Annotated in this window: 189 protein-coding genes, 2 tRNA genes, 1 other RNA gene, 1 pseudogene and 1 riboswitch (1 of these 194 running past the window's edge); of the genes and pseudogenes, 101 read left to right on the top strand and 92 right to left on the bottom strand. The window is 58.0% G+C overall.

From position 1 onward, the window contains the following. The 3 genes from KHQ26_RS11745 to KHQ26_RS11735 all read left to right on the top strand — a co-directional run. Positions 1-102, top strand: a non-coding RNA gene (locus tag KHQ26_RS11745) — RtT sRNA; the annotation flags it as partial. A 46-nt stretch (positions 103-148) separates the two neighbouring features. Then, positions 149-224: transfer RNA gene (locus KHQ26_RS11740), tRNA-Lys, on the top strand. A 133-nt stretch (positions 225-357) separates the two neighbouring features. Then, positions 358-433, top strand: a tRNA-Lys gene (locus KHQ26_RS11735). 96 nt (positions 434-529) lie between these two features. Here KHQ26_RS11735 and KHQ26_RS11730 read toward each other — a convergent pair. Beyond that, positions 530-679: a hypothetical protein gene (locus KHQ26_RS11730; protein WP_032409073.1), complete on the bottom strand. Its 150-nt coding sequence runs from the start codon at positions 677-679 to the stop codon at positions 530-532. Between the two features lie 69 nt (positions 680-748). Between KHQ26_RS11730 and nadA the strand changes: the two genes are divergently transcribed. Together nadA and pnuC are read left to right on the top strand one after the other, a co-directional pair. Next, the gene (gene nadA, locus KHQ26_RS11725; protein WP_004176847.1) at positions 749-1,792 is read left to right on the top strand and encodes a quinolinate synthase NadA; all 1,044 of its coding nucleotides are present in this window, start codon (positions 749-751) and stop codon (positions 1,790-1,792) included. 35 nt (positions 1,793-1,827) lie between these two features. Further along, on the top strand, positions 1,828-2,547 hold the full coding sequence (gene pnuC, locus KHQ26_RS11720; RefSeq protein ID WP_004151689.1) for a nicotinamide riboside transporter PnuC: 720 nt from the start codon (positions 1,828-1,830) through the stop codon (positions 2,545-2,547). Here the strand turns inward: pnuC and zitB are convergent. Together zitB and KHQ26_RS11710 are read right to left on the bottom strand one after the other, a co-directional pair. Then, a complete protein-coding gene (gene zitB, locus KHQ26_RS11715; RefSeq protein WP_004147641.1) occupies positions 2,544-3,488 on the bottom strand; it encodes a CDF family zinc transporter ZitB in 945 nt (314 codons plus the stop codon). The two genes, pnuC and zitB, sit on opposite strands and share 4 nt — an antisense overlap. 117 nt (positions 3,489-3,605) lie before the next feature. Then, on the bottom strand, positions 3,606-3,971 hold the full coding sequence (locus KHQ26_RS11710; protein WP_020804020.1) for a YbgS-like family protein: 366 nt from the start codon (positions 3,969-3,971) through the stop codon (positions 3,606-3,608). A 314-nt stretch (positions 3,972-4,285) separates the two neighbouring features. Here KHQ26_RS11710 and aroG point away from each other — a divergent pair, with 314 nt between their 5' ends. Continuing rightward, complete coding sequence (gene aroG, locus KHQ26_RS11705) at positions 4,286-5,338, top strand: 3-deoxy-7-phosphoheptulonate synthase AroG (protein WP_002895086.1); 1,053 nt, start codon at positions 4,286-4,288, stop codon at positions 5,336-5,338. A gap of 73 nt (positions 5,339-5,411) precedes the next feature. Here the strand turns inward: aroG and gpmA are convergent, their stop codons facing one another. From gpmA to modE, 7 genes are all read right to left on the bottom strand, one after another. After that, the gene (gpmA, locus tag KHQ26_RS11700; RefSeq protein ID WP_002895089.1) at positions 5,412-6,164 is read right to left on the bottom strand and encodes a 2,3-diphosphoglycerate-dependent phosphoglycerate mutase; all 753 of its coding nucleotides are present in this window, start codon (positions 6,162-6,164) and stop codon (positions 5,412-5,414) included. A 291-nt stretch (positions 6,165-6,455) separates the two neighbouring features. After that, positions 6,456-7,499: a galactose-1-epimerase gene (gene galM / locus KHQ26_RS11695; RefSeq protein ID WP_004147646.1), complete on the bottom strand. Its 1,044-nt coding sequence runs from the start codon at positions 7,497-7,499 to the stop codon at positions 6,456-6,458. Then, positions 7,493-8,641: a galactokinase gene (gene galK, locus KHQ26_RS11690; protein ID WP_002895144.1), complete on the bottom strand. Its 1,149-nt coding sequence runs from the start codon at positions 8,639-8,641 to the stop codon at positions 7,493-7,495. Before galK ends, galM begins: the two co-directional genes overlap by 7 nt. A 2-nt stretch (positions 8,642-8,643) precedes the next feature. Further along, positions 8,644-9,690, bottom strand: a complete 1,047-nt coding sequence (galT, locus tag KHQ26_RS11685) for a galactose-1-phosphate uridylyltransferase (RefSeq protein WP_002895147.1) — start codon at positions 9,688-9,690, stop codon at positions 8,644-8,646. 9 nt (positions 9,691-9,699) lie between these two features. After that, positions 9,700-10,716, bottom strand: a complete 1,017-nt coding sequence (gene galE, locus KHQ26_RS11680; protein WP_002895150.1) for a UDP-glucose 4-epimerase GalE — start codon at positions 10,714-10,716, stop codon at positions 9,700-9,702. Positions 10,717-10,925: 209 nt separating this feature from the next. Next, complete coding sequence (modF, locus tag KHQ26_RS11675) at positions 10,926-12,398, bottom strand: molybdate ABC transporter ATP-binding protein ModF (RefSeq protein ID WP_020316490.1); 1,473 nt, start codon at positions 12,396-12,398, stop codon at positions 10,926-10,928. A gap of 67 nt (positions 12,399-12,465) precedes the next feature. After that, positions 12,466-13,254 (bottom strand): molybdenum-dependent transcriptional regulator, encoded by a 789-nt coding sequence (gene modE, locus KHQ26_RS11670; protein WP_002895154.1) that lies wholly within the window; start codon positions 13,252-13,254, stop codon positions 12,466-12,468. Positions 13,255-13,406: 152 nt separating this feature from the next. On the opposite strand from modE, the gene KHQ26_RS11665 reads away from it, so the two are divergent. The 4 genes from KHQ26_RS11665 (at position 13,407) to modC (ending at position 16,222) form a co-directional block, all read left to right on the top strand. After that, on the top strand, positions 13,407-13,556 hold the full coding sequence (locus KHQ26_RS11665; RefSeq protein WP_002895156.1) for an AcrZ family multidrug efflux pump-associated protein: 150 nt from the start codon (positions 13,407-13,409) through the stop codon (positions 13,554-13,556). 142 nt (positions 13,557-13,698) lie between these two features. Then, positions 13,699-14,472 (top strand): molybdate ABC transporter substrate-binding protein, encoded by a 774-nt coding sequence (modA, locus tag KHQ26_RS11660; protein WP_004176834.1) that lies wholly within the window; start codon positions 13,699-13,701, stop codon positions 14,470-14,472. Then, positions 14,472-15,161: a molybdate ABC transporter permease subunit gene (modB, locus tag KHQ26_RS11655; RefSeq protein WP_002895159.1), complete on the top strand. Its 690-nt coding sequence runs from the start codon at positions 14,472-14,474 to the stop codon at positions 15,159-15,161. Before modA ends, modB begins: the two co-directional genes overlap by 1 nt. A gap of 2 nt (positions 15,162-15,163) precedes the next feature. After that, positions 15,164-16,222 carry a molybdenum ABC transporter ATP-binding protein ModC gene (gene modC, locus KHQ26_RS11650; RefSeq protein ID WP_004179075.1) on the top strand — a complete coding sequence of 353 codons (1,059 nt, stop codon included), beginning with the start codon at positions 15,164-15,166 and terminating at the stop codon, positions 16,220-16,222. Here modC and KHQ26_RS11645 read toward each other — a convergent pair whose 3' ends face one another. Next, positions 16,223-17,041, bottom strand: a complete 819-nt coding sequence (locus tag KHQ26_RS11645) for a pyridoxal phosphatase (RefSeq protein WP_002895164.1) — start codon at positions 17,039-17,041, stop codon at positions 16,223-16,225. It lies immediately after the preceding gene. Between the two features lie 228 nt (positions 17,042-17,269). Between KHQ26_RS11645 and pgl the strand changes: the two genes are divergently transcribed. After that, the gene (gene pgl, locus KHQ26_RS11640; RefSeq protein ID WP_002895166.1) at positions 17,270-18,265 is read left to right on the top strand and encodes a 6-phosphogluconolactonase; all 996 of its coding nucleotides are present in this window, start codon (positions 17,270-17,272) and stop codon (positions 18,263-18,265) included. Between the two features lie 110 nt (positions 18,266-18,375). Here the strand turns inward: pgl and KHQ26_RS11635 are convergent, their stop codons facing one another. The 3 genes from KHQ26_RS11635 to ycgZ form a co-directional block, all read right to left on the bottom strand. Continuing rightward, complete coding sequence (locus KHQ26_RS11635; protein ID WP_002895168.1) at positions 18,376-18,642, bottom strand: biofilm development regulator YmgB/AriR family protein; 267 nt, start codon at positions 18,640-18,642, stop codon at positions 18,376-18,378. A 51-nt stretch (positions 18,643-18,693) separates the two neighbouring features. Continuing rightward, a complete protein-coding gene (locus KHQ26_RS11630; protein WP_004147654.1) occupies positions 18,694-18,999 on the bottom strand; it encodes a hypothetical protein in 306 nt (101 codons plus the stop codon). 126 nt (positions 19,000-19,125) lie between these two features. Next, the gene (ycgZ, locus tag KHQ26_RS11625; protein ID WP_004151693.1) at positions 19,126-19,371 is read right to left on the bottom strand and encodes a regulatory protein YcgZ; all 246 of its coding nucleotides are present in this window, start codon (positions 19,369-19,371) and stop codon (positions 19,126-19,128) included. 329 nt (positions 19,372-19,700) lie between these two features. Here ycgZ and KHQ26_RS11620 point away from each other — a divergent pair, with 329 nt between their 5' ends. Continuing rightward, positions 19,701-20,912: a diguanylate phosphodiesterase gene (locus KHQ26_RS11620; protein WP_004176831.1), complete on the top strand. Its 1,212-nt coding sequence runs from the start codon at positions 19,701-19,703 to the stop codon at positions 20,910-20,912. Between the two features lie 155 nt (positions 20,913-21,067). Further along, a complete protein-coding gene (locus KHQ26_RS11615; protein ID WP_004176830.1) occupies positions 21,068-21,802 on the top strand; it encodes a MerR family transcriptional regulator in 735 nt (244 codons plus the stop codon). Positions 21,803-21,843: 41 nt separating this feature from the next. Here KHQ26_RS11615 and KHQ26_RS11610 read toward each other — a convergent pair whose 3' ends face one another. Continuing rightward, entirely contained in the window at positions 21,844-22,398 is a 555-nt protein-coding gene (locus KHQ26_RS11610; RefSeq protein ID WP_004151695.1) for a helix-turn-helix transcriptional regulator, read from the bottom strand. Positions 22,399-22,479: 81 nt separating this feature from the next. Continuing rightward, the gene (locus KHQ26_RS11605) at positions 22,480-22,692 is read right to left on the bottom strand and encodes a biofilm development regulator YmgB/AriR family protein (protein ID WP_002895280.1); all 213 of its coding nucleotides are present in this window, start codon (positions 22,690-22,692) and stop codon (positions 22,480-22,482) included. A gap of 384 nt (positions 22,693-23,076) precedes the next feature. Between KHQ26_RS11605 and KHQ26_RS11600 the strand changes: the two genes are divergently transcribed. Beyond that, complete coding sequence (locus KHQ26_RS11600; protein WP_004229842.1) at positions 23,077-23,223, top strand: hypothetical protein; 147 nt, start codon at positions 23,077-23,079, stop codon at positions 23,221-23,223. Positions 23,224-23,427: 204 nt separating this feature from the next. Further along, a complete protein-coding gene (locus KHQ26_RS11595; protein ID WP_002895283.1) occupies positions 23,428-23,934 on the top strand; it encodes a hypothetical protein in 507 nt (168 codons plus the stop codon). 16 nt (positions 23,935-23,950) lie between these two features. Here the strand turns inward: KHQ26_RS11595 and KHQ26_RS11590 are convergent, their stop codons facing one another. From KHQ26_RS11590 to KHQ26_RS11580, 3 genes are read right to left on the bottom strand one after another with little or no spacing between them, the layout of a single operon-like run. Next, positions 23,951-24,874, bottom strand: coding sequence for an acyltransferase (locus KHQ26_RS11590; protein ID WP_002895284.1), 924 nt, complete (start codon positions 24,872-24,874; stop codon positions 23,951-23,953). A gap of 38 nt (positions 24,875-24,912) precedes the next feature. Continuing rightward, a complete protein-coding gene (locus KHQ26_RS11585; protein WP_211777888.1) occupies positions 24,913-27,978 on the bottom strand; it encodes an efflux RND transporter permease subunit in 3,066 nt (1,021 codons plus the stop codon). Next, on the bottom strand, positions 27,979-29,064 hold the full coding sequence (locus KHQ26_RS11580; protein ID WP_020804493.1) for an efflux RND transporter periplasmic adaptor subunit: 1,086 nt from the start codon (positions 29,062-29,064) through the stop codon (positions 27,979-27,981). A gap of 533 nt (positions 29,065-29,597) precedes the next feature. Between KHQ26_RS11580 and KHQ26_RS11575 the strand changes: the two genes are divergently transcribed. After that, the gene (locus KHQ26_RS11575) at positions 29,598-30,029 is read left to right on the top strand and encodes a universal stress protein (RefSeq protein WP_004183465.1); all 432 of its coding nucleotides are present in this window, start codon (positions 29,598-29,600) and stop codon (positions 30,027-30,029) included. Between the two features lie 51 nt (positions 30,030-30,080). After that, positions 30,081-32,768 carry a cation-transporting P-type ATPase gene (locus KHQ26_RS11570; protein WP_064162709.1) on the top strand — a complete coding sequence of 896 codons (2,688 nt, stop codon included), beginning with the start codon at positions 30,081-30,083 and terminating at the stop codon, positions 32,766-32,768. A 272-nt stretch (positions 32,769-33,040) separates the two neighbouring features. On the opposite strand, the gene KHQ26_RS11565 is transcribed toward KHQ26_RS11570, so the two are convergent. Then, entirely contained in the window at positions 33,041-34,324 is a 1,284-nt protein-coding gene (locus KHQ26_RS11565) for a putative acyl-CoA thioester hydrolase (RefSeq protein ID WP_004142122.1), read from the bottom strand. A gap of 154 nt (positions 34,325-34,478) precedes the next feature. Between KHQ26_RS11565 and hutI the strand changes: the two genes are divergently transcribed. From hutI to KHQ26_RS11530, 6 genes are all read left to right on the top strand, one after another. Next, the gene (hutI, locus tag KHQ26_RS11560; RefSeq protein ID WP_074183008.1) at positions 34,479-35,798 is read left to right on the top strand and encodes an imidazolonepropionase; all 1,320 of its coding nucleotides are present in this window, start codon (positions 34,479-34,481) and stop codon (positions 35,796-35,798) included. Beyond that, on the top strand, positions 35,795-36,751 hold the full coding sequence (gene hutG / locus KHQ26_RS11555; RefSeq protein WP_020804490.1) for a formimidoylglutamase: 957 nt from the start codon (positions 35,795-35,797) through the stop codon (positions 36,749-36,751). Before hutI ends, hutG begins: the two co-directional genes overlap by 4 nt. Before the next feature lie 61 nt (positions 36,752-36,812). Beyond that, positions 36,813-37,538 (top strand): histidine utilization repressor, encoded by a 726-nt coding sequence (locus KHQ26_RS11550; RefSeq protein WP_002895358.1) that lies wholly within the window; start codon positions 36,813-36,815, stop codon positions 37,536-37,538. A 142-nt stretch (positions 37,539-37,680) separates the two neighbouring features. Further along, positions 37,681-39,369, top strand: coding sequence for a urocanate hydratase (gene hutU / locus KHQ26_RS26040; RefSeq protein WP_012068474.1), 1,689 nt, complete (start codon positions 37,681-37,683; stop codon positions 39,367-39,369). After that, positions 39,366-40,892 (top strand): histidine ammonia-lyase, encoded by a 1,527-nt coding sequence (gene hutH, locus KHQ26_RS11535; protein WP_020804491.1) that lies wholly within the window; start codon positions 39,366-39,368, stop codon positions 40,890-40,892. Before hutU ends, hutH begins: the two co-directional genes overlap by 4 nt. A gap of 98 nt (positions 40,893-40,990) precedes the next feature. Further along, the gene (locus KHQ26_RS11530) at positions 40,991-42,373 is read left to right on the top strand and encodes an amino acid permease (protein ID WP_004147672.1); all 1,383 of its coding nucleotides are present in this window, start codon (positions 40,991-40,993) and stop codon (positions 42,371-42,373) included. A 780-nt stretch (positions 42,374-43,153) separates the two neighbouring features. Here the strand turns inward: KHQ26_RS11530 and KHQ26_RS11525 are convergent. Further along, the gene (locus tag KHQ26_RS11525) at positions 43,154-43,630 is read right to left on the bottom strand and encodes a kinase inhibitor (RefSeq protein WP_002895575.1); all 477 of its coding nucleotides are present in this window, start codon (positions 43,628-43,630) and stop codon (positions 43,154-43,156) included. A 70-nt stretch (positions 43,631-43,700) separates the two neighbouring features. Then, positions 43,701-44,990, bottom strand: a complete 1,290-nt coding sequence (gene bioA / locus KHQ26_RS11520; RefSeq protein ID WP_004215317.1) for an adenosylmethionine--8-amino-7-oxononanoate transaminase — start codon at positions 44,988-44,990, stop codon at positions 43,701-43,703. 213 nt (positions 44,991-45,203) lie between these two features. Here bioA and bioB point away from each other — a divergent pair, with 213 nt between their 5' ends. Genes bioB through bioD form a run of 4 tightly spaced genes read left to right on the top strand, consistent with a single transcriptional unit; the run spans position 45,204 to position 48,852 of the window. Continuing rightward, positions 45,204-46,244, top strand: a complete 1,041-nt coding sequence (gene bioB / locus KHQ26_RS11515; protein ID WP_002895580.1) for a biotin synthase BioB — start codon at positions 45,204-45,206, stop codon at positions 46,242-46,244. Beyond that, positions 46,241-47,398 (top strand): 8-amino-7-oxononanoate synthase, encoded by a 1,158-nt coding sequence (gene bioF, locus KHQ26_RS11510; protein WP_004183475.1) that lies wholly within the window; start codon positions 46,241-46,243, stop codon positions 47,396-47,398. Before bioB ends, bioF begins: the two co-directional genes overlap by 4 nt. Then, entirely contained in the window at positions 47,382-48,137 is a 756-nt protein-coding gene (bioC, locus tag KHQ26_RS11505) for a malonyl-ACP O-methyltransferase BioC (RefSeq protein ID WP_020805111.1), read from the top strand. Before bioF ends, bioC begins: the two co-directional genes overlap by 17 nt. Then, positions 48,130-48,852 (top strand): dethiobiotin synthase, encoded by a 723-nt coding sequence (bioD, locus tag KHQ26_RS11500; RefSeq protein ID WP_002895648.1) that lies wholly within the window; start codon positions 48,130-48,132, stop codon positions 48,850-48,852. The genes bioC and bioD overlap by 8 nt, the downstream gene beginning before the upstream one ends. On the opposite strand, the gene KHQ26_RS11495 is transcribed toward bioD, so the two are convergent. Together KHQ26_RS11495 and KHQ26_RS11490 are read right to left on the bottom strand one after the other, a co-directional pair. Further along, positions 48,794-49,516: an ABC transporter ATP-binding protein gene (locus KHQ26_RS11495; RefSeq protein ID WP_004152853.1), complete on the bottom strand. Its 723-nt coding sequence runs from the start codon at positions 49,514-49,516 to the stop codon at positions 48,794-48,796. The two genes, bioD and KHQ26_RS11495, sit on opposite strands and share 59 nt — an antisense overlap. 86 nt (positions 49,517-49,602) lie before the next feature. After that, a complete protein-coding gene (locus KHQ26_RS11490) occupies positions 49,603-49,815 on the bottom strand; it encodes a hypothetical protein (RefSeq protein ID WP_016831283.1) in 213 nt (70 codons plus the stop codon). 411 nt (positions 49,816-50,226) lie between these two features. On the opposite strand from KHQ26_RS11490, the gene uvrB reads away from it, so the two are divergent. After that, complete coding sequence (gene uvrB / locus KHQ26_RS11485; protein ID WP_002895655.1) at positions 50,227-52,248, top strand: excinuclease ABC subunit UvrB; 2,022 nt, start codon at positions 50,227-50,229, stop codon at positions 52,246-52,248. A 248-nt stretch (positions 52,249-52,496) separates the two neighbouring features. On the opposite strand, the gene pmrB is transcribed toward uvrB, so the two are convergent. The 4 genes from pmrB to yvcK all read right to left on the bottom strand — a co-directional run bounded on the left by pmrB (position 52,497) and on the right by yvcK (position 56,919). Continuing rightward, positions 52,497-53,594, bottom strand: a complete 1,098-nt coding sequence (pmrB, locus tag KHQ26_RS11480; RefSeq protein ID WP_004147680.1) for a two-component system sensor histidine kinase PmrB — start codon at positions 53,592-53,594, stop codon at positions 52,497-52,499. A gap of 3 nt (positions 53,595-53,597) precedes the next feature. Then, the gene (gene pmrA, locus KHQ26_RS11475; protein ID WP_002895659.1) at positions 53,598-54,269 is read right to left on the bottom strand and encodes a two-component system response regulator PmrA; all 672 of its coding nucleotides are present in this window, start codon (positions 54,267-54,269) and stop codon (positions 53,598-53,600) included. Continuing rightward, a complete protein-coding gene (gene eptA / locus KHQ26_RS11470) occupies positions 54,269-55,909 on the bottom strand; it encodes a phosphoethanolamine transferase EptA (RefSeq protein ID WP_004176801.1) in 1,641 nt (546 codons plus the stop codon). The genes pmrA and eptA overlap by 1 nt, the downstream gene beginning before the upstream one ends. A gap of 104 nt (positions 55,910-56,013) precedes the next feature. Next, on the bottom strand, positions 56,014-56,919 hold the full coding sequence (gene yvcK / locus KHQ26_RS11465) for a uridine diphosphate-N-acetylglucosamine-binding protein YvcK (protein WP_004142092.1): 906 nt from the start codon (positions 56,917-56,919) through the stop codon (positions 56,014-56,016). 208 nt (positions 56,920-57,127) lie between these two features. After that, positions 57,128-57,266: riboswitch (molybdenum cofactor riboswitch) on the top strand. Here yvcK and moaA point away from each other — a divergent pair. From moaA to KHQ26_RS11435, 6 genes are all read left to right on the top strand, one after another. Continuing rightward, the gene (gene moaA / locus KHQ26_RS11460; protein WP_002895665.1) at positions 57,254-58,243 is read left to right on the top strand and encodes a GTP 3',8-cyclase MoaA; all 990 of its coding nucleotides are present in this window, start codon (positions 57,254-57,256) and stop codon (positions 58,241-58,243) included. (Overlaps the previous riboswitch by 13 nt.) Positions 58,244-58,266: 23 nt before the next feature. Next, the gene (moaB, locus tag KHQ26_RS11455; protein WP_002895668.1) at positions 58,267-58,779 is read left to right on the top strand and encodes a molybdenum cofactor biosynthesis protein B; all 513 of its coding nucleotides are present in this window, start codon (positions 58,267-58,269) and stop codon (positions 58,777-58,779) included. A gap of 3 nt (positions 58,780-58,782) precedes the next feature. Continuing rightward, a complete protein-coding gene (gene moaC / locus KHQ26_RS11450; RefSeq protein ID WP_002895670.1) occupies positions 58,783-59,271 on the top strand; it encodes a cyclic pyranopterin monophosphate synthase MoaC in 489 nt (162 codons plus the stop codon). Next, a complete protein-coding gene (moaD, locus tag KHQ26_RS11445) occupies positions 59,264-59,512 on the top strand; it encodes a molybdopterin synthase sulfur carrier subunit (RefSeq protein WP_002895672.1) in 249 nt (82 codons plus the stop codon). Before moaC ends, moaD begins: the two co-directional genes overlap by 8 nt. A 1-nt stretch (position 59,513) precedes the next feature. Then, a complete protein-coding gene (gene moaE, locus KHQ26_RS11440) occupies positions 59,514-59,966 on the top strand; it encodes a molybdopterin synthase catalytic subunit MoaE (RefSeq protein WP_002895674.1) in 453 nt (150 codons plus the stop codon). A gap of 45 nt (positions 59,967-60,011) precedes the next feature. After that, positions 60,012-60,716, top strand: coding sequence for a Bax inhibitor-1 family protein (locus tag KHQ26_RS11435; RefSeq protein ID WP_020805113.1), 705 nt, complete (start codon positions 60,012-60,014; stop codon positions 60,714-60,716). Positions 60,717-61,594: 878 nt separating this feature from the next. Here KHQ26_RS11435 and KHQ26_RS11430 read toward each other — a convergent pair. Genes KHQ26_RS11430 through KHQ26_RS11420 form a run of 3 tightly spaced genes read right to left on the bottom strand, consistent with a single transcriptional unit; the run spans position 61,595 to position 64,559 of the window. After that, a complete protein-coding gene (locus tag KHQ26_RS11430; RefSeq protein ID WP_049124023.1) occupies positions 61,595-62,560 on the bottom strand; it encodes a lysylphosphatidylglycerol synthase domain-containing protein in 966 nt (321 codons plus the stop codon). Further along, positions 62,557-63,801: a cardiolipin synthase ClsB gene (clsB, locus tag KHQ26_RS11425; RefSeq protein ID WP_002895730.1), complete on the bottom strand. Its 1,245-nt coding sequence runs from the start codon at positions 63,799-63,801 to the stop codon at positions 62,557-62,559. The genes KHQ26_RS11430 and clsB overlap by 4 nt, the downstream gene beginning before the upstream one ends. Continuing rightward, entirely contained in the window at positions 63,798-64,559 is a 762-nt protein-coding gene (locus KHQ26_RS11420; RefSeq protein ID WP_004179098.1) for an endonuclease/exonuclease/phosphatase family protein, read from the bottom strand. The genes clsB and KHQ26_RS11420 overlap by 4 nt, the downstream gene beginning before the upstream one ends. A 131-nt stretch (positions 64,560-64,690) precedes the next feature. Between KHQ26_RS11420 and KHQ26_RS11415 the strand changes: the two genes are divergently transcribed. Beyond that, complete coding sequence (locus tag KHQ26_RS11415) at positions 64,691-65,128, top strand: YbhQ family protein (protein ID WP_004176793.1); 438 nt, start codon at positions 64,691-64,693, stop codon at positions 65,126-65,128. A 60-nt stretch (positions 65,129-65,188) separates the two neighbouring features. Here KHQ26_RS11415 and KHQ26_RS11410 read toward each other — a convergent pair whose 3' ends face one another. The 6 genes from KHQ26_RS11410 to KHQ26_RS11385 all read right to left on the bottom strand — a co-directional run bounded on the left by KHQ26_RS11410 (position 65,189) and on the right by KHQ26_RS11385 (position 71,931). Then, positions 65,189-66,295, bottom strand: a complete 1,107-nt coding sequence (locus tag KHQ26_RS11410) for an ABC transporter permease (RefSeq protein WP_004142068.1) — start codon at positions 66,293-66,295, stop codon at positions 65,189-65,191. Positions 66,296-66,424: 129 nt separating this feature from the next. Beyond that, a complete protein-coding gene (locus tag KHQ26_RS11405) occupies positions 66,425-67,558 on the bottom strand; it encodes an ABC transporter permease (RefSeq protein WP_002895739.1) in 1,134 nt (377 codons plus the stop codon). After that, positions 67,548-69,287: an ATP-binding cassette domain-containing protein gene (locus KHQ26_RS11400; RefSeq protein WP_004179101.1), complete on the bottom strand. Its 1,740-nt coding sequence runs from the start codon at positions 69,285-69,287 to the stop codon at positions 67,548-67,550. The genes KHQ26_RS11405 and KHQ26_RS11400 overlap by 11 nt, the downstream gene beginning before the upstream one ends. Next, a complete protein-coding gene (gene hlyD, locus KHQ26_RS11395) occupies positions 69,280-70,275 on the bottom strand; it encodes a secretion protein HlyD (RefSeq protein WP_002895745.1) in 996 nt (331 codons plus the stop codon). The genes KHQ26_RS11400 and hlyD overlap by 8 nt, the downstream gene beginning before the upstream one ends. Continuing rightward, complete coding sequence (cecR, locus tag KHQ26_RS11390; protein WP_002895746.1) at positions 70,275-70,934, bottom strand: transcriptional regulator CecR; 660 nt, start codon at positions 70,932-70,934, stop codon at positions 70,275-70,277. Before cecR ends, hlyD begins: the two co-directional genes overlap by 1 nt. 73 nt (positions 70,935-71,007) lie before the next feature. Continuing rightward, positions 71,008-71,931: a LysR substrate-binding domain-containing protein gene (locus KHQ26_RS11385; RefSeq protein ID WP_004179102.1), complete on the bottom strand. Its 924-nt coding sequence runs from the start codon at positions 71,929-71,931 to the stop codon at positions 71,008-71,010. On the opposite strand from KHQ26_RS11385, the gene KHQ26_RS11380 reads away from it, so the two are divergent. From KHQ26_RS11380 to ybiB, 8 genes are all read left to right on the top strand, one after another. After that, complete coding sequence (locus tag KHQ26_RS11380) at positions 71,923-72,060, top strand: hypothetical protein (RefSeq protein ID WP_004142057.1); 138 nt, start codon at positions 71,923-71,925, stop codon at positions 72,058-72,060. The two genes, KHQ26_RS11385 and KHQ26_RS11380, sit on opposite strands and share 9 nt — an antisense overlap. Positions 72,061-72,347: 287 nt before the next feature. Beyond that, on the top strand, positions 72,348-73,679 hold the full coding sequence (locus KHQ26_RS11375; RefSeq protein WP_019705008.1) for an MFS transporter: 1,332 nt from the start codon (positions 72,348-72,350) through the stop codon (positions 73,677-73,679). 50 nt (positions 73,680-73,729) lie between these two features. Further along, complete coding sequence (locus tag KHQ26_RS11370; protein ID WP_002895750.1) at positions 73,730-74,479, top strand: SDR family NAD(P)-dependent oxidoreductase; 750 nt, start codon at positions 73,730-73,732, stop codon at positions 74,477-74,479. Positions 74,480-74,492: 13 nt separating this feature from the next. Further along, complete coding sequence (locus KHQ26_RS11365; RefSeq protein ID WP_002895753.1) at positions 74,493-75,338, top strand: transketolase; 846 nt, start codon at positions 74,493-74,495, stop codon at positions 75,336-75,338. Further along, a complete protein-coding gene (locus tag KHQ26_RS11360) occupies positions 75,338-76,330 on the top strand; it encodes a transketolase family protein (protein WP_002895757.1) in 993 nt (330 codons plus the stop codon). The genes KHQ26_RS11365 and KHQ26_RS11360 overlap by 1 nt, the downstream gene beginning before the upstream one ends. A 214-nt stretch (positions 76,331-76,544) precedes the next feature. Further along, positions 76,545-77,900, top strand: a complete 1,356-nt coding sequence (gene rhlE / locus KHQ26_RS11355) for an ATP-dependent RNA helicase RhlE (protein WP_004151702.1) — start codon at positions 76,545-76,547, stop codon at positions 77,898-77,900. 187 nt (positions 77,901-78,087) lie between these two features. Further along, complete coding sequence (dinG, locus tag KHQ26_RS11350) at positions 78,088-80,244, top strand: ATP-dependent DNA helicase DinG (RefSeq protein ID WP_004147693.1); 2,157 nt, start codon at positions 78,088-78,090, stop codon at positions 80,242-80,244. 29 nt (positions 80,245-80,273) lie between these two features. Then, positions 80,274-81,242 (top strand): DNA-binding protein YbiB, encoded by a 969-nt coding sequence (gene ybiB, locus KHQ26_RS11345; protein WP_004142045.1) that lies wholly within the window; start codon positions 80,274-80,276, stop codon positions 81,240-81,242. Positions 81,243-81,351: 109 nt separating this feature from the next. Here the strand turns inward: ybiB and ybiJ are convergent, their stop codons facing one another. The 4 genes from ybiJ to KHQ26_RS11325 form a co-directional block, all read right to left on the bottom strand. Beyond that, positions 81,352-81,612: a DUF1471 family protein YbiJ gene (ybiJ, locus tag KHQ26_RS11340; RefSeq protein ID WP_004176772.1), complete on the bottom strand. Its 261-nt coding sequence runs from the start codon at positions 81,610-81,612 to the stop codon at positions 81,352-81,354. Positions 81,613-81,897: 285 nt separating this feature from the next. Beyond that, on the bottom strand, positions 81,898-82,164 hold the full coding sequence (locus tag KHQ26_RS11335; protein ID WP_002895824.1) for a DksA/TraR family C4-type zinc finger protein: 267 nt from the start codon (positions 82,162-82,164) through the stop codon (positions 81,898-81,900). A 20-nt stretch (positions 82,165-82,184) separates the two neighbouring features. Further along, entirely contained in the window at positions 82,185-82,445 is a 261-nt protein-coding gene (locus KHQ26_RS11330) for a DUF1471 domain-containing protein (RefSeq protein WP_004176771.1), read from the bottom strand. Between the two features lie 139 nt (positions 82,446-82,584). Next, positions 82,585-83,199 (bottom strand): flavin reductase family protein, encoded by a 615-nt coding sequence (locus KHQ26_RS11325; RefSeq protein WP_211777887.1) that lies wholly within the window; start codon positions 83,197-83,199, stop codon positions 82,585-82,587. A 96-nt stretch (positions 83,200-83,295) separates the two neighbouring features. Between KHQ26_RS11325 and rlmF the strand changes: the two genes are divergently transcribed. Then, positions 83,296-84,210, top strand: a complete 915-nt coding sequence (gene rlmF, locus KHQ26_RS11320) for a 23S rRNA (adenine(1618)-N(6))-methyltransferase RlmF (protein WP_020804714.1) — start codon at positions 83,296-83,298, stop codon at positions 84,208-84,210. Between the two features lie 2 nt (positions 84,211-84,212). Here the strand turns inward: rlmF and ybiO are convergent, their stop codons facing one another. From ybiO to rhtA, 6 genes are all read right to left on the bottom strand, one after another. Beyond that, complete coding sequence (gene ybiO, locus KHQ26_RS11315) at positions 84,213-86,408, bottom strand: mechanosensitive channel protein (RefSeq protein ID WP_020804732.1); 2,196 nt, start codon at positions 86,406-86,408, stop codon at positions 84,213-84,215. A 111-nt stretch (positions 86,409-86,519) separates the two neighbouring features. Further along, positions 86,520-87,242, bottom strand: coding sequence for a glutamine ABC transporter ATP-binding protein GlnQ (gene glnQ / locus KHQ26_RS11310; RefSeq protein ID WP_004142040.1), 723 nt, complete (start codon positions 87,240-87,242; stop codon positions 86,520-86,522). Continuing rightward, entirely contained in the window at positions 87,239-87,898 is a 660-nt protein-coding gene (gene glnP / locus KHQ26_RS11305) for a glutamine ABC transporter permease GlnP (protein WP_002895837.1), read from the bottom strand. Before glnP ends, glnQ begins: the two co-directional genes overlap by 4 nt. 125 nt (positions 87,899-88,023) lie before the next feature. After that, positions 88,024-88,770 carry a glutamine ABC transporter substrate-binding protein GlnH gene (gene glnH, locus KHQ26_RS11300; protein WP_002895839.1) on the bottom strand — a complete coding sequence of 249 codons (747 nt, stop codon included), beginning with the start codon at positions 88,768-88,770 and terminating at the stop codon, positions 88,024-88,026. A 408-nt stretch (positions 88,771-89,178) separates the two neighbouring features. After that, positions 89,179-89,682 carry a DNA starvation/stationary phase protection protein Dps gene (gene dps, locus KHQ26_RS11295; protein WP_002895841.1) on the bottom strand — a complete coding sequence of 168 codons (504 nt, stop codon included), beginning with the start codon at positions 89,680-89,682 and terminating at the stop codon, positions 89,179-89,181. A gap of 237 nt (positions 89,683-89,919) precedes the next feature. Further along, on the bottom strand, positions 89,920-90,807 hold the full coding sequence (rhtA, locus tag KHQ26_RS11290; protein ID WP_002895842.1) for a threonine/homoserine exporter RhtA: 888 nt from the start codon (positions 90,805-90,807) through the stop codon (positions 89,920-89,922). A gap of 351 nt (positions 90,808-91,158) precedes the next feature. Between rhtA and ompX the strand changes: the two genes are divergently transcribed. Continuing rightward, positions 91,159-91,671: an outer membrane protein OmpX gene (ompX, locus tag KHQ26_RS11285; RefSeq protein WP_002895845.1), complete on the top strand. Its 513-nt coding sequence runs from the start codon at positions 91,159-91,161 to the stop codon at positions 91,669-91,671. A 90-nt stretch (positions 91,672-91,761) separates the two neighbouring features. Here the strand turns inward: ompX and KHQ26_RS11280 are convergent, their stop codons facing one another. Next, positions 91,762-93,342, bottom strand: coding sequence for a phosphoethanolamine transferase (locus KHQ26_RS11280; RefSeq protein WP_002895847.1), 1,581 nt, complete (start codon positions 93,340-93,342; stop codon positions 91,762-91,764). A gap of 268 nt (positions 93,343-93,610) precedes the next feature. Continuing rightward, positions 93,611-93,736 (bottom strand): manganase accumulation protein MntS, encoded by a 126-nt coding sequence (mntS, locus tag KHQ26_RS11275; protein WP_002895851.1) that lies wholly within the window; start codon positions 93,734-93,736, stop codon positions 93,611-93,613. Positions 93,737-93,921: 185 nt separating this feature from the next. Here mntS and mntR point away from each other — a divergent pair, with 185 nt between their 5' ends. The 4 genes from mntR (at position 93,922) to KHQ26_RS11255 (ending at position 97,835) form a co-directional block, all read left to right on the top strand. Beyond that, complete coding sequence (gene mntR / locus KHQ26_RS11270; protein ID WP_004183487.1) at positions 93,922-94,395, top strand: manganese-binding transcriptional regulator MntR; 474 nt, start codon at positions 93,922-93,924, stop codon at positions 94,393-94,395. Beyond that, complete coding sequence (locus KHQ26_RS11265) at positions 94,392-95,504, top strand: anion transporter (protein ID WP_002895863.1); 1,113 nt, start codon at positions 94,392-94,394, stop codon at positions 95,502-95,504. The genes mntR and KHQ26_RS11265 overlap by 4 nt, the downstream gene beginning before the upstream one ends. Before the next feature lie 169 nt (positions 95,505-95,673). After that, positions 95,674-97,050 carry a glycoside hydrolase family 1 protein gene (locus tag KHQ26_RS11260; RefSeq protein WP_020804758.1) on the top strand — a complete coding sequence of 459 codons (1,377 nt, stop codon included), beginning with the start codon at positions 95,674-95,676 and terminating at the stop codon, positions 97,048-97,050. Between the two features lie 68 nt (positions 97,051-97,118). Further along, positions 97,119-97,835 carry a GntR family transcriptional regulator gene (locus KHQ26_RS11255; RefSeq protein ID WP_004151705.1) on the top strand — a complete coding sequence of 239 codons (717 nt, stop codon included), beginning with the start codon at positions 97,119-97,121 and terminating at the stop codon, positions 97,833-97,835. 144 nt (positions 97,836-97,979) lie between these two features. Here the strand turns inward: KHQ26_RS11255 and ldtB are convergent, their stop codons facing one another. Both ldtB and KHQ26_RS11245 read right to left on the bottom strand, forming a co-directional pair. After that, a complete protein-coding gene (gene ldtB / locus KHQ26_RS11250; RefSeq protein WP_002895871.1) occupies positions 97,980-98,894 on the bottom strand; it encodes a L,D-transpeptidase in 915 nt (304 codons plus the stop codon). 200 nt (positions 98,895-99,094) lie between these two features. After that, positions 99,095-100,010 (bottom strand): annotated as a pseudogene (locus KHQ26_RS11245) (tyrosine-protein phosphatase). 48 nt (positions 100,011-100,058) lie between these two features. Between KHQ26_RS11245 and KHQ26_RS11240 the strand changes: the two are divergent. Continuing rightward, complete coding sequence (locus tag KHQ26_RS11240) at positions 100,059-101,651, top strand: ABC-F family ATPase (RefSeq protein ID WP_002895876.1); 1,593 nt, start codon at positions 100,059-100,061, stop codon at positions 101,649-101,651. 155 nt (positions 101,652-101,806) lie between these two features. On the opposite strand, the gene KHQ26_RS11235 is transcribed toward KHQ26_RS11240, so the two are convergent. Together KHQ26_RS11235 and KHQ26_RS11230 are read right to left on the bottom strand one after the other, a co-directional pair. After that, positions 101,807-104,170 carry a glycoside hydrolase family 31 protein gene (locus KHQ26_RS11235; protein ID WP_020804736.1) on the bottom strand — a complete coding sequence of 788 codons (2,364 nt, stop codon included), beginning with the start codon at positions 104,168-104,170 and terminating at the stop codon, positions 101,807-101,809. 15 nt (positions 104,171-104,185) lie between these two features. Further along, entirely contained in the window at positions 104,186-105,487 is a 1,302-nt protein-coding gene (locus KHQ26_RS11230) for an MFS transporter (protein WP_020804719.1), read from the bottom strand. Positions 105,488-105,728: 241 nt separating this feature from the next. Between KHQ26_RS11230 and KHQ26_RS11225 the strand changes: the two genes are divergently transcribed. After that, positions 105,729-106,859 carry a LacI family DNA-binding transcriptional regulator gene (locus KHQ26_RS11225; protein WP_074183012.1) on the top strand — a complete coding sequence of 377 codons (1,131 nt, stop codon included), beginning with the start codon at positions 105,729-105,731 and terminating at the stop codon, positions 106,857-106,859. Here the strand turns inward: KHQ26_RS11225 and KHQ26_RS11220 are convergent. The 6 genes from KHQ26_RS11220 to moeA all read right to left on the bottom strand — a co-directional run bounded on the left by KHQ26_RS11220 (position 106,856) and on the right by moeA (position 114,734). Further along, positions 106,856-108,121 (bottom strand): DUF1479 domain-containing protein, encoded by a 1,266-nt coding sequence (locus tag KHQ26_RS11220; RefSeq protein WP_004176744.1) that lies wholly within the window; start codon positions 108,119-108,121, stop codon positions 106,856-106,858. The two genes, KHQ26_RS11225 and KHQ26_RS11220, sit on opposite strands and share 4 nt — an antisense overlap. Positions 108,122-108,260: 139 nt before the next feature. Then, entirely contained in the window at positions 108,261-109,076 is an 816-nt protein-coding gene (locus KHQ26_RS11215; RefSeq protein ID WP_004176742.1) for a Cof-type HAD-IIB family hydrolase, read from the bottom strand. A gap of 176 nt (positions 109,077-109,252) precedes the next feature. Next, on the bottom strand, positions 109,253-111,685 hold the full coding sequence (locus tag KHQ26_RS11210) for a formate C-acetyltransferase/glycerol dehydratase family glycyl radical enzyme (protein WP_004176741.1): 2,433 nt from the start codon (positions 111,683-111,685) through the stop codon (positions 109,253-109,255). A gap of 4 nt (positions 111,686-111,689) precedes the next feature. Then, the gene (locus tag KHQ26_RS11205) at positions 111,690-112,589 is read right to left on the bottom strand and encodes a glycyl-radical enzyme activating protein (RefSeq protein WP_004176738.1); all 900 of its coding nucleotides are present in this window, start codon (positions 112,587-112,589) and stop codon (positions 111,690-111,692) included. Positions 112,590-112,743: 154 nt separating this feature from the next. Beyond that, positions 112,744-113,499 carry a molybdopterin-synthase adenylyltransferase MoeB gene (moeB, locus tag KHQ26_RS11200; RefSeq protein ID WP_004176736.1) on the bottom strand — a complete coding sequence of 252 codons (756 nt, stop codon included), beginning with the start codon at positions 113,497-113,499 and terminating at the stop codon, positions 112,744-112,746. Then, positions 113,499-114,734 (bottom strand): molybdopterin molybdotransferase MoeA, encoded by a 1,236-nt coding sequence (gene moeA, locus KHQ26_RS11195; RefSeq protein WP_004176735.1) that lies wholly within the window; start codon positions 114,732-114,734, stop codon positions 113,499-113,501. Before moeA ends, moeB begins: the two co-directional genes overlap by 1 nt. A gap of 235 nt (positions 114,735-114,969) precedes the next feature. Between moeA and iaaA the strand changes: the two genes are divergently transcribed. From iaaA to gsiD, 5 genes are read left to right on the top strand one after another with little or no spacing between them, the layout of a single operon-like run. Beyond that, positions 114,970-115,911: a beta-aspartyl-peptidase gene (gene iaaA / locus KHQ26_RS11190; RefSeq protein ID WP_020804847.1), complete on the top strand. Its 942-nt coding sequence runs from the start codon at positions 114,970-114,972 to the stop codon at positions 115,909-115,911. Between the two features lie 17 nt (positions 115,912-115,928). Continuing rightward, positions 115,929-117,788, top strand: a complete 1,860-nt coding sequence (gene gsiA / locus KHQ26_RS11185) for a glutathione ABC transporter ATP-binding protein GsiA (protein WP_004151710.1) — start codon at positions 115,929-115,931, stop codon at positions 117,786-117,788. Positions 117,789-117,820: 32 nt separating this feature from the next. Beyond that, a complete protein-coding gene (gene gsiB / locus KHQ26_RS11180) occupies positions 117,821-119,362 on the top strand; it encodes a glutathione ABC transporter substrate-binding protein GsiB (RefSeq protein WP_004176731.1) in 1,542 nt (513 codons plus the stop codon). Positions 119,363-119,408: 46 nt separating this feature from the next. Then, positions 119,409-120,329 carry a glutathione ABC transporter permease GsiC gene (gsiC, locus tag KHQ26_RS11175; protein WP_002892997.1) on the top strand — a complete coding sequence of 307 codons (921 nt, stop codon included), beginning with the start codon at positions 119,409-119,411 and terminating at the stop codon, positions 120,327-120,329. 1 nt (position 120,330) lies between these two features. Continuing rightward, a complete protein-coding gene (gene gsiD, locus KHQ26_RS11170; protein WP_004147729.1) occupies positions 120,331-121,242 on the top strand; it encodes a glutathione ABC transporter permease GsiD in 912 nt (303 codons plus the stop codon). Between the two features lie 685 nt (positions 121,243-121,927). Here the strand turns inward: gsiD and rimO are convergent. Both rimO and KHQ26_RS11160 read right to left on the bottom strand, forming a co-directional pair. Next, positions 121,928-123,253: a 30S ribosomal protein S12 methylthiotransferase RimO gene (gene rimO, locus KHQ26_RS11165; RefSeq protein ID WP_004141985.1), complete on the bottom strand. Its 1,326-nt coding sequence runs from the start codon at positions 123,251-123,253 to the stop codon at positions 121,928-121,930. 232 nt (positions 123,254-123,485) lie between these two features. Next, entirely contained in the window at positions 123,486-124,727 is a 1,242-nt protein-coding gene (locus KHQ26_RS11160) for an oligosaccharide MFS transporter (RefSeq protein ID WP_009485547.1), read from the bottom strand. A 378-nt stretch (positions 124,728-125,105) separates the two neighbouring features. Here KHQ26_RS11160 and bssR point away from each other — a divergent pair, with 378 nt between their 5' ends. Together bssR and KHQ26_RS11150 are read left to right on the top strand one after the other, a co-directional pair. Next, on the top strand, positions 125,106-125,489 hold the full coding sequence (bssR, locus tag KHQ26_RS11155) for a biofilm formation regulator BssR (RefSeq protein ID WP_004151712.1): 384 nt from the start codon (positions 125,106-125,108) through the stop codon (positions 125,487-125,489). Between the two features lie 115 nt (positions 125,490-125,604). Further along, positions 125,605-126,714 (top strand): PQQ-dependent sugar dehydrogenase, encoded by a 1,110-nt coding sequence (locus tag KHQ26_RS11150; RefSeq protein WP_004141981.1) that lies wholly within the window; start codon positions 125,605-125,607, stop codon positions 126,712-126,714. Between the two features lie 2 nt (positions 126,715-126,716). Here the strand turns inward: KHQ26_RS11150 and KHQ26_RS11145 are convergent, their stop codons facing one another. Further along, positions 126,717-127,343: a glutathione S-transferase family protein gene (locus KHQ26_RS11145; protein WP_004176727.1), complete on the bottom strand. Its 627-nt coding sequence runs from the start codon at positions 127,341-127,343 to the stop codon at positions 126,717-126,719. A 1,533-nt stretch (positions 127,344-128,876) separates the two neighbouring features. Between KHQ26_RS11145 and KHQ26_RS11140 the strand changes: the two genes are divergently transcribed. Beyond that, positions 128,877-129,005 (top strand): hypothetical protein, encoded by a 129-nt coding sequence (locus tag KHQ26_RS11140; RefSeq protein ID WP_020806119.1) that lies wholly within the window; start codon positions 128,877-128,879, stop codon positions 129,003-129,005. 652 nt (positions 129,006-129,657) lie between these two features. After that, complete coding sequence (gene dacC / locus KHQ26_RS11135) at positions 129,658-130,860, top strand: serine-type D-Ala-D-Ala carboxypeptidase (protein ID WP_004191175.1); 1,203 nt, start codon at positions 129,658-129,660, stop codon at positions 130,858-130,860. A gap of 38 nt (positions 130,861-130,898) precedes the next feature. On the opposite strand, the gene deoR is transcribed toward dacC, so the two are convergent. After that, positions 130,899-131,657 carry a DNA-binding transcriptional repressor DeoR gene (deoR, locus tag KHQ26_RS11130; RefSeq protein ID WP_004151717.1) on the bottom strand — a complete coding sequence of 253 codons (759 nt, stop codon included), beginning with the start codon at positions 131,655-131,657 and terminating at the stop codon, positions 130,899-130,901. A gap of 101 nt (positions 131,658-131,758) precedes the next feature. Continuing rightward, complete coding sequence (ybjG, locus tag KHQ26_RS11125) at positions 131,759-132,352, bottom strand: undecaprenyl-diphosphate phosphatase (RefSeq protein WP_004141974.1); 594 nt, start codon at positions 132,350-132,352, stop codon at positions 131,759-131,761. Positions 132,353-132,679: 327 nt separating this feature from the next. Between ybjG and kdeA the strand changes: the two genes are divergently transcribed. Continuing rightward, entirely contained in the window at positions 132,680-133,912 is a 1,233-nt protein-coding gene (gene kdeA, locus KHQ26_RS11120) for a multidrug efflux MFS transporter KdeA (RefSeq protein WP_004151718.1), read from the top strand. A gap of 37 nt (positions 133,913-133,949) precedes the next feature. Here the strand turns inward: kdeA and KHQ26_RS11115 are convergent, their stop codons facing one another. Then, positions 133,950-134,762 carry a Cof-type HAD-IIB family hydrolase gene (locus tag KHQ26_RS11115; RefSeq protein WP_004141971.1) on the bottom strand — a complete coding sequence of 271 codons (813 nt, stop codon included), beginning with the start codon at positions 134,760-134,762 and terminating at the stop codon, positions 133,950-133,952. Beyond that, a complete protein-coding gene (locus KHQ26_RS11110) occupies positions 134,762-135,964 on the bottom strand; it encodes an MFS transporter (protein WP_004151719.1) in 1,203 nt (400 codons plus the stop codon). Before KHQ26_RS11110 ends, KHQ26_RS11115 begins: the two co-directional genes overlap by 1 nt. An 82-nt stretch (positions 135,965-136,046) precedes the next feature. Here KHQ26_RS11110 and KHQ26_RS11105 point away from each other — a divergent pair, with 82 nt between their 5' ends. Beyond that, the gene (locus KHQ26_RS11105; protein WP_004141969.1) at positions 136,047-136,610 is read left to right on the top strand and encodes a TetR/AcrR family transcriptional regulator; all 564 of its coding nucleotides are present in this window, start codon (positions 136,047-136,049) and stop codon (positions 136,608-136,610) included. Between the two features lie 178 nt (positions 136,611-136,788). Here the strand turns inward: KHQ26_RS11105 and KHQ26_RS11100 are convergent, their stop codons facing one another. Next, positions 136,789-138,474: an aspartate:alanine antiporter gene (locus KHQ26_RS11100; protein ID WP_004179131.1), complete on the bottom strand. Its 1,686-nt coding sequence runs from the start codon at positions 138,472-138,474 to the stop codon at positions 136,789-136,791. A gap of 266 nt (positions 138,475-138,740) precedes the next feature. Between KHQ26_RS11100 and ybjM the strand changes: the two genes are divergently transcribed. Further along, complete coding sequence (ybjM, locus tag KHQ26_RS11095; RefSeq protein WP_002896351.1) at positions 138,741-139,124, top strand: inner membrane protein YbjM; 384 nt, start codon at positions 138,741-138,743, stop codon at positions 139,122-139,124. A gap of 6 nt (positions 139,125-139,130) precedes the next feature. On the opposite strand, the gene KHQ26_RS11090 is transcribed toward ybjM, so the two are convergent. After that, positions 139,131-139,394: a GrxA family glutaredoxin gene (locus KHQ26_RS11090; protein WP_002896352.1), complete on the bottom strand. Its 264-nt coding sequence runs from the start codon at positions 139,392-139,394 to the stop codon at positions 139,131-139,133. Between the two features lie 202 nt (positions 139,395-139,596). Between KHQ26_RS11090 and KHQ26_RS11085 the strand changes: the two genes are divergently transcribed. The 12 genes from KHQ26_RS11085 to KHQ26_RS11030 all read left to right on the top strand — a co-directional run bounded on the left by KHQ26_RS11085 (position 139,597) and on the right by KHQ26_RS11030 (position 150,718). Further along, entirely contained in the window at positions 139,597-139,884 is a 288-nt protein-coding gene (locus tag KHQ26_RS11085; protein WP_004176724.1) for a YbjC family protein, read from the top strand. Then, positions 139,868-140,590 (top strand): nitroreductase NfsA, encoded by a 723-nt coding sequence (nfsA, locus tag KHQ26_RS11080; RefSeq protein ID WP_004176720.1) that lies wholly within the window; start codon positions 139,868-139,870, stop codon positions 140,588-140,590. Before KHQ26_RS11085 ends, nfsA begins: the two co-directional genes overlap by 17 nt. A 114-nt stretch (positions 140,591-140,704) precedes the next feature. After that, complete coding sequence (gene rimK, locus KHQ26_RS11075; protein WP_002896363.1) at positions 140,705-141,607, top strand: 30S ribosomal protein S6--L-glutamate ligase; 903 nt, start codon at positions 140,705-140,707, stop codon at positions 141,605-141,607. Positions 141,608-141,695: 88 nt separating this feature from the next. Beyond that, entirely contained in the window at positions 141,696-142,175 is a 480-nt protein-coding gene (locus tag KHQ26_RS11070) for a YbjN domain-containing protein (RefSeq protein ID WP_002896365.1), read from the top strand. Between the two features lie 348 nt (positions 142,176-142,523). Continuing rightward, positions 142,524-143,636, top strand: coding sequence for a spermidine/putrescine ABC transporter substrate-binding protein PotF (gene potF, locus KHQ26_RS11065; RefSeq protein ID WP_002896368.1), 1,113 nt, complete (start codon positions 142,524-142,526; stop codon positions 143,634-143,636). A 163-nt stretch (positions 143,637-143,799) separates the two neighbouring features. Next, positions 143,800-144,933, top strand: a complete 1,134-nt coding sequence (potG, locus tag KHQ26_RS11060) for a putrescine ABC transporter ATP-binding subunit PotG (RefSeq protein WP_002896370.1) — start codon at positions 143,800-143,802, stop codon at positions 144,931-144,933. A gap of 10 nt (positions 144,934-144,943) precedes the next feature. Continuing rightward, entirely contained in the window at positions 144,944-145,897 is a 954-nt protein-coding gene (gene potH / locus KHQ26_RS11055; protein WP_002896371.1) for a putrescine ABC transporter permease PotH, read from the top strand. Next, positions 145,894-146,739, top strand: a complete 846-nt coding sequence (potI, locus tag KHQ26_RS11050; protein WP_002896372.1) for a putrescine ABC transporter permease PotI — start codon at positions 145,894-145,896, stop codon at positions 146,737-146,739. Before potH ends, potI begins: the two co-directional genes overlap by 4 nt. 57 nt (positions 146,740-146,796) lie before the next feature. Continuing rightward, positions 146,797-147,285: a YbjO family protein gene (locus KHQ26_RS11045; protein WP_002896376.1), complete on the top strand. Its 489-nt coding sequence runs from the start codon at positions 146,797-146,799 to the stop codon at positions 147,283-147,285. Positions 147,286-147,326: 41 nt separating this feature from the next. Next, a complete protein-coding gene (gene rlmC, locus KHQ26_RS11040) occupies positions 147,327-148,454 on the top strand; it encodes a 23S rRNA (uracil(747)-C(5))-methyltransferase RlmC (RefSeq protein ID WP_049125611.1) in 1,128 nt (375 codons plus the stop codon). A 78-nt stretch (positions 148,455-148,532) separates the two neighbouring features. Beyond that, on the top strand, positions 148,533-149,249 hold the full coding sequence (locus KHQ26_RS11035) for a response regulator transcription factor (RefSeq protein WP_004176715.1): 717 nt from the start codon (positions 148,533-148,535) through the stop codon (positions 149,247-149,249). Further along, a complete protein-coding gene (locus KHQ26_RS11030; RefSeq protein WP_002896382.1) occupies positions 149,246-150,718 on the top strand; it encodes a sensor histidine kinase in 1,473 nt (490 codons plus the stop codon). Before KHQ26_RS11035 ends, KHQ26_RS11030 begins: the two co-directional genes overlap by 4 nt. Positions 150,719-150,804: 86 nt before the next feature. On the opposite strand, the gene artJ is transcribed toward KHQ26_RS11030, so the two are convergent. The 6 genes from artJ to KHQ26_RS11000 form a co-directional block, all read right to left on the bottom strand. After that, positions 150,805-151,536 (bottom strand): arginine ABC transporter substrate-binding protein ArtJ, encoded by a 732-nt coding sequence (gene artJ / locus KHQ26_RS11025; RefSeq protein WP_002896384.1) that lies wholly within the window; start codon positions 151,534-151,536, stop codon positions 150,805-150,807. A gap of 183 nt (positions 151,537-151,719) precedes the next feature. Then, entirely contained in the window at positions 151,720-152,388 is a 669-nt protein-coding gene (artM, locus tag KHQ26_RS11020) for an arginine ABC transporter permease ArtM (RefSeq protein WP_004176714.1), read from the bottom strand. Continuing rightward, positions 152,388-153,104 (bottom strand): arginine ABC transporter permease ArtQ, encoded by a 717-nt coding sequence (gene artQ, locus KHQ26_RS11015; RefSeq protein ID WP_002896386.1) that lies wholly within the window; start codon positions 153,102-153,104, stop codon positions 152,388-152,390. The genes artM and artQ overlap by 1 nt, the downstream gene beginning before the upstream one ends. 6 nt (positions 153,105-153,110) lie before the next feature. Then, a complete protein-coding gene (artI, locus tag KHQ26_RS11010) occupies positions 153,111-153,842 on the bottom strand; it encodes an arginine ABC transporter substrate-binding protein ArtI (RefSeq protein WP_002896390.1) in 732 nt (243 codons plus the stop codon). 20 nt (positions 153,843-153,862) lie between these two features. After that, positions 153,863-154,591 carry an arginine ABC transporter ATP-binding protein ArtP gene (gene artP, locus KHQ26_RS11005; protein ID WP_002896392.1) on the bottom strand — a complete coding sequence of 243 codons (729 nt, stop codon included), beginning with the start codon at positions 154,589-154,591 and terminating at the stop codon, positions 153,863-153,865. 226 nt (positions 154,592-154,817) lie between these two features. Continuing rightward, the gene (locus tag KHQ26_RS11000; protein ID WP_002896394.1) at positions 154,818-155,333 is read right to left on the bottom strand and encodes a lipoprotein; all 516 of its coding nucleotides are present in this window, start codon (positions 155,331-155,333) and stop codon (positions 154,818-154,820) included. 878 nt (positions 155,334-156,211) lie between these two features. On the opposite strand from KHQ26_RS11000, the gene KHQ26_RS10995 reads away from it, so the two are divergent. Both KHQ26_RS10995 and KHQ26_RS10990 read left to right on the top strand, forming a co-directional pair. Next, positions 156,212-157,351, top strand: coding sequence for a GGDEF domain-containing protein (locus tag KHQ26_RS10995; protein ID WP_004176708.1), 1,140 nt, complete (start codon positions 156,212-156,214; stop codon positions 157,349-157,351). 31 nt (positions 157,352-157,382) lie between these two features. After that, positions 157,383-158,213, top strand: a complete 831-nt coding sequence (locus KHQ26_RS10990) for an N-acetylmuramoyl-L-alanine amidase (RefSeq protein ID WP_004176706.1) — start codon at positions 157,383-157,385, stop codon at positions 158,211-158,213. On the opposite strand, the gene KHQ26_RS10985 is transcribed toward KHQ26_RS10990, so the two are convergent. From KHQ26_RS10985 to poxB, 4 genes are all read right to left on the bottom strand, one after another. Next, positions 158,210-159,223 carry an NAD-dependent epimerase/dehydratase family protein gene (locus KHQ26_RS10985; protein ID WP_002896399.1) on the bottom strand — a complete coding sequence of 338 codons (1,014 nt, stop codon included), beginning with the start codon at positions 159,221-159,223 and terminating at the stop codon, positions 158,210-158,212. The two genes, KHQ26_RS10990 and KHQ26_RS10985, sit on opposite strands and share 4 nt — an antisense overlap. Before the next feature lie 87 nt (positions 159,224-159,310). After that, positions 159,311-160,753 (bottom strand): SDR family oxidoreductase, encoded by a 1,443-nt coding sequence (locus tag KHQ26_RS10980; RefSeq protein ID WP_032410196.1) that lies wholly within the window; start codon positions 160,751-160,753, stop codon positions 159,311-159,313. 10 nt (positions 160,754-160,763) lie between these two features. Continuing rightward, a complete protein-coding gene (ltaE, locus tag KHQ26_RS10975) occupies positions 160,764-161,765 on the bottom strand; it encodes a low-specificity L-threonine aldolase (protein ID WP_004176702.1) in 1,002 nt (333 codons plus the stop codon). A 38-nt stretch (positions 161,766-161,803) separates the two neighbouring features. After that, positions 161,804-163,522 (bottom strand): ubiquinone-dependent pyruvate dehydrogenase, encoded by a 1,719-nt coding sequence (gene poxB, locus KHQ26_RS10970; protein WP_004176700.1) that lies wholly within the window; start codon positions 163,520-163,522, stop codon positions 161,804-161,806. Between the two features lie 151 nt (positions 163,523-163,673). Here poxB and KHQ26_RS10965 point away from each other — a divergent pair, with 151 nt between their 5' ends. After that, a complete protein-coding gene (locus KHQ26_RS10965) occupies positions 163,674-164,108 on the top strand; it encodes a DoxX family protein (protein WP_012068500.1) in 435 nt (144 codons plus the stop codon). Positions 164,109-164,319: 211 nt separating this feature from the next. Here the strand turns inward: KHQ26_RS10965 and hcr are convergent, their stop codons facing one another. The 4 genes from hcr to aqpZ form a co-directional block, all read right to left on the bottom strand. Further along, on the bottom strand, positions 164,320-165,288 hold the full coding sequence (hcr, locus tag KHQ26_RS10960) for an NADH oxidoreductase (protein WP_004147771.1): 969 nt from the start codon (positions 165,286-165,288) through the stop codon (positions 164,320-164,322). Positions 165,289-165,298: 10 nt separating this feature from the next. Then, positions 165,299-166,951, bottom strand: coding sequence for a hydroxylamine reductase (hcp, locus tag KHQ26_RS10955; protein WP_004176696.1), 1,653 nt, complete (start codon positions 166,949-166,951; stop codon positions 165,299-165,301). Positions 166,952-167,094: 143 nt separating this feature from the next. After that, positions 167,095-167,994, bottom strand: coding sequence for a lysine exporter LysO family protein (locus tag KHQ26_RS10950; protein ID WP_004147773.1), 900 nt, complete (start codon positions 167,992-167,994; stop codon positions 167,095-167,097). A 115-nt stretch (positions 167,995-168,109) separates the two neighbouring features. Beyond that, complete coding sequence (gene aqpZ / locus KHQ26_RS10945; protein WP_002896434.1) at positions 168,110-168,805, bottom strand: aquaporin Z; 696 nt, start codon at positions 168,803-168,805, stop codon at positions 168,110-168,112. A 419-nt stretch (positions 168,806-169,224) separates the two neighbouring features. On the opposite strand from aqpZ, the gene KHQ26_RS10940 reads away from it, so the two are divergent. The 3 genes from KHQ26_RS10940 (at position 169,225) to macB (ending at position 174,082) form a co-directional block, all read left to right on the top strand. Continuing rightward, the gene (locus tag KHQ26_RS10940) at positions 169,225-170,883 is read left to right on the top strand and encodes an ATP-dependent endonuclease (protein ID WP_004176693.1); all 1,659 of its coding nucleotides are present in this window, start codon (positions 169,225-169,227) and stop codon (positions 170,881-170,883) included. A 146-nt stretch (positions 170,884-171,029) separates the two neighbouring features. Then, positions 171,030-172,145 (top strand): macrolide transporter subunit MacA, encoded by a 1,116-nt coding sequence (macA, locus tag KHQ26_RS10935; RefSeq protein WP_002896440.1) that lies wholly within the window; start codon positions 171,030-171,032, stop codon positions 172,143-172,145. Then, the gene (gene macB / locus KHQ26_RS10930) at positions 172,142-174,082 is read left to right on the top strand and encodes a macrolide ABC transporter ATP-binding protein/permease MacB (RefSeq protein WP_004150848.1); all 1,941 of its coding nucleotides are present in this window, start codon (positions 172,142-172,144) and stop codon (positions 174,080-174,082) included. The genes macA and macB overlap by 4 nt, the downstream gene beginning before the upstream one ends. A gap of 76 nt (positions 174,083-174,158) precedes the next feature. Here macB and cspD read toward each other — a convergent pair whose 3' ends face one another. Next, entirely contained in the window at positions 174,159-174,380 is a 222-nt protein-coding gene (gene cspD / locus KHQ26_RS10925; RefSeq protein ID WP_002896516.1) for a cold shock-like protein CspD, read from the bottom strand. A 325-nt stretch (positions 174,381-174,705) separates the two neighbouring features. Between cspD and clpS the strand changes: the two genes are divergently transcribed. Beyond that, on the top strand, positions 174,706-175,023 hold the full coding sequence (gene clpS / locus KHQ26_RS10920; RefSeq protein WP_002896520.1) for an ATP-dependent Clp protease adapter ClpS: 318 nt from the start codon (positions 174,706-174,708) through the stop codon (positions 175,021-175,023). A gap of 30 nt (positions 175,024-175,053) precedes the next feature. Continuing rightward, complete coding sequence (clpA, locus tag KHQ26_RS10915) at positions 175,054-177,333, top strand: ATP-dependent Clp protease ATP-binding subunit ClpA (RefSeq protein ID WP_002896522.1); 2,280 nt, start codon at positions 175,054-175,056, stop codon at positions 177,331-177,333. Positions 177,334-177,453: 120 nt separating this feature from the next. Here clpA and infA read toward each other — a convergent pair whose 3' ends face one another. From infA to trxB, 5 genes are all read right to left on the bottom strand, one after another. Next, positions 177,454-177,672, bottom strand: coding sequence for a translation initiation factor IF-1 (infA, locus tag KHQ26_RS10910; protein ID WP_001040187.1), 219 nt, complete (start codon positions 177,670-177,672; stop codon positions 177,454-177,456). A 353-nt stretch (positions 177,673-178,025) separates the two neighbouring features. After that, positions 178,026-178,727: a leucyl/phenylalanyl-tRNA--protein transferase gene (aat, locus tag KHQ26_RS10905; protein WP_002898014.1), complete on the bottom strand. Its 702-nt coding sequence runs from the start codon at positions 178,725-178,727 to the stop codon at positions 178,026-178,028. Between the two features lie 44 nt (positions 178,728-178,771). After that, positions 178,772-180,493, bottom strand: a complete 1,722-nt coding sequence (cydC, locus tag KHQ26_RS10900) for a heme ABC transporter ATP-binding protein/permease CydC (protein ID WP_004209699.1) — start codon at positions 180,491-180,493, stop codon at positions 178,772-178,774. Continuing rightward, positions 180,494-182,260 (bottom strand): heme ABC transporter permease/ATP-binding protein CydD, encoded by a 1,767-nt coding sequence (gene cydD / locus KHQ26_RS10895; protein ID WP_020804031.1) that lies wholly within the window; start codon positions 182,258-182,260, stop codon positions 180,494-180,496. 114 nt (positions 182,261-182,374) lie between these two features. After that, entirely contained in the window at positions 182,375-183,343 is a 969-nt protein-coding gene (trxB, locus tag KHQ26_RS10890; protein WP_002898019.1) for a thioredoxin-disulfide reductase, read from the bottom strand. 532 nt (positions 183,344-183,875) lie between these two features. Between trxB and lrp the strand changes: the two genes are divergently transcribed. The 9 genes from lrp to KHQ26_RS10845 all read left to right on the top strand — a co-directional run bounded on the left by lrp (position 183,876) and on the right by KHQ26_RS10845 (position 197,808). Further along, complete coding sequence (gene lrp / locus KHQ26_RS10885) at positions 183,876-184,370, top strand: leucine-responsive transcriptional regulator Lrp (protein ID WP_000228469.1); 495 nt, start codon at positions 183,876-183,878, stop codon at positions 184,368-184,370. A 135-nt stretch (positions 184,371-184,505) separates the two neighbouring features. Next, positions 184,506-188,759, top strand: a complete 4,254-nt coding sequence (gene ftsK / locus KHQ26_RS10880; RefSeq protein WP_040228010.1) for a DNA translocase FtsK — start codon at positions 184,506-184,508, stop codon at positions 188,757-188,759. A 122-nt stretch (positions 188,760-188,881) separates the two neighbouring features. Beyond that, a complete protein-coding gene (gene lolA / locus KHQ26_RS10875) occupies positions 188,882-189,493 on the top strand; it encodes an outer membrane lipoprotein chaperone LolA (protein ID WP_002898132.1) in 612 nt (203 codons plus the stop codon). Between the two features lie 8 nt (positions 189,494-189,501). Then, positions 189,502-190,845 carry a replication-associated recombination protein RarA gene (rarA, locus tag KHQ26_RS10870; protein ID WP_019704639.1) on the top strand — a complete coding sequence of 448 codons (1,344 nt, stop codon included), beginning with the start codon at positions 189,502-189,504 and terminating at the stop codon, positions 190,843-190,845. 90 nt (positions 190,846-190,935) lie between these two features. Continuing rightward, positions 190,936-192,228 (top strand): serine--tRNA ligase, encoded by a 1,293-nt coding sequence (gene serS / locus KHQ26_RS10865; protein WP_002898139.1) that lies wholly within the window; start codon positions 190,936-190,938, stop codon positions 192,226-192,228. A 200-nt stretch (positions 192,229-192,428) separates the two neighbouring features. Continuing rightward, positions 192,429-194,867, top strand: a complete 2,439-nt coding sequence (dmsA, locus tag KHQ26_RS10860; RefSeq protein ID WP_020805015.1) for a dimethylsulfoxide reductase subunit A — start codon at positions 192,429-192,431, stop codon at positions 194,865-194,867. Between the two features lie 10 nt (positions 194,868-194,877). Further along, positions 194,878-195,495: a DMSO/selenate family reductase complex B subunit gene (locus tag KHQ26_RS10855; RefSeq protein WP_004150845.1), complete on the top strand. Its 618-nt coding sequence runs from the start codon at positions 194,878-194,880 to the stop codon at positions 195,493-195,495. Between the two features lies 1 nt (position 195,496). Beyond that, positions 195,497-196,360, top strand: coding sequence for a dimethyl sulfoxide reductase anchor subunit family protein (locus tag KHQ26_RS10850; RefSeq protein WP_023159035.1), 864 nt, complete (start codon positions 195,497-195,499; stop codon positions 196,358-196,360). 299 nt (positions 196,361-196,659) lie between these two features. Then, entirely contained in the window at positions 196,660-197,808 is a 1,149-nt protein-coding gene (locus KHQ26_RS10845; RefSeq protein ID WP_004150843.1) for an MFS transporter, read from the top strand. 162 nt (positions 197,809-197,970) lie between these two features. On the opposite strand, the gene pflA is transcribed toward KHQ26_RS10845, so the two are convergent. The 4 genes from pflA to ycaO all read right to left on the bottom strand — a co-directional run bounded on the left by pflA (position 197,971) and on the right by ycaO (position 204,240). Further along, positions 197,971-198,711: a pyruvate formate lyase 1-activating protein gene (pflA, locus tag KHQ26_RS10840; RefSeq protein ID WP_002898145.1), complete on the bottom strand. Its 741-nt coding sequence runs from the start codon at positions 198,709-198,711 to the stop codon at positions 197,971-197,973. Positions 198,712-198,902: 191 nt separating this feature from the next. Beyond that, a complete protein-coding gene (pflB, locus tag KHQ26_RS10835; protein ID WP_002898148.1) occupies positions 198,903-201,185 on the bottom strand; it encodes a formate C-acetyltransferase in 2,283 nt (760 codons plus the stop codon). Between the two features lie 51 nt (positions 201,186-201,236). Further along, positions 201,237-202,094 carry a formate transporter FocA gene (gene focA / locus KHQ26_RS10830; RefSeq protein ID WP_211777886.1) on the bottom strand — a complete coding sequence of 286 codons (858 nt, stop codon included), beginning with the start codon at positions 202,092-202,094 and terminating at the stop codon, positions 201,237-201,239. A 385-nt stretch (positions 202,095-202,479) separates the two neighbouring features. Next, positions 202,480-204,240 (bottom strand): 30S ribosomal protein S12 methylthiotransferase accessory factor YcaO, encoded by a 1,761-nt coding sequence (gene ycaO, locus KHQ26_RS10825; RefSeq protein ID WP_029497153.1) that lies wholly within the window; start codon positions 204,238-204,240, stop codon positions 202,480-202,482. Positions 204,241-204,355: 115 nt separating this feature from the next. On the opposite strand from ycaO, the gene KHQ26_RS10820 reads away from it, so the two are divergent. From KHQ26_RS10820 to lpxK, 9 genes are all read left to right on the top strand, one after another. Continuing rightward, on the top strand, positions 204,356-205,048 hold the full coding sequence (locus tag KHQ26_RS10820; RefSeq protein WP_002898152.1) for a DUF421 domain-containing protein: 693 nt from the start codon (positions 204,356-204,358) through the stop codon (positions 205,046-205,048). Between the two features lie 188 nt (positions 205,049-205,236). After that, positions 205,237-206,325, top strand: coding sequence for a 3-phosphoserine/phosphohydroxythreonine transaminase (gene serC, locus KHQ26_RS10815; protein WP_002898155.1), 1,089 nt, complete (start codon positions 205,237-205,239; stop codon positions 206,323-206,325). Between the two features lie 73 nt (positions 206,326-206,398). Beyond that, positions 206,399-207,682, top strand: coding sequence for a 3-phosphoshikimate 1-carboxyvinyltransferase (aroA, locus tag KHQ26_RS10810; protein WP_002898157.1), 1,284 nt, complete (start codon positions 206,399-206,401; stop codon positions 207,680-207,682). Between the two features lie 174 nt (positions 207,683-207,856). Next, positions 207,857-208,540, top strand: a complete 684-nt coding sequence (gene cmk / locus KHQ26_RS10805; RefSeq protein ID WP_002898160.1) for a (d)CMP kinase — start codon at positions 207,857-207,859, stop codon at positions 208,538-208,540. A 133-nt stretch (positions 208,541-208,673) separates the two neighbouring features. Continuing rightward, positions 208,674-210,347: a 30S ribosomal protein S1 gene (gene rpsA / locus KHQ26_RS10800; RefSeq protein WP_002898162.1), complete on the top strand. Its 1,674-nt coding sequence runs from the start codon at positions 208,674-208,676 to the stop codon at positions 210,345-210,347. Positions 210,348-210,498: 151 nt separating this feature from the next. Then, positions 210,499-210,786 carry an integration host factor subunit beta gene (ihfB, locus tag KHQ26_RS10795; RefSeq protein ID WP_002898165.1) on the top strand — a complete coding sequence of 96 codons (288 nt, stop codon included), beginning with the start codon at positions 210,499-210,501 and terminating at the stop codon, positions 210,784-210,786. Positions 210,787-210,991: 205 nt separating this feature from the next. Continuing rightward, on the top strand, positions 210,992-213,256 hold the full coding sequence (locus KHQ26_RS10790) for a ComEC family protein (RefSeq protein WP_211777885.1): 2,265 nt from the start codon (positions 210,992-210,994) through the stop codon (positions 213,254-213,256). Between the two features lie 36 nt (positions 213,257-213,292). Beyond that, positions 213,293-215,041, top strand: coding sequence for a lipid A ABC transporter ATP-binding protein/permease MsbA (gene msbA / locus KHQ26_RS10785; RefSeq protein ID WP_004201387.1), 1,749 nt, complete (start codon positions 213,293-213,295; stop codon positions 215,039-215,041). Beyond that, positions 215,038-215,683 carry the 5' portion of a tetraacyldisaccharide 4'-kinase gene (gene lpxK / locus KHQ26_RS10780; RefSeq protein ID WP_019704634.1) on the top strand. It continues 335 nt past the right edge of the window, so 646 of the gene's 981 nt are visible here — the first part of the coding sequence; its start codon is at positions 215,038-215,040; the stop codon falls past the right edge of the window. The genes msbA and lpxK overlap by 4 nt, the downstream gene beginning before the upstream one ends.

Raw genomic sequence — 215,683 nt, 5'->3', positions numbered from 1 at the left:
CAATTTCAGCATTTAACTCAGATGCTGAACGTGAAGGATAACGTTGCGTCAGCAACGGCCCGAAGGGCGAGGCAAAGCCGAGTCATCCTGCACGACCTACCAATTTCTGAATTGGTGTCGAGTGAAATTATTCAGGTAGTACCAGAGCGGGTCGTTAGCTCAGTTGGTAGAGCAGTTGACTTTTAATCAATTGGTCGCAGGTTCGAATCCTGCACGACCCACCAATTTCAGCATTTAACTCAGATGCTGAACGTGAAGGATAACGTTGCGTCAGCAACGGCCCGAAGGGCGAGGCGAAGCCGAGTCATCCTGCACGACCCACCATCCTGAATGATGGCAGCAGTAAAATCCCGCAAGGGGTCGTTAGCTCAGTTGGTAGAGCAGTTGACTTTTAATCAATTGGTCGCAGGTTCGAATCCTGCACGACCCACCAATGTAAAAAGGCGCCCTAAAGGCGCCTTTTTGCTATCTGCATTTTCCCTGCCACTCATCAATGTTAATAATTTCTTAATTCATCATTTTCCCACGGTCACGCTGCGCTTACCGTGCCTGCACAGGGTACGAACCGGTCGTTCGGGCAGATGCGCAGCACCGTCCCCGGGAAAAGGGTCTGATGTACAAAATTCATCACGACTTTTAGCTCGTAATCGGCTATCTTGTTTAGCATATAAAACACCATGACCGTGTTAAGCCGCCGAAAGGCCATACTGACGGTTGTAGAGTTAAGCCAGTAAAACGAGATTGCATGATGAGCGTAATGTTTGATCCTGAAACGGCGATTTATCCTTTCCCTGCTAAACCGCAGCCGCTGACCGTCGACGAAAAGCAGTTTTACCGCGAAAAAATCAAGCGCCTGCTGCGCGAGCGCGATGCCGTGATGGTGGCGCATTACTACACCGATCCTGAAATTCAACAGCTGGCGGAAGAGACCGGCGGCTGTATCGCCGACTCGCTGGAGATGGCGCGCTTTGGCGCCCGCCATTCGGCCTCCACGCTGCTGGTCGCCGGGGTGCGTTTTATGGGGGAAACCGCCAAAATTCTCAGCCCGGAAAAGACCATTTTGATGCCGACCCTGAACGCCGAGTGTTCATTGGATCTGGGCTGTCCGATTGAGGAATTCAACGCCTTTTGCGACGCCCATCCTGACCGCACCGTCGTGGTCTATGCCAATACGTCCGCCGCGGTGAAGGCCCGCGCCGACTGGGTGGTGACCTCCAGCATCGCCGTGGAACTCATTGACCATCTGGATAGTCTTGGTCAAAAGATCCTCTGGGCGCCGGACCGCCACCTTGGGCGTTACGTTCAGCGTCAGACCGGCGCAGACGTGCTGTGCTGGCAGGGGGCGTGCATCGTGCACGACGAGTTTAAAACCCAGGCGTTGATGCGGATGAAGGCTCTGCATCCCGAAGCCGCCGTGCTGGTCCATCCCGAGTCGCCGCAGGCGATCGTTGAGATGGCCGATGCCGTAGGCTCCACCAGCCAGCTGATTGCGGCGGCGAAAAGCCTGCCCCAGCGCCAGCTGATCGTGGCCACCGATCGCGGTATTTTCTATAAAATGCAGCAGGCGGTGCCGGAGAAAACGCTGCTGGAAGCGCCCACCGCCGGCGAAGGAGCGACCTGTCGCAGCTGCGCGCATTGTCCGTGGATGGCGATGAATGGCCTGAAAGCCATTGCCGAGGGTCTCGAGCAGGGCGGCGCTGCACATGAAATCCATGTCGACGAAGCGCTGCGAACCGGCGCATTAATTCCCCTTAACCGGATGCTGGATTTTGCGGCTACACTACGGGGATAACCTATTGTCGCGTCGCCAGACGCTGAGGGGAGGAAATGGATTTTTTTAGCACGCAGAATATTTTAGTACATATACCCATCGGCGCTGGGGGGTACGATCTCTCCTGGATAGAGGCCGTGGGGACGATTGCCGGGCTGTTGTGTATCTGGCTGGCGAGCCTGGAGAAGATCAGTAACTATGCTTTCGGGCTGGTCAACGTCACGCTGTTCGCCATCATCTTCTTTCAGATCCAGCTGTACGCCAGCCTGCTGCTGCAGCTGTTCTTTTTTGCCGCTAACGTTTACGGCTGGTATGCATGGTCGCGACAAAGCAGCAACCATGAGGCTGAGCTGCAGATCCGCTGGCTGCCGCGCAGCAAAGCGCTGGGCTGGCTGGCGGCCTGCGTGGTAGCGATCGGCTTGCTGACCCTGTTTATCAACCCGTTCTTTGCTTTCCTGACGCGGATCGCGGTCAGCCTGATGCAAGCGCTCGGTTTGCAGGTCACTATGCCGGAACTGCAGCCGGATGCTTTCCCGTTCTGGGACTCCTGTATGACGGTGCTGTCGGTGGTGGCGATGATCTTAATGACCCGCAAGTATGTTGAAAACTGGCTGCTGTGGGTGATCGTCAACGTGATAAGCGTGGTGATTTTTGCCCGTCAGGGCGTCTATGCCATGTCGCTGGAATACCTCTTGCTGACGTTCATTGCGTTGAACGGCAGCCGGATGTGGATAAACAGCGCGCGTGAGCGAGGTTCTCACGCGTTTTCTGGCTAATGGTGGTGGTGATGATCGTGCCCGGCGTGCATCGTGTTGAGATGGCACTCCGGGCCGCTGCAGGGCTGGTACTCCATCTGCACCGTGGCATGCGCAATTTCATATTTATGTTCCAGGAAATGCAGGATGCGGTTGAGTAACGCGTCATGATCGTGCGGTGGAACGACCTGTACATGGAGCGTCATCACCGGTTTTTCCCCCACCAGCCAGACGTGGACGTGGTGAACATCGCGTACCTCCGGGATAGAGCGACGGATATCCCGCTGCAGGGCCGCCACATCCAGCGAACGCGGCGCGCCTTCCAGCAATTCATTCAGACTCTCTTTCAGTAATCGCCAGGCACTACGTAATACCAGGCAGGAAACCAGCACGGAAAGAATCGGGTCGACAGGCGTCCAGCCGGTGGTGAGGATCACCACGGCCGCCACGATCGCGCCGACCGAGCCCAGCAGGTCGCCAAGCACGTGTAGCGCTGCGGCGCGTACGTTAAGATTCCGCTCCTCGCTACCCCGATGTAGGATCCAAAACGCCAGCACGTTGGCCAGCAGACCGGCGACTGCAATGACCATCATCGTCACGCCGGCTACCGGCTGCGGATGCTGGAAGCGCTGAATCGCCTCCCAGACAATCAGCATGGTGATCACCACCAGAGCAATAGCATTGAGAAACGCCGCCAGGGTGGTTAAACGCAACCAGCCAAAGGTATGGCGGGCATTTGGTGGGCGGCTGGCGAAGCGAACCGCCAGCAGCGCAAACAGCAGAGCGGCGGAGTCGGTGAGCATATGGCCGGCATCCGCCAGCAGGGCCAGCGAGCCGGAGATCGCGCCGCCGACGGCTTCAATCAGCATAAAGCCGGCGGTGACGATAAACGCCCATAGCAGCCGGCGGGCGTTGCTGTTATCCGGAGCCTGGACAGAGGAGTGCGAATGCGAGTGCGCCATAGTGTCGTCCCTTAATAGTTATCATTATTACGCTATGACATCATAAACAGAGAGCGATAAAAAACGAAGAAAAGGCGAGACCGGCTCGCCTTTTCTTCGATCTGCCCACCTCATGTGTTACTGGGTGGTGCCATCGGTTTTGCTGTTGTCTTGGGTCGTATTGCCGCCGTTGTCCAGTTTTTTACCGGTGTCCGGACAGCGGCCGTCTTTACACATCGAGTTTTTATGTACCTCATCGCTCGACATATTATCCTGGGTCATCGTCGAGCCCGTGCTGCCCCCAGAGCCAGAGTTGATCTGACTATTGTCCACGTTGTTCGGCGCCACGTTCTCACGGGCATCCGGCGCCACCTGACCGGCATCCGCGGAAGAGTTGGCCTGGCCATTATTGGACTGGGCGCCGGTGTCTGCCGCCAGGGCCGCGCCGCTGGCAAGACCTAAGGTGGCGGTGAGCAAAAGGGTCGTCAGTTTTTTCATATTCATCGGATACTCCTGTTAAGCCGGGAAGGGGAAATGCGCTTCCCGCGGTGAGTGTGCCAGGGATCTGACTCGCTATGGTTTAAGACTCCGCAGACGATCGCAGTGTCACTATATAATCCTGAAACGTAAGACTTAATTAGCTTTAACAGTTAAATATTGTAGTTCATGAGCCTGGCTTCGCTACTTTATGGCGTATTTTTGCCTATTTCCAGGATTATTCCATCACTACTGTAAAATCACGTTTACACTATTTCAGCGAAGAGATAGATTGGAGGGATTGCATTTCATTGAATAAGTATGGCAACGCTGGAAAGAAGATGAATTATCAGAACGACGATTTACGCATTAAAGAGATCAACGAATTATTACCTCCCGTTGCGCTCCTGGAAAAATTCCCTGCTACCGAAAATGCTGCAAACACCGTTGCACATGCTCGCAAAGCGATCCATCAGATCCTCAAAGGCGACGATGACCGTCTGCTGGTGGTGATTGGGCCTTGTTCTATTCACGATCCGGCAGCGGCGAAAGAGTATGCCGCCCGCCTGCTGACCCTGCGCGAGGCGCTGAAGGGCGAGCTCGAGATCGTCATGCGGGTCTATTTTGAAAAACCGCGCACCACCGTCGGCTGGAAAGGGCTCATCAACGATCCCCATATGGATAACAGCTTCCGCATCAACGACGGGTTGCGCATCGCGCGCAAACTGCTGCTGGACATTAACGACAGCGGCCTGCCGGCGGCGGGGGAATTCCTCGATATGATCACCCCGCAGTATGTCGCCGATCTGATGAGCTGGGGCGCCATTGGCGCGCGAACCACCGAATCCCAGGTGCACCGTGAGCTCGCCTCCGGACTCTCCTGCCCGGTGGGCTTTAAAAACGGTACCGATGGCACCATCAAGGTGGCTATCGATGCGATTAACGCCGCCGGCGCGCCGCACTGTTTCCTGTCGGTCACCAAGTGGGGCCACTCCGCCATCGTGAATACCAGCGGTAACGGCGACTGCCATATTATTTTGCGCGGCGGCAAAGAGCCTAACTACAGCGCGAAGCACGTGGCGGAGGTGAAAATCGGTCTGGCGAAAGCGGGTCTTCCGGCCCAGGTGATGATCGACTTCAGCCATGCCAACTCCAGCAAGCAGTTCAAGAAGCAGATGGAAGTGGGCGCCGACGTATGCCAGCAGATCGCCGGCGGCGAGCGCGCCATTATGGGCGTGATGATTGAAAGCCATCTGGTGGAAGGCAACCAGAGCCTCGAGAGCGGTGAACCGCTGACCTACGGCAAGAGCGTCACCGACGCCTGCATCGGCTGGGAGGATACCGAAACGATCCTGCGTCAGCTGGCGGAAGCGGTGAAAACCCGCCGCGGCTAAGCTACTCCGCGCTAGCGCAGGTCATAAAAAAAGCGTGGAGATTTCCACGCTTTTTTGTTCTCACCAGGAGAAATTACTTCGCTTTACCCTGGTTGGCGACGGCAGCAGCTTTCGCCGCGATCTCTTCCGCATTGCCCAGATAGTAATGTTTGATCGGCTTGAAGTTTTCATCGAACTCATATACCAGCGGTACGCCGGTCGGGATGTTCAGTTCGAGGATCTCGTCTTCGCCCATGTTGTCGAGGTATTTCACCAGCGCGCGCAGGGAGTTACCGTGAGCGGCGATGATCACGCGCTCACCGCTTTTCAGGCGCGGCAGAATGGTTTCGTTCCAGTAAGGCACGACGCGGTCGATAGTCAGCGCCAGGCTTTCAGTGGTCGGCAGTTCGGCGTCGGTCAGTTTTGCATAGCGCGGATCGTGGCCCGGGTAGCGCTCGTCGTCTTTGGTCAGCTCCGGCGGAGTGACAGCGAAGCCGCGACGCCACTGTTTAACCTGCTCGTCACCATATTTCTCAGCGGTTTCCGCTTTGTTCAGGCCCTGCAGCGCGCCGTAATGACGCTCGTTCAGCTTCCAGGATTTCTCAACCGGCAGCCAGGCCTGATCCAGTTCGTCCAGCACGTTCCACAGGGTGTGGATGGCACGTTTCAGCACGGAGGTATAAGCAAAATCAAAGCTGAAGCCTTCAGCCTTCAGCAGTTTACCCGCTGCTTTCGCTTCGCTAACGCCTTTCTCGGACAGATCCACGTCGTACCAACCGGTGAAGCGGTTTTCGTTGTTCCACTGGCTTTCGCCATGACGAACCAGTACCAGCTTAGTTACAGCCATTCTCTCACTCCTCTCTACACGCCATCCCTCGCGCCGCGAACGGTGCGCTGAATGTGATGGTGTATGTGTTATTGATTGATAACTATTCTCATTATATTGCCGTGATTTGGCGCACGGCAATGCTTATCCCTAACCATAGCGAAAATAGTGGCGCAGTGTAAGGTGCTTGTAATACACAGGTTATTTTTTTGTCCTTTGGTGACGGAAAATAGAGCAGGTTGCTGAAAAAAGAGGCGGCAGAGAGGAGGGCGGGGACGAAAAGCAGCGCCCCCTGATGGAGGGCGCTGGCGATTATCGGGCGATAAACTGATATTCCGTCAGGCTGACATACTCCTGGCCCGGACGTAATACACAGTCCGGCTGCGGCCATTGCGGATGGTTCGGCGAATCCGGCAGGAATTCGCTCTCCAGCGCCAGTCCCTGCCAGTCGGCGTAGGGCTCCGTCGTCTGCGACGGGGTGCCGCCGAGATAGTTGCCGGAGTAAAACTGCAGCGCCGGAGCGGAGGTATAGACCGTCATCTGCAGCTTGCCATCCTGCGACCAGACCTGTGCCGCAGGCTGGCTGGCGTCGCCTTTGGCATCCAGCAGGAAGGCATGATCGTATCCCTTCACCTTTTGCTGATCGGCATCCGCGAGGAAGTCGGCGGCGATGGTTTTCGGCTGGCGGAAATCAAAGCTGGTGTTAGCAACATCTTTCAGTTCGCCATCCGGGATACCGTCGCTTTCCACCGGCAGATACCTCTGGGCGAGGATCTGGAGCTGATGCTGGCGCACATCGCTCTGCTCACCGTCGAGGTTGAAATAGACGTGATTGGTCATATTCACCGGGCAGGGTTGGTCCACGGTGGCGCGATAGGTAATCGCGATGCGGTTATCGTCGGTCAGACGATAGTGCGCGGTGGCCTGCAGGGTGCCCGGAAAGCCTTGATCGCCATCGGGCGAGGTCAGGGCGAACAGCACTTCCTGCTCGTCGGCGCGGACAATGCGCCAGCGGCGCTTATCAAATCCTTCCGGGCCGCCGTGGAGCTGGTGGCCCGCGTCGTTTGACGGCGTGACGTTGACGACCTGGCCGTCAAGCGGGAAGCGGCTGTGGCCGATACGGTTGGCGTAGCGGCCTACCGAGGCGCCAAGAAATGCGGCCTGGCGAGCATAGTCTTCCAGCTTTGCGCAGCCCAGCAGCGGTCGGCGCAGGCTGCCATCGGCCAACGGCACCTCGGCGCTGAGCAGCGTCGCGCCCCAGTCCGCCACGGTGACGGTCATCCCCGACTTATTGCGCAGGGTCACCTGCTGCCATGGCTGACCGTCCGGGGCCAGCGCGGTGGTTTGCGTTAGCATTGCCCGGCCCCCTGTGACGGTTTGCAGACATAGAATGTCTCTTTAATACCGGTTTTCGCTTCATACTCGTTGGCAACGGCCTGCTGAACGGTATCGACCAGATCTTCCGGGATTAACGCTACCACGCAGCCGCCAAAGCCGCCGCCGGTCATGCGCACGCCGCCCTTATCGCCGATCGCGGCCTTAACGATCTCCACCAGGGTGTCGATCTGCGGGACGGTGATCTCGAAATCATCACGCATCGAGGCGTGGGACTCTGCCATCAGCTCACCCATCCGCTTCAGGTCGCCTTTTTCGAGGGCGCTGGCGGCTTCCACAGTGCGGGCATTCTCCGTCAGCACGTGGCGTACGCGCTTCGCGACGACCGGATCCAGCTCATGGGCGACGGCGTTAAATTGCTCAAGGGTGACATCGCGCAGGGCGGGCTGCTGGAAGAAGCGCGCGCCGGTTTCGCACTGTTCACGACGGGTGTTGTACTCGCTGCCGACGAGGGTACGCTTAAAGTTGCTGTTGATGATCACCACCGCCACGCCTTTCGGCATCGAGACGGCTTTGGTGCCCAGCGAACGGCAGTCGATCAGCAGCGCGTGGTCTTTTTTGCCCAGCGCTGAAATCAGCTGATCCATGATGCCGCAGTTGCAGCCGACGAACTGGTTTTCCGCCTCCTGGCCGTTGAGGGCGATTTGCGCGCCATCCAGCGGCAGATGATACAGCTGTTGGAACACGGTGCCGACGGCGACTTCCAGCGAGGCTGAGGAGCTTAACCCCGCACCCTGCGGTACATTGCCGCTGATCACCAGATCCGCGCCGCCAAAGTGGCTGTTCCGCTGCTGCAGATGCTTTACCACGCCGCGGACATAGTTCGACCACTGCTGGGTGTCGTGGCTGATAATCGGCGCGTCGAGAGAGAACTCATCGGTCTGATTGTCGTAATCGGCGGCAATCACCCGCACGGTACGATCGTCGCGCGGCGCACAGCTGATCACCGTCTGGTAGTCGATAGCGCAGGGCAGCACAAAACCGTCGTTGTAATCGGTATGCTCGCCGATCAGGTTGACGCGGCCTGGCGCTTGAATGACATTGCTGGCCGGGTAGCCGAAGGCGTCAGCGAACAGGGTTTGGGTTTTCTCTTTCAGACTCATCATTACACTCCGGATTCACGAAAATGGACGTCGCTGACGGCGCGCAGTCGTTCGGCAGCTTGCTCGGCGGTCAGATCGCGCTGAGTTTCGGCCAGCATCTCATAACCAACCATAAACTTGCGGACCGTCGCGGAGCGCAGCAGCGGCGGATAAAAGTGGGCATGAAGCTGCCAGTGGTTATGGTCTTCGTCGTTAAACGGCGCGCCGTGCCAGCCCATGGAGTAGGGGAATGAGCACTGGAACAGGTTGTCGTAACGGCTGGTCAGCTTTTTCAACGCCAGTGCCAGATCGCTGCGCTGGGCGTCGGTGAGATCGGTAATGCGCTGCACGTGCGCTTTCGGCAACAGCAGCGTTTCGAACGGCCAGGCGGCCCAGTAGGGCACCACCGCCAGCCAGTGCTCGGTGTCCACCACCGTGCGGCTGCCGTCGGCCAGTTCGCGCTGCACATAGTCCAGCAGCATCGGCTGGCCCTGTGCGGCGTAATACTCTTTCTGCAGACGGTCTTCCCGTTCCGCTTCATTGGGCAGGAAACTGTTGGCCCACACCTGACCATGCGGGTGAGGGTTGGAGCAGCCCATCGCTGCCCCTTTGTTTTCAAAAACCTGCACCCACGGGTAGCTTTTCCCGAGGTCCGCGGTCTGTTCCTGCCACGTTTTAACCACGTCTTCCAGCGCTTCAAGGCTCAGTTCCGGCAGCGTTTTGCTGTGGTCTGGCGAGAAGCAGATCACCCGACTGGTGCCGCGGGCGCTCTGGCAGCGCATCAGCGGATCGTCACTCTCCGGTGCGTCCGGGGTGTCGGTCATCAGGGCCGCAAAGTCGTTGGTAAATACGTAGGTACCGGTGTAATTCGGGTTGGTGTCGCCGGTCACCCGGGTGTTGCCCGGGCACAGGAAACAGTCCGGATCGTGGGCCGGCAAGGTCTGTTTTGCCGGCGTTTCCTGCGCCCCCTGCCAGGGGCGCTTGGCGCGATGCGGAGAAACCAGAATCCACTGTCCGGTTAACGGGTTATAACGACGATGTGGATGGTCAACGGGGTTAAATACGCTCATGAAGGTTCCTTAGTCTGGATAACCCTGCGGATGACGGGACTGCCAGTGCCAGGTGTCCTGCGCCATTTCGTCCAGGTTGCGCGTTACGCGCCAGTTCAGCTCGCGGTCGGCCTTGGCAGCATCCGCCCAGTAGGCCGGGAGGTCGCCATCGCGGCGCGGCGCGAAATGGTAGTTAATGGGTTTGCCGCAGGCCTTGCTGAAAGCATTGACTACGTCGAGCACGCTGCTGCCGACGCCGGCGCCAAGGTTGTAGATATGCACCCCGGCTTTGTCAGCCAGTTTTTCCATGGCCGCGACGTGGCCATCGGCGAGGTCCATCACATGGATGTAATCGCGCACGCCGGTACCATCTTCGGTCGGATAGTCGTTACCAAAAATGGCCAGCGATTCGCGACGGCCAACGGCGACCTGGGCGATGTAGGGCATCAGGTTGTTCGGGATCCCCTGCGGGTCTTCCCCCATGTCGCCCGACGGGTGGGCGCCGACCGGGTTGAAGTAGCGCAGCAGGGCAATGCTCCACTCCGGCTGGGCTTTCTGCAGGTCGGTCAGGATCTGCTCTACCATCAGCTTGCTTTTGCCGTAAGGGCTTTGCGGGGTGCCGGTCGGGAAGCTTTCGACATACGGGATTTTCGGCTGATCGCCGTAGACGGTAGCGGAGGAGCTAAAGATAAAGTTCTTCACGCCAGCGGCGCGCATGGCAGAGACTAATTTCAGTGTGCCGGTGACGTTATTGTCGTAATATTCCAGCGGCTTGGCGACGGACTCCCCGACGGCTTTCAGCCCGGCGAAGTGGATCACTGCCTCAATGGCGTGATCGTGGAGGATCTCCGTCATCAGCGCTTCGTTACGAATATCGCCTTCAATAAAGGTGGCTTCTTTGCCGCCGAGACGTTCAATCACCGGCAGTACGCTGCGCTTGCTGTTGCAGAGATTGTCGAGGATCACCACCTCGTGTCCCTGCTGCAGCAGTTGAACGCAGGTATGACTTCCAATGTAACCGCTACCACCTGTAACCAGAACTTTCATGATTCGCTCCATTCGGCTTATCGTTTGTGAGGAAGATAGCATATCAAAGAAGTGAAAAGTGTGACATAGGGCAAGTTAGTGGGATCGTTTACACTTGGGGTGTAAATAACGTAAATTTTATATTTTTAATTTTAATTCAATGTATTAGGTTTGTTTGGCGCTATTTTTCTGAAAAATACCAGGGATCTTTCGATCCCCGGCAGGGGGCGTCAGGCCACAGGGCCGAGCTGATAAGTGTAACCGTCTCCACTGGGAACGAACGCCAGGCGATGGGTAATACAGTCCGGGGCATCTTCTGCATGGTGCGAGACAAACAGCAGCTGTGTGGCCCCTTCGCCAATCAACACGTCGACAAAGCGGCGCACCAGCTGGCGGTTGAGGGGGTCCAGCCCCTGCAGCGGTTCATCGAGGATCAGCAGGGTTGGATGCTTCACCAGCGCGCGGACGATAAGCGCCAGCCGCTGCTGGCCCCACGACAGACTGTGAAACGGCGCGTCGGCGGTGCGCTTATCGATGCCGAGAATATCCAGCCATTGCTGCACCAGCTTATGCTGCTTGTCGGAGACCGCCTGATAAATGCCGATCGAGTCAAAATAGCCCGACAGGATGACGTTGCGGACGTTGGTGCTGACCCGGTAGTCCAGATGCAGGCTGCTGCTGACGTAGCCGATATGCTTTTTAATATCCCAGATGGTCTCACCGCTGCCGCGCCGGCGGCCAAAGAGCGTGAGATCGTTGCTGTAGCCCTGCGGATGATCCCCGGTGACCAGGCTCAGCAGCGTAGATTTACCGGCGCCGTTGGGACCGACGATCTGCCAGTGTTCGCCTGGATTCACGGTCCATGAGAGGTGATTGATGACCGGGCGATCGTTATAGGAGACCACGCCGTCGTTGAGCACGATACGCGGCGCCGAGTCTGCCAGCGCATGACGGGCCGGTGGGACATCCGGCTCCGGCAGGGTGATGCCGTCCAGTTTTTCACTGTGCGCCAGCTGGGCGACCAGCGCCTGCTGCAGCAGGGAAGACTTCTCGCCGGTCTCGCTGAGGGTGCAGTCAGCCAGCACGCCGGCGAATTGCACAAACTCCGGGATCTCATCGAAACGGTTGAGCACCAGCACCAGGGTGATGCCGGCGCTGTGCAGGTCGGCCAGCAGGGCAGCAAGCTGCTGGCGGGAGTTGACGTCGAGACCGTCGAAAGGTTCATCGAGGATCAGCAGTTGCGGATCGGTCATCAGGGCCTGACACAGCAGGGTCTTACGCGTTTCCCCGGTCGACAGGTATTTAAACCGGCGGTCCAGCAGGGCGCTGATGCCAAACTGTTCGGCCAGGCGCGCGCAGCGGGCAGGATCTTTCACCTCATCCTGGATAATCTCCGCGGTGGTGCGGCCGGTGTCTTCTTCGCCTGGGCTGAGCAGGTCGGTGTTATTGCGCTGCCACTCGTTGCTGACCAGCTTCTGCAACTGTTCGAAGGAGAGGCGGGTCACGCGGGAGAAGTGGCTTTCGCGCTGGCCGCTGAGCAGGGTCAGGTCGCCTGCCAGGGCCCGCGCGAGGGCGGATTTGCCGCTGCCGTTGCTGCCGACGAACGCCCAGCTTTCACCCGCCGCCACGCTCAGGTGGTCTATTTTTAAGGTCTTTGTATCGCTCAGGCGAAACGTGCCTTGCGAAATTTGCAATGATGACATGATGTATCCCATTTTTTGCAGCGATGTGCATCAGGGATACGACTTCAGGCGCGTAATGTCAATGGGGTCAGCATAACGTCGCGAGAATGATGCGATCGGCATTGAAGTAAGCGATCGCCTCCGTTCCTTCCGCCAGGCCAGCGGCCTGCGCCTGTGGCAGGGTGGCGCACAGGGTTTGACCGTCCGCCAGGGTCATCAGTACTTCGCACTGTCCGGACCCGCATTCGATATGACTGATACGTCCCGACAGCTGGTTATCGGCCTGGCGGGCTGCTGCGGGATCGAGGGTGATGCCGACCCATGGCGCTTTGAGCAGGACCAGCACCTCCTGGCCCTCATCGAGTCCCAGCTTCTCAGCGCTTTGCGCGGTGATGGCGACGTTCAGGCGGGTTTTTCCGTCAGCCAACAGTACTTCCACGTGCTGCTGCACCTGCTGGCGATCGCGGCCGGTAATGGTGCCGAACCACTGGTTGCGGGCGCTGGTCTGCAGGGAAAAGCGCGAGATGGCCGCCAGCAGGCTATCCAGCGGCAGGGCATCGTCATCGCTGAGTACATCAAACGCTTTCTGCTGGATCTGCGCCAGCAGATCGTACAGCTGGATCAGACGCTGCCCGTAGCGGGTCAGCACCGCGCCGCCGCCGCCCTTTCCGCCGGTGGCGCGATCCACCAGCGGTTGTTCGCTGAGCTGGTTCATCTCATTGATGGCATCCCAAGCGCTCTTATAGCTGATACCCGCATGCTTCGCCCCCTGGCTTATCGAACCGGTCTGGTCAATCTGTTTGAGCAGGGCGATCCGCCGCGGATCGGCAAACAGGCGCTGCTGTAGCTTAAGGGTGAGAAGAATTTCGGCCTGCATAATCGTTTCCTGACAAAAAAGGGTATTGTGACCGATAGTCGCCCACTTGCAAAACCTCTCTGCGCGGTTGGTCATTACCCACCGCACAAATGGGACGTGTTTTTTCGGCTGAAATCGTTACAATCAGGAAATCATACTATCTGGAGTGAACCATGTTAGAGCTTTTGAAAAGTCTGGTTTTTGCGGTCATCATGGTACCGGTGGTGATGGCGGTCATCCTGGGACTGATTTACGGTCTTGGCGAAGTGTTCAACCTCTTCTCCGGCGTAGGCCACAAAGATCGCAGCCAGCAAAATCACTGATTTCCCGGCGCCCGGTTTAACCGGGCGCTGTGCTATTTCCCTCCTGTATCATTTCCCTTCGTTTTATTGTCCTGTATCACTATAAAAACGCTTCGCATATCGTTATATTATCGACTACATAACGCATTGACAGGAGAGTAAGATGGCAGGTTCTTGGTTACGCGGGGTTGTCGGGGTATCACTCACGCTGTGCGTCGCGGGTCAGGCGCTGGCGGCAGAGGGTAAAGTGACCGTTTTCGCCGCCGCATCGTTAACCAACGCGATGCAGGATATTGCCCAGGCGTACAAGAAAGAAAAAAACGTCGAGGTCGTGTCGTCGTTTGCCTCGTCTTCAACGCTGGCGCGGCAGATAGAAGCGGGTGCGCCAGCGGACCTGTTTATCTCCGCCGATCAGAAATGGATGGATTACGCGGCAGATAAAAAGGCCATCGATCCGGCAACCCGCGCCACTCTGCTTGGCAACAGCCTGGTGGTGGTCGCGCCGAAAGCCAGTGCGCAGGGGGCGATAACCATTGATGAGAAAACCGACTGGACCAGCCTGCTGAAAGGAGGCCGTCTGGCGGTGGGCGATCCACAGCATGTCCCGGCCGGTATCTATGCCAAAGAGGCACTGCAGAAACTCGGTGCCTGGGAGACGTTGTCGCCGAAGCTCGCCCCGGCTGAAGACGTGCGCGGTGCGCTGGCGCTGGTGGAGCGCAACGAAGCGCCGCTGGGGATTGTCTATGGCTCCGATGCCGTGGCCAGCAAGGGGGTGAAAGTGGTCGGCACCTTCCCGGAAGCCTCGCATCAGAAAGTCGAGTACCCGCTGGCGATTGTCGATGGGCACCGCAATGCGGCTGTGAGCGCCTTCTATGACTACCTGAAAGGGCCGGAAGCGTCCGCTATCTTTAAACGTTACGGATTTACCACCCGCTGATGTTTCTGAGCGAACCCGAATGGCAGGCGGTGCTGCTGAGCCTGAAAGTCTCCTCCCTGGCGGTGGCCTTGAGCCTGCCCTTTGGCATCTTTTTTTCCTGGCTGCTGGTCCGGCGCACCTTTCCCGGCAAGGCACTGCTCGACAGTATTCTCCATCTGCCGCTGGTGCTGCCTCCGGTGGTGGTGGGGTATCTGCTGCTGGTGGCCATGGGGCGGCGCGGGTTTATTGGCAGCTGGCTGTATGACTGGTTCGGCATCAGCTTTGCTTTTAGCTGGCGCGGGGCGGTGCTGGCGGCGGCGGTGATGTCTTTCCCGCTGATGGTGCGCGCCATTCGCCTGGCGCTGGAAGGGGTGGACGTCAAACTGGAGCAAGCGGCGAGAACCCTCGGGGCCAGCCGCTGGCGGGTATTTTTGACCATTACGTTGCCGTTGACTCTGCCGGGGATTATTGTCGGCACGGTGCTGGCCTTCGCCCGCTCGTTAGGGGAGTTTGGCGCGACCATCACGTTCGTTTCCAATATTCCCGGTGAAACGCGCACCCTCCCTTCGGCGATGTACACCTTGATTCAAACCCCGGGCGGGGAGGGGGCGGCGGCCCGCCTCTGCCTCATCGCCATCGGTCTGGCGCTGGTTTCGCTGCTGATCTCGGAATGGCTGGCCCGCGTGAGCCGCCAGCGCATGGGAGGATAATGATGCTGGAGCTGGACTTTACCCAGACCCTCGGTAGCCACTGCCTGCAGATCCGTGAAACTCTGCCCGCCAGCGGGATCACCGCCGTCTTTGGCGTCTCCGGCGCGGGCAAAACCTCGTTGATTAACGCCATCAGCGGCCTGACCCGACCCCAGGCGGGGCGGATCGTGCTCAATGGCCGGGTGCTGAACGACACCGCGCAGCGTATCTGCCTGGCGCCGGAGCAGCGCCGTATCGGCTATGTCTTTCAGGATGCGCGCCTGTTTCCCCATTATAAAGTGCGCGGCAATCTGCAGTATGGGATGGCGAAATCCATGGTCAGCCAGTTCGATAAGCTGGTGGATCTGCTGGGGATTGCGCCCTTGCTGGATCGTCTGCCGGGCCGGTTATCCGGCGGCGAAAAGCAGCGAGTGGCCATCGGCCGCGCCCTGCTGACCGCGCCGGAGCTATTGCTGCTGGATGAGCCGCTGGCCTCGCTGGACATTCCGCGCAAACGCGAACTGTTGCCCTACCTGCAGCGGCTGGCGCAGGAGATCCATATTCCGATGCTCTACGTCAGCCACTCGCTGGATGAGATCCAGCATCTGGCCGATCGCGTGCTGGTGCTGGAGGCCGGTAAGGTGAAAGCTTTCGGTCCGCTGGAGGAGGTCTGGAGCAGCAGCGTGATGCACCCCTGGCTGCCCGCGGAACAGCAGAGTACGATCCTCAGCGCCACCGTCGCCGCGCAGCATCCGCAGTATGCGATGACGGCCCTGGCGCTGGGGGACCAGTTGCTGTGGGTCAACCGGCTCGAACGTCCCGCAGGCGACACCGCACGGATCCGCATTCAGGCGTCGGACGTTTCGCTGACACTGGCCCAGCCGTCCGGGACCAGCATCCGCAATATCTTGCGCGCCGAGGTGGCTCAGTGTCTGGAGGTCAACGGACAGATTGAAGTGCAGCTCAGAGTGAGTGACCGTCTGCTATGGGCCAGGATTAGCCCATGGGCGCGGGACGACCTGGCGATAGCGCCAGGTCAGCAGGTGTTTGCCCAGATCAAAAGCGTGTCGATCGCCGCCTGATTACAGCAGTTGGCGGTAGATAAACTCGGCGATGCTCGTGGACTCATTGTCGCCGATGACTATGTTGGCGCGGGCTTTCACCTCGTCCACCGCGTTGCCCATCGCCACCCCGGTGCCCGCCGCTTCCAGCATGCTAAGATCGTTGTAGTTATCGCCGAAGGCCACCACATCCTGCATCGACAGCCCCTGGTCGGCCACCCATTGCGCCAGGCGTTTGCCTTTGCTGTTGCCGGCGCGCGCGATATCCACCTGATCGTGCCACGACCATTCGCACTCGAGGCCCAGCGTCTCGCCAACCTGCTGCGCAAACCGCTGCAGGCGGGGAATGTCGTCATCGGTGAGAGCGAATTTCCATACCGCGTTAACTTCGCGAACCGCCTGCGCCAGCGAATCGACCTGAGCGAAAACCGGACGCTGATCTTCCGGTAACGCCTGCGCCCAGTTGCGGGTGCGGATCACATGCCCGGTGGGGTGTTCATAAAGCATCGCGTCGTCCACATATGCCAGGCCGTGGATCTGCTGTTTGGCGAGCATGGCAGTGAGGCTTACCGCTTGCTCTACCGGCATAGGATCGGCGGCCAAAACCTTTTTTGCGTGATAATCATACAAATAGGTGCCATTACAACAAATTGCAGGTGTATCGAGAGCCAGTGCCTGATAAAAAGGATGGATAGCGACGTGATGACGTCCGGTGACGACGATGACCTGATAGCCTGCCTCTCTGGCGCGGGCCAGTGCCTCCAGCGAAGCGGGCAGAATGGTTTTTTTGCTGGTAAGCAGGGTGCCGTCTAAATCCAGGGCAATCACGCGTGTTGTCATGTGTTATTTCCGGTTGATGTTGAAAAGTGACCTGGCCATGATGGTACACCGCCGTGGCGTCAGGACCAATTTTTCCACATCTGCCGTGAATGTCTGTATGCCCTTTGTGCCGCCGTCCGGCGGAAATTCGGCGGACGATGCGAGTATCATGGGCGGATGTCTTATAATTTTCAGGGTGCTGTTATCCTGAAAATGAAAATTCCACGTGCAGTGAGGGAAGGAGTAGTCATGAAACAAACCGTTTATACCGCCAGCCCGGAAAGCCAACAAATCCATGTCTGGAGTCTTGAAGCGGACGGCAAACTGACGCTGGTGCAGGTGGTTGATGCCCCAGGGCAGGTCCAGCCGATGGTGGTCAGCCCCAACAAGGAATTTCTGTACGTTGGCGTTCGTCCGGAGTTTCGCGTGCTGGCCTATCGCATCACGCCGGATAACGGGGCGTTAACCTTTGCGGGCGAAGCTGCGCTGCCGGGCAGCCCGACCCATATCTCTACCGATCGTCATGGCCGCTTTGTCTTCAGCGCCTCCTACAATCAGGGCTGTGTCAGCGTGACCCCGCTGCACGACGGCCTGCCGGGCGAAACCATCACCGTGGTGGAAGGGCTGGAAGGCTGCCACTCGGCCAATATCTCCCCGGATAATCGCACCCTGTGGGTGCCGGCGCTGAAGCAGGATCGCATTTGCCTGTTTACCCTCAGCGACGATGGTTTCCTCTCGGCACAGGAGCCCGCGGAAGTGACGACCGTCGAGGGCGCCGGTCCGCGTCACATGGTATTCCATCCCAACCAGCAGTATGGTTACTGCGTCAATGAGCTAAACAGCTCGATTGACGTCTGGGAGCTGAAAGATCCTAAGGGCAACATCGAATGTGTACAGACCCTGGATATGATGCCGCCTGATTTTAGCGGCGTGCGCTGGGCGGCGGATATTCATATCACCCCGGATGGCCGTCATCTTTACGCCTGCGATCGTACCGCCAGCATCATCACGGTGTTCAGCGTTTCGGAAGATGGTAGCGTGCTGGCGGTAGAAGGCTATCAGCCTACCGAGACCCAGCCGCGCGGCTTTAACCTCGATCACAGCGGTAAATATCTCATTGCCGCCGGGCAGAAGTCGCACCATATCGCGGTGTACGACATCGTCGGTGAGCAGGGACTGCTGCAGGAGAAAGGCCGCTATGCGGTTGGGCAGGGGCCGATGTGGGTGGTGGTCAACGCCCACTGAACCGCCATCAGGTAAAAGAAAAAACCTCGCCTTAGCGAGGTTTTTTTTGCTCAGAGCGGACAGGCTCTGCGGAGAAGGCGTTGTCCTGGCGGGCCAGAAGCGTGGCGACGTTAGATATCGTCCATGGTGTAGCCAACGACAATCTCCAGTGTTTTTCGGATCACGTCCGCGGTCACCACGTCATCGGTGGTTTCCAGCGCCTGAATCAGCCATAAAATAATGGCCTTATTGTTCAGGTGACCCTCGGACTGGAGAATACTGTTGATGGCGAGCGACATGACGGCGGACTCATCAACCAGTTTATCACCGGCGTTACGGAAATAGTCGGAGAGCGCGGTGTCCTGCAGTCTTGCGTAAATATCTGGTTGCTGATGCATAGTCTGTCTCATCACATTCTCACTCTGTTTAATTCACCATGGTTGGGATAATCAGTGGATCTTTTTAGCTTCCGACGGCATGCTGTCTGGCGCCAGCGAACCTCTGGTTTCCCAACGGCCATTGATTTTCTTTACCTGTAAAGGCGCGTACTTCCGCTGACGGATAAGCTTCGCGCAAATTTCTTCGATCACGGCAGCGATGATCTTTCTACGCTGGCGATCTGGTTCTGTCGCCTGCATTAACCGAAGTCGAACCAGCAGGGTCGGGGTGGTAATCGGGCGATTCGTTTTCAGAAGCGCTAGAACCGCCTCGCCGATGATTTCATCGGTTATTTCCTCAGTTTCACTGTTATTCATAACCGTCTCTATGCATGCCACCCTTTTCCTGAATAGGCGAACGGCATTCAGGTCAGCAGCAGGTTTGTGGAAGCGATCGCCCCTCATCTGCTACTGCGGCGCTGCAACAGGCGACGATCGATGACGTTATTCCTGGCCAGCAAACAGCAGACCAATTAAGGTCTGATAGTGGCTCTCTTCCTCCGGCGCGCGAGCGCGGTCCAGGCGGCTCAACAGTTTGGTGCATAGCGCTTTGCGGTTGAGATGACGCCCTTCGTTAAGAATATCCATCACGATCTGACCCAGGGTTTCCTGCTGGGAAGGCAAAGATGCTTTGTTGAAATACTGGGCAATTGCGTTCGCTGTATCTGGAATGTAACCATTCTGCTGCATATGTGCTCCTTTCATTTCATTCATCTGTTAACTGCCATTAAACTTATACAATAATTATTAACCTGTACACACAAAGTTGCACAATAATGATTCATATGAGGTTAACTGTATGATTTTTAATTGTTTAATTTTTTTTGCCTGGCGCGGTTCTGGCTTGTGAAGGTGGGGTTTAGCGTTGCATGTTGTACAAGGAAAGAAAAAAAGGAAAAACCTTGCACAAAAAAGGGATTTTTAGTGTATCTTTTTTGTTAAGACAAAACGTAGTTTTACGAGACCCTTAGCCTGATAACTGCTACTGTGAATGCTTATCCCTCCCATCTGGAATCACTATGCTAACCACCATCATTTATCGCAGCCATATCTGCGACAATGTCTCATTCAAATCGATCGAGGCCATGGTCGCCAGGGCAAACGAAAGAAATGGGCAGGCGGACGTCACCGGTATTTTACTTTTTAACGGGACGCATTTTTTTCAACTCATTGAGGGGCCTGAAGAAAAGGTTCAGGATATTTATCAGCATATCTGCCAGGATCCTCGCCACTATAATCTGGTGGAGTTGCTTTGCGATTATGCACCGTCCCGTCGTTTTGGTAAGGTCGGGATGGAACTGTTTGATTTACGCGAACACGATCGCGAGGAAGTTCTGCAGGCGGTGATGGACCGGGGGACGTCAAAATATCAGCTCACCTATGATGACCGGGCGCTGCAATTTTTCCGTACTTTTGTCGAAGCCACAGAAAAAGCGAACTATTTTGAGATTCCTTCCGCAGATAGTTGGGTTTTTATTCCTGATAAGGAGACGTTCTATCCTGATACCCCGATTATCGATAATACGGAAGGTTGTTCCTTTGCCTTCCAGCCGATTGTCGACCCTTTCGCCTGCGAAATTATTTCGTGGGAAGCGCTGTTGCGTACACCGGACGGGCAATCCCCCGGCGCCTATTTTGCCGGGCTGACCGGGGACGATATTTATCTCGCTGACCTGCACAGTAAACGGGTGGCGTTGTCGCTGGCGGGAAAATTAGGTTTACGTAATAAGGCGTTAAGCATTAATTTACTGCCGATGACCATGGTCAAAGCGCCGAATGCGGTGGCTTTCCTGCTCGACGAAATTAGTCGCAATGACCTTATTCCGGAGCAGATTATTGTCGAGTTCACTGAGCGGGAAGTGATTTCGCGGATGGACGATTTTACCGATGCGGTGCGCAAACTGAAGGGCGCGGGAATTAATCTTGCCATCGATCACTTCGGCGCCGGGTTTGCCGGGCTATCGCTGCTGGCGCAATACCAACCCGACAGAATTAAAATCGACCATGAGCTGATCCGCAATATCCACCAGGACGGACCGCGCCAGTCGATTGTACAGGCGATTATCAAATGCTGTACTTCTCTGGAGATTGCGGTCTCAGCCGTCGGCGTTGAGCGTGCTGAAGAGTGGATGTGGCTGGAATCAGCCGGTATTTCACAGTTTCAGGGCAATTTGTTCGCCAGCGCGCGCCTGGGGGGCCTACCCGCCGTCGCATGGCCGGAGAAAAAATGAACCACCGCGAAATCAGCTAAACATTTTTTCATCTTTTTTCCCGGGCGCTGTGAGCCGCAACCTGATATCTTTATCTGTACAAGAAAATAGAGTTGTACAGGATGCCTGAATTCGTTAGTTTAGGTATTAAGGTATCAGGTTGATGTGAGGCTGCTATGGCGTTTTACAGTATCGGTGAAGTCGCCGAACGTTGCGGAATCAATCCGGTCACACTGCGCGCCTGGCAGCGTCGTTACGGTCTACTGAAACCGCAGCGTAGCGAAGGCGGGCATCGACAATTTGATGAAGAAGATATCCTGCGTATCGAAGAGATCAAGCGCTGGATAGAGCGCGGTGTATCAGTAGGGAAAGTCAAAGCGCTGCTGGAGGATAACCTGCCGGCGGCGCGCGACGAATCCGCGCATCTTCAGGAAGAGATGATGTCCATTCTGCGTTATATGCAACCCGCCAGAATCCGCGCCAAATTAATGGCGCTCAGTCATCAACACCCCGTCGACACCCTCATCGATAGCCTGTTAGTGCCGGTACGACAGCGTCTCAAGTTGGATCAGAATACCTCGCTGGTGATTAGCAGCATGCTGGACGGCCTGTTAATTGACTGCGTAGCGTTGTTTCTCGCCGAAGCGCGTAAAAAAAATGGCAAAGAGACGCTGCTGGTGGGCTGGAGCAATGAGGACAGGACGCGTCTGTGGCTGGAGGCATGGCGTCTTTCCCAACGCGGCTGGCATGTCAACGTTCTCGCCGAACCGCTGGAGTCGCCGCGGCCTGAGCTATTTCCCGGGCAGCATATTTTCGTCTGGACCGGACGTGCCGCCACGCCTCTGCAGGAGGAGTTGCTCAGCCACTGGCAGGAGCAGGGCTTCAGCATCCATTTTCACGGCCAAAATTAAGCGCCCCGATCCGTGGTGCGGATCAGGGCTTGAGTGCTGGGTTACAGGTGAATCTGGCTCCAGGATTTGAACGTTTCGCTGCGGCTGATATTAAAAAAATCGGTTCTACCGCTGCAGCCGAGCTTTTTAATCAGATTCAGCCGGATCTGATAAATGGTTTTTATATGCAGGTTTAGCGACCGGCCAATGCTGGCGACCGCTTCGCCATTGCTGATAAGTTGAATAACTTTCTTTTCCCGCTCGGTAAACTGCACCGAGGCGCCTGGCGCCGGATGGGTTTTGTAATAGCGGGTGGGTTGATGCAGAAATATCTTTAACTCTTCCGGCGTCGAGTTGGCCGGTAAGCGCAGCATAGGCAGTTCACTAAGAAAATTAAGATCGTTGCCTTCGGTTAACAGAATAAATAATGTATCCCGCCGATTATAGTTGTGCTGCAGTACCGCGAAATAATTGTCGCTGGTGAAGAAAACATGTTTTTTGCGGAAGTAAGATGCCGGCAGGCTATTCAGGATCAGCGACATCCCATAGAGAAGAAAACCATTATCAAACCACAGATCGTAATGCTCAGAACGATAGCAAGTATTATGGTGTGACATTTTTTTGCCTCAGTTAGCCGATAGAGACCCAGGCGCGCCGGTACAGCAGGTCGAAGCCTGCTGCCAGCACAGTGGGTTTATTTAATGATGAGGTTTGCTGTACAGCATATCCAGCGCCTGCAGATAGAGATCGGAAAGTATTTCGTTACTTTCCGTTTGCAGACGATGCTGGATTTCCGTAATCATCCGCTCATTATTTACCGTTCTGTGCTGCTTAATGAGCGTATTCTCAATATTCTTCATCAGGGCCGAATTGAAGACAAACTCTGCTGGAATGGTATTTTTAATATGCATAGCTCGAACTCTCCCACGTATAAAGCAAACAGACAATAAAAGTCGCAGCGTACCGTTGGTACGCGCCAAGTCACGAACAGGAAATGTATAACCAGGAACCACCGTCCGACTCGCTGCGCAATCGTCAAGCTTCCCCGCTTTGTTGCGCAACAAGCAGTTAACACTCCAAAACTATAGACGCTGATTTCACTATGTACAACTTTTTTCATTACTATATGTACAACGTAACGGCTTATTTTTTGTGTGTGTTTTAATTGGTTGATTTATAATGATTTTATTAAGTGATAACTTGTACAGAAAAGTCGGGTTGTGCAGGATTTCGCTGTAAAACCAGCGGGAAGAAGCTGATGATGGTAGAAGAAAGCCAATTGTGAAAATTCTGTCATGGCTGGCGAAATGCATGAAATTGCGCCGACGCGCGAAGGGGTAAACAGCAACGCTGTCGTCGACAGGTGGCTTTCTTCCGCGTCGGACTCTGAGCATAGCGGAAAATATGATGAGGCTTTGTCTGCTTTTTGCACAGTAAGGTAAAGGGGTAACGTCTGCCATGTCGTAAACGGCCCATTCGATTTGTTGGCGAATAAGGGCTGTGCTACGCTTTTTGGTAACGACGCGGCGGTTTGGCATCGTTATCTTTCCCCCATTTCCCTGTCGAGTCTTATACCCCTGTCACGACCGGTAAATACGGCAAAAGCTTTCTGTCCCTGGACAGGCCTTGAGGACTGAGGAGGGAAAATGCGCGGCAAAAGCGTGATGCTCCTGGCCGGGTTAGCCTCTCTCGCGCAGGCGAACGAACTTAACCTCTATTCTGTGAATACCGGTTCCTATGTTTACCATCTGACCAATAATCACGGACAATATACAGAGAATTTCGAAAACCATTTTTTCTCAGTGGAGCGGAAATTCTCTGCAGACTCCAAATACAGCCTTCTGCTTGGCACTATGAATAACAGCTTCAACGATCGCTGCCTGGCGCTGGGGGTGAGAAGAGACTGGTACCACAGCGGCAGCGGGTGGACCTTCAAAGGCGTTTACGGCTATACCGGCGAATTCTTCTTCGACGCCTTCGAGCATTGCGGTGATCATGGCTCCTATAAAGACTTTAAGGACGCCACGGGGATCGGCTTTTCACCCTATATCTACCACGCTATCCAGTATAACTTCACCGATTATTTCGCCGTTGAAAGCGGCATTATTATTCCCAGCGTGTTTGTGATTAGTATCCAGTGGAGCTTCCGCTAAATCGTCCCGTTGTCGGTTACAAGGTAATCACCTTCCTGAGCAGCGTACTGGAGAGCGCGGCAAGGGAAATGAGCACCGACAGGACAAAGGTCAGCGCTATTACCCCCAGCTTGGTGGCTAGCGAATGCACAGGGATGAGCATCACCAGCAGGTGAAACACGGAATAGTGGAGGATATAAACTCCGGTCATCGCTTTACTGACCGTCGCCAGCACGGCCTCTTTCCACTCGCGGTTCTTTTTAAACTGCACGGCGTTAGCGGCGATCACCAGCAGGACGATCAGGATATAAATTTGCGATCCCGTGAGAATGAACGCATTACGATCTGCTTTAAACAGGGCGAAGAAGAAATGGCGTTCATAAAACCAGGTAAATAAATAGACAAAGGGCAGGGCGATAATCGACCCTTTAATCACCTGTGGGTTGCGTATCCACTCCGCGACCTTTGGATCGTTAAACAACTGCCCGGTTAAATAAAACAGTAGCCATGTCCACAGGCGATACTGCGGCGGCAAACTGAAAAGATGTCTGTCCGGGTAGATCACCGAGAGCAGGTCGTAACCGTAGGAGCAGCACAGCAGCGTCAGGAGCACGGCGAAAAAGAGCCCGCGCCGCTGGCTGAGCCAGGCGATCAAAGGATGAAAGGTATAGATGACAATCAGGGCGAAAATAAACCAGGGCTGGATCAGGTAGCCGCGCTGGTAAGGCTCCCAGACATAATAGACCGTCACCCAAAACAGAAAGACGATGACCACGCTTTTAATTTTACCAATTTGCCAGTTGGCATCGTGGCGCGTCTGCGCATCAAGATAGCCGGCCACGACAAAAAACAGCGGCGTCGCGATGGTCGAGATAAAGGTCAGCAGCCCGAGGATCCAGTGATAGTCATAATCAAAGCGATCCCAGGTGTTATAGATGGTGAAAAAGGTCACCGCTGTCATACAGCCTAATGTCTTGATAATGCTCAGACCGGTACTGTTCATCGTTGAGGCGTCATATCCTTATGGTGAAAGCAGGCGTAAATAACCGGCAGAACCAGCAGCGTCAGCACGGTGGCAAAGGCGAGGCCGAACATGATCACCACCGCCATACTCTGGAAAAAGACATCGCGCAGCAGCGGGGCCAGGCCAAGTACGGTGGTGAAGGCGGTCAGCAGGATCGGCCGCAGACGAGAGGTTGCCGCATCAATAATAGCTTGTCGTTGATCTTTCTCCTGTTTTTGTTGCTCTATCTCTTCTACCAGCACAATGCCGTTACGGATCAGCATACCGCTCAGGCTGAGCAAGCCGATTAAGGCCATAAAGCCGAAGGGGATGCCGGTAAGCAGAAAGCCGGGTGTGACCCCGATCAGCGCCAGCGGAACGGTCAGCCAGATGGCGACGGCGTTTTTCAGCGAACTGAACATCAGCACCGTTATGATAAACATCACCAGATAGCCAAGCGGCAGGGTTGTAAACAGCCCCTGCTGCGCCTCACTGGAGTTCTCGGCATCGCCGCCCCATTCGATACGGTAGCCGTGGGGCAGCGGCAGTGCGTCAATGCGCGGTTTCACCCGCGCGAGAATATCACCCGAGGTTTGGCCGCTTAGCGGGCTGGGGTCGGTCTGGACCGTCAGCACCCGGGTACGATCCCGGCGGAGGATCAACGGATCTTCCCACTCCAGGGCGAAACCATTGATGACGTTACTCAGCGGGATATATTGCTGGCGACTCTGGCTCCAGACCAGCACATTATTCAGATGGTTGGCATCCTGACGTTCTGCTTCCGGCGGCCGGACGATCACTGGCAGCAGATCGGCCCCTTCACGATATAACCCGGCGCGACTCCCGGAGAAATTCATCTCCAGCGCGTTATCAATATCCTGTTTATCCACCCCCAGCTCGCGTCCCAGCGCCGGGGAATACTGCGGGCGGATCACTTTGCTGCGGTTCTGCCAGTCATTACGCACGCTGTCGGTCGCCGGGTCCGCGGCGAGGATATCGCCTACCTGACTCGCCAGCGCGCGCAGCGTATCCGGGTCTGGGCCCTTAATGCGCACCTCAATCGCGCTATCTCCGGAGGGGCCGAACATAATGCGTTTGGTGCTGGCGTTAACCTGCGGGTAGTTTCTGGCAATCCAGTCCTCCACGTGGCGGGTGACAGGGGCGATGCCGCGTTGATCATCCATCCGCACCATAATCTGCGCGTAGTTGCTGTACTGGCGCTGCCCGCTGTAGGTGAGAATGAAACGCATACTGCCCTGGCCGATGGTGGAGACGGTGGTGACCACCCCCGGCTGACCGGCTATCGACCGCTCGATATCCCGGGTCATCTTCTCCGTGGCGTTTATATCGGTACCGTAGGGTAGCCACAGGTCGACAAAGAATATAGGCGTATTCGATGACGGAAAAAAATTCTGCCGAACAAAGGTAAAGCCCCAGATCGCTCCGGCTAACAGCGCGCCCATCAGCACCAGGGTCAGGGTCTTTTGCTGCAGCAGTATTCGCAGCGCCTGCTGATAGCCACGGTAAAAGCTGCCGCGGTAAGGATCGGCCTTTTCCTCCGCGGCGGCGGCCGACGGGGCGTTTTTAAACAGCCACCACTTAATAAGCACCGGGGTGATGGTCAGAGCGGAAAACCAGCTCAGCATCAGGGAGATCAGCAGCACCTGGAACAGCGATTTGCAATACTCCCCGGTAGAGTCCTGGGAGAGGCCAATCGGCGCGAAGGCGAGGATGGCGATGATCGTCGCGCCAAGCAGCGGCAGGGCAGAGCGACGGATCACATAGTTAATCGCGCCCAGCAGCGGAGAGCCTTGCTGACGGGCGATGAGCACCCCTTCGACAATCACAATGGCATTGTCCACCAACATACTCAGGGCGATGATAAGCGCTCCGAGGGAGATCCGTTGTAGTTCGATCCCCCAGATATACATGATAAGCAGGGTGCCGAGAACGTTGAGCGCCAGCGACAGAGCAATAATAATCCCGCTGCGCACCCCCATAAATACCAGCAGCACGCCGACGACAATCGCCAGGGCCATCAGAAAATTGGTAATAAAGCCATTGACCGAGTGGGCGACCTCAGCTGCCTGATCGTAAAAAATAGCGATGTCGATGCCCGCCGGTTTGTCGGCGGCCATCTGCTGGAGGCGGGCCTCGAGAGCGTGGCCGACGTCAATAACGTTGACGTCTGGGATAAAAGAAACTCCCATGGTCACCGCCTGGCGCCCGTTGGCATGATAGATACTGGCCGGCGAGTCGGTTAGCCCGCGCGACAGCGTAGCAATATCCCGCAGTCGGGTGGTGGCGCTGGCGCCGTGAGGGCTGACCAGTAGATCTCCCAGCTCATCGATGCTCTGAAACTCACCGGTGGGGTGGAGGCGGATCGATTCGCTGCCAACGCGGATTTCCCCGGCGCTGGACACCACGTTGAGTCGGGCCAGGATTGCGGCGAGCTGGTTGAGGGTGATCCCGCGCGCCGCCATCTTCGCCAGCGAGATATCCACATTGATCTGCTGCGGAATGACGCCGCCGATAGCGACTTTACCGACCCCCGGCACCAGCACCAGTTCCCGGCGCAACTGTTCGGCATAGCGCACCAGCTCCGGGTTGGTAAAACTGTCGCCCGAGATAGCGAAGAAAAAGCCAAACACATCGCCAAAGTCGTCGTTGACGAAAGGGGGGACTACGCCAGGGGGGAAAAGGCGGCTGGCGTCACCGACCCGGCGACGTAGCTCATCCCAGATTTGCGGCAGCTCGCTGGAATGGTACTGCGAAGCAATATTCACCGTAATTTGCGATAAGCCATTCGAGGAGATGGAGCTGACGTTATCCAGCGAGGGAAGCTGCTGAATCGCGTTTTCCAGCGGCAGGGTAACCTCCTCTTCCACCTGCTGAGCGGACGCGCCAGGGTAGTGGGTGACGATCACCGCCGTTTTGATGGTGAAGGCGGGATCTTCCAGGCGGCCGATATTGAGCAGGGCGAACAGGCCACCCACCCCTAACAGCAAAATGGCTAACCAGACGCGGGTCGAGTTGTTAATAAACTGACGGGAAATATCCATTTATAATCCTCGTTCACGCGTCCAGACCCGCACCGGCTGCCCGGCATGCAGCTCGCTCACGCCCGCCGCAACCACCTGTTCACCCGCGCGGAGACCGTCGGTGATCGCCACTCCCTGCGAAGTCACCTCGCCGACGGTGACCTTACGCTCCTCAAGATATCGATGCGCGTTATCGCCTTTCACCACCCAGACTACCGGCTCGTTCTTTGGCCGGTTATCGGGGTTAAACACCGCCTCCGCTGGCACAATGAGGGTTTCCCGTCCGGCGCTGGCCGGTAAATTGCCGAGATTGACCGTCACGGTGCCGCTGACCCCGCCGACGACGGGAAAATCATCTGGCCGCGGCATGGTTAACACGATCTGCCAGGTGAGGGTGCTATTGTCGCTGCTGCCGGTATGCTCTTTGTATTCCGCGGTAAACTCGCGGCCCGGCAGGGTATTGATCCTGACGACGGGACGGTAGGCGGTATTGCGGATATCCAGGGAGGTGAACAGATTTTCGGGAATGCTGAAGACCACATCCAGCAGGTCGGTCCGCGTCAGGGTGATCACCGGTTGGCCGGCGGCGACCACCTGATGGTTGCGGATATGCACGCCGGCGGCAATCCCGCTAAAGGGCGCGATGAGGCTCATTTGCGCCAGCTCTTCGCGAGCGATTTTTAAGGCCGCATTGGTGGCATCGCGATTGGCGCGCTGCACGTCCATCTCCGCCTGGGAAATAGCCTGGCGCCCGGCCAGAGTCTGGAAGCGGTCGAACTGACGCTGGGCGAGAGTGGCCGCCGTTTGCCGCTCATTGACCCGTTGCTGGGCCTCGCGGGCATTCAGGCGCGCCAGCGTTTGCCCCTGGGCGACGCTTGCCCCCTGACGAATATCTAGCGACTCCACCTGGCCACCCCGCTTAAACGACAGTTCGGTGGAATCGCCAGACTCAATGCGTGCCGGAAACGTTCGCTGCTGGGTATTGCCCACGGCGGTCACCTGCGCCACTTTAACCATGCGCGGGGCGGACTCGACGGTGGGGGCTTTCTGATCGCAAGCGGTTGTAAATATAATAACAACCGGGATGAGAGAAAAATAACGGTTCACAATATTCCCCTCAGATTCAGGATTTATTTTACATTTTTATTACATGGCGCCTGCTTATTCTGCGAGAGCGGCGACGACCAGATAAGTGAAGAGCCCCACCGCTGTGCAGGCGACAATGGCCAGCGCGACAAACAAACCCAGGCGTAACAGGCTATAACCCAACATAATTTCCTCCCTTTACTCCCACCCGAACCGTGAATGTCATTTAATTCGGCCCCCACTGTGACCACCGGACATTCGGAGCGGCATGCCTGCTTGTAATCAGCATAGTCGGAGAAAATATGAAGTGTTAAAAAAGAGAATGCCGCGAGCGTTGGCGGCATTGAGGGGAAAGCGCAGGAGATCCGCAGGGAATATGCGGTTTTTATAATATTTTTCAGTCTATTAATCCGCTATTTTCTAATGTTAATTTTCCTGTGCTACGTTTAATAACATCTATTCCGCTCGCCGCTTCTGTTGTTGAGATTTCGTTCCTCCCCAAGTAAGGGGCTATTCATCACTACGCATTGTATTGGTAATAAAAGGATTATCTCATGTATAAAAATATCGTTGTTCCCGTTGACGTGTTTGATGCGGGCCTGGCCGACAAAGCGCTCTCTCATGCGAAATTCCTCGCCCAACATTCTGCCGGGCAAATTCATCTTATCCATGTTATTCCGGCCTTTTCTCCTGTATTAACCCGCGGATTTATCTCTGATGCCCGAAAGATGGAAGACCATTTGCTTAATACCGCTAAGGAAAAGCTGAGCGAGCTGGTGAAGAAAAATGGGCTTGCGGAAGACGCCAGCCATCTTTATGTGCGCAGTGGCAATGTTCGCGATCAAGTGATTGCCCTGGCCGATGAGCTGAAAGCGGATGTGGTGATTGTCGGTTCGCGCAATCCGGGGATCCAGACTCATCTGCTGGGCTCGGAAGCGGCCAATATCGTGCGCTATGCCCATGTACCAGTGTTCGTTGTGCGCTGATGATGGCGGGATGTCGCCCTGACTTCCGCTTCAGAAATCGAGGGAAAGAGTATGAATACAGATAAACCGGGGGCGCCCTATTATCAGCGCTCCGTCGAGGAGACTCTCGCCAGCGTGCAGAGTTCGCCGGAAGGGATTAGCGGAACAGAGGCGGCTACGCGCCTGCAGCAGTATGGCGAAAACGCCCTGCCGCAGAAGCCGGGTAAACCCGCCTGGCTGCGTTTTATTGCGCATTTTAACGATGTGCTGATCTACGTCCTGCTGGCGGCAGCGTTGCTCAAGGCGGTGATGGGCCATTGGATCGACATGGCGGTGATCCTCGCCGTGGCGGTGGTCAATGCGCTGATCGGCTTCATTCAGGAGAGTAATGCGGAAAAATCGCTGCAGAGTATCCGCAATATGCTGTCCAGCGAGGCGGTGGCGATCCGTCAGGGCAACCATGAAACCATCCCCACCACCTCGCTGGTACCTGGGGATATCGTGGTGATCCGCGCCGGCGACCGTATCCCCGCCGATCTACGGGTGATTGAGGCGCACAACCTGCGGGTGGAAGAGGCGATCCTCACCGGCGAGTCGACGGTGGTGGAAAAAACCACCGAGCCGCTAAGCGGCGATTTACCGCTCGGCGATCGCAGCAACCTGTTGTTTTCCGGGACCACCGTTAGCTCAGGGGCGGGAAAAGGGATCGTGGTGGCCACCGGCGGCGATACCGAGCTGGGCCATATCAACCAAATGATGGCGGGCATTGAGAAACACCGCACGCCGCTGCTGGTGCAAATAGACAAGCTGGGCAAAGCCATCTTTATCCTTATTCTGGTGATGATGGCGGCGCTGTTCGTCTTTAGCCTGCTGTTCCGCGATATGCCGGTCTCCGAACTGATGCTGTCGTTGATTAGCCTCGCGGTGGCATCGGTCCCCGAAGGGTTGCCGGCGATTATCTCGATTATTCTGTCGCTCGGCGTACAGGCGATGGCCCGTCAGAAAGCGATTATCCGCAAGCTGCCGACGGTGGAAACCCTCGGCGCGATGACGGTTATCTGCTCGGATAAAACCGGGACCCTGACCATGAACGAAATGACGGTGAAGGCGGTGATCACTGCCGACAGCGTCTATCGGGTGGAAGGGGATAGTTATGAGCCGGTCGGTAAGATCCACGCCATTGACGATCCGACGCCGGTCACGATCGCGCCCGGCTCGCTGTTCGAGCGCTATCTGCGCACCATCGATCTGTGTAACGACAGCCAGCTTATCAAAGAGGAGAGCGGGCTGTGGAAAATCACCGGCGGCCCGACCGAGGGGGCGCTGAAGGTGCTGGCGGCGAAGGTCACTCTGCCGCCGCTGACCAGCGAACTGCGCAGTAAAATTCCTTTTGATTCGCAATATAAATACATGTCGACCCTCTACCGGCTGGGTGAAGAGGAGGTAGTGCTGGTCACTGGCGCGCCGGATGTCCTGTTCCGCCTGTGCCAGTATCAGCAGAGCGACAGCGGATTGCAGCCGCTGGATCTCCCGTACTGGGAAGGCAAAATTGAAGAGTACGCCCGGGAAGGGCTACGGATGGTGGCCGCAGCCTGGAAGCCGGCTGCCGCAGGCCAGACCGAACTGACCCATCAGGATCTGCAGCAAGGGGTGATTTTGCTAGGGGTCGCCGGGATGATGGATCCGCCGCGTCCGGAGGCCATCACGGCGATTGCCGACTGCCTGCAGGCCGGGATCCGCGTGAAGATGATCACCGGCGACCACCCGCAAACGGCGATGAGCATCGGCAAGATGCTGGGGATTGGCAATGCGGGAAATGCCATTACCGGACGTGAGCTGGAGGTGATGGACGACGCGCAGCTGAGCGTAGCCGCGCAGCAGTTTGATATCTTCGCCCGCACCAGCCCGGAAGATAAGTTCCGCCTGGTGCAGGCTCTGCAGAGTAAGAAAGAAATTGTCGGAATGACCGGCGATGGGGTGAACGATGCCCCGGCGTTGAAGCAGGCTGACGTCGGCGTGGCGATGGGGATCAAGGGGACCGAGGTGACCAAGGAGGCCGCCGATATGGTGCTGACCGATGATAACTTCGCCACCATCGCCAGCGCAGTCCGCGAGGGGCGCCGGGTGTATGACAACCTGAAGAAAACCATTCTCTTCGTCATGCCGACCAACCTTGCCCAGGGGTTACTGATCGTGATCGCGCTGCTGGCGGGCAACGTACTGCCGCTCACGCCGGTGTTGATCCTGTGGATGAACATGGCTACCTCCGCCACGCTGTCGTTTGGCCTGGCGTTTGAAGCCGGTGAGAAAAATATTATGCGGCGGCCGCCGCGCGATCCGAAAATTCACGTGATGGACGGCTTTGCCATCTGGCGCGTAGCGTTTGTGGGGTCAATGATTGCGGTCAGCGCCTTTATTCTCGAAGCCTGGCTGCAGCCGCGCGGCTATTCGCCGGAGTTTATCCGTACCGTGCTGTTGCAGACTCTGGTCACCGCCCAGTGGTTCTATATGCTGAACTGCCGCGTATCGGATGGATTCTCGTTAACCAAAGGTCTGCTGGCCAACAAAGGGATCTGGATCGTCAGCGGCGTACTGCTGCTGCTGCAGCTGCTGATTATCTACGCGCCTTTTATGCAGATGCTGTTCGGCACCACCGGGCTGCCGTTCCGCTACTGGGTGATCACCTTTATCATCGGCTTCGCCATGTTCCTGATCGTGGAACTGGAAAAACCGCTGACCCGCAAATGGCGTTCCGCCTGACGGCGTGAAGCGCTGAACGAAAAAGAAAAGAGGGGGCATGCCCCCTCTCTGGCTGACGACAAACCTGTTTCGTCATTGTGCTCGCATTTCTGCCGGGTGGCGGCTTTCGCCTTACCCGGCCTACGAAAGACTTCAATATCAAACCGTTATGCAGTTATCTGTAGGCCCGCGCAAGCGCAGCGCCGCCGGGCAATTCCTGAAGATTGCACGTTGTCAGCAGTTTGAGAGAGGGCATCGCCCTCTCTTTTATTATGGTTCACGCTTGTTGCGCTTTACTGTTTCGGCTCGGCGACCACGGTGCTTCCCACGCCGCGGTTATTGTACTCCCACATGCGGTTGAAGCCGTTGTCGTTGAGGTTGCGCTGCAGATTGCCTTTGTCATCGGCGCTGCCGGTGTTGCCGCTGAACGGGCGGCCGGAGCCTACCGCCGCCGCCCACGGCTGGGCAATATTAAAGCCTTCATTGATAGCGCTGTCGCGGATCACCACCTGGCCGTTGCTGTTGCCATCGACGTCCAGCGCGCGGCCGAGCTGCGCGACGTTATCCCCGGAGGCGGTGAAGCGGCTGTTGGTCGCCAGGAAGCCGTAGGTCACGCTCTTCAGAGTAGCCGGCGCGAAGACGTAGGCCTCTTTCTGGGTACGGGAGTTCACCACGCGGAAATCGGTGTTATCAAACACCACCGCGCCGCGGCCGGAAACGATATCCACATCGCCTTCAATGTAGCTGTTGGTCACCAGGGTGCGGGTCTGACGGTTGTCCTGCAGACGGTTTTGCACGCCGCTGTTGGTCACGAAGAAGGTGTTTTGACGGCCAAGAATATTGACCTTATTGATCTGCACCTGGTCGCCATCGCTGCGCAATGCCACCGCCTGGTGGGTACCGGCGTCAACGCTGTCGCCGAGGTTGTTGGCGATGGTCAGGTTCTGCAGCTGCAGACCATTATTCTGTGACCAGAAGACTGCGGAACACATTACGCCGACGGTCGCCGCGGATTTGCTTTGGCAACTGTCGAACATATACCACGCCGGTTTACCCGGCATATATTTACCGCCTGGATTGACCAGACGACGCCAGGTGTTGCGATCCATCTCGGAATCAATGGCTTCGCTGATTTTCACGTCGATTGGCTTATCGCCAGTACCATACAGGGTCAGGGCGCCCGGCGCCGCCGGAACGTAGACGGTTCCCGGGTACTCGCCCGGCATAATCGCGATATACAGACGACGGTTAGAGTGACGGGCAATTGCCGCATCCACCGCCGCCTGAATGGTGGTATGGGTTACGCCCTGGGTTCCCGCAGGGCCGACGATAAAGTCAGGCTGCGCCGGCAGGCTGATAGCAGACGGCGTCCAGGCGGCGGCGTTGGGAGCCAGCGACTGGAAATAGGCCGCCGGCGTGAAGTTTTTCGCTTCTTCGGCGTTGAGTATGGGACGCGCGGTAGTGCCCGGTGCAGTCTGCGTTGAGGGCTGTTGATCGGCAGGCGTCGAGCTACAGGCGGACAGCGTCACGCCGAAGGCCAGCGCCAGCGCCAGACGGGAAACGGAATATGTGTTCATGTTGCTCCGGGCAAAATTAAGCGTAGTGAAATACCCCGGCTGAGACGCCAGGGTATAAGTCCTTTAAAACCTGCTGTTTTATACTAACTTGAACGAAACGGGAAGACGTGGACGGAAAAACTTACCGTCTTTACGCAACGCGCAGCCCTGCCGGATGGTCTTTAGTCACAAAAAAATAACATTTCCCTGCGCTATTGTTGACTTTACCGGCGTTATGAAAATAAATGTCTATACAACCCATGACAAGTTAAGCGCTATGACTGAAGCCACTTCCGAACTCGTTATCTGGCGAAACGGGCGTCTCGCCACCCTGAACCCCGATCACGCTCAACCTTACGGCCTGCTGGAGCGCCATGCGCTGCTGGTGCGCGACGGCTGCATCGCGGCGATTGTCGCCGAAGATGACGTCCCCAGCGGGCGCAGTATCGATCTTGAAGGCCGGTTGGTAACGCCGGGATTAATCGACTGCCACACCCATCTCGTCTTCGGCGGCAGCCGGGCCCAGGAGTGGGAGCAGCGGCTGAACGGCGTGTCGTATCAAACCATCAGCGCCAGCGGCGGCGGCATTAACTCCACCGTGCGCGCCACGTGCGACAGCAGCGAAGCTGAACTACTGGCGCTGGCCCAGCCGCGTCTGGAACGCCTGCTGCGTGAAGGGGTGACCACCCTGGAGATCAAATCCGGCTACGGCCTCGACCTGCCAAACGAACGCAAAATGCTGCGGGTCGCCCGACAACTGGCCGATCATAATGGCGTGGAACTGTCGGCGACGCTGCTCTCCGCCCACGCCACGCCGCCGGAATATCAAGGCGATGCTGACGGCTATATTACGCTGGTCTGCGAGACCATTTTGCCGACGCTGTGGCAGGAGGGACTGTTTGAAAGCGTTGACGTCTTCTGCGAAAACGTCGGCTTCAGCCCGCAGCAAACTGAGCGCGTCTTTCAGGCGGCGCAGGCGCTGTGCATTCCGGTAAAAGGCCACGTTGAGCAGCTCTCGTCGCTGGGCGGCGCGCAGCTGGTGAGCCGCTATCATGGGCTTTCCGCCGACCATATCGAGTATCTGACGGAAGAGGGCGTGGCGGCGATGCGCGAAAGCGGCACCGTGGCAGCCCTGCTCCCCGGCGCGTTCTACTTCCTTAATGAAACCCGTAAACCGCCGGTCGAGCTGCTGCGCAAGTACCAGGTGCCGATGGCGGTGGCGACCGATTTCAACCCCGGCACCAGCCCCTTCGCCAGCCTGCATCTGGCGATGAACATGGCCTGCGTCAAGTTTGGCCTGACGCCGGAGGAGGCGTGGGCCGGGGTGACGCGCCATGCCGCGCGGGCGCTGGGGCGCCAGGCCAGCCACGGCCAGCTGGCGCCGGGCTTTGTCGCTAACTTCGCCATCTGGGATGCTGAGCATCCCGTCGAGATGGTGTATGAGCCGGGGCGCAGTCCGCTCTGGCATCGCGTTGTTCAAGGAGAATTGCAATGATGCTGTGGCAAGCTACGCCAGCCAGTCTCTGGCAGGGACGCGACGACAGCGCGGAAGCGCCCAATGCGCTGCGCCTGTTCCAGACCATCGCCCGCGCGGAACGCTTCGCGCCGCAGGAGATGCCCGGCGATATCGCGCTGCTCGGCTTCGCCTGTGACGAAGGGGTCCGGCGTAACAAGGGGCGTACCGGGGCAGCGGACGGCCCGGCGACCCTGCGCCGGGCGTTGGCCAATATGGCCAGCCATCAGGGTCATGACCGCTGCGTGGATATGGGCACCATCAGCGTCGACGGCGAGCAGTTAGAAGCCGCGCATCAGGCGCTGCGCGAGGCGGTGGCCGACTGTCAGCGGGCGGGTAAACGCACGCTGGTCCTGGGCGGCGGCCACGAGACGGCCTTCGGCCACGGCGCTGGGGTACTGGATGCCTTCCCAGGCGAAAAAGTGGGCATTATTAATCTCGATGCGCATCTGGATCTGCGCTTTGCCGACTGCGCCAGCTCCGGGACGCCGTTCCGCCAGTTGGCGCTGGAGTGTGACGCGCAGCAGCGCGGTTTTCACTATACCTGCATCGGGGTTAGCCGGGCGGCGAACACCCAGGCGCTATGGGATGAAGCGGCGCGCCGCCAGGTGGCTATCGTTGAAGATCTGGAGGTGCTGACAGCCTTCGAAACTCGCGTGTTGCCGGAGCTTGAGCGCAATATCGCGCAATTCGACCGCCTGTATCTGACTATCGATCTCGACGTGCTGCCGGCGCGAGAAATGCCGGCGGTGTCGGCCCCGGCGGCGCTGGGCGTGCCGCTGGGCACGCTGCTGCGCATCGTTGAGCCGCTGTGCCGCAGCGGTAAGCTGCAGGCGGTGGATCTGGTGGAGTTTAACCCGCTGTTTGACATTGACGGTCAGGGCGCTCGCGCGGCGGCCCGTGTGGCATGGCAAATCGCCCATTGGTGGCGCTAGCGATCCGCGCTATTATTTTCGTTTCGCCGCTCCGCTTATTACGCATAAGGAAAGCCAGGCCATGTTTGCACAACAACCTCGTTCCGCGCCCGCGCCTTTCTATGAAAAGGTGAAGCAGGCGATCAGCGAAAAGATCCACAGCGGCGTCTGGCGACCGCATGACCGTATCCCGTCGGAAGCTGAGCTGGTGGCCCAGTTCGGCTTCAGCCGGATGACCATCAATCGCGCGCTGCGCGAGCTGACGGACGAAGGCCTGCTGGTCAGGTTGCAAGGGGTGGGAACCTTTGTCGCCGAGCCGAAAGGGCAGTCGGCGCTGTTCGAGGTGCGCAGTATTGCCGCAGAAATTGTCGCCCGTCACCATCAGCACCGCTGTGAGGTACTCCTGCTTGAGGAGACCCGGGCGGATCATATTCAGGCGACGGCGCTCAGCGTCCCGGAAGGCACCCGCATCTTTCACTCGCTGATGGTGCATTACGAAAACGAGGTGCCGGTGCAAATCGAAGATCGCTGCGTCAATGCCGCAGTGGTACCGGACTATCTGCATCAGGACTACACCGCCACCACGCCCCATGATTACCTGTCGCTGATCGCGCCGTTAACCGAAGGTGAACATATTGTTGAAGCGGTGCAGGCCACGGCGGAAGAGTGCGCGCTGCTGCATATTCACGCCCACGATCCGTGCCTGCTGATCCGTCGTCGCACCTGGTCGACAACCCACATCGTCTCCCACGCGCGCCTGCTGTTCCCCGGTAGCCGATATCGTCTGCAGGGGCGCTTTGGCTCCTGATCCACGCTGGCGTCAGCAAAACGTGATTGCTGACGCAATATAACAAAATTGTATCATTTCTGTTAAATCCTGGCTTGCGCATGCTTGTATAGACAAGTATATGTATCTACGTAAACAACGTTTATTGTCAGGAGAAACCCCGATGTCGCAAAGCAAATATCGCCAGCTGGACGTCCGTGCGCCAAGAGGCACGACGCTGACCGCGAAGAGCTGGCTGACCGAAGCCCCGCTGCGTATGTTAATGAATAATCTTGATCCCGATGTCGCCGAAAACCCGCACGAGCTGGTGGTCTATGGCGGTATTGGTCGCGCAGCGCGCAACTGGGAATGCTATGACGCTATCGTGAAGGCGCTGAAGAACCTGGAAAGCGATGAAACCCTGCTGGTGCAGTCCGGGAAGCCGGTGGGCGTATTCAAAACCCATGAAAACTCACCGCGCGTGCTGATCGCCAACTCCAACCTGGTCCCGCACTGGGCCACCTGGGAACACTTTAACGAGCTGGATGCCAAAGGGCTGGCGATGTACGGCCAGATGACCGCCGGCAGCTGGATCTACATCGGCAGCCAGGGCATCGTGCAGGGTACCTACGAAACCTTCGTCGAAGCCGGTCGCCAGCACTACCAGGGCAGCCTGAAAGGCCGCTGGGTATTAACCGCCGGTCTGGGCGGCATGGGCGGCGCGCAGCCGCTGGCCGCGACGCTGGCCGGCGCCTGCTCGCTGAATATCGAATGTCAGCAGAGCCGCATCGATTTCCGTCTGCGTACCCGCTACGTGGATGAGCAAGCCACCTCGCTGGATGACGCCCTGGCGCGCATCAAAAAATACACCGCCGAAGGGCGGGCCATCTCTATCGCGCTGTGCGGCAACGCCGCGGAGATCGTACCGGAGCTGGTGAAGCGCGGCGTGCGCCCGGATATGGTCACCGACCAGACCAGCGCCCACGACCCGCTGCATGGCTATCTGCCGAAAGGCTGGAGCTGGGAAGAGTATCAGCAGAAAGCCGAATCCGACCCGCAGGGCACTATTCTGGCGGCGAAACGCTCGATGGCCGATCACGTGCAGGCGATGCTGGCCTTCCATGAGATGGGGGTCCCAACCTTCGACTACGGCAACAACATCCGCCAGATGGCGCAGGAAGTGGGCGTCAGCAACGCCTTCGATTTCCCGGGCTTTGTGCCGGCCTATATCCGCCCGCTGTTCTGCCGCGGTATCGGCCCGTTCCGCTGGGTAGCGCTGTCCGGCGATCCGCAGGATATCTACAAAACCGACGCGAAAGTGAAAGAGATCATTAAAGATGATCAGCATCTGCACCACTGGCTGGATATGGCGCGCGAGCGCATCAGCTTCCAGGGACTGCCGGCGCGTATCTGCTGGGTCGGTCTGGAGTGGCGGCAAAAGCTCGGTCTGGCGTTTAACGAAATGGTGCGCAGCGGCGAAGTCTCCGCGCCGATCGTCATTGGCCGGGATCACCTTGACTCCGGCTCCGTCGCCAGCCCGAACCGCGAAACCGAAGCGATGCGCGATGGTTCTGATGCGGTCTCCGACTGGCCGCTGCTCAACGCCCTGCTCAATACCGCCAGCGGCGCGACCTGGGTGTCGCTGCACCACGGCGGCGGGGTAGGCATGGGCTTCTCGCAACACTCCGGGATGGTTATAGTCTGCGATGGTACCGATGAAGCGGCGGCGCGTATCGCCCGCGTCCTGCGCAACGACCCGGCCACCGGCGTGATGCGTCATGCCGACGCGGGGTATGAGATTGCCATTGAATGCGCGGCGGAACAGGGTCTGAATCTTCCGATGGTGGCGGCAACGCAGGGGAACGCTAAATGAAATCTTTAACTTTGATCCCGGGTCAACTCAGCCTGTCGCAGCTCCGCGACGTTTACAGCCACCCGGTAAATATTACCCTCGACAGCGGCGCGTTTGCCGCCATTGACGAGAGCGTGGCCTGCGTCAACGCCATCCTTGCCGAAGGGCGGACCGCCTACGGCATCAACACCGGTTTTGGCCTGCTGGCGCAGACCCGTATCTCGACGGAAGATCTGGAGAACCTGCAGCGTTCGCTGGTGCTGTCCCATGCGGCGGGCGTTGGCGAGCCGCTGGACGATGATCTGGCGCGGCTGATTATGGTGCTGAAGATTAACAGCCTGTCCCGCGGTTTCTCCGGGATCCGCCTGAGCGTGATCCAGGCGCTGATTGGCCTGGTGAATGCCGGCGTGACGCCGTGGATCCCGGCCAAAGGCTCCGTCGGCGCTTCCGGCGACCTCGCGCCGCTGGCGCATATGTCGTTGACCCTGCTCGGAGAAGGTAAAGCGCGGGTACGCGGCGGCGACTGGCTGCCGGCCACCGAAGCGCTGCGTCAGGTGGGGCTGGAGCCGATTACCCTGGCGGCGAAAGAGGGGCTGGCGCTACTCAACGGCACCCAGGCCTCGACCGCTTTTGCCCTGCGCGGTCTGTTCGAAGCCGAGGATCTGTTCGCCTCCGCGGTCGTCTGCGGGGCGTTAACCACCGAAGCGGCGCTGGGCTCACGTCGTCCGTTTGATGCGCGCATCCATGAAGTGCGCGGCCAGCGCGGGCAGATTGATGCGGCGGCGTTGTATCGCCACCTGCTGACCGAAGATAGCGCGATCTCGCAGTCGCACCATAACTGCAGCAAGGTGCAGGACCCGTACTCCCTGCGCTGCCAGCCGCAGGTGATGGGCGCCTGCCTGACGCAGATCCGCCAGGCGGCTGAGGTGCTGCTGGCTGAAGCCAACGCGGTCTCCGATAACCCGCTGGTCTTTGCCGCCGAAAATGACGTCATCTCCGGCGGTAACTTCCATGCCGAACCGGTGGCGATGGCCGCGGATAATATCGCGCTGGCGATCGCCGAAATCGGCTCGCTCTCCGAGCGCCGCATCGCGCTGATGATGGACAGCCATATGTCGCAGCTGCCGCCGTTCCTCGTCAAAAATGGCGGCGTCAACTCCGGGTTTATGATTGCCCAGGTCACGGCGGCGGCCTTAGCCAGTGAAAACAAAGCGCTGTCGCACCCGCATAGCGTTGACAGCCTGCCCACCTCTGCCAACCAGGAAGACCACGTCTCGATGGCGCCGGCGGCCGGTCGCCGCCTGTGGGCGATGGCCGAGAACACCCGCGGGGTGTTGGCCGTTGAGTGGCTGGCGGCGGCGCAGGGGCTGGATATGCGCGAAGGACTGACCACCAGTCCGCTGCTGGAAGAGGCGCGTCACTTGCTGCGCGAACGCGTGCCGCACTATACGCAGGATCGCTACTTCGCCCCGGATATCGATAACGCCATTGCGCTTCTGGCGGCCCGTCACCTGACGCGTCTGCTGCCTGCCGTACTGCATTAATCACCGTTGTTCTCTGTACCCGCGTCGGGGGAAGTCATTCCCCCGACCGCCCTACACCGCATATTTGTCGTCATATAAAAAAATCAGGACACCTGTATATGCAACAACAACACAAGCCACATCTGCTGCGCGGGCTCAATGCCCGACACATTCGGTTTATTGCGCTCGGCTCCGCTATCGGCACCGGGCTGTTCTATGGCTCGGCCTCAGCCATCAAAGCGGCGGGCCCGGCGGTGCTGCTGGCCTATCTGATTGGCGGCGCGGCGGTGTTTATCGTCATGCGCGCGCTGGGCGAGATGGCGGTGCGCAACCCGGTTTCCGGCTCCTTCGGCAGCTATGCCCGCCAGTATCTCGGGCCGCTGGCCGGGTTTATTACCGGCTGGACCTACACCTTTGAAATGGTGATCGTCGCCCTGGCCGACGTCACCGCCTTCGGCATCTATATGGGATTGTGGTACCCCGATGTGCCGCGCTGGATCTGGATCCTCAGCATCATTTTCTTTATCGGCGCGATGAACCTGTGCAACGTGCGGGTATTTGGCGAGATGGAGTTCTGGCTGTCTCTGGTGAAGGTGGTGGCGATTATCGCCATGATGCTGGCGGGGGCGGGGATCATCTTCTTTGGCTTTGGCCACAGCTTCCCAGCCACCGGGCTGGAAAACCTCTGGAGCCACGGCGGCTTTGCCCCTAACGGCTGGCAGGGCGTTATCGCCTCGCTTGGCATCGTGATGTTCGCCTTCGGCGGGGTGGAGATTATCGGCGTCACCGCCGCAGAAGCGAAGGATCCGAAGAAGGTGATCCCGCAGGCCATCAATACCATTCCGCTGCGCATTATCCTGTTCTACGTCTGCACCCTGGCGGTGCTGATGGCGATCTTCCCGTGGAACAGCTTTGGCGAACAGGGGAGTCCGTTTGTGCTTATTTTCGACGGTCTGGGGATCCCGGCGGCGGCGACCATCCTTAACATCATTGTGATCAGCGCCAGCATCTCGGCGATTAACAGCGATATTTTTGGCGCCGGACGCATGATGTACGGCATGTCGAAAGAGGGGCTGGCGCCGAAAAGCTTCCAGCGCATCGCCAGCAACGGTGTGCCCTGGATGACGGTGGTGGTCATGGGCGGCGCGCTGCTGGCGGCGGTGGTATTGAACTATCTGATCCCCGAGCAGGTATTTGTGCTAATTGCTTCGCTGGCGGCATTCGCCACGGTATGGGTGTGGCTGATGATTCTGCTATCCCATTTTGCCATGCGCCGCGGTTTGTCTGCCGAAGAGCGCAGCCAGATCGCCTTTCCCATTCCGTTCTGGCCGGTTGCGCCGCTGTTGACGCTGCTGTTTATGGGGCTGGTCATCGCCGTATTAGGGATGTTTGCCGAAACGCGGATGGCGCTGATCGCCGGCCTGGTCTGGCTCGGGCTGCTGACGGTGGTGTGGTATGCGCGGGTGCGTAAAACGGCGCTGCAGGTAGCCACTGAACAGTAAGATCAATTTCCCCGGTGGCGCTGCGCTTACCGGGGCTACAAATGGCACGGACCGTAGGCCGGGTAAGGCGTCAGCCGCCGCCCGGCATAAAAGCGGCTCCGTGCCCGCGGCAATCGCCCGGCGGCGCTGCGCTTGCGCGGGCCTGGGGGTATTGTAGATACTGCTATCGGCTTGTAACGGTTTTAATCCGGTAAAAACAGTTGTTTTGTATTAATTCCGAGCACATTGCGCTCCCGAAATGTCTTCTACGTTATGTTACTCATGGCGCAGGGAGCGCACAGGGGGCGGCCAGTCGCCGCCGCCCCCTGTACCCCCGGGCTTCGGCCAGCAACATCGCCACTGCGTGGTGCCTTCGACTTATCCCTGCAGGCTTCGGGTCGGGCCGAGGCAGCGTCCTTGCAAAACACGGCCCTCAGCCCGCATCCATGCGGGCTGCCCCGGCCTTCCGGGAACGTCTCAGCGATGTTGAGGCCGCCAGCCCCGGCAGTTTCAGCGGCCCCGTGTTCGGCGGCGATTCACATACTGGGTCTGGACCCCGTAGGCCGGGTAAGGCGTCAGCCGCCACCCGGCAAAATAACCGCGCAATAGCACCGTAGGCCGGGCAAGGCGTCAGCCGCCGCCCGGCATAAAAGCGGCTCCGTGCCCGCGGCAATCGCCCGGCGGCGCTGCGCTAGCATGGGCGTGGGGGTAGTGTAGGTCGGGTAAGCGCAGCGCCACCCGAAAAACAAATGGCGCCGCGGGTACCCCGGATAAGGCGCAAGCCGCTATCCGGGGGGAAGATTAACTGAACAGGGCGGTGATGGAGGCGCTGGCGAGGGAATGGAAATGGACGTTAAAGCCGACCATCGCGCCGCTGGCCTCAGCATCCACCTCAATTTTCTCGACGTCCAGGGCGTGGACGGTGAAGATATAGCGGTGGGTTTCGCCCTTCGGCGGCGCCGCGCCGCCGTAGCCTGCCTTACCAAAATCGGTGCGGGTCTGAACGGCCTCTTCCGGCAGCTCCGCCTGACCGGAACCGGCCCCTTGCGGCAGGACGCGGGTATCGGCCGGCAGGTTAGCGACCACCCAGTGCCACCAGCCGGAGCCGGTCGGCGCATCCGGATCGTAGCAGGTCACCACAAAGCTTTTGGTTCCCGCGGGCACATCATCCCACATCAGATGCGGCGAAATATTGTCGCCATCGTAGCCCATGCCGTTGAAGACGTGACGATTAGGCAGCTTACCGCCGTCCTGGAGATCGTGACTGATCAGTTTCATGCTTCATCCTCATTGATAATGCGCTGATTAACAAAGAAGTGTAGCCTTCCCGACGACGCAATTCCGCTATTTATTCGCTAAAAAATGTTTCGTCCTGCACTGCCTGGTTGACCGCACGGGTCAGGCGGGTCAGCTGCTCGGGCGTGATGATGTACGGCGGCATCAGATAAATCAGCCGGCCAAACGGACGGATCCAGACTCCCTGCTCGACGAAAAAGCGCTGCAGGGCGGCCATGTTGACCGGGCGACGGGTTTCAACCACGCCAATAGCGCCCAGCACGCGGACGTCCGCGACCAGCGCAGATCCCCGCGCCGGGGCCAGCTCGGCCTGCAGCTGGGCTTCAATCGCCGCCACCTGCGGCTGCCATTCGCCGCTCTCCAGCAGGCGCAGGCTTTCGCCGGCCACCGCGCAGGCCAGCGGATTGCCCATAAAGGTGGGGCCGTGCATAAAGCAACCGGCTTCGCCATTGCTAATGGTTTCAGCAACCGTTCGGGTAGTGATGGCGGCGGAAAGGGTCATGGTGCCGCCGGTCAGCGCTTTGCCCAGACACAGAATGTCGGCGGTAATCCCGGCGTGTTCACAAGCGAACAGCTTGCCGGTGCGGCCAAAGCCGGTGGCAATCTCATCGGCGATCAGCAGTATCCCTTCCCGGTCGCACATTTTACGCACCCGCTTCAGCCACTCCGGATGGTACATCCGCATGCCGCCCGCCCCCTGGACGATAGGTTCGAGGATCACCGCGGCGATTTCATGACGATGCGCGGCCATCAGGCGGGCAAACGGCACCATATCCATCTCGTCCCACTCGCCGTCGAAGCGGCTTTGCGGCGCGGGGGCGAAAAGATTATCCGGCAGGTAGCCCTGCCACAGGCTGTGCATCGAGTTCTGCGGATCGCAGACCGACATCGCTCCGAAGGTATCCCCGTGATAGCCGTTGCGGAAGGTCAGAAAACGACGACGTGGTTCGCCTTTAGCCTGCCAGTACTGCAGCGCCATTTTCATCGCCACCTCTACCGCCACTGAACCGGAGTCGGCGAGGAAAACGCACTCCAGCGAGGCCGGGGTCATCGCCACCAGCTGACGGCATAGCGCTACTGCCGGCGGATGGGTGATCCCGCCGAACATGACGTGCGACATTTGGTCAATTTGCCCCTTCAGCGCCGCATTGAGGCGTGGGTGATTGTAGCCGTGGATCGCCGCCCACCAGGAAGACATACCGTCAACCAACTGTTCGCCGCCGGCGAGGGACAGCTCGCAACCGTGGGCGGACACCACCGGGTAGACCGGCAGGGGGGAAGTCATAGAGGTGTAGGGGTGCCAGATGTGGCGCCGATCGAAAGCGAGATCGTCCAGTGTCATAAGCGACTTGTAAACCATTTTGAAAACATTTAGGTTTACAAGTCTACACTGAACTTACTTACAATGAAACGTACACAAAATATTTCGCGCAGCATCGAGGCGGCAAGCGAGAACATCCCCAGGAGCATAGTTCACTATGTAACTGGGAGGCGCGAGTGCCGCCAACAAAGAGGCTGTGTGAAATAGGAAGTATACGACCTTTTGGAGAGGAAAATGGCTCACCAACCTCGCTGGACAATGTCGCAAGTAACGGAATTATTTAATAAACCGCTGATCGATCTGCTATTCGAAGCACAGCAAATCCATCGTCAACACTTTGATCCGCGCCAGGTGCAGGTCAGCACCCTGCTGTCGATCAAAACCGGCGCCTGCCCGGAAGATTGTAAATATTGCCCGCAGAGCGCACGCTACAAAACCGGCCTCGAAGCCGAGCGCCTGATGGAGGTTGAGCAGGTGCTGGAATCAGCGCGCCAGGCGAAAAACGCCGGCTCCACCCGCTTCTGCATGGGCGCGGCGTGGAAAAACCCCAATGACCGCGATATGCCTTACCTGGAGCAGATGGTGAAAGGGGTGAAGGCGCTGGGGCTGGAGTCCTGTATGACGCTCGGCACCCTGACCGACAGTCAGGCGCAGCGCCTGGCCGAAGCGGGCCTCGATTACTACAACCACAACCTTGATACCTCGCCGGAATTTTACGGCAACATCATCACCACCCGTACCTACCAGGAGCGCCTGGATACGCTGGATAAAGTGCGTGATGCTGGGATCAAAGTCTGCTCCGGCGGCATCGTCGGGCTGGGAGAGAGCGTAAAAGATCGCGCCGGACTGCTGCTGCAACTGGCTAATCTGCCGACGCCGCCGGAGAGCGTACCGATCAACATGTTGGTGAAGGTCAAGGGCACGCCGCTGGCGGATAACGACGACGTCGACGCTTTCGATTTCATCCGCACTATCGCCATCGCGCGCATCATGATGCCCACCTCCTACGTGCGTCTCTCCGCCGGCCGCGAGCAGATGAACGAGCAGACCCAGGCGATGTGCTTTATGGCCGGGGCGAACTCGATTTTCTATGGCTGCAAGCTGCTGACCACGCCGAACCCGGAAGAGGACAAAGACCTGCAGCTGTTCCGCAAGCTGGGGATCAACCCGCAGCAGACGGCGGTGCTGGAAGGCGACAATGAGCAGCAGCAGCGTCTGGAGCAGGCCTTACTCACCCCGGACACTGAGGAATATTACAACGCGGCGGCGCTATGAGCTGGCAGCAGCGAATCGATCGGGCGCTGGACGAGCGGCGGGCGGCGGAAGCTTTTCGCCGCCGCCTGCCGGTGACGCACGGCGCCGGGCGCTGGCTGGAGCGGGAAGGGGAGCGCTGGCTTAACTTCTCCAGCAATGACTATCTGGGCCTGAGTCAGCATCCGGCGATTATCGCCGCCTGGCAACAGGGGGCCACGCGCTATGGCGTCGGCGCCGGCGGCTCGGGCCACGTGAGCGGCTATAGCGAAGCCCACCGCGCGCTGGAAGAGGCGCTCGCCGACTGGCTGGGCTATCCGCGCGCATTGCTGTTTATCTCCGGCTTTGCCGCGAATCAGGCGCTGATCGCTGCCCTGGTGGAGAAAGACGATCGGATTGTCGCCGACCGTCTGAGCCACGCCTCTCTGCTGGAGGCGGCGAGCCTCAGCCCGGCGCAGCTGCGGCGCTTTACCCACAACGATCCGCAGCAGCTCGCGCAACTGCTGGCTAAGCCGCTGGCGGGCGAACAGTTGGCGGTCACTGAAGGCATTTTCAGCATGGACGGCGACAGCGCGCCGCTGGCGGCCATTCACGCCGCGACGCAGGCCGCAGGGGCAGTGTTGCTGGTGGATGACGCCCACGGTGTTGGCGTGGTCGGCGACGAAGGACGCGGGAGCTGCGCCGCGCAGGCGGTGCGCCCTGAGCTGCTGGTGGTTACCTTCGGCAAGGCCTTCGGCGTCAGCGGCGCGGCGGTGCTGTGCGACGAAGCAATGGCCGATTATCTGCTGCAGTTTGCCCGTCATCTGATCTACAGCACCGCGATGCCGCCCGCCCAGGCGGTGGCGTTGAGCGCTGCCCTGGGGATCATTCGCAGCGATGAAGGGCAGCAGCGTCGCGACATCCTGGCCGCCCGCATCCGTCAGTTCCGTGAGGGGATGGGCGAGGTGTCGCTGGGGTTGACCGACTCCGTCAGCGCGATCCAGCCGCTGATCGTCGGCGACAACGCCCGGGCGCTGAACCTGGCCTGCCGTCTACGCGACGCGGGCTGCTGGGCAACGGCGATCCGTCCACCGACGGTGCCGGTCGGCAGCGCGCGTTTGCGCCTGACCCTGACAGCCGCCCATCATACTGAAGACATTAACCGTTTACTGGAGGTGCTGCATGGCCACAGTGAATAAGCAGGCGGTGGCCGCGGCGTTTGGCCGGGCGGCCAGCGGCTATACGCAACATGATGAACTGCAGCGGCGCTGCGCCGATCTACTGCTGTGCCAGCTGGCGCGCCGCGATTTTGCGCAGGTGCTGGATGCCGGCTGCGGCCCCGGCAGTATGAGTCGCTATTGGCGTGAGGCGGGCAGCGTGGTGACCGCGCTGGATCTCTCCGCCGGGATGCTCGCCCAGGCGCAGCGTAACGACGCCGCGCAGCATTATCTGCTGGGGGATATTGAGGCGCTGCCGCTGCCGGACGCCTGCGTCGATCTGGCGTGGAGCAATCTGGCGGTGCAGTGGTGCGACGATCTACGGGCGGCAATTGGCGAGCTGTACCGGGTGGCGCGTCCCGGCGGCAGAGTGGCGTTTAGCACGCTGCTCGCCGACTCGCTGCCGGAGCTCAATCAGGCGTGGCAGGCCATCGACGACCGGCCGCATGCCAACCGTTTCCTTAGCGAAGCGGCGGTGCGCGCGGCGCTTAGCGGCCTGCGCGCGACCGGCGAGGTTCATCAGATTAGCCTGCCGTTCGCCGATGCGCTGAGCGCTATGCGCTCGCTGAAGGGCATCGGCGCCACCCATTTGCACCAGGGGCGGACCGCCGCCCCGCTTGGCCGCGGCAAACTGCGCGAGCTGCAGCTGGCCTGGCCGCAGCGGCAGGGCATCTGCCCGCTGACGTATTCTCTTTTTACAGGAGTCATTGAGCGTGACTAAACGTTTTTTTGTCACCGGGACCGATACTGAAGTCGGTAAAACCATCGCCAGCAGCGCCCTGCTGCAGGCGGCGAATCTGCTGGGTTTTCACACTGCCGGCTATAAGCCGGTGGCCTCCGGTAGCGAGCTTACCGGCGATGGGCTGCGTAATGAAGATGCGCTGGCGCTGCAGCGTCATAGTCGGGTCGCATTGCGTTACGACCAGGTGAACCCCTATACCTTCGCCGAGCCGACCTCCCCGCACATCATCAGCGCCGACGAAGGGCGGCCGATCGCCGCGGCCAGGCTCTCCAGCGGGCTGCGTGAGCTGGAAGGTCTCGCCGACTGGGTGTTGGTGGAAGGCGCCGGCGGCTGGTTTACGCCGCTCTCGGATTCCCTGACCTTCGCCGACTGGGCGCAGGCGGAACAGCTGCCGGTCATTCTGGTGGTGGGCGTTAAGCTCGGCTGTATCAACCACGCAATGCTTACCGCTCAGGCGGTACGCCAGGCGGGACTACCGCTGGCGGGGTGGATCGCCAATGACGTACAGCCGCCGGGCAAGCGTCACGCCGAATATCTGGCGACGCTGAAAAACCGACTGGCCGCGCCGTTCCTCGGCGAAATACCGTGGCTTGCCGATATCGCGCAGCGCGACGATCTCGGCCAGTATCTGGACCTCAGGGCGCTGGATCCGGCGTTATCCACTGCGCCAGCAGCGGCTCATCCAGCGCCATAATATCGCCTTCGGCGACGTTACGGCCCCGGTGCAAGACACAGAAGCGATCCGCCACCCGGCGGATAAAGGGCAGGTGCTGCTCGGCGAGCAGCACCGTCAGGCCGATATCGCGATTTAACCGCAACAGCAGATCCGCCAGCTTTTGCAGGCAGCGCGGCCCTCTGCCGCGCGAGGGTTCATCAAGGATCAGCAGCCGCGGCTGGACGATCAGCGCCCTGGCCAGCGCCAGCTGGTACTGATCGTCGTCGCTCAGCGAGGCGCCTTTGCGCTGCCGTAGGGCATAGAGCTCGGGAAAATGCTCATAAATCTCGCCGCCGCTGGCGTTAGCCCCGGGTTTCCCGGCCGCCAGGGCGATGTGCAGGTTCTCTTCCACGCTGAGTTGGGAAAAAATGCGTTTATCTTGTGGCACGTAGCCGATACCAATGGCGCTGCGCGATTGAGCGGACAGGGGGGTGAGATCCTGCGGCGGGGCGCCAATGTCATGCCAGGTCATCCGGCCGCTGGCCACCGGCAGGTGGCCAGCAATGCAGTTAACCAGGGTGGTTTTTCCCATGCCCTCGCGTCCCAGTACGCCAATGCACTCTCCCGGGCGTAGTACAAGATCGACATTCCACAGCGAATGCTGGTTGCCGTAAAAGTGATTTACTGCCTGTAAATTCAACATGGACGTTTTCTCCTTATCCTGGCGTCAGGGCGACAGAAAGATGCTGCAAAACTCTTGCCAGGAAAAAGAACGCTCGGAAAAAAGCGCTAAACGCCGATACCATCGGGCCTCGTCAGCGCCGGGGCTGCACTTTTCCGGTGCCAGACGCTAAAGGGTGGTGCAAAAAGCAGCAAAAATCGAGCGGCTTTAAGCGGATAGTTATCAAAAATAGTTCGATAAAAATTTTTCGCCACGCGGTTGACCGCAAAAGGCGACAGGCGCCGGGCGGCGGTGGTCTTGGGCTGCGGACAGTTATCCACTATTCCTGTGGATAACCTTGTGTATTAGAGTTAGAAAACCTGCGGTAAGCTAGAGCGTACGCGGCTTGCGGCTGAATTGGCGCGAAAGGCGTCTTTTCTTTAAAGATCTTAAATATCAGCTTGTTAGATAAAATCAATGGGTGTAAGAAAAGCGTCATCTGCTGCCATAAAAGTTTCACCCGTCCGCTTGACAAATGTTAAAAGGTAAAATTTTCTGGGGATAACCCTGGCGGCCGGAGGATTATTCCGTCTGACGCGCGTTTTGCACCCAGCTTGCTAGCCAATAAGACCCTTTTGTGGCGTTATCATAAGTACGCACTGTTTAAATATCCAGTATAATTTATTGGCAAAAAACGGTCCGGGGGGTAGAATTAAACACCGGCCGCTAATTCTTTTTTCAGGTTCTGATTGATGAGTAAATCGTTTGTACTGCATTCCGCCTTTCGCCCCTCCGGAGACCAACCGGAAGCCATCCGCCGCCTGGAAGAGGGGCTGGAGGATGGGCTTGCGCATCAGACGCTACTGGGGGTTACCGGCTCCGGTAAAACCTTTACCATCGCCAACGTGATTGCCGACCTACAGCGGCCGACGATGGTGCTGGCGCCAAACAAAACCCTGGCGGCTCAGCTCTACGGCGAGATGAAAGAGTTTTTCCCGGAGAATGCCGTCGAGTATTTCGTCTCCTACTACGATTACTATCAGCCGGAAGCCTACGTTCCCAGCTCAGATACCTTCATTGAGAAGGACGCCTCGGTTAACGAACATATTGAGCAGATGCGTCTGTCGGCCACCAAAGCGCTGCTCGAGCGGCGCGACGTAGTGGTGGTGGCGTCAGTCTCGGCGATCTACGGCCTCGGCGACCCGGACCTGTATCTGAAAATGATGTTGCATCTGACGGTCGGTATGCTGATTGACCAGCGAGCGATCCTGCGTCGTCTGGCCGAACTGCAGTATACCCGCAACGATCAGGCCTTCCAGCGCGGCACTTTTCGCGTGCGCGGCGAGGTGATCGACGTCTTCCCGGCGGAATCCGACGATATCGCCCTGCGCATTGAGCTTTTTGACGAAGAGGTCGAGCGTCTGTCGCTGTTCGACCCGCTCACCGGCCACGTCGAAGGGACGGTGCCGCGCTATACCATTTATCCCAAGACCCACTATGTGACGCCGCGGGAGCGCATCGTCCAGGCGATGGAAGAGATCAAGCTGGAGCTGGCGGAGCGGCGCAAGGTGCTGCTGGCCAACAACAAGCTGCTGGAAGAGCAGCGCTTAACCCAGCGTACCCAGTTTGACCTCGAAATGATGAACGAGCTGGGTTACTGCTCGGGCATTGAAAACTACTCGCGCTTTCTCTCCGGGCGCGGGCCCGGCGAGCCGCCGCCGACCCTGTTCGACTATCTGCCGGCGGATGGCCTGTTGGTGATTGACGAATCCCACGTCACGGTGCCGCAGATCGGCGGTATGTACCGGGGCGACCGGGCGCGCAAAGAGACGCTGGTGGAATACGGTTTCCGCCTGCCGTCGGCGCTGGATAACCGGCCGATGAAGTTTGAAGAATTTGAAGCGCTGGCGCCGCAAACCATCTATGTGTCGGCGACCCCGGGCGCCTATGAGCTGGATAAATCCGGCGGCGAGGTTGTGGATCAGGTGGTGCGGCCGACCGGTCTGCTTGACCCAATCATCGAAGTGCGCCCGGTGGCGACTCAGGTCGACGATCTGCTGTCAGAGATCCGCCTGCGCACGGCCATCAACGAGCGCGTGCTGGTCACCACTCTCACCAAGCGGATGGCGGAGGACTTAACCGAGTACCTTGAGGAGCACGGCGAGCGCGTGCGCTATCTGCACTCGGATATCGACACCGTCGAGCGCATGGAAATCATCCGCGACCTGCGTCTTGGCGAGTTTGACGTGCTGGTGGGGATCAACCTGCTGCGTGAGGGGCTGGATATGCCTGAGGTGTCGTTGGTGGCGATCCTGGATGCGGATAAAGAGGGCTTCCTGCGTTCTGAACGCTCGCTGATCCAGACCATCGGCCGCGCGGCGCGCAACGTCAACGGCAAGGCCATCCTCTACGGCGATAAGATCACCCCCTCCATGGCCAAAGCCATTGGCGAGACCGAGCGTCGACGGGAGAAACAGCAGCGCTACAACGAAGAGCACGGCATCGTGCCGCAGGGGCTCAATAAGAAAGTGGTGGATATCCTGCAGCTGGGCCAGGGCCTGGCGAAAACCAAAGCCAAAGGGCGCGGTAAAGCGAAGGCCGTTGAGCCTGCCGGGCTTAGCGCTGTGGATATGACGCCAAAAGCGCTGCAGCAGAAAATCCACGAGCTGGAAGGGCAGATGATGCAGCACGCGCAGAACCTCGAGTTTGAGGAGGCGGCGCAAATACGCGACCAGCTGCATCAGCTGCGCGAGCTGTTTATCGCCGCCTCCTGATTCTGGGCGCAGACCGGCGGAGTGGACGTGCGGGGTATAGTGAAGGCGCGCTTCTCTTATCGTCCTGCTTGCCAGATAACAAACATTTGAGAAGAAAAAAGGCCGCGTTGCGGCCTTCTTAATGTTTGCTTAATCTCGCCAGGCGACACTATCTTCAACCTGATGAGGATAGCGCCCATGCAAAAAATTAACTTCCGTGAATATCTGGCGGTCGCCACCGCCCTGGTCATTATTGTTGCCTTCTTCCATCAATGGGTGCTGACGTTCTGACCCCCGCGCTGCGGGAATAGCACCCACGCGCGGACCCCTGGCCCTGGCTGTCGGTTATGCAAAAAAAACTGTGCGTCATGCAGCTGAGCGATGCGCGTGACGATGCTCAGTCCGAGGCCAATGCCGCCGTAGCGACTGTCCATGCGCACGAAGGCTTTACTGAGTTCGCCGCTTTTCGCCTCATCGATCCCCGGCCCTTCATCTTCCACCGCCATCACCGGCATCAGGCCTGCTTTCACCGACACGCGGATCGTCGACCCTTCAGGGCTGTAGCGGTGAGCATTCTCCACCAGATTGCGCAGGATCACGCGGATTAACGTCGCATCGCCAGAGACGACGGCCTCGTTTTCGATATCCGTCAGCAGCAGCCGCTGCTGACGCTGCGCCAGCATAGCCTCCAGTTCGTCCTGCAGGGGTTTTACCACGTCATCCAGCAACAGCACCTGCTGGTAGCTGCCGGCGGAGAAGGACTGGCCGACGCGCGCCAGCTGCAGCAGCTGGGAAATGCTGGTGGTCATCTGATCGAGACGCTGGATCAGCGGGTCGACGCCCATGCCATGCACTTTCGCCAGCAGCTCAAGGTGCAGCCGCAGCCCGGCCAGCGGGGTGCGTAGCTCATGCGCCACGTCGGCGGTAAACAGCCGCTCGCGGTCGAGGGTCAGATTGAGGCGGGAAACCAACTGATTCAGGGCGGTGGTCACCGCCGTGACTTCGGGCACCGATTCGCTGAGTACGATAGGAGTGAGGTTGTCCGGCGTGCGGTTCTCCAGTTCGCTTTGCAGTCGTGAAAGCGGGCGGGTGATCTTGCGCACCGCCAGCATGCTGATATACAGCGCCAGGCCAACGATCAGCAGGCTCGGCACCAGCAGGCTGGCAACCGCTTCCCGTACCTCATGCTCCACATGTTTCTGGTTGTTGTGCCCTTCGATAGCGCTGGCCACCAGCAGCTGGATCTGCTCTTTGCTCTCATGCCATAGCCAGAAGACGCTTATCAGCTGGCAGACCACCAGGATGGCGCCGATGGTCAGCAGCAGCCGGTGGCGCATGGTCCAGGTTTCAGTTGCAAACAGAGCCATGGTCTATTCCGTGTCGATGTTGTTAGCCAGCATATAGCCAAAGCCCCGGACGGTGCGGATCCGCGATTTGCCAATCTTTTCGCGTAGGTTGTGAATATGCACTTCCAGGGTATTGGTCGCCGGCTCGTTGTCCCAGCTGTAAATGTCGTTGTAGAGGATCTCGCGATGCACCGGGCTACCGGCTTTCATCATCAGCCGCGACAGCAGGGCATACTCTTTCGGCGTAAGATCCAGCGCCGTTTCACCCAGCCACACCAGGCGGCGAGTGACGTTAAGGCGCAGATTGCCGACGCTGATTTCATTATCGCCCTGGTTGTTATGCCGGCGGAGCAGGGCGCGAATGCGCGCATTGAGTTCCTCCAGGGCAAAGGGTTTTACCAGATAGTCATCCGCTCCGGTATCGAGACCGCTAATGCGATCCTCAAGCGTATCGCGGGCGGTGAGGATCAGCACCGGCTGGGTCATTTTCTCCCGCCGCATGCGGGAGAGAAAATGCAGCCCGTCTTCATCCGGCAGGCCGAGATCCAGCACGATCAGGCTGTAATGATTGCTGGCCAGCGATAGCGCGGCTTCGTGCGCGGTGGAGACGCCGTCGCACACGTATCCTTCACTTTGCATCGCCAGAATTAACCCCTGCAACAGCAGCGCATCGTCTTCAATGACTAAGATTTTCATCAACCAGCCTCTCTACATGGCGTTAAGATATCATCTGCCGCCTGGTACTCGCGGGTGCTGACGCCGAGCAGGCCGAGCAGGGTGGAGAACAGATTATCCTGCGAGTAATTCTCTTTTTGCGCCCGCTGCTGCAGACAGTGCGCGGAAATACCGTAGCGCTGCTGGTAGTCGGCGGAGAGCCACAGCGCCATCGGCACATGTTTCTGCGTATCCGGCGCGATGGAATACGGCAGACCATGCAAATAGACGCCATCTTCTCCCAGCGATTCGCCGTGGTCGGACAAATAAACCAGGCTAGTGGTAAATTTATCCTGTTTAGATTGCAGTAGTTTTATCGCTTTATCAACGACATAGTCGACATAAAGGATGGTGTTGTCATAGGTATTGGTCAACTGCTCCCGGGTACAGCCCTGGATCTCATTGGTGTCGCAGGTCGGCGTGAATTTGCGAAACGCCGCTGGATAGCGATTGTAGTACGTCGGACCGTGGCTGCCGATGGTATGCAGCACAATAATGCCATCCTGTTGCAGGTTATCGATATAGCTGTCGAGATTATGGAACAGGACGTCATCGTAGCACTCGCCATCGATGCACTGCCCGGTGAGCTTCAGGTCGGTGACGTTCTGGTGTGGTACCCGGTCGCAGGCGCCTTTGCAGCCGCCGTCATTATCGTTCCACAGCACCTGGATCCCTGCGCGTTGTAGAATATCCAGGACGCCTTCCTGATGGTGCGCCAGCTCTTCGTCATAATGCGCGCGCGGCATATTGGAGAACATGCACGGCACGGAAACTGCGGTTGCCGTGCCGCAGGAAGTGGTATGCGGAAAATAGATCACGCCGTCCTGCCGCATCAGCGGGTTGGTGTCGCGCGAATAGCCGCCCAGTGAGAAGTTATCCGCTCGCGAAGTCTCGCCGAGCACGACGATCGTCAGGTTCTTACGGGGAGCGTTATGCATCACCGCTTTCTGCGTGGCATCTTCGCCAATCTTCACCAGCGGCAGGTTGTCCATCCGATGATGAGCATACCAGGAGTTCACGGCCACAATGCTGTTGGAAGGGCTCAGGGATTTCACCAGCTCTTTGTTGTTACGGAACACCGAGGCGTAATCTTTGTAGAACAGCGCGGCCACCAGAATAATCAGCAGCGCCGAAACGGCGATATTGAGCAGGCGCATCGCCGCGCCGCGCCATCGCGTGGCGGGCTTACGGATTTTCACCCACCAGGCGACGAATACCGCCAAAACCCCGGAAAGGCCGAGGACGGCAATCATTTCGCCGGAGAGTAGAGCAAAGCTTTCCGCCGGAGTGGTGTCGAGGATATTGGTGATCATGCTGCGGTCGATCACCACGCCAAAGTTCCAGATGAAGTATTGCGCCGAGGCGCTGAGCAGAATGAACAGGCTAATCACCAGCCGGTCCAGCTTCAGGAACGAGGCGAGAGTGGTGAGGATATTCATCACGCTAATGGCCACGATCGGCATACTGAGGAATACCAGCCAGTTATGCAGGCTATTTACCGGCAGTAACGGGAAAACCTGGCGATAAAAAGCCAGGTTGAGACAGATACCGATATAGCAAGCAAAGAGAATCAGATAAGTCGTGCGGCTGACCACCGGCCGACGCAGAGGCAATAACGACATAATGCACACCCACAGAAAAAGATGAGGGTATAGTGCCAGCCCTATTTTAAGACAACCTTAAGATTTTAAGGTGCGCCGAAGAGGGCCGCCTCCGGCGCGCAGGATCAGCCCGGCAGCTGGATCGCTTTCTCCAGCGCCCCGCGGAGCAGCGCCCGGTCATGACGATAGGGAACGTCGCTGGCCTCCAGCGGCGTCTGGATCACCAACCGGTCGTCGATGCCGCTGATATCGGCTTTTGGACCGGCGATCACCGCATCCACCACCCGTTTGCCTACATAGCGCTCCATAATCGCGATGCGCTCCGCCAGCGACAGCCTCGCGGCCGGGCTATGCTCTTTGCCGAGGTTATCGATAAAAACCATCGGCGCCGGGGTGCGGCGCAACGCCTGGGCCATCTCGTCGAGCAACAGGATCGGCAGCAGGCTGGTGTAAAAACTGCCCGGCCCAATGAGGATCAAATCGGCTTCGGCAATAGCCTCCACCGCCTCGCGGGTGGCCGGTACCGGCGGGGTGAGCATCAGCTCCTGCGGCACATTATCAAGCTGATCAATATTCACTTCGCCATAAACTTCATGGCCTTCATGATCGAGCGCCATCAAATCCACCGGTTGTTCTGACATCGGGATCAGGAAAGCGTCCACTTTCAGCAGGTTTCTGATCAAATTGATCGCCTCTAACGGCCGCACGCTCAGGTGATCCAGCGCCTTTAACATCAAATTTCCGAGGTTATGCCCGGAAAGCTCGCCGTTACCGCCAAAACGATACTCAAACATCGCCGACGCTACGCTCGGCTCGGCAATTAACTGATTGATGCAATTGCGCATATCGCCCCAGGCAATGCCACCTTCCGAACGACGGATCCGCCCGGTGGAACCCCCGTTATCGGTGGTGGTGACAATGCCGGTCAGCCGTGAACCGAGCGAGGAGAGGGAGGACATCACCCGGCCCAAACCATGCCCGCCGCCGAGCGCTACCACCCGATCGAGGTCAGCGAATGTACGATTGCGCATAGAAATTCCTTATTTCACATAAACGGCCACACACTACCCGATCTACCCCTAAAAGACGATGGGAGGAGCCCGACAAACTGACCGACATCAAGGCAAAAAAATGATTTATGGCTATTCTGTAGCGAAAATGCACGAAGATAGCGATATGTATAAGATTATATAGCGAAATCGCCAATGGCGAAACTGCCTGTAACGCGCTACTATCGACATAACCTGTTAACACTCTAGCCTCTTCGCCTGTGTCAAAAGATATGGCGATTTGGCCGCGACGCCGCCGGTTGTCGCCAGGGCGTGGAAAGAAATGACCGCGTCTCCCGTATTTGGAAAGGTGTATATGGCCTCACAGCTTACCGATGCATTCGCGCGTAAGTTTTATTACCTGCGTCTGTCGATTACCGATGTGTGCAACTTCCGTTGCACCTACTGCCTGCCGAACGGTTACAAGCCCGGCGCCGTCAATAACAATGGCTTTCTCAGCGTAGACGAAGTACGCCGGGTTACGCGCGCTTTCTCCGCGCTGGGCACCGAAAAAGTTCGCCTCACCGGTGGGGAACCCTCCCTGCGCCGCGACTTTACCGAGATCATTGCCGCTGTGCGTGAAAACCCGGCGATCCGTCAGATTGCGGTCACTACCAACGGTTACCGCCTGGCGCGCGATGTCGAACGCTGGCGCGATGCTGGCCTGACGGCGATTAACGTCAGCGTTGATAGCCTCGACGCCCGCCAGTTCCATGCCATCACCGGCCAGGATAAGTTCCACCAGGTGATGGACGGCATTGACGCCGCCTTCGCCGCCGGCTTTGACAAGGTAAAGGTGAATACCGTGCTGATGCGTGATGTTAACCATCACCAGCTCGATACCTTCCTCGCGTGGATCCAACCCCGTCGTATCCAGCTGCGCTTTATTGAGCTGATGGAAACCGGTGAAGGCAGCGACCTGTTCCGCCGTCACCATCTCTCCGGCATGGTGCTGCGCGATGAACTGCTGCGCCGCGGCTGGATCCATCAGATCCGCCAGCGCAGCGATGGCCCGGCGCAGGTCTTTTGTCACCCGGACTACGCCGGCGAGATCGGTCTCATCATGCCGTATGAAAAAGACTTCTGCGCCACCTGCAATCGGCTGCGCGTCTCGTCCGTTGGCAAACTGCACCTGTGCCTGTTTGGCGAAGGCGGCGTCGACCTGCGCGACCTGATGGCCGAAGACCAGCAGCAGGCCGCGCTGGAGGCGCGGATCGCCGAAGCCTTAACCCATAAAAAGCAGACCCATTTCCTGCATCAGGGCAACACCGGTATTACGCAGAACCTGTCCTATATTGGCGGTTAATCGTTTTCGAAAGGAGCATTCAGATGAGCCAGGCTAGCGCTGAGTTTATCCCGACCCGTATTGCTATTCTTACCGTTTCTAGTCGTCGCGGCGAAGAGGACGACACTTCCGGTCACTGGCTGCGCGAGGCGGCGCAGGAGGCGGGGCACCAAGTCGTCGAGAAGGCGATCGTCAAAGAGAATCGCTACGCCATCCGCGCTCAGGTATCGGCGTGGATAGCCAGCGATAACGTGCAGGTGGTGCTGATCACCGGCGGCACCGGTTTTACCGACGGCGATCAGGCGCCGGAAGCGCTGCTGCCGTTGTTTGACCGTGAGGTCGAAGGCTTTGGCGAAGTGTTCCGCATGCTGTCCTTCGAAGAGATCGGCACCTCGACGCTGCAGTCCCGGGCCGTGGCCGGCGTCGCCAACCGCACGCTGATTTTCGCCATGCCGGGCTCAACCAAAGCCTGCCGTACGGCGTGGGACAACATCATCGCCCCGCAGCTTGATGCCCGCACCCGTCCCTGTAACTTCATTCCACACCTGAAGAAATAATCTATGTCACAACTGACCCATATTAACGCCGCGGGCGAAGCCCATATGGTCGATGTCTCCGGCAAAGCGGAAACGGTGCGCGAAGCGCGCGCCGAGGCTTATGTCGAAATGCAGGCGACGACCCTGGCGATGATTATCGACGGCAGCCACCATAAAGGCGACGTGTTCGCCACCGCGCGTATCGCCGGGATCCAGGCGGCCAAACGCACCTGGGAGCTGATCCCGCTGTGTCATCCGCTGATGCTCAGCAAAGTGGAAGTCAATCTGCAGGCGCAGCCGGAACATAACCGGGTGCGCATTGAATCGCTCTGCCGACTCACCGGGAAAACCGGCGTTGAGATGGAAGCATTGACCGCCGCCTCGGTTGCCGCGCTGACCATTTACGATATGTGCAAAGCGGTGCAGAAGGATATGGTGATTGGCCCAGTGCGCCTGCTGGCGAAAAGCGGCGGCAAGTCCGGCGATTTTAAGGTGGGTGAATGCCATGATTAAGGTTCTGTTTTTTGCCCAGGTGCGCGAGCTGGTCGGTACCGATTCGCTGACCCTTGATGCCAGCGAACTGGCGACTGTCGAAGCGGTTCGTCAGCAGCTTGCCGCCCGCGGCGATCGCTGGGCGCTGGCACTGGAGGAGGGCAAGCTTCTGGCGGCGGTTAACCAGACGCTAACCTCTTTCGAACATCCAGTGGCCAGCGGCGACGAAGTGGCGTTCTTCCCACCGGTAACGGGGGGCTGACATGACGCAAACCCGTATCGTGGTCAGCCCGGCGCGCTTTAGCGTCAGTGAGGAATATCCCTGGCTGGCGGAACGCGATGAAGACGGCGCGGTGGTCACCTTCACCGGTAAAGTGCGTAACCACAACCTCGGCGACAGCGTGAAGGCGCTGACCCTCGAGCACTATCCGGGGATGACTGAAAAATCGCTGGCGGAAATTGTCGAGCTGGCGCGCGAGCGCTGGCCGCTGGGCCGGGTGACGGTTATCCATCGCATCGGCGAAATGTGGCCGGGGGAAGAGATTGTGTTTGTCGGCGTCACCAGCGCTCACCGCGGCAGCGCCTTCGCCGCCGGCGAGTTTATTATGGATTACCTGAAAACCCGCGCGCCGTTCTGGAAGCGTGAAGCGACGCCGGATGGCGAACGCTGGGTCGACGCCCGCGACAGCGATCGCCAGGCGGCAGAGCGCTGGTAGTGTGATACGCTTACAGGGTGAAACTTTGTTAATCAGGAGAGAGTCATGGACAGATATCCGCGTTCCGATTCAATAGTGCAGGGCCGTACCGGCCTGCAGACTTACATGGCGCAGGTGTACGGCTGGATGACGGTCGGCCTGCTGCTGACGGCGTTTATCGCGTGGTTTGCAGCGAATACTCCGGCGGTGATGATGTTCGTCTTTTCGAGCAAAATCACTTTCTTCGGGCTGATTATTGCCCAGCTGGCGCTGGTGTTTGTGCTGTCGGGAATGGTGCAGCGGCTGAGCGCCGGGATGGCCACCACGCTGTTTATGCTCTATTCGGCGCTGACCGGACTGACGCTATCGAGCATTTTTATCGCCTATACCTATTCATCGATCGCCAGCACCTTTGTGGTCACCGGCGGGATGTTTGGGGCGATGAGCCTGTATGGTTACACCACGAAGCGCGATCTGAGCGGCTTCGGCAGCATGCTGTTTATGGGGCTGATTGGCATCGTGCTGGCGTCGCTGGTCAACCTGTGGCTGAAGAGCGAGGCGCTGATGTGGGCCGTGACCTATATTGGGGTGGTGCTGTTTGTCGGTCTGACGGCGTATGACACCCAGAAGCTGAAAAACATCGGCGAGCAGATTGATACCCGCGACAGCTCCACGCTGCGTAAATACTCGATCCTCGGCGCCTTAACGCTGTATCTGGACTTCATCAACCTGTTCCTGATGCTGCTGCGTATTATGGGCAACCGCCGCTAACCTCTTTATATCACGGGGTTGCATCTCCGAACGCCCGGCAAGCGCAGCGCCGCCGGGCGAGATTTCAGGCACGGTACCCTTGATTTTGCCGGGTGGCGGCTGCGCCTTACCCGGCCTACAGGATCCTCTCACAGGCTCACACTCCGTAGGCCCGCGCAAGCGTAGCGCCGCCGGGCGATGGCATCAGACACGGTACCCGTGGTGCTGCCGGGTGGCGGCTGCGCCTTACCCGGCCTACAGGCTCACACTCCGTAGGCCCGCGCAAGCGCAGCGCCGCCGGGCGAGATATCAGGTACGGTACCCGTGGTATTGCCGGGCGGCGGCTACGCCTTACCCGGTCTACAGGCTCCTCTCACAGACTCACACCCCGTAGGCCCGCGCAAGCGCAGCGCCGCCGGGCGAGATATCAGGCACGGTACCCTTGATTTTGCCGGGTGGCGGCAGGCGCCTTACCCGGCCTACAGGATCCTCTCACAGGCTTACACTCCGCAGGCCCGCGCAAGCGCAGCGCCGCCGGGCGAGATATCAAATACGGTACCCGTGGTATTGCCGGGCGGCGGCTACGCCTTACCCGGCCTACAGGATCCTCTCACAGGCTCACACTCCGTAGGCCCGCGCAAGCGCAGCGCCGCCGGGCGAGATATCAGGCACGGTACCCTTGATTTTGCCGGGTGGCGGCTGCGCCTTACCCGGCCTACAGGATCCTCTCACAGGCTCACACTCCGTAGGCCCGCGCAAGCGCAGCGCCGCCGGGCGATGGCATCAGGCACGGTACCCGTGGTGCTGCCGGGTGGCGGCTGCGCCTTACCCGGCCTACAGGCTCTTCTCACAGGCTTACACCCCGTAGGCCCGTGCAAGCGCAGCGCGACCAGGCCGTTTCATTCGCGGGCCAGCTTGCGCTGGTTCTTTTGCCGCAGCCTTTTCGCCCGGCTCTCCAGCAGCAGATAGGCCACCGTCGCCAGCAGCAATGGCAGGAAATAATAGAGCGCGCGCCAGGCGAGCAGGGCGGCAATGATCGCGCCCTTCGAAATATCTTCCCCGGAGAGCATGGCGATAAACACCGCCTCCAGCACGCCGATCCCAGCCGGAATATGGATAATCACCCCGGCGATACTGCTCACCAGCAGCACCCCTAATACCAGAAAATAGTTAATCTCGCTGCCCAACAGCAGCCAGATTATCGCCCCCATCGCCATCCAGTTCGCCGCCGAGAGCCCCATCTGCAGCAGCGCGAAGCGCCAGGAGGGCAGCACCAGCCGCTGGCCTTTAATCGTCAGGTGACGGCGTTTGGCGAACGCGCAGCCGAACAGATAGCAAAGCGTAAGGATCAGCATCACCCCGCCGATAATACGCAGAGTGGTCTGGCTGATGTACCAGTGCGGCGGCAGCTTCACCAGATCTGCCGTGAATATCACCCCGCCCAGCAGAATATAGCCCAACCAGTTGGTGGTAATGCTTAAGGAAAAAATACGGGTGATGGTGCTGCCGTTCAGCCCCAGCCGCGAGTACAGCCGGTAGCGCATACCGATCCCGCCGACCCAGGTGCTGAGTGTCAGGTTGAAGGCGTAGCAGATAAACGACACCAGCATGACCTGGCGTTTCGCCAGCTTGTGCCCGCAATAGGCCCGACCGAGCAGATCGTAGCAGCCGTAAATGAGGTAGCTGACGATAACCAGCGCAATGGCGCTAAACAAGGCCAGCCGATCGTAGCCGCGGATCACCTTCCACACGTCCTGCCAGTCGACTTTTTGTGCGTAGATCACCAACAGGACGATGACGGCGATAAAAAAGAGCACGGTCAGCACTCTTTTCGCCATCCGCCAGCGGGGATGTGATTTGCTCATAGTGGATTATCCCTGGCTGGAGACTCGACGCGGTCCTGAGTTTCAATTTCCGGCTGGACCGGCGGGCTGACTCTGGCCAGCCGCGGGGTATGAGCCGGTAACCAGCCGACCCATGCCGGGAAGTGGCGCAGAAAGTGGAAAGCCATCACGCTGACGCCCAGCCGCCACCAGTTGCGTTTCGGCAGCATCGTTTTATCGATCCGCTGGCAATCCCGGGCGATAAGCCCGTTGAGATTATCGCGCAGCGTCTGGTTAAACACCCGATCGTGGATGATCAGATTGGCTTCCAGATTCAGCGACAGGCTAAGCGGATCCAGGTTGCTTGACCCAACGGTGGCCCAGTGGTCGTCTGCCAGAGCGACCTTGCCATGCAGCGGGCGACGGCGATATTCGTAAATCTGCACCCCGCCCTTAACGAGATAGTGATAGAGCAGGTGGGCGCCAAACTTCACAATGGGAATATCCGGTTCGCCCTGCACGATCAGCTTAACCCGTACTCCGCGCCGCGCGGCATTGCGCATCGCATGCAGCAGGCGGTAGCCGGGGAAAAAATAGGCGTTAGCGATAATCACTTCCCGGCGGGCGCTGGTCAGCATCTTCAGGTAGTGGCGTTCAATATCGTCGCGGTGATCCTGGTTGTCGCGCCAGACGAACAGCGCCTGCGCCTCGCCGGGGGTCTGGTTAATCTCCGGCTGGTGGCGACGACGTCGCCACCAGCGGCGGGCGGTTTCGCTGTTGGGCAGGTTTTCCAGCTCGAACTGCAGGATGTCGAGCACCACCGGTCCTTCGACCTGCACCGCATAATCCTGCTTCGCCTCCGGACCGTAGTCGCTCATATGTTCGGCGGAGTAGTTAATACCGCCGACAAAGGCGGTGGTGTCGTCGATTACCACGATTTTACGGTGCATGCGACGGAACAGATTGGTGCGCATCCCCATCAGCTTAGGACGCGGATCGTAGTAGCGGAAAATCACGCCAGCGGCGGTGAGCTCACCGACAAATTCATCGCTGAGATCCGGGGAACCATAGCCATCGAGGAGCACCTCCACCTGGATGCCACGGCGGGCAGCCTCGAGCAGGACCGCGTGCAGCCGCCGGCCTACCTCATCTTCAAACCAGATAAAGGATTCGAGGATCACCCGCCGGCTGGCGCGACCGATGGCCGCAAACAGCGCCGGATAGTACTGGTCGCCATTCTCCAGTAGCGTAATGCGGTTGCCTTCCTGCCAACGACATTTCACAAATGTATCTCCACGCTAAGGGGTGCATGATCGGACAGATGCCGCCATTGTTTAAGGGCCAGCGCCTTCGGGCGACTGGCGTGGGCGTTCTTGACGTAAATGCGGTCGAGGCGCAGCAGCGGAAAACTGACCGGAAAGGTGCGCGCCGGCCGTCCGCGGGCGCGGGTAAAGATCTCTTCCAGCCCGGCCTGGGCTTTTAACGGCTGGTTAGCCTGCTGACGCCAGTCGTTAAAATCGCCAGCCACCACCACCGGCTCGCCCGCGGGCAGGGTATTGACCCACTCCGCCAGCATGGTCAACTGCGCCTGCCGTTGGTCGGCGCGTAGACCGAGATGGACGCAAATCACGTGAATAGTTATCCCGCTCCGCGGCGGCACGATGCGGCAGTACAGCAGGCCGCGCTTCTCCCCGTTGCCGACCGAGATATCGCGATTTTCGTAGTATTCAATGGGAAAGCGCGACAGCACGGCGTTGCCGTGGTGGCCTTCCGGATAAACCGCATTGCGCCCGTAGGCGTAGTCGCTCCACATGGTGTCGGCGAGAAATTCATAATGGGTCGTATCCGGCCAGTTTTCGATGTGCAGCGGATGTACCTCATGAGCGCCCATCACCTCCTGCAGGCAAACAATATCCGCGCTAACGCTGCGCACGGCGTCGCGCAGTTCGGGCAAAATAAAACGCCGATTAAACGCCGTAAAGCCTTTATGGGTGTTAATTGTCAGCACGTTCAACGAAAATCCCGCCGTTGGCTCAGCCATAATTCTCCAGTAAATGTCACTTTCCTGAATAAAATAGTGTAGTAGACGTCACAAAAAGATGCGGTGTTACGGAATTTTCCGTAAAGTGCGGTACTCTGAGTAGCAGAGAAAAATCCTTCAGGAGAGAAGCCATGAAGTGGCAACAACGTGTACGCGTCGCAACGGGTCTTAGTTGCTGGCAGATTATGTTGCATCTACTGGTCGTGGCAGTACTGGTGATGGGTTGGATGAGCGGCGCGCTGGTGCGCGTCGGATTGGGACTGTGCGTCCTCTACAGCGTCACGCTGCTGGCGATGCTGTTTTTACAGCGTCACCATGAGGCGCGCTGGCGCGATGTGGGAGACTTCCTTGAGGAGCTCACCACGACCTGGTACTTCGGCGCGGCCATGATAGCGCTGTGGCTGCTGTCGCGCGTGCTGCACAACAACCTGCTGCTGGCCCTCGCCGGGCTGGTGATACTGGCAGGCCCGGCGGTGGTCTCGCTGCTGGCGAAAGATAAGAGCCGTTACCCTAAAGCGTTCGGGCTACAACAAGGCGGCAACGCAGCGAATCCCCAGAAGCATAGATAACTATGCGACTGGGGTGAGTAAGGAAAGCCAACGCCGTTGTAGTTTGAACGATGACGGGTATTACGCAATCTTCCTTCGGAACATCGCATACGCCGCTGAGCCGGTGGTGGCCGCTATGACCAGTAGCGGCCACAAACTTCCCCACACAATCTCCAGACTCGCATCCTTCAGATAAATTTGCTTGGTGATATCGGTAAAGTGGCGGATGGGATTTATCCAGGTCAGATCCTGCAGCCACTGCGGCATGTTTTCCACTGGTGAGACGTACCCCGACAGGAGAATAGCCGGCATCATAAAGACGAACACGCCGATAAACGCCTGCTGCTGGGTAGCGCACAGCGACGAAATCAATAAGCCAAAGCCCACCAGCGATAGACCGTAAATCACCATGGTGAAATAGAACAGCAGCAGCGAGCCGGCAAACGGGATCTGATAGGCCCAGATACCAATCGCCAGCACGATAGTTGCCTGCAGGGTGGCGACGATCAGCGCCGGCACCGCCTTGCCAACGAAAATTTGCCAGGTGGCGAGGGGGGAGACCAGCAGCTGGTCAAGGGTGCCCTGCTCGCGCTCGCGAGCCACCGACAGCGAGGTGACGATCATCACCCCGATGGTAGTGATCATGGCGATAAGCGACGGCACCACGAACCATTTATAGTCGAGATTCGGGTTGTACCAGTTGCGCACCACCAGCTCGCTGTTGTTCGGCTTCGCTTTACCCTCCAGCAGCTCCTGCTGATAGTTTTTCACAATCTGTTGCAGATAGTTGGCGGCGATTTGCGCGCTGTTGGAGTTGCGTCCGTCGAGCAGAAGCTGCAGCGGGGCGGTTTGATAGTTATCCAGATTGCGCGAGAAATCGGCCGGGAAGCGCACCACCAGCAGAGCTTTTTGTTCATCGATGGTCGGCTGGATCGCCTGCGGGCTTTGCAGCAGCAGGACGTGGGTAAAGGCTTTGGCGCGGGCAAAGCGCTGAGTGAGTTCCACCGCGTGGCGACCGCTGTCCTCGTTGTAGATAGCGATGGTGGCGTTGGTCACCTCCAGCGTCGCGGCAAAGGGAAACAGCAGCACCTGAATCAGCACCGGCATGATTAAAATCGCCCGCGTCTGCGGCTCGCGCAGCAGCGACTGCAGCTCTTTGCGGATTAATGTCCATAAACGGTGAAACATAATAGCTCCTTTGGCCCATTCAACCACGCCGGGCGGCACTGCGTTTGCCCGGCCTACGGGATCGGCGAACCGTATAATCGATGTTGGTTAAACCGTAGGCCCGGTCGGCGCAGCGCCACCGGACAAAACCTAATCCAGACGCCGTTTGGTTTTCAGCCACGTCAGACCGATAAACATCACCGCCGACGCAATCAAAAACAGCACGTTGACCAGCAGCACCACCGGAATATTGCCCGCCAGAAACAGGCTTTGCAGAGTACTAACGAAATAGCGCGCCGGGATCACATAGGTCACCGCGCGGATCACCGCCGGCATACTGTCTATCTGGAAAATAAACCCGGACAGCATAATCGACGGTAAAAAGGCGGCGTTCAGCGCCACCTGCGCGGCGTTAAACTGGTTGCGGGTAATGGTTGAGATCAGCAGCCCCATCCCCAGGGTGCTGAGCAAAAAAAGACTAGTGATGACAAACAGGATCGGCAGCGAGCCGCGATAGGGCACGCCGAGAATAAATACCGACACCAGCATACACAACAGCATCGCCAGCATGCCGAGGAAATAGTAGGGAATGAGCTTGCACAGCAGCAGTTCGGCGCGGGTGATCTCCGTCGACAGCAGCGCCTCCATGGTGCCGCGCTCCCATTCGCGGGCCACCACCAGCGAGGTCAGTATGGCGCCGACCACGGTCATGATGATGGTGATCGCCCCGGGGATAATAAAGTGCTGGCTAATAGCCGCCGGGTTAAACCAGTAGCGCATCTGCACGTCGATCAGCGGTTCAAAGGTTTCGCCGCGGTCTTCCGCCCGCTGCTGCTGCCAGATTTGCCAAATACCTTCCACATAGCCCTGAGCGAAGTTGGCGGTATTGGGCTCGCTGCCGTCGGTGATGAGCTGCAGCGGTGCGTCGGCGCCGGGGCGGGCCATCTGGCGGTCGAAATCCACCGGAATGACCACCATGGCGCGGATGCGCCCGGCCTGCATCATCTCAATCAGCTGCCTGCGGCTGTCGCTGACGGTGGCATCGATATAGGGCGAGCCGGTCATGGTATGGACGAAATCCAGCGCCTCTTCGCTCTGCTGCTCAAGCAATACGCCTACCCGCAGCCTGCTGGAGTCGAGGTTAATGCCGTAGCCGAAGATAAACAGCAGCAGCAGGGGGATCACCACCGCGATCAGCCAACTGCTGGGATCGCGCACAATCTGCCGGGTCTCTTTGACGCACAGGGCGCGGACCCGCCGCCAGGAGAGAATGCTATTGCCCATGGCTATTCTCCTTGTCCCAGCGGTTAATCAGGGTAATAAACGCCTGCTCCATGGTCGGGTCCGTCTGGCTGTCGTCCGCCGCCTGGGCTTTCAGTGCGTCCGGGGTCCCGCTGGCGATAAGCTTGCCGTGATAGACCAGCCCGATGCGGTCGCAGTATTCCGCCTCATCCATAAAGTGGGTGGTGACCATTACCGTCACGCCTTTATCAACCATGCTATTGATATGTAGCCAGAACTCGCGGCGGGTAAGGGGATCGACGCCGGAGGTGGGTTCATCGAGAAACAGAATATCGGGTTCATGCATCAGGGAGCAGGCCAGCGCCAGCCGCTGCTTGTAGCCGAGCGGCAGCTCGTCGGCGGCGTGGCGGGCGATACTTTCCAGGCCAAAGGCATCGCTCATCCGGGCGATTTTTTCATTTTGCGCCCGGCCGCGCAGGCCATAGACGCCGGAGAAAAAGCGCAGGTTTTGCTCGACGCTGAGGTTGCCGTACAGCGAAAATTTTTGCGCCATATAGCCCAGATGCTGGCGCGCCTTGCCAGAGCTGACCTTGAGATCCATTCCCAGCACCAGCGCTTTGCCGGAGGTGGGCACCAGCAGGCCGCACATCATTTTGAAGGTGGTGGATTTCCCGGCGCCGTTGGGGCCGAGCAGGCCGAAAATTTCACCGCGCTTAACCTGGAAATCGACATGGTCGGTAGCGGCGAAATCACCAAACTTTTTCGTTAACGACTGGGCTTCAATGACCGTTTCCTCTTTGCTGCCGTCAACGCGATGGATAATCGCCCCCAACGGCGATTCAGCGGTCCCGGCGCCGCCGAGCAGGTCGATAAACGCATCTTCAAAGCGCGGCGCGGTGTCGGCCACCTGCAGCGGCGGCATGTCGCCATGCTGCTGGACTTCCTCAATGCGCGCGTCCTTTTTCAGGATCAGACGCACCGATTTGCCCTGGATCACCCCGTCGCTAACCTGCGGCAGCTTCAGCGCCCGCTGCAGCAGGCGGCGGTTGTTCTCCTGCGGGCTGGAGACCAGAAAGCTGCGCCCGGCCATGGTTTGCGTCAGCGCCGTCGGCTCCCCTTGATAGAGCAGTTTGCCTTCGTTCATCAGCAGCACGTCGCGGCATTGTTCCGCTTCATCGAGATAGGAGGTGCTCCACAGGATCAGCATGCCGTCGCCGGCCAGCTCGTGCACCATCTGCCATAGCTCGCGGCGCGAGATAGGGTCGACGCCGACGCCGGGCTCATCGAGCAGCAGTACTTTCGGATCGCCCACCAGGGTACAGGCGAGGCCCAGCTTTTGCTTCATCCCGCCGGAAAGCTTGCCTGCCAGCCGTTCGGTGAATGGACCAAGGGAGGTGAACTCCAGCAGGCGATCGAAAATTTTCTTCCGCGCCTCGCCGGTGACGCTGCGCAGGTCGGCGTACAGGGTCAGGTTTTCCATCACCGTCAGATCTTCATACAGGCCGAACTTCTGCGGCATATAGCCGAGCACCGCGTGCAGGGCGCTGTCGTCTTTTAGCGGGTCGAAGCCTATCACGCTGGCGCGGCCCTCATCAGGCTTGAGCAATCCGGCGAGCATTCGCATCAGGGTGGTTTTCCCCGCGCCGTCGGGCCCCACCAGCCCGGTGACGTAGCCGGCGCGGATCGTGCAGGTGAGCGGCGCTACCGCTGGCCTGTCCATACCGGGAAAACGGCGGCTCAGGCCGTTTAAGGCGATGACGGTCTCACTCATGTCCGTTCCCGTGGCTAAAGGAGATGGTCACCGGCATTCCCTGGCGCAGCGCGCCGTCGGCATCAGTCACCACAATGCGCAGACGGTAGACCAGATCGGTGCGCAGATCCGGGGTCTCGACGGTCTTCGGCGTGAATTCAGCGCTCGGCGAGACAAAACCGATTTTGCCGTGATAGGGCTTATCCGGCCGGCTGTCGGTATAGAGCAGCACTTCTTGTCCCGGCTGCGCCTGGCCGAGGTTTTTCTCGTCAACATAGGCGCGGACCCACACCGGATGCGTTAACGACAGCGTCAGTACGGTACCGCCGGCGTTGAGCATAGTGCCGGGCTCGACGGCGCGGGTCATCAGCGTACCGTCAGAAGGGGCGGTGAGCACGGTATCGTGCAGGTCCAGTTTGGCCTGGGCCAGCGCCGCCTGCGCCTGTTCCAGACTGGCTTTGGCCTGGGCAATCTCCTGCGGGCGGTTACCGGCGCGATACTGACGCAGCTTATCCTGCGCCGATTTGAGCGTTGCCTGCGCCTGATCGCGCGAGGAGCGGGCATTCTCCAGATCGTTGGCGGAAATGGCGCTGCTGGCGCGCAGCCCGAGCTGGCGCTGATAAAAGTTTTGCGCATAGTCGTAAGCGGCCTGCGCCTGTTTCACCGCCGCCGCGGCCTGGGCAATCTCTTCCGCGCGGTAGCCGGCCATCATCAGGTCATACTGCGCCTGGGCGGTGGAGACGTTGGCCTGCGCCTGCAGCAGGGCGTTTTCATACGGCGCGCGGTCAAGCTCGCCGAGAGTTTGCCCGGCGCGGATGCTGTCGCCTTCGTCGACGGTCAGCGAGGCCAGCCTACCGCCAACGCGGAAGCTCATGTTGACGGTGCGGATATCGACATTGCCATACAGGGTCAGCGGCTGCTGCCGGCTGCTCTGGTACCACCACCAGCCGCCGCCCAGCGCGGCGAGAAGAATCACGATCAGCAGAATGACGACGACGGGTTTTTTCATCAGCCCAAACTCCTTTGCGATAACCCATGCAGGATGAAATCGATATGACAGGTAATGACTTCGAAAATCTGTTCCGTTTTTTGCGCGTCAAACTGCGTCCAGCCGGTGCGCAGCAGGATAGTTTCACGCCCGAGACGGAAAGCGAGCACCTCGCCCAGCAGGGCGTGGGTATGGAGGATCATTTGCGTATCACTGGCTTCGCAGCCGGTCCAGGCGGCAATCAGCCGGGTGAGATAATGGTGCAGGGGGGCAATCACCTGCTGGTGGATCAGATGGTAGGCGGCGGTCGGCGCCAGCTGCTCACGGGAAATGAATTTGCTTAAGTTAACCGTATCGTCCTGGGTGAGCAGCAGGATCATGTTGTGGCAGGCGCTAAGGATGAGGTCGCGGATCGCCTGGCGATCCGGCGCTTCCCCGGCAAGCAGGTGCTCCGCCGCTTCGGCCTGCGGGCGAAAATTGTCGCCGATAAAATCGGCGATCCACTGGGCGCAGGCAAGATACAGATCGTCTTTCGAGCCAAAATAATAGGTGATAGCGGCGATATTCTGTCCGGCCTGGGCGGCGATATCGCGGGTGGTGGCGTGCTGGCCGTACTCGCCAAACTGGGCGATAGCGGCCGCGATAAGCTGATTTTTTGCCTGTTCGCCTTTACTGGTCATCGCGCTCGGTAAAAATTAATCAATCGATTGATTAACTTTAGGCGTCGACTGGCGGTTTGTCCACCAGCCGGGATCAAATATGGAACCCTTCCTCTTTCAGCTCTCCGGCGACCCAGGCGAAGAAGCGCTGGACCTTCTCCTTCTGTTCATTAGCGTGGGGGAGGACGAAGTGGTGCGCGCCGACCGGCATGCTCCGCTCGTCGGCAAATACCGGCGTCAGCTGTCCCTGGCGCACGTGTCCGCCGGCCAGCAGATTGCTCTCGAGGATCACGCCCATCCCCATTCTGGCCGCCTCGATGCTCATATATGACCGGTCGAAATTAAAAATGAAGTTTTTATGCCAGCCGCGGACCTTGTGCCACGACAGCCAGTTGCTCCAGTTAATCAAGGTGCTGTCGGAGTGGATCAGATCGCAGGCCAGCAGATCTTCCACAGCCTGCACAGGATGGCTGGCTAAATAAGACGCTGCGCTGTAGGGCAGGACGCGCTCATTTTTAATGGTTCTGACCAGCAGCGTCGGCCACTGTGACAGCCCGTGACGAATATCGATATCAATATTATCCCGGGAGAACTGGATGCTTTCGTATGAACAGGTCAGGCTGATTTTTAACGCCGGCCACGCCTGGCGGAATTTATCCAGACGGGGCATCAGCCATAGCAGGCCGAAGCTCGGCGCCGAATGAATGCGTAAATAATCCTGATGGATATCGTTGATCACCTGGCTGGTGGCCTGGCCAATCATATTCAGCGCCCCGGAGACCTCTTTGAGATATTTTTCTCCCACCGCCGTTAACGTGACGCCTTTGCTGCTGCGGGAGAACAGTTTTTTCCCCAGAAAGTGCTCCAGGCTGGCTATCTGATGGCTGACCGCCGAGGCGGTGATATTGAGATTCTCTGCGGCCAGATTAAGGCTGCCGGTAGCGGCGACCTCAATAAAAGCCTGGATATTGCGTAAAGAGGGCATCGGCAGATTTTTATTGGGTAGCGGTTGGCTCATGGCGGCATCCTGCGCGGGGCGCGAATAAAAGAAAATAGCGAACAGCGTGGCGCAGCCGGGATGTACAGCATAGGGAAAAGCGAAAAAACAACGTTAATTTGTGATGGGCTTAACAATTTATCTTGTTAAAAGCGCGCAGGTCAGTAAACGCTAAAAATTTGCGGGAAGTCACTAACTCAATTTTTCTCAATCATAATTGAGGTTTTTTGAATACCGTTTCATTTTGGGGTTGTTATATTCCTCTCACAGGCCTGATAACAAACTGCGATGTGCTTGCATCGCAATTATAAAACACCTAACCACCTGTTTCGCTGGCGAAAAGCATTTATCTCTTGCTCCTGTATGGATAGTAAAACGCGGTGATCCGAAGCGGCAGCTTACAGCGAAGTGGATGAGGTATAAAACGAGGAAACCCTATGTCACGTATAGATACGCTGGTCTGTACTGACGCCAGGAAAACGAAATATCGTTTCGTGGTTTTGACGATGATTTTTCTGGTGTATGCCATCAATTACGCCGACCGAACGAATATTGGCGCGGTACTGCCTTTCATCATTGATGAGTTTCATATCAATAATTTTGAAGCCGGGGCCATCGCCAGTATGTTTTTCCTCGGCTATGCGGTAAGCCAGATCCCGGCCGGCTTTTTCATCGCCAAACGCGGTACCCGGGGGCTGGTATCGCTCTCCATTTTCGGCTTCTCCGCCTTTACCTGGCTGATGGGCACGGTGAGCTCCGTGTTTGGCCTGAAGCTGGTGCGGCTGGGACTGGGGCTGAGCGAAGGGCCTTGCCCGGTGGGGCTGGCTTCCACCATAAATAACTGGTTTCCACCAAAGGAGAAAGCCACGGCAACCGGCGTTTACATCGCGGCGACCATGTTTGCGCCGATTATTGTGCCGCCGCTGGCGGTGTGGATTGCGGTGACCTGGGGCTGGCGGTGGGTCTTTTTCTCTTTTGCTATACCCGGAATTGTGGCGGCCATCGCGTGGTATCTGCTGGTCAAATCCAAGCCTGCTGAGAGCGGATTTGTTTCCCAAAGCGAACTGGCAGAGATTAATGCCGGGCGTGAAAGTCATAATAATAGCGTACGCGAAAATATCTTAATTGCCGAAAGATTCACCTGGCTGGATAAAATCATTCGGGTAAAGAAAATGGCGCCAATTGATACGGCGAAAGGCTTATTCACCTCAAAAAATATTCTCGGTGACTGCCTGGCGTATTTTATGATGGTTAGCGTGCTGTACGGATTATTAACCTGGATCCCCCTGTATTTAGTCAAAGAGCGCGGTTTCGATGTAATGAGTATGGGCTTCGTGGCCAGTATGCCGTGCATCGGCGGCTTTATTGGCGCGATCGGCGGCGGATGGATTTCGGATAAGCTATTAGGCCGCCGGCGTAAACCCACCATGATGTTCACTGCCGTGTCAACGGTGGTCATGATGTTAATTATGCTGAATATCCCGGCAAGCACCCTGGCGGTTTGTATTGGATTATTCTTTGTCGGCTTTTGTTTAAATATCGGCTGGCCAGCCTTTACCGCGTACGGTATGGCCGTTTCGGATAGCAAAACCTATCCAATCGCCTCTTCCATAATTAATAGCGGCGGCAACCTCGGTGGATTTGTCGCGCCGATGGCGGCTGGTTTCTTGCTTGATAAAACCGGGAGTTTTAATTCTGTATTTACCTATTTTGGTATCTGCGCCGCCATTGGTTTGGTGGTGATTCTTTTCCTCGATGAACCACAATAACGGAAATATATCCTGTTAATTAATATGACGTAATGTCATGGAGTGAAACTATGTTATTAAAAGATAAAGTCGCCATTATTACTGGCGCGGCCTCCGCACGCGGTTTGGGCTTCGCGACTGCGAAATTATTCGCCGAAAACGGCGCGAAAGTGGTCATTATCGACCTCAATGGCGAAGCCAGTAAAACCGCCGCGGCGGCATTAGGCGAAGGCCATCTCGGCCTGGCGGCCAACGTCGCTGATGAAGTGCAGGTGCAGGCGGCCATCGAACAGATCCTGGCGAAATACGGTCGGGTTGATGTACTGGTCAATAACGCCGGGATTACCCAGCCGCTGAAGCTGATGGATATCAAGCGCGCCAACTATGACGCGGTGCTTGATGTTAGCCTGCGCGGCACGCTGCTGATGTCGCAGGCGGTTATCCCCACCATGCGGGCGCAAAAATCCGGCAGCATCGTCTGCATCTCGTCCGTCTCCGCCCAGCGCGGCGGCGGTATCTTTGGCGGACCGCACTACAGCGCGGCAAAAGCCGGGGTGCTGGGTCTGGCGCGGGCGATGGCGCGCGAGCTTGGCCCGGATAACGTCCGCGTTAACTGCATCACCCCGGGGCTGATTCAGACCGACATTACCGCCGGCAAGCTGACTGATGACATGACGGCCAACATTCTTGCCGGCATTCCGATGAACCGCCTTGGCGACGCGATAGACATCGCGCGCGCCGCGCTGTTCCTCGGCAGCGATCTTTCCTCCTACTCCACCGGCATCACCCTGGACGTTAACGGCGGCATGTTAATTCACTAAGCGAGGCAAACAGATGAAGATGACCGAATCACAAAAAGTCGCCGCGGCGGCGTGGCGTATTCGCCGTTACGCCCTGCAAATGGGGGAAGTGCAGGGGCAGGGCTATATCGGCCAGGCGCTGGGCTATGCCGATGTGCTCGCCACCGCCTTCAGCCATGCCATGACCTATCGCCCGGAAGATCCCGAGTGGGAGGGGCGCGATCGCTTCCTGCTCTCTCATGGCCATTACGCTATCGCTTATTATGCCGCGCTGCTGGAGGCGGGCATTATCCCGGAAGCCGAACTGGAAACCTACGGCTCCGACGACAGCCGCCTGCCGATGTCCGGCATGGCGACCTACACCCCGGGGATGGAGATGTCCGGCGGCTCGCTGGGGCAGGGACTGTCTATCGCCGTCGGCATGGCGCTCGGGCTGCGGCAGAAACAGAGCAAGGCCTGGGTCTACAACTCCATGTCCGATGGGGAGCTGGACGAAGGGTCGACCTGGGAGGCGGCGATGTCGGCGGCTCACTATGGCCTGAGCAACCTGATTAACCTTGTCGATGTCAACAAACAGCAGGCTGACGGCGATTCACGCAAAATCCTCGGCTTTGAGCCGCTGCAGGATAAATGGGCCGCCTTCGGCTGGTACGTACAGCGCGTGGACGGTAACGATCTGCCGGCGGTGATGGCCGCCTTTGACAACGCGAAAAGTTATTCCGGCAATCAGCCGCGGGTCATTTTATGCGACACGCTGATGGGCAAAGGGGTGCCGTTCCTCGAAACCCGCGATAAAAACCATTTTATTCGCGTCGATGCCGACGAATGGCAAAAAGCGATCGCGGTGCTGGACGCTAACAAACCGGAAGGAGTGCTGTAATGAGCCAGAGTCAACCCCGTTTAAAAACGTCGGCGATGATCGCCTCGATTGCTGATGAAGGCCAGGCGACCGTCCCTGCGCCCTTCGGCGTCGCGCTGTCAAAACTGGCGGCGCAGCGCCCGGAAATCGTCGGCATGACCGCGGACCTGTCAAAATATACCGACCTGCATATTTTCGCCCAGGCCTTCCCGGATCGCTTTTTCCAGATGGGCATGGCCGAACAGCTGCTGATGGCGGCGGCAGGGGGGATGGCGAAGGAGGGATTTATTCCTTTCGCCACCACCTATGCCGCCTTTGCAACCCGTCGCGCCTATGATTTTATTCACCAGGTCATCGCCGAAGAGCATCTGAACGTGAAGATCTGCGCGGCGCTGCCGGGCCTGACGACCGGCTATGGCCCCAGCCATCAGGCCACCGAAGATCTGGCGATCATGCGCGGTATCCCCGGGATGGTTATCGTCGATCCTTGCGATGCGCTGGAGATAGAGCAGGCGGTACCGGCCATTGCCGATCACCAGGGGCCGGTGTATATGCGTCTGCTGCGCGGTAAGGTGCCGCTGGTGCTGGATAAATATGACTATCAGTTCGAACTGGGTAAGGCGAAGCTGCTGGAGGACGGCAACGATGTGCTGATTATCTCCTCCGGGCTGATGACTATGCGCGCGCTGGAGGCGGCTGAAAAGCTGCGGGCCGATAATATCGGCGTGGCGGTCCTGCACGTGCCGACCATCAAACCGCTGGATGAGAAAGCGATTATTGAACAGGCGTCGAAGCCGGGCCGCCTGGTGGTAACAGCGGAGAACCACACCGCGGTCGGCGGCCTGGGGGAAGCGGTGGCCGCGCTGCTGATGCGTAAGGGCGTACGCTGTGAGCTGGATAGCGTGGGGCTGCCCGACGCGTTCCTGTTAGCCGGCGCCCTGCCGACCCTCCACGATCGCTACGGCATCTCCACCGCGAAGATTGTCGAAAAAATTAAGTATCGTCTGCGTTAACCGCGCTGCTATGGCCCACTGGCCGCTGAGCGCGCTCAGCGGCCTTCTCATGCCCGCCAGCCAGGCGCGGCATTCTTTTGCAGATTTTATGCGGCCTGTCACAAAATCTGCTAGACTGCGCCCCTTCATGGCATTGTGGTTTTTGCCATCTCTTATCGCAATAATCTCCCTGAAAACTACGCCCTTCACCGGGCCGGGGCGGTTCGGAGTTGTTATGTCTTTTGATTCCCTAGGCCTGAATCCCGATATCCTGCGCGCTGTCGCTGAGCAGGGCTACGTTGAGCCGACCCCTATCCAGCAGCAGGCGATCCCGGCGGTACTGCAGGGCCGTGACCTGATGGCCAGCGCCCAGACCGGCACCGGTAAAACGGCGGGCTTTACCCTGCCGCTGCTGCAGCGCCTGATCCAGAATGAGCCGCACGCAAAGGGCCGTCGTCCGGTGCGCGCGCTGATCCTGACCCCGACCCGTGAGCTGGCGGCGCAGGTGGGCGAGAACGTCCGCGATTACAGTAAATACCTGAATATTCGCTCGCTGGTGGTCTTTGGCGGCGTGAGCATCAACCCGCAGATGATGAAGCTGCGCGGCGGCGTCGACATCCTCGTCGCCACCCCGGGCCGTCTGCTGGATCTTGAACATCAGAACGCCGTCAGTCTTGATAAAGTAGAAATCCTCGTGCTGGACGAAGCGGACCGCATGCTGGATATGGGCTTTATCCATGACATCCGTCGCGTACTGGCCAAACTGCCGGCGCGTCGACAGAATCTGCTGTTCTCGGCGACCTTCTCCGACGAGATCAAGGGCCTGGCCGAGAAACTGCTGCACAACCCGCTGGAAGTGGAAGTGGCGCGTCGTAACACCGCGTCCGAGCAGATCACCCAGCACGTCCATTTCGTTGACAAGAACCGCAAGCGTGAACTGCTGTCGCAGCTTATCGGCGAAGGCAACTGGCAGCAGGTGCTGGTGTTTACCCGTACCAAGCATGGCGCCAACCACCTCGCGGAACAGCTCAACAAAGACGGCATCCGCAGCGCGGCGATCCATGGCAACAAGAGCCAGGGAGCGCGTACCCGCGCGCTGGCCGACTTTAAATCCGGCGGCATTCGCGTGCTGGTGGCGACCGATATCGCCGCCCGCGGTCTGGATATCGAAGAGCTGCCGCACGTGGTGAACTACGAGCTGCCGAACGTACCGGAAGATTACGTCCACCGTATCGGCCGTACCGGTCGCGCGGCGGCCACCGGCGAAGCCTTATCGCTGGTGTGCGTGGATGAGCATAAGCTGCTGCGCGATATCGAGCGCCTGCTGAAAAAAGAGATCCCGCGCATCGCGATTGCCGGCTATGAGCCGGATCCGTCCATTAAAGCCGAACCTATCCAGAACGGTCGCCAGCAGCGCGGCGGCGGTCGTGGGCAAGGTCAGGGACGCGGCGGCCAGGGTCAGGGACGCAGCGGACAGCCGCGCAGCCAGAATAATGCCCCGCGCCGTCAGGACGGCGAGGCGCCGAAAGCGCGCACTCAGGACGGCAAACCGCCGCGCCGCCGTCGCCCGCGTAAACCGGCTGGCGAATAACACGCTGATGTCCGGGCCGCGATAACGCACCCCGGCTCAGGCCCGTCTGTCCGCTACGCGGCGGCGGGCCTTTTTCTTTCCATTACACTATTTGTCGAGCAGGCTTCCACACTCCGCAGAAAGCAATACCTCCGGGCGGGCAAAAATGGCACAATAGTGGCTGTTTATACAGTATTCAGGTTTTCTCATGGCTTTGACCGCTGCGCTGAAAGCGCAAATCGCCGCCTGGTATAAGGCGCTTCAGGAACAGATCCCGGACTTTATTCCGCGTCCCCCGCAGCGGCAGATGATCGCCGATGTGGCGAAAACCCTTGCCGGGGAAGAGGGCAGGCATCTGGCTATCGAAGCGCCGACCGGTGTCGGCAAAACGCTGTCATATCTGATCCCGGGCATCGCCATCGCCCGCGAGGAACAAAAAACGCTGGTGGTCAGCACCGCCAACGTCGCCCTGCAGGATCAAATCTACAGTAAGGACCTGCCGCTGCTGCGTAAAATCATTCCCGACCTGCGCTTCACCGCCGCCTTTGGCCGCGGACGCTACGTCTGTCCGCGCAACCTGACGGCGCTGGCCAGCACCGAGCCGTCGCAGCAGGATCTGCTGGCCTTTCTCGATGACGATCTCACCCCGAATAATCAGGCGGAGCAGAAGCTGTGCGCGACCCTGAAGCAGGATCTCGACAGCTACCGCTGGGACGGCCTGCGCGACCATACCGACAAAGCCATCGACGATGGGCTATGGAGCCGGCTGAGCACCGATAAGGCCAGCTGCCTGAACCGCAACTGCCACTACTATCGCGAGTGCCCGTTCTTTGTGGCGCGGCGGGAAATTCAGGAGGCGGAAGTGGTGGTGGCCAACCATGCGCTGGTGATGGCGGCGATGGAGAGCGAAGCGGTGCTGCCGGAGCCGAAAAACCTGCTGCTGGTCCTCGATGAAGGCCATCATCTGCCGGACGTCGCCCGCGACGCGCTGGAGATGAGCGCCGAGATCACCGCCCCCTGGTTTCGCCTGCAGCTGGATCTATTCTGCAAGCTGGTGGCTACCTGCATGGAGCAGTTTCGTCCGAAAACCACGCCGCCGCTGGCCAATCCGGAGCGGCTCACCGCTCATTGCGAAGAGCTTTTCGAGCTGATTGCTTCGTTGAATAATATTCTCAATCTCTATATGCCCGCCGGTCAGGAAGCGGAGCATCGCTTCCCGATGGGCGAACTGCCGCAGGAGGTGATGGAGATCTGCCAGCGGCTGGCGAAGCTCACCGAGTTGCTGCGCGGCCTGGCGGAGCTGTTCCTGAACGATCTCAGCGAAAAGACCGGCAGCCATGACGTGGTGCGCCTGCATCGGGTGCTGCTGCAGATGAACCGCGCCCTTGGCATGTTTGAAAGCCAAAGCAAGCTGTGGCGCCTGGCGTCGCTGGCGCAGTCCTCAGGCGCGCCGGTAACCAAATGGGCGACGCGGGTGGTGCGCGATGGCCAGATCCACGTCTGGTTCCACTGCGTCGGGATCCGCGTCAGCGATCAGCTTGAACGGCTGCTGTGGCGCAGCGTGCCGCATATCGTGGTGACGTCAGCGACGCTGCGCTCGCTAAACAGCTTCTCGCGCCTGCAGGAGATGAGCGGTCTGAAGGAGAAAGCGGGGGACCGCTTCGTGGCGCTGGATTCGCCGTTCAACCACGTGGAGCAGGGGAAAATTATTATTCCTCAAATGCGTTATGAACCGCTGATGGATAACGAAGAGCAGCACATTGCCGAGATGGCGGCCTATTTTCGCCAGCAGGTGGAGAGCAAAAAACATCTCGGGATGCTGGTGCTGTTTGCCAGCGGGCGGGCGATGAACCGCTTCCTCGAGCATGTGACCGATCTGCGCCTGATGCTGTTGGTGCAGGGCGACCAGCCGCGCTACCGGCTGGTGGAGCTGCATCGCAAACGGGTGGAAAGCGGCGAGCGCAGCGTGCTGGTGGGTCTGCAGTCCTTTGCCGAAGGTCTCGATTTAAAAGGCGATCTGCTGAGCCAGGTGCATATCCATAAAATCGCTTTTCCGCCCATCGACAGCCCGGTAGTGATCACCGAAGGCGAATGGCTGAAAAGCCTCAATCGTTATCCCTTCGAGGTACAGAGTTTGCCCAGCGCCTCCTTTAATCTTATTCAGCAGGTGGGGCGTTTGATCCGTAGCCATAACTGCTGGGGAGAGGTGGTGATTTACGATAAGCGTCTGTTGACCAAAAACTACGGCGCGCGTCTACTGAACGCGTTACCTGTTTTTCCCATAGAGCAGCCGGGCGTTCCGGAGGTTATAGTAAAACGGAAAGCAAAACAGACAGCAAAACAGACGGGCCGCAAACGTCGCTGACGCCGGCGCGTGATGCACCAGGGGGAGCCATGGAGTACAGCAAAATTATAAAAGAGGTGGGTCGCGGTAAGAATCATGCCCGCGATCTCGATGAAGAGACCGCTCGTGCGCTCTACGCGCGGATGCTGAACGGCGAGGTGCCGGAGCTGGAGCTGGGGGGAATATTAATCGCCCTGCGCATTAAAGGCGAAGGCGAAGCGGAGATGAAAGGTTTTTACGCCGCGATGCAGCAGCATACGCTGCGCCTGACCCCGCCGGCCGGCAAGCCGATGCCGATCGTTATCCCCAGCTACAACGGCGCGCGCAAGCAGGCGAACCTCACGCCGCTGCTGGCGATGCTCCTGCACAAGCTGGGATTTCCGGTGGTGGTTCACGGCGTCAGTCACGATCCCACCCGGGTGCTGACCGAAACCATTTTTACCCTGCTGGACATTCCGGCCACCCTGCACGCCGGACAGGCTCAGGCGCAGCTGGAGGGCCATGAACCGGTGTATATCCCGGTGGGGGCCTTCTGTCCGCCGCTGGAGAAACAGCTGGCGATGCGCTGGCGGATGGGCGTACGCAACAGCGCCCATACCCTGGCCAAGCTGGCCACGCCGTTTGGCGAAGGGGAGGCATTGCGTCTCTCCAGCGTGTCGCATCCGGAATATGTTCCCCGGGTGGCGAACTTCTTTCGCGAGACCGGTGGCCGCGCGCTGCTGATGCATGGTACCGAGGGCGAAGTGTACGCCAACCCGCAGCGCTGTCCGCAGATCAGCCTGATTGATGAGCAGGGCGTGCGGGTGCTGTACGAACGCCAGACTGAGATGGCAGCGGAGGCGGTGGTCCTGCCGACCTCGAAAGACCCTGAGGTCACCGCGCGCTGGATTGAACGCTGCGTCGCTGGCGTCGAACCGGTGCCCACCTCGTTGAAGATCCAGCTTGCCTGCTGTCTGGTGGCCTGCGGGGAAGTCACCTCGCTGGAGCAGGGCCTCAGCCGCGTCAACGACTGTTGGTGATCGGATCTGCAGGATAAAAAAAAGCCCGTCCGGTGGCTCGGACGGGCAAGGCAAGGGTATTAAAGGTCTTTTCAGGGTTAATTCAGTGGCTTACAGATGGGTGCAGCGATTATTTATAGATAACCGCAGTACCGCTCAGTTTGTTGTTGGTGTTAGCGGAAGTAATGCTGTAGCCGGTCGCGCCAGCGGCTTCGGCTTTAGCAGCCAGTTTTGCTTCCAGACCATCTAAAGTGGTTGCGCCTTGCGCAGACACCACGCCGATCTTATTCATGCTTTCAGCCTGAGCGGGGGTAACCGGTTCGGCGGCAAAGGCGCCGAAGGAAAGAGCGGTCAGAGCGATGGCAGCGGCAGCATATTTGATGTTTTTCATAGTTAATCTCTCGCAGGTTGTTCTGTTCAGGGGACGATGTTCCGTCGATGTGATAAGTATCACGCTTTTCTGCGGGAGATAAAATCGAAGTAAATTCACAGTCTTTATCGAATTTTTTGAATGATTAATAATTTACTGATTATTAATAAATTATTTCTGCTTCTTTTCGTCTGACGGCGAAGCGAGGAACACCGGCGCGCTTAAGGGCACATATTGCGACTTTTTCCGCCAAAAAGTGTGCGCGAAAAGATAATGCGAAAGGCTGTCATAAACGGTAAAGGAAAGTCAACGTAGCTGGCTATCCTTGGAGCCGCGACGATTATATCCTGAAAATGTATTGTTATGTAAATCTTTCTCCTGCTGGCACTTCACGCAGTATCTGACCCCTGGGATGGCCTGTCGCCGGGCCTCCGGAATCGGCTCTCCGCATTCATCACAAAATTTGTTGCTTTCGCCGCGCGGAAGCTCGCGGCGGGCGCGAGCCACCGCATCGTCAATAGTGCTGTCGATCTGATCCTGTACGGCGCCGTCGCCTGCCCAACCTGATGCCATCGTCTGCCTCCTGTAAAAGGTTATTGATAAATTATAGCTGAACCGTACAGCCGGTTACCGCTGCTGGCGGCATTGATCCGCCAGGCTATCGCCCCCTGGCGGTGGGCCTTATCCGCGAGGGCGGCCGCCAGGTCGTCCAGGGTGCTGGCGCCGAAGGCGGAGACGGTGCCGACAGGGCGGAGCGGCCCGTTATAGGGCAGTACGGGTGGCGGTGGCAGGGGAGAGGCCGCGGTGGCATGAGCGGTGAGCGCCGCGGCGAACAGCAGCGAGACGAATTTCATCAGCATATCCTCATAAACCGCATGGGACATAGCTTAAGTGTAGGTCTTTCCAGACCGCGCGACAGGGAATGTTTAATGCAAAACAGTGCGTTTTGCATGCTACCGGCGCAGGGGAGCGCTACTCTGGCCGGTAGATTATTTAGCGGGCGTCAGGGCGGATCATGTCAAAGCGCAGGCTGTCATCAATACCGTAATAGGCGCTCGGGCCACCGGCGCGCAGGATCGGTTGGGCGCGGGCGGTTTGATAGATGCCGTTGTCCAGCAGTGATTCATCGATATGCACGGCAACCACTTCACCGAGCACCAGCCACGTATCGACAGGGTTGCCGTCGGCGGTGGTGAGTTGAATACACTGCGACAGACGGCACTCAAAGTTCACCGGACTCTCCGCGACCCGGGGAGCGCTGACCAGGCGGCTGGCGGCGGCGGTGAGGCCGGCGTGTACGAATTCGTCCTCATGGTGCGGAATCGAGGCTGACGTTTCATTCATCGCCATGGCCAGCGGTCGCGTCGCCAGGTTCCAGACAAACTCCTTTGTTTCGACGATATTTCGCACGCTGTCTTTCCAGCCGCTGCTGGCGAAACTAATGATTGGCGGCCGATAGTTAAAGCAGTTAAAAAAGCTGTATGGCGCCAGATTACGCTGGCCCTCGGCGTCCTGCGAGGCGATCCAGCCTATCGGGCGAGGCCCGATTATCGCGTTCAGCGGGTCATGCGGCAGGCCGTGGCCCTGCGAAGGTTGATAAAAGTACATGCTGCACCTGTCACGGATAATGGAGATATCCAGACTCCCTTATTTACCGCGCCGCCGTCAACGGGTATCTTACGCGGCTGTTCAAAGGAGATTGTCATGAAAGCCCAGAAACCGGGGTTACACCCGCGTAACCGCCACCATCAACGCTACGACCTGCCCGCGCTCTGCCAGGCCCATCCTGACCTGCAGGGCTACATTACGCTCAATCCGCTGGGTGAGCAGACCATTGATTTTGCCAATCCGCAGGCGGTGAAGGCGTTGAATAAAGCGCTGCTGGCGCATTTCTACGCGGTCAAACACTGGGACATTCCTGACGGCTTTCTCTGTCCGCCGGTGCCTGGGCGGGCCGACTATATTCATCATCTGGCGGATCTGCTGGCCGGGGATAGCGGCGAGGTGCCGAAGGATGCCACGATCCTTGATATTGGCACCGGCGCTAACCTCATCTATCCCCTGATCGGCGCTCACGAGTATGGCTGGCGCTTTACCGGCAGTGAAATCAACCCGCAGGCGTTCGCCAGCGCGCAGGCGATTATCAGAGGCAACCCGGGCTTGACCCGGCAGATCCGCCTGCGCCGGCAAAAAGAGAGCCAGTCTATCTTTCACGGCGTGATCCATAAAAACGAGACCTACGACGCCACGCTGTGTAATCCGCCATTCCATGACTCCGCAGAGAGCGCCCGGGCGGGGGGCGAGCGCAAGCGCCGCAACCTCGGACTCGGCGCCGAAAGTGGCCTCAATTTTGGCGGTCAACAGCAGGAGCTGTGGTGCGAAGGGGGCGAAGTAGCCTTTATCTCGCAGATGATCCGCGAAAGCCAGGCCTTCGCCCGCCAGGTGAAATGGTTTACCTCGCTGGTGTCGCGCGGCGATAATCTGCCGCCGCTCTACCGCCTGCTGACCGAGGTCGGCGCAGTGAAAGTGGTGAAAAAGGAGATGGCCCAGGGGCAAAAGCAAAGTCGCTTTCTCGCCTGGAGCTTTATGGACGACGCCAAACGCCGTCGTCCATTCTAACGCTACTCGGCGGCCGGGCTGTCGGCGCCCGGCATCGGCAGCTGCTGCCAGGTCTGTACCGGCGCGCGAACCCCGGCGCGATCGAAGTGCTTTTTCACCTGGGTGTCGAGGGCAAAACGCACCGTCCACTGCTTCAGCGGCAGGGTAGTGAAGCTGACGCGTAGCGTAAAGGCGGTATTGCTCAGCCCCACCAGCCCGGCGAACGACGGTTCGCCAATGATCAGACCGCGGATCTCCTCCTGGGCCAGCAGATCGTCCACCGCCGCCTTCAGCGCCTGGCTGGCTTTATCCAGATCCTCATGGCGGTCAACGTCATAGTTAGCCACAACCGAGCCAATGCCGCGCACGAAGTTGGCAAAGGTGGTGATCGAGGACCAGGGAATAATGTGATAGGCGCCGGTATCCTGACGTACCCCCACGGAGCGAATCGACATTCGTTCCACGGTGCCGGTCAAAGGACCTATGGTGACCAGGTCGCCGGTGTTCATCCCGTTCTCAAACTGGATAAATATGCCAGTGATAATGTCTTTGACCAGGGTTTGCGCACCAAACGAAATGGCCAGCCCTAACGCCCCGGCGCCCGCCAGCAGCGGCGCAATGTTTACCCCAATTTCCGAGAGCAGGATCATCACCGTGATGGTGCTGATCACCACCGCCAGCGCGTTGCGAAACAGCGTCAGCAGCGTCCGGGCCCGCGCGCTGGGCAGCGGACGGCCATGAATATCCGATGCCAGCCGGTTTTCAATCAGGCTGGCCAGAACCGTCCAGCCAATGGCGGAGAAGAAGAGGATCAGGGCGATGCGGATCAGCACATCCACCGTTTTTTGCCCGGCATCGTTGTGCAGCCATTCCCGGAAGTCAAACAGGCCCCAGGCGCTCAACAGCAGCATGATGGCGACACAGACGGTGAGAATGCGCGCCGCCTTCAGCGAGGCGGAGATCCAGCCATTTAGACGCTTTTGCAGTTCAGGGTAGTTGCGCTGAGTGGCGGGCGACAGGGTGATGGTTTTGGCTATCCAGCGCGACAGGATGCCAGACACCAGCGCCGCGCCGCCGATAATCGCCAGGCTTTGCAGGGTGGCGCCCATCATGAATTTCAGGCTGTTGCCCGGGTCGAACAGCGAAAAGAAAAAAAGCACCACAAAGTAGGCGCAGGCCAGCCAGTGCCAGACCAGCGCGAAGGCGCGGATAAACAGGCTAAAGAAAGCGAGTGAGTGGTCGGCCAGGTGGATCAACCCTTGAGTAATCACCGCTTTGTTATGAAAAATCAGGTACAGCGCCCACAGCGTAATGCACAACATGATGACGACGTTAGCCAGCGCGCCAACCTGAACATTCACCTGATTGGAAATAATCGGCACCGCGACGATCAGACCGTAACCAATCAGGCTGCTGAGCGCGCTCAGGCGCAGGCTCCAGTATGACGCGGCCTCGTCGCTGAGGTTAAAGGGCCGCAGGGCAGGAATGCGCGGGCAGAAAATGAGCCGCAGAATAGCTTTAAAAAACTCGATCAGCGCGAAGGCGTTGAGGAAAAGGCTCTGCTGGAAGGCGATGGTAGGGTTATTCCCATTCAGGCGATCGCTTAGCAGCTGACCGACAAACAGGGTTAGCGCCAGCAGCAGCAGGTCGATGATAAACGCCCCGGCGATGGTCAGGGGCAGCTGGAGCCAGTTACCGCGATCGCGGTTTTTATGCCGTCCCCATTCGCCCATTTTGCGATATAGCGGCAGCGCCGCGAGGCGTACCAGCCACCAGAAGGCAAACACCAGCCCGGCCAGCAGTAAAAAATGCCAGGCCGCGCTGGTAAAGGTTTGCGGATTAAAGGGCTTATGCGGTGAGCCGGTGATATTGCGCCACAGCTGGGCAAAGCGTGATGAGAGCTGTTCGCCATATTCCCGGCTTATCTGGGTGACGTTCTCCAGTACCGTGGTCTCTTCTTTCACCGCCGGTGGCGTCAGCGTCGGGGTGCTGTCGGGCGGCGGCGTGGCGGCTGCTTTACGCAGCTGGTCAATGAGCTCCTGACGGGCGGAGTCGTTGGCCAGCACATCGGCCAGTGCGGCATAAGCCGCTCTTTTCTGTTCCACATCGGGTTCGCTGGCGCTGTTTTTATCAGTGTTAGGCGTCGGCACGCCGGGGAGGGTGGCGGCGGAAAGCGGGGCAGTAAACAGTGCAGCGAGCAAAAGCAGGATCCACGGCATGGGCACCTCCGTTGCAACGTAAACGGGTAAGTATAGAAGCCGCTGGCGGAAGGGGAGGGAAGAGGATTCTGGAAAAGCGGCTCTCATCGTGGGGGAGAGAGCCGTTGTGGGTCAGGCGACGTGTTGCAGGAATTCACGCAGGCGCGGGCTGGGCGGGTTCTTCACCAGCTCCTGGGGATTGCCGTCTTCAGCAATTCGTCCTTTGTCGATAAAGATTAGTCGCGAGGCCACTTTTTCGGCAAAGCCGATTTCGTGGGTCACAATCACCATCGTCATGCCCTCTTCCGCCAGGTCCTGCATCACCTTGAGCACTTCATGGCGCAGCTCCGGGTCGAGCGCGGAGGTCGGTTCATCAAACAGCATCATCTTCGGCTTCACCGCCAGCGCGCGGGCGATGGCCACACGCTGTTGCTGGCCGCCGGAGAGTTCGGACGGATAGTGATGCGCGCGCTCAGCCAGACCGACTTTCGCCAGCAGCTCTTTCGCCTGCTTCTCTGCCGCTTGCTTGCTGGCGCCGCGTACCCGCAGCGGGCCAAACATCACGTTTTCCAGCGCCGTGAGATGCGGGAACAGATAAAACTGCTGGAAAACCATCCCGGCTTCCTGACGAATCAGACGTTCGTCCACCTTCGGGTCGTTGACCTTCAGACCATCGACAATCAGATCGCCGCTGGTGATCTCTTCCAGCTTATTGATGCAGCGCAGCATCGTTGATTTACCGGAACCGGAAGGGCCGATAATGACCACCACTTCACCCTGATTAATTTTCAGAGAGATATCGTGTAGCACCTGGGTCGGACCAAAGTGCTTGGAGACGTTTTTAAATTCAATCACAGGATTTTCATCCTTCTTTCAAGACGACGCAGAATAAAGCTCAGGACCAGGGTGATAATCAGGTAGATCACGGCTACAGCGCTCCAGATTTCCAGCGCGCGGAAGTTGCCCGCGATGATCTCCTGTCCCTGACGGGTCAGTTCGGCGACGCCGATGACGATGAACAGCGAGGTATCCTTGATGCTGATGATCCACTGGTTGCCCAGCGGCGGCAGCATGCGGCGCAGCGCCAGCGGCAGGATCACGTGGCGAATGGTTTCGCGACGCGACAGGCCAAGCGCCAGGCCCGCTTCGCGGAAGCCTTTATGTATGGAGAGCACCGCGCCGCGGGTGATTTCCGCGATATAGGCGCCCGAGTTTATCATGATGGTCACTACCGCCGCGGAGAAGGGGTCGATGCGCAGATCGCTAAAGGCCATCGGCAGCGCAAAGTAGATGAACATAACCTGCACCACAATCGGGGTGCCGCGAATGATTTCAATAAAGACCAGCGCGATGTGGTTGGCGATCCAGCCGCCGAAGCAGCGGGCGAAACCGGCCACCAGACCAATTATCAGACCGCCGGCCAGGCCGAGGACGGAAATCCACAGCGTCATTTTGGCGCCTTCCAGCAAAATCGGAATGGCAGGCCAGATGGCACTCCAGTCAAACTGCATAATACGTTCCTGTTACCGTGTCGAGAGCAGAGGAAAGCCTCCGCCAAAATACCGTCTCCCGCTGAGCCTGTGCCGGAAGACCGTTGTGGTGTCGCCGGACCTCGGTCCGGCGAAGTACGTTTTTATTATTTGGGTTCAGTGCCGAACCATTTTTTATAAATTTCGTTATAGGTACCATTGTCGCGCAGCGTTTTCAGCGCACCGTTCACTTTCTCACGCAGCTCGTCGCTGCCTTTCGGGAAGGCGATACCGTAGTTTTGCGCTTCCAGTGATTCGCCTACCGCTTTGAACTTACCGTTGCCCGCGGTTTTGATGAAGTACAGAATATTCGGCGTATCGTGCAGCACGGCATCCGCGCGACCGGTTCCCAGCTCCATATAGGCGTTATCGATGTTCGGGAACTGACGCAGATCTTTGGTTTTGATATTGGCTTTCGCGTAGTCAACGGAGCCGGTGCCGCTCTTCACCGCGACCACTTTACCGTTCAGATCTTTGACATCTTTGATGTCGTTATTATTGGCGTTGACCATCACCAGCAGGCCGCTTTTGTAGTAGCCGTCGGAGAAGTCGATCGCTTTTTTACGCTCGTCGGTAATGGTGATCCCCGCCAGCGCCAGATCGATATTTTTGGTTTGCAGCGCCGGGATAATGCCGCTGAAGTCCATTGGCTTCAGGGTGTAGTCGAGCTTCAGCTCTTTGGCGATAGCCGCCCACAGGTCAACGTCAAAACCCACATACTTATCGCCTTGCTTAAATTCGAACGGGACGAACGCCGTATCGGTGGCGACAACCAGGGTCTTATTGGCGGCATGGGAAGAAACCGCAAAAGCCAGGGTCAGTGCAGCCAGTGAAACTTTAAATACAGACTTCATAGCATTTCCTTTTATATCCACGGGACGATCCCCTGCGAGAACGACTAGCCTAATGAAAAAATCGTGCCACTTTTACAAGCTGTTGTTTTTCAACAAACGAAGCGTAAGTCGTTGCACAAGATCGATCATTTCAGGCAGTGACTGCACCATGATGGGGCGTCATTTTGGTGCGTCATAAGGGTGCTGAATTACCAGCCCATTTTTAGCGCAAACCCTGATGGGAAAACAATCTCGACGTAACGATTGTGTGAGGTGATTATTACAATCTTTTTACTTTTGCGCGCATTTTCATCAATCTGGTGCCCTGAAACGGTGCAAGGCCAGTGGGGGATGAAAAGCAAAGGATGGAATATAGGGCAGGGAGAAACGCTGAGGCGCCGCCGACCGCGCTGGGCCGGCGGCAAAGCCTTACTCGATGTTGGCTTCAATGAACCACAGGAATTTATCCAGATCGCGGGAAGCCGCGGTGAAGATATCTGCAGTGTCTTCGTCTTTTGCTTCGTCGATCGCCTTACGCACATCGTTCGCCACTACCGCGTAGCGGTCAGCCAGGGCTTTCAGGTGATCCTGAACGTGATGGATGTCCAGCGGGTAGCTCTGCAGCGGGGTTTTGCTGTTAATGACCTGAGTGGTACCCAGGGCGACGCCGCCCAGCTGCACCGCGCGCTCGGCCATGGTGTCCAGATGTTCGGTCAGCGCGGTACGGAAGCCATCCAGCATTTCGTGCACGGCGATAAAGTTCGCACCGCGCATATTCCAGTGTGCCTGCTTGGTGATAAGTGACAGGTCAATGAACTGGATCACCTGGCGATTCAACAGCTCAATGGTCGCTTTCTTTTCGCTGTCAGCGACATCGTTGCGGGTATAGACCAGATTAGACGCTTTTGATTTAACCAGTTTTGCGGTACTCATCGTTTCATATCCTCTTGATATTGATGCTCATCACACTTCAGATCTGAATGATGTGGAGCGTTGTCCCAAATGACTTCGGAAATAAGTATAGCAAGGGTTTTCAAGAGTGAGGCATCGGCAGGCTATATCACTCCGATAGCGCAAAGTGGTTGGTTATTTTAAAAATATTTAAATATCAGGTGTTTATATTCGGCTGAACGGCCCGGATTTCTCTCGAGCCGGCGCCGTAACAGAATGTTAATTGATATCGACCTGCTCGACTTTACTCTGCCGTTGCATAGTCAGCGTGGCGCCCATCGAGGCGATAATGATCGCGCCGAGCGCCAGGGTCTGGGAGAGCTTCAGCGTTTCACCGAGGAAGATCATACCGGAGAGGGCTGCTAACGCTGGCTCAAGGCTCATCAGCGTGCCGAAGGTGCGCGTCGGCAAGCGCGTCAGGGCCATCATCTCGAGGGAGTAGGGCAGCGCGGTGGAGAGAATCGCGATCCCCAAACCCAGCGGCAGCAGCGACCACTGCCACAGCGTATCGGTGGCCTGCGCCATACCTAACGGCACAAACACCAGCGAGGCGATGAGCGACCCCATCGCTACCGTGGCTGGACCATGCTCTTCACCGGCACGCTGTCCGGTCAGAATATAGACCGCCCAGCACGCCCCGGCGCCGAGGGCGAACAGCGCGCCGGTTAAATCGACCTGCGCCACGTTCTGCCCCAGCGGCAGAAGATACCATAGTCCGAGGATCGCCAGCGCCACCCAGACAAAATCCAGCGGGCGGCGCGAACCAAACAGCGCCACCGCCAGCGGGCCGGTAAACTCCAGGGCCACCGCCACGCCGAGCGGAATGCGCTGCAGGGATAAATAAAAGAGATAGTTCATCGCCCCGAGCGCCAGGCCGTACAGTAGCAGCGGCACGCGCTGCGCCGGGGAGAAACGTAGCCGCCATGGCTTGAACACCACCACCAGAATCAGCGTTCCCAGCGCCAGACGCAGGGCGGTGACGCCCGGGGCGCCGACCACCGGGAACAGCGATTTAGCAAGCGATGCGCCGCTTTGAATCGAGGTCATGGCGACTAAAATCACCAGTATCGGCAACCATGCCGCCGCTTTTCTGGATGGACCGGGCATCCTTTCTCCTGTCAGGTTTTGTCAAAAGGGGTAAAAGTTCCAGTGTACTGGAATTACCTGCCGGCGGTTGAGCTAATGTTGAAAAAAACAGGGGCAAAAACAGTACAATGGCGAAAACTGCTGAGAAATTCACCAGGCGGTTAGGATTAATCTGGATGCTTGCGAATTTCTTAATGAGCGTTAAGATGTAAGTTAACGCCAAAAATTGTTGTTTTCCATATTGTTACAGAAATATGGAAACTTTTGGTTACATGAAAAAGTATGTTAGACAATGTAAACTCCAAAGAGTTTCCCAAAAGTTTTTGATATATTTAAGGCTTAGGACTTATTAGAAACACATTTGAGGTGGTTATGAATAAAATTGCACGTCTTTCAGCACTGGCCGTTGTTCTGGCTGCATCCGTAGGTACCACTGCATTTGCTGCAACTTCTACCGTAACCGGCGGTTACGCGCAGAGCGACATGCAGGGTAAAGCGAACAAAGCTGGCGGTTTCAACCTGAAATACCGTTACGAGCAAGATAACAACCCGCTGGGCGTTATCGGTTCCTTCACCTACACCGAGAAGGATAACAACAGCAACGGTACTTACAACAAAGGTCAGTACTACGGCATCACCGCTGGTCCGGCTTACCGTCTGAACGACTGGGCAAGCATCTACGGCGTAGTGGGTGTTGGTTACGGTAAATTCCAGAACAACAACTACCCTCATAAATCCGATATGAGCGACTACGGTTTCTCCTACGGTGCTGGTCTGCAGTTCAACCCGATCGAAAACGTTGCTCTGGACTTCTCCTACGAGCAGTCTCGTATTCGTAACGTTGACGTCGGCACCTGGATTGCTGGCGTGGGTTACCGCTTCTAATCACTCCGGTGATATGAAAAATCCGCCTCTCGGGGCGGATTTTTTTTGCCTGCTGACGGCCGGCCCGGGCGACTGGCCGGGCCGGCGCAATTAATTGACTGTGAACTCATCGGTACCGAGGTGAGCGTAGTCCACCTTCTGCAGCTGGAAGTTGGTGATGTACACCGGACCGGCCTTTTGCTCAGAGATAAACCGATAGCGTGGGGTGATTTCCGCCGCCTGGATCCCGGTCCACTGGGAGAAGAAACTGAGGAAATCATTCGCCGAACGCTGCGCCTTAATCACTTTATGCGCTTTGTCATCGCTGGATAGCACCATAAACGGCACCTGGAAGTTCTGCTGGAACTTATCGTCATGCGCCAGATACTGCACCTCTTTGCCCCGCTCCTTGAACGCCAGACCATGATCGGAAAAATAGGTCAGGGAAAAAGTGTCACCGGAATTTTGCAACTGATGATAAAGCTTAGCCAGCAGCGAATCGGTCTGCGTCATGCTGTAGAGGTAGCATGAGGTCTCTTTCGACTGAACGAAAACCGTGTATTTGCCCTTGGTCCGATCGCAGGCCTGTGGGTGAGAGCCCATCAGGTGCAGGACAATCAGCTGCGGCTGGGTACGCTGGGTTGAGAGCACCTGCTCGGTCAGCTTCAGCAACTGCTCGTCCTGGGTGTTTTTATTGGCTTCGAAATCGCCGTTTTTCAGGAACTGTACTTCATCCGCCCGTTTGGCGATGCTGGCGATAGCGGTGTCGTACTCGCCAATTTGCCCCTGGTTGGAGAACCACCAGGTCTGGAAACCGGCGCGGTTGGCGAGGGTGACAAAGTTATCCTGATACTGTGGTTTGCCATCGACCACCCGGTTAAGCGTCAGGCCGAGCGATTTCTGCGTTGAGCCGCTGGCGGCGATGTAGTTGTTAAACAGATAACCGTTTACCGAGCTGGCAAACGGCGTGTTGTCCCAATGGCCACCGAAAGCGCCGAGGGCATCGCGGCGCGCGCTTTCACCGATCACCACCACATAGAGATGGTATTTTGGCTTTACCGCCAGCACGTGCCAGCTGTCTTTCATGCCAGCCAGCTGCGCCATCCGGGCCTGTTCGTCCAGCACCTCGTTGTTATTCACCACCACGTCTTTGACAAAACGAAAGGCCGGATAACCGGTGTCAATCACCTTGAATACACCGCCCCAGGCAAGGTTTTGCACCGGCTGGAGAAAGAAGATCCCGATGCTGAACAACAGGCCCAGCGTATCCATTTTTCCCCAGCGTGATGGCTCAACGATCCTACGACGAACCGCAATGACCCCGAGAGCGAAGATGAAGACCGCCAGCAGATAGTTGTACCACGGGAAGATGGTCAGGATTTCCGTAGACTCTTCCACGTTGGTGGCGTGCAGCGCCAGCAGAGTGTTGAAGTTGGGGGCACCGTAGGCCTGGCCAAAGGGATAGTACAGAGCCGCCAGCAGGGAATAGGCGCCGACCACCGCTTTCTGGACGCGCGGAAAGGCGCGCCACAGCAGATGTAACACGCAGGTAAATGCCACGGTATAAAGCAGGCTAAATTCATAGCCCAGCGCCAGGTTAATTAACAGCGACTGTAAAAAGTAGAATCCCGTCCATGGGTTCAGTGCCAGTCGGCGGGCGACCAGCGTATCTTTCAGGGTGGTGACATTCATAGTAAACAATCAAAAAGAGGCCATGCGCATCCCCTGGCGTCAAGGGGTAAAACCTGCTGGACAGTGCGTGAAAAGGGTCTCTGCGAGCCGCGAATGTGGCAGGGCTGTGCAAAGATAGGGCTTGTAAATGGTAAGGTCAACCAGACATAACAGATTGTTTTGCGAGGGCGCTTACAAAACTTGAAAAAAGGTCAGGGAAACGGGGGGAACCGGTCATTTTACCGGCAGAAAATGACAGAAAAATGAAGCGGCGTACCGCGACGCCGCCTTAGGAATTGGGTTTGCCCTGCTGCGGTTTACCGTTGATCATCTCGCACAGCATACCGATCAGCATCAATCGTACTTTAAAGGGGGAATGGCTAAACACGTTTATGCACCTCTTGAATTCATTCATCTGCTCTCCTCCTGCCAGTTCGCTCCGTCATTCCCTGATGGATGTTTGCATTATATACAGATATAGCACAGGCTATATTTTATAGCTATGGCTAAAACGTTAATTTTTTGTGCTCTTGGCGCAATCCATTACAATGTGGATCTTTTTATACGATGCTTGACGCGTCACACGAATGAGGAAGCACAATGAACCGTCGCGCAGGTAAGCCAATAACAAAAAAAGTGACGCAGTTAGTGAATGTTGAAGAGCACGTGGAAGGGTTTCGCCAGGTGCGGGAAGCGCATCGCCGCGAGCTGATCGATGACTATGTGGAGCTGATCTCCGATCTGATCAACGAAGTGGGCGAGGCGCGCCAGGTGGATATGGCCGCGCGTCTTGGCGTTTCGCAACCGACGGTCGCTAAAATGCTCAAACGCCTGGCCAGCGTCGGTCTTATTGAACAGATCCCCTGGCGCGGGATCTTCTTAACCCCGGAAGGTGAGAAGCTAGCCCAGGAGAGCCGCGAGCGCCATCAAATCGTGGAGAACTTCCTGCTGGCGATCGGCGTCAGCGCGGAGATTGCCCGACGTGATGCGGAAGGGATGGAGCATCACGTGAGCGAAGAGACGCTGGCGATGTTCCTGAAATTTACCCAAACACAGGGATCTCAGGAAGCATGACTCTTCCCTTCGTCCAGTCGCTGCTGCGCGATCGTTTTCTCCATTTGCTGCTGATTATCGCCTGCGTGCTCAGCGCCATCGTGCCGTTTGTCCCGGCAAGCTGGCCGGCGGCCATTGACTGGCATACCATCGTCACGCTTAGCGGCCTGATGTTGTTGACTAAGGGGATCGAACTGAGCGGCTATTTTGACGTGCTGGGCCGAAAAATGGCCCGCCGCTTTGTGACTGAGCGCCAGCTGGCCATCTTTATGGTGCTGGCGGCGGCGCTGTTGTCTACCTTTCTTACCAACGACGTTGCGCTGTTTATTGTGGTGCCGTTGACGCTGACGCTAAAAAAATGGTGCGCCATCCCGGTGAACCGGCTGATTATTTTCGAAGCGTTGGCGGTGAACGCCGGTTCGCTGCTGACGCCGATCGGCAACCCGCAGAATATTTTGCTGTGGGGACGATCCGGCCTCTCTTTCTTCGGGTTTATCGGTCAGATGCTGCCTCTGGCAGCGGCGATGATGCTGACCCTGCTGGCGCTGTGCTGGTTCTGTTTTCCGGCGAAGCGGCTAAGTTACCAGAGCAGCGACAGGGCGCCGTCATGGCAACCTAAGCTCGTCTGGAGCTGTCTGGGACTGTATGTGGTGTTTCTGACGGCGCTGGAGATGAATCAGGCCCTGTGGGGGCTGGCGCTGGTGCTGCTGGGCTTCCTGGTGCTGGCCCGGGCGGTGATCGTCCATGTCGACTGGTCGCTGTTGCTGGTGTTTATGGTGATGTTTATTGACGTCCATCTGCTGACCCAGCTTCCGGCGCTGCACCAGGTGCTGAGCGGGGTGGGGACCCTCTCCGGCGGTGGACTGTGGCTGACCGCTATTGGCCTGTCGCAGGTGATCAGTAATGTGCCCTCGACTATTCTGTTGCTCAACTATGTCCCGCCGTCAATACTGCTCGCCTGGGCGGTTAACGTGGGCGGCTTTGGCCTGCTGCCGGGCTCGCTGGCCAATATTATCGCCCTGCGTATGGCCAGCGATCGGCGCATCTGGTGGCGCTTCCATCTCTACTCCATTCCAATGCTGCTATGGGCGGCACTCAGCGGCTACTGGCTCTTCAAACTCAGCGCCTGATCTCAACAGAATCGCGCCATCATTCACTTCGATCGCCAGGATCGCCTTTCGGGGCGATCTTTTTTTGTCCGGCTCACAGAAACCGATCCCGGCCTTTGCTTACCTTTTCACTTTCCGGTATATGACTAGTCATTACGTTTAAATGACTAGTCATATACCGAGGCGCAGCATGAAGAACAGACTACCGGCAGATTTTTTATGGGGAAATTCCGTCTCCAGCATGCAGACGGAGGGGGCGTGGAACGAGGGTGGCAAGGGGATGTCGGTGTATGATATCCGTCAACCGGCGGAGTTCGCCTCCGACTGGAAGGTGGCGACCGACTCTTATCATCGTTATCGGGAAGATTTCGATTTGATGCAGGATCTGGGCATGAACTGCTACCGTTTTCAGATCGCCTGGAGCCGGGTGTGCCCTGACGGAGATGGCGAATTCAATGAACAGGGGATCGCCTTCTACCATCAATTTATAAATGAACTGATCGCCCGCGGCATTGAGCCGATGATCTGCCTGTACCACTTCGATATGCCGCTGTCGTTGGCGGAGCGCTACAACGGTTTTACCGACCGCCGGGTGATGGACGCTTTTATCCGCTACGGCCAGAAGATGATCGCCTGCTATGGCGACAAGGTGAAATACTGGCTCACCTTTAATGAGCAGAATCTGTACCATTCGCCGGAAGCGTTTCTGATTTCCGGCTATCTGCAGGGGGAGAAGACCCTGCGCGAACTGTATCTGATCCAGCATCATGTGATGATGGCGCACGTCCATCTGACTCACTATCTGCACCAGACGAAGCCGCAGTGTCTGATGGGCGGAATGCTGGCTCACGCTCTGGTCTATCCGGCTACCTGCAAACCACGCGATATCCTCTGCGTCCAGCAGCTGGATGAGTTCTTAAACCAGAACCTGCTGCGCGCCTACGCGGGTGAGGGTTATAGCCCGGAGGTGATGCATTTTGTCGCCGCGGAAGGGTTCGATGATATCTATCGTCCGGAGGATCTCGCCCTGATGGCGACGGTGAAGGTCGATTATCTGGCGTTCAGCTATTACGCCAGCCGCACATTGAACAGCGACGCGATCCCGCCGGGAACGGCGGTCAACAACTATATGCTGTTTGGCAACCAGGATAACCCGTTCCTGAAAGCGACGGAATGGAACTGGCAGATTGATCCGCTGGGCTTCCGGACGATCATCACTCGTTACTATAACGACTGGCGCCTGCCGGTGTTCCCGATTGAAAACGGCATCGGGGTGATTGAGTCCTGGGACGGCGAACATCCCATTGCCGATGATTACCGTATCGCTTACCATCGCGACCATATCAACGCCATGAAAGCGGCCATCTTTGAGGATGGGGCGCAGGTGATCGGCTATCTCGGCTGGGGATTAATCGATATCCTGAGCTCACAGGGCGATATGCGTAAGCGCTACGGCGTGGTGTACGTCAATCGCGAAAACCATGACCTCAAGGACCTGCGGCGGGTGCCGAAGAAGAGCTATGCATGGTTGAAGCAGGTGTTCCGCAGCAACGGCGAAGCGATGTAACGCTGCCCTGGCGGTCAGATGGTGTATCCAGCCTGCCAGCCACACACTGAATGGATAAGGACCGGGAAATGACGGCGAAGTATCTGCAAATCGCGCGGGAAATAAAAAAACGCATCATCAGCCAGCAGTATCCTGCCAGCGCGCCGCTACCCGACCAGTTTGCGCTGGCGGCGGAGTTCAGCACCAGCCGGATGACCATCCAGCAGGCGATGCGCCAGTTAATCGTCGAAGGGCTGATCTATACCCGTAAAGGGCAGGGCACCTTTGTGCGGAAAAATTTCCTTCAGCTGTCGCAGTGGGAGCTGCCCGGCAGCGACTATTTCGGCGCCACCAAAACCTGGGAGCATCTTGGCGAAGTGCAAAGCGAAGTGGTGCGCTTTGCGGTGCGCTTTCCCAGCGATAAGGAGCAAAGTTCGCTGCTTATCGACGCCGATGCCCCGGTGTATGACTTTGTTCGCCTGCGGCTGCTCAACGGCGAGCCGGTATCGCTGGATCTGACGGTCATGCCGGTGGGGCTGGTGCCGGGGTTAACCAAAAGCCATCTGGAAGGTTCCGTGTTTCGCTATGTGCAGGAGACGCTGGGGCTGAAGCTGATGGGATCTTACCGCGTGGTGCGGGCGATGAAGCCCGGGGAACTGGATAAACAGCATCTTCACTGCGAACCGACCGATCCGGTGCTGGAGGTGGAGCAGGTTATCTATCTGGAGGATGGCACGCCGCTGGAGTACGCCCACTGCCATTATCGCTACGATCACGGCGGGATTATTCTGGTGAATAACGGCTAGGCCGGGGCTCCTGCTGGCGGCTGCGCATAGCGGGGTTACGGCGTGGTAGGGTTTGGTAGCCCGGGCGAGCGTTAGCCGCCTCGAGGGAAAATGCCGATAAAAAACGGCGGGCATCAGGCCCGCCGTTTTACTTGTCAGCACAATTTAGTTCAGACGCACCGGCATACCGGAGCGGTTCTGGATAGCCTGCTCAACCACGTTCTGATCGACATCAGACTGGCTGGTAACTGCCTGTACCGGCTGAGTCAGGGTGATCGGCACGATCTCGCCGCCCTGGAACTGCGCTTCGGTGGTCGACAGCGGGTTGTGCACCTCGATGTAACGGCTGCCGTCCGGCTCGGTGGTCGCTTTTACCGGCTCATCGATAAACTGTACGCGGGTGCCGACCGGCACGTTCTCAAACAGGAATTTGATGTCATCGTTACGCAGACGCACGCAGCCGTGGCTCACGCGCAGGCCGATACCGAAGTTAGCGTTGGTGCCGTGGATGGCGTACAGACGGCCGATATACAGCGCGTACAGCCCCATCGGGTTATCCGGACCGGCCGGTACGACGGCTGGCAGCGGGTTGCCGGCGGCGGCGTATTCAGCATGCATTTTGGCGGTCGGTGTCCAGGTCGGGCCGGCCTTCTTGCGTTCGACTTTGGTGGTCCAGTTGATCGGCGTATCTTTACCTAACTGGCCGATACCGATCGGCAGAACGATCACGGTATTGGTGCCTTTCGGGTAGTAGTACAGACGCATTTCCGCGCTGTTGATAATGATCCCTTCATGCACGGTATCCGGCAGAATCAGCTGCTGAGGGATGTTCAGGACGCTACCGCCCTTCGGCAGGTAAGTATCCACCCCCGGGTTGGCTTCCAGCATGTTGGAAAGCCCCATCTGATATTTCGCCGCGAAGTATTCCAGCGGCTGTTTGTTATCATCCGGAATGGTAATGACCTGATTCTGACCAACCAAACGGCTGCCATCGGTTGGCAAAGGATAGGTGACAGCAGACGCTGTATTGCAAAAGCCTACGATGGCGAAGGCTGCCGCTAAGAGTGTAGATAATTTCATAGTCTTTAATGTCGTGTGCGAAATCAACGCCACACAGGCCTTTGTTAATGATTGAGACAGTAGATGGGAGCGCATTATATGTGCATTCCGCTGAACAGGTAAATCAGATGTGTACGAAATCACATTTTTTTCCCTGTCGCCTCGGCTGCCGCGGTCCGGCAGGCGGCCGAAGCATCGCTCGCCGCGCGGGTAAAGGGCGGTTACTCTTCCAGCAGCCGGGCCTGCAGCGCGGCGCGAACCGGCGCGGTAAGCTGGTACTCTGCCGCCAGCCAGGCGTCGACGGTGCCATAGCGCTGGTGAATAGCCGACAGCGCGGCGGCGAGATAGGACTCTTTTACCGTCAGAATATCCGCCAGGCTTTGGCGCCCCTGGGCAGTGAGGTCGTTGCCGAGCAGCTCCAACATCCAGGCCTCCACCTGCGTCAGCATGCCGTGGGTAAGGAGATACTCCTCCATCACCGTTTCGCTGTCGCAGCCGACGGCGAACAGCGTTAACGCGCAGCCGACGCCGGTGCGATCTTTGCCGACCGCGCAGTGTTGCAGTAAAGCGCCTTCAAAAGGCGTGGTCAGCCAGGCGGCGAGCTGGCGATAGGCCGGGTTGTTAAACGGCAGCTGGCGGTAGAGTTGCAGCATAAACTGCTCGCCGTTCAGCGCGTTAAGGGTGGCGGCATTCAGCTCGGTGACCTTCGCATTTACCTCGCTCACCGGCGGATTGGCCGGCGCGTTAAGATAATGGGTAAGCGGGCTAAGCTTGTCCGGAGTACGGGCTACCTCTCCGGGGTCGCGATAGTCGAGCACCCGGCTGAGCGGCAAAGTATCGAGGTGGTTGAGATCCTCCGCCGTTAACCGGTTTAGCGCGCCGGATCGCAATAGCTTGCCGCTGCGGACGCGGCGTCCGTCGGCGGCAAGCTGGCCGCCCAGGTCGCGAAAATTGATGCCGCCCTGCAGGGATAAAAAAGCCGGGTGTCGCGATAGGCTGCTGGTCATGGGACTCCTTATAAATACGTACAGAATAACCGTTTGAGCGCGGGTTTCCGGCTCATCTGACAAAGACCTTAGCACAAGCGCCGCGGTGGAATTTACCGCAGGCCGTGAAAAGTGTGTCATTTGCTGGCATAATGTCTGCTGTATCACACCCCTCATACTCTTTTTTCAGGATATCCCCGTGCTAGTATCCAGCAACGTTACCATGCAGTTTGGCAGCAAGCCGCTGTTCGAAAATATCTCCGTTAAATTTGGCGGCGGCAACCGTTATGGTCTGATCGGCGCCAACGGCAGCGGTAAATCGACCTTTATGAAGATCCTCGGCGGCGATCTCGAACCGACGCTGGGCAACGTTTCTCTCGACCCGAACGAGCGCATCGGTAAGCTGCGTCAGGATCAGTTCGCCTTTGAAGCGTTCACCGTGCTGGATACGGTCATCATGGGCCACGGCGAGCTGTGGGAAGTGAAGCAGGAGCGCGATCGCATCTACGCCCTCGCTGAGATGAGCGAAGAAGATGGCTACAAAGTGGCCGACCTGGAAGTCAAATATGGCGAAATGGACGGCTACTCGGCGGAAGCGCGCGCCGGCGAACTGCTGCTCGGCGTCGGCATTCCGGTTGAACAGCATTATGGCCCGATGAGCGAAGTCGCGCCGGGCTGGAAGCTGCGCGTCCTGCTGGCGCAGGCGCTGTTTTCCAATCCGGATATCCTGCTGCTCGATGAACCGACCAACAACCTGGACATCGACACCATTCGCTGGCTGGAGCAGACGCTGAACGATCGCGACAGCACCATGATTATCATTTCGCACGACCGTCACTTCCTGAACATGGTCTGCACCCACATGGCGGATCTCGACTACGGCGAGCTGCGCGTGTATCCGGGCAACTACGACGAATACATGACCGCGGCCACCCAGGCGCGTGAGCGTCTGCTGGCGGACAACGCCAAGAAAAAAGCGCAGATTGCGGACCTGCAGTCGTTCGTTAGCCGCTTCAGCGCCAACGCCTCTAAATCGCGTCAGGCCACCTCGCGCGCGCGCCAGATTGACAAAATCAAGCTGGAAGAGGTTAAAGCCTCCAGCCGTCAGAACCCATTTATCCGCTTCGAGCAGGATAAGAAACTGTTCCGTAACGCGCTGGAAGTGGAAGCCCTTACCAAAGGCTTTGATGAAGGTCCGCTGTTCAAAAACGTCAACCTGCTGCTGGAAGTGGGCGAAAAGATCGCCATTCTGGGCGCCAACGGCGTGGGTAAATCCACCATGCTGAAAACCCTGGTAGGCGAACTGCAGCCGGACAACGGCAGCGTGAAATGGTCTGAAAACGCGCAAATCGGCTACTACGCGCAGGACCATGAGTACGAGTTCGAAAACGACCTGACGGTCTTCGAATGGATGAGCCAGTGGAAGCAGGAAGGCGACGACGAGCAGGCAGTACGCAGCATCCTCGGCCGTCTGCTGTTTAGCCAGGACGATATCAAAAAGCCGGCGAAGGTACTTTCCGGTGGCGAGAAAGGGCGCATGCTGTTCGGTAAGCTGATGATGCAGAAGCCAAACATCCTGGTGATGGACGAACCGACCAACCACCTGGATATGGAGTCGATTGAATCGCTGAACATGGCGCTGGAGATGTATCAGGGCACCCTGATCTTTGTCTCCCACGACCGTGAGTTTGTCAGCTCGCTGGCGACCCGCGTCCTGGAGATCACTCCGGACCGCGTGATCGACTTCAGCGGCAACTACGAAGACTACCTGCGCAGCAAAGGTATCGAGTAATCCCTGTCCGTTACCCGGGTAGCGGCTACGCCTTACCCGGGCGACACGCGGTGCCGTTTTTTTGTCGGGTGGCGGCTAACGCCTTACCCGACCTACGGTTCTTGCGACCTGCCTTTAATGTCTTCACCGCGCTGGCTGAAACTACCGGCCTATGGTCAGAACCTCCACTCCGTTCCTTCAACGCCATTCACCAGCAGCTTACGCTTTTCTCCTACCGGTAATGACAGCTTCAGCGCTTTCCACGCCGGGCGATAGTTGCCGCGGGCGTTGATATCCAGGTTTATGCTGCTGGCGCTGCAGGTCATTTCCCACTCCAGCCATAGCGCATCCCCCTGTTTATAGCCCCAGCTTTCGCCGTCGTCTTCAAACAGCAGACCGCGGGTTGAGCCGGTACCTTTCAGCGGGAACAGCTGCAGTTCGCGACGATCGTCTTTTTGCGCATCGACATGGCTGATACGTTCACTAAGCGGCAGACCAGCGCCGGCGCGGACCAACAGCGGCAGTTTTTCCAGCGGCGCGTCCAGCGTCACCCACTGGCCGCCGGCGAACCACTGATGGCTGTAGAAATCGTACCAACCGGCCTGATTATCCGGCAGCCATACTTCACGCTGGCGGGCGCCCGGCTCGACCACGCTGGCCACCAGCAGGTCGCGGCCCAGCAGGAAGTCATCGCATTCGGCGAAGGTCTGCGCATCGTGCTGGTGATCGAGGAAGGTCGGGCGCAGCATCGGCTCATCATCAGCATGCGCCTGCCATAGCAGAGTGTACAGATAGGGCAACAGGCGGTAGCGCAGCTCAATGGCTGAGCGGATCGCCGGGGTGATTTCCGGGTACATCCATGCTTCGTTTACCGTCTGGTCGTCATTCCACGAGTGAATGGTAAAGCGCGGATGCATGACGCCATTTTGTACCCAGCGCACAAACAGTTCCGGCTCGGGTTTATCGCCGGAGAAACCGCCGACGTCGTGGCCGACGTTAAACAGCCCGGAAAGGCTCATCCCCAGGCCCATGCGGATGTTATAGCGCAGCGTATCCCAGTTGGTGCGGTTGTCGCCGCTCCAGGTCTGTACGTAGCGCTGCATCCCGGCGCAGCCGGAGCGGGAGATCAGATATGGGCGCTTTTGCGGCGCAAAGCGCTGCTGGGCTTCCAGCGAGGCGCGCATCATCAACAGCGGCATCACCGGGCGAATATGTTTGATGGCGATTTCACGGCCAAAGCCGTAGCAGCGGGCTTCGCCGTCCCATACTTCGTATTCGTTATTATCGTTCCAGGTCGAATCGATGCCCATCTCCAGTAGCTGGGTGGTCACGCCTTCCTGCCACCAGGCCACGGTTTGCGGATTGGTGAAATCGAGATGCGACCCTTCATCATCCCAGAAGCTGGAACGCTCCGGAGCGTCAGTTTGCGAATCGCGAATGAAGAGACCGCGCTCCGCCACCTCGCCGTAGCGCGGGTGATCCTGCAGCAGGCACGGTTTGATATTGGCGGCCAGCTTCAGCCCGGCATCGTGAAACGACTGGCTCATCACTTTGGGCTGCGGCACCTTGTCGTAGTTCCAGTTAAAGACGTAGCGCTTGCCGTTGATTGAGGTATAGCCGGAAGAGAGCTGGAACGAATCGCAGGGGATCGCGTGCTGCTCGCACAGGCGGATAAAGTTCATCAGCTGATTTTGCGCATCCGGCGCGTCGGTATAGTGCATGGTGGAGCCGCTGTAGCCGAGGCTCCATTTGGGTCCAAACAGCGTTTTACCGGTCAGGCGAACGAAGGCTTTGGTCACATCCAGCACCTGCTTACCGGTAAACAGGTAATAATCGATGTCGCCGGCTTCCGCCTGCCAGCGGCGATAGGCGGTGTGGTAGTTGTCGATCTCGTTCCCCAGATCCAGCCAGCAGCTGCTCAGGTTGTCATAGAACAGGCCGTAGCTGATATCGCTGCGCTGGGTGATGGTGAACGGAATATGTTTATACAGCGGGTCGGTGCTGACGGCGTTGTAGCCCATGGCATCGAGGTTACGCATCTCATAGCGTTTACCGGTGCGCTGCAGGTCGCCGGCCTTTTCGCCCAGGCCGTAAAAACGCTCGTCTTTGCGGCGGCTCAGATAATGGGCGACGCCGTCGCCGTGGGCATTCGCCAGGTAGGCGCTGGTCGGACGGTCATTGGCAAGCGGCTGCCATTCGCCGGCCTCGTCGCGATAGCTCCACTCCAGCCACAGCGGCTGGTGAACGGTGACGCGCAGCTGGCGGGTGGCGATAGTCAGCGTATCCCCCTCCCGGGTCAGCTGCCAGGCCGGGAGACTAAAACCGCTGAGGTCATCCCGGGCGCGGCCTTCCCACGGCACATCCTGCTGCGGAGCGATGCTCCAGGTGCGATCCAGCGCCAGCTGGCCCTGGCGTTTTAGCAGGACGCGGAACAAATTCTCTTCCAGTACATACAGGCACAGGGTGTGCTGGCCATCGACCGTCAGTTCAACGTGATGCTCCAGCTGTTGATGCAAACTCCAGTGTTTCAGCGTCTTCATATCTTACATCCACTCTCAGGCGCGCTTGGCGCGACGTTCAGCAATAAATGCCACCAGGAAAACGGCGCCAATCAGGTCAAAGAAACCCATGGCGATAAATAGCGGGTTGAAGCCGATTTTGTCGGCGGTCACCCCGATTAATAACGAGAACAAGAAGCTGGCGATCCACGCTGCGGAGCCGCGCATACCGTTGACCGTCGCCATTTGTCCCTTGTCGAAAGACTCCACCACCAGCGCGCTGAGCATGCAGGAGATGATCTGATGGCCGAAGCCGCCAATGGAGATCAGGATGATGGTGATATAGGGATCGCGGGTGATGGCGACGAGGGCCAGGGAGAGCATCAGGAACGCGCCGGTTACCGAGCTGGCGATCACCGAGTTCACTCGCGTACAGCCAAACCAGCGAACATACAGGCGGGTGAGGTAGCCGCTGACCACGCTGCCGAGATCGGCGGCGAGAAACGGCAGCCAGGCGAACATGGCGATCTGCTTCAAATCCATGCCGTGCTCTTTCGCCAGGTACAGCGGCACCCAGAAACTCAGCACCGCCCAGGCGGGCTCGGCCATAAAGGCGGGAATGGCGATCCCGTAGAAACGTTTATTTTTCGAGACGGTTTTGAGCGCGGTAAAGAAGGGCTGTTTTACCGGCGGGGCTTCGTTATCCTGTTTGATGTACTCCAGCTCGCTTTTGCTGAGATTGGGGTGCTTTTCCGGGGTCTGATAGAAGGCCCACCATAGTACTACCCACAGTAGCGCCAGCGCGCCGGTAAACATAAACGCCCCTTGCCAGCCGAAGGAGGCGTGGGCGAAGTAGATGATCGGCGGGGCCAGCATCGCGCCGATGGAGAACCCAACGCCAGCCCAGCCGGCGGCAATCGGGCGTTCAGATTTCGGAAACCATTCGCCGATGGTTTTGGCGTTGGCCGGAGTAGCGGCCGCCTCGGCCCCACCCATAAAGAAGCGCAACATAGCCAGGTGCAGCCAGCTACCGGCCCCGGCGTGGGCGATACAGGCCAGCGCCCACAGGGTGGCGCAGATCATAAAGCCAAGCTTCAGGCCGATGACGTCGATAAGCCAGCCGCACAGCGGCTGGAAAATCGTGTAAGCCAGCTGAAACGCGCCGACGATCCACGAGTATTGTTCGGTAGTAATGCCGAGGGTCGCTTTCAGTTCCGGCGCGATAATTCCCAGCGAGTTGCGTGTGATGTAGTTGACGGTAACGCCAAGTAAAAACAGGGCCAGCACCCACCAGCGCAGGTTTTTCACTACCCGGCGCGTTTTGCTGACGGCGATATCATTGTTGAGGCCTTGACTCATAGCACACTCCACAAGACGTTTGTAGGGGAAAGTGACGGTCTCACTCCCTGAGTGGTCACGTAGATTTATTAACTATTTGAATAGTCTATTTTTAATCTCAACATCATTGGTATAACTAGTATGGGAGATGTTGGGCCAATTCAGGCTAGGGCAGAAAAATCGTCTGGCAAAGCGCTATTTATGCAAGTTTTTTCATGAAATGAGCGAGATCGCATATTTGACAGCGGAATTTGCTTGTAACGTGTGCTTTTGTGATTATGAAAATTCTTTCATTTTTCAATCGGAGCTGGATCACAAAATGGATAAAAAGCTGCGCGTCGCCGAAATTGCCGCCCGCACCGGGCTATCGCCCAGCACCGTTTCACGCGTCCTGGCCGGGAAAGCGAATACCAGCGACAAGGCGCGCCGGGCGGTGCTGGACTGCGCCCGCGAGCTGGGTGTCATGCAGGGGTTGGCCGCCGGGCGTCTGCTGCTCAATCATCTGCTGGTGTTTGCCCCGCAGCGCGCATTCGATGAGCGATCGGATATCTTCTACTACCGGGTGATCCAGAGTATCAATAACGCGCTGGCGGCGCATGAAGTGCGCCTGCGCTACTGCGCGCTGGATGAGAACGACAGCGACGCCAACCTGTTTCTTGCCCGCATGAATGAACCTGAGACCCAGGCCGCGGTGCTGCTGGGGATCGACGATCCGCATATTCATGGCCTGGCGGCGGATCTGGGCAAACCCTGCGTATTGATCAACTGTCGGGATGAAGGGATGCGGCTGCCGTCCATCGCTCCCGATCATCGGCTGATCGGCCAGTGCGCAGCCCGCTATCTGTTTGATATGGGGCATCGGGCGGTGATGAACGTGATGTGCCTGCGCCGCTATACCATGGAGCTGCGGCTGGGGGGGATTCAGGAGGCGTGGCGCGCGCGTAATCTGCGCTTTACCGCCAGCCGGGATCTTATCAGCGTCGCCAACTTTAGCGCCAGAGAGACGGAAGAGCAGGTGGGCGCCTGGCTTGACGGCTTACAGGGCAGGCCGTTGCCCACCGCCTTCCTGGTGGGCGGCGATTTTATGGCCGCCGGCACCGTCAGCGCATTGCAAAAGCGTGGCCTGCGGGTGCCGCAGGATGTCTCGGTGATGAGCATTGACGGATTTAATCTGGCGGCGATTCAGGAGGTGCCGCTGACCGCGGTGCATGTGCCGCGGGATGAGCTGGGCAGCGAGGCGGTGCATCTCCTGCAGCAGCGCCTGCTGCGCCCGGAGGCGCCGCACGGCTCGCTACTGCTGCATGGCACGCTGGTGGTACGCGATTCGGTACGGCGGATCCGGCCGGGCAAAGGCCATACCGCCGTCGAGCCGCAGGGGCTGTATGACGATTAGACCGGCATACCCAGCGCCCGTTTGCCGTGGATATTCAGATCCTCCAGGGTGAAGCGCCCCTGCCAGCTGGCTTCATAGTCCTCGCGCGGGAAATCCCCCGGCGAGGCGCCTTTTTCCAGGGCGATTTTTACTTTCTGCGCGTAGGCGAGGTTCTTCTCGCACATCGGCGCGGCCGGAATGTACATCACATTTCCCCAGCCCTGCTGATTTTCCACCGGCGCCACCGAGTGAATGATGTCGCAGTGCCACCAGACGGAGTCCCCGGCATTCAGCGCTGGAATCGAGCTTAACGCTTTAATCAAGAGCGGGTGCCACTGCTCAGAGATCGGCAGCACTCTGCCCGGCGCGACGCCGCACAGCTCATCTTCCGGCACATCGTCGAGCAGGGGGCGCAGTAGCACATAAGCCATCGCCTCCGGGATCGGCACCACGTGCAGCAGCCCCTGACCCGGGATCATGTCCGACAGCGCGGTCCAGCCCTGGAAGGTGCGGAACACCGAGCATTTGGTGGTGTTGTCGACGGTATACTCTTCCACTTCGGTACGGTGCGCGGCGTCCCACGGGTCGTAGGCGTCGATATTGCCATTAAAAACGTTGGCGAAAACCTGCTGATAGGCGGGAAGCAGCCAGCGCTCCAGCGCGCCGGAATCGGTATGCGCCCCCAGCCCCTTCGAAGTGGTTCCCGGCGGGCGGCGGCGGATGCGGTCGGGATAGATCACGCTGACGTCCGGATCGAACCAGCGTTTGCCATTCTGTTCAAAACGCCACAGGCGGTTGAGGAAAGATTGCACTGCCGCCATTTCATCGCTCTGCCGCGCCTGCATTTGCGAGGGCGACCAGTAGATCGGGTAGATCTCCGGGCGCGAAGCCTCCAGCGAACCGAAGAAGCTGTCGCCAGGCCCTTTGTAAACATCGTCGAAATGATTGCGATCCAGATATTCCAGCATCGCGGTATCCCACGCCAGCGCCTGTTCGCGTGGGAAGTGGCCTTTAATCACCGCGCAGCCCCGGCGCTTAATGGCCGCGCGCTGCTCATCGCTCACTGTTCCTTCGGCGATATCGCGGAACGGAACGGTTGGCCAGACCTCCTGGCCTGCGGCTTTCAGTGTCTCAATCTCCTGCAGCCGCTCGCTGATGCGCGCTGAGAGCTTATCGAACACCGCCTGGACGTCGCCAATTTGCGCCCGCAGGGCCTGTTTCATCTGGCGAATCGCCGCTTTGTGATCGGCGGGAAGTGTTTCGTGGGTCGGGAGAGCAGCCATAATAACCTCGCTGTATCTTTCATTCGAAAGTATAAAATCTTACAAGCGTTAATTTAAGTTAAAATGGAGTTAATGCAAGTTTAAAATCTTGCTGCGGCGCACAAAATGGAAAACCGGGGCGCGATGCCCCGGCGAAGGGTCAGGCGTTAAAGGGCGGGGTGTTATCGAGGACGGCCTGGATAACGTTCAGCGCGCCGTCATGGTTATTATCGTCGGTAGTGTAGCCGGCGATGGCCTTGATGCTGTCGGCAGCGTTACCCATGGCGAAAGCGTATTTCACCAGCTTCAGCATTTCGGCGTCGTTGCCGCTGTCGCCGATGGCGACGCATTGCTGCGGCGAAAGATCCCAGCGCTTGAGCAAACGGCTGATGCCGTTGGCTTTATGCAGGCCAGGGATAATCAAATCGACAAAGCCAAAGCCGCTGGTGACCGGCTTCATGATGCCGTCGAGCGACACGTGCAGTTTATCAATCAGCTGTGGGATCTCGCTGTCCGGCAGGTTGAGAGAGAATTTAAACAGCGTATCGTCGATGGCGTGATAGTCGCTCACCCGCTGTAGGCGATGGTAGTGCTTCGACATCAGCTCAACAAAGGCGTCCGGAGCTTTATCGCTGACGTAGGCGCTCTGCAGGCCGCAGGCGACAAAGTTGAGCTGCGGATCTTTGAGCAATTCGCCAATCACCACTTGTGATTCGTGGCGGGTCAGTTCGCCGTGGAACAGCTGCTTGCCATGTTCATAAACCAGAGCGCCGTTTTCTGCGACGAATGAAATCTGCTCGCGAATCTCCGGGAAGAAGGAGATCAGCTGATAGTACTGGTTGCCGCTGGCGACAACGAATTCAATACCTTGCTGCCTGAGCTGCGCAAACTGGGCGAGGAAACGCGGGCGGTCGTACTGCTTGGCGTCATTGAGAAAAGTTCCGTCCATATCGGTGACGATAACTTTAACGGTCATAAGAGAGTGCTCCTAGCTTAACTTCGACCAGTAACATTCTAATTACAATGTGATGGGGAGCACAAATTTATTTCGAATGAAAGTTCAGGCATTCAGAAAATGCCGGAAGGGCATGTCTTTTCCGGCCTGCAGAACAGGGTTGGCCCGCTAAGCATAGTGCCAGCGGGCACGAAGGATTACAGCGTATGTTCGGTACGGGCGATAATATCGTCCTGGGTATCCGGCGACAGGGCGGTGAAGAACGCCGAGTATCCAGCGACGCGGACCACTAAATCGCGGTACTGGTCAGGATGTTTCTTGGCTTCCAGCAGCGTGTCGCGCGACACGATGTTGTACTGGATATGCCAGCCTTTGTGCACCTCGAAGAAAGTGCGCAGCAGCACCATCAGCTTCTGCTTATCGGACTCGTTCTCCAGCGTTGACGGATTCAGCTTCTGATTAAGCAGCACGCCGCCGAGGATCGCCCCGGTCGGCAGCTTGCCCACCGAACTGATAACCGCCGTCGGACCCAGATGGTCGGTACCGGAGGCCGGGCTGGCCCCCTCCGCCAGCGGGGTATGCGCTTTACGGCCATCCGGCGTCGCCATGGTCTGCGCGCCGAACGGGACGTTAGCGGAAATAGAGGAGGTGCCAGCGTAATAATTGCCGCCAATCGGGCCGCGGCCATAGCGCGGATTGTGATACTGCTTCAGCTCGTCGATATAGGTCTGGTAGGCCCGCGCCAGCAGTTGGTCGACGCTGTCATCATCGTTACCATACTTCGGCGCGCCGTTGATCAACCGCTGGCGCAGCTGCTCGTGGGTCAGACCGTCGAAATCTTCCGCCAGCGCCTTCGCCAGCTCCTGCTGGCCGATGGCGCCCTGATCGAAGACCAGTTTTTTCACCGCCGCGAGGCTGTTGCCGAGGTTGGCGATACCCACCTGCAGGCCGGAAACCCAGTCATACTTCGCGCCGCCTTGCTTAATGCTTTTCGCCCGTTCGATGCAGTCATCGACCAGCGCCGAGCAGAGAATATCGTGGACGTTCTCTTCCAGCATGGTATCGACCACGTACTCAATCTCGATGGATTTACGGGTGTAGTAACGAATCTGGCGGTCCCAGTCGGCCAGCACCTGATCGAAGTTAGCGAAGTTGCCTTTCGACAGGGCGTGCTCCTGCGGCAGGAACACCTGACCGCTGGTGGCATCGCGGCCGCCTTCCAGCGTCGCCAGCATCACCCGCGCGAAGTTAATAAAGCTCATGCCGGTACAGCGGTAGCCCCACTTACCGCCGACCGCGGTTTCAATACAGCCGATAGCCGCGTAATCGTAGGCGTCCTGCGGCTCAATGCCCAGCTTAATGAATTCCGGGATGACGATTTCATCGTTGTTAAACGCCGGCATGCCGAAACCGCAGCGGATCACCTGGACGCAGGCGTCGAGGAAGTCGTTGCTCATCCCGGCGTGGTAGCGCACGCTGAGGTTCGGCTGGGTAGAACGCAGGCGACCGCAGGATTCCAGGATCGCATAGGACAGCGGGTTGACCGCGTCCTGCGGCTTACCATCCACCAGATTCTGGCCGCCGATGGTGACGTTCTGGTATAGCGGGCTGCCGGCAGAGGCTTTGGAGTGCGAGCCGGAACGGATCTTATTGACCTCCAGCAGCTTCAGCCAGCAGCTGTGCAGCAGCTCAATGGCCTGTTCGCGATCCAGCGACTGTTGCAACTCAACGTCGCGGCGGTAGTACGGGTAGAGGTACTGGTCCATACGGCCGAAGGATACCGAATGGCCATTGGATTCAATCTGCAGGATAAGCTGAATGAAGTAGCACAGCTGCAGCGCCTGCCAGAAGGTTTTCGGCGACTCATGGGCGATGACGTCGCAGTTTTCGGCAATCGTCAGCAGTTCGTGGCGGCGTGATTCGCGGGATTCTGCTGTCGCCATCTCGCGCGCCAGCGCGGCGAAGCGTTTGCTGTGATCGCTGACCGCTTCCAGCACGATATCAATCGCTTTCAGGAACTGCTCGCCGTGCAGGTCTTCCAGTACCGTCAAATTGATACGCGAGCGGCGTTCGGCGACTTTCGCACGCATCCCGTCGAGCCCTTTCTCCAGCAGCAAGGGGTAGTTGACCGCGAGGTGAGCATCCCCGGAGGTCATATTGCCTTCCGCCTTAATAATGCCGGTGGCGAGCAGCGCCTTTTGCTCATCGGTGAACATACCGTAGCAGCGGTCTTGTACGGTCTGGCCGCGCCACCATGGGCACACTTCATGCAATACGCGTTTATTCTCCTCGCTGACCGAGAAGCCGGCGCCGGGGCGGTCGGCGAGATCGTCGATCTCTTTCTCAATCCAGCTGACGGTGTATTCCGGGAAAATAGGCGCGGCGCGCACTTCGCTGGCCTGGTTACCGACGATCAGCTCATCGTGCTTGATCCAGATGGTGCGCTCCGCCAGGTGGTGAGCCAGCGCCAGCGCGCGGCGCACCGGGATCGGTTTATCGAGATGCCGCTGATACATCTCCGTATAGTGGCGGGCGCGCTCGGTACAGACCGGCGGCTTGACGATATGCACCAGCGCCATTTTATGGGCCTGGATACGGGCGCTGAGGGTGTTGAGCTTCAGGGTAGTCATAGGGTTATCCTCGTAATATCGCCGTTAGCCCCTTGCTTTGCGCATAATCCTGCGCGAAGGCGAGCAGCTCAGGAGCGTCCAGCGGTTTGTCCGGTGCGGTGTAGGGCTGACTGAGTAACTGGTATTTGTTCATTCCCAGCGTGTGGTACGGCAGGTAATGGATCTCGCTGACCTGCAGGCGATCGGCGGCAAAATCGGTGATCGCGGCAATGTCGGCTTCGCTGGCGTTGAATCCCTGGATCAACGGCACGCGAATAATCATTTTTTTCCCCGCCTGCGCCAGACGCTGCAGGTTATCCAGCACCCGGCGGGCGCTGCCGTCGGTCCACTGCTGAAAAACGGCCTCGTCAACGTGCTTCAGATCGGCGAGAAACAGGTCGACAAAGGGTAAAGACGGTTCAATGTATTTCCACGGCACGTGCAGGCAGGTTTCCACGGCGGTGTGAATGCCTGCCTGATGACTGGCTTCGAACAGCGCTTGCGCCAGCGTTGGGTTCATAAAGGGTTCGCCGCCGGAAAGAGTGATGCCGCCGCCGCTGCGATCGTAGAATGGTTTATCACGCAGCACCGTCGCCATGATCTCCTCGACGCTCTTCTCCTCGCCGCACACCGTGAGCGCGGTGGTGGGGCAGCAGTCGCGCAGCGCGGCGATATGGCTGTCGTTAACGTTTTGCCGGTGAATGATCAGGCCATCGAGGGTGCGGGTGATAACCGCCGGCGCCGCCTGCTGGCACAGCTCGCAGCCGGGCAGGCACAGCCGCGAGTCATACAGCAGATCTTCGCTACGGGCGCGGCTCTCCGGGTTCTGGCACCAGCGGCAGCCCAGCGAGCAGCCTTTCAGGAAGACGACGGTGCGGATCCCTGGGCCGTCATGGGTGGAATAGCGCTGGATGTTGAAGATCATGGCTTATCCTCTTGTTTGCGTATGAATATAAAAACACTTTCGAATGAAAGTTATGTTGACGCAAATCAACAAGCGGGATGGGGATAAGTCAGAGAGGAGAAAATAACGAGAGCGGTCACAAAACCACCGGCGACTCTCGTCGCCGGTGTGGGGGTCAGTGCGAGCCGCATACCTCGCACTGCGGGTGACGCATCAGCCTCATTTCGCGAAACTGGCAGGTCATGGCATCGTAGATGACGATTTTTCCGCTGGCAGGGGTGCCGTAGCCGCTCAGCAGCTTAATCGCCTCCATCGCCTGCAGCGAACCGATGGTGCCTACCAGCGGGGCCATTACCCCGGCTTCGACGCAGGTGAGGGCATTTTCGCCGAACAGACGGCTCAGGCAGCGGTAGCAGGGTTCGCCATCCTGATAGGTAAAGACGCTGATTTGCCCCTCCATACGGATCGCCGCTCCGGAGACCAGTGGGGTTTTGTGCTGAAAGCAGCCGACGTTAAGCTGGTTGCGAATGGCGACGTTGTCGGTGCAGTCGAGCACCAGATCGTGATCGGCAATCTGCGCCGCCAGCGCCGCCTCATCCAGCAAGGCATTGAGCGGGACCAGACGGACGTGCGGGTTAATGCGCGCCAGCGCCTCGCGGGCGGAATCCACCTTCGGCTGGCCGAGGGTGGCGTCGCTGTGCAGCGTCTGGCGCTGCAGGTTGGAGAGCGAGACAGTGTCGAAATCGAGCAGGGTGAGCTGCCCGACCCCGGCGGCGGCCAGATACTGCGCGGCGGCGCAGCCGAGCCCGCCGAGGCCGACCACCAGCACGCGAGCGGCTTTTAACCGCTCCTGGCCGTCAAAATCAAAACCGCGCAAGACGATCTGCCGGTTATAGCGCAGCATCTCTTCATCGCTCAGCTCAACGGTCATTACAGCCCCCCAAACAGGTGACTGAAGGGTTCGACCTCGACCCATTCACCTGCTTCAACATGGCCGCGCTCACGCTCCAGCACGATAAAGCAGTTGCCGAGGCTGAAGGAGCTGAAAATGTGCGAGCCCTGATGGCCGGTGGTGTTCACCACCAGTTCGCCGTCCGGGTTGCGCTGCAGAATACCGCGCTGAAAATCGAGGCGGCCAGGCGACTTTTTCAGGCGCGTGGCGGCGCGGACCCGCAGGCGGGGCGCCTGAAGCGGGCCGTGCTTGCCCGAGAGTTTCGCCAGCAGGGGTTGCACCAGCTGACAGAAGGTGACGGTGGCGGACACCGGGTTACCCGGCAGGCCGCAGAACCAGCTGCTGCTGAGCTTGCCGAAGGCGAAGGGTTTCCCCGGCTTAATCGCCAGCTTCCAGAAGCCGATCTCCCCCAGCTCTTCGAGGATAGTTTTGGTGTAATCGGCTTCACCCACCGAGACGCCGCCTGAGCTAATGACCACATCGGCCTGCTGGTCGGCGGCGATAAAGGCGTCGCGCAGCTTCGCCGGGTCGTCAGGAATAATGCCGAGGTTAATGACCTCGTAGCCCAACTGCTGCAGCATCAGGTGCACTGCCAGGCGGTTGGTATCGTAAATCTGGCCGTCGCCGAGCGGTTGACCCGGCAGCTGCAGCTCATCGCCGGTTGAGAAGACCGCGACGCGTACCTTGCGCACCACCTCGACCTCGGCAATGCCCAGCGAGGCCAGCACCGGCAGCTCGGCCACCGTCAGAGGTGTCCCCGCCGGGAAGACCACCGCGCCGTGGGCAATATCTTCTCCGCGGCGGCGAATATGCTGCCCGGCTTTTACCGGCGCGATAAAGCGCACGCCGGCCTCGGTCTGTTCAGTCTCTTCCTGCATCACCACCGCATCGCAGCCTTCCGGCACCGGCGCGCCGGTCATGATGCGGATACAGGTGCCCGACGGCCAGGCGTCGTTGAACGGCTGGCCGGCGAAGGCCTTACCGGCGACCGGCAGCGCCGCGCCGTCGCGAAGGTCGTTCAGCCGGACGGCATAGCCATCCATCGCCGCGTTATCAAAGCCGGGCACATCCAGCGGGGAGACGATGTCATGGGCGGTCACACGCGAGAAGGCCTGCAACAGCGGTACAGTTTCCGTCGCGTTCAGCGGCGTAATACGATCGAGCATCTGGGCGAGGGCTGTGTCGAGCGGCATCAGTCCGGCGGTAAAATCCATGGGTCACTCCTGCGGGCAAAACAGCGAAAACGCCTATTATGGCAGAAAAGCGGCGCGGGCTGTATGCCACCTGGGTACGAGGCTTTACATCGCCCGCCGCTCTTTCTATATTCAAAAATTGTATAAGACATTCAGCAATATAATGATATCAATACCCTTATTCATGACGTGACCGGCGCCGCGCCGCGGTACGACAGGGCAGGGGCGATCCACTTCATCGTTAAGGACTGGCGAAATGGGCAAGGCGGTTATAGCAATTCACGGCGGCGCAGGGGCGATTTCTCGCGCGCAAATGACGCCGGAGCGGGAGCGAGAGTATGTGGCGGCGCTGTCGACTATCGTCGAAAGCGGGCAGAAAATGTTGGCCGCGGGCGCCAGCGCGCTGGATGCCGTGACCGAGGCCGTTCGGCTGCTGGAGGAGTGTCCGTTGTTCAACGCCGGAATGGGCGCGGTATTTACCCGCGATCAAACCCACGAGCTGGACGCCTGCGTAATGGACGGCTACAGCCTGCAGGCTGGCGCGGTAGCCGGGGTCAAACATTTGCGTAATCCGGTGCTGGCGGCGCGTCTGGTGCTGGAGAAGAGTCCGCACGTATTACTGATCGGCGAGGGGGCGGAAAATTTTGCCATCTCCCACGGGATGGCGCGCGTGGATAACGATCTCTTTTCCACTCCTGAAAGGCTGCTGCAGCTGCAGGAGGCGAAAGCGGGCGGGGAGATTATCCTCGACCACCACGCCGCTCCCCTCGACGAACGCCAGAAAATGGGCACCGTCGGCGCGGTGGCGCTCGATCTGGCCGGCAATCTGGCGGCGGCGACCTCCACCGGCGGCATGACCAACAAACTGCCCGGACGCGTCGGCGACAGCCCGCTGCTGGGCGCGGGGTGTTATGCCAATAATGCCAGCGTGGCGGTCTCCTGTACCGGCACCGGCGAAGTCTTTATGCGCACCCTGGCGGCCTACGATATCGCCGCCCTGATGGAGTATGGGCAGCTCAGTCTCTATTCCGCCTGCGAGCGGGTGGTGATGGAGAAACTGCCGGCTCTCGGCGGCAGCGGCGGGCTGATAGCCGTCGATCGCGAAGGCAACGTCGTTTTACCGTTTAACAGTGAAGGCATGTACCGCGCCTGGTGCTATGCCGGCGATACGCCGACCATTGGCATTTATCGCGAATAGAACAAGGGAGAGGGCGAGTGTCGCAAACTCACGAAACCGATACCTGCGAAGTGCTGGTGGTGCGCAACCTGAACGTGGCGTTCCGCCAGCAGGATGCGCCGGAGGTGCAGGCCGTGCGTCAGCTTTCCTTCAGCCTGCGCCGCGGCGAGACGCTGGCGATAGTGGGTGAGTCCGGTTCGGGAAAATCGGTGACCGCGCTGGCGCTGATGCGTCTGCTAGACGCGGCCAGCAGCGAGGTGAACAGCGAGGGGCTGTGGTTGCGGCGGCGTAACCGGCAGGTGATCGCGCTCAATGAGCAAACGGACGCTGAGATGCGCCGGGTGCGCGGCGCGGATCTGGCCATGATTTTTCAGGAGCCGATGACCTCGCTGAATCCGGTTTTTACCATCGGCGAGCAGATTGCCGAATCCCTGCGCCTGCACCAGGGGCTGGGGCGCGAAGAGGCGCTGCGCGCGGCGAAAAAGATGCTCGATCAGGTGCGTATTCCCCAGGCGGAAGAGATGCTCTCGCGCTATCCGCACCAGCTCTCCGGCGGCATGCGCCAGAGGGTGATGATCGCCATGGCGCTCTCCTGTCGGCCGGCGGTGTTGATAGCCGATGAGCCAACCACGGCGCTGGATGTCACCATCCAGGCGCAAATTCTGCAACTCATTGCCGTCCTGCAAAAGGAGATGGCGATGGGGGTGATCTTTATCACCCACGATATGGGCGTCGTGGCCGATATCGCCGATCGGGTGCTGGTGATGTATCGCGGTGAGGCGGTAGAGACCGGCAGCGTTGAGGAGATCTTTCGTTCGCCGCAGCACCCGTATACGCAGTCGCTGCTGGCGGCGGTCCCGCGGCTGGGGGAGATGCGTGGCCAGGATCTGCCGCGCCGTTTTCCGCTGCCGGGCCAGCCGCTGGCGGAGAGCGAAACGCCCGATACGGTAGTCGCCGGCGAGCCGATCCTGCAGGTGCGTGACCTGGTGGCCCGTTTTCCGGTGCGCGGCGGGCTGCTCAATCGCGTGACGCGCGAAGTGCATGCGGTGGAGAAGGTCAGTTTTGATCTCTGGCCGGGAGAGACCCTGTCGCTGGTGGGCGAGTCCGGCTGCGGCAAGTCGACCACCGGCCGGGCGCTGCTGAGGCTGGTAGAGACCCAGGGAGGCACCATTACCTTCGACGGTCAGCGGATCGATACCCTCGCCGGCGGCAAGCTGCAGGCTCTGCGGCGCAATATTCAGTTTATTTTTCAGGATCCTTACGCCTCGCTTGATCCGCGTCAGACGGTCGGCGATTCGATTATGGAGCCGCTGCGGGTGCATGGCCTGCTGCGTGGGGAAGCAGCGCGTGAGCGGGTCGCCTGGCTGCTGAAGCGCGTGGGGTTGCAGCCGGAGCATGCCTGGCGCTATCCCCATGCCTTTTCCGGCGGTCAGCGGCAGCGGATCTGCATTGCCCGCGCGCTGGCGCTGAATCCGAAGGTGGTGATAGCCGACGAGTCGGTGTCGGCCCTGGATGTCTCCATTCGGGCGCAGATTATCAACCTGATGCTCGACCTGCAGCGCGAGATGGGCATCGCGTTTCTGTTTATTTCCCATGATATGGCGGTGGTGGAGCGCATCAGCCACCGCGTGGCGGTGATGTATCGCGGTCGCATTGTCGAAATAGGCCCGCGCCGCGCGGTGTTTGAAAACCCGCAGCACCCCTATACCCGTAAGCTCATGGCCGCCGTACCGGTGGCCGACCCGGGCCACCGTCATCCGCAGCGGGTTCTGCTGTCTGATGACGTCCCGGGCAATATTTATAAGCGGGGCGAGGAGATCGCCAGCGTGCCGTTGCAGCAGGTCGGGCCGGGCCACTTCGTCGCCCGCGAATCCGCCGATGTGCTGGGCAGAACATAACAACACATAACGCATCTTTTCAGGAGAACACGATGACACAACCTGTTTCACGCAAATGGTGGCTGGCGCTGAGTATCGCGGCAGCCCTGGCGAGCGCTCCCGCCTTTGCCGCCAAAGATGTGGTGGTGGCGGTCGGGTCTAACTTCACGACCCTCGACCCCTATGATGCCAACGATACCCTGTCGCAGGCGGTGGCGAAGTCCTTTTATCAAGGCCTGTTCGGCCTTGATAAAGAGATGAAGCTGCAAAACGTTCTTGCTGAGAGCTATACCGTGTCACCGGACGGCCTGGTGTACACCATTAAGCTGCACAGCGGGGTGAAATTCCAGGATGGCACTGACTTTAACGCCGAGGCGGTAAAGGCTAACCTCGATCGCGCGAGTAACCCGGATAACCATCTCAAGCGCTATAACCTGTATAAAAATATTGCCAGTACCGAGGCGGTCGATCCGACTACGGTCAAAATTACCCTGAAGCAGCCCTTCTCGGCGTTTATTAACATTCTCGCCCATCCGGCGACAGCGATGATTTCGCCGGCGGCGCTGAAAAAATATGGTAAGGATATCGGCTTCCACCCGGTGGGCACCGGGCCGTATAAGCTCGACACCTGGAACCAGACGGATTTTGTGAAGGTCAGCAAGTTCGATGGGTACTGGCAGCCGGGGCTGCCAAAGCTGGATTCTATCACCTGGCGTCCGGTGGTGGATAACAATACCCGGGCGGCGATGCTGCAGACCGGCGAGGCGCAGTTCGCCTTCCCGATCCCTTACGAACAGGCGCCGCTGCTGGCGAAAAACAGCAAACTGGAGCTGGTGGCCAGCCCGTCGATCATGCAGCGCTACATCAGCATGAACGTGACGCAGAAGCCGTTCGATAATCCGAAGGTACGGGAAGCCATCAACTATGCGATTAACCGTCAGGCGCTGGTGAAGGTAGCGTTCGCCGGCTACGCCACCCCGGCGACCGGAGTGGTGCCGCCGTCGATCGCCTATGCCCAGACCTACACCGCCTGGCCATACGATCCGGCGAAAGCGCGCCAGCTGCTGAAAGAGGCGGGCTACCCTAACGGTTTCAGCACCACGCTGTGGTCATCACATAATCACAGCACCGCGCAGAAAGTACTGCAGTTCACCCAGCAGCAGCTGGCGCAGGTGGGGATTAAGGCGCAGGTGACGGCGATGGACGCTGGTCAGCGGGCGGCGGAAGTGGAAGGTAAAGGGCAGAAAGAGAGCGGGGTACGGATGTTCTATACCGGCTGGTCCGCCTCCACCGGTGAAGCCGACTGGGCGCTGTCGCCGCTGTTCGCCTCGCAAAACTGGCCGCCGACGCTGTTTAATACCGCGTTTTACAGCAACCCGCAGGTGGATAACGCGCTGAGCGAGGCGCTGAAAACCACCGATCCGCAAGAGAAAACCAAACTCTATAAAGAGGCGCAGGATATTATCTGGAAAGAGTCGCCGTGGGTGCCGCTGGTGGTCGAGAAACTGGTCTCCGCCCACAGCAAGAATCTCACCGGTTTCTATATCCAGCCGGATACCGGCTTTAGCTTCGAACAGGCGGACCTGACGCCGTGATCATGTTCATCTTCATGCGTCCTCTCTCCCGGAATGGGAGGGAGCGATGCTGAATTATGTGATTAAGCGCCTGCTGGGCCTGATCCCCACTCTGCTTATCGTCGCGGTGCTGGTGTTTCTGTTCGTCCATATGCTGCCCGGTGACCCGGCGCGGCTGATTGCCGGACCTGAGGCCGATGCCCAGGTGGTGGCGATGGTGCGCCAGCAGCTGGGGCTTGACCAGCCGCTGCATGTCCAGTTCTGGCACTACATCACCAACGTGCTGCGCGGCGATTTTGGCATTTCCATGGCCTCGCGGCGTCCCGTTGCCAGTGAGATTGCCAGTCGCTTTATGCCCACGCTGTGGCTGACGCTGGCCAGCATGAGCTGGGCGGTACTGTTCGGGATGGCGGCGGGGATTGCGGCCGCGGTGTGGCGCAATCGCTGGCCCGACCGTCTGGGAATGGCGCTGGCGGTGAGCGGTATTTCGTTTCCGGCTTTTGCCCTTGGTATGCTGCTGATGCAGGTGTTTTCGGTTGAGCTGGGCTGGCTGCCGACGGTGGGGGCCGACAGCTGGCGGCACTATATTTTGCCGTCGTTGACCCTTGGCGCGGCGGTGGCGGCGGTCATGGCGCGCTTTACCCGCGCGTCATTCGTCGATGTGCTGCATGAAGACTATATGCGTACCGCCCGGGCGAAGGGGGTGAGCGAAACGCGGGTGGTGCTCAAGCATGGTCTGCGCAATGCGATGATCCCGGTGGTGACCATGATGGGGCTGCAGTTCGGCTTTCTGCTCGGCGGGTCGATCGTTGTGGAGAAGGTGTTTAACTGGCCGGGGCTTGGGCGCTTGCTGGTCGATTCGGTGGAGATGCGCGATTACCCGGTGATTCAGGCGGAAGTGCTGCTCTTTTCGCTGGAGTTTATTCTTATCAATTTAGTGGTGGATGTGCTGTACGCGGCCATAAACCCGGCTATCAGGTATAAGTAAGGTGCGATTGCTTAACTGGAGAAGGCAGGCGGCGCTGAACGCCATGCCGGGCATCAGACCCGGCGAGATCCATACCCCCTGGCATGAGTTCTGGCGGCGCTTTCGTCGCCAGCCGGTGGCGATGGGCGCTGGTATTTTCGTGCTGTTGCTGATTGCGGTAGCCATCGTTGCCCCATGGATAGCGCCGTACGATGCGGAAAATTATTTCGACTACGACCGTCTGAACGAGGGACCTTCGCTGGTGCACTGGTTCGGAGTCGACTCCCTGGGACGGGATATTTTCAGCCGGGTGCTGGTCGGGGCGCAGATCTCGCTGGCCGCCGGGGTACTGGCGGTGCTGATTGGCGCGGCCATCGGCACGGTGCTTGGGCTGCTGGCTGGCTACTATGAGGGCTGGTGGGACCGGCTCATTATGCGACTTTGCGACGTGTTGTTCGCCTTTCCGGGGATCCTGCTGGCGATCGCGGTGGTCGCCGTCATGGGCAGCGGGATGGCCAACGTGATCATCGCCGTGGCGATCTTCTCGATTCCGGCGTTTGCTCGTCTGGTGCGCGGCAATACGCTGGTTCTGAAGCAGCAGACCTTTATTGAATCGGCGCGCAGCATCGGCGCCAGCGATGCCACCATTCTGTTCAACCATATTCTGCCGGGGACGGTGTCATCGATCGTGGTTTATTTCACCATGCGCATTGGGGTATCGATTATTTCGGCGGCCAGTCTGTCGTTTCTCGGCCTCGGCGCGCAGCCGCCCACCCCGGAGTGGGGCGCGATGCTCAACGAAGCGCGGGCGGATATGGTGATGTCTCCGCACGTGGCGCTCTTTCCGGCGGTGGCGATTTTCGTGACCGTGCTGGCGTTTAATCTGCTGGGAGATGGCCTGCGCGATGCGCTGGATCCGAAGTTAAAGGGGTAGAGTGAGGGAAAGCTCCGCCGGGAGTCCTTTATGTTATCTGCGGCTTCAGCGCACATTGCGCTTCCGGATAATTTTCTGCGTTAGGTCTCTCATGGCGCAGGGAGCGGTGTGAGGCGGAAACGACCGCCGGACGGTTCCCTCTCCTCCCGGGAGAGGGCCAGGGTGAGGCGAAGCATCGCTGGAAAGTCCTTTATGTTATCTGTGGCTTCAGCGTAGTTTGCGCTCCCGGTTAATCGTCTGCGTTATGTCTCTTATGGCGCAGGGAGCGCACAGGGGGCGGCCAGTCGCCGCCGCCCCCTGTACCCCCGGGCTCCGGCCAGCAACATCGCCACTGCGTGGTGCCTTCGACTTATCCCTGCAGGCTTCGGGTCGGGCCGAGGCAGCGTCCCTGCAAAACACGGCCCTCAGCCAGCATCCATGCGGCCTGCCCCGGCCTTTCGGGAACGTCTCAGCGATGTTGAGGCCGCCAGCACCGGCAGTTTCAGCAACAATGGTGAATAAATTAACGGCAGGCCGCACGAACTGTAGGCCGGGTAAGGCGTTAGCCGCCACCCGGCAATATGAAGGCATGATGACTGATAAATTACCCGGCGGCGCTGCGCTTGCGCGGACCTGGGGGGGGGGGAGCCTACGGGAGGACCCCGTAGGCTGGGGAATGCGCTAAGCCGCTATCCGGGAAGCTGGACTAGACCCGGGTACCCCACAGGTCGTATTCGTCGGCGTGCTCGACTTTCACCCGCACCACGTCGCCCGGCTTAACGCGGGTTTCGCCGTTCAGGTACACCGCGCCGTCGATTTCCGGAGCGTCGGCCATGCTGCGGCCAATGGCGCCTTCTTCATCAACTTCATCTACCAGCACCAGGATTTCGCGCCCCACTTTCTCCTGCAGACGCTCGGCAGAGATCTGCTGCTGCAGCTGCATAAAGCGGTTCCAGCGCTCTTCTTTCACCTCTTCCGGCACCTGGTCCGCCAGCTCGTTGGCGGTAGCGCCTTCAACCGGGCTGTACTTGAAGCAGCCGACGCGGTCGAGACGCGCCTCTTTCAGGAAGTCGAGCAGCATCTGGAAATCTTCTTCCGTTTCGCCCGGGAAGCCCACAATAAAAGTGGAGCGCAGGGTCAGATCCGGGCAAATTTCACGCCACTGCTTAATGCGCGCCAGCTGACGGTCCGCAGAACCTGGACGCTTCATCAGCTTCAGAATACGCGGGCTGGCGTGCTGCAGCGGAATATCGAGGTACGGCAGAATCTTGCCTTCCGCCATCAGCGGGATCACATCGTCAACGTGCGGGTACGGATAGACATAGTGCAGGCGCACCCAGATGCCGAGCTTCGCCAGCTCTTCGCACAGACTGACCATGCTGGTCTTCACCGGCATACCGTTGTGGAAGCCGGTGCGGTGCTTGACGTCGACGCCGTAGGCAGAGGTGTCCTGCGAAATCACCAGCAGCTCTTTCACGCCGGCGTCAGCGAGGCGTTTGGCTTCGGCCAGCACTTCGCCAATCGGACGGCTCACCAGATCGCCACGCATGGACGGGATGATGCAGAAGGTGCAGCGATGGTTGCAGCCTTCAGAAATTTTTAAGTAGGCGTAGTGGCGCGGCGTCAGCTTAACCCCCTGTTCCGGCACCAGGCTCAGGAACGGGTTGTGCTTCGGCTTCGGCGTATAATGATGGACATGCTCCAGCACCTGCTCATAGCTGTGCGGACCGGTGATCTCCAGCACCTTCGGATGCACTTCGCGGATCTGATCCTCTTTCGCGCCGAGACAGCCGGTGACGATTACCTTGCCGTTCTCTTTCAACGCTTCGCCGATCGCTTCCAGCGATTCCTGCACAGCGCTATCAATAAAGCCGCAGGTGTTAACGATCACCATATCGGCGTTGTCGTAGGTCGGTACGACGTCATAACCTTCGGTGCGCAGTTCGGTCAGGATACGCTCTGAGTCCACGAGGTTTTTCGGGCAGCCCAGGGAGACGAAGCCGATTTTCGGCTGATGCGTGACATTGCTCATAGCTTAAAAAGTGTTCAATTATTGGAATGGTCAGGGCAGGAATTCTACAGATCTTTGCGAAAAAGAGTATAGCTCCGTCGCGGTTAATGGTGAAAAAGCGCCCCCGACCTGTCTTTTACGCCCCCCACCGCCAGAGCGGATCCCACACGCCCCGGAGCAGAGGGGCGGGACACGCTTCTGACAAGCCGTGCGCGCAGGCGGCTCAAGCCCGGCGTGGCTGCCGGGCAGAGACTTATTGCGCCGGGTTAATGGCTGCGGAGGGGGTGGTGCCGGTTTTTTTCGGCTCGCGCTTATCCTGCAACGTGAAAATAGAGATCAGGGTAAAGAGCCCGGCGACGCTGCCGAGAATCAGATAGGTGTTGGCGAAGCCAATGGTATCGTACAGATAGCCTGCCAGCGGAGAGTAAATGGCGGTGGCGATCGAGGCGACGAACAGCACCAGCAAATAGACCGTCGAAGAGAGCTTGTGGTCGAAGTTGGCGGCGATGAATTTAAAGACCGATACCAGAATCAACGGCTTCTCCAGAGCATGCATCATTTTCACCGCACCAATCCACACCGGGCCGAGGGGCACGGCTGAGCCGACAATACGTACCGACATGATCAGCCCGGCGATGATCAGCGCCCATTTGGCGCCGGTCCGGTTAACAAACCATGGCATCAGGCAGAGGAACAGGGTTTCACCGCAGACCTGAATAGACGCGAGGATCCCGTACCAGCGGTTGCCTTCCTCCGGCGTCGGGAACTGTAGCGAGAAGTACTGGGCAAACTGCTGATCGTAGGTGTCGTAAATCTGCGTGACGAACAGGGTAAAGAGCAGCAGCATCCAGAACTGACCATTCTTCGCCAGCTCAAGGGCATGAGAGACCTTCAGCGATTCGCTTCGCGCCACATCGGCGTCGGTTAATTCAATTTTGGTTAGCATAAAGCAGATGGCGGCGATGACAATGGCGAGGCTGGCGAGCCAGAAGGCCAGATTAGGATTGCTGTCGATATATTTACCCACAATCCAGGCCGCCGCTGCCCAGCCTAACGAGCCCCACATCCGCACACGACCATATTCAAACTGATAGCGCCGGGAAATCTTATCGATATAAGAGTCGATTACTCCGCAGCCGGAGTTAAAGATGATCCCCAGATAGATCCCTCCCAGCAAGGCGCCAAACCAAAAGTTGTGCACCAGCAGCGGCGCGTAAACGTAGATAAAGAAGGGGCCCACCGGCAGGAGCAGGGCGACCAGCAGCCAGATAAGCCGTTTTTTCAGGCCGAACTTGTCAGAGATAAAGCCGAAGAAAGGCTGCATCAGCAGGGCGATAAAGGCGTTGACCGAGTAAAGCAGCCCGGTCTTCGTGGCGCTGATGCCAAGATGCTGGGTGGTCCAGATAACGAAGAAAGCCATGGTCGACGACCAGGCGAACAGGTAGAGGAAATCGAAAAGACTCAACAGAAAGTAGTTTCTTTTACCGGACGTCATGTTTCAGTTCCTTGCAAATGGGCAGAGAGAATGTCAGCGATCCACGGGCCGCGTTCGCTGTTTTCCTGGCATGTTATACGTATTACATTAATTATTTGTTATGACATCCGAATTGACGATGGTGCAACAGATCATATGAGGTATTGTGATCATTGCTGCACTAATTTTGTCGCTTATTGCCATTTTCTGTTTATTAATTTCAGCTTGAAATTAATTGTGATCGTATAACATTGTTTTTGTTATACACCCTACAATGCGTTAAAGTTGCCACATTGTAAATGATGTTAAAGAACTGGGGATTATTGACCTGGCGCATCATTTTGCACAAAAAATAACCGTATTATGGAAAGGGTAAAGGACGACAGAGGAGGAACCGTGATGACCGTTGACAGACTATACCGCCACCTTCTGCAGAAGCTTATTAACGCCAATATCGATATTGACGCCTATCTGCAACTGCGAAAGGCCAAAGGCTACATGTCAGTCAGCGAAAATGACCATCTGCGTGATAACTTGTTTGAGCTTTGCCGTGAAATGCGTGCGCAGGCGCCGCGCCTGCAGAATGCCATTTCACCGGAGGAGAGGGATGTCCTTCGCCTGGCCGGCGAATCGGTCGCCGCCGCTGCACTATGCCTGATGAGCGGGCATCATGATTGTCCGCTATACATCGCTGTTAACGTAGAGAAGCTAGAACGCTGTCTGACAGGATTGACCTCAAATATTCATAAATTGAATAAATTGGCGCCAATCACTCATGCCTGATCGGCTGAAACCCAGGGGAAGTGAATGCTTCCCCTGTTAAAGGTTATGTAAAAATCCCCGCGCAAATTTCCCCGCTGGCTACCCTTTAGCCCAGAGCTGACGAAAGGAGAATGCCATGCGTCCGATCCCACTGCTGTTGATATTGAGCGCCTTAGCGCTACCAGCCCTGAGCCAGGCCGCGGTGCGGGTGGAGGTATTGCAAAACCGGCTGGCCCAGCCGTGGGGCATGGCCTTTCTGCCTGACGATCAGGGCATACTGATCACCCTGCGCGGCGGCGAGCTCAAGCGCTGGCAGCCGGGTAAAGGTCTGTCGGCGCCGATAGCCGGCGTGCCGCAGGTATGGGCCAACGGCCAGGGTGGCCTACTGGACGTGGCGCTGGCCCCGGATTTCGCCCAGTCGCGGCGGGTGTGGCTGAGCTATGCGGAAAGCGACGCCAGCGGTAAGGCGGGCACCGCGGTGGGCTATGGGCGGTTGAGCGAGGATGCCACGCAGCTGACGAACTTTACCGTGGTCTTTCGCCAGCAGCCGAAGCTCTCCGTCGGCAATCATTTTGGCGGCAGGCTGGTGTTCGACGGCAAAGGATATTTGTTTATCGGGCTGGGCGAAAATAATCAGCGCGCCACCGCCCAGGATCTCAGCAAGCTGCAGGGGAAAGTGGTCCGCCTGACGGAGACCGGAGGTGTACCGCCGGATAACCCTTTTGTCGGCCGGGCTGACGCCAGGCCGGAGATCTGGGCTTACGGCATCCGTAATCCGCAGGGCATGGCGATGAATCCCTGGAGCGAGGCGCTGTGGCTGAACGAGCATGGCCCGCGCGGCGGAGATGAAATTAATATTCCGCAGGCGGGGAAAAATTACGGCTGGCCGCTGGCGACGCACGGTATTAACTACAGCGGCCTGCCCATTCCGGAAGCAAAAGGCAAAACGGTTCCGGGGACCGAACCTCCCCTGTATGTCTGGCCGGTCTCTCCCGGGGTGAGCGGGATGGCCTTTTATTCGGCGCCGACCTTTCCCCAGTGGCAGCATAAGCTGTTTATCGGCGCGCTGAAGGAGACATCGCTGATTGTCCTGGCGGTGGACGGTAATCAGGTCCGCGAGGAGGGGAGATTACTGGAGGCGCGCGGAAAACGCATCCGCGATGTTCGCGTGGGACCCGACGGCTATCTGTACGTTTTAACCGACGAGTCTAACGGCGAGCTATTGCGGTTGAGTCCCGAGGCTTAGCCTCAGGTCACCGGGATCTGCACTACTTCGCGCCAGGCAGGACGTTGGCTAATCTGCTGATACCAGCGCTGCAGATGGGGCCGCGGTTGCCAGCTGTCGAGGATCGACAACAGATTGTAGACGAAGGGAGCGACGGCAATATCGCCAAGGCCGAACTGCTCGCCGGAGAGCCACGGCGTTTTGGCCAGTTCGTCATCCAGCATGGCGAACAGCGCTTCGCAGGCGCTGATCCCCGCGGCGATGGCCGCCGGGTCGCGCTGCTCCGGTGGCGTTCTCACCAGGCCCATTAATACCGGGCGATGGGCGGGTGAGAGGGTGCCGTTGGACCAATCCATCCACTTTTCCCCTTGCGCGCGCTGCGCCGGCGCGGCCAGCCACAGACGGTCAACGCCATACTGGGCCGCCAGGTAGCGAATAATCGTATTTGATTCCCACAATACCACCCCGGTGGCATCGTCCTTTAACAACGGCACCAGCCCGTTCGGGTTCATCGCCAGATATTCCGGGTCATGATTGAGACCAAACTCCAGCCCGGCGAGGATCTGCTGATAAGGCAGATCCAGCTCCTCCAGCACCCAGCGTACTTTCTTCACGTTGGTCGAGTTATTACGTCCCCACAGTGTAATCATTTTCGCTCCTGAGTTTGTTTCACTGCCGTTGCAGCGCGATCGGCGATCATGTTGGGATAAAGTTAAAAATCCGGCAAGCTTTTTTATTTGGCTGTTATTAAAGGTTTTTATGCTTACTCCCTTCAGCCAGGGGCACTCCTGGGTTACAGGGCCCGGAAAGTGTTTTTACTATTTTACAGGAGTAATATCTATAGGGTGTTACGCTACGAAGGAAAGGGCGTGGTCATGGTGTATCTTATTGATAATTAAAGATTTAAATCAAGCACGCATCTATAAAAACGCTCCCTCTCCGTCTCGGTTAAAATCTCAATGTCGCCTGAGGGTATAATTTGATGCTGATTATTGCATCGCAATCATCTGAGGAACACAGGTTAATATTAATAAATAGAAAGATAGTGAAAGAATTATATTTTTACAGGGATGAACTGTTGTTTTTATCGATCGGATATACATCTTTTTCATCCCACCCAGAAAAAATAGACCATGAGAGGCGCCGACTGGCTGGAAGATATTCTGAAAAATAGCAAAAAAAACCCAGTGACTGGCACTGGGGAGTAAATTTACTCAGGGTTGCATGCTGTTCTCAAGATAATATTCGAGTCTCGAAGTATGGGTTAACCAAAGGTAACCATCAACTTCCATACAGACTACATGGGAAATATACTGTATTAAATAACCAGGAATCCACCCTTACTTTTGTGCTATTTATCTTACCTGGGTAATCACTGCGGGGGTAAGTGGTATATAATGCAATAATCAGTATTTGAATCTATAGCGTTAAACGAGCAGAGCCTGGTAGAGGACTTTACTTTCCCCGGAAGGATTTGAAAAAGGCGGTTAAAATGAATGACTGATAAGGATGGCCAGCATACTATCGCGGTGCTATCAAAACATCCCTGCAAAACGAAATAGGGATAAAAGAAGCACTGGCGAACTGCAGTCTGGAAGAGCGAGTCGTAGAGCTCGATATGGCATCGGACGAGAAGGGTAGGAGATTACCCGGGAAGAGATGTTAACCTTTTCATCAAACCAGCGTGATTAATAACGGGCAACAGAATCAGAGCGGCCCGGGATTTTGAGAGCAATACTTCTGTAAAGGCCACGGCTGTGGATGCGCTGTTATGAATGTATTTGTAAAATTTATCACCATCCAGAGTCGCCTTGAAAAAAAAAAGCCCAGCGACAGGCTGGGGTGTAATTACACGCATAAAGGGATATGCCATTTTCAACACAATATGCGAATCTTAATTTATGGAATAACTGCGGGTGAGCTACCCGCTTCCATAAAGATTGCAGGGGAAACTATACTGTATTTAATGACCAGGAATCCATCCTTATCGATGTGCTATTTTTCTTACTTGTGTAATACGGAAAGGGAAAATAGCCCGATAAACTATCTTTTACCGATATGCCGACTAAAACAGGAAAGCCGTCTGCCTGCTTATCCAGTGGGCGAATAATTCATATCATTAGCGGGAGGCTCTCCCTTCCTGACCTCAATTCCTGATGGTGGCGTATAGAGGGGATAGCTGATTGATATCCTTTATCAAGGAGATTGCGCCTCCATCGGCGGAATGCTATGGCAATCGAAGCCCTGCTGAACATGGCGATCAGGCAGGCCCGATGGAGAGAAAAGTGCGGGCGTTGTTGCTAATTTCCTGAGACGGGCGTAATGACCGTCTCAAGCATAGCCCGGGAGTTCTCAACTGCATTTCAGGCGTAAATACGGCCTACAGAACCTTCAGGTTTATATTTAAGCGTCTGAGACTTCTACAGCAGCAAGCCAGATGTGGTTATTGTGAGTTCGGAAGTTGAACTGGGCCTCATGGAATGCAACCGGGCCGACATTTTGAGTTTTGTGAAGGGTATCAGCAGTAACAACCATCCCCGGTTCTCAGGTGAAGGGGGTAGGGGCGACGCGACTGGATATCACTGGCCAGGCTTTCGCTTACCCCACACGGCCCCGCCATAATGTGAATCTATGACCAGGCAAACCACAATGAAAGACACGCTTGCGACGTCTCTTTAGTAGCATTTTCCCCGAAGAGAAGTGAGCTATGCCATTGAAATTTCGGTGACAAATTGGTTTTGAAAGGCGATTTTTTTCTTGCCATAATAAAGTTAACATTAAGGCGATTACGATCAAAAAAATTGTTCTGATTAAAGCACAGCGGCATGTTATTGCGTAAACTTTAAAAACTTTACCAACTCGCTGTTTCTTTAAGGTCATTTGTACGCTTTACTCACCGGTTGCTGCGGCGCGGTCAGAGTGGCGCGGCATATTTTGTTTGGAAAGGATACTTGGGTGGCTCTTATGATGCATGACGCTTTTTCCCTTCGCGGCCTCGCGGCAGGTTGCGCGCTGTTATTTCTTGTCGCACCTGCGGTGCAGGCTGCGGAACAACTCCCCGACGCCCCTTCAATTGACGCTCGCGCCTGGATCCTGATGGACTATGCCAGCGGGAAGGTGCTCAGCGAAGGCAATGCCGATGAAAAACTCGACCCGGCCAGTCTGACGAAGATCATGACCAGCTACGTGGTAGGGCAGGCAATAAAAGCGGGAAAAATCAAACTGACCGATATGGTGACCGTTGGGCGCGATGCCTGGGCGACCGGCAACCCGGCGCTGCGCGGCTCATCGGTGATGTTCCTCAAGCCTGGCATGCAGGTTTCCGTAGAAGATCTGAACAAAGGGGTGATCATTCAGTCCGGTAACGACGCCAGCATTGCAATTGCTGACTACGTAGCGGGCAGCCAGGACGCTTTCGTTAGCCTGATGAACGGCTACGCCAAAAAAATGGGGCTGACCAACACTACCTTTATGACCGTCCACGGCCTTGACGCGCCGGGGCAGTTCAGCACCGCCCGCGATATGGCGCTGCTGACCAAAGCGATGATCCACGACGTACCGGAAGAGTACGCGGTACATAAAGAGAAAGAGTTCACTTTCAATAAAATTCGCCAGCCGAACCGCAACCGCCTGCTGTGGAGCAGCAACCTCAACGCCGATGGCGTGAAAACCGGGACCACCGCCGGGGCCGGCTATAACCTCGTCTCCTCGGCCACTCAGGGTGATATGCGTTTGATCGCCGTGGTGCTGGGGACCAAAACCGACCGCATTCGCTTTAACGAGTCAGAAAAACTGCTGACCTGGGGCTTCCGCTTCTTTGAAACCGTGACGCCGATTAAACCAGATGCCACCTTCGTTACCCAGCGCGTGTGGTTTGGCGATAGCAATGAAGCGAAACTGGGGGCTGGCGAGGCGGGCTCTATCACTTTGCCGAAGGGCCAGCTGAAAAACCTGAAAGCCAGCTATACCTTAAATCAGCCGCAGCTTACCGCGCCGCTGGAGAAGGGACAGGTGGTCGGGACTATCGACTTTAAGCTAAATGATAAAACCATTGAACAGCGTCCGCTGATTGTCATGGAGTCGGTAAAAGAGGGCGGCTTCTTCAGCCGGATGATCGACTTCGTGCTGATGAAACTGCACGGCTGGTTCGGCAGCTGGTTCTCCTGATGCCTGCCCGCGCCCTGCGGGGCGCGGGCAGCGACGCTTCAATACAGTAGGGAAATCTGCTGCGCCTTCGCCAGCGCGACCAGCTCATCATCCGGGCAGATATCGCTGGCAATCACGTCAAATTTCGCTAACGCCCCCATGCGCGCCGGACGCACTTTGCCAAACTTGCTGTGGTCGACCACCAGCACGTGATAGCGCGCGTGACGCATCGCCCAGTGCTTAACCGGCAGCTCTTCCAGGTTATAGCAGGTCGCCCCCTGCTCGCAGTCGATCCCCGCCGCCGAGTAAAAGGCGATATCAGGGCTCAGATGGCTGAGGGTATCCTCAAGGCTCAGCGGCATAAAAATCGCGTTGCTGGCATGAAACTCCCCACCGCACAGGACCGCGCGGCACTGGGGTTTTTCCTGCAGGGCCAGAAAGGTGTTCAGGGAGTAGCAGACGCCGGTGAAGGGCAGGGCATCGTCAATGGCGTCAATAATCCACGGCGTGGTGGTCCCGCAGTCGAAGAAGGCCATCTGATGGGCCTCCAGCAGCGCGGCCGCATGGCGAGCGGCACGGCGTTTTTCCTCGACCAGCCGGGTTTTTTGATCGCTGAGCAGGTAATGGGTGGCGCTGCGCGGCTCCAGCACAATGTATCCGCCGAGCAGCACAACCGGGCCGCTGTGGCCATTGAGGTCGCGACGAATGGTCATTTCCGACACCCCAAGCAGGGAAGCGGCTTCTTTCAGATGCAGCTTATCGCTGCGTTTAAGTGCCTGAATGAGCTGACTGATACGTTCGTCACGGCGAGTTTCCATATTCCCTCTGCGCTAAAATCGCCCTGCGGGGGCAGGGCGTTAGCGGGATTTTACCTGTCGCTTGCGGGTTAGTCACGCGGTGGCCGCAGCGACGGCGGCGTTTAGCCGCGCACCCAGCCTTTGCGGATTGGCAAGGAGAAGCAGAGACGATACAGCCGCTGCAGCTGATGGTATAGCGCCGGGCCGAACGTGTGCCAGATCAGCGCCGCGCCAAGGCAGCCGCACATCCCGGCCAGCAGCCCGCCGACCATATCCAGCGGCCAGTGCACGCCGAGATAGACACGGGACCAGGCGATGGCGGCGGCAATGGCCATCAGCAGGGCGCCGGACCACAGGCGATGCCAGAACAGGAAGGCCAGGGCAAAGGTAAAGCTGACGGTGCCATGGTCGCTGGGGAAGGAGTCGTCCGCCGCGTGGTGCAGGAAGTTATAGCCTACGCCGGCGACAAACGGCCGATCGTGCGGATAGAGGTGGCCGATCGCCCACGACACGGTCAGGCTGATCGTCAGCGCCAGCATCAGCTTAAACACCATCTGCCGCTGGGCAGGCCCCCACAGCCACAATGTCACCACCAGCAGAGGTACGATCAGAATCAGATCTTTAGCGATGAAGATCGCCATCTCAATGGCCCACTGCGGCGAGGCAGGCGTCGCGTTGAGCAGGGCGAACAGCGCATAGTTAATATTTTCCAGCATAGACTTCCAGGCTCGTTGGTCCGATAGCAATTAAGCCGCCTACCCTAAATAAAAGCGGTGCGGAGTTAAAGGCGGCATTGTCTTAAAGATCAGGTTGTTATGAAATCCACTACCATAAAGTCTACGGCTAACAGCCTGAAAAACGTCAGTATATCGTTTGTCACATTGCTGAAACATAAACGGAATATATACACAGGCTGAATAACAGGGGAGAGGCAGGACGATGGCGCACGGCTCGTAATATTGTGCGGTGTCACCCACAATTCACTATCTCCGCGCCGGGAGTTTCATTACACTTTGCGCGATTTTTGATAGATAAGAGATTTCATGCAAAATTATTCGCTTTCAGGCCGCCGCCTCGGAAGGCAGGCGCTGTTGTTCCCGTTATGTCTGGTGCTGTACGAATTTTCCACTTATATCGGCAACGATATGATTCAGCCGGGCATGTTAGCCGTGGTGCAGGAATTTCAGGTGGGCAACGAATGGGTACCTACCTCAATGACTGCCTATCTGGCAGGCGGCATGTTTTTACAGTGGCTGCTGGGGCCGCTGTCGGATCGTATTGGCCGCCGTCCGGTGATGTTGACCGGCGTAGTATGGTTCATCGTTACCTGCCTGGCGACGCTGCTGGCGCAGACCATTGAGCAGTTTACCCTGCTGCGCTTCCTGCAGGGGATCAGCCTGTGCTTTATTGGCGCGGTAGGCTATGCGGCGATACAGGAGTCCTTTGAGGAGGCGGTGTGTATCAAAATCACCGCCCTGATGGCTAACGTGGCGCTGATTGCCCCGCTGCTGGGGCCGCTGGTGGGCGCCGCCTGGGTGCATGTCCTGCCGTGGGAGATGATGTTTGTCCTGTTCGCCGTGCTGGCGGCCATCTCGTTCTTCGGCCTGCAGCGGGCGATGCCGGAGACCGCGACGCGGCTGGGCGAAAAGCTGTCGGTGAAAGAGCTGGGCCGCGACTATCGGCTGGTGCTGAAGAACCTGCGCTTCGTCGCCGGCGCGCTGGCCACCGGCTTTGTCAGCCTGCCGCTGCTGGCGTGGATTGCCCAGTCGCCGGTGATTATTATCAGCGGCGAACAGGCCACCAGCTATGAGTACGGCATGCTGCAGGTGCCGATTTTCGGGGCGCTGATTGCCGGCAACCTGGTGCTGGCGCGCCTGACTGCGCGTCGGACCGTGCGCTCGCTGATTATCATGGGCGGTTGGCCGATCATGTTTGGCCTGATCCTCTCTGCGGCGGCGACCGTGGTCTCTTCCCACGCTTATCTGTGGATGACGGCCGGTCTGAGCTTCTACGCCTTCGGGATTGGCCTCGCGAACGCCGGCCTGGTGCGTTTAACCCTGTTCGCCAGCGAGATGAGTAAAGGCACGGTCTCGGCGGCGATGGGAATGCTGCAGATGCTGATCTTCACCGTCGGCATCGAGCTCAGCAAACATGCTTACGAGCTGGGCGGCAACGGGCTGTTCAGCCTGTTTAACCTGCTGGGTGGGGTACTATGGCTGGGGCTGATGATTTACTTTCTGAAAGATAAAAGCGTCGGCAATTCGCAGCAGGGGTAGTTGTTTTCAACCCGGATGCGCTCGCATCCGGGTCTTATCAGGCGAACGGCGCTTCGCGATCCAACACCTTATCAATAATCTGCAGGACACCTTCTTCGTTGTTATGCGGCGCCTGATAGCGGGCGACGGCTTTGACGTCTTCCCGGGCGTTGGCCATGGCAAAGCCAAACCCGGCGTGCTGCAGCATTTCGATATCGTTGCCGCTGTCGCCGAACGCCACCACCTCGTGATCCTCAATGCCCCAGCGCTGCTGCAAAATGCGCAGCCCGTTGGCTTTGTGCACACCCGGGATAATTAAGTCGATGCTGCCGTAGCCGGTGGCCACCGCGGTGACCATGTCCCCCAGCGCCGCGTGCAGCTTCGGCTGAATTTCCGGGATCAGGCTGTCTGGCACGTTGAGACCAAATTTGAGGATGGTGTCATCGAGATGGTTAAAATCATCCACCAGTTCAAGGCGGTGATAATACTTCGCCGCCACCGTCTTCAGCGCGTCGTTGTAGCGATTGAGGGTGTAGGCGCTGCGCTTCCCGCAGGCGATGATTTCGATATTCGGCAACGTCTGCAGATGGTCGACCACGGCGTTGAAGTGGTGAACCGGCAGTTGGCAGTTGAAGACGTCTTCATTGCCGCTCACCACCCAGCCGCCGTTTTCCGCCACGAAGGCGATCTGATGGGCGATCTCCGGGAAAAAGGAGATCAGCTGATAATATTGGTTGCCGCTGGCGACCACGAAGCGAATATTCTGTTCGCGCATTCGCTGGTACTGGGCGAGGAAGCGCGGCCGGTTGTAAGTTTTGGCATCGCTTAAAAAGGTGCCGTCCATATCCACCGCAATCAGTTTGATGCTCATTAGCTGTTCTCCATAACGGGTTCAGATTGTGGCTTAGCCACCGCGCGGGCGACCAGCGCCGCCACCATCACCAGACCCAGCACCACCATCATGGCGCTGCGCAGGCCGAAGTGTTCGCCGAGGAAACCCAGCAGCGGCGGCCCGACGAGGAAAGCGAGATAGCCGGTGATCGCCACCACGCTGACGCGCTTGGGCGCGTCCGGCCCGGTATCGCTGGCGGCGGAGATGGTCAGCGGGAAGCCGAGCGAGGCGCCAATGCCCCACAGCAGCACCGAGATGCCCGCCACCCAGGGGTTATCGACGAAGATGATCAGGCCTATGCCGAGGGCGCCCATCACTGCGCTGCCGCGGACCACCGCCACCCGGCTGTAGCGATCGATAAACCAGCCGCCGGTAAAGCGGCCCAGCGTCATGCCGAGGGTGAAACCGGCATAAATCAGGGAGCCGGAGGTGGGGCTAAAGCCGTGGCCATCCACCATCAGCAGCGGCAGCCAGTCGTTGGCCGAGCCTTCGGCAAAGGCCATCGCCAGGACAATGACGCCGATCAGCAGCAGCTGCGCGTCGCGCCACACCGGCAGACCTTTCGCCTCACCGTGGGCGACTTCGGCGGCATTTTTACCGGTGCCGTCAGGAATGGCGCGGATAGCAATGGCGATGGGCAGGATAGCCACCAGCGCAGCCGCCAGGATGTGCGGGGCGGCCGGCAGACCGAATCCGGTCACTGCCATGCCCACCCCGGCGCCGAACAGGGTGCCAAAGCTGTAGAAGCCATGCATCATCGGCAGCACCGTTTTATTCATCTCCCGCTCGATCGCCGCGCCTTCGACGTTAATAGCGACTTCTGCAGAGCCAAAGCTGGCGCCGAAGATGGCCAGGCCGAAGGCGAACAGCGGGGCGGAAGTGACCCACAGCGCCAGGCTGAGCACCAGCATGCCAAGCACGGCGAAGGACATGGTGGTGCGGATGACCTTGCGGGTACCAAAGCGCTTCACCAGCCACGCCGAGCAGAGAATACCGCTCATCGACCCCACCGACAGACCAAACAGCACCACGCCCATCTCTGCGGTGGATAGCGCCAACAGATCGCGGATCGCCGGCGTGCGGGTGGCCCAGGAGGCCATTAACAAGCCGGGGATGAAAAAGAACATAAACAGCGCCCATAGCCGAAGCTGCAGCGCTCTGCGCGAGGATTGCGTCGTCATCCGTAAACGCCTTAAAGGAGAAGAGTGAAGACAACAGTAGCAAGTAAGTGTACATTTGTACATAAACCGGAAGAGGAAAATCATGGCCCGTAGACCAAACGATCCGCAGCGCCGCGAGCGCATCCTGCAGGCGACGCTGGATACCATCGCGGCGCACGGCATCCATGCGGTGACGCACCGTAAAATCGCCACCTGCGCGAATGTGCCGCTGGGATCGCTGACCTACTATTTCAGCGGCATTGAGGCGTTAATTGAGGAGGCGTTCAGCCTGTTTACCGCCGAGATGTCGGCGCAGTATCAGCAAGGCTTCGTCGGGGTAACGAACCGGGAACAAGCCTGCGATGCCATCGCGGATCTGATCTTCAGCGCCCAGGTGACCACGGCGCGCAATATGGAGCTGATGTACCAGCTGTACGCGTTCTGCAGCAGTCAGCCGGCGCTGAAGGCGGTGATGCAGAACTGGATGCGGCGCAGCCAGCAGACGCTGGAGCAGTGGTTCGCCCCCGATACCGCCCGCGGTCTCGACGCCTTTATTGAAGGGATGACCTTGCACTTTGTCACCGACCGCGCGCCGCTGTCGAAGGCGGCAATCCGCATGATGGTCGGGCAGCTGGCAGGGGAGAGGGCGCAGGAAGAGGGGCGCTGAAGCGGCGTTTCACCCGGAATGGCTAAACGCAGGCAACAAAAAACCCATCAACCTTGAACCGAAGTGGCGGGGTTGATGGGCTCCACAAAATGGGGACATCAAAGAAAAGCAGTGGCATTACTTATGACTGATGCCCTGAGAAAAAGTTCTGCCTGTGACGGTTTTTTTCGCAAAAAATTTATTGTAGCCCTGGCCAGATGATCACGATGAGCGTCCCGGCGAGGGTGAGCAGCACGTTGGCGATGGCGTAGGTGCCCGCGTAGCCGAGCGCGGGAATGTTGCTGCGCGCGGTATCGCTGATGATCTCCATCGCCGGGGCGCAGGTGCGGGCTCCCATCATGGCGCCGAACAGCATCGCCCGGTTCATGCGCAGCACGTAGGCGCCAAACAGGAAGCAGATCACCACCGGCACCAGGCTGACGATAAGCCCTGCCGCCAGCATCTGGCCGCCGACAGCGCCCAGACCGTTATTGATCCCGGCGCCGGCGCTGAGTCCGACCCCGGCCATAAATACCATCAGACCAAATTCTTTCACCATGTTCAGCGCCCCCTGCGGGATATAGCCGAAGGTTGGGTGGTTGGCGCGCAGGAAGCCAAGCATGATGCCGGCGAACAGCAGTCCGGCGGCGTTGCCGATGCCGAAGCTGAAGGAGCTGAACTGGAAGGTGATCATGCCGATCATCAGGCCGACGATAAAGAAGGCACAGAAGGCCAACAGATCGGTCACCTGGCTGTGAATGGAGATAAAGCCGATGCGGTCGGCCACGGTTTTTACGCGGCGGGCGTCGCCGCTGACCTGCAGCACGTCGCCTTTGTTCAGTACGACGTTATCGTCGATAGGCATCTCGATCTGGCTGCGAATAACCCGGTTTAAGAAGCAGCCGTGGTCGGTAAGCTTGAGCTGCGCCAGGCGGCGGCCGACGGCGTTGTGGTTTTTGACCACAATCTCTTCAGTGACGATGCGCATGTCGAGCAGATCGCGGTCGAACACCTCTTTACCGTTGCGGAAGCTCGGGTCGAGGCGGGCGTGGGCGTCCGGGTAGCCCACCAGCGCAATATCGTCACCCATCTGCAGCACCGCGTCGCCGTCCGGGTTGGCCAGAATGCCGTTGCGACGAATGCGTTCAATATAGCAGCCGGTCTGGCGGTAAATACCCAGTTCGCGCAGATTTTTGCCATCCGCCCAGGCCACCAGCTCCGGGCCGACGCGGTAGGCGCGGATCACCGGCAGGTAGACTTTACGTTTGGAATCGGTATCGAGGCCGCGCTCGCGGGCGATTTGCTGGGCGCTGGTCTGCAGATCCTGATGCTGCAGCTTGGGCATATAGCGGGCGCCGACGATCAGGCTCACCAGACCAACCAGATAGGTCAGGGCATAGCCGAGGCTCAGATGGTCAAGCGACTGCGCCAGCTGATCGCTGGGCAGGCCGAAATGGCGCAGGGTGTCGCCCGCGCCCACCAGCACCGGGGTGGAGGTCATGGCGCCTGCCAGCATACCGGCGGTGAGCCCGATATCCCAGCCGAACACTTTACCCAGCACCATGGCGATCAGCATCGCGCTGCCGACCATCACCAGCGCCAGCATCAGGTAGTTTTTCCCGTCGCGGAAAAAAATAGAAAAAAAGTTGGGCCCGGCTTCTACGCCAACGCAAAAAATAAACAGCATAAAGCCGAGATTAAGGGCATCGGTGTTAATCGCGAAATGCTGCTGGCCTAATAATAGAGAAACGACTAAAACGCCAATGGAATTACCAAGTTGTACTGAGCCGAGACGCAGTTTTCCCAGGCATAGTCCTAATGCAAGTACAACGAATAATAACAGGATGTAATTCCCGTTTAACAAATCTGCGACGTTTATATTCACGAAAGCCAACTTCTCATTTACTAGTAAGTTGTTGAAGGAAATGGTTATTTGGTCTAAGGTTGCTCAGGCGTTCGCGTTGTCGCGAACCTATTCTGGCACCCTGTTATAACCAGCAAAAATATACCGCTAGTTTAATCCTTCCTGGATGCGGCGGCTAGTGACAATCGTTTTTAGGCTGGTAGGGGAGTTATTGGCATGGATTGCCGAAATGCTTTATCTGACTGGGCGACGTGGACGTGAGTTAGAGGCAACATCAGGAGGATACGGTGAAATCTGAGCGTAGTTGGGCCGGCATTATCTGTGGCTTCGTTCTGTTCATTGTGGTGTGCTTATCGTTGTTGTTACATATGAAAGGGGCATTTCGCGCCAGCGGCAACCCGGAGCTGGGCCTGCTCTTCTTTTTGCTGCCAGGGGCGGCGGCGAGCTGTCTCTCTCCCGGACGGCGAGTGCTGCGTCCTTTGCTCGGCGCGATACTGGCGGCGCCGGTCTGCATGGTGACGATGCGGCTGTTCTTCGTGACCCACCGGACGTTCTGGCAGGAGATGGCGTGGGTGTTGAGCGCCGTGTTCTGGTGCGCGCTTGGGGCATTGTGCTTTTTGTTTATCTGCGCCTGGCTTGATACCTGGCGCAGTCATTCATCGAGCAAATAAATTGACTCAGGCAAACAGGCCGAGATTCTCTTTTGCCCAGGCTTCAAAATCGGTGCAGCCGCCGATGTGTTTCTGGTCGACGAAAATCTGCGGCACGGTTTCAACCGGTTTGCCAACGGTTTTTTCCAGGTCAGCTTTGCTGATGCCTTCGGCATGAATATCCACGTAGCGGTAGTTGAAATCATCACGCTCGTTGGTCAGTTTTTCTGCCAGTTCTTTAGCGCGAACGCAGTAAGGGCAGCCTGGACGACCAAAAATAACGGTAAACATTGCTTCTCTCCTTAAACCTCAGCCGGATGGCGAATGGCGCTTATGATGCCTGCAACGGGCGGGGAGGGAAAGAAGGTTCTGCCTTTTACTTCGATGGTTTACGGCTATGTTTGATAAATGTCGGACTGTCAAAACCCGTATACTGGCCCGACGGCGCGGTGGCATTGGCTGGCGCGCCGCGTTTATCAACCGGAGAGGCGTGATGCGAAAATTTGCCCCATTGCCGAAAAGCATTCTGCTGGTTGAGATCCTCGGGATGGGGCTGTTAACCCTCGCCTGGCTCTCCCTTAACCAGTATGTCCAGCTGCCTGCGCCCTTTGCCAGCCCGACCGCGGCGCTGGTGATGCTCTTTGCCGGGATCGTGCTGATGATCCCCGCCGCCATCGTCGTGATGTGGCGGATGGCGCAGATCGTGGCCCCGCAGTTAACGCACTCTCCAAAGCCTGAATCCTTGTCTGACAGAGAAAAACGTAATGACGCCGACCATTGAGCTGCTGCGCAGCCACCGTTCCATCCGCCACTTCACCGATGCCCCCGTGAGCGACGAACAGCGCGCAGAGATTATCGCCAGCGCGCAAGCGGCATCTACCTCGAGTTTTTTACAGTGCACCTCCATCATCCGTATTACTGACCCGACCCTGCGTGAACGTTTGGTCCCGCTGACCGGCGGCCAGCAGCACGTCGCCCAGGCGGCGGAGTTTTGGGTCTTCTGCGCCGACTTTAATCGCCACCTGCAGATCTGCCCACAGGCGCAGCTGGGGCTGGCGGAACAACTGCTGATCGGCGTTGTCGATACGGCGCTGCTGGCGCAAAACGCGCTGACCGCCGCCGAGTCCCTCGGACTAGGGGGCGTCTATATCGGCGGGTTGCGCAACAGCATTGAGGCCGTCACAGAGCTGCTGGAGCTGCCGCAGCACGTCCTGCCGCTGTTCGGTCTTTGCCTTGGCTGGCCGGCGGATAACCCGGACATCAAGCCGCGGATGCCGGCGGCCATGCTGGTGCATGAGAACCGCTATCAGCCGCTGGATAACGCGCTGCTGGCGGAGTATGACGAACAGCTGGCGCACTATTATCTGTCGCGCGGCAGCAACGCCCGCCGCGATACCTGGAGCGACCATATCCGGCGCACTATCGTGAAAGAGAGTCGTCCGTTTATTCTTGACTATCTGCATAAGCAGGGGTGGGCAACGCGCTGATTACGTGTACACTGCTGCTCCGGCCAGGTGATATCCGCCGCCGGCCGCAGGAAAGGTGAAAGTGTGTTCGATAGCTGAGGCCCGCCAGAGCGGGTCTTTTCGCAGAGGTGCAGGATGAAAATTGCCATATTATCCCGGGATGGAACGCTTTATTCATGTCGGCGCCTGCGCGAAGCAGCGCAACAGCGCGGTCATCAGATCGAGATCCTCGATCCGCTTTCCTGTTATATGAACGTCAGCCCGGTGGCCTCGTCGATCCACTACAAAGGGCGTCAACTGCCGCACTTTGATGCGGTGATCCCGCGCATTGGCTCGGCGATCACCTACTATGGCACCGCGGCCCTGCGCCAGTTTGAGCTCCTGGGAAGCTATCCGCTGAATGAGTCGGTCGCCATCACCCGCGCTCGCGATAAGCTGCGCTCGCTGCAGCTGCTGGCGCGCCAGGGCATCGATCTGCCATTGACCGGCATCGCTCACTCCCCGGATGACACCAGCGATCTGATCGCCATGGTGGGCGGCGCGCCGCTGGTGGTGAAGCTGGTGGAAGGCACCCAGGGGATCGGCGTGGTGCTGGCGGAGACCCGCCAGGCGGCGGAGAGCGTGATCGACGCCTTTCGCGGACTGAACGCTCATATTCTGGTGCAGGAATACATTGCCGAAGCGAAAGGGTGCGATATCCGCTGCCTGGTGGTCGGCAATGAGGTGGTGGCGGCGATCGAGCGGCGGGCGAAAGAGGGGGATTTCCGCTCTAACCTGCACCGCGGCGGCATGGCCACGGTGGCGCAGATTAGCGACGAGGAGCGGGCCATTGCCATCAAGGCAACGCAAACTCTCGGGCTGGACGCCGCCGGTGTCGATATTTTACGCGCCGCCCGCGGGCCGCTGGTGATGGAGGTGAATGCCTCGCCGGGGCTGGAAGGGGTGGAAACCACCACCGGCGTGGATGTCGCCGGCAAGATGATCGCCTGGATCGAGCGCCAGGCGACGCCGGAATTCTGTTTGAAAATAGGCGGCTAACCGCCGGATGCAAGACGGCCATGGTATGCGGCGCTTTTTTTGCGTAAGCTATGGCGTCGTTTTTCCACTGTAAGAGGTCACAGGCACTATGGATTCACTGGTCGTTCCAGGTCTGGATACGCTACGTCGCTGGCTGGACGAAATCGGCATCAGCTTTTTTGAGTGCGATTCCTGTCAGGCATTGCACCTGCCGCATATGCAGAATTTCGACGGTATTTTTGATGCCAAAATTGACCTGGTGGACAACGTGGTGCTCTTTTCCGCCCTGGCGGAGGTGAAGCCGTCTGCCCTGCTGGCGCTGTCGGCGGATCTCTCGGCCATCAACGCCAGCTCGTTAACCGTGAAGGCGTTTATCGACATTCAGGACGATAATTTGCCCAAGCTGGTGGTTTGCCAGTCGCTGTCTATCGGCCCAGGGGTGACCATGGAGCAGTTCGCCTGGTTCTTCCGCCAAAGCGAAGAGCAGATCTCGATGGTAATCCTCGAAGCCGGCGCAAATCAGCTGCTGTACAAAGGCGAAGAAGAAGAGCCTGCGGCGGAAAACGTGCAATACCATTTTCTTCACTAAACCTGCCTAAAATTAGCGCAGCCACTACCGCAGCGGCTGCGTATTACCCGCTTTTATTCTGCATTTAACCTTTCTTTAAAGCATTATTCACCGCCATTCAGGCCGTTTTGGCTTATCACGTAGACCGTTATTGCATAAAAATTTGATAAAAGGCGTTTTTTTACCTGGGCTATAGCCTCTTATTCTGGCTACAGTTATTCTGGCGATGCTTCCAGTTGCGAGCAACCACTCCGGGAGAGATCCGCTCTCCTTTTCTCAGGCAATGAAAAAATATGCATGATTTTTGCATGCGTAGAAATGCGTATATTTGAGCCCGTAAGTTAACGGGCGTTGAGAAGGAAAAGAGATATGACCGCCTTTGGTAAAAAATGGTTAACAGGTCTGGTTACGGGTGCGCTGATGGCCGTCTCTGCCGGTTCGCTCGCCGCCGAACAAAAAACCCTGCATGTTTATAACTGGTCTGATTATATCGCGCCGGACACGGTAGCGAATTTCGAAAAAGAGACCGGGATTAAAGTGGTGTATGACGTTTTTGATTCCAACGAAGTGCTGGAAGGCAAATTAATGGCGGGTAGCACCGGTTTCGACCTGGTGGTGCCGTCGGCAAGCTTCCTCGAACGCCAGCTGGCGGCGGGCGTGTTCCAGCCGCTGGATAAAAGTAAGCTGCCCAACTGGAAGAACCTTGACCCCGAAGTGCTGAAGCTGGTCGCCAAGCATGACCCGGAGAATAAATACGCCATGCCTTACCTGTGGGCGACGACGGGCATTGGCTACAACGTGGATAAGGTGAAAGCCGTTCTCGGCAAAGATGCGCCGGTGGACAGCTGGGATCTGGTGCTGAAGCCGGAGAACCTCGAAAAACTGAAAAGCTGCGGCGTTTCCTTCCTCGACGCGCCGGAAGAGATTTTCGCCACCGTGCTGAACTACCTCGGCAAAGATCCGAACAGCAGCAAAGCGGATGATTACACCGGCCCGGCGACCGATCTGCTGCTGAAGCTGCGGCCGAACATTCGCTACTTCCACTCTTCGCAATATATTAACGACCTTGCCAATGGCGACATCTGCGTGGCGATCGGCTGGGCAGGGGACGTCTGGCAGGCGGCCAACCGCGCGAAAGAGGCGAAGAACGGCGTCAATGTCTCCTACTTTATTCCGAAGGAAGGCGCGCTGGCGTTCTTTGACGTCTTTGCCATGCCGGCCGACGCGAAGAATAAAGATGAAGCCTATCAGTTCCTTAACTATCTGATGCGTCCGGACGTCATCGCCAAAATCAGCGACCAGGTGTTCTACGCCAACGGCAACAAGGCTTCCACGCCGCTGGTCAGCGAGACTATCCGTAACAACCCGGCGATTTATCCGCCAGCGGATGTGTTCGCCAAACTGTTCACGCTGAAGGTGCAGGATCCGAAGATTGACCGCGTGCGCACCCGCGCGTGGACCAAAGTGAAGAGCGGCAAATAATTCCTGACGGCCCGTCGAACACGGGCCAAATCAGATCTGCACTCGCCGGGAAATAGCAGCGCGCCCGGCGAGCAGAAGCACCAGGATGGTGCAAATGCACTGTTAAGCACGAAGTATGGCACCGGACCATATGGTGATCGTTTTTTTGCCGGAGAGCACCCGATTGAACGACGTAATGCCCCGCCCACAGGCGAAAGCCCCCAAAGCGCTGACCCCGCTACTGGAAATCCGTAACTTAACCAAGTCGTTTGATGGCCAGCATGCGGTCGACGACGTCAGTCTCACTATCTACAAAGGCGAAATTTTTGCTCTGCTGGGCGCGTCAGGCTGCGGGAAATCGACGCTGCTGCGCATGCTGGCGGGCTTTGAACAACCGACCGCCGGGCAGATTATGCTCGACGGCGTGGATCTGGCGCGCGTGCCGCCCTATCAGCGGCCTATTAATATGATGTTCCAGTCCTATGCCCTGTTTCCCCATATGACCGTTGAGCAGAATATTGCCTTCGGCCTGAAGCAGGACCGCCTGCCTAAGGCGGAAATCACCGCCCGGGTGCAGGAGATGCTGGCCCTGGTACATATGCAGGAGTTTGCCAAACGTAAGCCGCACCAACTCTCAGGCGGCCAGCGGCAGCGCGTCGCGTTGGCGCGCAGCCTGGCGAAACGGCCCAAGCTGCTGCTGCTTGATGAACCGATGGGGGCGCTGGATAAAAAGCTGCGCGATCGCATGCAGCTCGAGGTGGTGGATATTCTTGAGCGCGTTGGCGTGACCTGCGTGATGGTGACCCACGATCAGGAAGAGGCGATGACCATGGCGGGCCGTATCGCCATCATGAATCGCGGCAAGTTTGTGCAGATTGGCGAACCGGAAGAGATTTACGAGCACCCGACCACCCGCTACAGCGCCGAGTTTATCGGCTCGGTGAACGTCTTTGAAGGGCTGGTGAAGGAGCGTCTGGAAGACGGTCTGGTGCTAAGCTCCCCGGGACTGATGCATCCGCTGAAGGTCGACCCCGACGCCTCGGTGGTGGACAACGTGCCGGTCTGGGTGGCGCTGCGTCCGGAGAAGATCATGCTGTGCGATGAACCGCCGGCGGACGGCTACAATTTTGCCGTCGGCGAGGTGATTCATATCGCCTATCTGGGGGATCTCTCTATCTATCATGTGCGCCTGCAAAGCGGGCAGATGATCAGCGCCCAGCTGCAGAATGAACACCGCCATCGGAAAGGGACGCCCACCTGGGGCGATGAGGTGCGTTTATGCTGGGATGCTGACAGCTGCGTTGTGCTGACGGTGTGAGGAGAGGGCGATGAATACCGTTGAATCCCCGTCAGGGGCGAAAAAACCGGGCGGCTTCGCGCTGTGGGCGGCGCGCCTGCAGATGGCGCATGGCCGCAAGCTGGTGATTGCGCTGCCCTATCTGTGGCTGATCCTGTTGTTTATGCTACCGTTCCTGATCGTGTTCAAGATAAGTCTTGCCGAGATGGCGCGGGCGATCCCTCCCTACACCGAGCTGATGGAGTGGGCGGACGGCCAGCTGACGCTGACGCTTAACTTTGCCAACTTCCTACAGTTGACTGACGATCCGCTCTATTTTGAAGCTTATCTCCAGTCGCTGCAGGTGGCGGGTATCTCGACGATCTGCTGCCTGCTGCTGGGCTATCCGCTGGCCTGGGCGGTGGCGCACAGCAAGCCGTCGACGCGTAATATTCTGCTGCTGTTGGTGATCCTCCCGTCGTGGACCTCGTTTTTGATCCGCGTCTATGCCTGGATGGGGCTGCTGAAGAGCAACGGGGTGTTGAATAACTTCCTGCTGTGGTTAGGGGTTATCGATCAGCCGCTGGAGATCCTGCACACCAACCTGGCGGTGTACATCGGTATCGTGTATGCCTATCTGCCGTTTATGGTGCTGCCTATCTACACCGCGCTGACCCGCATCGACTATTCGCTGGTGGAGGCCTCGCTGGATCTCGGCGCCCGGCCGCTGAAGACCTTCTTCCAGGTGATCGTCCCGCTCACCAAAGGCGGCATTATCGCCGGCTCCATGCTGGTGTTTATCCCGGCGGTCGGCGAGTTCGTGATCCCGGAACTGCTGGGCGGGCCGGACAGCATCATGATTGGCCGCGTGCTGTGGCAGGAGTTCTTTAACAACCGCGACTGGCCGGTCGCCTCGGCGGTGGCGATTGTCATGCTGCTGTTGCTGATCGTGCCGATCATGTGGTTCCACAAGCACCAGCAAAAACAGATGGGAGAGCAGGGATGAACGACTTGCCGGTAGTACGCTCGCCGTGGCGCATTCTGATCCTCGTGCTCGGGTTCACCTTCCTCTACGCCCCGATGCTGATGCTGGTGATCTACTCGTTCAACAGCTCGAAGCTGGTAACGGTCTGGGCCGGATGGTCGACGCGCTGGTATAGCGAACTGTTCCACGATGATGCGATGATGAGCGCGGTAGGATTGAGCCTGACCATCGCCGCCTGCGCGGCGACGGCGGCGGCGATCCTCGGTACCATCGCCGCGGTGGTGATGGTGCGCTTTGGGCGTTTTCGCGGCTCCAACGGCTTCGCGTTTATGATCACCGCGCCGCTGGTCATGCCGGACGTGATCACCGGTCTCTCGCTGCTGCTGCTGTTCGTGGCGCTGGGACATGCCATCGGCTGGCCGTCGGACCGCGGCATGTTGACCATCTGGCTGGCGCATGTCACCTTCTGTACCGCCTACGTGGCGGTGGTGATCTCCTCGCGCCTGCGCGAGCTGGACCACTCTATTGAAGAGGCGGCGATGGATCTTGGCGCCGCGCCGCTGAAGGTCTTCTTCGTCATCACGCTGCCGATGATTATGCCGGCGGTGATCTCCGGCTGGCTGCTGGCCTTCACGCTGTCGCTGGATGACCTGGTGATCGCCAGCTTTGTCTCCGGTCCCGGGGCCACGACCTTGCCGATGCTGGTCTTCTCCAGCGTGCGCATGGGGGTCAACCCGGAGATCAACGCCCTGGCGACGCTCATCCTCGGCGTGGTCGGTATTGTTGGTTTTATCGCCTGGTATTTGATGGCCCGCGCAGAAAAGCAGCGAGTGCGCGATATCCAGCGTGCAAGACAAGGCTGAACCACCTAAAATCGGTACAGCAGCCTCCGGTCGGCGCCACCCTGTGGCGCCGTTTTCATGGAAGACATTACGTTGGGATTGTTTACGAAAACTCGCTCATCGCATGCCCGCCTTAACGTCCCTGCGCTGGTGCAGGTGGCGGCCTTTGCTATTATTTTGATTCGTGGCCTGGATCTGCTGATGATCCTTAATCTGTTGGGCCTGCAGGGGCTGAACGAATTCATACACCGCAGCGTTCAGACCTGGAACTTGACGCTGGTCTTCCTCGGCAGCCTGGCGCTGGTGTTTATCGAAATCTGGTGCGCCTTCTCGCTGGTGAAAGGGCGCAACTGGGCGCGCTGGATCTATCTGCTGACGCAGATTATCGCTGCCGGCTACCTGTGGGCGGCGTCGCTGGGCTACGGGTATCCGGAGCTGTTCAGCATTCCCGGGGAATCAAAACGAGAAATTTTCCACTCGCTGGTGATGCAAAAACTGCCGGATCTGCTGGTTCTGACGCTGCTGTTCGTGCCGGCGAACTGCCGTCGCTTTTTCCGCCTGCAATAACGGTGATACAATCCCCGCCCCTGGATTTTTGAAGGTCAATTATGCATTGCGCACTCTACGACGCCGGCCGCTGCCGCTCCTGTCAATGGCTGGAGCGGCCGGTCCCGCAACAGCTCGCCGATAAAATGGCCGATCTGCGCACGCTGCTGGCGGCGATCCCGGTCGCAGCCTGGGGCGAGCCGGTCAGCGGGCCGGAGGCGGCTTTCCGTAACAAGGCTAAAATGGTGGTCAGCGGCAGCGTTGAGCGTCCGCTGCTGGGGATGCTGCACCGCGATGGCACTCCGGTGGACCTCACCGACTGCCCGCTCTATCCCGCCGAGTTTGCCCCGGTTTTTGCTGCCCTGAAGCCCTTTATCGCCCGCGCCGGGTTAACACCTTACAACGTCGCGCGCAAACGCGGGGAGCTGAAATACCTGCTGCTGACCGCCAGCCAGCAGGGGGAGATGATGCTGCGCTTCGTGCTGCGCTCAGAGGCCAAGGTGGCTCAGCTGCGCGCCGCGCTGCCGTGGCTACAGGCACAGCTGCCGCAGCTCAGCGTGATTACGGCGAATATCCAGCCGGTGCATATGGCAATCATGGAAGGTGAGCAGGAGATCTTCTTCACCGAACAGCAGGCGCTGGGGGAGGTCTTTAATGGGGTGCCGCTGTGGATCCGCCCGCAAAGCTTCTTTCAGACCAATCCGGCGGTAGCCAGCCGGCTGTACGCCACGGCCCGCGACTGGGTGCGCGCGCTGCCGGTCCAGCATATGTGGGATCTGTTTTGCGGCGTTGGGGGATTTGGCCTGCACTGCGCGACGCCGACGATGCGCCTGACCGGTATCGAGATCGCCCCGGAAGCCATCGCCTGCGCCAGACAGTCAGCCGCGCAGCTGGGGCTCAGCAATCTGCATTTTCAGGCGCTGGACTCCACGCAGTTCGCCACTCACGAAGCGGATGCCCCGCAGCTGGTGCTGGTTAACCCGCCGCGCCGCGGTATTGGCGCTGAACTATGCGACTATTTAAGCCGCATGGCGCCGCCCTATATTATCTATTCCAGCTGTAACGCCCGCACCATGGCGACCGATATCGCTCGTCTTAGCGGCTATCGCGTTGAGCGGGTCCAGCTGTTTGATATGTTCCCCCACACCGCCCACTACGAAGTGCTGACCCTGCTGGTCCACGAAGTTTAAACAAAATGTGAAGGCTTTGCGCCGCTGAAATCGGGTAAGCTTGATGCAGCATGTTTTGTTATTGGTGGGGGGAATCTAATGGCCAAAACCATTCTGCTGGTGGAAGATGACGAGGATATAGCCACGCTGCTGCGGCTCAATCTTCAGGATGAGGGCTATCAGATCGTCCATGAAGCCGACGGCGGCGAGGCCCTCGCCCGGCTGGAGACGCAGGTCTGGGATGCGGTGATCCTCGATTTGATGCTGCCCGGCGTCGATGGTCTGGAGATCTGCCGGCGTATCCGCCAGATGACCCGCTACCTGCCGGTGATTATCATCAGCGCTCGCACCAGCGAAATGCACCGCGTGCTGGGCCTGGAGATGGGCGCCGACGACTATCTGGCGAAGCCCTTTTCATTGCTGGAGCTTATCGCCCGCGTCAAAGCGCTGTTTCGTCGCCAGGAGGCGATGGGGCAGAATCTGCTGATGGACGCCGGGCGCCTGTCCTGCCATGGCCTGAGCATCGACCCGCTGTCGCGCGAAGTGAAGCTGCGCGGCGAGACGGTGGACCTCACGCCGCGTGAATTCGACCTGCTGTATTACTTCGCCCGCCACCCCGGGGAAGTGTTTTCCCGCCTGGCGCTGCTGGAGCAGGTCTGGGGATATCAGCACGAGGGCTATGAGCATACCGTCAATACCCATATCAACCGCCTGCGCAGTAAAATCGAACGTGACCCGGCCGAGCCGGACATCATTCTTACCGTCTGGGGAAAAGGCTATAAGTTCGCCCCGGTGACGCAAGAGGCCGCCCCGTGATCCGCCGCCTGAGCCTCAGCCAGCGGCTGGCGCTGGTGGTGGTTTCCCTGCTGATGCTATGCGCGGTGGCGGTATGCGCCGTCCAGTTACACAGCAGCGCGCAGTATGGCAACGCCATGGTGCAGCGTCTGTCGTCCGGGCTGGCTCAACAGATTGTCGCCCGCGAGCCGTTGCTGGACGCCCACGGCGAGGTCAACCGGCAAACCCTGAAGTCGCTGTTTGACCGACTGATGACCTTTAATCCCAGCGTGGAGCTCTATCTGCTGTCGCCGGATGGCGATCTGCTGGCCGATGCGGCGCCGCCGGGCCATATCCAGCGCCAGCGTATCGACATGGCGCCGGTGCAGGCTTTTCTCACCGGCAGTGCGTCGCCGGTGTATGGCGACGATCCGCGCAGTCCCGACGGACGAAAAGTCTTCAGCGCCGCCCCGCTGCGCGTCGACGGCCAACTGCGCGGCTACCTGTATATCATTTTGCAGGGGGAGACGTTTAATCAGCTGGCGGCCGACGCCTGGCAAAAAACGCTGTGGAGCATTGTTCTGTGGACGCTGCTGCTGGTGGCCCTGTTTGGCCTGCTGGCAGGGGGGCTGGCATGGTTCTGGGTCACCCGGCCGGTCCGCCTGCTCACCGCCCAGGTGGCGGCGAGCGGCCAGGACAGCATCAGCGCCATCAAAACCCTGGCGGCCCGCAGGCCGGAGCCCCGGCCTGGTAACGAGGTGGCGGTGCTCGAGAACCGCTTTATTGACCTTGCCCGGCAGATTGCCGATCAGTGGGATCGGCTGGCCGACAGCGATCGCCAGCGCCGTGAATTTGTGGCCAATATCTCTCACGATTTGCGCACGCCGCTGACTTCGCTGCTGGGGTATCTGGAAACGCTGACCCTGAAGGATGAATGGCTGACCGCCGAGGAGCGCAGGCAGTATCTCACCATCGCCCTGCGCCAGGGGAACAAAGTGCGCCATCTCTCGCAGCAGCTGTTTGAGCTGGCGCGACTGGAGCATGGCGGCATTAAGCCGCAGCGCGAGCGTTTCGCGATGGGGGAGCTGATTTCCGACGTGGCGCAGAAGTTTGAATTAACTGCCCGCACGCGCGAGGTGAACCTGCATATTGATGTACCGGGACCGCTGCCGCTGATTAACGCCGATGTGTCGATGATTGAGAGGGTGGTGACCAACCTGCTTGATAACGCGATGCGGCATACTCCCGTCGGCGGGGAGATCCGTCTGGCGGTCTGGCAGGAGAATCAACAGCTTCAGGTCGAAGTGGCAGACAACGGAGCGGGCGTCGATGCCGCGCTGCGTGACGATCTGTTCCAGCGGCCGTCGGCGTTGTCTACCCAGGCATCGCGGGAGGATCGCGGTGGGTTAGGGTTGCTGATTGTGAAACGAATGCTGGAGCTGCACGGGGGCGATATCAGACTGGTGGAGTCGGTAAGCGGGGCGCGGTTCAGGTTCTTCGTGCCACTTTGAGAAATCGCCGGGTGGCGGCTACGCCTTACCCGGCCATCGTGGAAGAGCGGTGGCCGGGTAAGCGCAGCGCCACCCGGCGAAAAAAGTTACTCCGGGAACCACTGGTTGCTAATTTTCTGGTAGGTACCGTCGGCCTTAATCGCTTTCAGCGCGGCGTTCAGTTTCTCCAGCAGCGCCTTGTTATCCGGGCGCACGGCAATGCCGAGTCCGGTGCCGAAGTATTGCGGGTCGGTCACTTTCGGCGTGGCTGCCCCCAGCTGCGGGTTAGTTTTCAGCCATTCGTTGACCACCGCGGTGTCGCCGAACACGCCGTCGATACGGCCATTTTTCAAATCGATAATCGCATTCTGGTAGCTGTCATAGGCGACGGTCTTCACCTCAGGATGCTTATCCTGCAGATATTTCTGGTGGGTGGTGCCGTTTTCCATGCCGATCCGTTTGCCTTTCAGGTCATCGAAAGAATGGAACGCATCTTTTTTGGCGATCACCAGCGCCGAGTTGGCGTAGTACGGGTCGGTGAAGGCCACCTGCTTGCTCCGCTCCGGCGTAATATCCATTCCGGAAATCACCGCATCATATTTCTTGAACTTCAGCGCCGGGATCAGGCTGTCAAACGCGTGGTTGGTAAAGGTACATTCTGCCTGCATTTGTTTGCACAGCGCGTGGGCCAGATCGATATCAAAGCCGACAATCTGGTTATTTGCGTCCATCGATTCAAACGGCGGATAGGTTGCGGAGACGCCAAAGCTGATTTTTTCCGCGGCAGCGGCGCCGAACGCGAAAGAGGTGAGCAGTGCAGCCAGAACTAACTTTTTCATCGTGGAACTCCCGTCTGTCTATCTTATGATTATTCACCGTGTCTGCGGCATAGAGTGACAATGCCATTAAATGAATTTATATGCAATAAAAATGATTAAGTATTTCTATTGTCATAAAAAAAGACGGACAGGTGTTTGACTTGTCCGCCTTGCTGTTTGCTTTTTATGCAATATGCTCAGGTGCTAGCTACGTCGCTCGAAGGCCAGCGCTTTGCGTTCCACCAGGCGCATCAGCAGCGTCAGCAGTCCATTAACGATGAGATAGATAATCCCGGCGGCGCCGAACACCATCACGTCGTAGGTGCGTCCATACAGCAGCTGGCCGTGGCCCATCACTTCCATCAGCGTGATGGTGTAGGCCAGAGAGGTACTCTTGAAAACCAGCACCACTTCGTTGGAATAGGACGATAGCGCACGCTTAAAGGCGTACGGCAGCAGGATCGCCAGTGTATCCTTTTTATTCATCCCCAGCGCGCTGCAGGACTGCCATTGCCCGTCGGGGATCGCCCGGATGGCGCCATAAAACAGCTGAGTGGTGTAGGCGGCGCTGTTGAGCGACAGAGCGATCAGGGCGCACAGCCACGGCTCGGAGATAAGATGCCACAGCCACGGATACTCCTGCAGCGAAGGGAACTGTCCCGGGCCGTAGTAGATCAGGAAGATCTGCACCAGCAGCGGCGTACCGGTAAACAAGGTGATATAGCCGCGCACTATCCATACCAGCCCCGGCGTCTTCAGGGTCAGGATAATGGTGAAGATCAGCGACAGGATCAGCGCCACGATAATCGACGCCACGGTCAGCGTCAGGCTGGTATGCAGTCCTTTCAGCAGTTCGGGTAAATAGTCGAGCATCAGCCTGGTCTCCGTTCGAAGCGCGTCGCACGCTGGTCAATCCGCTTAAGGATGTATTGACTCAACAGGGTGATGACGAGATAGATTGCCGCCGCAATGATATACCAGTTAAAGGGTTCCTGAGTGCGGGTGGCGATGCTTTTGGTCTGCAGCATCAGATCGTTGACGCTGATCAGGCTCACCAGCGCGGTGTCCTTCAGCAGCACCAGCCACTGGTTACCGAGGCCGGGCAGGGCATGGCGCCACATCTGCGGCATCACCAGACGGAAGAATATGGCCGCTTTCGACAGCCCCAGCGCCTGGCCGGACTCCCACTGGCCCTGCGGAACCGCTTTCAGCGCGCCGCGCAGCGTTTGCGAGGCGTAAGCGGCATACAGCAGCGACAGGGCGATCGCCCCGCAGAGGAATGGGCTGACGTCAAAGTTCTCAATTTGCATCTGCACCGGGATCTGCGTGAATCCGAGCGGGATGGTGAAACCGTCAGAGAGCGTCAGCAGCAGCTGGGAAGAGCCGAAATAGATAAACAGCACCACCAGAATTTCCGGTAGCCCGCGCAGGATGGTCACTATGCCGGTTGCAAGCCAGGCTACCGGGCGCCATTTCACTGACTCCAGTACCGCAAAGAGCATCGCCAGGACCAGGCCGATGACGAGCGCGCAAACGGCAAGGCCGACGGTCATCCCGGCGGCGCTTGCTAATGGAAAAATTTCGTTCATTCAGTCTTACTTCTGGAACCATTTGTTATAGATGGTCTGGTAAGTGCCGTCTTTCTTCACTTTTTCCAGCGCAGCGTTAAATTTCTGCTGCAGGTCGGTGTTGCCCTGACGTACGGCAATGCCCAGCCCGGTGCCGAAATAGGCTTTGTCGGTCACTTTATCGCCCACGGCCGCCAGCTTCGGATTGCTCTTCAGCCATTCGGTCACCACGGCGGTGTCGCCAAAGACCGCGTCGATACGACCGTTCTGCAGGTCCAGCTTCGCATTCTGGTAGCTGTCGTAAGGCACGGTAGTGATTTCCGGATGTTTATCGGTGATGAATTTCTGGTGGGTGGTGCCGTTCTGCACGCCCACTTTTTTGCCCTTCAGCTGGTCAATGCTGGTGAACTTACCCTGCTGGCCGACGAACAGCGCCGAGTTGTCATAATACGGGGTAGAGAACAGCACCTGCTTTTCACGCTCCGGCGTGATGTCCATCCCGGCCATGACCGCGTCGAAACGGCGGAATTTCAGTCCCGGGATCAGGCTGTCAAAGGCCTGGTTGGTGAAGGTACAGGTGGCGTCGATCTCTTTACACAACGCGTTCGCCAGATCGACATCGAAACCGACGATCTGGTTGTTGGCGTCCACCAGCTCAAACGGAGGGTAAGAGGCCTCGGTGGCGAAACGAATGGTCTGCGCGGCGGAAGCGGAGAGGCTCATGCCTGCGAGCAGGGCGGCAATCAGTACTTTTTTCATCATCATTTCCCCGAAAAACATCAATGTGAAAGATAGTTTTTAAACGCGTCAGTTTGCGGATGCGTGAAGCAGGAGGCATCCCCTTGCTCGACGATATGGCCATTTTCCATATACACCACCCGGCTGGCCGTCTTGCGCGCCACTTCAACTTCGTGGGTGACGATAACCTGGGTAATGCCGGTTTCAGCCAGCTCGCGGATGATGCTGACGATCTGGGCAGTGATTTCCGGGTCGAGCGCCGCGGTAGGCTCATCGAACAGCAGAACCTGCGGCTCCATCATCAGCGCGCGGGCGATAGCCACCCGCTGTTGTTGGCCGCCGGATAAATGCAGCGGGTAACGATCGCTGTACGGCTTCAGACGCAGGCGCTCCAGCAGCTTCTCTGCGCGAGCCAGCGCCTGATCCTTGCTTAACCCCAGTACGCGACAGGGGGCCTCGATCAGGTTCTGCTGTACCGTCAGGTGCGGCCACAGGTTGTATTGCTGAAAGACCATGCCGACGTTCTGACGCAGCTCGCGAATCGCTTTATCGGACGGCGCTCTGGTGAAGTCGAATTGGTTGCCGGCGATGGATAACGAACCGGACCGCGGCATCTCCAGCAGGTTGAGTACGCGCAGCAGCGAGCTCTTCCCGGCACCGCTGGGGCCGAGCAGCACCAGCGTTTCCCCCTGCGGGCAATCCAGCGTGATGTCGAACAGCGCCTGGTGTGCGCCGTAGAAGCAATTAATGCCGTTTAGTTTAATACTCATCTGGGCAGTCTGATACGAATAGCTATTGAGGCCGCAAATACTACCTTTGGCAGAATAGTTATGCAATATTTATGCGTTAAAAGTTAAATCTAAACCACGTTTAGCTTTAAAGTTAGCACAAAATATGGCCTGGTGGGTGAGGGGGGCGCAAATGTCGGCATTCCTGGGGCGAATACCGACATTTTACCGGGGTTATCGTTTCAGCGGCGTCGCTTCAACTCCGGAATCAGCGTTTCTCCAGACTCTGTCGCAGCGTCCCGGCTGGCGCATGGCTGTTGTTGCCGAGATAGCGAACGTCATCGACGGCCCAACACTGGCCTTCCTGGATCATCAGCACTTCATCTTTCCAGCTCTGGGTGCCCTGTTTCAGATCGACGCGCAGCGGAATATTGCGCGCATCGCGGTTCGGGATGGTGGAGGCGCTGGCGACCACGGCGCTGTCTGCCGGGGTGCTGCTGCTGGAGAACGGATTAGCCTGCAGTAATTTGCTGTTGGCGGGATCCTGGCGGGCGTCATTGAGTAACTGCGCCAGGCCGTCGCTCAGATAGGGGCGCAGCGCCGCCGGATCCTGAGTACGATTCTGGATCTGGGTGTCGTAGAATTTTTGCGCTACGTCGTCAGGGCCGCCTTCGACGCAGGGGCCGCTGCGGGTGCCATTATCTTTATAGGCCGGGGTGACGGTCGTACAGGCGCTGAGCGCCAGCGCGCAAGGGAGAAGTACAGCAAAAAGTTTGTAGCGCATGATGATTTCCTTATAAGCGAACTACGTTTTCAGTTTCCGTTAAAGCATAGCGTATAGCGTGCGGATTGTACTTGACGCAAAGAGCTAAGACCTTGATGTGGCTACAGCCTTAGGGCGGGAAATCGGCACGGGGATGACAGAATTCCGTCAGGCGCTAAAAGGCAGGGCAGTATAAAAATAAACTTAATTTTCCCGTGTACAAGAAATATTACCCCGTAAAATAGGGAAATGGCTCTTGAAAGATAAGGGTAATTATTTCTTCTTATAGATGCGAGTGGCGACGTGCATTTTTTTATCCGTATTACCGGAGGAGGGAACAATGACGCCCCCCTTGTTCATTTGTTTTTTTAATCAGCTCTTCACGGGCATCGTTGGATGCGGTTTGACCAGTAGAGGAAATGGCGCCGATTTTGGTATATTGCGTATGGACTTTATCAAAAGCTGTTTTGTTAAAATTTCTGCGGAGACGGCATTGGCCGCTTAAAACAATGCTGTACCTGCCACTAAAGCTGCATATTTAATATTCTTAGCCCCTATTGTTTATCTCGCTATCATCATGCTCTTGTTTGCATTCACCAATGAATGATTTCAGATTGAACTCACACTGCTTTTTGTAAGCAAAATGCTGCAATTTAATGACGGTTAGTTAACGCTTTTTAGCGAAAAGATGACGTATTTCGCAGTGCTGATGCTTGTTTTTTGAGCCGGTTACCCATCGGGAGCGGACCAGGCTAATTTCTTCAGTCGTTAGCTGAAAATCACCCTGAGAGGCCGGAGCTGAGGGGATAGGGCGCTGACAGACATTCCCGGTAACATGGTTTATCATATAGAAAAGCAGGGGCTGCGCCCATGGTCATGCAGGTCACCAGGGAGATAAGATGTTAACAAATAAGCGAGAGCGCGCCCGGCAGCAGCGAGCCGCGTTGTGGGCCACCAGAGATAATGTCCAGCGCCATGCGCTGTCCATGAGTATGCCCTGGCTGGCCTTTGTCAATATCGCTTTTGCGTTAATGATTTTCTTCCGCAATTTTATCTTTACCTATTTTGATAAGAGGCTACTGACGCACCGGGCGGTTATTCCTTATATCGAAGCGGCGTTGATTGCGGTTATTATCATTTCGGCCATTTTAGTGATTATTGCCCTCACGCCGCGACTGGCGCAGGGACGATATACGTTGAATATCATCACCGGGCTGCTGCTGGCGCTCAGTCTGTGCTGGTCCCTGAGTAATTATTGTTTTATTTTTTTCTGGACCTTGCCCTTTGCCTGGCCGCTGCTGGTGATATTAATGACTACCGGCCTCACCGCGCTGTATCACCATTGGCCCGGCATTACCGCTTTTATGCTGCCGCTATGGGTGACCGCCTTGCTGGCGGGAATACAGCTCCACTATCACACCGAGATCCGCTTTTTGATCCTCTGGGCCATTTTTACCGCGATTTTGCTGTATGGCCGACGTATTTTGCAGCGCTGGTATGACGAAGCCTGGGATACCCACCAGGAGAATATGCAGCTTATTCAGCGGCTGGAAAGTATCGCCAACCAGGATGCCTTAACCGGAACCGCTAACCGTCGGGCGCTCAATGCTTACCTGGCGGCGATCTGGCAGCAAAAAACGCCGTTGGCGCTGATGATGATCGATGTCGATTATTTTAAGCGCTATAACGATCGCTATGGCCATCAGGCTGGTGATGAGTGCTTATCTTCTGTCGCGCAGGTGCTTAAAATGGCGGTCCGGGCGGAGGGCGATCTGGTGGCTCGCTACGGCGGCGAAGAGTTTGTCGTCGTGTTGCCCGGGGTGTCCTTAGCGCATGCCACCGCTATTGCCGAGCGTATTCAGCAGAAGATCCGCGAGGCAGGCCTACCGCACGCCGCTTCGGCGGTGGCGTCGGAGGTCACCGTGAGTATCGGGATCGTCGCCTCCGATGGCACGGTCCCGATAGAGACGCTGATCGCCCGGGCGGACAGTGCGCTGTATCAGGCGAAAAATAAAGGACGTAATCAATGGTCTTATTAACCCGGAGACGCTGCCGGGCAAGGGAGAAGGGATGAAACGGATGATGCGGATCGTGCTGCTGGCGCTGCTGCTAACCGGCTGCGCTGGGGAAAAGGGCATTATCGATCGCGACGGATACCAGCTGGACACCCGTCATCCGGCGCAGGCTGCCTATCCGCGAATAAAGGTGTTAGTGATCCACTATACGGCTGACAATTTTGATGTCTCGCTGGCCACGTTGACCGATAAAGAGGTCAGCTCCCACTATTTAATTCCTGAACAGCCCCCGCGTTATCAGCATAAACCGCGGATCTGGCAGCTGGTGCCGGAAGAGGATTTAGCCTGGCACGCCGGGGTAAGCTACTGGCGCGGCAGTACGCGCATTAACGATACCTCCATTGGCATTGAGTTGGAGAACCGCGGCTGGCAGAAGACGGCGGGCGTCAAAAGTTTTACCCCCTTTCATCCGGAACAGATTGCGGCTCTGATCCCGCTGGCGCGCGATATCATCGCCCGCTACCACATCGCGCCGCAGAATGTGGTCGCCCATGCGGATATCGCCCCGCAGCGCAAAGACGATCCGGGGCCATTATTCCCCTGGCAACAGCTGGCGCAGCAGGGGATCGGCGCCTGGCCTGACGAGCAGCGGGTGGCCTTTTATCTCAACAGGCGGCCGGCCAGCGAGCCAGTGGACCCCGAAATCGTACTGGATTTGCTCTCGCGCTATGGCTATCAGGTGACGCCGGAGATGACCCCCGCGCAGAAGAAGCGGGTGATTATCGCCTTCCAGATGCACTTCCGTCCGCAGCGCTGGGATGGGGTAGCGGATGCGCAAACCGAAGCGATAGCCGAGGCGCTGTTAGAAAAATATGGCCAGGGTTAGCGGTGTAGTTTACCGTGGTCGCGAAGCCAGGCGGCGGTGCGCACGATGCCGTCGTCAAGCGTCACCACCGGCTGATAGCCCAGCTCGTCCTGCGCGCGGGTGATATCGAGCGTAAAATCAAAGTTAAGCTTGGAGACGCCGTAGTGGGTAAACGCGGGTTCTTTGGCGGTTTTATCGCCAAAGCGCTCCATGCTGCGGGCGATAATATCCAGCATCGGATAGGGAACTGAGCGGATCCGGCATTTGATACCGAGCTCGTCGATCAATTTCTGCACGATGCTCCGCAAGGTGCGCGGTTCGCCGTTGCTGATATTCCACGCGCGGGCGGAGGGAAGATGATCGCAGGCCGGCTGGCTCGCCAGCCACATCGCATGTACGGCGTTTTCATAATAGGTCATGTCGACCAGCGCGCTGCCGCCGCGCGGGAGCAGGACGCTGCCATAATGCTGCATCATTTGCGCCAGCCGGGGGATAAAGACTTTGTCGTGCGGCCCAAACAGGCTCTGCGGCCGCAGAATGGTAAAACGGGTATGCGGGTTGGCCTGCGCCAGCAGGTTGATCACCTCCTCGCTGGCCGCCTTGCTGCGGGCAAACTCGTTGGCGAAGCGGTGTGGACGGAAATCTTCCTGGATATCACGATGATGGTGATAATCAAAATAGAGCGATGGCGAAGAGATATGGACGAAATTGCGCACTCCCCATGCCACTGACCATTCGCCCAGACGACGGGTGGCGCGGACGTTAGCGAGATCGAAAGCCTGCTGAGTGCCCCATGGCGAGGTAAAGCTGGAGCAGTGCCATAGGGTATCGATACCGGCGAGCATCACTTTAGCCTGCGAAGAGACCAGCTCGGTTAAATCTGCCGGGATGAATTCCGCCCCCATTTTGCTCAGAAGCTTGCCCATCGCTTCGTTGCGCCCGGTCGCTCGCACGCTGATGCCCTTGTTGCGCAGATATTCCACTGCGTTGCGGCCTAATCCGCTGGTCGCACCGGTAACCAGTACCTTCATATCACTCTACTGTCCCAGAAAAGAATTTCGTGCGCATTTTTCCGTGATTCTCCCGACTATGCAATGAGAATCATGAAAGAATAACGCTTATCCTTCGACTCTGCCTGAGATTTGTTCGGCCAGCCGGGCGATGCGTTGCGCCATACCACGGAAAATAAACAGGTGCGCCGGGATCATCAGCAGCCAGTAGATCAGGCCTGGCATACCGTGCGGGTGCCACCAGGCGCGCACGTCCAGTTCACGACGATCGCCTTTATCGTTAATGGTAAAGCTTAATCGGCCCAGCCCGGGCGCTTTCATACCGAATAGCAGGGTGAGCTGTTTTTCTTCCTCCACGATAATTACCTTCCAGCTGTCGACCGTATCGCCGGTTTGCAGATAAGTGCGCTGCGGCCGCCCTTTGGCCAGCCGGTGGCCGACCAGCAGATCCATCGTGCCGCGGGTTTTCCACAGCAGATTGCCGAAAAAATACCCCTCTTCACCGCCGATTTGGTTAACGACCTGCCACAGGGCCTGGCGGCTTGCCTGAGTGGCGACGGTGCAACCTGCCTGCTTCGGATAGTAGCCGTACTCTGGTCGCCAGCGGGCGAAAGCCTGAGCGTCGTAGCCCCAGTCGCTGGAGTTTACTAACTGCTCTTCTTCTTTCAGCGTGCGGCGAACCGCCTGATCGAAGGGGATCAGCGTTTGCGGGATCAGCGCCCGCAGCGCCCGATCGTCAGCGATTAGATCGTGCTTCAGCCCCTGAATCAGCGCCTTGGCGATGGTCGGCGGCACCGAGGTGATGACATTGAGGAACCACACCGAGATCCAGCGCGTCGGCAGGGGAATGGGAATGAGCGGGCGATGTTTACCGCTGACGGCCATAAAGCGAATGAACTGCTGCTGATAGCTTAACACCTCCGGACCGGCGGCTTCGAAGACGCGGTGCGCATCGGAGGGATGATTCAGCAGCTCAACCAGGTCAACGAGCAGGTTTTCCAGCGCGACAGGGGTAGTACGCGAACGTACCCAGCGCGGAGGGGTTAGCACCGGCAGGTTATAAACCATGTCGCGCATCACCTCGAAGGCGGCGGAGCCGGCGCCGACGATAATCCCGGCCCGCAGCTCGGTCACCGGCACGCCCGACTCACGCAGGAGATCGCCGGTAATCTGACGAGCGCGCAGATGGTCGGACTGCTCCTGCGCCGGGGCCTGCAGCGAACTGAGAAATATCACCTGGCGCACTGATGACTGACGCAGGGCATCGCGCACATACGTCGCCACCCGCCGCTCATGGGCGATAAAATCACCGCCTTCGCCCATGCCGTGGACCAGATAATAAAGGGTATCGATACCGGTGAGTAGCGCAGGCAGGTCCTGCGGCTGATTGAGATCGACTGACCGGCAGGTAACGCCGGGCAAAGCGAGTTTTTGCAATCGGTCGATATGGCGTGCCGCCGCCAGCACCGGATAGCCCCGCGCGCTTAATGTGCGCACCAAATGCTGGCCAATATAGCCGCTGGCGCCGAGCACCAGAACTGATTGCGACACGCCTGACTCCTTAGCGTTGTAAAAAAGCCTGCCAGTGGGCGACCACCTCGCTCAGCTGCTGACGGTTGACATCCAGGTGAGTGACCAGACGGACAACAGGCGAGGCGTTAATCAATACCCCCTGCGCCTGCATAAACTTGCCGAGCGCCGGGGCCTGCTCTTCGCCGACGCGAACGAACAGCATGTTGGTATCGTGACGGGTGACGTCGGCGCCGATAGCGCGCAGCTGCTCCGCCATCCACGCGGCGTTGTCATGATCCTCCTGCAGGCGCTGCACGTTATTTTTCAGCGCGTACAGCCCGGCGGCGGCCAGGATGCCCGCCTGGCGCATCCCGCCGCCGACCATTTTCCGCCAGCGGACGGCGCGGCGAATGTACGCCTCGCTGCCGAGCAGCAGCGAGCCTACCGGAGCGCCAAGCCCCTTTGACAGGCAGATGGTGAAGGAGTCGCAGTATTGGGCGATATCGCGTAACTCGCAGCCGTAGGCCACCACGGCGTTAAAGATGCGTGCGCCGTCGACGTGCAGCGCCAGATTGCGCTGGCGGGTAAACGCCCAGGCTTCCTGCAGATAGTCGCGCGGCAGCACCTTACCGTTATGGGTGTTTTCCAGGCTCAGCAGGCGGGTGGGGGCAAAATGGATATCGTCGGGTTTGATTTTCGCTGCCACTTTATCCAGAGGCAGCGAACCATCCGCCGCGGCGTCGATCGGCTGCGGCTGAATACTGCCGAGGACCGCCGCGCCGCCGGCTTCGTACAGATAGTTATGCGCCCCCTGGCCGACGATATACTCTTCGCCGCGCTGGCAATGGCTGAGCAGGCCAACGAGGTTGGCCTGGGTGCCGGTGGGTAGAAATAGCGCCGCTTCTTTGCCGGCCAGGTCGGCGGCATAGCGCTGCAGTTCATTGACGGTAGGGTCGTCGCCATACACATCGTCCCCGACCGGGGCGGCCATCATGGCCTCCAGCATGGCGCGCCCGGGACGGGTAACGGTATCACTGCGTAAATCGATCACGGCTTTTCCTTGGTCTGGTTCAACGTATTGCTTCTGTTTTACCTGAGCCAGTTGGTTTTCGCCAGTTCGATGACCTCATCGCCGCGCCCGCTGATGATCGCCCGCAGCATATACAGGCTAAAGCCTTTGGCCTGCTCCAGCTTGATCTGCGGCGGGATCGCCAGTTCCTCTTTGGCGACGACGACGTCGACCAGCACCGGACCGTCGGTGCGGAAGGCGGTCTGCAGCGCTTCATCCACCTCGGAGGCTTTTTCAACGCGTATACCTTTGATACCGCAGGCCTCGGCGATGCGGGCGAAGTTGGTATCGTGGAGCTCCGTACCGTCGGTGAGATAGCCCCCGGCCTTCATTTCCATCGCCACGAAGCCCAGCACGCTGTTGTTAAAGATGACAATCTTCACCGGCAGCTTCATCTGCGCCAGCGACAGAAAATCGCCCATCAGCATGCTGAACCCGCCGTCGCCGCACATGGCCACTACCTGCCGCTCCGGCGCAGTGGCCTTGGCGCCGATAGCCTGCGGCATGGCGTTAGCCATTGAGCCGTGGTTGAACGAGCCCAGCAGGCGGCGTTTACCATTCATTTTGAGATAGCGTGCCGCCCAGACGGTCGGGGTGCCGACATCACAGGTGAAAATGGCATCTTCATCGGCAAAATGACTGATCTGCTGCGCCAGATATTGCGGGTGAATGGCTTTATCGCTGGGTTTAGCCAGATCGTCGAGCCCTTTTCGCGCGTCGCGATAGTGCTCCAGCGCCTTATCGAGGAAGTGGCGATCGGTTTTCTCTTCCAGCAGCGGCAGCAGCGCCTTCAGCGTCGATTTAATATCGCCCACCAGCGCCATGTCGACCTTACTGTGTGCGCCGATGCTGCCGGGGTTGATGTCGATCTGGATAATTTTCGCGTCGGTTGGGTAGAAGGCGCGATAGGGGAACTGGGTGCCCAGCAGGATCAGGGTATCGGCGTTCATCATGGTGTGGAAGCCAGAAGAGAAGCCAATCAGCCCGGTCATGCCCACATCGTACGGGTTGTCGTACTCCACGTGCTCTTTGCCGCGCAGGGCGTGGACGATGGGGGCTTTAATTTTGGCTGCGAACTCCACCAGTTCCTGGTGGGCGCCGGCGCAACCGCTGCCGCACATGAGCGCGATATTGCTGGAGTAGCGAATAAGCTGCGCCAGCTTGCGCAGCTCTTCTTCCGCCGGGGTGACCGTCGGCAGCGGCGCATGATACCAGTGGCTGCTGGCGCTTTCCGGGGCGGCCTTCAGCGCCACATCGCCGGGTAGCACCACCACCGAGACGCCGCGGTTAATCACTGCCTTACGCATCGCCACTGCCAGCACCTGCGGGATCTGCTCCGGCGTGGAGACCAGTTCGCAGTAATGGCTGCACTCGCGGAACAGCTCCTGAGGATGGGTTTCCTGAAAATAGCCGCTGCCGATTTCGCTGGATGGGATGTGGGCGGCGATGGCCAGCACCGGGACATGGTTGCGATGACAGTCAAACAAACCGTTAATCAGATGCAGGTTGCCCGGTCCGCAGGAGCCGGCGCAGACCGCCAGCTCGCCGGTCAGCTGCGCTTCCGCGCCAGCGGCGAAAGCGGCGACCTCTTCGTGCCGGGTGGGCATCCAGTCGATGGTGCCCATGCGGTTAAGGCTATCGCTCAATCCATTGAGGGAATCTCCGGTGACGCCCCAGATACGTTTCACGCCGGCCTGTTCCAGCGTTTTGGCAATGTATGCCGCCACGGTCTGTTTCATGATCTCCATCTCCTTTTTTTGATAACGCCTTCAAGCTTAGATGAAACTGACCGCAATGTAACCGATTACCCCTGATTTTTTGCTGGTTTTATTCCTCTCCGGCTGCGCATACTCTGGAAGTACACAGGATGCAAAACAGGATGCACATCAAATGGTTAAAGGATTGTTAAACACAGTAAATCGCAGGCTGTCGCATGATGACGCCGGTAAACTCTTGTTACGACTTGCCGTCGGCGGCTTAATGCTTTTCCATGGAATCCATAAGCTGATAGATGGTGTGGATGGCATTAGCGGGATGCTGGCGGCGCAGGGATTGCCCGGGTTTATCGCCTACGGTGTGCTGGTGGGGGAAGTGGTCGCTCCCTGCTTGTTAATTCTCGGCGTCCTGACCCGCCCGGCGGCGTTGGTGCTGGCGTTCACCATGGTGGTGGCGTGGCTGATGGTCGGTCTCGGCAAGACGTTTGCGCTTGATACGGTGGGAGCGTGGGCCATTGAGAATCTGGTCTATTTCTTTGTTGGCGCACTGGCGATTGCGCTACTCGGCGCGGGGCGTTATTCGCTGGCCGGTCAGTCGGCCTGGCGGTAAAAATGCCTCATTCGTCCTGGGGCGTAAAGTCGATACTGTTGGCGATTTGCAATTTTTTCAGTCCGGGAAAGCGTTTATCTCATGTCGCCTGAGCGTTTGTTTATTGTCGCCAGGGATTTTCCCGGAGGCGGCGCATTGCGCCTTCTCCGGGCTACCAAATCGCACAGCGATGTAGCCCCGGTAAGCGGTAGCGCCACCGGGGATTTTGACCTCAGGCGAGAACCAGATCGCTCTGCGGATGACAGGAGCAGGCCAGCACATAGCCGTCGGCGATTTCGGCGTCGGTCAGCGTCATGGTGCTGGTGACGCTGTACTTCCCGGAAACCACTTTGGTTTTGCAGCAGCCGCAGACGCCGGCGCGGCAGGCGACGGTCACCGGCACTTTATTGCTCTCCAGCGCGTCGAGCAGCGTAGTGCCCACCGGCGCGTAAAACTCGCGCGCCGGCTGCAGTTTAGTAAATTTCAGCCCGCTGGTGGCGGCCTCAGCCACCGGGGTGAAGAATTTTTCCTTAAAGAAGCGGGTGACGCCCAGGGCGGCAACATCCTGCTCGACCTTCTCCATATAAGGCGCCGGGCCGCAGGTCATCACGGTGCGGCTGGCTAAATCCGGCACGCTCTGCAGCAGCTCCCGGGTCAGACGGCCGGCGACAAAACCGTGCGTCGCGTTGTGCTCCGCTACCAGGGTGACCGGGTAGTTGCGCCACTCTTCGGCAAAGATTACATCTTCCGGCGAACGCACGTTATAAATCACCTGTACGTCGGCCTGCGGTCGATGCTTAGCCAGCCAGCGGCGCATCGCCATGATCGGTGTCACGCCGCAACCGGCGGCCAGCAGCAGGAATTTATCTTCCGCTTTATCGTCGCAGGTAAACTCGCCCATCGCATCGGACAGCCAAAGGTAATCACCGCGTTTGACCTCGCGGGTCAACCACTGCGAACCCGTACCCTCGTCAATACGGCGAACGGTCAGCGTAATGTATTCGCTGACCCCCGGCGTCGAGGAGAGGGTATAGGCGCGCAGCGTTTCCGCCGAGTTACGCACGCTAACCAGAGCGTACTGGCCAGCGCGGTACGGATAGTAATCGTGGCACAGCAGCGAAAGGGTCCACACGTCCGGGGTTTCCTGGTGAATGTGGTGAACCTGCATCCGCCACGGGCACTGGGAGGTTGGCATAGTCATCAGGGACTCCTTAAGCGCTCAGCAGCTGCTGCATATCTTGTTCCACGGTGGTCACGGAACGCAGACCAAACTTCTCATTGAGGACCGCCAGCAGATCCGGGGTGAAGAAACCAGGCGCCGTCGGACCGGTGACGATGTTTTTCACACCCAGCGACAGCAGCGTCAGCAGGATGACGATCGCTTTCTGTTCGAACCAGGAGAGCACCAGCGACAGCGGCAGATCGTTGACGCCACAGCCCAGTTTCTCCGCCAGCGTGACCGCCAGAATAATCGCCGAGTAAGCGTCATTACACTGCCCGGCGTCGACCAGGCGCGGCAGCCCTTCGATATCGCCAAAGTCCAGTTTGTTGAAGCGGTATTTACCACAGGCCAGGGTCAGGATCAGGCAGTCATCCGGCACGCTGGTGGCGAAATCGGTGAAGTAGTTACGCTCCCCGCGGGCGCCGTCGCAGCCGCCGACGAGGAAGATATGGCGCAGTTTTTCACGACTGACCAGATCGATCAGCGTATCCGCCGCGCCAAGCAGGGTCTGACGGCCAAAGCCGACGGTGATCAGATGCGGGATTTCGCTGTACGGGAAGCCCGCCATCTGCTGCGCCTGGGCAATGACCGGGGAGAAGTCTTCGCCTTCCAGATGGTTCACACCCGGCCAGCCGACGATGCTGCGAGTCCAGATGCGGTCGTCGTAGGCGCCGACGGTCGGGTCGATGATGCAGTTAGAGGTCATCACGATGGGGCCCGGGAAGCGGGCGAACTCCACCTGCTGGTTTTGCCAGCCGCTGCCGTAGTTGCCAATCAGATGTTTGAATTTACGCAGCTCCGGATAGCCGTGAGCCGGCAGCATTTCGCCATGAGTATAGACGTTGACGCCGGTGCCTTCCGTCTGCTCCAGCAGGTTATACAGATCCTTCAGATCGTGGCCGGAGATCAGGATGCACTTCCCTTCGGTGGCTTTAACGTTGACCTGAGTCGGCGTCGGATGGCCGTATTTGGTCGTTTCACCGGCGTCGAGGATGCTCATCACTTTGAAGTTCATCTGGCCGATTTCCATCGAACATTCGAGCAGCGCATTCATATCCGCAGGCCAGGTGCCCAGCCATGCCATGATTTTATGGTACTGGGCATAGATAGCGTTGTCGTACTGGCCGAGCACGTGGGCGTGCTCCATATAGGCCGCCGCACCCTTCAGACCGTACAGGCACAGCAGGCGCAGACCGAGAATATTTTCGCCGATGGCGGCTTTATCTTTATTCGGGGTATAGTCCGCCGCCTGACGCTGCAGGTCGCCCAGATCGTCGCTGACCAGCTGCAGGTCGGCGACCGGGCTGTCGACCGCGGCGCTGGCATCGATCGCCAGGCATTGCGCTTTCAGCGCCTCACGCAAGGCAATTGCCTGGCGGGCGTAGCCGACGATGCGCGGGGAATCGAAGTTAACGTTAGTCAGGGTGGAGAAGAAGGCGCGGGGGGCAAAGCTGTCGACCTGATGATCGATAATGCCATATTCGCGCGCTTTAAGCGCCCAGGCGGACAGGCCTTGCAGTGACGCAATCAGCAGATCCTGCAGGTCCGAGGTTTCCGCTGTTTTACCGCACATCCCCTGCGCGTAAGAGCAGCCGTTGCCGGCTGGGGTACGAATGGTTTGTTCACATTGCACACAAAACATGGTCACACCTTTAAAGTTATATTTGATATACATGTTTAAGGTTATGCCGCGCGGCAACGGGTGAAAAGGTATTTCTCAGACAACTTAAAGGGAGATTGATTTAGCGCAAATTTGGCGGCAGGAGGGCTGCCGCCAGCGGGTGCTCAGGCGGTAAAAAAGGCGATCAGGATCGGGACCAGCAAACTAAGCAGAAAACCGTGCACGATGGCGGCAGGGACGATTTCGACGCCGCCGGAACGCTGCAGTACCGGTAAGGTGAAGTCCATCGAGGTGGCGCCGCACAGCCCCAGCGCCGTGGAGCGGCTGCGGCGAATAAGGCCCGGAATTAACATGATGGCCAGCAGCTCGCGACAGAGATCGTTAAAGAACGCCGCGCTACCGATGACCGGGCCAAAGGATTCGGTGAGTAAAATACCGGAGAGCGAATACCAGCCGAAACCGCTGGCCATTGCCAGACCGGTCTTTAACGGCAGACCGAGAATAAAGGCGTTAAGTATCCCGCCGAGTAATGAACTGGCCGTAACCACCACGGCGACGATCATTCCCCGGCGGTTAAGGACTATTTGTCGCAGACTCATTCCATTATTGCGTAATTGGATACCGACGAGGAACAGGAGAAAAATCAACGTATATTCGCTGGCTTCTGTCGCGTGCTGTAAAAAAGGCAGTCTGGTCAGACCGAGCAGAAAACCGAGCACGACCACACCGCACAGCTGCAGCGATTCCAGGGCCATGGCCAGGCGCGAGGGTAATTTCTCCTGACGATGCTGACTGCGCCATGGCATTTTACTTTCCAGCCACAGCAGGGCGGCGATATTACACAGTAAAATGATAACCACGCTCACCGCGGCGTAATGCAATATTGCCAGCAGGTTGCTGGCCAGATTGTCGAGGAACGCCAGGCTGATACCCATAAAAAAAAGGATTACATAGACAATCCAGCTGAGCATGCGGTTTATCAGCTTTAGCGCGGAGGAGTGACGAAGAGGCAGTAAATAGCCGACGACCAGCGGCAACAGAATAATAAAGAGTCCCGAAAACATGAACGATGCAGCCCTTGCATGATGAGAATAGCGCCCATGACACTACCCAAATCACCGGGCCGAGTAAAGCTGTCGCCAGAAAGAAAAAGCCCGGAGACCCGGGCTTTGAAAAGCGTTAATCGCGTTTTTCCAGCAGGGTGCGATACAGCACGCCGCCGAGGATCCCACCGACGATTGGCATGACCCAGAACAGCCACAGCTGCTGCAGCGCCCAGCCGCCCTGGAAAATTGCCACCGCGGTGCTGCGCGCCGGGTTGACCGAGGTATTGGTGACTGGAATGCTGATCAAATGGATGAGGGTCAGCGCCAGGCCGATGGCGATGGGGGCAAAGCCCGCCGGCGCATGTTTATCGGTCGCGCCATGAATAACCAGCAGGAAGCCGCAGGTCAGGACAATTTCAATGACGATAGCCGACAGCATGGAGAAGCCGCCCGGGGAGTGTTCGCCATAGCCGTTGGAGGCAAAGCCGCTGGCGGCGGCATCAAAGCCGGCTTTACCGCTGGCAACCACGTACAGCACCGCCGCGGCAATAATTCCGCCGACCACCTGAGCGATAATATAGCCAATGACCTCTTTTGCCGGAAAACGGCCGCCGGCCCACAGGCCTAAGGTGACCGCCGGGTTGAAATGCCCCCCGGAAATATGGCCGACCGCAAACGCCATGGTTAATACCGTTAAGCCAAATGCCAGCGCGACGCCGGCAAAACCAATACCCAGCTCGGGGAAAGCCGCGGCGAGCACGGCGCTACCGCAGCCGCCAAATACAAGCCAGAAGGTGCCGAAGCATTCGGCTGCTAATTTTCTGAACATAACCACCTCAATTAAATTGTTTACGCGCACGAGCGGACCGTGCCGGTCTTTATTTATCGTGATAAGGGATGACGATAAAAATAAAGCGGCGTTATTCTAGAGATAATCGCCATCCCGGAGCCAGTTAAATATATTGATATTATTTGATTTAGGGCAAGGTGAGTGGATTCCTTTTGCCAGTTTAGCCTTTCCTTTATCCATGGAAGATTATCAATAGTGTAGATCATAACGCCTGAAATAAAACTATTTTGTTTGATGAATAATCAACAGCCGGTAATAGGCGATAAGTGAGTAATTTTATGAATATATTTAATCCGCTGAATATGAGCCACGGATGCGATTAAGCAGAGTGTCATCTTGCCTCCGCCCTCGCTATACTGTTGATTACTGAAGGAGAGTGGTGGTGTAGCGGAGGGGATATGCTTCTTGAGCGCGTAGAAATCGTCGGTTTTCGCGGTATCAATCGTTTGTCGTTGATGCTGGAGCAAAATAACGTCCTGATCGGGGAGAACGCGTGGGGGAAGTCCAGTCTGCTTGATGCGCTGACCCTGCTTTTGTCGCCGGAGTTCGATCTTTATCACTTTGTTCGCGATGATTTCTGGTTTCCCCCGGGCGACATCCAGGGGCGCGAACACCATTTGCATATTATCCTGACCTTCCGCGAAACGGAGCCAGGCCGCCATCGGGTCCGGCGTTTCCGTCCGCTTCAGCGCTGCTGGGTGCCTTGCGATGACGGGTATCACCGGGTGTTCTATCGCCTGGAGGGCGAGCTCGCCGAAGATGACAGCGTGATGACCCTGCGGAGCTTTATCGATGGTGAAGGCGAAGCGTTGGTGCTGGAGGAGATTGATGAGCTGGCCCGACACCTGGTGCGTTTGATGCCGGTGCTGCGCCTGCGCGATGCGCGCTTTATGCGCCGCATCCATAACGGGACGGTACCGCACTCGCCGCAGATAGAGATCACCGCCCGTCAGCTGGATTTTCTCTCCCGCGAACTGGTCAGCCATCCGCAAAATTTATCGGACGGTCAGATCCGTCAGGGGCTATCGGCCATGGTGCAACTGCTTGAGCATTACTTTGCCGAGCAAAGCAGCGCTCAGACGCGGCATCGCCTGATGCGGCGGCGCTCCCATGATGAACAGCGCAGTTGGCGTTATCTGGATATTATCAACCGGATGATCGACAAGCCCGGCGGGCGCAGCCATCGGGTGATCCTGCTGGGGCTGTTTGCCACCCTCCTGCAGGCGAAAGGGACGGTGCGCCTCGATCGCGACGCGCGACCGCTGCTGTTGATTGAAGATCCCGAGACCCGTCTGCATCCGATCATGCTTTCCGTCGCCTGGCACCTGCTGAATTTGTTGCCGCTGCAGCGTGTGACCACCACCAACTCCGGAGAGCTGCTGTCCCTGACGCCGGTAGAGCAGGTCTGCCGGCTGGTGCGTGAGTCGACGCGGGTATCGGCGTGGCGGTTGGGGCCGGGCGGAATGAATGCCGAAGAGAGCCGGCGCATTGCTTTTCACATCCGCTTCAATCGCGCCTCATCGCTCTTCGCCCGCTGCTGGCTGCTGGTGGAGGGAGAGACGGAAACCTGGGTTATCAACGAACTGGCCCGGCAGTGCGGTCATCATTTTGATGCTGAAGGGGTTAAGGTGATCGAATTCGCCCAGTCCGGCCTGAAGCCATTGATCAAGTTTGCCCGCCGGATGGGGATCCAGTGGCACGTGCTGGTGGACGGCGATGAGGCGGGGAAAAAATATGCCGCGACGGTACGAGGTCTGCTTAATAACGATCGCGAGCTGGAGCGCGACCATCTGACCAGTCTGCCGGCGCTGGATATGGAACACTTTATGTATCGTCAGGGATTTGATGACGTTTATCATCGGGTGGCGCAGATCCCGGATAATGTCCCGATGAATATGCGGCGGGTGATCACCAAAGCCATCCATCGCTCATCCAAGCCGGACCTGGCGATTGAGGTGGCGATGGAGGCCGGCCGCCGTGGCGTGGACGCTGTGCCGACGCTGCTGAAGAAAATGTTCTCACGGGTGCTGTGGCTAGCCCGCGGTCGTGCCGATTAATCTCACCGCCGTCGTCATTTACGGCGGCACAAAGCTCTCCGGCAGCTAAACAAAACCTCATTGACGAGAAAAATGGGTGTCCTGTTGCCAACGGGTTTCGATAGAATCACCGCCTGGAGCGGCAGGGAAACAGCAGGAGTCGGAATATGAAAGTGAAGGGAAAACGCAGGACCGTCTGGTGGCTGTTGGCGATCGTTGTGCTGGGGCTGGCTATCTGGGGATGGCGGATCCTCAATGCGCCGCTGCCGAACTACCAGACGCTGGTAGTTCGCAAAGGGGATCTCCAGCAGAGCGTGCTGGCCACCGGCAAACTGGATGCCCTGCGAAAAGTTGACGTCGGCGCCCAGGTCAGCGGACAGCTGAAAACGCTGCACGTCAATATTGGCGATAAGGTTAAAAAGGATCAGTTGCTGGGGGTTATCGATCCGGAGCAGGCGCAAAACCAGATTAAAGAGGTGGAAGCGACGCTCATGGAGCTGCGCGCCCAGCTCAATCAGGCGCGCGCGGAGAGCAAACTGGCGCAAGTGACTCTGGCCCGTCAGCAGCAGCTGGCGCAGCGCCAGCTGGTCTCGCGGCAGGACCTTGATACCGCGGCCACCGATTTGGCGGTGAAACAGGCGCAGATCGGCACTATTGAAGCGCAAATAAAGCGTAACCAGGCGACGCTCGATACGGCGAAGACCAACCTCGATTACACGCGGATCCTGGCGCCGATGGCCGGCGAAGTGACGCAAATTACCACCCTGCAGGGACAGACAGTGATCGCCGCCCAGCAGGCGCCTAACATTCTGACGCTGGCGGATCTCAGCACCATGCTGGTTAAAGCGCAGGTCTCTGAAGCGGATGTCATCCACCTCAGACCGGGGCAAAAGGCGTGGTTTACCGTGCTGGGCGACCCGCTTACCCGTTATGAAGGTAAACTGAAAGACATTCTGCCGACGCCGGAAAAAGTGAATGACGCCATCTTCTATTATGCCCGCTTCGAGGTACCGAACCCGCAGGGGATCCTGCGCCTCGACATGACCGCGCAGGTGCACATTCAGCTGGCTGAGGTGAAGAACGTGATTACTATCCCGCTGAGCGCCCTGGGCGACGCGGTAGGCGATAACCGCTACCACGTTCGACTGTTGCGCACCGGTGAGGTCAAAGAGCGTGAGGTTATCATTGGCGCCCGCAATGATACCGACGTCGCAGTGGTGCAAGGTCTGGAAGAGGGCGACGAAGTGATCGTCGGCGAGAGCGCGAGCGGGGCGGCAAAATGACGGCGCTGCTTGAGCTGCGAGATATACGTCGCAGCTATCCTTCCGGCGACGGCAGCGTTGAGGTCCTGAAGGGGATCACCCTCAGCATCCATGCGGGTGAGATGGTGGCGATCGTCGGGGCCTCCGGCTCGGGAAAATCGACGCTGATGAATATCCTTGGCTGCCTCGACAAACCCACCAGCGGCACCTATCGGGTAGCGGGAACCGATATCGCGCAGCTGGATGGCGATGCGCTGGCCCGTCTGCGGCGGGAACACTTTGGCTTTATCTTTCAACGCTACCATCTGCTGTCCCATCTGACCGCCGCGCAGAATGTCGAAGTGCCGGCGGTGTATGCCGGCAGTGAACGGCGCGCGCGCCTGGCGCGCGCTCATGAGCTGCTGGTGCGGCTGGGGCTGGGCGAGCGCGCCGACTATCAACCATCACAGTTGTCCGGCGGTCAGCAGCAGCGGGTCAGTATCGCCCGCGCCCTGATGAATGGCGGGGAGGTGATCCTCGCTGATGAACCGACCGGCGCGCTGGACAGCCATTCCGGCGAAGAGGTAATGGCGATCCTGCACCAGCTAAAAGCGCAGGGGCACACGGTCATCATTGTGACCCACGATCCGCAGGTCGCCGCTCAGGCGGAGCGGATCGTCGAGATCCGCGATGGCGAGATCGTCCGCAACCCGCCCGCCAGCCGCCAGGGCGGCGGACTGCGCGCCCGTCCGCAGGCGGAGCCTTCGGCGTGGCGTCAGTTTACCAGCGGCTTTCGCGAAGCGCTGGTGATGGCCTGGCGAGCGATGGCGGCGAATAAAATGCGTACCCTGCTGACCATGCTCGGGATTATTATCGGTATTGCCTCGGTGGTGTCGATCGTGGTGGTGGGGGATGCCGCCAAGCAGATGGTGCTGGCGGATATTCGCGCCATCGGCACCAATACCATTGATGTGTATCCTGGTAAGGATTTTGGCGACGACGACCCGCGCTATCAGCAGGCGCTGAAGTATGACGATTTGCTGGCGATCCAGAAGCAGCCGTGGGTGCGCTCCGCCACGCCGGCGGTTTCAAAAAGCCTGCGCCTGCGCGCCAACAATATTGACGTTGCCGCCAGCGCGGAGGGGGTCGGTCCGCAGTATTTTAATGTCTACGGCATGACCTTTAGCGAAGGTAATACCTTCAATGAACTGCAGCTCAACAGTCGGGCACAGGTGGTAGTGCTCGACAGCAATACCCGTCGGCAGCTGTTTCCCAATAAAGCGAAAGTGGTGGGAGAGGTGATTCTGGTGGGCAATATGCCGGCCACGGTGATTGGCGTTGCGGATGAAAAGCAGTCGATGTTCGGCAGCAGCAAAATTCTCCGCGTCTGGTTGCCCTACACCACCATGGCGGGAAGAGTAATGGGCCAGTCGTGGCTGAACTCCATCACTGTGCGCGTTCATGAAGGCTACGACAGTGAAACCGCAGAGAAACAGCTGCTGCGTCTGCTGGAGCTGCGGCATGGTAAAAAAGATGTATTCACCTGGAATATGGACAGCGTCTTGAAAACCGCCGAAAGGACCACACATACCTTACAGCTGTTCCTGACATTGGTGGCGGTGATTGCCCTGGTGGTCGGCGGGATTGGCGTAATGAATATTATGCTGGTGTCGGTGACCGAACGAACCCGGGAGATCGGCATCCGCATGGCGGTTGGCGCCCGGGCCAGCGATGTGCTGCAGCAGTTTCTCATTGAAGCGGTGCTGGTTTGCCTGGTCGGTGGCGCGCTGGGCGTAGCATTGTCGCTGATGATCGCCTTTATTTTACAGCTGTTTCTCCCCGGCTGGGAGATTGGTTTTTCTCCGCTGGCGCTGCTGACGGCGTTTCTCTGTTCGACGCTGACCGGGGTGCTGTTTGGTTGGCTGCCTGCGCGCAACGCGGCGCGGCTCGATCCGGTGGATGCCCTGGCGCGAGAATAGGCGGGGCGAGAAATAAAAATGCCAGTCAGAAGGACTGGCATTTTATTAGCAGGATGTACACAATGAAGCAAAAGAGTTATGCAGCCGTTTCCGCTTCCACAGGGACGATCACGCTGGCGTGGTTGCCTTTTGGCCCCTGGTGAACATCAAACCGAACGGCTTGTCCGGCTTTTAGCGTTCTGTAACCATCCATCTGGATGGTGGAGTAATGGGCGAAAATGTCTTCGCCGCCGCCCTCAGGGCAGATAAAACCGAACCCTTTGGCATTGTTGAACCACTTAACAGTACCCATTTCCATACTTCGACATCCTTCGTAAATCTTTATTAGTAAGATGGAATGAACCGGTGGTGGAGTGACGAGTTGTTCAATTGCTCGCCAACTCTCGCCACTACAATTTAGAGAAATACGAAAACGCGTCAAGCGATTGAGGAGGGGGAACGGCGAAAAATGCGTCAAAATTTGAAGCAGTTAACGCTATTGCCGGGGAATGTGACAGCCGTCGCGGATAGAAGCGATAGATGATAGTTATCTATGATCTATTGTAGACTTGTGATGAGCATAACCTCTGGTCATCGACAGGCCTCCGCCTGTTGGCAACAGCAACCGATGATGAACACTGACGATGAGTAAGAGAGATTGGCTGGACTTCGAGCACCTGGTTGACGACGAAGTTCGTGATGCGATTAAACCGCCATCTATGTATAAAGTGATATTGGTCAATGATGACTACACTCCGATGGAGTTTGTTATTGACGTGTTACAAAAATTCTTTTCTTATGATGTTGAACGTGCAACGCAACTGATGCTCACGGTTCACTATGAAGGTAAGGCGATTTGTGGCGTGTTTACCGCGGAAGTGGCGGAGACCAAAGTCGCTATGGTGAATCAGTACGCGAGGGAGAACGAGCATCCATTGCTGTGTACGCTGGAAAAAGCCTGAATACAGGCATGAAAATTGGGGGAGGTGCCTATGCTCAATCAAGAACTGGAACTCAGTTTAAATATGGCTTTCGCCAGAGCGCGCGAGCACCGTCATGAGTTTATGACCGTCGAGCACTTGCTGCTGGCTCTGCTAAGCAACCCCTCGGCCCGTGAGGCCCTGGAAGCGTGTTCAGTGGACCTGGTGGCATTGCGTCAGGAACTTGAAGCCTTCATCGAACAAACCACACCCGTTCTGCCAGCCACGGAAGAAGAGCGCGACACCCAGCCGACGCTAAGCTTCCAGCGTGTGCTGCAGCGCGCCGTCTTCCACGTACAATCTTCTGGCCGCAGCGAAGTGACCGGCGCCAACGTGCTGGTGGCGATTTTCAGCGAGCAGGAGTCGCAGGCCGCCTACCTGCTGCGTAAACATGAAGTGAGCCGTCTTGATGTGGTGAACTTCATTTCTCATGGTACACGCAAAGACGAGCCGAGCCAGTCTTCCGATAACAGCGGAAGCCAGCCTGGCAATGAAGAGCAAGCCGGCGGGGAGGAACGTATGGAAAACTTCACCACCAACCTCAATCAGCTTGCTCGCGTCGGCGGTATTGATCCCCTGATCGGCCGTGAAAAAGAGCTGGAGCGCGCGATTCAGGTCCTGTGCCGTCGGCGGAAAAATAACCCGCTGCTGGTGGGGGAATCCGGCGTCGGTAAAACCGCGATCGCCGAAGGCCTTGCCTGGCGTATTGTGCAGGGCGATGTGCCGGAAGTGATGGCCGACTGCACTATCTACTCGCTCGACATTGGCTCTTTGCTGGCAGGGACCAAATATCGTGGCGATTTTGAAAAACGCTTCAAAGCGTTGCTCAAACAGCTGGAGCAGGATACCAACAGCATCCTGTTTATTGATGAAATCCACACCATTATCGGTGCGGGGGCGGCGTCTGGCGGCCAGGTCGATGCGGCTAACCTGATCAAACCGCTGCTTTCCAGCGGCAAGATCCGGGTGATCGGCTCCACCACTTACCAGGAGTTCAGCAACATCTTTGAAAAAGATCGTGCGCTGGCCCGCCGTTTCCAGAAGATCGATATTACCGAACCGTCGGTGGAAGAGACGGTCCAGATTATCAACGGCCTGAAGCCGAAGTACGAAGCGCACCATGATGTGCGTTATACCGCCAAAGCGGTGCGTGCGGCGGTAGAACTGGCGGTGAAATACATTAACGATCGTCATCTGCCGGATAAGGCGATTGACGTCATTGACGAAGCGGGCGCGCGGGCGCGCTTAATGCCGGTCAGCAAGCGTAAGAAAACGGTTAACGTGGCGGATATCGAATCAGTGGTGGCGCGCATTGCGCGGATCCCTGAGAAGAGCGTCTCCCGCAGCGATCGCGACACGCTGAAAAACCTGGGCGACCGTCTGAAAATGCTGGTCTTTGGACAGGATAAAGCCATCGAGGCGCTGACCGAGGCTATTAAAATGGCGCGCGCCGGGCTGGGCCATGAGCACAAGCCGGTGGGATCGTTCCTGTTCGCCGGGCCGACCGGGGTCGGGAAAACCGAAGTGACCGTCCAGCTGGCGAAGGCGTTGGGTATTGAGCTGCTGCGCTTTGACATGTCCGAATATATGGAACGTCATACCGTCAGCCGTTTGATCGGGGCGCCTCCGGGCTACGTTGGCTTCGATCAGGGCGGGCTGCTGACCGATGCGGTGATTAAACATCCGCACGCGGTATTGCTGCTTGATGAGATCGAAAAAGCGCATCCGGACGTGTTCAACCTGCTGCTGCAGGTGATGGATAACGGGACGCTGACCGATAATAACGGCCGTAAAGCGGACTTCCGCAACGTGGTGCTGGTGATGACCACCAACGCCGGGGTGCGGGAAACCGAGCGTAAATCCATTGGCCTTATTCAGCAGGACAACAGTCCGGATGCGATGGATGAGATCAAAAAGATCTTTACGCCGGAGTTCCGTAACCGCCTCGACAACATCATCTGGTTCGATCATTTGTCTACCACGGTGATCCATCAGGTTGTCGACAAGTTTATCGTCGAGCTGCAGGTCCAGCTGGACCAGAAAGGCGTCTCCCTGGAAGTGAGTCAGGAAGCGCGCGACTGGCTGGCGACGAAAGGCTACGATCGGGCGATGGGGGCACGTCCAATGGGACGCGTCATTCAGGACAACCTGAAAAAACCGCTGGCGAACGAACTGCTGTTTGGCTCGCTGGTCGACGGTGGTCAGGTCACTGTCTCTCTGGACAGCGACAAAAATACGCTGACTTACGACTTCCAGAGCGCTCCGAAGCACAAACCGGAAGCGGCCCACTAAGGCGATATCTTCAATGTAAAAAAACCGGCCAGGGGCCGGTTTTTTTTTGCTGACGGCAGAAATGAAAAGACCGGGAATTATCCCGGCCTTCAGCATCTGACGCCTTAGGGGCGAAAACAATCAGCGACTACGGAAGACAATGCGGCCTTTGCTCAGGTCGTACGGGGTCAGCTCAACAGTCACTTTGTCGCCCGTCAGAATGCGGATGTAGTTTTTACGCATTTTACCGGAGATATGCGCGGTTACCACGTGACCGTTTTCCAGTTCTACGCGGAACATAGTGTTAGGCAACGTTTCAAGTACGGTGCCCTGCATTTCAATATTGTCTTCTTTGGCCATCTAGTCCTCTGGGGTATCACTACCGTAGTTTTGAACCGGCAAGATAATGCCGAAGTTCATCATGTAAGTAAAGTTTTACGTATCTACCCTGAATCATTCACCTTGCCGCAAGGCGCATAGTCAGCGCAGCGGCTACGGAAATATGACGGGTATGAATCGCCGAAGTAGTTTTGGCGCATTGCCCGGGACACACACGGCCATGCCGCGTGACAGGCGCAAACGTAAAGGGGAGTGACAGAACGATGGGCGTTATCTGACTCTTATTATTCCCAAACGGCGGCGGGGCAACAGGCAGAAGCTACTCTACCGCGCAATTATACCATCCTGACGCAAAATGTGCTGAAAACATTTTATTATCCGCCAGGAAATAGCACCCGCGGCACCCAAAATCGCTCGGGCAGTCGGTAGCCGCGTAATACCGACAGATAGTCCAGATAATCGCGGCGGGGAATATCCACTGCGCCTAATGACGCGGTATGGTTGTTCAGTACCTGGCAGTCAATTAATTTACCGCCGCTGTGCGCAAAGTCCTGGCAAAATACCAGCAGCGCGGTTTTGGAGGCATTTTCCGCCCGGCTAAACATCGATTCGCCGCAAAACAGCGCTCCCTGCGCTACGCCGTACATTCCTCCCACCAGGGTATTCTCCTGCCAGACTTCAATGGAGTGGGCATGACCCAGCTCATGCAGCTGGTGATAGGCGCGAACGATACTGCTGGTTATCCAGGTGCCTTCGTCACGATCGCTGGCGCAGCCCTCAATCACTTCGCCAAAGGCGTGGTTGAGCGTTACCCGGTAGGGCGAACGCTGATGAAAGCGCTTCATGCTGCGGCTGAGATGGAATTGCTCTGGCCAAAGTACCGCCCGGGGGTCGGGCGACCACCAGAGGATCGGGTCGCCAGGGGAAAACCAGGGAAAAATACCACGCTGATAGGCCATCAGCAGCCGCGCGGGGCTCAGATCGCCGCCGAGCGCCAGCAGGCCATTAGGTTCTCGCAAGGCGCCTTCCGGAGAGGGGAAGGCGATAGAGTGCCGGGAGAGCTGAACCAGACGCATTTTAACCTCAATACGCATCAGCAAAAATTAGATAATAGAATAGCCTACAGACGCTGTTTAAACTGGAAGTACCGGCCCTGTTTAGCGAGCAGCTCCGCGTGACTACCTTGCTCAATTATCTGGCCGTTGTCCATGACTATTATCTGATTAAAACCCGCCAGGCCCCGCAGGCGATGGGTCACCATCAGCACGGTTTTGTCGCGCATGACATCTGCCAACAGATGCAGGATCTGGCTTTCGGTGGCCGCATCCAGACCTTCTGTCGGTTCATCGAGCAGCATCAGCGGCGCATCGTGGAGCAGCGCGCGGGCAATGGCCAGTCGGCGCAGTTCGCCGCCGGAGAGCTGACGCCCGCCTTCGCCCAGCCAGCCGTTAAGACCACCATCTTGCAGCAGTTTTTCGAGACCCACCTTCTCAAGGGTAGCGCTGAGATGAGCGTCATCCGCTTCAGGCGCCGCCAGCAGCAGGTTGTCGCGCAGGGTGGCGCTGAACAGGTGCACGCGCTGCGGCACTACGCTCATTGCCTGCCGCAGAGTGGCTTCGCTGAGGCCGGAGAGCGGCTGATTGTTGAGCAGAATCTCTCCCTGTGACGGGTCCCAGGCGCGGGTAAGCAACTGCAACAGCGTCGATTTTCCGCAGCCGGTCCGGCCAAGAATGGCGATGTGCTCTCCGGCGGCAATCTGCAGGGAAATATTCTCCAGGGCAGGGGAGGGCTGCTGAGGATAGCGGAAGGTGACCTCCTGAAGCGTTAGGGCCACCTGCGCTGGCGGACTGGCTTCATCTTCGACAAAGGTGACCTCCGGCTGCTGGTCGGTAATCTGCGAGATCCGCCGCGCGGAGGCGATCACCTGGCCTAAATGCTGGAAAGCGCCAGTAACCGGCGCCAGGGCTTCAAAAGCCGCCAGCGCGCAGAATACGAATAGCGCGATCAGCGCCCCGGGCTGACTATTGCCGCCGACGCCGTCTGAGGCCAGCCAGAGCATGGCCACCACGGCGATGCCACCGATTAACAGCATTACCGCCTGCGAAAGCGCGGTCAGCTCGGCCTGGCGCCGCTGTGCATCCTGCCAGCTCAGCTCGGTCTTTTCCATTTGTGCGCGGTAGCGGTCGCTGGCGTTAAATACCATCAGCTCCGCCTGACCCTGCAGCCAGGCGGTGAGCTGTTGGCGATACTGGCCGCGCAGCTGCGTCATACTTTCGCCGGCTGGCTTACCTGCGCGATAGAACAGCGGCGGCATAACCAGCAGGGTCGCCAGCATGATACCGCCGAGCGTCAGCGCGAGGGTGACGTCGAGCAGACTTAATCCGCAGGTGACGACCACAATCACCACCAGCGCGCCGACCAGCGGCGAAATGACCCGCAGGTAGAGATGATCCAGGGTGTCAACGTCGGCCACCACCCGGTTGAGCAGCTCACCCTGGCGAAAGCGCGCCAGCCCCGCCGGAGAGAGGGGGAGCAGTTTGCTGAAGGTGAAAACGCGCAGGTGCTGCAGCACGCGAAAGGTAGCGTCGTGGCTGACCAGGCGCTCAAAGTAGCGCCCGGCGGTACGGATAATTGCCGCGCCGCGAACGCCCGCGGCAGGCAGCATATAGTTAAAACTGTAGATCCCGGCGACGCCCACCACCGCTGAGGCGGAGAGGAACCAGCCGGAGAGCGTCAGCAGGCCGATGCTGGCCAGCAGGGTCACAATGGCCAGCACGACGCCAAGCAGCAGCATCCATTTATGGCGTTTATAGAGCGCCAGATAGGGTAAAAGTGCGCGCATTTAAATCTCCTCCTGACGATGGGCCAGCAGCGCCGAGAAGACCCCACCAGCACGGGCCAGCGTGGCGTAGTCGCCTTGTTCGATAATCTGTCCGTCCTGCATCACCCAGACGTCGTCCCAGTCGGCCAGCCCCTCGAGCTGGTGGGTGACCAGCAGCGTGGTTTGCTCACTGGAGGCGTGGGTCAGGGCCTGCATGACTCGCTGTTCGCTATGGGCGTCAAGGCTGGCGGCAGGTTCATCCAGCAGCAGCAGGCGGCACGGCACCAACAGCGCGCGGGCGACCGCGATACGCTGCGCCTGGCCTACCGACAGACGCCCCGCCTGATCGCCTACGGCGGTATGGATCCCCTGCGGCAGCAGGGCGATAAACTCGCTGACCCAGGCCTTGTCCAGCGCCAGCCGAAGCTGGGCATCGCTAGCTTCGGGCCACGCCAGCAGCACGTTTTCCCGCAGCGTGGCGGCAGGCAACTGCGGATTCTGTCCTACCCAGCTCAGCAGGCGGCGCCAGCGCTCAGCGTCCAGCTCGCGCAGCTCTACGCCGTTGACCATCAGCGACCCCTCATAGGGCAGAAAGCCGAGCAGTGTATTCAGCAAAGAGCTTTTCCCGGATCCGCTCTGGCCGACCAGCACCACGCGAGCGCCGGCGGGCAGCGCAAAATTAAGCGGCCCCGCCAGAACTTTACCTTCCGGAGATTTGATCACCAGGTCGCGCGCTTCCACGCTAATCAGATCGTTGTCATTTAACGTTTTCTCGCCACGCTCTACCTGGGTCAGCGGCGTTTCCATAAACGTTTTCAGGCTGTCTGCGGCGCCCACGGCCTGAGCTTTGGCATGGTAGAAGGTACCCAGGTCACGTAACGGCTGGAAAAATTCCGGGGCGAGGATCAGCGTCAGGAATCCCGCCATCAGCGTGACGCCCGCGCCATAGTGGCCGAAGTTCAGCTCGCCAAGGTAAGAAAAGCCAAAATACACCGCTACCAGCGCAATGGAGAGGGAGGTGAAAAACTCCAGAACCCCGGAGGAGAGGAAGGCCAGACGCAGGACTTCCATGGTGCGTTGGCGAAAATCCTGCGAGGCGTCGCGAATATTATCGGTTTCTGCCTGACCGCGATGAAAAATACGCAGGGTTTCCATGCCGCGGAGGCGGTCGAGGAAGTGGCCGCTGAGGCGGGCCAGCGCCTGGAAGTTACGCCGGTTGGCGTCGGCGGCGCCCATCCCGACCAGCGCCATGAAAAGCGGGATCAGCGGGGCGGTGCCGAGAAGGATTAGCGCGGCGGCCCAGTTAATCGGAAAAATAGTAATAACGATCAGCAGCGGTACGCAGGCCGCCAGCGTCATCTGGGGCAGGTAGCGGGCATAATAGTCGTGCATGTCGTCGATTTGCTCAAGAATAAGCGTTGCCCAGCTGCCGGCCGGTTTGCCCTGGATCCACGCCGGGCCTGCCTGCTGGAGGCGGTCAAGAACCTGGCGGCGAATTTCATAGCGAATATGCTGCCCGGCCTGAAAGCCGACCCGCTCACGCAGCCAGACCACCCAGGCGCGTAGTACAAAGATCAGCACCAGCAGCGTGAGCGGCAGCAGCAGGGCGGTCGCTGGAATATTCTCCATCACCATCCGGTGCAGGATCCGCGCCAGGAACCAGGCCTGCGCCACGATCAGCAGACCGCTCGCCACGCCAAGCAGGCGGGAAATCATCAACCAGCGACGGGAGATAATGCTTTGCTGTTTTAACCAGCGGGTTAACTCTTGTTGACGGGTTTTATTCATTGCGCGCTTTGCAGGTGTCGTTATCGGAGTATTGGGCACGGCAATGTTACATCGCAGCAAAAATAAAGGCGACTTTTCGTCGCCTTCTTTACCTTTGTTACTGACTTGTAAAGATTATTTGCAAGCGTCAGCCAAACCGTCGAGGTAACGCTCCGCATCCAGCGCCGCCATGCAGCCGGTGCCCGCAGAAGTGATGGCCTGACGATAGATATGGTCCATGACATCGCCGGCGGCGAACACGCCCGGGATGCTGGTCTGGGTCGCATTGCCGTGGATACCGGATTGCACTTTGATGTAGCCGTTCTCCAGCTCCAGCTGGCCTTCAAAGATGGCGGTGTTCGGGCTGTGGCCGATGGCGACAAATAAACCAGCCACTTCCAGGGACTCGACATTGTCGCTGTTTTTGGTATCGCGCAGGCGCAGGCCGCTGACGCCCATCTGGTCGCCGGTCACCTCTTCGAGGGTACGATCGGTATGCAGCACGATGTTGCCGCTTGCCACTTTATCCATCAGGCGTTTAATGAGGATTTTTTCCGCACGGAAGGAATCGCGACGGTGGATCAGGTGTACCTCAGAGGCGATATTCGACAGATACAGAGCCTCTTCCACTGCGGTGTTGCCGCCGCCGATCACCGCCACTTTCTGGTTGCGATAGAAGAATCCGTCGCAGGTAGCGCACGCGGAAACGCCGCGGCCTTTGAAGGCTTCTTCGGAAGGCAGGCCCAGGTAACGGGCGGAAGCGCCGGTGGCGATGATCAGCGCGTCACAGGTGTACTCGCCGCTGTCGCCTGTCAGACGGAACGGGCGGTTTTGCAAATCGACGCGGCTGATATGGTCGAAAATGATCTCGGTTTCAAATTTTGCGGCATGCTCGTGCATGCGCTCCATCAGCAGCGGACCGGTGAGATCGTTCGGATCGCCTGGCCAGTTTTCCACTTCCGTCGTGGTGGTCAGCTGACCGCCTTTTTCCATCCCGGTGATCAGCACCGGCTGCAGGTTGGCGCGTGCGGCATAGACCGCCGCGGTGTATCCCGCAGGTCCAGAACCAAGGATAAGCAGTTTACTGTGTTTGGCTGTGCCCATGAGATCCCCATAATAATTGGCATACATTGGGCTGGGATTGTAGGGAATTTGTTGTCGTAAAAAAAGAGCACAGCGATTTTGTTAACGATGTGTGCAATAGAAGCTGCCAATGAATTGGTGATTTTCCCGGCAAGGAATATAACTATTTCTACTGTCGGCGGGACAATTATAAGACGAAAAAATGAGAATCAACCAGGGCGGATGATGAATATCTGGCATCTTGTACTAAAAATCGATGTTTTGCTTTGACAATCACCTGTGCTTTTGCGAAAACATTCAAGGAAGAAGAAAAGCAGTATTTAGCGTGCGGCGAATTTTCATGCACGCAAATGCCATTTTTATCCGGGTTAACGAAATCTACGCATGGTGTGGACAGACGCCATGCGTGATGTCGGTGACTGCCGTCAGGCAACGGGCTTCTCACGTACCCCTGGGTTACCCAATGTCGTACGGGTGATAACAGGATGGGCTCTGGCAGTGAAGGCTCAGAGCCGGAACAGGAGTAGGGAAGGAATACAGAGAGACAATAATAATGGTAGATAGCAAGAAGCGCCCTGGCAAAGATCTCGACCGCATTGATCGTAACATCCTGAATGAATTGCAAAAAGATGGGCGAATTTCTAACGTCGAGCTTTCTAAACGGGTGGGACTTTCTCCGACGCCTTGCCTTGAGCGTGTGCGTCGTCTTGAAAGACAGGGTTTTATTCAGGGCTATACGGCGCTGCTCAACCCGCATTATCTGGATGCATCACTTCTGGTATTTGTTGAGATTACTCTGAATCGTGGCGCACCGGATGTGTTTGAGCAATTTAACGCCGCAGTGCAAAAACTTGAAGAAATTCAAGAGTGTCATCTGGTTTCCGGTGATTTCGACTATCTGTTGAAAACCCGTGTACCGGATATGTCAGCGTATCGTAAATTACTGGGCGAGACCTTGCTGCGCCTGCCGGGCGTTAACGACACCCGTACCTACGTGGTAATGGAAGAAGTCAAGCAAAGTAATCGTCTGGTTATTAAGACGCGCTAACACGGAACAGGTGCAAACTCGACGTAGTTTGATTACACTCCTGTTAATCCATACAGCAACAGTGCCGGGGAGACCCGGCGCTGTTGTCCGTTTTAGCAGCAGGCAGGAAACAGCCTGATACCTGGAGAGCCTTTCTTGAGCCAGGAATACACCGAAGACAAAGAAGTCAAACTAACCAAACTCAGCAGCGGGCGCCGACTCCTTGAGGCGATGCTCATCCTTTGCTCCCTCTTCGCCATCTGGCTGATGGCGGCACTACTGAGCTTTAACCCCTCGGACCCCAGCTGGTCGCAAACGGCATGGCATGAGCCTATTCATAATTTAGGCGGCGCCCCCGGCGCGTGGCTTGCCGATACCCTCTTTTTCATTTTTGGCGTCATGGCCTACACCATCCCGGTGATCATCATCGGCGGATGCTGGTTTGCCTGGCGGCATCAGGAAAACGACGAATACATTGATTATTTTGCCGTTTCCCTTCGCCTCATCGGTGCGTTAGCCCTGATCCTGACCTCCTGTGGTCTGGCGGCGATTAACGCCGATGATATCTGGTACTTCGCCTCCGGCGGGGTGATCGGCAGCCTGCTGAGCACCACGCTGCAACCCCTGCTGCACAGCAGCGGCGGCACCATCGCCCTGTTGTGTATCTGGGCGGCCGGGCTGACGCTGTTCACCGGCTGGTCGTGGGTCAGCATTGCGGAAAAGCTGGGCGGCGGCATCCTGTCCGTTCTCACCTTTGCCAGCAACCGTACCCGTCGGGATGATACCTGGGTCGATGAAGGCGAATACGAAGACGACGAGGAAGAGTACGACGACGAAGAGGCGGCCAGGCCGCAGGAATCGCGTCGCGCCCGTATCTTACGCAGCGCGCTGGCGCGGCGTAAGCGTCTGGCCGAGAAGTTTACCAACCCTATGGGGCGTAAAACCGACGCTGCGCTTTTCTCCGGCAAACGGATGGATGACGGTGAAGAGGTGGTGCAATACAGCGCCAGCGGGGCGCCTGTTGCCGCCGACGATGTACTGTTTTCCGGCGCCAGCGCCGCGCGTCCCGCAGAGGATGATGTGCTGTTCTCCGGCGCCAGCGCCGTGCGCCCGGGCGATTTCGACCCTTACGATCCGTTGTTGAATGGCCACAGTATCGCTGAGCCGGTAAGCGCAGCGGCGGCGGCTACTGCCGCGCCGCAGGCGTGGGCAGAATCACCGGTGGGCCATCACGGCGCTGCGCCAGCTTATCAGCCGGAAGCCAGCTATCCGCCGCAGCAGGCCTATCAGCCTGAACCCGCTCCGTTCCAGCAGGCTGCTTATCAGCCGCCAACGGGGCAAACCGCACCGCAGGCGTATCAGCCTGAGCCAGCGCCGTATCAACAGCCGGTTTACGATCCGCGTGCCGGTCAACCTGCGCCGCAGGCCTATCAGCCTGAGCCAGCGCCGTATCAGCAGCCGGCTTACGATCCGTATGCCGGTCAACCTGCGCCGCAGGCCTATCAGCCTGAGCCAGCGCCGTATCAGCAGCCGGCTTACGATCCGCATGCCGGTCAACCTGCGCCGCAGGCCTATCAGCCTGAGCCAGCGCCGTATCAGCAGCCGGCTTACGATCCGTATGCCGGTCAACCTGCGCCGCAGGCCTATCAGCCTGAGCCAGCGCCGTATCAGCAGCCAACTTACGATCCCTATGCCGGTCAGCCTGCGCCTCAGACCTATCAGCAGCCGGCTTACGATCCGAATGCCGGTCAGCCTGCGCCTCAGACCTATCAGCAGCCAGCTTACGATCCGCATGCCGGCCAGCCCGCGCCGCAGCCGTATCAGCCGGAGCCAGCGGCGTATCAGCCGCAAAGCGCGCCAGTTCCCCCACCGGAGCCAGAGCCCGAGGTCGTGCAGGAGGAAGTGAAACGTCCGCCGCTCTATTATTTCGAGGAAGTGGAAGAGAAGCGGGCGCGCGAACGCGAGCTGTTGGCCTCCTGGTATCAGCCAATTCCTGAGCCGGAAAGTCCGATTGCCACTAAACCGCTGACGCCGCCGACCACTGCGTCCAAACCGCCAGTGGAGACAACCGTAGTCTCTGCGGTAGCGGCTGGGGTGCATCAGGCTACCGCCGCCAGCGGCGGCGCGGCGGCAACAACCTCGTCCACTGCCGCATCCGCTGCGGCTACGCCATTGTTCAGCCCGGCGTCCAGCGGCCCACGGGTTCAGGTGAAAGAGGGCATCGGTCCAAAACTACCGCGGCCCAATCGCGTGCGTGTTCCTACGCGTCGGGAACTGGCCTCCTACGGCATCAAGCTACCGTCGCAGCGGGAGGCGGAACAGCGCGCGCGGCAGGCGGAGCGCGATCCGCATTATGATGATGAGCTGCTCTCGGATGAGGAAGCGGATGCTATGGAGCAGGATGAACTGGCTCGCCAGTTCGCCGCCACCCAGCAGCAGCGCTACGGTCATCGCTGGGAAGACGATAACGTGACTGATGACGATGAGGCCGACGCCGCGGCGGAAGCGGAGCTGGCGCGTCAGTTTGCCGCTACCCAGCAGCAGCGGTACGCTACCGAGCAGCCGCCGGGCGCCAACCCGTTCTCGCCGGCAGATTATGAATTCTCGCCGATGAAAACGTTGGTCAATGACGGCCCGAGCGAACCGCTGTTTACGCCGACGCCGGAAGTCCAGCCGCAGCAGCCGGCCCAGCGCTATCAACAACCGGCGGCCGCTCCGCAGCAGGGTTATCAACCTGCGCAGCATCAGCCGATACACCATCAGCCTGTGCCGCCGCAGCCGCAGTCCTATCCGACTGCGTCGCAGCCCGTGCAGCCGCAACAACCGGTTGCCCCTCAGGGGCATCAGCCTGCCGCCCCTGCGCCGCAGGAGAGCCTGATCCACCCGCTGCTGATGCGCAATGGCGATAGTCGACCGCTGCAAAAGCCGACCACGCCACTGCCGTCGCTGGATCTGCTTACCCCGCCGCCGAGTGAAGTCGAGCCGGTGGATACCTTTGCTCTCGAGCAGATGGCACGCCTGGTGGAAGCGCGACTCGCCGATTTCCGCATTAAAGCGGATGTGGTGAACTACTCACCGGGGCCGGTGATCACCCGCTTCGAACTGAATCTGGCGCCTGGCGTTAAGGCCGCACGGATCTCTAACCTGTCACGGGACCTGGCGCGATCGCTGTCAACGGTCGCCGTGCGCGTGGTGGAGGTGATCCCGGGCAAACCGTATGTCGGGCTTGAGCTGCCGAATAAAAAACGCCAGACCGTCTACCTGCGTGAAGTGCTCGACAACGCCAAGTTCCGTGATAACCCATCTCCGCTCACCGTGGTGCTGGGCAAAGACATCGCTGGCGATCCGGTAGTAGCCGATCTGGCGAAAATGCCGCATCTGCTGGTGGCCGGTACCACCGGTTCCGGTAAGTCTGTTGGCGTCAACGCCATGATCCTCAGCATGCTCTACAAGGCGCAGCCGGAAGATGTGCGTTTCATTATGATCGACCCGAAAATGCTCGAGCTGTCGGTCTACGAAGGAATTCCGCACCTGCTGACGGAAGTGGTCACCGACATGAAAGACGCCGCCAATGCGCTGCGCTGGAGCGTCAATGAGATGGAGCGCCGCTACAAGCTGATGTCGGCGCTGGGCGTGCGTAACCTCGCGGGCTACAACGAGAAGATCGCCGAAGCCGCGCGCATGGGACGTCCGATCCCGGATCCGTACTGGAAGCCTGGCGACAGCATGGACGCCGTACATCCGGTGCTGGAAAAACTGCCGTACATCGTGGTGCTGGTGGATGAATTCGCCGATCTGATGATGACCGTCGGCAAAAAGGTGGAAGAGCTGATCGCTCGCCTGGCGCAGAAAGCGCGCGCGGCGGGGATCCACCTGGTGCTGGCGACACAGCGTCCGTCGGTAGATGTTATTACCGGCCTGATAAAGGCCAACATCCCGACGCGCATCGCCTTTACCGTGTCGAGTAAAATTGACTCACGTACCATTCTCGATCAGGGCGGCGCGGAATCGCTGCTGGGTATGGGGGATATGCTTTACTCCGGGCCGAACTCTACCACGCCGGTGCGTGTCCACGGGGCGTTTGTGCGCGACCAGGAAGTCCACGCCGTGGTTCAGGACTGGAAAGCCCGCGGTCGCCCGCAATATGTGGATGGCATTACCTCCGACAGCGAAAGCGAAGGCGGCGGTGGCGGCTTCGACGGCGGGGAAGAGCTGGATCCGTTGTTCGATCAGGCAGTCAACTTTGTGACCGAGAAGCGCAAAGCGTCGATTTCCGGGGTTCAGCGTCAGTTCCGCATCGGCTATAACCGTGCCGCGCGTATTATCGAACAGATGGAAGCGCAGGGTATCGTCAGCGAGCAGGGCCATAACGGTAACCGCGAAGTGCTGGCGCCGCCGCCCTTTGAATGAGTGCAAAGTTGGGTAAATAAGCGCAAAATCAGCCAATTCTTCTGTCCCACCGCCGCCGGCGGTCCTACAGTAGGGGCAGAAGAGGCTCCCGCGTCGGGAGTGACGCACATTAAGGAAGAACAATGAAAAAACTCGCAATCACCTGTGCATTACTGTCTGGTATGGTCGTCAGCCAGGTCTGGGCAGATGCGGCCAGCGACTTAAAAAGCCGTCTTGATAAAGTGAGCAGCTTCCATGCCAGCTTCACGCAAAAAGTTACCGACGGCAGCGGTAACGCCGTGCAGGACGGGCAGGGAGACCTGTGGGTGAAACGCCCGAACCTGTTTAACTGGCATATGACCCAGCCGGATGAGAGCGTCCTCGTTTCGGATGGTAAAACGCTGTGGTTCTATAATCCGTTCGTCGAGCAGGCCACGGCGACCTGGCTGAAAGACGCCACCAGCAACACGCCGTTTATGCTGATTGCCCGCAACCAGTCCAGCGACTGGCAGCAATATAATATCAAGCAAAATGGCGATGATTTTGTGCTGACGCCAAAAAGCGGCAGCGGCAACCTCAAGCAGTTCACGATCAACGTCGGTCGGGACGGCACTATCCATCAGTTCAGCGCCGTCGAGCAGGATGATCAGCGCAGCAGCTATCAGCTGAAATCGCAGCAGAACGGCGCCGTCGACGCAGCTAAGTTCACCTTTACGCCGCCGAAAGGGGTGACGGTGGACGATCAACGTAAGTAGAGGCGAAAGTGAGCAATCTGTCGCTCGATTTTTCCGACAACGCGTTTCAACCTCTGGCCGCTCGCATGCGGCCAGAAAATTTAGCGCAGTATATTGGCCAGCAGCACCTGCTGGCGCCGGGTAAACCCCTGCCGCGGGCCATTGAGGCCGGGCACCTGCATTCGATGATCCTCTGGGGGCCGCCGGGTACCGGCAAGACCACTCTGGCGGAAGTGATTGCCCGCTACGCCAGCGCCGATGTCGAACGGATCTCAGCGGTAACCTCCGGGGTGAAAGAGATTCGCGAGGCTATTGAGCGCGCGCGGCAAAATCGCAACGCCGGCCGGCGGACCATCCTGTTTGTTGACGAAGTGCATCGCTTTAATAAAAGCCAGCAGGATGCCTTTCTGCCGCATATTGAAGACGGCACCATCACTTTTATTGGCGCGACCACCGAAAACCCCTCCTTTGAGCTTAACTCGGCGCTGCTCTCCCGCGCCCGCGTCTACTTACTGAAATCGCTCACCACCGACGATATCGAGCGGGTGCTTGACCAGGCGATGAACGATAAAACCCGCGGCTACGGCGACCAGGATATCGTTTTGCCGGATGAGACCCGCAGGGCCATTGCCGAGCTAGTGAACGGCGACGCGCGGCGAGCGCTGAATACCCTGGAAATGATGGCCGATATGGCCGAAAGCGATGACTCGGGCAAGCGGGTGCTGAAGGCGGAACTGCTGACCGAGATCGCCGGCGAGCGCAGCGCGCGCTTTGATAATAAAGGCGACCGGTTCTACGATTTGATTTCCGCCCTGCATAAGTCGGTGCGCGGTAGCGCGCCGGATGCGGCACTTTACTGGTACGCGCGGATCATCACCGCCGGCGGCGATCCGCTGTACGTTGCCCGCCGCTGTCTGGCGATTGCCTCGGAAGATGTCGGCAACGCCGACCCGCGGGCGATGCAGGTCGCCATTTCGGCGTGGGACTGCTTTACCCGCGTCGGGCCGGCGGAAGGCGAACGGGCGATTGCCCAGGCCATCGTCTATCTGGCCTGCGCGCCGAAAAGCAACGCGGTGTACACCGCCTTCAAAGCGGCGCTGGCCGACGCGCGGGATCGTCCTGACTACGACGTTCCGGTGCATCTGCGCAATGCGCCGACGAAGCTGATGAAAGAGATGGGCTACGGCCAGGAGTATCGTTACGCTCATGACGAACCCAACGCCTACGCCGCCGGCGAGCAGTACTTCCCGCAGGAAATGGCGCAAACGCGCTATTATCACCCGACAAACCGGGGGCTTGAGGGCAAAATTGGCGAAAAGCTCGCCTGGCTCGCTGAACAGGATCAAAATAGCCCGATAAAACGCTACCGCTAATTGAGGCGTTGCGGTAAGGTTATTACACTATTTCCGTGGTCGTAGTCTGCGGCCACTTTTCTTTTTTAATTCGATAAGCACAGGATAAGCATGCTCGATCCCAATCTGCTGCGTACCGAGCCAGACGCAGTCGCAGAAAAACTGGCACGCCGGGGCTTTAAGCTGGATGTAGATAAACTTCGCGCGCTTGAAGAGCGTCGTAAAGTTCTGCAGGTGCAAACGGAAAACCTGCAGGCGGAGCGTAACTCCCGATCGAAATCCATTGGCCAGGCGAAAGCGCGCGGGGAAGACATCGAGCCATTACGCCTGGAAGTTAACAAGCTTGGCGAACAACTGGATGCTGCAAAATCCGAGCTGGAAACGCTGCTGGCGGAAATTCGCGATATCGCGCTGGCGATCCCGAATATTCCTCATGATGATGTGCCGGTTGGTCGCGATGAAAACGACAACGTTGAAGTTAGCCGCTGGGGTACGCCGCGTCAGTTCGATTTTGAGGTGCGCGATCATGTGACGCTGGGTGAAATGCACGGGGGGCTGGATTTTGCCGCCGCCGTTAAGCTCACCGGCTCGCGCTTCGTGGTGATGAAAGGGCAGCTGGCCCGTCTGCACCGCGCCCTGGCGCAGTTCATGCTGGATCTGCACACCGAACAGCATGGCTACAGCGAAAACTATGTCCCGTACCTGGTAAACCAGGACACCCTGTATGGCACTGGCCAGCTGCCGAAATTCGCCGGCGACCTGTTCCATACCCGTCCGCTGGAAGAAGAGGCTGACAGCAGCAACTACGCGCTGATCCCGACGGCGGAAGTGCCGCTGACCAACCTGGTGCGCGATGAAATCATCGACGAAGACGATCTGCCGATCAAAATGACCGCCCATACGCCGTGCTTCCGCTCTGAAGCCGGTTCCTATGGCCGCGACACCCGCGGTCTGATCCGTATGCACCAGTTCGATAAAGTTGAAATGGTGCAGATCGTCCGCCCGGAAGACTCTATGGCCGCGCTGGAAGAGATGACCGGTCACGCCGAGAAAGTGCTGCAGCTGCTGGGCCTGCCGTACCGTAAGGTCGCGCTGTGCACCGGCGATATGGGCTTCAGCGCCTGCAAAACCTATGACCTCGAAGTATGGGTTCCGGCGCAAAACACTTATCGTGAGATCTCCTCCTGCTCCAACGTCTGGGATTTCCAGGCGCGTCGTATGCAGGCTCGCTGCCGCAGCAAGTCCGATAAGAAGACCCGTCTCGTTCATACCCTGAATGGTTCTGGCCTGGCAGTAGGTCGTACCCTGGTGGCGCTGATGGAAAACTATCAGCAGGCTGATGGCCGTATCGAGATCCCGGAAGTGCTGCGCCCGTATATGCGCGGCCTCGAATATATCGGCTAAACTTCTCACTCCTTCTTTTAAAAGCGCCTGCGGGCGCTTTTTTTACGCCCTTATTGATACCGGGCAATAATCCTTTTCGCGAATGCAGTGATACTCCCTTTGGATTAAACCAGCATAAAAAACCAATAATATCGCAAAGCATTATATATATGTCTATATAACGCTTGTCAGTTTATTGTGAGCAACCAAAGCGAGTATCCATGAAAATTAAAGCCCCTGATGCTTTACTGGCTGCTGAGGTAAGCCGCCGTGGTCTGATGAAAACCACGGCAATAGGCGGCCTGGCGCTGGCCAGCAACGCACTAACGTTACCTTTTACCCGACTGTCGCATGCTGCCGATACGCCGGCGCCCGCCAGTGAGAAGGTGGTCTGGAGCGCCTGCACCGTCAACTGCGGTAGCCGTTGCCCGCTGCGCATGCACGTGGTGGATGGCGCGATTAAATACGTCGAAACCGATAATACCGGTGATGATAACTATGACGGTTTGCACCAGGTCCGCGCCTGCCTGCGTGGGCGTTCAATGCGCCGCCGGGTCTATAATCCGGACCGTCTGAAGTACCCGATGAAGCGCGTTGGTAAACGCGGTGAGGGCAAGTTCGAGCAAATCAGCTGGGAAGAGGCGTTGGATACCATCGCCAGCAATATGCAGCGGCTGATTAAAGAGTACGGCAATGAATCCATCTATCTGAACTACGGCACCGGCACGCTCGGCGGGACGCTGACCCGCTCCTGGCCGCCGGGGAAAACGCTGATTGCCCGTCTGATGAACTGCTGCGGTGGCTATCTCAACCATTATGGCGACTATTCATCAGCGCAGATTGCTGCCGGTCTGAATTACACCTACGGCGGCTGGGCGGACGGCAACAGCCCATCGGATATTGAAAACAGTCAGCTGGTGGTGCTGTTCGGCAATAACCCCGGCGAAACGCGGATGAGCGGCGGCGGGGTAACGTACTACCTTGAACAGGCGCGGCAGAAATCCAATGCCCGGATGATAATCATCGATCCGCGCTATACCGACACCGGCGCCGGGCGTGAAGATGAATGGATCCCGATTCGTCCGGGGACCGATGCGGCACTGGTTTCGGGCCTCGCGTGGGTGATGATCACCGAGAATCTGGTCGACCAGCCTTTCCTCGATAAATACTGCGTGGGATACGACGAGAAAACGCTGCCCGCCGGTGCGCCAGCCAATGGTCATTACAAAGCTTACATTCTTGGCCAGGGCACTGACGGTATCGCCAAAACGCCGGAGTGGGCCTCGACGATTACCGGTATTCCGCGCGAACGCATTGTTAAACTGGCGCGCGAAATTGCCACCGCCAAACCGGCCTATATTAGCCAGGGCTGGGGTCCGCAGCGTCACGCCAACGGTGAGATCGCCACCCGCGCCATCTCAATGCTCGCCATTCTGACGGGTAACGTCGGGATCAACGGCGGCAATAGCGGGGCGCGCGAGGGCTCGTATAGTCTGCCTTTTGAGCGTATGCCGACGCTGGAGAATCCGGTTGAGACCAGTATCTCGATGTTTATGTGGACCGATGCGATTGAGCGCGGCCCGGAAATGACCGCTCTGCGCGACGGCGTACGCGGTAAAGATAAGCTCGACGTGCCGATCAAAATGATCTGGAACTATGCGGGCAACTGTCTGATTAACCAGCATTCTGAGATCAACCGGACCCACGAAATCCTGCAGGACGACAAGAAATGCGAGATGATTGTGGTCATTGACTGCCATATGACCTCCTCGGCGAAATACGCTGATATTCTGCTGCCGGACTGTACCGCCTCCGAGCAGATGGATTTCGCGCTGGATGCCTCCTGCGGCAACATGTCCTACGTTATCTTTGCCGATCAGGCCATCAAGCCGCGCTTTGAATGCAAAACCATCTATGAGATGACCAGCGAACTGGCAAAGCGTCTGGGCGTCGAAGAGCAGTTTACCGAGGGCCGTACCCAGGAAGGCTGGATGCGCTATCTGTATGAGCAGTCGCGCAAAGCGATTCCCGACCTGCCGGATTTCGACACCTTCCGTCAGCAGGGCATCTATAAGCAGCGCGATCCGCAAGGTCATCATGTGGCCTACAAAGCCTTCCGTGAGGATCCGCAGGCTAATCCGCTGACCACGCCTTCGGGCAAGATCGAAATTTACTCGCAGGATCTGGCGAAAATCGCGGCCACCTGGGAGCTGCCGGAAGGGGATGTTATCGATCCGCTGCCGATCTACACCCCGGGTTTCGAAAACTACAACGATCCGCTGACAGTGAAATACCCGCTACAGCTCACCGGCTTCCACTATAAATCTCGCGTCCACTCGACCTACGGCAACGTCGATGTGCTGAAGGCCGCCTGTCGGCAGGAGATGTGGATTAACCCGATCGATGCCCGCAAGCGCGGCATTGCCAACGGCGATCGTATTCGCATCTTCAACGATCGGGGTGAAGTGCATATCGAAGCGAAGGTGACGCCGCGCATGATGCCGGGCGTCGTCGCGCTGGGGGAAGGGGCCTGGTACAACCCGGACGCCTCGCGTGTGGATCAGGCGGGCAGCATCAACGTGCTGACCACCCAGCGTCCGTCGCCGCTGGCGAAGGGAAACCCGTCGCATACCAACCTCGTTCAGGTTGAGAAGCTGTAAGGAGTAACCGATGACAACTCAGTATGGATTTTTTATTGATTCCGCCCGTTGCACCGGTTGCAAAACCTGCGAACTGGCCTGTAAGGACTACAAGAACCTGACCCCGGAGGTCAGCTTCCGCCGCATCTATGAATATGCCGGCGGCGACTGGCAGGAGGACAACGGCGTCTGGCAGCAGAACGTGTTTGCCTATTACCTCTCCATCGCCTGTAACCACTGTGAAGATCCGGCCTGCACCAAGGTCTGTCCGAGCGGCGCGATGCATAAGCGCGAAGACGGTTTTGTGGTGGTCAACGAAGAGGTATGCATTGGCTGCCGCTACTGCCATATGGCCTGCCCGTACGGCGCCCCACAGTACAACGCCGACAAAGGCCATATGACCAAGTGCGATGGCTGTCACGAGCGCGTCGCCGAGGGGAAAAAGCCGATCTGCGTCGAGTCCTGCCCGCTGCGGGCGTTGGATTTCGGGCCGATTGCCGAACTGCGCGCTAAGCACGGCCAGCTGGCCGCGGTAGCGCCGCTGCCGTCGGCGCACTTTACCCGGCCGAGTATCGTTATCAAACCTAACGCCAATGCCCGGCCGTGTGGCGATACCACCGGTTACCTGGCGAACCCGAAGGAGGTGTGAGATGGGAAACGGATGGCATGAATGGCCGCTGATGGTCTTTACGGTATTCGGCCAATGCGTCGTAGGCGGCTTTATTGTTCTGGCGCTGGCGCTGATGACAGGCAAGCTTTCCCGTGAGCAGGAGCAGCGAGTGGTGGGCAGCATGTTCGGCCTGTGGGTATTGATGGGGATCGGGTTTATTGCCTCGACGATGCACCTTGGCTCGCCGCTGCGGGCCTTTAATTCGCTGAATCGCGTGGGAGCCTCGTCGCTGAGTAATGAAATAGCCAGCGGGGCGATCTTCTTCGCCGTCGGCGGAATTGGCTGGCTGCTGGCCGTGTGCAAAAAGCTGCCTGCCGGCCTGCGGAGCCTGTGGCTGGTGGTGACCATGGTGCTGGGCGTGATTTTCGTGTGGATGATGGTGCGGGTATACAACACCATCGACACGGTGCCGACCTGGTACACCGTTTGGACGCCGCTGAGCTTCTTCCTGACGCTGTTTATCGGCGGTCCACTGCTGGGCTACCTGCTGCTGCGCGTCGCAGGCGTCGATGGTTGGGCGCTGCGCCTGCTGCCGGTGGTTAGTTTGCTGGCGCTGCTGGTCAGTATTATGGTGGTCGTGATGCAGGGAAGTGAACTTGCCACCATCCGCAGCTCAGTTCAGCAGGCCTCCGCCCTGGTGCCGGATTACGGGTTGCTTATGGCCTGGCGCATGGTGCTGCTGGCGCTGGCCCTGGCCTGCTGGTGCGTGCCGCAGATTCGCGGCCGCAAACCGGCGGTCTCGCTGCTCGGCCTGGCCTTTGTTCTGATACTGGCGGGAGAGATGATCGGCCGCGGCGTATTCTATGGCCTGCATATGACCGTTGGGATGGCTGTCGCCAGTTAACCACCTCCATCATGCCGGTGCCTAACCACCTCCATCATGCCGGTGCCTAACCACCGGCATGATGAAAACGTGCTGTCGATAGATGAAATTTTTCAACTGAAATTAACTTCGGCATTTATTAATAAACCAGCAAAAACAATAGCGTATTATCTGTTGTCTCACCTTTTTTCATCCTCTGGATAAAAAACTTCTATCGTAGCCGACAAAACCGCGTCACGCCTGATTTCAGGTGGATTGACAATGTTTTTAGCAGTGGCATGATGCGCTCGCGATCTGAACATTCCTCACGGTTTTTACCCATGACCATCTACACCCGGCCAGTGCAAATGCTGCTCTGTGGCCTGCTTTTATTGACCCTGGCGATAGCGGTGCTGAATACGCTCGTCCCGCTCTGGCTCGCCCATGAAAACATGCCAACCTGGCAGGTCGGCATGGTGGGGTCATCCTATTTTACCGGCAACCTGGCCGGTACGTTGCTGGCCGGCTGGGTGATCAAGCGCCTGGGGTTTAACCGTAGCTATTATCTCGCATCGTTAATTTTCGCCGTCGGCTGCGTAGGGCTGGGGATCACCGTTGGCTTCTGGACATGGCTGAGCTGGCGTTTTATCGCCGGCGTAGGTTGCGCGATGATCTGGGTGGTGGTGGAAAGCGCGCTGGTTTGCAGCGGCACTTCCCGCAGTCGCGGTCGTCTGCTGGCGGCGTACATGATGGTCTATTACGTCGGTACCGTACTGGGCCAGCTGATGGTCAGTAAATTACCCACCGATTTAATGAGCGTCCTGCCGTGGGTGACCGGCCTGGCGCTGGCGGCGATCCTGCCGTTGCTGTTTACCCGCATTATGGGGCAGGCAGAAGAGCCGCATGAAACGGTACGTATCTGGCCGATGCTGAAGCTACGCCAGGCGCGCCACGGGGTCAATGGCTGTATTATTTCGGGGATTGTCCTCGGCTCGCTGTATGGCCTGATGCCGCTGTGGCTGAACCATCAGGGCGTCAGCGACTCCGGCATCGGCTTCTGGATGGCGGTGATGGTGAGTGCGGGGATCCTCGGCCAGTGGCCGGTAGGGCGCCTGGCAGACCGCTACGGTCGCCTGCTGGTGCTGCGGGTACAGGTCTTTGTGGTCATTCTGGGATGTCTGGCGATGCTTAGTCAGGCGGCAATGGCCCCGGCGCTGTTTGTGCTTGGGGCATCTGGTTTCACGCTGTATCCGGTGGCGATGGCCTGGGCCTGTGAAAAAGTGGAGCACCATCAGCTGGTGGCGATGAATCAGGCGCTGCTGATGAGCTATACCATCGGCAGCCTGCTGGGCCCGACCCTGACGGCGATGCTGATGCAGAACTTCTCAGACAACCTGCTGTTTATCATGATCGCCAGCGTGTCGTTTATCTATCTGCTGACCCTGCTGCGCAAAGCCGGGCATCATCCGACGCCGGTGGCGCACGCCTGACCCTGCAACGCGCAGCGCATGCTGCGCGTCATCTGCTGCAATCGCATAGGCTTTCTGCCGCAGAGAGGACAAGTCGTTTTTCATGAGAATGAAACGGCGGGGCGGACACAGCTTCCCACGCCGTTGCAGGCCGGCATAAGCGCATCACCGGCCCGGGCGGGATTAGTACATTACTTTGTGACCATACTGCTCAAGGATGCCTTTTACCCGCTCCATGGTCTCTTTCTTCGGCGGATGGACGCCGTCCAGCTTGTACTCTTCGCCCATCGCTACCCATTTGTGTTTACCCAGCTCATGGTAGGGCAGCAGCTCGATTTTTTCGACATTGCCCATATCGCGGGTAAATTCGCCCAGGCGGTGCGCGGAATCATCATCGTCTGACCAGCCGGGAACCACCACGTAGCGGATCCAGACATTGATATTCTTCTTCGCCAGATACTGGGCGAATTCCAGCGTACGATGGTTAGAGACGCCCACCAGGTTCTGGTGAATCTCATCGTTCATCTGCTTGAGATCCAGCATCACCAGGTCTGTTACCTCCAGCAGCTCGTCGATAACCGGATCGTAGCGACGTACGAAGCCGTTGGTATCCAGGCAGGTGTGGATGCCTTCTTTCTTACACGCGCGGAACCAGTCGCGAACAAACTCCGCCTGCAGGATCGCCTCACCGCCCGAGGCGGTGACGCCGCCGCCGGAAGCATTCATAAAGTGACGATAGGTCACCACCTCTTTCATTAATTCTTCAACGGTGATTTCTTTGCCGCCGTGGGTATCCCAGGTGTCACGGTTATGGCAGTACAGGCAGCGCATCAGGCAGCCCTGGAAAAAGGTAATAAAGCGGATGCCCGGGCCATCAACGGTGCCACAGGATTCAAAGGAGTGAATGCGACCAATAACTGACATTGCGGTGTTTTCTCCAGATGTGGCCCATCCGGGGCCGTGTTGGTGCGCAGCTCAGCGGCTGCGTCGAGTCTGTTTTGACAGGTACCCAAAGTATAGATAACTGGCAAAGCAGGCTGGGGCGGGGAATGCTTGTTAAAAAGGCCCCACTGATGTGGGGCCTTTATTGTACGCCTTTTCAGTCAGACAGGGAATTACATGGTCTGAGTGAAGGTACGGGTAATAACATCCTGCTGCTGTTCTTTGGTCAGGGAGTTAAAACGTACGGCGTAGCCAGATACGCGGATGGTCAGCTGCGGATATTTTTCCGGGTTTTCCATCGCGTCGAGCAGCATTTCGCGGTTCATGACGTTCACGTTCAGGTGCTGACCACCTTCGATGGACGCTTCGTGATGGAAGTAACCATCCATCAGACCCGCCAGGTTGGTCTTACGAACTTCGTCGTCTTTACCCAGCGCGTTCGGCACGATAGAGAAGGTATAAGAGATACCATCTTTCGCGTAAGCAAACGGCAGTTTAGCGACGGAGGTCAGAGAGGCTACTGCGCCTTTCTGGTCACGGCCGTGCATCGGGTTAGCACCTGGACCGAACGGCGCGCCAGCGCGACGACCGTCTGGGGTATTACCGGTTTTCTTACCGTACACCACGTTAGAGGTGATGGTCAGAACAGACTGAGTCGGGATAGCGTTGCGGTAGGTGTGCAGTTTCTGAATTTTCTTCATGAAACGTTCAACCAGGTCAACGGCCATGTCATCGACGCGAGGGTCGTTGTTACCAAACTGCGGGTATTCGCCTTCGATTTCGAAGTCGATAGCCAGACCGTCTTCGTCACGAATCGGTTTAACTTTCGCATATTTGATTGCAGACAGGGAGTCAGCAGCAACGGACAGACCAGCGATACCACACGCCATGGTGCGGATAACGTCACGGTCGTGCAGCGCCATCAGAGAGGCTTCGTAGCTGTACTTGTCGTGCATGTAGTGGATGATGTTCAGCGCGGTGACGTACTGTTTAGCCAGCCAGTCCATGAAGTGATCCATGCGATCCATTACTTCGTCGAAGTTCAGGACGTCGCCTTTGATCGGTTCAGATTTCGGACCAACCTGCATTTTCAGTTTTTCATCCACGCCGCCGTTGATAGCGTACAGCATGGTTTTCGCGAGGTTAGCGCGAGCGCCGAAGAACTGCATTTGCTTACCAACAACCATCGGGCTTACGCAGCATGCGATAGCGTAGTCGTCGTTGTTGAAGTCCGGACGCATCAGGTCATCGTTCTCATACTGCAGAGAAGAGGTATCGATGGACACTTTAGCGGCGAATTTCTTGAAGCTCAGCGGCAGTTTTTCAGACCACAGGATAGTAATGTTCGGCTCCGGAGACGGCCCCATGGTGTATAGGGTGTTCAGGAAGCGGAAGCTGTTTTTGGTCACCAGAGTACGGCCGTCAACGCCCATACCGCCGATGGATTCCGTTGCCCAAATCGGGTCGCCGGAGAACAGTTCATCATATTCCGGGGTACGCAGGAAGCGAACCATACGCAGTTTCATGACCAGGTGGTCAACCATTTCCTGCGCGTCTTGCTCGGTGATTTTACCCGCCTGCAGGTCACGCTCGATGTAGATATCCAGGAAGCTGGAGGTACGACCGAAGGACATTGCCGCGCCGTTCTGAGATTTCACGGCAGCCAGGTAACCGAAGTAGGTCCACTGAATCGCTTCCTGAGCGGTGGTCGCCGGACCAGAGATGTCATAGCCATATTTAGCGGCCATCTCTTTGATCTGGCCCAGTGCGCGGTGTTGTTCAGCGATTTCTTCACGCAGACGGATGGTCGCTTCCAGGTCTTCGCCGCTTTCCAGTTTCGCTTGCAGAGAGTTGAACTGGGCGAATTTGTCTTTCATCAGGAAGTCGATACCGTACAGCGCAACGCGACGGTAGTCACCGATGATACGACCACGACCGTAAGCATCCGGCAGACCCGTCAGCACGCCGGATTTACGGCAGCGCAGGATGTCCGGGGTATAGACGTCGAAAACGCCCTGGTTGTGAGTTTTACGGTACTCTGTGAAGATTTTTTTCAGCATCGGGTCCAGCTCGCGATTATACGCTTTGCAGGAACCTTCAACCATTTTGATACCACCGAACGGGATGATCGCACGTTTCAGCGGCGCTTCGGTCTGCAGACCAACGATTTTTTCCAGACCTTTCTCGATATAGCCCGCGTCGTGAGAGGTGATGGTGGAAGCCAGGGCAGTGTCAAAATCAACAGGCGCGTGAGTGCGGTTTTCCTGTTTTACACCTTCCATTACGGTGTCCCACAGCTTGGTGGTCGCTTCAGTCGCGCCAGCCAGGAAGGATTCGTCGCCTTCATATGGGGTGTAGTTTTTCTGAATAAAGTCACGGACGTTGACTTCATTCTGCCAGTCACCTTTCGCAAAACCTTCCCAGGCTGTGGCTAACTTTTCATTAAGCTCGGACATGTAACACCTACCTTCTTAAGTGGATTTTTTATTTACTGCCTGAAACAACCCTTAGTGATGGTCGTTGCCACGCAGGTAAATGACCCAGTATGTCAACCCGACCAGCAGACCCCCGCCGATAATGTTCCCGATAGTTACCGGAATCAGGTTATCAGTGATGAAGTTCATAACGGTCAAGTGAGAGAAACTTTCCGGAGTCGAACCGATGGCGGTCCAGAATTCCGGGCTTGCAAAGTTGCGGATTACGATACCCATCGGGATCATAAACATGTTGGCGATGCTGTGCTCAAAGCCGCTGGCAACGAACATCGCTACCGGCAGGACCATGATCATCGCTTTATCCATCAGGCTACGACCGGAATAGCTCATCCATACGGCGAGACAAACCATCAGGTTAGCGAGGATACCCAGGCTCACGGCCTCCACAAAAGTATGGTGCATTTTGTGGTCGGCGGTCTGCAGAACGTTTAGCCCCCAGCCGCCGTTGGCAGTCATATATTCGCCTGATAACCACATCAGCAGCACAAACAGCGGCGCGCCCACCAGGTTACCAAAATAGACGTTGAGCCAGTTTTTTGCCAGTTGCCCCCAGGTAATTCGACCGCTGGCTTTGGCCACCACGATCAGTACCGTAGAGGTAAAGAGGTCAGCGCCGCAGATAACGCACAGAATCAGACCCAGAGAAAAACAGATCCCACCGATAAGTTTGGCAATCCCATAAGGCATCGCGGCAGTGCCGGTGGTCGCGGTGATATAGAATACGAAAGCGATGGAGATGAAAACGCCAGCGGTGATCGCCAGATAAAACGTCTTCATCGGATGCTTCGTTGCTTTATAGACACCTGCTTCTTCGGCGACTTTCGCCATCGCGGCAGGGAGCAAAAGATCAAAAGGGTTGTCAGCTTTCACACTAACTCTCTCTTTATATAAGTTGGCGGTGAGATACTAACAAAGCATTATAGAATGGAAATTGATATAGATCATATCTCACCGGAACTATATGCCTTTTTAGTGTGTGGTTTTTATTGAAATTACCTCTAACTGCATGAAATATATATAGAAAATAATTTTTAAATTTTATAGATAATGTTGAATTTTTTCTTTTTTACCCCCATTTTTGAGTTAATTAAAATGGAGTATTTTTATTAAATTTAACAATTGATAAATGATGAAATGGCGTTATTTAACATTAATTAACTTTACAACTACAAATTATAGGAGGCGCTTTCTCAGGGTTAAATAACGGAGCCGCTGAGGGCTCCGTTGTAAGCATTAACGATGGCGCAAGCTGGGCTTATTTTGCCCAAAACGCCGCTTTCGCCCGCTGCAGTTTTTCATAGGCTTTCAGCAGCGACTGATGGGCCGGGAAGGCCTGCAGATCGCTATCGACCGCCTGGAGACCATAGAACGGCGCTTCCCCGCTCAGCGCCGCGCTGGCGGCTTCGACCGCGTCGGCGCCGTACATACGGATGAAGGCGTTCAGGTACTGCAGCGGCTGACGCTCTTCTTCCTGGCTCAGCAGCAGCAGGGTTTGCAGACAGCGATAGTAGTTCGCGCGCTCCGCGCTGAAGACCGAAGCATTAAATTCCATGGTCCACTCGGTCCAGATCAGCGCCTGTTCCAGATCGCCGCCGGCCAGGGCCAGCATCGCTTTCAGCTCGCCGACGCGCAGGGTATACCAGCCGTTGTCTTTTCCGGTGGCGAGCCCCAGCAGTTCGCGAACGCGGGTGAAATCATCCAGACCCTCATCGTCCATCTGCTCGATCAGCGCCAGGTAATCTTCTTTATCCCACTCGCTGCACGGCAGGGACAGAATGGTGTCCCGCAGATGAGCGCCCATGCTGTTGTTCGCCAGCCACAGGTCTTCCGCCGGGTATATGTCCGACATCCCCGGGACGATGATACGGCAGGCGTAAACGCCCAGGTGCTCGTAGTCGGCGATGTACACTTCTTTATCTTCGGCCTTGAAGATGGCCATCAGGGTGGCGAACTCTTCTTCGGTAGTACCAGAGAAGCTCCAGTCAACGAATGGATAGTCGGCGTCCTGCTTGAACATATCCCAGGAGATCAGGCCGCTGGAGTCGATAAAGTGGGTTTCGAGGTTCGCGTGCTCGGCGACCTCTTCGTCATCGAAGGTTGGCGGCGTGAAGACGTCGAGGTCTTTCAGGCTGCGGCCCTGCAGCAGTTCGGTGACGGTTCGCTCCAGCGCCACGCCAAAGTCCGGGTGGGCGCCGAAGGAGGCGAAGCAGGTGCCGTTAGCCGGGTTAAACAGCACGACGCAGATAACCGGATATTTGCCGCCCAGCGAGCCATCATAGGCAAAGATCGGGAAACCTTCAGCTTCCAGTTTGGCGATCGACTCCACGACGCCCGGATAGCGCGCCATGACTTCCGCCGGGATCTCCGGCAGGCTGATGCTTTCAGCGATGATGCGGTTTTTAATGTGACGTTCAAAGACCTCTGACAGACCCTGTACCCGCGCTTCGTTGCGGGTGTTACCGGCGGACATGCCGTTGGAGACGTACAGGTTACCGACAATATTCATCGGAATATAGACGGTTTCGCCGTCGGACTGGCGGGTAAAAGGCAGACCGCACACGCCGCGCTCATCGTTACCTGACTGCAGATCCACCAGCATACTGGCCGTTAACTGATCGTCAGGATCGTAGAACGCGCGCAGGCGGGCATCCAGCAGACCTTCCGGGACTTCATCATCCTCAGTCAGCGGGAACCACTTTTCGTTCGGGTAGTGAACAAACGGGCCGTTAGCGATAGTGTCGCCTAACCAGAAGTCGGCGAAGAAATAGTTAGTGGACAGACGTTCGAAATATTCGCCCAGCGCGGAGGCCAGGGCTGCCTTTTTGGTGGCGCCTTTACCATTGGTAAAGCACAGCGCGCACGCTTTATCGCGAATGTGAACGGACCACACGTGCGGCACCGGGTTCAGCCACGAGGCCTCTTCGATATCAAATCCGAGGTCGAGCAATTTCTGCTGGAAGCGAGCGATGGAATCTTCCAGGGCGGCATCTTTGCCGGGAATAAACGTTTGGGTCATGGCGATCACTTTTGTCGTACGGAAAGCGCGCAATGATACGGCTTTTATCTGACAGGTGCTATCTCCATCATCTGGCTATGCTTAGAGGCATCTTTAATACACAGGGAGATGGAAAATGAAAGCCTTTGACTGGCAGCGGATGGCGCTCGATAAAGTACCGGTGGAATTCCTGGCGGAGGTGGCGTTGCGCAGCCTCTATACCTTCGTTCTGGTCTTTATTTTCCTCAAGATTACCGGACGGCGCGGCGTGCGGCAGATGTCGCTGTTCGAGGTGCTGATTATTTTGACCCTCGGCTCGGCGGCGGGTGACGTGGCGTTTTATGACGATGTGCCGCTGCTGCCGGTGCTGGTGGTCTTCGTTACGCTGGCGCTACTGTATCGCGGCATTATGTGGCTGATGGGGCATAGCGAAAAGCTGGAGGATCTACTGGAGGGGAAACCTATCGTAGTGGTGGAAGAGGGACAGTTGGCCTGGGAGAAGCTGCATGCGGAAAACATGACCGAATTCGAATTTTTTATGGAGCTGCGGGTCAACAGCGTCGAGCAGCTTGGCCAGGTCCGGCTGGCAATCCTCGAAACCAACGGGCAGATCAGCGTGTTTTATTATCCCGATGAAGAGGTGAGGGCCGGATTATCGATCCTTCCAGCGCATTGTACCACACGCTATACCACCATTCCGCAAGAGGGGATCTATGCCTGCGTGCGCTGCAGCATCGTAATGGCGATGCAGGCGGGAGAAAAACGAATATGTCCGCGCTGCGCAAATGCAGAATGGTCGAAGGCCAGCCGGGCGAAACGGCTTACCTGACAGCAAATATGTCGGTTTTATTACGTCAAGCCGATAGATTCTGTTGTGTGACGGCGGCCGCGTTTTACCGTCGGCGAGTTTTAGCCATTGCGGACCGTGTCACTGAATGATAAAACCGATAGCCACAGGAATAACTTATGCCCGCGGCGGTTCGCGGGCAAAACAACATAGCAACGTGGTGAGGGGAAATGGCTCAGGTCTATAACTTCAGTTCGGGCCCGGCGATGCTGCCGGCGGAAGTACTCAAACTGGCGCAGCAGGAACTGTGCGACTGGCACGGTCTGGGGACGTCGGTCATGGAGATCAGTCACCGTGGTAAGGAGTTTATCCAGGTGGCAGAAGAGGCAGAACAGGACTTCCGCGCTCTGCTGAACATCCCTTCCAACTATAAAGTTTTATTCTGCCACGGCGGCGGCCGCGGCCAGTTCGCCGGGATCCCGCTGAACATCCTCGGCGATAAAAAGGTCGCTGACTATGTGGACGCCGGCTACTGGGCGGCCAGCGCGGTCAAAGAGGCGAAGAAATACTGCACGCCGAACGTTATCGACGCGAAAATCACCGTCGACGGCAAGCGCGCTGTGAAGCCGATGAGCGAGTGGCAGCTGACCCCGGGGGCGGCCTATCTGCACTACTGCCCGAACGAAACCATTGACGGTATCGCGATTGATGAGACGCCGAACTTCGGCGACGACGTCATCGTGACCGCCGATTTCTCCTCCACCATTCTTTCCCGCGAAATTGACGTCAACCGCTTCGGCGTAATCTACGCCGGCGCGCAGAAGAATATCGGTCCGGCTGGGCTGACGCTGGTCATCGTGCGTGAAGATCTGCTGGGCAAAGCCAGCGTGGCCTGCCCGTCAATTCTTGACTACACCGTGTTAAGCGAGAATGACTCGATGTTTAACACACCGCCGACGTTCGCATGGTATCTGGCTGGACTGGTGTTTAAGTGGCTGAAACAGCAGGGCGGGGTTGCCGCGATGGATAAAATCAACCAGCAGAAAGCCGAACTGCTCTACGGCGTGATCGATAACAGCGGCTTCTATCGTAACGATGTGGCGCAGGCCAACCGTTCGCGTATGAACGTACCGTTCCAGCTGGCGGACAGCGCCCTGGACAAACTGTTCCTCGAAGAGTCGTTTGCTGCCGGGCTGCACGCGCTGAAGGGCCACCGGGTGGTGGGCGGCATGCGTGCTTCCATCTACAACGCCATGCCGCTGGACGGCGTGAAGGCGTTAACCGACTTTATGCTGGACTTCGAACGCCGCCACGGTTAATCGCCTGTTTCTTTCTTCCTCCCCGCGGCCTGTCTGCGGGGTTTTTATTCTGTTTGTTTGAGAGTGAAGTTTGATGGAATCCCTGACGTTACAACCCATCGCACGCGTAGAGGGCACCGTGAACCTGCCAGGTTCGAAAAGCGTCTCCAACCGCGCGCTGCTGCTGGCTGCCCTGGCCCGCGGCACGACGGTGCTGACCAACCTGCTGGACAGCGACGATGTGCGCCATATGCTGAATGCCCTGAGTGCGCTGGGGGTTCAATATACCCTGTCTGCCGACCGCACCCGCTGCGAAGTGACCGGCAACGGCGGCCCGTTGCGCTCTGCCGCGGCGCTGGAGCTGTTCCTTGGCAACGCCGGTACCGCGATGCGTCCGCTGGCGGCGGCTCTGTGCCTTGGCAGCAACGATATCGTGCTGACCGGCGAACCGCGGATGAAAGAGCGTCCGATCGGCCATCTGGTGGATGCCCTGCGTCAGGGCGGCGCTCAGATCGACTATCTGGAGCAGGAAAATTATCCACCGCTGCGCCTGCGCGGCGGTTTTCAGGGCGGCAACGTCGAGGTTGACGGCAGCGTCTCCAGCCAGTTCCTGACCGCGCTGCTGATGACCGCGCCGCTGGCGCCGCAGGATACCGTCATCGTCATTAAGGGCGATCTGGTGTCGAAACCCTATATCGACATTACGCTGCACCTGATGAAAACCTTCGGCGTTGAGGTGGACAATCAGTCTTATCAGCGATTTGTGGTGCGCGGCAAGCAGCAGTATCAGTCGCCGGGAGATTACCTGGTGGAAGGCGATGCTTCCTCGGCCTCGTATTTCCTCGCCGCTGGCGCCATTAAGGGCGGCACGGTAAAAGTCACCGGTATCGGCCGCAACAGCGTACAGGGCGACATTCGTTTCGCCGACGTACTGGAGAAAATGGGCGCCACCGTCACCTGGGGCGACGATTTCATCGCCTGCACCCACGGCGAGCTCAAGGCGGTCGATATGGATATGAACCATATCCCGGACGCCGCGATGACCATCGCCACCGCCGCGCTGTTCGCGCAAGGGACCACTACCCTGCGCAATATCTACAACTGGCGGGTCAAGGAGACGGACCGTCTGTTCGCCATGGCGACCGAGCTGCGTAAAGTGGGCGCCGAGGTGGAAGAGGGGGAAGATTATATCCGCATCACCCCGCCGGCAAAGTTGAAGTACGCAGAAATCGGCACCTATAACGACCACCGGATGGCGATGTGCTTCTCGCTGGTAGCGCTGTCTGATACGCCGGTGACCATCCTTGATCCCAAATGTACGGCCAAAACGTTCCCTGACTACTTTGAGCAGCTGGCGCGGATCAGTACCCTCGCCTGAGTAAAACTTTGTCATCCCGCGGGCTGATGTCCTGTCAGCCCGCTATAATTGCGCAAAACTTCTGCTTTTCATTTCCTGTAGTCCGTAATTTACAAGCAATGCTCACTTTCCGGCGTATTGATGCGTATAATGCGCGGCGTTTATATTCCATGCGCCTTGCTGAAGGAGAAAAAGATGACGGCGAATATTCCGGTAATCACCATTGATGGGCCTGGCGGTGCGGGTAAAGGTACGTTGTGCAAGGCAATGGCGGAAGCGCTGGGCTGGCATCTGTTAGATTCAGGCGCGATCTACCGCGTTCTGGCGCTGGCGGCGCTGCATCATCATGTCGACGTGGAGTCCGAAGAGGCGCTGGTGCCCCTGGCTGCCCATCTTGACGTGCGTTTTATTTCTACTGACGGCAACCTGGAAGTGGTGCTGGAAGGGGAAGATGTCAGTAGCGAAATTCGCACTCAGGAGGTCGCGAACGCGGCCTCGAAAGTGGCGGCTTTTCCGCGCGTTCGCGAAGCGCTGCTGCGCCGCCAGCGCGCCTTCCGCGAACTGCCGGGGCTTATCGCCGACGGTCGCGATATGGGAACGGTAGTTTTCCCGGACGCGCCGGTGAAAATTTTCCTCGATGCCTCGGCCGACGAGCGGGCGCATCGCCGCATGCGGCAGTTGCAGGAAAAGGGCTTTGATGTTAACTTTGAACGTCTTTTGTCCGAGATAAAAGAGCGTGACGATCGCGACCGAAATCGCGCCGTGGCGCCGCTTGTCCCGGCTGCCGATGCATTAGTTCTCGATTCAACCGAACTAAACATTGAGCAAGTGATTGAAAAAGCGCTACAATATGCGCGCGAAAAATTGGCCGTTGCGTAGGCCTTAACCGGTAACGCGCCGAAGCCTCCGAATTATAGCAGTACCCCGCGGCAATGGATGGTCAGCGGGTATGTGAAACAACCCCATCCGGCACGGAGCCAGGTGGACGTTAATATTAACCTGAAGATTAAACATGACTGAATCTTTTGCTCAACTGTTTGAAGAATCCTTAAAAGAAATCGAAACCCGCCCGGGTTCCATCGTTCGTGGTGTTGTTGTTGCTATCGACAAAGACGTAGTACTGGTTGACGCCGGTCTGAAATCTGAGTCCGCCATCCCGGCTGAGCAGTTCAAAAACGCCCAGGGCGAGCTGGAAATCCAGGTTGGTGACGAAGTTGACGTTGCTCTGGATGCAGTAGAAGACGGCTTCGGTGAAACTCTGCTGTCCCGTGAGAAAGCTAAACGTCACGAAGCTTGGATCACGCTGGAAAAAGCTTACGAAGACGCTGAAACTGTTACCGGTGTTATCAACGGCAAAGTTAAAGGTGGCTTCACTGTTGAGCTGAACGGTATTCGTGCGTTCCTGCCGGGTTCCCTGGTAGACGTTCGTCCGGTGCGCGACACGCTGCACCTGGAAGGCAAAGAGCTTGAGTTCAAAGTCATCAAGCTGGACCAGAAGCGTAACAACGTTGTTGTTTCTCGTCGTGCCGTTATCGAATCCGAAAACAGCGCAGAGCGCGATCAGCTGCTGGAAAACCTGCAGGAAGGCATGGAAGTCAAAGGTATCGTTAAGAACCTCACTGACTACGGTGCATTCGTTGATCTGGGCGGCGTTGACGGCCTGCTGCACATCACCGATATGGCCTGGAAACGCGTTAAGCATCCGAGCGAAATCGTAAACGTTGGCGACGAAATCACTGTTAAAGTGCTGAAGTTCGACCGCGAGCGTACCCGTGTATCCCTGGGCCTGAAACAGCTGGGCGAAGATCCGTGGGTAGCTATCGCTAAACGTTATCCGGAAGGTACCAAACTGACCGGTCGCGTGACCAACCTGACCGACTACGGCTGCTTCGTTGAAATCGAAGAGGGCGTTGAAGGCCTGGTTCACGTTTCCGAAATGGATTGGACCAACAAAAACATCCACCCGTCCAAAGTTGTTAACGTTGGCGACGTTGTGGAAGTAATGGTTCTGGATATCGACGAAGAGCGTCGTCGTATCTCCCTGGGTCTGAAGCAGTGCAAATCTAACCCATGGCAGCAGTTCGCGGAAACCCACAACAAGGGCGACCGTGTTGAAGGTAAAATCAAGTCTATCACTGACTTCGGTATCTTCATCGGCCTGGACGGCGGCATCGACGGCCTGGTTCACCTGTCTGACATCTCCTGGAACGTTGCAGGCGAAGAAGCAGTTCGTGAATACAAAAAAGGCGACGAAATCGCAGCAGTTGTTCTGCAGGTTGACGCAGAGCGTGAGCGTATCTCCCTGGGCGTTAAACAGCTCGCGGAAGATCCGTTCAACAACTACGTTGCTCTGAACAAGAAAGGCGCTATCGTTGTTGGTAAAGTGACTGCAGTTGACGCTAAAGGCGCAACCGTAGAACTGGCTGACGGCGTAGAAGGTTACCTGCGTGCTTCTGAAGCATCCCGTGACCGCGTTGAAGACGCAACTCTGGTTCTGAGCGTTGGCGACGAAGTTGAAGCGAAATTCACCGGCGTGGATCGTAAGAACCGCGTAGTGAGCCTGTCTGTACGTGCGAAAGACGAAGCGGAAGAAAAAGACGCTATCGCTACCGTGAACAAGCAGGAAGACGCGAACTTCTCCAACAACGCTATGGCTGAAGCGTTCAAAGCAGCGAAAGGCGAGTAATCTTTGTCATTCAGGTAATAACAACCTGAATAGCGACGAGTTTACTTGACAGATTGCAGGATTCGTCCTGTAATCAAGCACAAAGGGCGGCTACGGCCGCCCTTGTTTAAGCTGTTAGCTAATTTTTGCCTTGAAGGAAACCGGAGGAATAATGACCAAGTCAGAATTGATTGAAAGACTTGCCAGCCAGCAATCTCACATTCCGGCGAAAGCGGTGGAAGATGCTGTTAAAGAAATGCTGGAACATATGGCCTCAACGCTTGCTCAAGGTGAGCGCATTGAAATCCGCGGTTTCGGCAGCTTTTCTCTGCACTATCGAGCACCTCGCACCGGACGTAACCCGAAAACTGGTGATAAAGTCGAACTGGAAGGTAAGTACGTTCCGCACTTTAAGCCCGGGAAAGAATTACGTGACCGCGCCAATATTTATGAAGGGTGAGTTGCACGACGTGCAGCCTGCCTGACGATAAAGAAAGCACCTTCGGGTGCTTTTTTTGTGCCCGCCATTTACGGCCATCCTCACAAAAAAAGCGTGCCCGGCTGCAAGCGAGGCGATTGTCTGGAATGCGCCGCGCAAACCTGAATTCGCCGCCAGGACGCCAGCACCGCTTTGCGTAACACTGCCCACTCACAGGGAGGTGTTTATGCGTCTACCATGGCTTGCCGGATGCGCCATCATTGCAATGCTGCCGCTTCTCTGGCTACCCGTCTTGCCGGGCCCGTACAGTCTGGCGGGCGCGAGCGCACTGGCGCTGGCGCTGATTCGTCTGCATGGAAGGGCCGCCGCCGGAGTGGCGATGACGCTTCTGCTGGTGGTCTGGGGAGTATTGAGCGCGCATCAGGCGCTGTGGCCGACCCGGCACCTTACCGGCGCCATCCGGCAAGCGGAAGTGATCCTTAGCGAGACGGATGGCCAGACCTTGCACCGTGGACAAATGGTGCGCCTGCGGGGCCGCTATCTGTTTCCCCCGGTAGGCGTAACGCTGTACGGGGAACTTGCACCTGCGCCAGCCTGTGCGGGTCAACACTGGCTGATGACGCTGCGCCTGCGCCCGGTACACGGGCAGCTCAATGACGGGGGCTTCGACAGCCAGCGCTATGCGCTGGCGCAGCACCGACCGCTGAGCGGAGGGATCGTCGCCGCTTCCGCGCTGGATGCCCGCTGCAGTCTGCGCGCCCGCTATCTGACGTCGCTGACCCGGCGACTGCAGACTTATCCCTGGCGCGCGGTGATGTTGGGATTAGGAATGGGGGAGCGGCTGTCTCTGCCGACGGAGATAAAGGTCCTGATGCAGAACACGGGCACTTCCCATCTGATGGCTATCTCGGGTCTGCATATCGCTCTCGCGGCTTCTCTTATCATGCTGTTGCTGCGCGGCGTGCAGTATATTCTCCCGGGCCGCTGGATTGGCTGGCGGTTGCCGCTGCTGGCCGGGCTGGCCGGCGCCGTCGGCTATGCCTGGCTGACCGGTATGCAGCCGCCGGCCCTGCGCACTTGCTTAGGGCTTGCGGTCTGTTGTGCTTTACGTTTGTCGGGTCAACGCTGGACGGCGTGGCAGGTGTGGCTCTGCTGTCTGGGAGCGATACTGGTTGCCGACCCGCTGGCGGTGCTGTCGCAAAGCCTGTGGCTATCTGCCTTCGCCGTGGCGGGGCTTATCTTCTGGTTCCAGTGGCTCCCGTTGCCTGCCGGCCGCTGGCGCTGGCCGTGGAAGACCATAATTGCTCTTGTTCATTTGCAGGCTGGCGTGACGCTGCTGCTGCTGCCGCTGCAGTTGTTGCTATTCCATGGAGTCAGCCTGACGTCGATGGCGGCTAATTTGCTGGCGGTACCGTTAGTCACCCTGTTGGCGGTGCCGCTTATTCTGACCGCGATGCTGGTGCATCTCTCGGGGCCGGAGATAGTGGAGTCGCTGCTCTGGCTGTCGGCCGATCGCGTGCTGGCCGTATTGTTCTGGGGATTAAGACGTTTACCGGACGGCTGGTTGACGCTGGATGCTCGCTGGCTGTGGATCAGTAGCCTGCCGTGGCTGTTGGTGATGGGCTGGCGTTTTCAGAGCTGGCGGCATTCACCGGCGCTGTGTCTCAGCGTGCTGTTTTTACTGACGCGGCCATTCAGCCGACAACCGCCTGCGGACGGATGGCGGGTGACGATGCTGGATGTCGGACAGGGGCTGGCGATGGTGATCGAGCGTCACGGTAAGGCATTGCTTTACGATACCGGGCCGGCTTGGCCGCAGGGTGATAGCGGTCAACAGGTGATTATCCCGTGGCTGCGCTGGCACCATCTGCAGCTGCAAGGGATTATGCTGAGCCATGAACATCTGGATCATCGCGGCGGCCTTGATTCAGTGCTGCAGGCATGGCCGCAGGCGTGGGTGCGCAGCCCGTTAGGCTGGGCGCATCATCTGCCATGTCATCGCGGTGAGCGCTGGCAATGGCAGGGACTCAACTTCCAGGCCCTGTGGCCGCTACCGGGCAGCACGGCAAAGGGTAACAATCATTCCTGTGTGGTGCGGATCGATGATGGTCGCTCCAGCATCCTGCTCACCGGCGATATAGAACGTCAGGCGGAGCAGGCGATGATCAGCCGTTACTGGCGGCATCTGACGTCTACACTTATTCAGGTTCCCCACCACGGCAGCAATACCTCCTCCAGCGCGCTGCTGATCCGCCGGGTGGATGGCGCGGCCGCGCTGGCCTCCGCTTCGCGCTACAATGCGTGGCGGATGCCCTCGTACAAGGTGGTTCAGCGCTACCGCCAGCGGGGTTATCGCTGGTTCGCCACGCCGCAGCAGGGGCAGATAACGGTGGTTTTTTCCGCAGAAGGGTGGCAAATCCATAGCTTACGGGATCAAGTTTTACCGCGTTGGTATCATCAGTGGTTTGGCGCGCCCGCCGATAACGGGTAGAATATGCGGCTATTTCAACACAAGCTGGTTTATTGAATGCAGAACGATAAAGATCTCTCCACGTGGCAGACCTTCCGCCGACTTTGGCCGATTATCGCGCCGTTTAAAGCCGGGCTAATCGTAGCGGCGGTGGCGTTGGTGCTTAACGCGGGCAGTGACACCTTCATGTTATCGCTTCTTAAACCGTTATTGGATGATGGTTTTGGTAAAACGGATCGCTCAGTGCTGCTATGGATGCCGCTGGTGGTTATCGGCCTGATGGTGCTGCGTGGGATCACCAGCTACATCTCGAGCTATTGTATTTCCTGGGTTTCCGGCAAAGTGGTGATGACCATGCGTCGTCGCCTGTTCGGCCACATGATGGGTATGCCGGTGGCCTTCTTTGACAAGCAGTCTACCGGAACGCTGCTGTCACGCATCACCTATGATTCTGAGCAGGTCGCCTCCTCCTCTTCCAGCGCGCTGATCACCGTGGTCCGCGAAGGGGCATCGATTATCGGTCTGTTCGTGATGATGTTCTATTACAGCTGGCAGCTGTCGCTGATCCTGATCGTACTGGCGCCGATTGTGTCGGTGGCGATCCGCGTGGTCTCCAAGCGTTTTCGCAATATCAGTAAGAATATGCAGAACACGATGGGGCAGGTCACCACCAGCGCCGAGCAGATGCTGAAAGGGCACAAAGAGGTGCTGATGTTTGGCGGCCAGGAAGTGGAAACCAAACGTTTTGATAAAGTCAGCAATAAAATGCGTCTGCAGGGGATGAAGATGGTTTCCGCCTCGTCTATCTCCGACCCGATCATTCAGCTTATCGCCTCCCTGGCGCTGGCCTTTGTCCTGTATGCCGCCAGCTTCCCGAGCGTGATGGACACCCTGACCGCCGGGACCATTACCGTGGTCTTCTCCTCGATGATTGCGCTGATGCGTCCGCTGAAGTCGCTGACCAACGTCAATGCCCAGTTCCAGCGCGGGATGGCGGCGTGCCAGACGCTGTTTGCGATCCTCGATTCCGAGCAGGAAAAAGACGAAGGTACGCGGGTCATTGAGCGGGCGAAAGGCAATCTCAAGTTCGAGAACGTCACCTTTACCTACCCAGGTCGCGAAGTGGCCGCGCTGCGCAATATCAATCTCGATATCCCGGAAGGGAAAACCGTGGCGCTGGTGGGGCGCTCAGGGTCGGGTAAATCGACCATTGCCAGCCTGATCACCCGCTTCTACGATGTCGACGACGGCCAGATCCTGCTGGATGGCCACGACCTGCGCGAGTACAAGCTGAGCTCGCTGCGCGATCAGGTGGCGCTGGTTTCACAGAACGTGCATCTGTTCAACGATACCGTCGCCAACAATATCGCCTATGCCCGTACCGAAGAGTACAGCCGCGAGCAGATTGAAGAGGCCGCGCGCATGGCCTACGCCATGGATTTCATTAACAAGATGGATAATGGTCTGGATACCATCATCGGCGAGAATGGCGTGATGCTGTCCGGCGGCCAGCGCCAGCGTATTGCTATTGCCCGCGCGCTGCTGCGTAACAGCCCGATCCTGATCCTTGATGAAGCCACCTCGGCGCTGGATACCGAGTCCGAGCGTGCCATTCAGGCGGCGCTGGATGAGCTGCAGAAAAACCGTACCTCGCTGGTTATCGCTCACCGTCTGTCGACCATTGAGCAGGCTGATGAAATCGTGGTGGTTGAAGACGGGCGGATCGTGGAGCGCGGAACGCACCATGACCTGCTGGAGCATAAGGGCGTGTACGCCCAGCTGCATAAGATGCAATTCGGCGAATGATCGCGCGCATCTGGTCCGGGGAATCGCCGCTGTGGCGCCTGCTGCTGCCGCTCTCCTGGCTGTATGGCCTGGTGAGCGGGGTGATTCGCCTCAGCTATCGGCTGGGGTGGCAAAAAGCCTGGCGCGCGCCGGTGCCGGTAGTGGTTGTTGGTAACCTGACCGCCGGCGGCAATGGCAAAACGCCGGTGGTGATCTGGCTGGTGGAGCAGCTGCAGCAGCGCGGTATTCGCGTTGGCGTCGTGTCTCGCGGCTACGGCGGTAAAGCTGAACGCTATCCGCTGGTGTTGGACGACAGAACCAGTACGGCGCTGGCGGGTGATGAACCGGTGTTGATCCATCAGCGTACCGGTGCCCCGGTCGCTGTCGCTCCGCTACGCAGCGACGCGGTAAAAGCGTTGCTCAGCGCGCACGATCTGCAGATGATTGTGACCGACGATGGTTTACAGCACTATAAGCTCGCGCGGGACAGAGAAATTGTCGTTATTGACGGCGTGCGCCGCTTTGGCAACGGCTGGTGGCTGCCTGCCGGGCCGATGCGCGAGCGGGCGTCGCGCTTGCAAAGCGTTGATGCGGTTATCGTTAACGGCGGCGTGGCGCGTCCGGGTGAGATCCCGATGCGGCTGCGCCCAGGGATGGCGGTTA

This window comes from Klebsiella sp. 10, from assembly GCF_018223925.1.
Lineage (GTDB): Bacteria > Pseudomonadota > Gammaproteobacteria > Enterobacterales > Enterobacteriaceae > Klebsiella > Klebsiella pneumoniae.
This window is presented reverse-complemented; position numbering and strand designations above follow the sequence as displayed.

Excerpts from the sequence above, each read along its gene's own strand:
- ybiJ (WP_004176772.1), bottom strand. The coding sequence starts at position 81,612 with ATGAAAAACATCAAATATGCTGCCGCTGCCATCGCTCTGACCGCTCTT.
- KHQ26_RS10985 (WP_002896399.1), bottom strand. The coding sequence starts at position 159,223 with ATGAAGGTACTGGTTACCGGTGCGACCAGCGGATTAGGCCGCAACGCA.
- hutI (WP_074183008.1), top strand. The coding sequence starts at position 34,479 with ATGGTCTTTAGTCACAAAAAAATAACATTTCCCTGCGCTATTGTTGAC.
- dacC (WP_004191175.1), top strand. The coding sequence starts at position 129,658 with ATGATGCATGACGCTTTTTCCCTTCGCGGCCTCGCGGCAGGTTGCGCG.
- KHQ26_RS11415 (WP_004176793.1), top strand. The coding sequence starts at position 64,691 with ATGAAGTGGCAACAACGTGTACGCGTCGCAACGGGTCTTAGTTGCTGG.
- moaE (WP_002895674.1), top strand. The coding sequence starts at position 59,514 with ATGACGCAAACCCGTATCGTGGTCAGCCCGGCGCGCTTTAGCGTCAGT.
- KHQ26_RS11410 (WP_004142068.1), bottom strand. The coding sequence starts at position 66,295 with ATGTTTCACCGTTTATGGACATTAATCCGCAAAGAGCTGCAGTCGCTG.
- gpmA (WP_002895089.1), bottom strand. The coding sequence starts at position 6,164 with ATGGCTGTAACTAAGCTGGTACTGGTTCGTCATGGCGAAAGCCAGTGG.
- cydC (WP_004209699.1), bottom strand. The coding sequence starts at position 180,493 with ATGCGCGCACTTTTACCCTATCTGGCGCTCTATAAACGCCATAAATGG.
- ybjG (WP_004141974.1), bottom strand. The coding sequence starts at position 132,352 with ATGCTGGAAAATATTAACTATGCGCTGTTCGCCCTGCTCAACGCGACG.
- trxB (WP_002898019.1), bottom strand. The coding sequence starts at position 183,343 with ATGGGCACAGCCAAACACAGTAAACTGCTTATCCTTGGTTCTGGACCT.
- KHQ26_RS11590 (WP_002895284.1), bottom strand. The coding sequence starts at position 24,874 with ATGACAGCGGTGACCTTTTTCACCATCTATAACACCTGGGATCGCTTT.
- KHQ26_RS11525 (WP_002895575.1), bottom strand. The coding sequence starts at position 43,630 with ATGAAACTGATCAGTCACGATCTCCAGGACGGCGGTAAGCTGCCTAAT.
- KHQ26_RS11160 (WP_009485547.1), bottom strand. The coding sequence starts at position 124,727 with ATGACGTCCGGTAAAAGAAACTACTTTCTGTTGAGTCTTTTCGATTTC.
- KHQ26_RS11550 (WP_002895358.1), top strand. The coding sequence starts at position 36,813 with ATGTTTGCACAACAACCTCGTTCCGCGCCCGCGCCTTTCTATGAAAAG.
- cspD (WP_002896516.1), bottom strand. The coding sequence starts at position 174,380 with ATGGAAATGGGTACTGTTAAGTGGTTCAACAATGCCAAAGGGTTCGGT.
- ybiB (WP_004142045.1), top strand. The coding sequence starts at position 80,274 with ATGGAGTACAGCAAAATTATAAAAGAGGTGGGTCGCGGTAAGAATCAT.
- galT (WP_002895147.1), bottom strand. The coding sequence starts at position 9,690 with ATGAGCGTATTTAACCCCGTTGACCATCCACATCGTCGTTATAACCCG.
- pnuC (WP_004151689.1), top strand. The coding sequence starts at position 1,828 with ATGGATTTTTTTAGCACGCAGAATATTTTAGTACATATACCCATCGGC.
- KHQ26_RS11405 (WP_002895739.1), bottom strand. The coding sequence starts at position 67,558 with ATGGGCAATAGCATTCTCTCCTGGCGGCGGGTCCGCGCCCTGTGCGTC.
- moeA (WP_004176735.1), bottom strand. The coding sequence starts at position 114,734 with ATGGATTTTACCGCCGGACTGATGCCGCTCGACACAGCCCTCGCCCAG.
- rhtA (WP_002895842.1), bottom strand. The coding sequence starts at position 90,807 with ATGCCCGGTCCATCCAGAAAAGCGGCGGCATGGTTGCCGATACTGGTG.
- KHQ26_RS11610 (WP_004151695.1), bottom strand. The coding sequence starts at position 22,398 with ATGTCACACCATAATACTTGCTATCGTTCTGAGCATTACGATCTGTGG.
- KHQ26_RS11325 (WP_211777887.1), bottom strand. The coding sequence starts at position 83,199 with ATGTACTTTTATCAACCTTCGCAGGGCCACGGCCTGCCGCATGACCCG.
- KHQ26_RS11615 (WP_004176830.1), top strand. The coding sequence starts at position 21,068 with ATGGCGTTTTACAGTATCGGTGAAGTCGCCGAACGTTGCGGAATCAAT.
- KHQ26_RS10855 (WP_004150845.1), top strand. The coding sequence starts at position 194,878 with ATGACAACTCAGTATGGATTTTTTATTGATTCCGCCCGTTGCACCGGT.
- rlmF (WP_020804714.1), top strand. The coding sequence starts at position 83,296 with ATGAAAGCCCAGAAACCGGGGTTACACCCGCGTAACCGCCACCATCAA.
- pmrB (WP_004147680.1), bottom strand. The coding sequence starts at position 53,594 with ATGGCTCTGTTTGCAACTGAAACCTGGACCATGCGCCACCGGCTGCTG.
- KHQ26_RS10940 (WP_004176693.1), top strand. The coding sequence starts at position 169,225 with ATGCTTCTTGAGCGCGTAGAAATCGTCGGTTTTCGCGGTATCAATCGT.
- artQ (WP_002896386.1), bottom strand. The coding sequence starts at position 153,104 with ATGAACGAAATTTTTCCATTAGCAAGCGCCGCCGGGATGACCGTCGGC.
- KHQ26_RS11600 (WP_004229842.1), top strand. The coding sequence starts at position 23,077 with ATGGCTGGCGAAATGCATGAAATTGCGCCGACGCGCGAAGGGGTAAAC.
- glnH (WP_002895839.1), bottom strand. The coding sequence starts at position 88,770 with ATGAAGTCTGTATTTAAAGTTTCACTGGCTGCACTGACCCTGGCTTTT.
- zitB (WP_004147641.1), bottom strand. The coding sequence starts at position 3,488 with ATGGCGCACTCGCATTCGCACTCCTCTGTCCAGGCTCCGGATAACAGC.
- KHQ26_RS10995 (WP_004176708.1), top strand. The coding sequence starts at position 156,212 with ATGTTAACAAATAAGCGAGAGCGCGCCCGGCAGCAGCGAGCCGCGTTG.
- pflB (WP_002898148.1), bottom strand. The coding sequence starts at position 201,185 with ATGTCCGAGCTTAATGAAAAGTTAGCCACAGCCTGGGAAGGTTTTGCG.
- ompX (WP_002895845.1), top strand. The coding sequence starts at position 91,159 with ATGAATAAAATTGCACGTCTTTCAGCACTGGCCGTTGTTCTGGCTGCA.
- msbA (WP_004201387.1), top strand. The coding sequence starts at position 213,293 with ATGCAGAACGATAAAGATCTCTCCACGTGGCAGACCTTCCGCCGACTT.
- KHQ26_RS11605 (WP_002895280.1), bottom strand. The coding sequence starts at position 22,692 with ATGCATATTAAAAATACCATTCCAGCAGAGTTTGTCTTCAATTCGGCC.
- cydD (WP_020804031.1), bottom strand. The coding sequence starts at position 182,260 with ATGAATAAAACCCGTCAACAAGAGTTAACCCGCTGGTTAAAACAGCAA.
- gsiC (WP_002892997.1), top strand. The coding sequence starts at position 119,409 with ATGCTGAATTATGTGATTAAGCGCCTGCTGGGCCTGATCCCCACTCTG.
- modB (WP_002895159.1), top strand. The coding sequence starts at position 14,472 with ATGTTTCTGAGCGAACCCGAATGGCAGGCGGTGCTGCTGAGCCTGAAA.
- KHQ26_RS11330 (WP_004176771.1), bottom strand. The coding sequence starts at position 82,445 with ATGAAATTCGTCTCGCTGCTGTTCGCCGCGGCGCTCACCGCTCATGCC.
- ybiO (WP_020804732.1), bottom strand. The coding sequence starts at position 86,408 with ATGCCGTGGATCCTGCTTTTGCTCGCTGCACTGTTTACTGCCCCGCTT.
- cmk (WP_002898160.1), top strand. The coding sequence starts at position 207,857 with ATGACGGCGAATATTCCGGTAATCACCATTGATGGGCCTGGCGGTGCG.
- KHQ26_RS11110 (WP_004151719.1), bottom strand. The coding sequence starts at position 135,964 with ATGACGACGCAATCCTCGCGCAGAGCGCTGCAGCTTCGGCTATGGGCG.
- modE (WP_002895154.1), bottom strand. The coding sequence starts at position 13,254 with ATGCAGGCCGAAATTCTTCTCACCCTTAAGCTACAGCAGCGCCTGTTT.
- pflA (WP_002898145.1), bottom strand. The coding sequence starts at position 198,711 with ATGTCAGTTATTGGTCGCATTCACTCCTTTGAATCCTGTGGCACCGTT.
- modA (WP_004176834.1), top strand. The coding sequence starts at position 13,699 with ATGGCAGGTTCTTGGTTACGCGGGGTTGTCGGGGTATCACTCACGCTG.
- KHQ26_RS11595 (WP_002895283.1), top strand. The coding sequence starts at position 23,428 with ATGCGCGGCAAAAGCGTGATGCTCCTGGCCGGGTTAGCCTCTCTCGCG.
- lrp (WP_000228469.1), top strand. The coding sequence starts at position 183,876 with ATGGTAGATAGCAAGAAGCGCCCTGGCAAAGATCTCGACCGCATTGAT.
- rimK (WP_002896363.1), top strand. The coding sequence starts at position 140,705 with ATGAAAATTGCCATATTATCCCGGGATGGAACGCTTTATTCATGTCGG.
- KHQ26_RS11035 (WP_004176715.1), top strand. The coding sequence starts at position 148,533 with ATGGCCAAAACCATTCTGCTGGTGGAAGATGACGAGGATATAGCCACG.
- poxB (WP_004176700.1), bottom strand. The coding sequence starts at position 163,522 with ATGAAACAGACCGTGGCGGCATACATTGCCAAAACGCTGGAACAGGCC.
- uvrB (WP_002895655.1), top strand. The coding sequence starts at position 50,227 with ATGAGTAAATCGTTTGTACTGCATTCCGCCTTTCGCCCCTCCGGAGAC.
- moaA (WP_002895665.1), top strand. The coding sequence starts at position 57,254 with ATGGCCTCACAGCTTACCGATGCATTCGCGCGTAAGTTTTATTACCTG.
- artM (WP_004176714.1), bottom strand. The coding sequence starts at position 152,388 with ATGCTCGACTATTTACCCGAACTGCTGAAAGGACTGCATACCAGCCTG.
- rpsA (WP_002898162.1), top strand. The coding sequence starts at position 208,674 with ATGACTGAATCTTTTGCTCAACTGTTTGAAGAATCCTTAAAAGAAATC.
- dmsA (WP_020805015.1), top strand. The coding sequence starts at position 192,429 with ATGAAAATTAAAGCCCCTGATGCTTTACTGGCTGCTGAGGTAAGCCGC.
- gsiB (WP_004176731.1), top strand. The coding sequence starts at position 117,821 with ATGACACAACCTGTTTCACGCAAATGGTGGCTGGCGCTGAGTATCGCG.
- ldtB (WP_002895871.1), bottom strand. The coding sequence starts at position 98,894 with ATGAAATTATCTACACTCTTAGCGGCAGCCTTCGCCATCGTAGGCTTT.
- KHQ26_RS11000 (WP_002896394.1), bottom strand. The coding sequence starts at position 155,333 with ATGCGCTACAAACTTTTTGCTGTACTTCTCCCTTGCGCGCTGGCGCTC.
- aroA (WP_002898157.1), top strand. The coding sequence starts at position 206,399 with ATGGAATCCCTGACGTTACAACCCATCGCACGCGTAGAGGGCACCGTG.
- nadA (WP_004176847.1), top strand. The coding sequence starts at position 749 with ATGAGCGTAATGTTTGATCCTGAAACGGCGATTTATCCTTTCCCTGCT.
- moaB (WP_002895668.1), top strand. The coding sequence starts at position 58,267 with ATGAGCCAGGCTAGCGCTGAGTTTATCCCGACCCGTATTGCTATTCTT.
- galE (WP_002895150.1), bottom strand. The coding sequence starts at position 10,716 with ATGAAAGTTCTGGTTACAGGTGGTAGCGGTTACATTGGAAGTCATACC.
- hutG (WP_020804490.1), top strand. The coding sequence starts at position 35,795 with ATGATGCTGTGGCAAGCTACGCCAGCCAGTCTCTGGCAGGGACGCGAC.
- deoR (WP_004151717.1), bottom strand. The coding sequence starts at position 131,657 with ATGGAAACTCGCCGTGACGAACGTATCAGTCAGCTCATTCAGGCACTT.
- KHQ26_RS11090 (WP_002896352.1), bottom strand. The coding sequence starts at position 139,394 with ATGTTTACCGTTATTTTTGGTCGTCCAGGCTGCCCTTACTGCGTTCGC.
- rhlE (WP_004151702.1), top strand. The coding sequence starts at position 76,545 with ATGTCTTTTGATTCCCTAGGCCTGAATCCCGATATCCTGCGCGCTGTC.
- KHQ26_RS11145 (WP_004176727.1), bottom strand. The coding sequence starts at position 127,343 with ATGATTACACTGTGGGGACGTAATAACTCGACCAACGTGAAGAAAGTA.
- eptA (WP_004176801.1), bottom strand. The coding sequence starts at position 55,909 with ATGTCGTTATTGCCTCTGCGTCGGCCGGTGGTCAGCCGCACGACTTAT.
- lolA (WP_002898132.1), top strand. The coding sequence starts at position 188,882 with ATGAAAAAACTCGCAATCACCTGTGCATTACTGTCTGGTATGGTCGTC.
- KHQ26_RS11530 (WP_004147672.1), top strand. The coding sequence starts at position 40,991 with ATGCAACAACAACACAAGCCACATCTGCTGCGCGGGCTCAATGCCCGA.
- KHQ26_RS11400 (WP_004179101.1), bottom strand. The coding sequence starts at position 69,287 with ATGAGTGAGACCGTCATCGCCTTAAACGGCCTGAGCCGCCGTTTTCCC.
- hutU (WP_012068474.1), top strand. The coding sequence starts at position 37,681 with ATGTCGCAAAGCAAATATCGCCAGCTGGACGTCCGTGCGCCAAGAGGC.
- KHQ26_RS11420 (WP_004179098.1), bottom strand. The coding sequence starts at position 64,559 with ATGGCTGAGCCAACGGCGGGATTTTCGTTGAACGTGCTGACAATTAAC.
- potI (WP_002896372.1), top strand. The coding sequence starts at position 145,894 with ATGAACGACTTGCCGGTAGTACGCTCGCCGTGGCGCATTCTGATCCTC.
- ycgZ (WP_004151693.1), bottom strand. The coding sequence starts at position 19,371 with ATGCAGCAGAATGGTTACATTCCAGATACAGCGAACGCAATTGCCCAG.
- KHQ26_RS11585 (WP_211777888.1), bottom strand. The coding sequence starts at position 27,978 with ATGGATATTTCCCGTCAGTTTATTAACAACTCGACCCGCGTCTGGTTA.
- KHQ26_RS11645 (WP_002895164.1), bottom strand. The coding sequence starts at position 17,041 with ATGACAACACGCGTGATTGCCCTGGATTTAGACGGCACCCTGCTTACC.
- KHQ26_RS11215 (WP_004176742.1), bottom strand. The coding sequence starts at position 109,076 with ATGACCGTTAAAGTTATCGTCACCGATATGGACGGAACTTTTCTCAAT.
- bioA (WP_004215317.1), bottom strand. The coding sequence starts at position 44,990 with ATGACACTGGACGATCTCGCTTTCGATCGGCGCCACATCTGGCACCCC.
- KHQ26_RS10845 (WP_004150843.1), top strand. The coding sequence starts at position 196,660 with ATGACCATCTACACCCGGCCAGTGCAAATGCTGCTCTGTGGCCTGCTT.
- KHQ26_RS11265 (WP_002895863.1), top strand. The coding sequence starts at position 94,392 with ATGACTCTTCCCTTCGTCCAGTCGCTGCTGCGCGATCGTTTTCTCCAT.
- KHQ26_RS11495 (WP_004152853.1), bottom strand. The coding sequence starts at position 49,516 with ATGTTGAATTTACAGGCAGTAAATCACTTTTACGGCAACCAGCATTCG.
- KHQ26_RS11570 (WP_064162709.1), top strand. The coding sequence starts at position 30,081 with ATGAATACAGATAAACCGGGGGCGCCCTATTATCAGCGCTCCGTCGAG.
- macB (WP_004150848.1), top strand. The coding sequence starts at position 172,142 with ATGACGGCGCTGCTTGAGCTGCGAGATATACGTCGCAGCTATCCTTCC.
- KHQ26_RS11205 (WP_004176738.1), bottom strand. The coding sequence starts at position 112,589 with ATGATCTTCAACATCCAGCGCTATTCCACCCATGACGGCCCAGGGATC.
- clpS (WP_002896520.1), top strand. The coding sequence starts at position 174,706 with ATGAGTAAGAGAGATTGGCTGGACTTCGAGCACCTGGTTGACGACGAA.
- mntS (WP_002895851.1), bottom strand. The coding sequence starts at position 93,736 with ATGAATGAATTCAAGAGGTGCATAAACGTGTTTAGCCATTCCCCCTTT.
- moaD (WP_002895672.1), top strand. The coding sequence starts at position 59,264 with ATGATTAAGGTTCTGTTTTTTGCCCAGGTGCGCGAGCTGGTCGGTACC.
- cecR (WP_002895746.1), bottom strand. The coding sequence starts at position 70,934 with ATGACCAGTAAAGGCGAACAGGCAAAAAATCAGCTTATCGCGGCCGCT.
- KHQ26_RS11430 (WP_049124023.1), bottom strand. The coding sequence starts at position 62,560 with ATGAGCAAATCACATCCCCGCTGGCGGATGGCGAAAAGAGTGCTGACC.
- nfsA (WP_004176720.1), top strand. The coding sequence starts at position 139,868 with ATGACGCCGACCATTGAGCTGCTGCGCAGCCACCGTTCCATCCGCCAC.
- bssR (WP_004151712.1), top strand. The coding sequence starts at position 125,106 with ATGACCGTTGACAGACTATACCGCCACCTTCTGCAGAAGCTTATTAAC.
- aroG (WP_002895086.1), top strand. The coding sequence starts at position 4,286 with ATGAATTATCAGAACGACGATTTACGCATTAAAGAGATCAACGAATTA.
- modC (WP_004179075.1), top strand. The coding sequence starts at position 15,164 with ATGCTGGAGCTGGACTTTACCCAGACCCTCGGTAGCCACTGCCTGCAG.
- KHQ26_RS11260 (WP_020804758.1), top strand. The coding sequence starts at position 95,674 with ATGAAGAACAGACTACCGGCAGATTTTTTATGGGGAAATTCCGTCTCC.
- kdeA (WP_004151718.1), top strand. The coding sequence starts at position 132,680 with ATGCAAAATTATTCGCTTTCAGGCCGCCGCCTCGGAAGGCAGGCGCTG.
- aat (WP_002898014.1), bottom strand. The coding sequence starts at position 178,727 with ATGCGTCTGGTTCAGCTCTCCCGGCACTCTATCGCCTTCCCCTCTCCG.
- KHQ26_RS11255 (WP_004151705.1), top strand. The coding sequence starts at position 97,119 with ATGACGGCGAAGTATCTGCAAATCGCGCGGGAAATAAAAAAACGCATC.
- artI (WP_002896390.1), bottom strand. The coding sequence starts at position 153,842 with ATGAAAAAAGTACTGATTGCCGCCCTGCTCGCAGGCATGAGCCTCTCC.
- serC (WP_002898155.1), top strand. The coding sequence starts at position 205,237 with ATGGCTCAGGTCTATAACTTCAGTTCGGGCCCGGCGATGCTGCCGGCG.
- KHQ26_RS11385 (WP_004179102.1), bottom strand. The coding sequence starts at position 71,931 with ATGAGCCAACCGCTACCCAATAAAAATCTGCCGATGCCCTCTTTACGC.
- mntR (WP_004183487.1), top strand. The coding sequence starts at position 93,922 with ATGAACCGTCGCGCAGGTAAGCCAATAACAAAAAAAGTGACGCAGTTA.
- bioC (WP_020805111.1), top strand. The coding sequence starts at position 47,382 with ATGGCCACAGTGAATAAGCAGGCGGTGGCCGCGGCGTTTGGCCGGGCG.
- artJ (WP_002896384.1), bottom strand. The coding sequence starts at position 151,536 with ATGAAAAAGTTAGTTCTGGCTGCACTGCTCACCTCTTTCGCGTTCGGC.
- hutH (WP_020804491.1), top strand. The coding sequence starts at position 39,366 with ATGAAATCTTTAACTTTGATCCCGGGTCAACTCAGCCTGTCGCAGCTC.
- dps (WP_002895841.1), bottom strand. The coding sequence starts at position 89,682 with ATGAGTACCGCAAAACTGGTTAAATCAAAAGCGTCTAATCTGGTCTAT.
- modF (WP_020316490.1), bottom strand. The coding sequence starts at position 12,398 with ATGTCATCATTGCAAATTTCGCAAGGCACGTTTCGCCTGAGCGATACA.
- aqpZ (WP_002896434.1), bottom strand. The coding sequence starts at position 168,805 with ATGTTCAGAAAATTAGCAGCCGAATGCTTCGGCACCTTCTGGCTTGTA.
- macA (WP_002896440.1), top strand. The coding sequence starts at position 171,030 with ATGAAAGTGAAGGGAAAACGCAGGACCGTCTGGTGGCTGTTGGCGATC.
- KHQ26_RS11710 (WP_020804020.1), bottom strand. The coding sequence starts at position 3,971 with ATGAATATGAAAAAACTGACGACCCTTTTGCTCACCGCCACCTTAGGT.
- KHQ26_RS11665 (WP_002895156.1), top strand. The coding sequence starts at position 13,407 with ATGTTAGAGCTTTTGAAAAGTCTGGTTTTTGCGGTCATCATGGTACCG.
- serS (WP_002898139.1), top strand. The coding sequence starts at position 190,936 with ATGCTCGATCCCAATCTGCTGCGTACCGAGCCAGACGCAGTCGCAGAA.
- yvcK (WP_004142092.1), bottom strand. The coding sequence starts at position 56,919 with ATGCGCAATCGTACATTCGCTGACCTCGATCGGGTGGTAGCGCTCGGC.
- KHQ26_RS11070 (WP_002896365.1), top strand. The coding sequence starts at position 141,696 with ATGGATTCACTGGTCGTTCCAGGTCTGGATACGCTACGTCGCTGGCTG.
- artP (WP_002896392.1), bottom strand. The coding sequence starts at position 154,591 with ATGAGTATTAAACTAAACGGCATTAATTGCTTCTACGGCGCACACCAG.
- KHQ26_RS11635 (WP_002895168.1), bottom strand. The coding sequence starts at position 18,642 with ATGCATCAGCAACCAGATATTTACGCAAGACTGCAGGACACCGCGCTC.
- KHQ26_RS11230 (WP_020804719.1), bottom strand. The coding sequence starts at position 105,487 with ATGAGTCAAGGCCTCAACAATGATATCGCCGTCAGCAAAACGCGCCGG.
- KHQ26_RS10790 (WP_211777885.1), top strand. The coding sequence starts at position 210,992 with ATGCGTCTACCATGGCTTGCCGGATGCGCCATCATTGCAATGCTGCCG.
- KHQ26_RS10990 (WP_004176706.1), top strand. The coding sequence starts at position 157,383 with ATGAAACGGATGATGCGGATCGTGCTGCTGGCGCTGCTGCTAACCGGC.
- galM (WP_004147646.1), bottom strand. The coding sequence starts at position 7,499 with ATGCTAACGCAAACCACCGCGCTGGCCCCGGACGGTCAGCCATGGCAG.
- moaC (WP_002895670.1), top strand. The coding sequence starts at position 58,783 with ATGTCACAACTGACCCATATTAACGCCGCGGGCGAAGCCCATATGGTC.
- moeB (WP_004176736.1), bottom strand. The coding sequence starts at position 113,499 with ATGACCGTTGAGCTGAGCGATGAAGAGATGCTGCGCTATAACCGGCAG.
- potF (WP_002896368.1), top strand. The coding sequence starts at position 142,524 with ATGACCGCCTTTGGTAAAAAATGGTTAACAGGTCTGGTTACGGGTGCG.
- KHQ26_RS11630 (WP_004147654.1), bottom strand. The coding sequence starts at position 18,999 with ATGAATAACAGTGAAACTGAGGAAATAACCGATGAAATCATCGGCGAG.
- KHQ26_RS11085 (WP_004176724.1), top strand. The coding sequence starts at position 139,597 with ATGCGAAAATTTGCCCCATTGCCGAAAAGCATTCTGCTGGTTGAGATC.
- rimO (WP_004141985.1), bottom strand. The coding sequence starts at position 123,253 with ATGAGCAATGTCACGCATCAGCCGAAAATCGGCTTCGTCTCCCTGGGC.
- KHQ26_RS11730 (WP_032409073.1), bottom strand. The coding sequence starts at position 679 with ATGGTGTTTTATATGCTAAACAAGATAGCCGATTACGAGCTAAAAGTC.
- infA (WP_001040187.1), bottom strand. The coding sequence starts at position 177,672 with ATGGCCAAAGAAGACAATATTGAAATGCAGGGCACCGTACTTGAAACG.
- bioF (WP_004183475.1), top strand. The coding sequence starts at position 46,241 with ATGAGCTGGCAGCAGCGAATCGATCGGGCGCTGGACGAGCGGCGGGCG.
- KHQ26_RS10950 (WP_004147773.1), bottom strand. The coding sequence starts at position 167,994 with ATGTTTTCGGGACTCTTTATTATTCTGTTGCCGCTGGTCGTCGGCTAT.
- hcr (WP_004147771.1), bottom strand. The coding sequence starts at position 165,288 with ATGACTATGCCAACCTCCCAGTGCCCGTGGCGGATGCAGGTTCACCAC.
- KHQ26_RS11375 (WP_019705008.1), top strand. The coding sequence starts at position 72,348 with ATGTCACGTATAGATACGCTGGTCTGTACTGACGCCAGGAAAACGAAA.
- iaaA (WP_020804847.1), top strand. The coding sequence starts at position 114,970 with ATGGGCAAGGCGGTTATAGCAATTCACGGCGGCGCAGGGGCGATTTCT.
- KHQ26_RS10965 (WP_012068500.1), top strand. The coding sequence starts at position 163,674 with ATGGTTAAAGGATTGTTAAACACAGTAAATCGCAGGCTGTCGCATGAT.
- KHQ26_RS11370 (WP_002895750.1), top strand. The coding sequence starts at position 73,730 with ATGTTATTAAAAGATAAAGTCGCCATTATTACTGGCGCGGCCTCCGCA.
- potH (WP_002896371.1), top strand. The coding sequence starts at position 144,944 with ATGAATACCGTTGAATCCCCGTCAGGGGCGAAAAAACCGGGCGGCTTC.
- pmrA (WP_002895659.1), bottom strand. The coding sequence starts at position 54,269 with ATGAAAATCTTAGTCATTGAAGACGATGCGCTGCTGTTGCAGGGGTTA.
- galK (WP_002895144.1), bottom strand. The coding sequence starts at position 8,641 with ATGAGTCTGAAAGAGAAAACCCAAACCCTGTTCGCTGACGCCTTCGGC.
- glnP (WP_002895837.1), bottom strand. The coding sequence starts at position 87,898 with ATGCAGTTTGACTGGAGTGCCATCTGGCCTGCCATTCCGATTTTGCTG.
- rlmC (WP_049125611.1), top strand. The coding sequence starts at position 147,327 with ATGCATTGCGCACTCTACGACGCCGGCCGCTGCCGCTCCTGTCAATGG.
- KHQ26_RS11210 (WP_004176741.1), bottom strand. The coding sequence starts at position 111,685 with ATGACTACCCTGAAGCTCAACACCCTCAGCGCCCGTATCCAGGCCCAT.
- KHQ26_RS11335 (WP_002895824.1), bottom strand. The coding sequence starts at position 82,164 with ATGGCATCAGGTTGGGCAGGCGACGGCGCCGTACAGGATCAGATCGAC.
- KHQ26_RS11280 (WP_002895847.1), bottom strand. The coding sequence starts at position 93,342 with ATGAATGTCACCACCCTGAAAGATACGCTGGTCGCCCGCCGACTGGCA.
- hcp (WP_004176696.1), bottom strand. The coding sequence starts at position 166,951 with ATGTTTTGTGTGCAATGTGAACAAACCATTCGTACCCCAGCCGGCAAC.
- KHQ26_RS11235 (WP_020804736.1), bottom strand. The coding sequence starts at position 104,170 with ATGAAGACGCTGAAACACTGGAGTTTGCATCAACAGCTGGAGCATCAC.
- KHQ26_RS10850 (WP_023159035.1), top strand. The coding sequence starts at position 195,497 with ATGGGAAACGGATGGCATGAATGGCCGCTGATGGTCTTTACGGTATTC.
- dinG (WP_004147693.1), top strand. The coding sequence starts at position 78,088 with ATGGCTTTGACCGCTGCGCTGAAAGCGCAAATCGCCGCCTGGTATAAG.
- KHQ26_RS10820 (WP_002898152.1), top strand. The coding sequence starts at position 204,356 with ATGAAAGCCTTTGACTGGCAGCGGATGGCGCTCGATAAAGTACCGGTG.
- KHQ26_RS11220 (WP_004176744.1), bottom strand. The coding sequence starts at position 108,121 with ATGGCTGCTCTCCCGACCCACGAAACACTTCCCGCCGATCACAAAGCG.
- hlyD (WP_002895745.1), bottom strand. The coding sequence starts at position 70,275 with ATGAAAAAACCCGTCGTCGTCATTCTGCTGATCGTGATTCTTCTCGCC.
- KHQ26_RS11045 (WP_002896376.1), top strand. The coding sequence starts at position 146,797 with ATGGAAGACATTACGTTGGGATTGTTTACGAAAACTCGCTCATCGCAT.
- KHQ26_RS11360 (WP_002895757.1), top strand. The coding sequence starts at position 75,338 with ATGAGCCAGAGTCAACCCCGTTTAAAAACGTCGGCGATGATCGCCTCG.
- KHQ26_RS11105 (WP_004141969.1), top strand. The coding sequence starts at position 136,047 with ATGGCCCGTAGACCAAACGATCCGCAGCGCCGCGAGCGCATCCTGCAG.
- bioB (WP_002895580.1), top strand. The coding sequence starts at position 45,204 with ATGGCTCACCAACCTCGCTGGACAATGTCGCAAGTAACGGAATTATTT.
- KHQ26_RS11435 (WP_020805113.1), top strand. The coding sequence starts at position 60,012 with ATGGACAGATATCCGCGTTCCGATTCAATAGTGCAGGGCCGTACCGGC.
- KHQ26_RS11115 (WP_004141971.1), bottom strand. The coding sequence starts at position 134,762 with ATGAGCATCAAACTGATTGCGGTGGATATGGACGGCACCTTTTTAAGC.
- ycaO (WP_029497153.1), bottom strand. The coding sequence starts at position 204,240 with ATGACCCAAACGTTTATTCCCGGCAAAGATGCCGCCCTGGAAGATTCC.
- ihfB (WP_002898165.1), top strand. The coding sequence starts at position 210,499 with ATGACCAAGTCAGAATTGATTGAAAGACTTGCCAGCCAGCAATCTCAC.
- KHQ26_RS11575 (WP_004183465.1), top strand. The coding sequence starts at position 29,598 with ATGTATAAAAATATCGTTGTTCCCGTTGACGTGTTTGATGCGGGCCTG.
- pgl (WP_002895166.1), top strand. The coding sequence starts at position 17,270 with ATGAAACAAACCGTTTATACCGCCAGCCCGGAAAGCCAACAAATCCAT.
- KHQ26_RS11150 (WP_004141981.1), top strand. The coding sequence starts at position 125,605 with ATGCGTCCGATCCCACTGCTGTTGATATTGAGCGCCTTAGCGCTACCA.
- KHQ26_RS11565 (WP_004142122.1), bottom strand. The coding sequence starts at position 34,324 with ATGAACACATATTCCGTTTCCCGTCTGGCGCTGGCGCTGGCCTTCGGC.
- KHQ26_RS11365 (WP_002895753.1), top strand. The coding sequence starts at position 74,493 with ATGAAGATGACCGAATCACAAAAAGTCGCCGCGGCGGCGTGGCGTATT.
- clpA (WP_002896522.1), top strand. The coding sequence starts at position 175,054 with ATGCTCAATCAAGAACTGGAACTCAGTTTAAATATGGCTTTCGCCAGA.
- KHQ26_RS11620 (WP_004176831.1), top strand. The coding sequence starts at position 19,701 with ATGCTAACCACCATCATTTATCGCAGCCATATCTGCGACAATGTCTCA.